Consider the following 230,686-nt stretch of genomic DNA (forward strand, 5'->3'; position numbering starts at 1 on the left):
ACATGGTCCATGTCCTTGAAGACCTGGTTCTCGCCCACCATGCCCCAGATGAAGGTGTAGGCCTGAGTGCCGACGCCGGAGTGGATGCTCCAGCTCGGGCTGATCACCGCCTGCTCGTTGCGCACCACCAGGTGCCGGGTCTGGCTCGGCTCGCCCATCATGTGGAAGACGGCGGCGTTCTCGTTCATGTCGAAGTAGAAGTACACCTCCATGCGCCGGTCGTGCGTGTGGCAGGGCATGGTGTTCCACAGGCTGCCGGGCTCCAGCTGGGTCATGCCCATCAGCAGCTGGCAGGTGGGCAGCACATCGGGCACCAGGAATTTGTAAATGGTGCGGCGGTTGCTGGTCTCGGGCGCGCCCAGGGTCTCGGGCGAGGCCTCGGCCAGCGTCACCTTGCGGTGCGGGTAGGCGGTGTGGGCCGGCGCGCAGTTGAAGTAGAGCTTGGCAGGTTGCGCCGGGTCCACGCTGCTGAAGGCCAGCTCGCGGGCGCCCTGGCCCACGTACAAGGCCTCGCGCGGGCCGATCTCGAAGACCTGTTCATCGACGCTGACGCGGGCGGCGCCGCCGATATTGATCAGGCCCAGCTCGCGGCGCTGCAGGAAGAAATCGGTGCCAGTGTGCTTGCCCAGCTCGGGCGCGAAACGCACGGCCTGGCCGACCGGCATGATGCCGCCGACGATGATGCGGTCGATCTGGCTGTAGGTCAGCGTCGCTTGGTCGGGCTGGAACAGGTCCTGGACCAGGAAATGGCGGCGCAGGCCCTCGGTGTCCAGGGTTCGTGCGTGTTCGCTGTGGATGGGTTGGCGGATGTCCATGGCTGGGGTCCTAGCGGTCGGGCGGGAGGCCGGCGAAGCCGCGCGCGTCAGGCGGCGGTCGGGGTGCGGGGGGTTTGGCAAGCCCAGGCAGAAGGCCTGTGGCGCTGCGAATGGGTGCAAGCCTAACGCAGCTCAGGACTTTCCCGGAATTATGGTTTCTATTTAGTGAACCGCTGTTTCATTTATTCAGCGGAACGCTATAGTCTGAGCCATCGATGCGTGAAACGGCCGTTCGCGCCGCAGCAGGAGACCTCCCCGATGAGCACACCGTACTTCGACAACGCCAGCAGCGCCTGGACCGAGCTGGGCGATGGCATCCGCCGCAAGATCGTGGGCCACACGCCGGAGCTGATGTCGGTGCTGGTGCAGTTCGACCAGGGCGCCATCGGCAGCGTCCATGCCCACGATGCGCATGACCAGATCGCCTTTGTGGTCAGCGGCTCTTTCGAAGCCGATGTGGCCGGCATCAAGAAGATTCTGCGCGTCGGTGATGCCTTCACCGCGCCGCGCCTGACCCCGCACGGTGTGGTGGCCCTGGAGGCCGGCAGCACCTTGCTCGACCAGTTTTCCCCGCCTCGGCAGGACTACCTCTAAAGAAAGAGGCCAGCCCCCCTGCCACCGGAGGCGGCCGCACTGCAGCGGCCGCCCCGGCTCTCCCGATGTAGCGGTGCCCTGCGTGCGCCCTCCAAGCCAGAACCGAACCGGCCAAGCCGCACAGACGGCGCCGGGTCGTGCGAAACCCGCATCAGAGCGTCAGCCGGCCCCGACCGAGCGACGCCGCCCCAAACCATTGGAGACAAGCCATGACCTCGCGCCCCGCCTCGCCGCAGACGCCCCGATTCACCTGCCGCCGCAGCCTGCTCTCGCTCGCCTCGCTGGCGGCCCTGAGCACCCTGGCCGCCGGCGCCCAGGCGCAGAGCGCGCCGCCAGCGGCCACACAAGCCGCCCCGGCCGCACCGTCCAAGGCCAACCTCGACACCGTCACCGTCACCGGCCTGCGCGCTTCGCTGGAAAGTGCGCTGCGTGCCAAGCGTGATGACAACAGCATCGTCGATGTCATCAAGGCCGAGGACATGGGCAAGTTCCCCGACACCAATCTGGCCGAATCGCTGCAGCGCGTGCCCGGTGTGGTGATCGACCGCGACGCCGGCGAGGGCCGCAACATCACCGTGCGCGGCCTGGGCCAGGATTTCACCCGCGTGCGCATCAATGGCATCGAGGGTCTGGCCACCACCGGCGGCACCGACAGCTCGGGCGGCGCCAACCGCTCGCGCGGCTTTGACTTCAATGTCTTCGCCTCCGAGCTGTTCAACTCGCTGACCGTGCGCAAGAGCAGCTCCGCCGATGTGGACGAAGGCTCGCTGGGCGCCACGGTGGACCTGCAAACCACCCGGCCTTTTGACCTGAAGGGCTTCACCGGCATGGTGTCTCTCAAGGGCGGCTACAACGACCTGTCCGGCAAAACCACGCCGCGCGCCGCCTTCCTGCTGTCCAACACCTTTGCCGACAAGAAGCTCGGCGTGCTGATCTCGGGCGCCTACTCGCAGCGCAAGGTGCTGGAAGAAGGCTTCAGCACGGTGCGCTGGGACAACGGCCCCTCCTCCGGCGGCTGGTGCGCCCCGCAGGGCGTGACCCCGGCCAACCCGAGCAACTCCACCGCCACCACCTGCGGCCCCGCCGCCCAGGGCGTGCTGCGCCTGGCCAACACCGCGGCCAATATCGCGGCCTACAACGAGGCCAGCAAGGCCGAGAACTTCCACCCCCGCCTGCCCCGCTACGGCCGCCTGACCCATGACCAGGACCGCCTGGGTGTGACCGCCGCCGTGCAGTTCAAGCCGGCCGATGGCACCCTGCTGACCCTGGACCTGCTCTACTCCAAGCTCGACGCCACCCGCCAGGAAGACTTCCTGGAAGTGATCTCCTTCAGCCGCAACGCCGGCCAGGGCGGCAAGCCGCAAACCAGCGTGGTTTCGGCCAGCTATGCGCCCAACGGCGCCCTGATCAAGGGCGTGTTCAACGGCGTGGATGTGCGCGCCGAGTCGCGTTTCGACGAGCTCTCCACCACCTTCACCCAGCCCACCCTGACCCTGGAGCAGGACTTTGGCGAGCATGTGCGCCTGACCGCCCGCGCCGGCCGCGCCACCAGCAAGTTCCGCAACCCGGTGCAGACCACCACCACGCTGGACGCGCTCAATGTCAACGGCTACAGCATCGACTTCAGCGCCGACGACCGCGCCCCGGCCATCAGCTACCCCTTCGACCCGACCCAGGCAGGCGGCGCCCTGACCCTGGTCGGTGTGCCCGTCGCCAGCAGCGGCACCCAGGCCGGCACCATCACCAACACCACCAGCAGCGAGATCCGCATCCGCCCGCAAGGTGCCAGCAACACCAACGATGTGTTCCACCTGGACCTGGCCTGGGACGTGATGCCCAACAAGCTCATGCTCAAGGGCGGGGTGGACTACAAGAAGTACAGCTTCGACTCCTACGAGTTCCGCCGCGTCAACCAGAACGACACCATTTTCCCAGTGCCAGCCGGCAGCACGGTGGCCAGCCTGACGACCAGCCTGACCGGCTTCGGCAAGGGCCAGAACCTGCCCGCCGGCACGGCCACCAGCTGGGTCATCCCCAATCTGGCCGCCATCGCCCAGGCCTACGACATCTATTGCAACTGCATCAAGAGCGGCCCGGCCGGCGGCCCCGGTGACTTCACGCTCTCGTCCATCACCAACGGCAATGCGCGCGGCAACAACCGCAGCGTCACCGAGCAGGACGAGGCGGCCTTCTTCCAGCTGGACTTCAACACCCGCCTCGGTGACATCCCGGTGCGCGGCAATATCGGCACCCGCTATGTCAAGACCAAGCTGGCGGCCACCGGCTACCAGGCCGCTGGCGGCGGCACCGCTGTGACGGTGGACCATGTTTACGACGACCTGCTGCCCGCCGCCAACCTGGCCGCCACGCTGAGCAAGGATGTGATCGTGCGCTTCGCCGCGGCCAAGGTCATGGCCCGGCCGCAGCTGGGCAATCTGAGCCCGGGCGGCACCATCTCCACCACCGGCACCTTGTCGGTCACCAGTGGCAACCCGCTGCTCAAGCCCTTCCGTGCCACCACCTTCGATTCCAGCATCGAGTGGTACTTCGCCAAGAACGCCTTCCTGGGCCTGGGCCTGTTCCAGAAGAACATCAGCACCTACATCCAGAGCATCCGCAACAACGTCCCATTCAAGCAGACCGGCCTGCCCATGAGCCTGCTGCCGAGCAACTTCACCGGCGACGAGGTCTTCCAGGTCACCGCCCCCATCAACACCGACGGCGGCAAGCTGCAGGGCTTCGAGCTCAACTACCAGCAGCCTTTCACCTTCCTGCCCGGCTGGGGCAAGAACTTCGGCGCCCTGCTGAACTACACCTATGTGAAGAGCAAGATCGAGTACGTGGTCTCGCCCACCAGCACGGCCACCATCACCGACGACCTGATCAACCTCTCGCCCAAGTCCTGGAACGCCACGCTGTACTACGACGACGGCGCCTTCAGCGCCCGCATCTCGGGCTCGCAGCGCTCTGGCTTCGTCACCCGCGTGCCGGGCCAGAACAACAACGATGTCGAGGGCAAGAACAAGACCTTCAACGTCGATGTCTCGCTGAGCTACAAGGTCAATGACAAGCTGGAAGTGACCCTGGAAGGCGTCAACCTGACCAACCAGGCCAACGACCAGTTCATCAGCCGGGCGCGCGACAGCGTGGTGGTCAACAACGTCACTGGCCGCGAGCTGATGGCCGGTTTCCGCTACCGCTTCTGAGGTGGCGATGCGCCAGGTCTGGGGACTGGGGCTGCTGGCGCTGGCCAGCACTCACGCGTGGGCCGAGCCTGAGGCGATTCGGGCGCCCCAGGCCCTCGTGGTCCTGGTGGGTGACTCCACCCTGGCTACGCGCAGCGGCTATGGCGACGCCTTGTGCGCCCGCTTCAGGCCGGAGTTGCAATGCCTGAACCTGGCGCGCGGCGGCCGCAGCAGTGCCAGCTACCGGGCCGAGGGCCTGTGGGATGCCCTGCGTGAGCGCCTGCGCCAGGAACCGTTGCAGCCGACCTGGGTGCTGATCCAGTTCGGTCACAACGACCAGCCGGGCAAGCCGGGTCGCTCCACCGATCTGGCGACCGAGTTTCCCGTCAATCTGGCCCGTTACTTGAGCGAGCTGCGCGAGCTGGGCGCCACGCCGGTGCTGCTGACCCCCTTGACCCGGCGCAGCTTCCGCGAGGGCCAGCTGCTCAATGACCTGCGCCCCTGGGCCGAGGCCGCGCTGCGGGTGGCGGCTGAGGCCGCGCCGCCCGTCGCCGCCATCGACCTCAATGCCATGAGCCATGCCCTGGTGCAGGCCATGGGCGAGGACGAGGCCGACCGCCTGGCCATGGCGCCCAAGCCCAGCGCGGCCGAGCCCGTGGCTTTGGCCGCGTCGGCGGAGCGTGCGGGCGCTGCCAAGAGTGCGTTTGATCGCACCCATGTGGGCGAGCGGGGCGCGCAGCTGTTCTCGGCCCTGGTGCTGCGCGAGTTGCTGCGTGTGCAGCCTGCGCTGGCGCCCTATGCCTTGAGCCCAGCCGCCGCCGAGTGAGACGCCAAAGCCGCGGCAAGGGGGAGACAGCCCAGGCCACGCAGGCTCTGCGCCACGGCTTCGTCGAGCGGTGTGTGCGGCTCTTCGCCGAGCACGGCTCGCAGGCGCGCGTTGTCCATGCTTACGGGCTGGCGCCAGAGGTAGCGCATCTCCTGCATCTCGCGCAGCGTGGCTTTGAACGGCGCGAGCACACGCATCAACCACCAGGGAAAGGCGCGCAGCCGCGGTGTCGGCAGGCCGTGCTGTGCCATCACGCGCTGAATGGCCTCGCCCATCTGGCGCCCGTCGGCGTCCCAGTGGCCGGCCATGTGGAAGCTTGCAAAAGCCGGCAGCTCCGCGCGCCGCTGCACCAGGGCCACCATGGTGCGCGCCACATCGGGCAGAAAGGCCCACTGGTGGCCCACGCCCGGCGTGGCCGGCAGCAGCACGCGCTTGGGCGGCCTTCCCGGCTGGATCAGGCCTTGTGAAAACCAGCTGTTGCCCGGCTGCGGGCCAAAGAAATCGCCAGCGCGCACGATCAGCACCTGGCAGGGGCGCTCGGCGGCTTCGCTTGCAGCTTCCTGCAGGCGCCGCTCCATCTCCACGCGGATGGCTCCTTTGCGGCTGGGCGGCTGCTGCGGCGCGTCCTCGCGCAGCGGCATGGGCGCATCCGGCGCGTAGTTGTAGACCGTGCCGGGCAGCAGCAGGCAAGCGCCCTGCTCGCGCGCCGCAGCGATGCTGTGCTCCAGCATGGGCAGCACCAGCTCGGCCCAGCGAAGGTAGCCGGGCGGGTTGACGGCATGCACGATCAGCTGGCAGCCCTGGGCGGCCTGCCGCACGGCCGTGCCGTCCAGCGCATCGCCGCGCTGCCAGGCGATGCCGCTGCGGGCCTGGGCCTCGCTGGGCGGCTCGCGCTTGAGGCCGCGCACCTGCCAGCCGGCGGCCAGCAGCTGGCGAGCGACTTCGCCGCCGATGCCGCCGCTGGCGCCCAGGACCAGGGCGATGCCTGGAGTGGAAGAAAGAGAGACGGGGCTGGGTGTGGTGTTCATGGCCGCCAGTCTCGGCCGCCCGAGCCCCGCGCGGAACTGCCGACGATGTGCCAGCGGCTATACAGTTCTGCATGGATTCCAAGAACAAAGATCTCGACAACAAACCCGGCAAGGACATCGGCTGGGAGCTCTACCGCACCTTCCTCGGCGTGCTGCAGGAGGGCTCGCAATCGGGCGCCGCGCGCGCCCTGGGCCTGGCCCAGCCGACCGTGGGCCGGCACATCGAGGCGCTGGAGCAGGCCCTGGGCCTGCCGCTCTTCACGCGCTCGCAGCAAGGCCTCTTGCCCACCGAGGCGGCGCTGACCTTGCGAGAAGGCGCCGAGGCCATGGCCCACCAGGCGGCCTCGCTGCAGCGTTTGGCACAAGAGCGCCAGCTCGGCGCCCAGGGCCAGCTGCGCGGCGTGGTGCGGGTGACGGCCAGCGAGGTCATGGGCGTGGAAGTGCTGCCGCCCATCTTGGCCCGGCTGGCGCAGGAGGAGCCCGGCCTGGTGGTCGAGCTGGTGCTCAGCAACCGCATGCAGGACCTGCTGCAGCGCGAGGCCGACATCGCCGTGCGCATGACCGCGCCCACGCAGGAGCAGCTGATCGCGCGCCGCCTGGGTACGGTGGAGCTGGGGCTGTTCGCCCGCAGCGACTACCTGGACCGCGCCGGCCGCCCGGCCACGCTGGAGGATCTGGCCACGCACCGCCTGGTCGGCTATGACCAGGAGACGCCTTTCATTCGCGCCGCCCGCCAGGGCTTCCCAAGCTGGCGCCGCGAGGCCTTTGCACTGCGCAGCGACAGCGATCTGGCCCAGCTGGCCTTGCTGCGCGCCGGCGCCGGAATCGGCGTCTGTCAAGTTGCCCTGGCGCGGCGCAGCCCGGGTCTGGAGCGCGTGCTGCCCGAGCAGCTCAGCCTGCCGCTGGAAACCTGGCTGGCCATGCACGAAGACCTGCGCCAAAGCCTGGCCTGCAAGCGCGTGTTCGAAGCCCTGGCCGAAGGCTTGAGTGAAATGATGGCGGCCCCGGCCTGACGGGGCCGCGCCAAATCGCGGAAAATGCCGGCATCCAGCCCCACCCGGGGCCTTTTGTTTTTTTGACGATTGCTGCCGCCATGACTGACTCCGCCGCCTCTACCGCCGCTCCCACCGACCGCCCCGCCATCCCCGACCACCTGTCCATCGACCCGCGCAGCCCGCACCACGATGCCGCCGTGTTCCAGCACGACATCGGCATCCGCCTGAACGGCAAGGAGCGCTTCGATGTGGCCGAGTACTGCATCAGCGAAGGCTGGGTCAAGGTGCCGGCCGGCCGCACCGTGGACCGCAAGGGCAACCCGGTGATGATCAAGCTCAAGGGCACGGTGGAAGCGTTCTACCGCTGAGCACCTTGATGCGCTGACGCAGCCCTCCGGCTGCTGTGCCGCCGCGGCCCCGGACTTCGGCCCGCATTCGGGCGCCAAGCCGCTCTGGCTTCAGCGCCCGCGCTTGAACAGCGAGGCCCAGCCGGCGCGCGGGCTCATGTCCTCGAGATTCCAGGCCTCGGGCTGAAACGCCTGCTTGCTGGGCGCGTAGCGCGGGTAGCCGCTGGCGTTCTGCAGCTCGCTGTCGATGATCTGGCCACGGCCCTCGGTCACATCAGACAGCAGCTTGAAATCAATCGGGTCGCGGTCCCAGGGCCGGGCGCCCACGGCCAGGGGCAGTTCCGCCTCCAGGCGCCGTGCCGGCAAGATGCGGCTCAGCGGCAGGTCGGCGGGCAGCTCGGGCGCCGGCAGTTGCAGGATGCGCGCCTGTCCTGCGCTGTAGAGGCCGGTCTGGGCCACGGCGGCGCCGTACTCGTCCACCGCCAGGTTGTCGTGCAGGAACAGCGCCACGTCGCCGTGGCCGCCGAGTGCGAACAAGGGCGTGTTGGGCCGCGTGTCCGGGCCCTGGCGGTAGGCGTTGCCGATCAGGCTGATGCGGCCGGTCTGCCAGGGGTGGGGCGCCCACTCATGCGCGACCAGGTTGTAGTGCACCGCCTTGTTGCCGGGGTTGTAGATCAGGTTGTTGACCATGGCCGCCTGCACGCCGCCTTTGAACAAGGCATTGCGCTCGCGGTTGGAGGCGTAGAGATTGGCGTAGAGCAGGATGCCGCTGGCGTTGTCGTGCACCAGGCTGCCCTTGGAATGCTCGCCCTTCTCGTGCACCGAAGTGCCCAGGCCTTCGTAGATCAGGTTGTGGCTGAAGGTGATGGCGTGCGAGGTGTTGCGGCGCCAGTCCTCGGGCGTGGCGCCCTCGAAACGCGGGCCGCCGACCGACAGGTTTTCGTCCGTGGCCCAGGACAGGCTGCAGTGGTCGACGATGACGTGGTGGGCCGCGCCCTGGGTGGAGATGCCGTCCTGGTCGGCGCCGCTTTTCTTGGCGCGGCCGAACTCACCGGGCCGGAACATCAGGTGCTGGACGATCACCTGGTGGGTGGCGATATTGACCTCGCCCTTGATCACGGTGATGCCAGGCTTGGGGGCGGTCTGGCCGGCGATGGTCAGGTAGGGGTGGCGGATGTTGATCGTCTGGCCGGCCAGGTCGATGACGCCTCCGACTTCAAACACCACGATGCGCGGCCCCTCGGCCTCCAGCGCTTCGCGCAGCGAGCCGGGGCCGGATTCGTTCAGAGTGCTGACCCTCAGGATGCGCCCGCCGCGGCCGCCCACGGTGCCGGCGGCCCAGCCTTGCACGCTGATGCCGGCAGTGTCCAGTTGGGGCGCTGGGGGGCTTTCGGCGCTGGCGCTGAAAGACAAGGCCAGCACGTAGACGCTGGCAAGCAGATGGCGACGACGCATGGCGGTGCTCATGCGTGGGGTTGCAGCAGATCGGCCATCAAGGCCGGCTCGATCAAGGCGCCGCGGTGCTGGATCACGCGCGCGGCCAGGCGGTTGCCGAAGCGGGCCGATTCCAGCGCCGGGCGGCCGCGCAGGCGCTGGCTCAGATAGCCGCCGGCAAAGGAGTCGCCGGCGGCGGTGGTGTCGACCACGCGCTCGACGCGCTCGGTGGCGGCTTCCTGCCAGTCTGGGGCGCCGGCTTCCGGTGCGCGCACCAGGGTGGCTTCGGCGCCGCGCTTGATCAGCAGCTCGCGCGGGGCCAGGTCTTGCGCGGCGGCCACCGCCTCGGCCAGGCTGGGCAGTTCGAACAAGGCCTGGTGGTCGTCGGCCGTGATCAGGCCGACGCTGGCCAGGTCCAGGGCGCGGCGGAAGACCGCCTGCGCCTCGGCGCGGCTGGCCCAGAGCCGCGGCCGGTAGTTGTTGTCGAACACCACCATGGCGCCCCGTGCGCGCAGCGCCTCCATCAAGGCGAACACGCGCTCGCGCCCGGCCGCCGGCAGGATGGCCAGGCTGATGCCGCTCAGGTAGAACAGGTCCCAGTCGGCGGCCTGGTCCTCCAAAGGTGTGCGCTCGCTCTCAAAGTAGGCCTTGGCGGCGCTGGTATCGCGCCAGTAGTTGAAGCTGCGTTCGCCGCGCGCATCGACCTCGATCATGTAGAGCCCGGGCATGCGGCCGGGGATCTGACGCACCAGATCCAGGGCCAGGCCTTCGGCCGCCCAGCGCTCCATCAGGCCACGGCTGAGGCCGTCCTCGCCCAGGCCGGTGGCGTAGTGCACGGTGTAGGGCGCAGCGGCCTCGGCCTCGTTCTGGCCTGGGTCCGCAGCACAGCGCGCCAGATAGACCGCCGTGTTCAGGGTGTCGCCGCCAAAGCCTTGTTGCAGCGCGCCAAAGGCCGGGCCGACCAGCTCCAGCATGCATTCGCCGAGCACCGCCACCTGCTTTGTTGAAGCTACCCTCATGGAATCCCTTAGTAATTTGGAACGCTGTTTCGTTATTCTATTTGCGAGCGAACAAATTTCGAAACAAGGGCTGACCCTGATGCGCCGAGGCTGAGGCCGCATGCGTGCCGGGGCAGACCCTCCCTCACTCGCCCGGAGACGCCCCCATGCTTTGCCCCCGCTTCAAGATCCTGCCCGCCGCTGCCTTGCTGGCCTTGGCGCTGAACCAGCCGGCCGCCCAGGCCCTGACCCTGCGCGCCGCCGATGTGCACAACAGCAATGAGTACCCGACCGTGCTGGCGCTCAAACGCATGGGCGAGCTGCTGGAGCAGCGCAGCGCCGGGCGCATCAAGCTCAAGGTCTTCAACAAGGGCGCACTGGGCACCGAGAAGGAAACCATCGACCAGCTCAAGATCGGCGCGCTGGAGCTGACCCGCGTGCACATCAGCCCCATGAACGCCATCTGCCCGCAGACCCAGGTGCCGACCATGCCCTTTTTGTTCCGCTCGGTGGCGCAGATGCGCCGCGCGCTGGACGGCCCGGCCGGCGAGGAGATCCTGCGCGCCTGCGAGCCGCAGGGCTTCATCGGCCTGGCCTTTTACGACAGCGGCGCCCGCTCCATCTATGCCCGCAAGCCGATCAAGACTCCGGCTGATGCCAAGGGCTTGAAGATCCGCGTGCCGCAGTCGGACCTCTGGGTGGCGGTGGCCGCGGCCCTGGGCGCCAATGCCACGCCCATGCCGGTGGGCGAGGTCTACACGGGGCTCAAGACCGGCCTGGTCGATGCGGCCGAGAACAACCTGCCTTCGTTTGAAGGCTTCAAGCATTTCGAGGCGGTCAAGTTCTACTCCCGCACCGAGCACTCCATGGCGCCCGAGCTGCTGCTGATGAGCAAAAAGGTCTACGACGGCCTGCCGCCCGCCGACCAGCAGCTGATCCGCGCCGCGGCCAAGGAATCGGTCGCCTTCCAGCGCCTGCGCTGGGACGAGCAGGAGGCGAAATCGCTGGCCTTGGTGAAAGCCGGCGGCGCGCAGATCGTCGACGTGGACAAGAGCGCTTTCCAGGCCTTGATGCCGCCGGTCTACGCCCGCTTCATGAACACGCCCGAGCTGCAGCGCCTGGTCAAGACCCTGCAGGAGACACCGTGAACTTCACAGCATTCACGCGCTTGTGCGCCGCCCTGTCCAAGCTGGCGCTGGTGGCCGCGGTGGTCTGCCTGATCGCGGTGCTGCTGTGCGTGCAGTTGCAGGTGCTGGGCCGTTATGTCTTGAACGACACGCCCACCTGGACCGAGGGCCTGGCCATGCTGCTGGTGCTTTATGTCACGGCCTTTGGCGTGGCCGTCGGCGTGCGCGATGCCGGCCACATCGGTCTGGAGTCTTTGCTGGTGCTGCTGCCCGAACGCTGGCGCTTGCGCCTGGAGTTGCTGATCCATGCCCTGGTGGCGGGCTTTGGCGCGCTGATGGCGCAGTCGGGCTGGGTCTGGACGCAGCTGAAGTGGAGCGAGCCCAAGCCCATGCTGGGCGTGCCCGAGGGGCTGGACTACCTGCCGCTGCTGATCGCCGGCGTGCTGATCGTGCTGTTCTCGCTGGAGCATATGCGTGCGCTCTGGCGCGGTGAGGCGGTGCCCCCGTCCTGGTACTGAACCAAGCGCAGCACGCCGCCTGGCGAAGCCTGCCCCCCTTTTGATTCACAAGGATTTGATGCGATGGAACTCTGGGTTCTGGGCCTGAGCTTTGCCCTCTTGCTGCTGCTGGGCGTGCCGGTGGCCTTTGCGATCGGCCTGTCTTCGGTGGCCACCATGCTGGCGGCCGATCTGCCACTGGCTCTGGTCTTTCAGAAGATGGTCGGTGGCATGCAGGTCTTCTCCTTCCTGGCCATTCCCTTCTTCGTGTTCGCCGGCGAGCTGATGCTTTACGGCGGCATTGCCGACCGCATCGTGCGCTTCGCCAACAGCCTGATCGGCCATGTGCGCGGCGGTTTGGGCATGAGCAATGTGCTCGGCTGCACCTTGTTCGGCGGCGTGGCGGGCTCGCCGCTGGCCGATGTCTCGGCCATGGGCTCGGTGATGATTCCGCTGATGAAGAAGGAGGGCTACCACGCCGACTACGCGGTCAACGTGACCACGCATGCGGCCTTGGTCGGCGCCTTGATGCCAACCTCGCACAACCTCATCATCTTCGTGCTGGCCGCCTCCGGCATCGCCTCGGTCAGCGTCTTCGGCCTGATCCTGGCGGCGCTGATCCCGGCCCTGCTGCTGACCCTGGCCAATCTGGCCGCGGCCTACGGTGTGGCCGTGCGGCGCGGCTATCCCACGCATGGCGCCTTCCCGGGCTGGGCGGCGGTGGGCCGCGCTTTTGTCGGCGCCCTGCCGGGCCTGCTGGTGGTGGTGATCATCCTGGCCGGCATCCTCAGCGGGGTCTTCACCGCCACCGAGTCGGCCGCCACGGCGGTGTTCTGGGCCCTGGGGGTGACGGTCTTCGTCTACCGCGCGCTGAGCTGGCAGAACTTCCTCAAGGCCTGCGCCAAAGCCTGCAAGACCACCGGCGTGGTGCTGCTGCTGATCGGCATCTCCTCGGCCTTCGGCTACTTCATGGCCTTGTACGAGGTGCCGCAGCGCACCGGTGAGCTGATGCAAAGCGTCAGCCAGAGCCCCTGGGTGATCTTTCTGATGGTCAACCTGCTGCTCTTCGTGCTCGGCACCTTCCTGGACATGGCGGCCACCATCCTGATCTGCACGCCGATCTTTCTGCCCATCTGCCAGCAGTACGGCATGGACCCGCTGCAGTTCGGCATCCTGATGCTGATCAACTGCGCCCTGGGCCTCAACACCCCCCCGGTCGGCAGCACCCAGTTCGTCGGCTGCGCCATCGGCGGCATCTCGGTCGGTCAGGTCATGCGCTCGATCTGGCCCTTCTACGGCGCCTTGCTGGCCACGTTGGCGCTGGTGACTTTTGTGCCGGCGATCTCGCTCTGGCTGCCGGCGCTCATGAAGTGAGCGGGCCCCTCACTTGCCAATACAAAACTTGCTGAATATTTCTCCCAGCAAATCGTCGGCCGAGAAGGCACCGGTGATCTCGCCCAGCGCATCGTGGGCCAGGCGAAGTTCTTCGGCCAGCAGGTCCAGTGCCGGCGGCTGCTGGTGGGCCACGGCTTGGGCCATGTCCAGGTGTTCCCGTGTGCGGCGCAGGGCCTGCACATGGCGTTCGCGGGCGATGTAGAGGCCTTCGGGCGTGGCTTGCCAGCCGACCTGCTGCAGCAGGCGCTGGCGCAGGGCTTGCAGGCCGGCGCCGGACCTGGCGGACAGGCTCAGCGCGCCCTCGGGCACCGGCGCGGCATTCGGCGCATCGCTCTTGTTGAACACTTGCAGGATGCGCTCGGATGACACGTTAGCGAGACGGGCTGAGATCAAGCGGTCTTCGGCCTCGTAGTCGGCCTGGCCAACACGGGTCAGGTCGTGCAGGAAGAGGATCACATCGGCATCGGCAATCGCCTCCCAGCTGCGCGCCACGCCGATGCGCTCGACCTCGTCCTCGGTGTCGCGCAGGCCGGCGGTGTCGCTGATGTGCAGGGGCACGCCTTCGATCTGTATGGTCTGGCTGACCTTGTCGCGCGTGGTGCCCGGGATGGGCGTGACGATGGCCAGCTCGGCGCCGGCCAGGGCGTTCAGCAGCGAGCTCTTGCCTACATTGGGCTGGCCGGCCAGCACGACCTTGATGCCCTCGCGCAGCAGGGCGCCCTGGCGGGTGCGGTCCAGCACGGCGTCCAGGCGCTGCTGCAGGCGGCTCAGGCGGCCGAGTGCATCGGCCTGCTGCAGGAAGTCGATTTCTTCCTCGGGGAAGTCCAGGGTCGCCTCGACCAGCATGCGCAGCTTGATCAGCGCGTCGCGCAGCTCACCCACCTCGCCCGAGAGCGCGCCGCCCAGGGCCCGGCTGGCGCTGCGGGCCGCGGCCTCGGTGCTGGCGTCAATCAGGTCGCTGACGGCCTCGGCCTGGGCCAGGTCCAGCTTGCCGTTGAGAAAGGCGCGCTGGGTGAACTCACCCGGCTCGGCCAGGCGCAGGGCCAGGCCCTGCTCGCGCCCCGCTTCCAGGCAGCGCGCCAGCAGCAGCTGCAGCACCACCGGGCCACCGTGGGCCTGCAACTCCAGCACATGCTCACCGGTGTAGGAATGCGGCGCCGGAAACAGCAGGGCCAGGCCCTGATCGATGGCCGCGCCGGCCGCGTCGCGAAACGGCAGATACGTGGCCTCGCGTGCTTTCAGTGCCTTGCCGCAGACCGCGGCCACCATGGGGGTCAGGTCTTGCGGAGAGGACACCCGGACGATGCCGACGGCGCCTCGACCCGGTGCGGTGGCAATGGCGGCGATGGGGTCGTGGTGGCGGGAGAGCATGGCGGAATTATCGGGCTGCCGCAGCGGGCAAAAAAATGCCGGCGCTGAACGGCAGATCAGCGCCGGCTTGGGGCCTGGCGGCTTGCGGCGCGATGGGCCCAAGATATGGCGCGGGGGAGGCCGGGTTCCAGCGCTCGCGTGAGGCTGGATCTCGGGCCTGGGTTCACCGACCGGTGTGGCGATGAAGCACTCTGCCCCGCATGACTCGATTGAAGGCTTGTTTCGCCCAAGAAAAAAGCCCTCAGTTACGGGGTAACTGGGGGCTTCGTGAACTATTGCAAGTGCCGGGCACTTGCGAAAGGCGGGGGCAGCTCTAGTTCTGCACGCCCAGTTTCTTGTTGATGTACCACTGCTGGGCGATCGACAGGATGTTGTTCACCAGCCAGTACAGCACCAGACCCGAGGGGAAGATGAAGAACATGAAGCTGAAGGCCAGCGGCATGATCCACATCATCTTGGCCTGCATCGGGTCCGGCGGGGTCGGGTTCAGCCAGACCTGGAACAGGCTGGAGGCCGTCATCAGCAGGGGCAGGATGAAGTAGGGGTCCTTGACCGACAGATCGGTGATCCAGCCCAGCCAGGGCGCGCCGCGCATTTCCACGGTGGACAGCAGCACCCAGTACAGGCCCATGAAGAAAGGCATCTGCAAGAAGATGGGCAGGCAACCACCGATGGGGTTGACCTTCTCCTCGCGGTAGATCTTCATCATCTCCTGCTGCATCTGCTGCGGCTTGTCCTTCAGGCGCTCACGCATTTCCTGAATCTTGGGGCCGACGGCCTTCATCTTCGCCATGCTCTTGTAGGCGCTGGCGTTCAGCCAGTAGAAGGCGATCTTCAGCAGCACGACCAGGGCGATGATGGCCCAGCCCCAGTTGCCCAGGATGGAGTGCAGCTTCTCCAGCAGCCAGAACAGCGGCTTGGCCAGGATGGCGAAGATGCCGTAGTCCTTCACCAGCTCCAGGCCCGGGGCCAGCGCGGCGAGCTTGTTTTCTTCCTGCGGGCCGACGAAGAGCTGGTCCAGCTTGGTGGCGGTGGCGCCCGGAGCCAGCTGGGGCAGGGTGAAGACCATGCCGACGGCGAATTGCTCGGGCACGGCGCCCTTGAGCTTGTTGACGAAGAACTCGCGCGGTGCGGCATCGTTGTGCAGCCAGGCGCTGGCGAAGTAATGCTGCACCATGGCCACCCAACCGTCGTTGGCGGTCTTCTCGTGCTCGGCCTTGCCCTTGGCCAGGTCGCTGAACTCGAACTTCTGGAACTTGTTCTTGTCGGTGTAGATGGCCGGGCCGGTGAAGGTGCCGGTGAAGGCCGTGCCGCCCGGGCCGGCCACGCCGTCGCGCACCAGCTGCACATAGACCTGCGGGGTCAGTGCGGCCGCGCCCTTGTTGATGACCTCGTGCTTGACGCCGATGACATAGTCGCCGCGCTTGAAGCTGTAGGTCTTCACATAGGTCACGCCGCCGACTTCGGCCGATTCCAGGCGCACCAGCAGCTCGTTGGCGCCGTCGGCCAGCTTGCGCTCGGGCGTGGTCACCGTCATCAGCGTGTTGTGCGTGGGCAGCTGCTCTCCGCGCGTGCCCACCAGGCCGGTCTGGGCCTTGTAGCTTTGCGAAGCGGCATCCAGCAGCACGATGGGCGTGGGCTCCACCTTGGGCTTGTCCTTCAGGCCCACGGCTTGCAGCAGCGGGTCGAACAGGCCCGGTTCGGGCGAGTGCAGGTACTTGGGCAGCTCGACGCGGGTGACATCACCGCCCTGGGTGTCCAGGGTGACGGTCAGCACATCGGTGGTGATGGTCAGCTTTTCGCTCTTGGCAGCGACGGGCGCGCCCGGCACCGCGGTGGCGCCAGCCGCCTGGCCAGCGGTCGCGGGCACGCCGGCCTGTGCGGCCGACCCGGCGGCCGCCACAGGCTTGGCAGCCGGCGGGCTGAACATCGACGGGTGTCCGTTGTGCTTTTGCCAGCCGTCCCAGAGCAGGACGAGAGACATGGTGAACACCACCCACAGGACGGTGCGGCGAATATCAGTCATGAGGAGGCTTCTGATTGGGTGGAATTGCGAGGGGAAGGGGAAGGCGAACTCGGCGCGCACAGCCCGAGTCGGCTGAACAGCGCAGGCGGATTGTCAGGCACAGCGTCATGGCCGCCCGCGCAAAAGGGGTGGCAGCGCAACAGACGGTGCACGGTGAGATAGCTGCCGGCCGCCGCGCCGTGGCGCTGCAAGGCTTCGATCGAGTAGACCGAACAGGTCGGCTCGAAACGGCAGGCGCTGCCCAGCCAGGGGCTCAGCAGCAGGCGATAGCCACGCACCAATCCGACCAAGGCGCGCTGGGCGATCGAGGGAGCGGAGGGGTCGTGGGCCATGGCGGGTGGAGTGGCAAGGCAGACCGGGTGGAAGGCGAAGCGCTGCGCCGCGCTTCAGGGCTGGGCCGCGGCAGGCGCAGCGGCGCTGGCCGCGGGCGGCGTCGGCGTCGGCGTCGGCGTCGGCGTGGTTTTGGGCAGCAGCCGGCCCACCAGCTGGCTCAGTTCGGCGCGCGCAGCAGCGCGCAACGCATCAGAGGCAGCGCTGGGAAACAGCTTGCGATCGAAAGGCGTGCGCAAACGCACCACCCACAGACCGGGCGGCAACTGCGGCTGGTCGGCAAAGGCGGCGCGAATCTGGCGCTTCAGCAGGGAGCGCGTCACGGAGCGACGGGCGTGGCGCTTGGGCACGATGACCCCCAGCCACTGGCCGTCCGGCCGTGCTTCATCCACAGGACTGTGGGCTTCTTGTGCATCGCCTGTTGATAACTTGGCTGCGTCGGTGGATAAGACCTTGGCAGGCAGGCTCGGCGAGGCCGACAGATGGTGCACGGCGAAGTGGGGGCTGCGCACGCGGCTGGGGCGACCCAGCACGCGTTCAAAGTCGGCCGATCGCACGATGCGGCCGATCATGATTCAGGAGGAAAGAACCTGAATTAGACAGCCAGACGCTTGCGGCCCTTGGCGCGGCGCGCAGCGATGACGGCACGGCCACCGCGGGTCTTCATGCGGACCAGGAAGCCATGGGTGCGGGCGCGACGGGTCTTGGATGCTTGGTAAGTACGTTTCATGATGGAGGCCTCTTGAGAAGGTCTAAGGACGTCGGATGACGCTTTAGCTGTGGTTGGCGATCAATCGCCGGGTGCAAAACGAGTTGCGGATTGCACCTCAAGCGTCGGCTGGATCGGGGGCTGGTGCTCTGCGGGGCGGATCGCCCGGCGGTTTACAGCTCTTTCACCAACAGCCACTGATGTGTGCCGCGCCGGGGCGCCGCTCATGCGTTTGCAACAACAAACCCTGAGCCAGTCGCTGACCTGTGAACAAGTCGGCGGCCCCGCCTGGGGTTTGATGCTGCGACGATCGCCAAGTTCGGCCCAAGCCAAAGTCAGCCAAAGCCAGCCTGGTCACGAGGATGATTGCCTGGCGCCGGCTCTGGGCTTGAGCCCACCGGGGCAGCGTGCTGCGCCCGAGAGTTGGCACCAAACACCCGACCCAAGGTCCGCAGCGTCCGGAAAACCCGCGATTACACCAAAGAATGCCCCTTCGGTCAATGCCCGGGGATTTGCCAGCCGGGTTTGCCGGGGATTGACCGCGCCGAAAAATCTGTGGATAACCTCTAAATTCGCGGCCCCGAACCCGTACAATCCGGCCGCTCAAGAACAAGTTTTCCACAATGAGCGCAGACATGTTTGGGGCAGAGGGCCTGAGCCCGCAACCGATGCAGCAAGACCCGGGTTTCGACCTGTGGCAGCGCGGTTGCGAGAGGTTGGCCGCCGAGTTGCCCGAGCAACAATTCAACACCTGGATCCGCCCTTTGCCGCCCGCTGTGGTGGCTGATGGCGCGGGTGTCGAGGGCCTGGTCGTGTCCCTGCGGGTGCCCAACCGCTTCAAGCTGGACTGGATTCGCAACCAGTACGCCGGCCGCATCGAATCCATCCTCAGCGAACTCGCCGGTAAGCCTGCCCGCCTGGAACTGGCCCTGGCCGCGCGTGAGCCGCTGGCACCGATGAGCCGCTCGGCCGCGGTGAGCTCGCCGTCCAGCCAGCCTATCACCGTGGGCCAGGTGCTGCACAACGGCCTGCGCCCGGTCAGCCACCCTTCTGCCTCCCCCGCCGCGCCGGCTGCGGGCCCTGTTGTGGCCGGCCAGCCGCTTGCGGCCGCGCCGCAGCAGGCGCCTTCCGCCGCTGCCAACCTGCCGCCGAGCGCCAGCCGCCACCGCATCAACAGCGCGCTGACCTTTGACAACCTCGTGCCCGGCCGCGCCAACCAGATGGCGCGCACCGCTGCCCTGCATGTGGCTGGCGCCCCGGGCCAGATGTACAACCCGCTGTTCATCTACGGCGGTGTCGGCCTGGGCAAGACCCATTTGATCCACGCCGTGGGCAACGCCCTGCTCAAGGACAAGCCCGATGCGCGCGTGCTCTACCTGCACGCCGAGCAGTTCATCTCCGACGTGGTGAAGAATTACCAGCGCAAGACCTTTGACGAGCTCAAGGCCAAGTACCACTCACTCGACCTGCTGCTGATCGACGATGTGCAGTTCTTCGCCGGCAAGGAGCGTACGCAGGAGGAGTTCTTCAACGCCTTCGAGGCCCTGCTGGCCAAGCGAGCTCACATCATCATGACCAGCGACACCTACCCCAAGGGCCTGGCTGACATCGATGAGCGCCTGACCAGCCGTTTCGACGCCGGCCTGACGGTGGCCATCGAGCCGCCCGAGCTGGAGATGCGCGTCGCCATCCTGATCAAGAAGGCCGAGGCCGAACAAACGCCCATGCCCGAGGACGTGGCCTTCTTCATCGCCAAGAACGTGCGTGCCAATGTGCGCGAGCTGGAAGGCGCCCTGCGCAAGGTGCTGGCCTACAGCCGCTTCAGCCACAAGGAAATCAACATCCAGCTGGCGCGCGAGGCGCTGAAAGACCTGCTCTCGATCCAGAACCGCCAGATCTCGGTCGAGAACATCCAGAAGACGGTCGCCGATTTCTACAAGATCAAGATCGCCGACATGTACAGCAAGAAGCGCCCGGCCAGCATCGCCCGGCCGCGCCAGATTGCCATGTACCTGGCCAAGGAGCTGACGCAGAAGAGCCTGCCCGAGATCGGCGAGCTCTTCGGCGGCCGCGACCACACCACCGTGCTGCACGCCGTGCGCAAGATCGGTGGCGAGCGCCAGAAGAACACCGAGCTGAACCAGCAGCTCCACGTGCTCGAGCAGACCCTGAAGGGCTGAAAAACCGCCGGGAGCCGCCCGCGCTTCGGGCCTCAGCCCGTCCCGGCGCCCTCACTGTGCAAAGACAGGGTTCCCACCCCCGGGAAAGACCCCAATCCTGGGTCAAAATGCGGGTTGTTTCCGCGCGCGCGTCTGACTGGTGATGGATGGAGCCTGTCGCGCCGCCCAAGCCCGGTCAGGGCCTACGGCCCGGAAACGCTGTACAGATGAACTGACAAGCAAACAAGCGACAGAGCGAGGTTGACATGATTGTGTTGAAAGCCACCCAGGACAAGGTGCTGAGCGCCCTGCAGGCGGTCGCCGGCATTGTGGAGCGGCGCCACACCCTGCCCATCCTCGCCAATGTGCTGATCCGCAAGACCGGCGGCCAGCTGGAGCTGACCACCTCCGACCTGGAAATCCAGGTCCGCACCTCGGCCGAACTCGGCGGCGATGCCGGCGACTTCAGCACCACCGTCGGTGCCCGCAAGCTGATCGACATCCTGCGCTCCATGCCCGCGGACCAGACCGTCTCGCTGACGGCCAATGGCTCTAAGCTGACCCTGCAAGGCGGCAAGAGCCGCTTCACCCTGCAGACCCTGCCCTCGGATGACTTCCCCCTGGTGCAAGAGGCCGCCGATTTCGGCCCCGCCTTTGCCGTGCCGCAGAAGACGCTCAAGCACCTGATCAACCAGGTGCACTTCGCCATGGCGGTGCACGACATCCGCTACTACCTGAACGGCATCCTGTTCGTGGCCGAAGGCAAGAGCTTGACCCTGGTCGCCACCGACGGCCACCGCCTCGCCCTGGCCCAGGCCGAGCTGGAAACCGAGATCCCCAAGCAGGAAGTCATCCTGCCGCGCAAGACCGTGCTCGAGCTGATGCGCTTGCTGAAAGACGGCGCCAAGGCCGACAAGAGCGGCGACAGCGAGGAAGCCCCCATCGAGATGCGCTTCGCCGGCAACCAGGCCAAGTTCAGCTTCTCGGGCATGGAGTTCGTGACCAAGCTGGTCGAGGGCAAGTTCCCTGACTACAACCGCGTCATCCCCAAGAACCACAAGTTCAACGTCACCCTGGGCCGGGTGCAGCTGCTGTCCAGCCTGCAGCGCGCCGCCATCCTGACCAGCGAGAAGTTCAAGGCCGTGCGCCTGTCCTTCGAGCCGGGCCTGCTGAGCATCGCCTCCAGCAACGCCGAGCAAGAGGAAGCCAAGGAAGAAATCGAAATCGACTACGGCGGCGACCTGATCGAAACCGGCTTCAACGTGACCTACCTGATGGACGCGCTGCAGAACATGAGCCAGGACATGGTCAGCATCGATCTGAACGACAGCTCCGCCAGCGCCCTGATCACCATCCCCGAGCAAAGCGGCTTCAAGTACGTCGTGATGCCGATGCGGATCTGAGCTCGCGGGCGCGAGCCCAGATCCGCTGCGCGGTGAATATTGCGCTCCCCCCTGCCCCCCGCCAAGCGGGGGGTTCTAGTTTGAGAGTTGTACCGGCCGCACGGCGGCCTTGAAAGAGTTCCCGATGAGTGATGTGCCGAACAACGAGATGAATCCCGACGGTCTGACCGACAAGCAGCAGGCCGCCGCCGATGCGGACGTGACGGCGGGCGCGGTTTACGGCGCCGATTCCATCCAGATCCTCGAAGGCCTGGAAGCCGTGCGCAAGCGCCCCGGCATGTACATCGGCGACACCTCGGACGGCACCGGCCTGCACCATCTGGTTTTCGAAGTGGTGGACAACTCCATCGACGAATCCCTGGCCGGCCATTGCGACGACATCGTCGTCACCATCCACACCGACAACTCCATCAGCGTCAGCGACAACGGCCGGGGCATCCCCACCGATGTGAAGATGGACGACAAGCACGAGCCCAAGCGCAGTGCCGCCGAAATTGCACTGACCGAGCTGCACGCCGGCGGCAAGTTCAACCAGAACAGCTACAAGGTCTCGGGTGGCCTGCACGGGGTGGGTGTGAGCTGCGTGAACGCGCTGTCCAAGCACCTGCGCCTGACCGTGCGCCGCGAAGGCAAGATCCACCAGGTCGAGTTCAAGAAGGGCGTGCCGCAAGACCGCCTGCTCGAGATGCGTGACGGTTTTGAAGTCAGCCCGATGAAGATCGTCGGCGACACCGACAAGCGCGGCACCGAGGTGCACTTCCTGCCCGACGACGAGATCTTCACCAACGTCGATTTCCACTACGAAATCCTGGCCAAGCGCCTGCGCGAGCTGAGCTTCCTGAACAACGGCGTGAAGATTCGCCTGGTCGATGAGCGCAACAACAAGGAAGACAACTTCGCCTACGCGGGCGGCGTGAAGGGCTTTGTTGAGTTCATCAACAAGGGCAAGAACACCCTGCACCCGACCATCTTCCACGCCCAGGGCGACAAGATCAGCGAGCAAGGCACCAACGTCGGCGTGGAAGTCTCCATGCAGTGGAACGAGAGCTACAACGAAAACGTGCTCTGCTTCACCAACAACATCCCGCAGCGCGACGGCGGCACCCACCTGACCGGCCTGCGCGCCGCCATGACCCGCGTGCTGAACAAGTACATCGCCGACAACGACCTGGCCAAGAAAGCCAAGGTCGAGGTGGCCGGCGACGACATGCGCGAAGGCCTGGCCTGTGTGGTCAGCGTCAAGGTGCCCGAGCCCAAGTTCAGCTCGCAGACCAAGGACAAGCTGGTCTCCAGCGAAGTGCGCGCCCCGGTGGAAGACATCGTCGGCCGCCTGCTGACCGACTTCCTGCTTGAGAACCCCATCGACGCCAAGATGATCTGCGGCAAGATCCTTGACGCCGCCCGCGCCCGCGAAGCCGCCCGCAAGGCCCGCGAAATGACCCGCCGCAAGGGCGTGCTCGATGGCCTGGGCTTGCCCGGCAAGCTGGCCGACTGCCAGGAAAAAGACCCCGCCCTGTGCGAGATCTACATCGTGGAGGGTGACTCCGCCGGTGGCTCCGCCAAGCAAGGGCGCGATCGCAAGTTCCAGGCCATCCTGCCCCTGCGCGGCAAGATCCTGAACGTCGAGAAAGCGCGTTATGAAAAGCTGCTCACCAGCAACGAAATCCTGACGCTGATCACGGCCCTGGGCACCGGCATCGGCCGCGGCGCCGGCAGCGATGACTTCAACCCCGACAAGCTCCGCTACCACCGCATCATCATCATGACCGACGCGGACGTGGACGGCGCCCACATCCGCACCCTGCTGCTGACCTTCTTCTACCGCCAGATGCCTGAGCTGGTCGAGCGCGGCCACATCTACATCGCCCAGCCGCCGCTCTACAAGGTCAAGGTTGGCAAGCACGAGCAGTACCTGAAAGACGGCCACGAGCTCGACGGCTTCCTGCTCAAGATCGCCATGCAAGACGCCTACCTCCACACCGGTGTGGGCGACAACGTGCTCAGCGGTGACGCGCTCGAAACCCTGGCCCGCCGCTACGTGGCGGCTGAAAGCGTGATCACCCGCCTGTCCAACTGGATGGACTTTGAAGCCCTACGCGTGCTCTCCGGCGGCCTGGCCATCAACCTCGACAGCAAAGACGCTGCCGAAGCCGCCGCCGCCGCCATGCAAGGCGCGCTGCACCAGGCCGAGGTGTCCAGCGAGTACGACGAGCGCAGCGATAAATACCTGCTGCGCATCAGCCGCAAGCAGCACGGCAACACCCGCTCCAGCGTCATCAACGCCGACTTCTGCCACAGCGCCGATTACGAAGTGCTCAGCGCCGCCGGCGCCTCCTTCAAAGACCTGCTGACCGAAGGCGCCACCGTGCGCAAGGGCGAGGGCGAGAAAGCCAAGGAAAGCAAGGTCAGCGACTTCCGCGCCGCCATGGCCTGGCTGATGCAGCAAGCCGAAAACTCCGTCGGCCGCCAGCGCTACAAGGGTCTCGGCGAAATGAACCCCGAGCAGCTCTGGGAAACCACCATGGACCCCAACGTCCGCCGCCTGCTGCGCGTGCAGATCGACGACGCCATCGAAGCTGACCGCGTGTTCACCATGCTGATGGGCGACGAGGTGGAGCCGCGCCGCGATTTCATTGAGACGAATGCGCTGAGGGCGGGGAATATTGACGTTTGATGGCCCTCGACAGGGTCGCAAGCCGCCTGCCGGTGCGACCCTGTCACATGCGAATCCGGAAATTTCTTGAATTTCCTTCGGAATCAAGCACTTGCTGTCACATCCTGGCCAGCAACTGAGGCCCTTGCAGTCTGAAGATTTGCTTGCGGTGTTTATCACACGCGAAACCGGAAATTCCGTAAAAACCCAGTCAAATCAAGCACTTGCTATCACATGGCAACAAAGTTCTGGGTCACAGATGCCTTGTTGGCTCTCAAGGAGAGTCTGGCGCCATTGCCGCATGAGCTCAATGAGTTGGACTGGAAGGCACAGCTGTCCGACCAAAAAGACCGCCTCACTGAGCACCTGATTGCTTTTGCCAATCACCCCAACGGCGGCTATCTGGCCTTTGGCATCGAGGACAGTGGCAAGGTCGTTGGCGTAGCGCCGGACCAGACCGAAGTCATCGTCAATACTCTGGCCAATTTAGGTAGGCAAAACATCGAACCTCCCTTGGCCTTGGACCACGCGGTCGTGGACTTTCAAGACAGCGGTGTGCCGATCTTGCTGGTGCGTATTCCTGAGCAACCGGTCAAGCCCGTTCACCGCCGTGGCAAGTCGGTCGAAGAGGCCTGGATCCGCTCGGGCGGCAGCACGCGCAAAGCCTCTCGCCAGGAAATTGGCGCCTTGATGCTCAACAGCGCCACACCGTGCTGGGAAGAGCTGCGTGCCTCACCGCTGCTCAAGCTGGACGATGTGCAAGCCTTGCTGGACCTCGATGCCATCGCCGCGCTGCTGGAGCGGCCCTTGCCCGCTGATCCCGAGCATCTGGCCCGCTGGTTGCTCGAAGAGGGCATCACCACCCTTGACGGGCGGGGTCACTACATCACTCATTTCGGTGCCATCGCGGCCGCACGCAAGCTGGATGACTTCCCGGCACTGGCCCGAAAACGCATCCGCCTGGTGCGCTACAGCGGCACCAACAAGGTCGACACCATTGACGAACTTCAGGGCCAGCGCGGCTATGCCATCGGCTTTGAAGGGCTGATTGGCTACCTGCGCAAGACCCTGCCGCACTCCGAAGTGATCAAGCAGTCGCTGCGCACCGAGGCCACGCTCTACCCAGAGATTGCCCTGCGCGAGCTGATCGCCAATGCCTTGATCCACCAGGATTTCAGCATCACCGGCGCTGGCCCCATGGTGGATGTCTACAGCGACCGCATCACCGTCACCAACCCCGGCACCCTGTTGCCCGGCAAGAAGCCGGATCGCCTGATCGGCGCCACGCCCGAGTCGCGCAATGAGCGGCTCGCCGCTTCGTTCCGCCGCTTTCGCATCTGCGAAGAGCGCGGCACAGGCTTTCAGAAGATCGTCAGGGCCATTGAACTTTTCGGCCTGCCGCCCCTGATCATCAGCCCGCAAGAAAACGCCTTCAGCGTGACCCTCAGCGCGCCGCGCAAGTTCACAGACATGGGCGCGCAAGAGCGCATCGAAGCCTGCTACCAACACGCAGTGCTGCAATACCTCTCCAGCCAGACGCTGACCAACACCACCTTGCGCGAGCGCTTCAAGCTGCACGAGAAGCAGCGCAACTCCATCACCAACCTGATCAGCGACGCCGTCGACGCCGGCCGCATCAAGCGCAAAGACGCCCACAGCGGCAACAAGTTTGCCGAGTACATCCCTTACTGGGCCTGAGCCCCACGCCTGCCCTCATTCATGAACCGCGAACAACTCAAAAAACTCGAAGCCGATCTTTGGGCCGCCGCTGACAAGCTGCGCGCCAACTCCGACCTCAAGGCCAGCGAGTACAGCACCCCGGTGCTGGGCCTGATCTTCCTGAAGTTCGCCGACAACAAATATCGCCAGCACGAAGCCGCCATCGAGCAGGAGTTCAAGAAGCTGCAAGGCACGCGCGCCGAGCGCAGCGAGGAAGCCATCGCCATCCAGAAATGCGGCTTCTACCTGAAGCCCCATGCCCGCTACGACTACCTGCTGAATCTGCCCGAGAAGGAAAACATCGCTCAGGCCATCCGCCGCGCGATGGCCAGCATCGAGAACACCAAGCCCGAATTGCTGGGCGTGCTGCCGCAGGAGGAATACGACCGTTTCACCCGCAGCCCCAAGAACCAGCACATCCCCAAGGACCTGCTCAAGCTCTTCTCCGACATCCCGGTCGATGCCTCGGGCGATGTGTTCGGCCAGATTTACGAATACTTCCTGGCCAACTTCGCGCTCAGCGAGGGCCAGGGTGGCGGCGAGTTTTTCACGCCGCGCTCCGTCGTCAAGCTGATGACCGAGATCATCGAGCCCCACGGCGGCAAGGTCTTCGACCCCGCCTGCGGCTCCGGCGGCATGTTTGTGCAGTCGGCCGACTTCATCCTTCAGCACCAGACCGACAAGGCGGCCGATCTGGACGTGTTCGTCTGCGGCACCGAGAAGACGCTGGAGACGGTGAAGCTCGCCAAGATGAACCTCGCCGTGAACAATCTGCGCGGCGACATCAAGCAGGCCAACACCTATTACGAAGATCCGTTCAACGCCTTCGGTGCGTTCGACTACGTGATGGCCAACCCGCCCTTCAACGTGGACGATGTGACCCTGGACGCGGTGGAAAAAGACCGCCGCTTCAACACCTACGGCGTACCCCGCAACAAGACCAAGGCCAAGAAGTCAGAGAGCAAGGACGGCAAGGAGAAGAAGGCCGTCGAGACCGTGCCCAACGGCAACTACCTCTGGATCAACCTCTTCGCCACCTCACTCAAGCCCGGCGGCCGCGCCGCACTGGTGATGGCCAACTCGGCCAGCGATGCCCGCCACTCCGAGGCCGACATCCGCCGCACCCTGATTGAGCAGAATCTGATCTACGGCATGCTCACCCTGCCGTCCAATCTGTTCTACACCGTCACCCTGCCGGCCACGCTGTGGTTCTTCGACAAGGGCGAACGGGCGGATGACAAGCTGCTCTTCATCGACGCCCGCAACATCTTCACCCAGGTGGACCGCGCCCACCGCGAGCTCAGCGATGAGCAGATCCAGAACATCGCCATCATCCCGCGCCTGCACAAAGGCCGGCGCCAGGAGTTTGTGGACCTGGTGGACCGCTATCTGCACCAAGGCATGGCCCAGCTGCAGGAAGCCGCCGAACACCTGCCCGCCTTGAGCGAACATCTGCTGAGCGCGCTGGCCGAGGAAGCGGCCGCAGATGCCACGGCCAACCAGGCCGCCCGCGAGGCGATTGCCGCCTTGCAAGCGCAATGGGGCCAGCTGGCCGCGTTGCAGCAGGCTCAGGCGCAACACGAGCGCACGCGCGGCCAGCAGCGCAGCATCGACGAGCGCAACAGCGCCCAGCAGACACTGCGGGCCCAGTTCACCCCCTTCTTCAGCGGACTACATGCCGCCGTCAAGCAGCTCGACAAGTCCATCCGCGAGATGGACAAGCGCAAGGCCGAGGCCGCCACGCTGGAAGGCAAGCGCGCCACCGCCAACCGCCAAACCAAGGCGGTCAAGGTGGCGGTGCAGGCCCTGCATGAGGAGCTGAAGGCCGCCGAGCTGTTCTATCAGCATGTGAGCTGGTTGCAGGAGCGCTTTCCCAAGGCCGCCTACGAGGACGTCACCGGCCTGTGCAAGCTGGCCAGCCGCGAGGAGATTGCCGAGCAGGATTGGTCACTAAACCCTGGGCGCTATGTAGGGGTGGTGATTGAGGAGGATGGGAAGACGGAGGAGGAGTTTGCCGACGAGCTGCGGACGGCTCACGAAGAGCTGCTCCAACTGACCAAGACGGCGGAGGTACTTCATGGCGTGATCGCCAAGAACTTGGCCGCATTGGTGGAGTGAAGATGGGCACCCGCGAGTCAGAATTCAAAACGCTCACAGAAGTCGGAACCTTGGGCAGAGGAAAGTCCAAGCACCGACCGCGCAACGATCCTGACCTCTATGGCGGCGAATATCCGTTCGTCCAGACGGGTGACGTCAAGCGCGCGCCGTTCTATCTGATGGAGTACACGCAGACCTACAACGCGAAGGGCCTAGCGCAAAGCAAGCTTTGGCCGCCGGGGACTTTGTGCATCACGATTGCGGCCAACATCGCAGATACGGCAATTCTTGCGATCCCTGCGTGCTTTCCAGACAGCATCTTGGGGTTCATGCCGCATCCGCTCAAAGCTGACGTTCGCTACACGAAGTACTGCCTTGATGCGTTCCGCGGGCACATGGAGCAAATCTCCAAAGGCACGACGCAAGACAACCTCAGCATGGACAAGCTGTTGAAGCTGAGGTTCTGGTTCCCCGCCTACGAGCGGCAACAGAAGATTGCCGCCCTGCTGACGGCCTACGACGACCTGATCGCCAACAACCAGCGTCGCATCGCCTTGTTGGAGTCCATGGCCGAAGAAATCTACCGCGAGTGGTTTGTGCGGATGCGGTTTCCTTGCTACGAAGACACTCCCAAGGCCGGTGGATTGCCGGTCGGATGGACGCTGCGAAGGCTTTCGGACGTCGCCACGGTCAATGCGAACAGCCTCCGCCGAGGGGCTGAACCTGAGTTCGTTGCTTACTTGGACATCAGTGCCGTCAGCACAAATTCGTTCGAGGAACCGACACGCATGAAGCATCAGGATGCACCTGGTCGCGCGCGGCGTCTCGTCCGGGACGGCGACATCATTTGGTCCTCGGTGCGCCCAGGCAACAAGACCTACTGCCTGATCCTGGACCCGCCGGACAACCTTGTAGCCTCCACCGGGTTCGCCGTGATTTCGCCTAAGCCGGATACGCCGTTTAGCTACCTGAGCAAGGCTGTCACGACGCAGGAGTTCACCGACCAGATGGTGGCTGTCGCGAAGGGTGCCGCCTACCCGGCTACCAGCTTCGACGACTTCGAGAAAGCGCAGATCGTTTGGCCGTCGCCAGACCTGCTCGCCACATTCCATCAGCGAACTGAACCGATGCTTCGTCAAGTTGCCCTACTGCGCGCGCAATGCAGAGCCTTGGCCCACCAGCGCGATACCCTGCTCCCCCGACTGATCTCCGGCAAACTCCGCGTCGATCATTTAGACATCCAGTTCCCGCCCAGCATGCAGCAACAGCAAGTGCAGCAGCCGCCCGCAGAGGCAGCGCCAGCGCGAGCAGAAGCTGTAACAATGAGCCGTTAGGTTTTCATTTCCCACAGCCCGTTCCTTCTTCAACCCAACCGGCAACACCAGGGAGGTGCCGTGGCCGCAGCGAAGAGCAATAACAACAACAGCAAAGCCAAGGTCTTCATCAGCGAAGACGAGATCGAGCAGGCGCTGGTGCAGCGGCTGCAGCACTTGTGCGGCTTCGATGCGCTGAACTGCTTCACGGCCCAGGCCGACGAGCTGAACGACGGCTCCGGCCGCAGCGACAAGCGCGAGGTCATCCTGGCCGACCGGCTGCGCGCCGCGCTGGAGCGGCTGAACCCGCAGGCCCCGGCCCATGCGGTGGAACAGGCCCTGGCACAGCTGCTGCTGCCGCGCACGGCGATGAGCCTGGTGGCGGCCAACCGCGAGATGGACGGGCTGATCCGCGACGGCGTTCCCGTCACCTACAAGCCTGAGGCCGGGCCGCAGGCGGGGCAGACGGTGACCGAGCGGCTGCGGGTGATCGACTTCGACACACCGGCCCCGGCCGCCGGCCGCAACCACTACCTGGCGGTCAGCCAGCTGTGGATTCGTGGCGAGCATGGCTACCGCCGGCCCGATGTGCTGCTGTATGTGAACGGCCTGCCGCTGGTGTTCATCGAGCTGAAGAACAGCAATGTGAAGCTGCGTGCGGCCTTTGACGACAACCTGAGCAACTACAAGGCCGAAATCCCGCAGCTGTTCACCGCCAACGCGATCTGTCTGCTGAGCAATGGCATCGAGACCAAGTTGGGCAGCCTCAGCGCGCAGTGGGAGCACTTCTTCAACTGGCTGCGGGTGGATGACGAAAAGGAGCAGTTAGACCGCAAGGCCATCGCCGCCGGGGGCCTGAGCGTGGAGCGGGCGGTGCTGGGCTTGCTGAAGCCTGAGCGGCTGCTGGACTATGTGGAGAACTTCTGTGTGTTCTACCGCGAGACGCAAAAAGTCATCGCGCAGAACCACCAGTTCCTGGGCGTGAACAATGCCTTCGAGCAGTTCACGCGCCGGCGCGAGCTGGGCGGCAAGCTGGGCGTGTTCTGGCACACCCAGGGCTCGGGCAAGAGCTTTTCGATGGTGTTCTACACGCGCAAGATTTTCCGCAAGCTCACCGGCAATTTCACCTTTGTGGTGGTGACCGACCGCGATGACCTGGACGGGCAGATCTACCGCAACTTCCTGTACACCGGCGTGGTGGCGCCCAAGGACGATGTGCGTCCGCGCGACAGCGCCCAGCTGCGCGAGATGCTGGGCAAGAACAAGCGCGTGGTGTTCACGCTGATCCAGAAGTTCCGCTATGCCAAGGGCCGCGACTACCCGCTGCTGTCCGACCGGGACGACATCGCCGTCATCGTGGACGAAGCGCACCGCACGCAGTACGCCGGCCTGGCCGAGAACATGCGCGCCGGCCTGCCCCGGGCCAACTTCCTAGCTTTCACGGGCACGCCGCTGCTGGGCAAGGAGCGCAAGACCAGCGCCTGGTTTGGCGATTACGTCTCGGAGTACAACTTCCAGCAAAGCGTGGAAGACGGCGCCACGGTGCCGCTGTTTTACGAGAAGCGGGTGCCTGAGGTGCTGATCCAGAACGAGGACCTGAGCGAGGAGTTTGCCCAGATCCTGGAAGAGGAGAACCTGGACGAGCCGGCGCAGGAGAAGCTGGAGAAGCGCTTCGCGCAGGAGATGGAGGTCGTCAAGCGCGAGGACCGGCTGGACACGATTGCCCGCGACATCGTTTTCCATTTCCCGCGCCGCGGCTACCTGGGCAAGGGACTGGTCATTTCGGTAGATAAATTCACCGCAGTGACCATGCACGACAAGGTGCAGGCGCTGTGGAAGGCCGAGATCAAGACGCTGAATGGCCGCATCGCCAGCACCAAGAACGATGTCGAGCGCCAGCGCCTGAAGCAGCTCAAGGCCTGGATGAGCGCGGCGGAGATGGCGGTGATCGTCAGCGAGGAGGCGGGCGAGGAAGAGAAATTCGCGAAGAAGAAGCTGGACATCAAGCCGCATCGCCAGCGCATGAACGCATTGGACGAGCACGGCCACGACATCGAGTTCAACTTCAAGGACCCGGAGCACCCGCTGCAGCTGGTGTTCGTCTGCGCGATGTGGCTGACCGGCTTTGACGCGCCCACGGTGAGCACGCTCTACCTGGACAAGCCCATGCAGGGCCATACGCTGATGCAGACCATCGCGCGGGCCAACCGCGTGAGCGGGCATGAGATCCACGGCGTGAGCAAGCGCCACGGCGAGATCGTGGACTACTACAACGTCTTCCGCCGCATGAAGAAGGCGCTGCGCGACTACGCTGCGGGGCCTGAGGACGAAGAGCTGCCGGTGCAGGACAAAAGCCAGCTGTTCGCGCTGCTGGACGAGGCCATCGAGCAAGGCTTTGCCTTCTGCCAGAGCGAGGGCGTGCGGCTGCATGAGGCGCTGGACCGTGGTGATGTGTTCACCAAGCTCGGCCAGTTCAACGACTTTGCCAACACGCTGCTGGCCAGCGATGAACAGCGCAAATCTTTCAACGTCTACGAGAACACCATCTCTTCCCTGTACGAGGCCTGCAAGCCCGAGGTGTTGCGGCTGGGCAAGGGGCGAGTCGTGTCAGCCTTCCAGTACCTGCGTGGGGTGATGGACAGCATCGTCGAAGGAGCTGACATCGACAGCGCGGTGCAGAAGATCGAGGCCTTGCTGGATGCCAGCGTGGTGGTGGACAAGGCCGAAACCTTCTCGGCCAAGGAGTTCGAGGCGCAGTACAAGATCGTGCAGCGCGGCAAGGCCTGGAACCTGAGCACGGTCAACGTGGACAAGCTGCGCGAGGAGTTCCAGAAGGCGCCCTACAAGAACATCCAGATCGCCGACCTGCAAGCCTTCTTACAGCGCAAGCTGGCCGAGATGCTGGCGCAGAACAGCACGCGGACAGATTTCCTGCAGCGCCTGCAGAACGTGATCGATGCTTACAACTCAGGCGCCACGGCCACCGAGAACTACTACGACGAGCTGACCGCCTATGCCCAAGAGCTGAAGGACGAAGCCGAACGCCACATTCGCGAAGGCTTGACAGAGGACGAGCTGGAGCTGTTCGATCTACTCAAGAAAGAGTCGTTGACGCAGGACGAGACGCAGCGCGTCAAGCTGGCGGCCAAGCATTTGCTGCAGCGCCTGGTCGAAGAGCAACCCAAGGTGCTGGTGCAGAACTGGCACCAGAACGCGCAGACGCAGCAGCAGGTGAGAGGCGAGATCGAGCGGGTTTTGAACGACGATCTGCCGCTGAGTTACGACCGCACCACCTTCAAGCAAAAGTGCGACAAGGTCTATGACTTGGCCGTCGAGTACGCGCTGCGGGGCAGGAAGTGGGCGGCATGATGCTGGCCAAGAGTCGGCCCGCTGGAATCCAGTACATGGGCATGGCGGGTGTTTCGCAGAGTTGTGTCCAAGCCGTAGAGCGGCTGGTGATGGCGGGAGCGCGCATCGACTTGGCTCAACTCTTGACCGCTGACACCGCTCATGCCTTGTTGCTGCACCTGGAGCCGATGGAGGTCATTGCCGTGAAGTCGGGCTTCAGGTCTGGCTATGCCGGCGAAGGCCCGCGCGCTTTGTCAGACACGCTGCGCCTGCTCCAAGCATTTGGATTTGAAATCGACGAAGTTGAAGTCAGTCCCGCGCTGATGAAGCGGCTGGACGATTGCGCTCTGACCCAAGGCGATATGGATTCCATCGAGATGGAGCGCTCGGCCATCGATCGGCCGGCACCGACAGAATCAGACGAAGACACAGCGCCGGCCAAGCCAAAGAACAAGGGAACATAGAGTCAATGACAAGCAATAGCAAAACCATGTGGATGGTGCGAGCGGGTGAGGCCGGCTGGCGCTTTGATGAATTCGAGCGCGAGAGCATCGTCAGCATCGGTTGGCATGAAATGGGCGATCTCACGGCTCTGCAGGGGCGCGATGCTTTCATGCGTCAGGTTGAGCTTTCCTATCCCAAAGCCAAGCCATCGACCTACCCCAGCTCGGCCGGGCAGGTGTTTCGTTTTGTCCGGGAAATCAAGGTCGGTGATTCGGTGTTGACCTACAGCCCGCCACAGCGCAGCTATCTGGTGGGCGTGGTGGAGGGGACATACGAATACGCACCAGCTGCTTCTGCAGAGCAGCCGAATCAACGCAAGGTTCGTTGGCTCGGTCGAGTCATGCGGGACAACTTGTCAGTGGCCACGCGCAACAGCCTGGGGGCGATCTCCACCTTGTTCATGGTGCCGGCGGAGGCCGCTGCTGAAATTGAGCGTTTCTTGAGCGGTACAGCGCCGGCCGTGATGTCAACGCCAGCCGCGCCAGATGTCGAAGAGCAAGTCGATGACTTGTACAAGGACATTCAAGGCAAGGCCTTCGAGTTCATCAAGGACAAGGTCAGTCAGCTCGATTGGGAGGATATGCAGGAGCTTGTGGCGGGCTTGCTGCGTGCGATGGGCTACAAGACGCGAATTTCTCCCAGCGGATCGGATCGAGGCAAGGACATCGTTGCTTCGCCTGACGGCCTCGGATTTGAAGATCCACGCATCGTGGTGGAAGTCAAACATCGCACAGCCGCGATGGGATCCCAGGAGATCCGCAGCTTTCTTGGTGGCCGGCACGACAACGACAAAGGTCTGTACGTCAGTACGGGAGGCTTTACGAAAGACGCCCGCTACGAGGCGGAACGAGCCCGCATTCCTGTCACCTTGATGGACCTGGACGATCTGGTCAAGGCTTTGCTGGAACAGTACGAACGCATGGACATTGACATGCAGCGATTGATTCCGATGCGCAAGCTGTACTGGCCGGCGTGATGGTCAACACCCTGAAGCATTTGCTGCATGCGGGGTGAGGCGCATTGCATGCCACCTCCGTGAGGCTTTGGATCTCACGCTGCTGGTCTGAAGAATGTCGCGACACTGTCACGACATTCGGTGGGTCTCTGCTGAACTGACACTTGAATTGAGCAGCGGTGCTCCTCATGCCCCACCTCAGGATAATCACGCAACCAGTCCATCCCCCCCCACCCCAGCCGCCCCAAGCCACCCATGAGCGATTCCCCCCTCCCCGATCGCCTGCAAGCCCTGCTCGACGAGCGCGTGTTCAACTTTGCGCAGGCGGCGCAGCGGCACTTCAAGACCAATGACTTGGTGGTGCTGCTGGATTTCCGCGCCGAGACGCCGGAGCTGGAGGCGTTGCCGCGGCAGGCGCTGGCTGAGGCGGAGGAGTTGTCGCTGGAGGTGAAGTTAAAGCTGGCGCGGCCGGCCTCGGCTTTGAGCCCGGTGTTCGGTGCGCCGGAGCAGGCCTTTTGGTTTGTGGTGATTCACGAGGACGAGGATGCCGATTGCGGCGCCATCAGCGCGGCGGTTCAGGGCGCGCCGTTTGCAGGCAAGCTCTCGGCCCAGGGCTGACGGACTGGCGCAGGCGCCCTTTTGCAATCTGGCACGCTTGCTCGCTGGCCTGCTTCCCGTACCGCATCGATGAACAAACCTTCCCCCCTGCGCCGCCTGCTCTCCCTGCGCGCCCGATCCCCAGCGCCCGCGCCGGCCGGGCCGGTGGACGAGCTGGCGCAGGCGCGCGCCCTGATCGCGGCCATCGATGCCGGTGGCATTCCGCTCTACCCTGGCAAGGTGAACCAGATCGCGCGGGCGCTGGGGCTGGAGGTCTCGCGCGAGGCGCCGGTGGAGGCGACCGTGGCGCGGATACGGGCGCTTGTGCGGGCGGGCCGCTGATCGCGCGGAGCCACCAGGACAAGAGGCGCAGGCTCTTGCTTCGGCACCTTTTGCGCCTGCCGGCCGGGCTTGATGCAATGAAACGCGGCTGGGCGTGGCGCCCGATGCCACCGCACCGGGCGCCATCGCGGGCTTGAGTTACCAGCTCAGGCTCAGCGAGTAAGGCACCGCCGTGCTGCCGCTGTAATAGACCACGCGGACGAAGAAGTTCTGCGTCGTTGCGCTGGTGTTGCGGTAGCTGGCGTTGTCGGTCACGCCGACATCGAGCTCGCTGCGTGCCACCACGGTGCCGGCGCTGTTGTAGATCTGCAGGTCGTAGTCCGTGCTGCCATTGGGCATGGGCAGGCTGGCCCTCAGCGTGCGGCCGGCCGGCAGGCTGACGCGGAAGTAGTCGGTGTCGCTGCTGGTGCCCAGGGCGGCGCGCAGGGTGCGCGGCGCCGCCACGGCGTTGGCTTGCGCCCGCGTGTTGTTGGGCTCGGCTTCATCGAATGGCGGCGGCGGGGTGTCGGTCATGGCCAGCACGGCGGCGTTGGCGTCGAGCAGGCCGCTGCCGCATTGGCTGCAGCTGCCCGGGAAGGGGCGGGCGCTGCTCTTGAGCTTGCTGGCGATTTCATCGGGTGTGGCCGTGGGCTTCTTGCTGAACATCAGCGCGGCGACACCGGCCACGTGGGGCGCGGCCATCGAGGTGCCTTGGTAGAAGGCGTAGCTGTCGGCGCCCGGCGAGCTGGTGCCGGCGTTCAGTGTGGACAAGATGCCGTTGCTGGTGCCGGCGCCGGTGTTGCCGCCGGGCGCGGCCAGGGCCACCACCGAGCCGTAGTTGGAGTACGGGGCGCGGGCGCCGTAGCGGTCGGTCGCGGCCACGGTGATGACTCCAGAGCAGTTGGCCGGGGTGAAGTTGGCGGCGTTGGCATTGGAATTGCCCGCGGCCACCACCACCACGGCGCCGCGCGAGCGGGCGCCGTTGATGGCGTTCTGGCTGGTGTTGTCGCAGGCGCCGCTGCCGCCCAGCGACAGGTTCAGCACTTTGGCCGGCGTGGCATTGGCCGGCACGCCGGGCACCGTGCCGCCCGAGGCCCAGATCATGCCGTCGGCGATGTCGGAGTTGTAGCCGCCGCAGCGGCCCAGCACGCGCACGGCCTGCACCTTGGCGTTGAAGGCAATGCCGGCGATGCCGGTCGCGTTGTTGGTGCGCGCCGCGATGGTGCCGGCCACATGGGTGCCGTGCCAGGAGCTGTTGCGGGCACCGCCGCCGCCGCATTGGCCGGCGGTGTTCCAGTCACCGGGGTCGCTGGGGTCGCTGTCGCGGCCATTGCCATCGTTGGCGGTGGCCACGTCAGCAATCATGTCGTAACCGGCCACGGTTTGGCCGGCCAGGTCGGCGTGGGGGCGGATGCCGGTGTCGATCACCGCCACCACCACGCCGCTGCCGGTGGCTTGGTCCCAGGCGGCCGGGGCGCGGATGCCGCCGGTGGCTTCAGACAGATCCCATTGCTGGCTGTACTGGCTGTCGTTGGGGGTGAGTTGCAGGTACATCTTGCGGTCGGGCTCGGCGTACTCGACCGTGGCGTCTTCGGCCTTGATGCGGGCGGCCAGGGCTTGCACCTCGGCCAATGGCAGGGGGCGGTCCAGGCTCAGCACATGCGAGCCCAGGCCGCTCTGGCGCAGCATGCGGAGCTGCAGGCCACGCTCGGCGGCCAGCTGGCGGGCACGGTCGACGCGCTGGTTCAGCGTGTTCGTGTCCAGGGCGCGGGCCCGCATCACCTTGCGGCCGTCCTCCATCGCAGCTTCGCTGGCGTCGAAGTATTTGATGATCAGCCGGTCGGTGTCGCTGCTCTGGACGACTCGGGAGCCGGGCGCATCCGCCTCGGCCACCGATTGGCCGGCCTGGGCGGCGCTGGTGGCTGCCAGCAGGGCCAGGGCGAGGGCCACCGGCTTGGGGCTGAAGCGGTGGGGGCGGCGTGAGGACGAAGAAGAGGAAAGGGACTTCATGGGGCAACTCTCTCTCGATCAAGCAAGACCGGCGCGCAAGGGCAGTTCAAGTCGATGTTTGTGCCGAACGCGTCGAGGCGCTCCCCGCGGGGGAGCCTGAACCCGCCGACACGGGCGATTGCCCGGCAGCGGCACCACTCGCGGCATGCCGGAGGGGTGCGCCGGCAACCGAAAGCGGCCGCAGTGTAGGCAGGCTTGGCGGCGCGCAGACGCCCCACCTGTCAGAGCTGCCGAGGGGGGAAATCCGGTGTCGAAAAATGGCACACCGGCCCGTGCCGCTGGCTGCAGTGCTGCTTTGATCTGTGTCAAGCGCCGCCAGGTGGGGGCGCGTTGCCGTGTCAAATTGCGCGTTGTTCGCCCATGTTCAATGCGCTTTCAGCTCATTTGCTGGCCCGAGAATCCATGCATGCTTGCTTGCTCGCCTGTGCCCGTCTTGCGGGCCAGGCTGAGCGGCGTTCATTCAATGGAGTTGGACGATGCTGAATCAATGGCGGATCTCGCAGCGCTTTCTGGTCATCATGGGCCTGTACTGGCTGACCTTTGTGCTGTTGGCCGGTTTGGCGGCCTGGGGCCTGTCGGGCAGCGCCCGCGCCTTGCGCGAGGTGGCCGACCAGCGCATGGGCGCGGTGTTCGAGTTGAACCAGCTGATCAAGAACAACCAGGCCAACCGGACCGAGGTGCTGCTGGCATTCCAGCATGCGCCGGACAGTGTGCTCGCGGGCATTCACGACCATGAGACCTCGGTGCATCTGCAGGCGCTGGAAAAACGCCGCAACGAGAACGACAGCGCCTGGCCCAAGGTCAAGGCTGCCGCTGCCATTGACGCGGCCGGTGCCGCCTTGGCCGCCGATGCCGACGACAAGCGCCAGGCCTGGACGCGCAAGTCGGACGAAGTCTTTGCCGCGCTGCGAGCCGGCAACTTTTCGCCCCAGGTGATGGCCGACTTTCTCAAGGCCGGACGCACCGAGGGTGCAGCCCTGTTTGCCGCCTTGGACAAGATGGCGCACCACGAGCAGGAGCAGGCCAGGTTGGCCGCTGTGGCTGCGGCCAACCGTGTACATCAACTGCAGATGGTATTTGCGCTGATGGCCCTGGGCATTGGCGCGCCGACCACCTGGATGTTCTTGACTTTGCTGCGCCGCATCCGTGGCGGCTTTGCCAAGGCCGACGAGCTGTCCACCGCCATCGCCGAGGGGGATCTGACGGTCGATGTCCAAGGCCTGGGCGGCGATGAGATCGCCCATCTGCTCAACCAGATGCACACCATGCGCGAGCGTCTGATCCAGCTGATCAGCGCCGTGCGCCAGACGGCCGATGGCGTGCAGACTGCGGCCGTCGAAGTGGCAGCGGGCAATATGGACCTCTCCAACCGCACGGAGCAGACGGCCAGCAATCTGCAGCAGACCGCCAGCACCACCGACCAGCTGCGCGTGACGGTGGCGCGCAATGCCGAGCACGCGGATCAGGCCAACCAGCTGGCGGTGGCGGCGAGCGACGTGGCCGAGCGAGGCGGGGCCGTCGTGGGCGAGGTGATCAGCACCATGCGCGGCATCAACGAGAGCAGCCGCAAGATCTCCGACATCATCGGCGTCATCGATTCGATCGCATTCCAGACCAACATCCTGGCCCTCAATGCCGCTGTGGAAGCGGCTCGCGCCGGCGAGCAAGGCCGCGGCTTTGCTGTTGTGGCCTCCGAGGTGCGCAGCCTGGCGCAGCGCAGCGCCGAGGCGGCGCGCGAGATCAAGTCCTTGATCTCGGCCAGTGTCGAGCATGTGGAGCAAGGCAGCAGCCAGGTCAATCGCGCCGGCGAAACCATGCAAGAGGTGGTGGACTCGATCCGCCGCGTCACCCAGATCGCCGGCGACATCCGCATCGCCAGCAAGGAGCAGAGCGAAGGCGTCAACACCGTGGGCCAGGCTATTTCGCAAATGGACCAGGCCACCCAGCAGAACGCGGCCCTGGTGGAAGAAAGTGCTGCCGCCGCGGCCAGCTTGCGCGATCAGGCGCAGCAACTGGTCACGGCTGTGGCGGGCTTTCGCATGCCTTGAGCGCGAGACCGCGCCGGTCGTGGTCCGTGGTGATGCAGGGTGGCGGCCCGCTTAGGCGCCGCTGGAGGACACCGGCAGGCTGGTGCGCGCAATCACCTGTTGCAGCACAAAGCTGGAGTGCACGCCGGTGACGCCCTGGATGCGGGTCAGCTTGCCCAGCAGCAGGCTTTGGAAATGGTCCATGTCGCGGACGATGATCTTGAGCTGGTAGTCGGCCGCCTGGCCGGTGATGAGCAGGCATTCCAGCACCTCGGGCAGCACCCGCACCGAGGCCTCGAAATTGGCAAAGCGCTCGGGCGTGTGCTGGTCCATGGAGATGTGCACCAGGGCCATCAGCGACAGGCCCAGTTTCTTGGCGTCAAGCAGGGCGCGGTAGCCGGTGATCAGGCCGCTCTCTTCCAGCGCCCGCACCCGGCGCAGGCAGGGCGAGGGCGAGAGGCCCACCCGGTCGGCCAGGTCCTGGTTGGCGATGCGGCCGTCTTCCTGCAGCACATCGAGAATCTGGCGGTCAATGCGGTCCAATTCCATGGCGATGCCTTTGAATTTTAGATTTGAGCAATTTTCTGCCAAACAAACACCGAAGTCTGCCATCTTCGCAATTTTCTGCCCGAGCCCGCGGCCTACACTGAAATCACTGCGAGAGATCGCAAGACACCACCGCCGAGCCGGACCCCGGCCTGGTGGACATGCAGCCCCGCGGCACCCCCGCGCGGTGCAGGGCCGGCGCCAAGAGCGCCGCAACTACAGCCCCTGCAGCCCCGAGAACCCCGAGCACCACAAGCGCTTGGGGTTTTTTCTTTGCGGGGCCTCGTTTTACTGGCGCGGGGCGTGCGCTTTGCGCAGAAGCCCCGGCCCGCGGGCGCCGGTGCGCTGGCGAAGCTGGGCACAATGGCGCGCGCGCAACCGTTTGCGCGTGGATGGCGAGCCGCTTCGGGCCGTGCATCCCGGCCCTCTGTTTTTCTCCGCTTCTCTCCGTTTCTTTGAGCTGGATTCCTCTTGCAGATCGCTTTCCGCCCCCACGCCTCCCCCGCTTCTTCAGCTCCCTTCGCCCTCTCCCTCTCGCGCTTTCGCCCGCTGGCGCTGCTGGCCGGCCTGGCCTTGGCCGCACCGCTGCTGCTGAGCAGCGCGCCGGCCCAGGCCTGGGGCGCCGAGGGCCACCGCCTGGTGGCCAGCGTGGCCGAGCAGGGCCTGAGCCCCGCCGCTCGCGCCGAGGTGCAGCGCCTGCTGGCGCTGGAGCCCGGCAGCACCCTGGCCTCCATCTCCACCTGGGCCGATGAGCACCGCTCGCCGCAGACCGGGCCCTGGCACTACGTGAACTTCCCGCGCGACGGCGGCTGCAACTACGAGCCGGCGCGCGACTGCGAGGACGGTGCCTGCGTGGTGAGCGCCATCGAGCGCCAGGTCGAGGTGCTCAAGAACGACAAGGCCTCGGACGAAGCGCGCTTGAAGGCGCTCAAGTACGTGGTGCATCTGGTGGCCGATGTGCACCAGCCCCTGCACGCCGGTTTTGCCGACGACCGCGGCGGCAACAGCTACCAGGTGCAGGGCTTCGGCCGCGGCTCCAATCTGCATTCGCTGTGGGACTCGGGTCTGATGCGCAACCGCGCCGGTGGCGCCGAGGGCTTGATGCAGGATTTGATGCTCAAGGCCGGCTCGGGCAGCCAGCGTGTGCCCGCCACCGACAGCCGGGCTGCGGCCCAGTGGGCGGTGGAGTCCTGCCGTCTGGTGTCGGCTCCGGGCTTCTACCCCGATGGCCACAAGGTCGACCAGAGCTATGCCGATGCCCACGACCCGGCGCTGCGTCAACGCCTGGCCGAGGCGGCCCGCCGCCTGGCCGGGGTCTTGAACAGCAGCCTGCGATAAGCGAGGCCGCTTGCTTACTTGCCGACCCGCAACTCCACAAAATCGGAGCCGCGGCGCTGTTGCGGCCCCAGCTGCAGGCGGAAGCCGCCGAGGTCGAGGCTGCCGATGGCATCCAGGCCTTGGCCCACGCTTTCGCGCGACAGCGGCAGGTGGGCGCGGCGCAGGCCTTCGGCCATCACGCGGGCGGCGATATAGCCTTCCAGGCTGATGGCGTCGAACTGCCGGTCGCCATGGCTGCGCATGGCCTGCTGGTAGTCGGCCACCACGGGCAGGTGGCGGTTCTCGGCGTCGGGCACCACCTGGGCCAGGGTCACGCCCTTCATGGCCGGGCCCAGGGCTTGGCGCAAGGGCTCCAGACCGGTGAATGACAGGGCGTAGAAGCGGCCGCGATAGCCTCTGCGGCGCGCCAGCTTGATTGCCGCGGCGCAGCTGCCGTAGGTGCTGATCATGAAGATGGCCTCGCCGTGGCCATGGGTCAGCAGGCGGCCGATCGCTTCGTCCATGTCTTCGCTGTTGCGCTTGTGCGGAGCTGCCACGCCCAGGCTCAGGCCCAAACGCGCTGCCGCCTCGCGCATGGATTCCAGGCCGGCGCGGCCGAACAGATCGGCCTGGTAGAGCAGGTCCACGGTCTTGACGCCGTCGTCCTTCATGGCGCGCGCCAGGGCCAGGCCTTCTTCGTTGTAGCCGGCGCGGATGTTGAACACCTGGGTTTGCTGCGGCTCGCGCAGAAAGCTGGCTCCGGTGTAGGCGCCGACAAAGGGGATGGCTGCGCGTTTCACCAGCGGCAGCACCGCCATGGTGGTGGGCGTGCCGACATAGCCGAACAGGGCCAGCACGCGCGGGTCGTCCAGCAGCATGCGGGTGTTGGCTTCGGCGCGCTCGGGCTCGTAGGCATCGTCGCGCACATGGAGCACGACGCTGGCACCGTGGATGCCGCCCAGGTGGTTGATGTGGGTGAACGCGGCCTGCGCGCCGGCGTGGAAGCGCCGCCCCAGGCTGGCGGCCGGGCCACTGAGCGCCGCCGAGGCGCCGAGATGGATGTCGCCCACCGTGGCCGCCCGCAGCGGGCCCGTGACTACCGCGGCCGACACTGCCGCCAGATCGGCAAACCAGCGACGCCGGGTGGTGTCAGGGGAGGAGAGCGAGGTCAGGCGGGTTGGCATCAGGCGTGAGCGGTGGAGGGGCGTGCAAGCCCAAGGGGGGCGAGCCGTGGGCGGGCAAGGTGTGCGGGACAGTGAGGCGGCGACACAGCTCAGTCTACGCGCTGGCCTGGGGCTTGTCCCTGGCGAACCGGCCCGCGGGTGTGCAAGCTTTCGCGCTCCGGTGGGTGCCGCAGTGGCAGCGGCCCCGGGCGCAGGGCTCTCGGCCCTCAGAGGCCGGGTGGTTCCCAGACCCAGGCGCCGCCCGGGGTGTGCGCCGCTTGCTGGCGGTAGCTGGATGGCGCCATGCCGACGATGGACTTGAACTGGCGGCTGAACTGCGCCTGGTCGTAGAAGCCGCAGGCCAGCGCCACCTCGAGCAGGGGTTCTTGCGTGCCGCGCAGCAAGGCACAGGCGGCGCGCACGCGGCTGCGCAGGATGAAGGCCATGGGGCTGAGTCCGTAGATGCGCTTGACCAGGGCCGACAGGCGCTCCGGGCTGAGGCCGGCTTCCTCGGCCAGCTCGGACAGCAGCACGCGCCGCTCGCTGTGCTTGGTCATGCGGTCCACGGCCTGCACCAGCCCGGCTTCGGCCGCGCCGCGCGGCACGCCAGGCACATCGCGCGACAGGCAGAGCAGGCCGGCCAGCTCGCCTTCGCGGCTGCACAGCGGGTACTTGTGGGTGACGCACCAGCCGGGCTGTCGGTCGGGCAGCAGGATGGGGTCGAGCTGGTAGAGCAGCGGCTGTTGGCGCGTCAGCACCCACTCATCCTGCTCGCGGTAACGCGCCGCCAGATCGGCGGGCCAGATCTCGGCCGCCGGGCGCCCGTGCAGTTGCTCGTCGCAACTCAGGCCCAGACGCTGCTGCAGCGATTGATTGAAGGACACATAGCGCCCGGCGCGGTCCTTGACCACAAAGAGGTAGCCCGGCACGCCGTCAAACAGCAGAGCGGTCTGGGCCGCACCAAACAGCAAGGCTTGCTCGGCCGCGGAGGGCGCTGCGGCGGCCGGTGCCGCCGCGCTGCGAGGAAGGGGTGGCATGGAATCACGCCTCGAATTCTTTCGATGGCCGCATCGTCGCTGAAAAATCCGGATCTCGCCGCCCTTGCAGGGCAAGTCCCGATGTCGCTTTCCCTGCGTCGGCAAGGCCTGGCCGGGTGGGCTTCGGCGGCGACGGCGAGCAGCCGCGGCGGGCGGGCTTGAAACATGCGGGTGGTAGAACCTCGCCATGCCGATTTCCCTTCTTGACGCCCGCCACCGCACCGTCGCCGCACTGGGTGTGGCACAAACGCTGGCCTGGGCGTCCAGCTACTACCTGCCGGCGCTGCTGGCCCAGGCCATGGCGCGGGAGCTGGGCCTGGCCCCGGCGACGGTGTTCGCCGCCTTCTCCGTAGCGCTGCTGGCCTCGGCCGTGGTTGGGCCCTCTGCCGGGCGCTGCATCGACCGCTGGGGCGGGCGGCCGGTGCTGATGCTGAGCAATGGTGTATTCGCCCTCGGGCTGTTGGCCCTGAGCCAGGCGCAAGGGCTGTGGAGCTTGTTCGGGGCCTGGCTGATTCTCGGCCTGGCCATGGGCGGCGGGCTGTACGAAGCCGCGTTTGCCACCCTGGTGCGCTTGTACGGGCGCGAGGCTCGCAACTCCATCACCGGCATCACCTTGATTGCCGGATTCGCCTCCACCGTGGGCTGGCCCTTGACCGGCTGGCTGGAGGCCCACTGGGGCTGGCGTGCCGCTTGCCTGGCCTGGGCCGGCCTGCATCTGCTGCTGGCCCTGCCGCTCAATTTCAGCGTGCCTCGGGCTCAGGGCTTGGCGGCGGCCGCGCCCGAACCGGCGGGCGCCCAGGATTCGCCGGTGGTGGAGGGCGTCCCGGCCGGCGCACCCGCCTGGCGCGCGGTGCTGATCTTGTCCTGGGTGTTCGCGGTGACCTGGTTCATCAGCACCGCCATGGCCGCGCACCTGCCCCGCTTGCTGATGGCCAGCGGCGTCAGCCTGGCGGCGGCGGTGGCCGTGGGCGCCCTGATCGGGCCAGCCCAGGTGGCCGCCCGGCTGCTGGAGTTTGGCGTGCTGCGCCATGTGCACCCGCTGCTGTCGGCGCGCCTGGCCACACTTTTGCATCCGGTGGCCGCGGCCCTGCTGGCGCTGTTGGGCGCGCCGCTGGCCTCGGCCTTTGCCCTGCTGCACGGGGCAGGCAACGGCATCCTCACCATTGCCAAAGGCACCCTGCCTCTGGTCTTGTTCGGCCCGCAGGGCTATGGTCAGCGACAGGGCTGGCTGATGGTGCCCGCGCGTGTGGCGCAGGCGTTGGCGCCCTGGTGGTTCGGCCTGTGTCTGGACCGTTGGGGCGCCCAGGCGCTGTGGCTGTCCTGCGGCCTGGGGCTGCTGGCGTTTCTGGCCCTGCTGGCCCTGCCCAAACCCCTGCCCGACCAGACCTGAGCGGTCTGCAAGGGTTTACGGCGCGGCGAACTCCTGCTCGTGCAGCCAGGCCGCGTGCTTGACGGTACGGCGGGTGCGGCTCCACTCTTCGATCATGGCCGGGGCCAGTTCGCGCAAGCGCTCCAGCTGGCCGGGCTTGACCGTGTTGGCGGCCAGTTCGATGCGGTGGCCGTTGGGGTCGTGCAGGTAGATGGACTGGAAGATCTCGTGGTTGGTCGGGCCCACCACGTCGATGCCCAGGGCTTGCAGCTTGGTCTTGGTGCGCTCCAGCGTGGCCACATCTTCCACCTGAAAAGCCAGGTGCTGCACCCAGGCCGGGGTGTTCTCGTCGCGGCCTTGCGGCGGCGACTCGGGCAGCTCGAAGAAGGCCAGCACATTGCCGCGACCGGCGTCGAGGAAGATGTGCATATAGGGGTTGGCCTCCTTGGTCGAGGGCACTCGGTCCTCGGAGATGGCCAGCAGCAGGTCCATGTCCAGCGCCTCTTTGTAGAAGCGGATGGTTTCCTGCACATCGCGGCAGCGGTAGGCGACGTGGTGAATGCCTTGGGTCAACATGATGGTTGTCTCTTGCGAGTTAGAGATGTCGAGTCGTACGCGCTCTGAGGCTGGGAGATTTCGTAGCGAGCGGCTGCCAGGCTAGGCGGACGGAGCGCAGGAACCGGAACGTACTTCCTGTACGTGAGGATTCCGAGCATTCGGCCAACGACGCATGGCAGTCGCGCAGTAGAAAGATCCCTGCCTCAGATGACGCCGCGGCGTTCCTGGTCTTTTTCGAGTGACCGGAAGAGAGCACCGAAGTTGCCTTCGCCGAAACCGAGGTTGTTGCTGCGCTGGATGATCTCGATGAAGATCGGGCCGATGATGTTCTTGGTGAAGATCTGCAGCAGATAGCCTTGCTCGTCGCCATCGACCAGCACCTGGTGCTGCTGGATGCGGGCGTGGTCTTCACGCACGCCTTGCACGCGGTCGAAGACCTCGGCGTAGTAGTCCTCGTCGATCTCCAGGGTCTCGATGCCGCTGCCTTGCAGCTGGTCCAGCGAGCCGAGGATGTCGTTTGTGAGGAAGGCCAGATGCTGAACGCCGGGGCCCTTGTACTCGCGCAGGTATTCGGCGATCTGGTCCTTGTCGTCCTTGGGCTGATTGATGGGGATGCAGAAGCTGCCATCGGGCGAGCGCAGGGCGAAGCTGGTCAGGCCGGTCTTGGCGCCCTGGATGTCGAAGTAGCGCACTTCCGTAAAACCGAAGATGCCTTTGTAGAAGGCGGCCCATTTGTCCTGCTCGCCCGGGGGCACGTTGTTGGTCAGGTGGTCCACGGTCAGGAAGCCCTTGTCCGGCTGGATCACCGGGGCATCGAGCGCCACGAAATCGCGCTCGTAGATGCTGGCGCCGGCCGGGTTAGGCTCGATGAAATAGATGAGGGATTCGCCGATGCCCCAGACCGCCGGATAGGGGTGGTCCTTCATCGCTTCGGGCACGGCCACGGCGCCGCGGGCCACGGCGGCAGCCAAAGCAGCCGCTGCGTTCTCGACACGCCAGCCCATGGCGCTGATCGAGGGGCCATGGCGGCGCGCGAACTGGGCCGAGTGGCCCGCGCGTTCGCCGTTGAGCAGGAAGTGGATGTCGTTCTGGCGGTAGTAGCTGATGGCCTTGCTCGGGTGACGGCGCAGCTTGGAGAAGCCAAACGAGAGGAAGAGTGCGTCGAGCGACTCCAGGCTCGGGCCGCAGAACTCGGTGAACTCGATGCCGGTCAGGCCGACGGGGTTGCTGGGGCTGATGATGCTCATGACGCGGGTCTCCAGGTGTTGGTGTTGGCTTGTGGCTTCGCCCCTCGTGGCGATGGAGCGCATTCTTCGCTCAGCGCTCTTTCGAAGAAAGCGAATTTCTTTGCAGCTCTTGATCAATAATTTCGAACATGAAGCTGGATCTCGAAGCCCTGGCGGCGCTGGACGCGGTGGTGCGCCACGGCAGCTTTGCGCGCGCCGCCGAGGCGCTGCACAAGGTCACCTCGGCGGTCAGCTACCAGGTCAAGAAGTTGGAAGAGCAGCTGAACCTGATCCTGGTGGACCGCAGCGCCTACCGCGTGCGCCTGACCGCCGAGGGCGAGGCCGTGCTGGCCGAAGGCCGGCGCCTGCTGCGCCAGGCCTATCAGGTCGAGGCCCTGGCCCAGCAACTGGCGTCAGGCTGGGAAGCCCGCCTGCTGGTGGTGGTGGACGGCATCCTGCCGCTGGCCGACACCTTGCGGGCGCTCAAGCAACTGGCGGACGAAGGCGTGCCGACGCGTGTGCAGCTGAAGATCGAGTTCCTGCGCGGCGTGCAGCACCGTTTCGAGAAAGAGCAGGCCGATCTGATGCTGGTCAAGGAGTACCAGCCCTCGGCCCAGCTGCACGCCCAGGCGCAGGCCGAGGTGGAATGCGTGCTCTGTGTGGCGACCGAGCATGCGCTGGCTCGGTTGGCCGCAGAGGCCGGGCGTCCCCTGAACTTGGATGAACTGCAAGACCATGTCGAGCTCAGCGTGCAGGACAGCAGCGACCAGGGCAGCGACCGCCAGATGTTCGGTGGCGAGCGGGTCTTCTATCTCTCCGGTTTCGTCGCCAAGCGCCAGGCCCTGCTGATGGGCATGGGCTTCGGCTGGATGCCTCGCTACCTCGTCGATGAAGCGCTGGCTGCCGGCCAGCTCGTCGAGCTGCCTTACCAGGGCGGCTCCCGCTTCCGCTTCACCCCCTGGCTGGTCCAGCGCCTCGACCGCCCACCCGGCCGCGCCGGCCAGCGCTTGATCGAGTTGCTCAGTCGGGCTGCCTGATTGGCGAGTTGGCCTCTGGTGACTGGAAGTGGCACGAAGCCGCCTTTGGTTTTGCTCGTGAGGCCCTGCAGCCCGCGCCGCTACCGGGCTCATGGTTCCGGGGTCGGCCCTGGCGGGCCGACTTCCCTGCGCTGCTCGCACCTCGGGGCTGGCGCATAACTCACTCCGCTCCCTGCGTTCGCTTCGTTCAGACAGAAGCGCCGAGTCAGCGCTTGAAGCGCGCGAGTACGCGCGCGCCCCGAGGCGCTGTGCTGCTCGGCCCTGCACAAATCGCCCGGCAGCAGCCCGGGCTGCAGGGCGCTTGCATCGCGATCGATCTGCCCCATCAACGGTGGAACACGCCACCTCCGGAGGTGGCTCGGCCCGCCGACGGGCGATTTGTGCGCGGCCGAGGGCGCAGCGGAGCGGCTCAGGCGCGCGCTCGCGCGCTTCAAGCGCTGACTCGGCGCCACTGTTTGACCACAGTGAGCGCAGCGAACGGAGGGAGTTTGGCGCCGCTGAGCCGCGCAGTGAGCACCGAGGGAAGTCGGCTCAAAGAGCCGACCCGCGAACCATGAGCACGGCGGCGGGCCGAGACACCGCAGCGAGAACGATCAACTAAGACAGTGGAAGTCCGCAATGTGCCGCGAACCGCCGCTCGCGCCAACCAAAAAAGAGGCGCAAGCCGCTTGAAGCTGCTTGCGCCTTGAGAAACCGGGCAGGTGGTGGAGTCGGGCCGGAGCCCGGCCCGCCCGGGCCAGGGAAACCTGGGTTGGAGTTCTGTGCAGCGGATCAGGACTTGGCCGGGGTGGCTTCAGTCTTGGTTGCGGCCGGGGTGGCGCTGGGCGTGGTCACCGCAGCAGCAGCTTCGGTGGCGGCCTTCTTGGGTGTGGCCGGGCCGGCGCCGTCGGTCTTGTTCACCGGGCTGGGCGTGGCCGCCACCGGGGCGGTGGTTGCGGCGGGCGTGGCGGCAACCGTGGTGGCAACCGTGGTGGCAACCGTGGTGGCCGGCTTGGCCGCGGGGGCGGCGGCCACCGCCGGCGTGGCCGGGGCAGCAGCCGTGGTCACCGGAGCTGCAGCCTGGCTGGTCTTCGCAGCGGCCGGGGCTGTCTTGTGGGCGTGGGCCTTCTTGTGCTCGCCCTTGTGCTCCGTCTTCGCAGCAGCGGTGTGCTGCTCAGTTTTTGCGTTAGCGTCCTTGGTGGCGGTCGCCAGGGGCGCCGCAGTCGTTGTGGTGGCAGCCGGTGCAGGGGTGGTGGCTGCGGTGGCCGTGGGGTTGGCGCTGACCGGCTTGGTGGCTTCGGCGGCCATGGCGCTACCCAAGGACAGAGCCAGCAGCGCGGGGATCAGAGCGGTCTTCAGAGCGTTGGACTTGGTGTTCATCAGGATTTCTCCAAGGGTTGCGAAAGGTACCTGCACAACGACGCCCGATGAGCGCTCGTTGACCCTGTTTCTTGGCCCTTGCAAAGCGTTACACGTGTCACATATCGGCACTTCGATGGGTTGATGCAAATAAAAAGGGGCGCGAAACGCGCCCCTTGTGGGTGTTGGCCGCCGCAGCGGTGATCACCAGATCTTGCAGCGCTTGCTCTCTTCCTTGACCATTTTCTGGCCCGGCTTGCAGGCGAAAGCCTGGGCAAACTCCGGCATGTTCACGGCCACGCCGTTGATGCGGTAGCGGCCCGGTGAATGCGGGTTGGTCAGGGCCTGCACGCGCAGGGCTTCGGGGCGGGCGGTGTTGCAGTCCCACTGGCCGAAGCCGATGAAGAAACGCTGCTCGGGCGTCAGGCCATCGATGGGCGCCAGCTTCTGCGTGGCCGTCTGTTCGCGCCAAGCGGCCAGGGCCAGCACCATGCCGCCCAGGTCAGCCAGGTCTTCGCCCAGGGTCAGGCGGCTGTTGATCTTGATGTCATCGACGATGGTGTACTGCGCGTATTGCTCCACCACGCAGGCGGCGCGCTTCTCAAACGCGCGGCCGTCCTTCTTGGCCCACCAGTCCTTGAGATTGCCCTTGGCATCGAACTGGCGGCCTTCGTCGTCGAAGCCGTGGATCAGCTCATGGCCGATGGTGCCGCCGGTGTTGCCGTAGCTGGGCGCGTCGTCGAGCTTGGTGTCGAAGAGCGGTGGCTGCAGCACGCCGGCGGGGAAGTTGATGTCGTTCATCTGCGCGTTGTAGTACGCGTTCACCGTCTGCGGTGTCATGCCCCATTCGCCGCGGTCCAGCGGCTTGCCGATCTTGGTCAGCTGGCGCCGTGCCTCGAAGGCATGGCCGCGCTGCACATTGCCGAGGAAATCATCACGCTTGACCTGCAGCGCGCTGTAGTCTCGCCAGACATCGGGGTAGCCGACCTTGTTGACGATGCTGTGCAGCTTCTCCAGCGCACGGGTCTTGGTGGCCGGGCTCATCCACTCGAGCGCCTGCACGCGCTGGGCCATGGCGCGCTCGATCTGCTCGGTCATCTGCACGGTCTTGGCCTTGAGCTCGGGGCTGAAGTTGCGCGCCACGAACTCCTGGCCCAGGGCCTCGCCCATCTGTACATCGACCAGCTCGACGCAACGCTTCCAACGTGCCTTGAGCTGCGGAACGCCGTTCAGTGTCTGGCCGAAGAAGTCGAAGTTGGCCTGCACCAGCGCCTGGTTCAGATGCGGCGCTTGGCTGCTCAGGGTCTGCCAGCGCAGGTAGGTCTTGATGTCGTCCAGGCTGCTCTTCTTGAGCAGGCCAGCCAGGGCCTTGAAGAAGGCCGGCTCGGTGACGTTGAAGACTCGCGTGTCCGCCGGCACGCCCAGGGCTTGCTGGTAGGCCGCCCAGTCGAAGCCGGGGGTCAGCGCTTGCAGGCCACGGGCGTCGAATTTGTGGAAGGTCTTGTAGGGATCGCGCTTGTCCACCCGGCTCAGGGTGGCGCGGGCCAGGGTGGTCTCCATGGCGAGCACCCGCGCGGCGGCCGCCTGGGCCTGTGCCGGGCTGCTGCCGCTGAGCTCGAACATGCGGGTGATGTGGGCGCTGAATGCTTCCCGCATCTTGAGCGACTTCGCATCGCGCTTGAGGTAGTAATCGCGGTCCGGCAGGCTGATGCCGCCGGCCATGGCGAAGGCGATCAGCTGGCTGGAATCGGCCAGGTCCTGGCTGGACGAGAAATAGAAGAACAGACGCTCGTTGTTGCTGGCCAGCTGCAGGGCGGCCAGCAGGGCCGGCAGCTCCTGCTTGCTGCTCAGGCCGTCGATGCGGCTCAGCAAGGGCTGCAGGGGCTGCAGGCCCAGGCGCTCGGCTGCGCCCTCGTCCATGCAGGCGGCGTAGTAGTCGGCCATCTTGGCCTGGCTGGCGTTCAGCTCGGCGGCCGGGCTGGTTTTCAGCCGCTCCAGGATGCCCCAGAGATAACGCTGGTTTTCATCGGCCATCTTGGCGTAGACCGACCAGCGCGACTGGTCGGCCGGCACCGGGTTCTTTTCCATCCAGCCGCCGCAGACGTACTGGTAGAAGTCTTCGCAGGGGTCGACGCTGCGGTCCATGGCCGTGAGGTCCAGGCTGGGTGTGTAGGGCAGCTGGCTCAGGGGCTGCTCAGCGGCAGCGGCAACGGTGGCGGCCGGTGTGGTTGCTGCCGGCTGGGCTTGCGCCAGCAGGCTCAGCGTGCCCAGGCTCAGGGCGCTGAGCAGGGCTTTCAGGGGCGTGGACATGGGGGGCATGGGGGAGGCATCCTTGGCGACCGCGGGGGGTCGAAGCCTGGGATTCTCCGCCAAGCTCGTGAGCGTCAGCGGCTGCGCTTCTTGAGCACTTCGTCCTGCCAGGTCTGGCGCAGCTTCTTCAGCTCCCAGGCCCAGACAAAAGGCCGCAGCGCGCGGGCCGGGCGGTACTGGGCGGGGTCGAGCAGGCGCTGCCGCACATCGGCCGGCAGTTCCAGATGCTCCAGGCGGATGGGCCGCGCATAGCCGCGCGCCAGCTGCAGCTGGCCGGGGTCGCTGAAGATGTACTCGCGCGCCAGGAGAGCGGCATTCGGGTGCGGGGCGTGGCGGTTGATGAGGGTGGTGTAGCCGCTAGTCACCGAGCCGTCGCTGGGGATCAGCACCTCGTACTCGCTGGGGCGGCGCACGCGGCTGCGGTGGCCCAGGGCGACGAAATCCCAGAGCAGGTAGACATCGGCACTGCCACGCTGCAGATCGGACACCATGGCATTGCTGTGCACCAGGCGGCCTTGCCGCTCCAGCTTGGCAAAGGCCTCCAGGGCTGGTTGCAATCGGGTTTCGTCCCCGCCCAGGGCGATGGCGGCGGCCAGCACATTGGCGCTGGCCTGGGCCGAGCTGCCGACGCCGCCCACCTGCACGGTGTACGGTCCCTCGAACAGGGCGCGCCAGCTGCCCGGCACCCGGCCACCGGTGCGCCGGGTGTTGACGGCAAAGGCTATCGTGCCGGTGTAGGCCAGGGCCCAGAAGCCGTCCTCGTCACGCGCCCAGGCGGGCAGTTGCGACCAGACCATGGGCTTGTGCGGCCGGCTGATGCCACGCCCACGGGCCACCGCGCCGTATTCGAAGCCGACATCGCCCAGGTCGGCCGTGGCGCGGCTGCCCTCGCTGGCCATGCGCTCGATCTCGTCGGCGCTGTTCATGTTCTCGTCGCTGTGCTCGATGCCGTAGAGCCGTTTCAGATCGGCCCAGATGCCGCCCCAGTTGGCCCAGTGGTCCGGCATGCCGAGGGTGTGCAGCCGGCCCTCGGCGCGGGCGGCTGCCACCAAGGCGGGCGGCGGATTGAACAAAGCTTCAGCGACCGGAGGCGCCATCGGCTGCGCCAGCATCCGTCCGGTGGGCAGGCCCAGGGTACCCAGCAGCAGGTGGCGGCGCTTCATGCGCGGATTGTTACAGCTTGCGCGCTGGCCCGGCTTCGATGCCTGCGTGATCGCGCGGGTCTCAGCCCAGAACGCGCAGGATCTCTTCGCCATACGCTTCCAGCTTCTTGGCGCCCACGCCGCTGATGCCCGCCAGCTCGTCCAGGCTTTGCGGGTTCTGGCGCGCCATCTCGGCCAGGGTGACGTTCTGGAAGATCACATAGGCCGGCAGACCGTGTTCCTTGGCCACCTCGGCGCGCCAGTTCTTGAGCTGCTCGAAGCGCTCCATCGCGTCCTCGTCCAGCTCGATGGGCGCGGCGCTCTTGCCCTTGCCAGTTCCGTCGCTGCGGCTGAGCTTGCCGCGCTTGGGCGCCACGCTGGGCACGCGCAGCAGCAGCTGCACCTCGCCCTTGAGCACGGCGCGGGCGCTGTCGGCCAGGGCCAGGGTCATGTATTCGCCCTCGGTGAAGACATGGCCCAGGGCGATCAGCTGGCGCAGCACGGCGCGCCACTGGGTTTCAGGCAGGTCAGCGCCAATGCCCCAGGTGGACAGGCTTTGGTGGCCGTACTGCGTGACCTTGTCGGTGACCTTGCCGCGCAGCACATCGATCAGGTGGCCGGCACCGAAGCGCTGGCCGCCGTTCTGGTGAAAGCGGTAGATGCAGCTGAGCAGCTTGCGGGCGGCATCGGTGCCGTCCCAGGTGGCGGGCGGCACCAGGCAGTTGTCGCAATTCCCACAAGCGCTGCTCATCTCACCAAAATAGGCCAGCAGGCGCACGCGCCGGCAGTCGGTCGCTTCAGCAAGGGCCAGCAGGGCGTCGAGCTTGCCGCGTTGGCCTTTCTTGAACTCCTCGCCGGCCGGGCTCTCGTCGATCATGCGGCGCTGGTTCACCACATCGGCCAGGCCGTAGGTCATCCAGGCGTCGGCCGGGGCGCCGTCGCGGCCGGCGCGGCCGGTCTCCTGGTAGTAGCTCTCGATGTTCTTGGGCAGGTCCAGGTGGGCCACAAAGCGCACATCGGGCTTGTCGATGCCCATGCCGAAGGCGATGGTGGCCACCATGACGATGCTGTCTTCGCGCAGAAAGCGGTCCTGGTGGCGCTGGCGCACGGCGGCGTCCAGGCCGGCGTGGTAGGGCAGGGCCTTGATGCCGGCGCTGACCAGCCAGTCGGCCGTCTCGTCCACCTTCTTGCGGCTCTGGCAGTAGACAACGCCGGCGTCCTCGCCATGCTCGTCCTGGATGAAGCGCAGCAGCTGATCGCGCGGCTTGCTGTCCTTCTCGACGATGGTGTAGCGGATGTTGGGTCGGTCGAAGCTGCTGATGAAGATGCGCGCCTCTTCCAGGCGCAGGCGCTCGATGATGTCGGCGCGGGTCAGGTCGTCGGCGGTCGCGGTCAGCGCGATGCGCGGCACCTCGGGGTAGCGCTCGTGCAGCAGGCTGAGCGCCAGGTACTCGCTGCGGAAGTCATGGCCCCACTGGCTGACGCAATGCGCCTCGTCGATGGCGAACAGGCTCAGCAGGCCGCGCTCCTGCAGCGAATCGAGCTGGGCCAGGAAGCGCGGGTTGGTGATGCGCTCGGGCGCGGCGTAGAGCATGACCAGGCGGCCGCTCATCATCTCGCGCTCGACATGGGCGGCCTGCTCGCCGCTCAGGCTGCTGTTCAAAAAGGCGGCGTGCACGCCGGCCTCTTCCAGCGCACCGACCTGGTCGTGCATCAGGGCGATCAGGGGGCTGACCACCACGGTCACGCCTTGCTGGCTGCGGTGCCGGGCGATGGCGGGGATCTGGTAGCAGAGGCTTTTGCCGCCGCCGGTGGGCATCAGCACCAGGGCGTCGCCGCCAGCCACCACATGGTCCACGATGTCGGCCTGGGCGCCACGGAAGGCGCTGTAGCCGAAGACTTCATGCAGGATCTGCTGCGGGCGGGCGTCGGAGGAAAGGTCGGCTGATTTCATTGAGGCCGCAATGGTACGCCCCCGGCTCCCCATGATCCGTTAGGCCTTGTGCCGTCATGGCCCTGTCGTTTGAGTTCTGCACATTCCGCGCTGCGCCGGTTGGAACCGGCCATCACCCCCGTGAGCCATCCTTTTCAAGCTCACCCCACAGAACGCAGCAGGAGCCAGCCATGAAGGGCATCAAACACCCCCGCAATGACGAGACGATCAACCCGTCCGGCAATGCGTCCATCTACGACGTGATCGATCGCGTCGACAGCAAGCGCCGCAACTTCGTCAAAGGCAGTGTCGGCGTGGCCGCCTTGCAGGCCGCAGGCGGCCTGACCCTCTCGGGTCTGGTCAACACCGTCCAGGCCGGTCCCGTGCCGGCGGGCCTGGGCTTCCCTGGCATCGGTTTCGAAAGCGTGCCGGCCAGCGTGTCGGTGACCAGCGCACCGGCTGCATCGGCCGTGGCCGACCGCATCACCGTGCCCGCGGGCTATACCGCGGAACTGTTCGTCGCCTGGGGCGACCCCATCATGCCCGGCGGCGTGCCTTTTGCCTCGGACGCCAGCAACACCGCCGCCGAGCAGGCCAAGCAGTTCGGTGCCCACAACGACGGCATGGCCTTCTTCCCCTTTGTGGGCACGGACGGCCGGCCCAGCGTGGACCGCGGCATCCTGGCCATCAACAACGAGTACACGCCTGAAGAGATCCTGACCCCCGCCGGCATTGCTGGCGCCAACCTGGCCGCGGTGCGCAAGTCGCAGGCCGCCCATGGGGTGTCCATCCTGGAAGCCCGCCGCCGCAACGGCAAGTGGATGGTGGTCAAGAACTCCGTCTACGGCCGCCGCCTGACCGCCAACACCAAGACCCGCATCTCGGGCCCGGCCGCCGGCCATGCCCTGATGAAGGCCAACGAGTACCTGATCAGCGACACCGGCAGCCAAGCCACCGGTCGTCAGACGGATGGGTTCACCGCCTACGGCACCATCAACAACTGCGCCAACGGCGTGACGCCCTGGGGCACCTACCTGACCTGTGAAGAGAACTTCAACGGCAACTTCGGTTCCAACACCGCGGTGCCTGCGCCCACCGCCGGCGAAGTCGGCAAGATGTTCAACCGATACGGTCTGACCAAGGACGGCTTCAACTACAAGTGGCACACCCAGGACCCGCGTTTTGATCTGAACGTCAACCCCAACGAAGCCAATCTGTTTGGCTGGGTGGTGGAAGTGGATCCCTACGATCCGAAGAGCGTGCCGGTCAAGCGCACGGCCCTGGGTCGCTTCAAGCACGAGAGCGCCCAGTATGTGGTCGATGCGCAAGGCCATCTGGCCGTCTACATGGGTGACGACGAGCGCAACGAGTACATCTACAAATTCGTCAGCGCCGGCAAGTTCAACCCGGCCGATCGCGTGGCCAACCGCAATCTGCTCGATGACGGCGTGCTCTACGTCGCCAAGTTCGACGCCGATCTGAGCGGCCAATGGTTGCCCCTGCTGCCGGGCACCGTGGGTGTGGACGGCGTGGCCCTGCGCGACAACCCGAACTTCGCCGGTGCCAATGATGCCGAGGTGCTGGCCAAGATCCTGATCAAGACTCGCATGGCCGCCGACGCTGTCGGCGCCACGATGATGGACCGCCCGGAGTGGACCGGCGCCCGTCCGCGCATCGGCGGCTTCAACAAGATCGAGATCTACTGCACGCTGACCAACAACAACCGTCGCGGCAGCAGCGCCACGCCTTCGTCGAACAAGGCCGATGGCACGACAGCCGCCGGCTCGGCCCGCCCCGCCGTCGACGCCGCCAATCCGCGCGAAGACAACATCTACGGCCACATCATTCGCTGGCAAGAGACCGGCGACACGGTCAAGGCCACCAGCTTCGCCTGGAGCTTGTTCCTGCAAGCCGGTGACACCAAGACCACCAAGCCGGCCAAGGCCACCAACAACTACAAGGGCAATGTCGTGGCCGACCCCTACGGCAGCGCCGATTTCGGCGCGCCGGACGGTTTGTGGTTCGACCCGTTCGGCCGCCTCTGGGTGCAGACCGACCAGATCGGCGATGCCTCGGGCGACTGGAAGAACATCGGTGCCAACTGCATGGTCTGCGCCGACCCCAACACCGGCATGGCTCGCCGTTTCCTGACCGGTCCCAATGGCTGCGAAGTGACAGGCATCGCCATGAGCCCGGATGGCAAGACCATGTGGGTCGGTGTTCAGCACCCTGGCGAAGACGCCACGCCGACCAATCCCGAGTTGAAGTCGCGCTGGCCGGCCAACCAATGGGGCGTGGAGTCCGACGGTGTGACCTCCCTGCCCTTCGGCCGCCCGCGTTCCGCCGTGGTGGTCATCACCAAGGACGACGGCGGCGTCATCGGCAGCTGAGGCGCCTGCGCCGGTCGCCTGGTGGCGGCCGGCCTTGTTGCCCAGCCGTGCATCTCATCTCTCCATTGGAGCAAGTCATTTCATGAAAACCTGTCTCAAGACCCTGGCCCTGGCGGCCTGCTTTCTGGCCGGCGGCGCCCATGCCGATGCGGTCGATTCCGATGCGGCCTTCGGCTCGGCCCTGCGCGTGAGCTTCAACGGCTTTGATGGCCTGATCACCCGCGACCCCGTGGAGCTGGGCCTGGCCGAAACCGGCCGTCGCGTGGTGCTGAACCCGGGCGAGGGCACGGAAATTGGCGCCAATGCGCGCGATCTGGGCGAGAACGGCCTGTGGGGCGCCCGCGGCAACCCGCTGGACGGCCTGACGCCCACGCCCACCGGCAGCGGCAACTTCCTGGCCAGCAGCAGCGGCCCGGTGCACTTCAGCTTCGGCGAAGCCGTGCAGAGCGTCGGTGCCTATCTGAATCAGTTCCGCCTCGACGGCGAGACCCCGAGCCTGCTGCTGACCGCCTACGGTCAGAACGGTGCCGTGCTCGAGTCCTTCAGCTACAGCATCCAGACCGCCTTCGACAGCTACAACGAAGGCAAGTTCCTGGGCTTTGTGCGCGCCCAGGCTGACATCTACGGCTTCAGCGTCGCCGGCAGCAACGTCAGCCTCGACGAGCTCAGCTTCGCCACCCCGGTGCCGGAGCCGCAAAGCGCGGCGCTCTTGCTCGGCGGACTGGGTCTGCTGCTGGCCTGGGCTCAGCGTCGCCGCCCCCAGGCCTGAGCGGCGCTTTCGCTTCGCTTGGATTCGCAAGGGGCTGATGGCCCCTTGCGGTCATTGGAGGGCGCAGGGTTTTCCGTCAAGATGGCTCACCCCGCATCTGCAAGGAAGGAAGGCGCCCGATGGCTGAGGACTCCCACGACAAGGCCGCAGATTTGCGGCACAAGCTGATCCGCAATTTCAACCAGGTACCGCGCGAGCGCTACACGCGCCCGCCGCTGTACGACAGCCTGGTCGGTGCCGTCTCGGACGGCACGCTGGCGCGCAAGCTCGGTTGCGGCATCGACACGGTGGCGCCGGGTCAGCAGAGCTGCCCTTACCACTTCCATCACACCCAAGAGGAGATGTTCATCATCCTCGAGGGCCAGGGCACGCTGCGGGTGGCCGGTGAGCGGCTGCCCATCCAGGCCGGCGATGTGATCTTCATCCCCTGTGGGCCTGAATACCCGCACCACATCCTCAACACCTCGGAGGCCGAGCTCAAGTACCTGAGCATCAGCACCCAGGAGCGGCCCGAGGTCTGCGAGTACCCCGATTCAGGCAAGCTCGCGGTGTTCTCGAAAGGCCCGGCCTTCATCCAGCGCCGAGACAAGGGCCTCGATTACTGGGACGGCGAGCCCTGAAGATCGAGCGGCGCGCGGCCCTCGTTGTTGCCGCCGCCATTGCTGCTGGCCGCCCCCCTGGCGTTGACCAGCGCCGGCTTGTCGCCACGGGCGTTGATGCGCGAGATGCCCGACGATTGGCGCTGCACCTCGGGCCGGCCCCAGAAATCGACCTGGCCGAAACCGGAGACCGACACCGCCAGCTGCTCGGTGGCCCAGACCTCGGCGTCGCCGATGCCGCTGATGCTGATGCCGGCGCGTGCCACTTGCAGGTTCTCGGCCTGCAGCCGGCCCTTGCCGGAGACGCGCAGGGTCAGCTCATGGGCCTGGCCGCTGATGCGGCCGGTGCCGGCGCCCGAGATGCCGAAGTTCAGCTTGTCGGCTGTGAGCTCGTCGAAGCGCGCGCTGCCGGCGCCCGAGATGGTGATGGTCAGCTGGGCGCAGCGGAAGGCGCCCGGCGCGTGCAGATCACCGGCGCCGGACAGGATCAGGTGGTTGAGTCGGCGCAGGGTTACATCGATCTGCGGGCGCTGGCTGCGCCACATCTTCCAGCCGTCGACCGAGCGGATCTGCAGCCTGTCGCCGCTGTAATCGAGCTCGATCTGCTTTTGCGCCTCGGCGTCGCCGGCCACGAAGACCTGGTCGCGCTCGCCCTGGATCAGGCGCACATTGGCCGTGCCCGACAGTTCCAGCCGCTCGAAGGGGCGTGAGATGTAGAGCTTGCCCTCGGCCGCCGGCGCGGCCGCTGCTGCGGGGGCTGCATTGGGGGCGGGCGCTGCGGGCGCCGCAGGGCTGATGGGGGCCACCGGCGCCGCACCGGGCTGCGCCATCACCAGCTCGCTCATCAGGCAGGCCAGCAGGCCTGTGCTCAGCAGCTTCCAGCTCATATCGATTGCTCCCTCAGTTTCTTGGACACATCGCGGTTGGCGGTGAAGCGCGTGCCGTCTTGCATCTGCACGATCAGTTGCGAGTTCTCGTCGGGTGTCATCGACACCACGAAATCGAGGTTGACGATGCAGCTGCGCTGCAGCTTGATGAATCGGCCGGGGTCCAGGCGCTGCTCGAAGGCGGTGATGGGCAGGTTGACCAGGTACTGGCGGCCGCCGCTGGCCACGGCCGTGTACTTGATGTCCGAGCGCAGGTACTCGACCGTTTCGACCTGGATGGGAAAGATCTTGCCCTGGTCGCGCACCAGCAGCCGGGTCATGGGCGAGGTGTCGGGCTTGGCCGCCGCTTCCAGCGCCTGGGTGCTGCTGGGCTGGGCGCTGCCCTCGCTGCCGCTGCGCTGCAGGGCATGCTGCACCGCCTCATTGAAGCGCTCTTGTGAGAAGGGCTTGAGCAGGTAATCGGCCGCATGCAGCTCGAAGGCGGTGATGGCGTGCTCGTTGTAGGCGGTGGTGAAGATCACCCACGGCACGGCGCCCTCGCCCTTGGCCCCATCCTCGGCCAGAGCGCGCAGCACCTGCAGCCCGGTCAGGCCCGGCATATTGATGTCCATGAAGACCAGCTCTGGGCGCAGGCTGCGGATTTGCTCCAGCGCGCTCAGGCCGTCGGCGCAGCTGGCCACCAGCTCCAGCTGCGGCAGCTGGGCCACCCAGTCGGCCAGGGCTTCGCTGGCCAGGGGCTCGTCTTCGGCAATCAGGGTGCGGATGCGGGGCATGGCAGTGGCGTTCATGAGGGTCAAGCAAAAGGATCAAGCAAGCGGGGCCTGGGGAATCCACAGGTCGACGCGGAATCCCGCACCCGGTGCGGTGTGGATGTGCATGCGGGCGCGGCCGTTGAAATCGAGCGCGAAGCGGCGGCGCAGGGCGCCCAGGCCGATGCCGCCGCTGCGGTGGCCGCTGGGGGCAAGGCCGTTGGCGTCGGACTTGTCGCCCGCCTCGGGCTGGTTCAGCCGCGCCGGTTCGCAGCCGGCACCGTCGTCCTTGACGGTCAGAGCCAGGGCTTGCGTCAGCGCATCGCGGCGCGAGCTGATGCTGATGCAGCCGCCCTTCACGCTGGGCGAGATGCCGTGGATGATGGAGTTCTCCACCAGCGGTTGCAGGGTCAGGGGCGGGATCTCGTCCTGCAGCGTGTCCGGGTCCAGCGCCCATTCCACGCTCAGGCGCTGGCCCAGGCGCAGCGACTCCAGGGCCAGATAGTCGCGCACAAAGCCCAGCTCTTCTTCCAGCGTCACCCGGTCGCTGACGGCGCGTTTGCTGTCCAGCACATAGCGCAGCATGTCGGAAAAGCGCAGCAGGCCTTGCTCGGCCGCTTTGGCATCCTTGCGGGTCAGGGCGATCAGGGAGTTGAGGGTGTTGAAGAGGAAATGCGGGTTCAGCTTGCCGCTGATGGCGGCCAGCTCGGCGCGGGCCAGGGCGCTCTCGGCCTGGGCGGCGGCCACGGCATTGCGGCGCGCCCGGCGTGCGTTCAGCACCGCGGTGAAGCCGGTGGCCACCGGCACGTAGACAAACACGCCGGTGATGGCGCGCCAGAGCGCCGTCTGCATCAGCGTGGCCTCGGCATGCTCGGGGCCGAAGAGCAGGCTGGCGAGCACAAAATCGCTGGCCATCCAGCCGCCGCTGAACAGCAGCGCCGCCGCACCGTGCAGGCCGGCCAGGCTGAGCAGGCCGAACTCGCGCTCCTGCAGCCACTGCGCCCAGGGATAGACCAGGACGCCCATCAGCATGGGCGCCCACAGCGTCAGCGTCGCCTCGTAAATGGCCGACCAGAGCTGCCACACGCCCTGCTGACCGCGCTGGTAGTCGAGCCCGGCCACCACGTAAAGCAGCCAGGTCAGCAGGCAGGCGCCGCCGTAGGCCAGCCAGAAACGCCGGCGGCTGCCGGTGTTCCAGCTCTGGCTCGGGTTCAGGGGCGTGGTGCTGCTGCGGTCCATGGCGGCATCTTAGGCAATGCCCAGGTCCGCCCGGCGCCTGTCCTGACTAAGTGCAAGAAGCAGGGCGCCAACTGCGGCGCCCCCGGTCCGGCGTGGTGGGGCGCTTGCCGCCCAGGGCTCCTTGGGGCTTGCCCGCCCTGGGGCCCGCAGCCGGGGCGGCATAATCCGGGGGTTTGGATATCAGCAGCTTGCGGAGCAGCGCCTATGGCCTCGGTCAATAAAGTCATTCTCATCGGCAACCTGGGGCGCGACCCCGAGTTGCGCTACAACCCCAGCGGCGTCGCCTTCTGCACCATCAGCCTGGCCACCACGCGCAATTGGAAGAACCGCGAGACCGGCGAAAAGCAGGAAGAAACCGAATGGCACCGTGTGGTGTTCAACGACAAGCTGGCTGAGATCGTCGGCCAGTACTGCAAGAAGGGCCGCCCGCTCTACGTCGAAGGCCGCCTGCGCACCCGCAAGTGGACCGACAAGGAAGGCAAGGACGTCTACACCACCGAAATCATCGCCAATGAAATGCAGCTGCTCGGCGGCCGCGATTCCGGTGATGAAGGTGGTGGTGGTGGCGGTGGTGGTGGCTACGGCGCCCGCGAAGCCCGTGGTGGCGGCGGCGGTGCTGGCGGCTACGGCGGTGGCGACGACTACGGCGACGCCCCGGCCCCGCGCGCTCCGGCCCGCCCGCCTGCACGCCCTCCGGCGGCCGCCCGCCCGGCGCCCGCCCCGGCTCCGCGCCCGGCGACCGGCTTTGACGATATGGATGACGACATCCCGTTCTAGGAACTACCTTTACCTCAACGGTAAACAAAGAGCCCCTCGCCTCCATGGCTTGGGGCTTTTTTCTTGTTGCTCATGAATGGGGCCCAATGAAGCCTCTGAGCTGTTGGCAGCTACCTTTGGGAAAGTGTTAATTTCTGGTGCAGCTGAAGTGCTTTTTGAAGGCAGCAGTGAATGCCAGGGGAACTGACCTGCCCCCTGCTGGTGCCGGCCACGCTGACTAACCGTTTCGGTTCGTACTGCTCGCATTGCTTGCTTGCTCAGAGTCGCAATTACTAGATGCGAAAGGGCTTCACGAGGCTTATTCTGTTGAAAAAGTCCCTACCTCGACCCGCTTGTGCACCGTACAATTTGAGTGTTAGCAGGTCGAATCTTGGAGGGCGCCGAGATGATGGGACGACAAGCGAGCGGGCAAGATCGGTTGTTCTATTCGTTCAACCTCGAAGACCACATTCCCCAGAATCATCTGCTGCGCGGCATTGATCGCTGCCTTGACTTCGCTGGCCTGCGTGAGCACCTGGCCGAGCATTACAGCCAGATCGGCCGCCCGTCCATCGACCCTGAGTTGATGCTGCGCATGTTGGTCGTCGGGTACTGCTATGGCATCCGCTCCGAGCGCCGCCTGTGCGAGGAGTTGCACTTGAACTTGGCCTACCGTTGGTTCTGCCGACTGAGCCTGGAAGACGCCGTACCCGATCACTCCACTTTCTCGAAGAATCGCCATGGGCGCTTCCGTGACAGCGGCGTGTTCCGTTGGTTGTTCGATGAGGTCGTGCGTCGCTGTATGGCAGCCGGCCTCGTCAAGGCTGAGGGCTTTGCAGTAGATGCCAGCATCGTGGAGGCCGATGCCAGCAGCCAGCGTGGTGTGGCTGGCACCGAGTCGGTTGACTGGAAAGATCCAGCACTGAGCACACGCGCCGTGCGCGAGTACCTGGAAGGATTAGATGCCGAAGCCCTTGGCAAGGTCCTACCCAAGAAGATTTCGCTGACCGACCCACAAGCAAGTTGGACGGCGGCGACGGGCGGCCCCGCGTTCTTCGCCTACTCGACGAATTACCTCATCGATGCCGAGCATGGCGTGATCATGGATGTCCAGGCCACGCCGGCCCACCGCACCGCCGAGGTCGAGTCGACCAAACTGATGGTTGATCGAGTGCAGGAGCAGTTCGGCCTCAAGCCCGAGCGGTTGATCGGCGACACGGCCTACGGCACGGCGCCCATGCTGAGTTGGATGGTGGACGAAAAGGGCATCGAACCCCATGTGCCCGTCTGGGATCGCACGCAGCGCGATGACGGCACGCTCTCAAGCAACGAGTTCACTTGGGACGAGCAGGCCAAGGAATACACCTGCCCACAAGGTCGCCCGCTGCGCAGCCAGTGGCGCGTCTTCAAGATTGAGCGCAGTCACATCACCAAGGCCGACACTGTGATTTACCGTGCGAGCCAACAAGATTGCGCCAACTGCCCCGAGAAGCAGCGCTGCTGCCCCACCACCCCTATGCGCAAGATCGTTCGCAGCGTTCACGAAGCCGTACGGGACGTAGGGCGCAAGATTGCCACCACCGAACAGTACGAGTGCTCACGTTGCCAACGCAAGAAGGTGGAAATGCTGTTTGCCCACCTGAAGCGAATCCTGCGGCTGGATCGCTTGCGCCTGCGAGGACTTAGTGGCGCGATGGACGAGTTCACGATGGCTGCGGCAGTACAAAACCTGCGTCGTTTGGCGATGCGGGTGCCGCAAGGTCCACCAACTCAAGGCACAGCTACGCCCGCTTGAGGCGAAACCCCATCGATTAACCTCAAAACCGGGTCGAAAGACCTGGTTCAGACGAAGAAAAGGTGAGTTGAGCGCCTTCGCCTTCCCTTCCGCAACGTCGCCTTCGAGCCGATCAGCGACTTTTTCAACAGAATAGACCCGTTGCAGCCCTTCGCCTCATGCATACGTAAGGCTCCTGTTCTGTGGCAAGCGGTCACTCATCACAAGACCTCGCAGGTCCTTGATCGGTCTGGATGAAGGGTACGTGGGGGGCCTATCGAAGTGTTAGCTCGGGCATGGCACTCGGCCCACAGCGAGCCCAGTTCTATCCGTTTCGCTGATAGAAGGCGAGCGTCTGACTAGGGGGCGACACTCCCGAGCAGGAACTCGCCGTCGTCCTGCTGACGTCGCACACGCTTGGACCTGCCGGTTGTCGTGGGAAACCCAATGGACTCGCCAACATACGAGATCTGAACGACTGGCGTACTGGCTGAGGGGATTTGAACGGCAGGTGTCAGGCTGGAAGGGATCTGGGCGGACGGAGTTTGGGTGGATGGGATCTCAACGGGAGGAAAGGGAGGCAAGGTCTGAGCGCGCTCGATCTGGAGCCGCGGCAACCCTTGGAGAAACTCTGTCGCGAAATCCAACGTGGCGTCCGACGGTAGCCGCGACTTGACCAGCTGCGGGATGATCTGCCGGCGGCGCGGGGCCCGCGGCATGCCTGCCCATCGCAGCACGTCGGGCTCCCCGGGATATCGTCCGTAAAAGCTGGTGATCGCTCCGGCCCAACCTTTGCCAGCGCCGAGCGCCTGGACCTTGTGAAAGGCCAGAGGATCAGCGTCGAGAAGCGAGTTGCCCAGCAGCGAGGCGGCTTCCTGCAACAGATTGACGCCCTCGGTGAAAACGGGCCAGCCGTTAGACAGGCTCTCTCGCAGGAGACTGAGCGGGTTGAAATCCGCCGTGTGCGTACGGCGGCCATCGCGCAGCAGCCGGGCGCAATGCACGATAGCTGTATCGGGCAGCCAGCGGAAGTAGCGCGACAGGTTCTCGAACCACTTCAGGGGTACTTGATCCGCCGCATCGACCCGCAGCAGGAAGTAGGCGGCGGCCACCGCACCGACGGGATCATCAAACTTGGTGCGGAGAAGCTCGCGCGCGACCTGCACCGGATCGGCAACGGCGTTCATCGATCGGATCGCGTCACGGGACAGGAACTCAAGCAGTGTCTCCGCACCGGAGCGGAAGCCGGTTACGACGACCTTAAGTTCATCCGCTCGCGGATCGCTCGAGTCCTTGGGCGTGATCAGCACGCGCGCGCGCCCGTTTCCGGGCAGAGCGACAAAGCGCCACGTGACTTTGGAGCCCCCGATCTGCATCAGCCAGTTCGATGCGTCCAGCTGCAGATCCATCTGCCAGGCTGAGCGACTGCGGTGTGCCTCCAAGGGTTCCACGGACACCCGGTTCCATTCGCCGCCCTCAAACTTCCAGAGGCGTAGCCACACCTTCGAGAACTCGTCCATACCGAGATCGAGGTCTGCTTGCGGACTGGCCAGGCGACTGCGTGGGTTGAGCTTGGGAATGGCCCAGGCCGACCATTCATTGGCCGATGCATGCGTCGGCTCGAAGACCACTGTATAGGTGCCCGTGCCCGATGGGTTACTCATGTCCACCCGTTGCGTGACGGTGCGCCCGGACGGCCAGCTCAAGCGCACGAAGGCAAGTTGGACCTCTTCCGGGACGCTCAGCTGGGACGGCTCACGCGCGCGCGCGGAACCGACGGTCAGCACGGCGCCGTCGGCGTCCAGCACCTTAACCGGCAGCGCTGCGCCCGGATCCTGGTGTTGTTCGAGCAGACGGGCGTCGCTCGGGTAGTCCAGCAATACGACGATGTGCTTCATGGCTGCGACTTCATCGTGAAAAGGTACATCGGGGGCTCCAACTCCTCGTCGGCGTGCAAGAGCTGGGGCAGAGCGCCGGCGGGGTCCAGCGCGCCGACCTCGTAGATGCCACGCGGGAGCTCCACCTTGAAGACCTGATCGACCAGCGTCTGCGCGACTCGCTTGTTACCCTTGGACGATTCGAGGTACATCTCGTACAGCGCTCGTCGCTGGCTCGGCGCCAGGTCTAGGCGAACCTTGACCTTAGGCACGAAGGCTCGTCGCATGAGCGGCACGACCGGGCCTGTGACCAGTTGCTCGGAAACCTGCTTGTTGTTGCTCGCGTCGGCTAGGTCCGGTTCGTTCTGCGCGAGCAGAGTTCGCACTGCCACCGACAGGTTGTCGCCGTCCACCGTCCAGGTTTTTTGGCCCGGGTCCTTGGTGCCACAGTAGCCCGACAGCGCGCAAATGAGCGCGGAGGTGAACCTGGACACTGTGGGACCCAGCGGCGCGAAGGCGAGCTGCCCCTCACCGGTAGCGTGAATCACGGTGACATGTTTGCGCGACACATCCGTGCCAAGGTCCGCCGGCAGCAGCGGCGGCGGTTGGGCCCCCAGCGTCATGGCAAGTGCGCGAGGGATGTTGCGGCAGGCGTCAATGAAGAAGAAGACTGACCCTTGGATCTCTCGTTCGACGGCGCGCACCGTCAGCGAGACGTTGAAGGCCTTTGTCCACGGCTGTGCGGAGTGGCCAAACTCCTGCGCGAGTAGGTAATGGTCGGAGACCATCACGCCGTGACCGCAGAAGTAGAAGATGCCGACGTTGTCAGGATGGCTCTTGAGGCGGTCAAGCCAGTCCTCGAACGCCTGCTGGATGGCGTCCTGCGTCGCCTCGTCGAGCGTGACCGGGCCAGCCGGCGTGGCGATGACCACCGGCTGCTCGGCCGATGCGAGGCCTTCGATCGAGGCCAGTGGCGCGTCAGGGTTCTCGAACACCCCCGCGCCGGCGACCGGCGATAGAAACCAGTCGATCAGCGCCTTGGCCGAGACCGGAGGAGACTCGAGTTGCTCGAGTCCCATCGGGTCCGCAGCGAGCTTGGCCGTTCCGTTCAGCAGATGGGGGTACTTCCCGACACCGATGGTCAGCACGTGCGTGCCTGCCTGGCCGGCTACCGCGTTGTTCAGCAGGAGCGTCACTGGGCGCCGGCTCCGGCGGCGGCATCGGCCTCCTTCAGGCGCGCGGCCATGCGCTTGTAGAAGCTTGGGCGCTCGAAGTAGCCGCCATGGGCGCCCATCGTGCTGTAGCCAGTGTCGTAGCTGAAGTCGGTCACGGCATCGACGACAGGCTTGAGCTGGTAGCTGAGGACGTCATTGGTGTCGAACACATTGAGCCAGCGCTTGATCCCCTTGGGGCGAGCCACGTGGTCCTTCTTCGGGTCGGCCGGGATCTTGGGATCGCTCACCTTGTACAGCTTCATCTCCTCGAACAGACCGACCTGGGAGCCCACAGTGATCAGGCAGTCGATGCTCAGGGTCGGGTCGAAGTAGGTCAGGATGTCGTAGACGATCTCCCCCCCGAAGCTGTGCGCGACGACGATGAGCTTGTCGTCCTCGGTGCGCTTTGCCTGGGCCGCACGCAGCGCCGTCAACACCGTCGTGACTATCGGACCGGGGGCGTCGACCGTGCCGCGGCTGTTCAGGTAAACGAACGCATCACCGGCGAAGCGGGTGACGGCGGTATTGAGCTTCTTGCGCAGAAGCAGGCCCGCGACCCCAGTCGCGACCTCCGGCGCAGCGTTGACCAGGCGGGACGCGCCTTCCTTAATCGAGTCAAGGATCTTGCTCAGTGGGCCGAAGCTCTGCACCACGCCGGCCTTGGAGCTGCTCACGAGCAGATCGGCAAAGTTCTTCGGGCCAGCGGTCGCGAGCCAGGCCGGTTGCGGGTTGACCTTGGCGTACTCGCTGGCCAGCTCGTACGACCTAGCCAGGTACCGTGCTTCGTCTTCCGACTTGGCGCCCGCCATCGCCGAGGCATAGAGGAGGTCCACGGCGGCCGATAGATCGATCTTAGCCAGCGTGACGAGATCCCCACTCTGATTCGATTCGGCCAGCAAGCCGGCCACCCGCGCGCGGGCCTGCGCTTCCTGGTCGGCCCCAAAGGATGCGACCTTCGTGGACGAGTCCGGCAGCACCGCCATGTTCCAGGCGAACTTTGCGCCGAACTCGCCCCAGTAGGGGCTGATGACCGTGAGCTTGTCAGCACTCAACCCGAGTGCCGGCGCCACGTACTCGCGCAGAAATCCATCTCGCGCCTTCTCGTTTTCCCGGTAAGCGTCTCCATCTCGATTGTTGACGCCATGGATGAACACTATGGGCATGCGGGGCTCCCTGTAATCGATGTCCCGGCCTTGAGCAGGCTCCGGCCGCAGAGTTGTTTTCCGGGATCATGTTGCCACGGTCTCGAACGCTCAGCAAAACTCATTGATCGATGGTGCAAAGGCATCATCAAACGAAAGGATGACGCTTGAATTCCGCTCGTGAGATGCGGTTAGTTTCGACCGCCCGACGCTGCCAGCGATGATGAGGTGTTGACTTCGTTTTGCTCGGCCTCTGGTTGCTAGCGCTGCAACGTCACGAGCCACCTGCGATCCGCGCCGCCGGACCGGCGACAGCCAGGTCGCTGCCAATTTGTACGGGCGCTGGTTCCCGACGAACGGGGCCGTTTCTCAGTTGTTGCGCGAGTGCCTCATGCGCGGCCGCGCGATGGTCATCGCGGTAACGGGAAGCCGCCTGGACGCGGTACGCACCGATGGCGTTCAAAGTGGGCCCGATCTTTCGCAGCCCTTTCAATGTCACGTTGATTCGTGCGACGGCCTCCAACATGCGTCTGGTCATCAAGATGCTCTCCGCATCAGCGTTAGCAACTCCCCCAACGCCTGCGGCTCCTGCCGATGCTTGCCCGTCGCCCAGGAGACCGTGTCGATGCCAGAACGTCTCGACCTGGTGAAAGCCAGCGGCGATCTGGGAGGTGTCGGGATTGAACGCCTTGCAGCGCTCACTTTTCAGGAGCATCTCGAGCGACACGAGCCATCGGTCAAGAGGGGCTGGATGAGTCGCGCTTGCTTCCTCGATTCCTCGACCGGATCGCTTATGGATCATCAGGAAGAGGGCTGTCGATGCTGCCGACCAGACATATCCCATGTCCAGATTCCCCACGCCACGCAACATCCCCTTGATGACATGCAGGCATTGGATGTCGGTTTGCGCTGAAGTTCGAACTATTTGCGCTGAACTTCGAACTCGAGCAGCTGTGGATCTGAATGCTTGAGCCGTCGAGAAGGCCGAGATTCAGACCCTCCGGCGCCTCAGCCCTACTCCCCCTAAAGAGGGCACACCCCGGTGGGATGGATGCTCTGCAAGCTATCGCGGATGCTTCTGCCATCGTTGTAGGAGAACTGCATGCACACCGCCCGCCAACCCGTCGGCCACAAATTCACTTCAGCATTGCTCAAGGCATTGCGGCGAACTGAATCACTGCTTGAGCTACGCCTTGAGGCGAAAGAACGCGCTGAAGCGCTTCACAGCCTTGAAGTGACAGAGTCCACCTGGGGAGCGTGGGAGCTGGCAATGCAAGAGTGGAATTCGGAGTTGGTTTGCTAGGCCCGGTGTTGCTGTTCCAATCAACCGGGAGCGTCCTGGCGAATTGCTGCTCCGCAGCGGTTGCGGTCGCACGTCGGTCGGGGCGACCGGCAGAAATGCACGACCAACCGGCCAATGGTCAGGATACAAGTACCTGCTTCTAAGCGGCGGGCACTGGCTTAACGATGCGCGGCGAGCGCAGCACTCGGAGCAAGGTGCGGCCTATAGGACTACACAATCCTTGGCGAACCATTGCGAAAAGGTCCGGTGGATGTGCGCGTGAGTTTGAAAGACTCGCTGCCTGCCCTCGTTGGGGATCAAGTTGTACCCATCCATCTTCTTCAGCCAGTCGCGTTCGCCCCAATTGCACCAGACGAGGACTTGGCGAGTCTCCTTCAGGTACCGGCGAAGCAGATCCGCTCGGACGTAGAGCAGCTTGTGCTTGTCGCCAAAGTGGCCTTCGCCTGCTTGCCTGTAGAGAGTTGCGGGGCGACCGTTCGCATCGAAGAAGTCGACTTCGCGATTGCGGCAGGAAAGGCCAAGACGTTGGATGAGGCTCGGCGCCGGAATCTGGAAGCCAGAAAAAGTGTTGAGTGTCGAGTGGTAGGACTCCCACCCAAATCCGACAGACGGCAGCTCTAGTCGGACACCCGGAACATGGCGGGTGGTCGGCACATCGAACTCAAGGACGGAAGCGTCTTCGTCGTCCACTGCCGCGCCTGACATGGAGGCGATCTTGATGGTGAGAGATTGTTTCTCACCGGCGCTGTAGTCGCGCTCGTAATCATCGAACGCCTCCGCCATCTGCCGCCTGTATAGGTCATTGTTTTTCAGAAGATGCCGCGCGAAGCTATTGCGGTGGCCTGGTTCTCCTGCGAACACGTAGTGGTCCTCGCCTCCCTCTGGGATCTTTTGGTTTCCTGGGTAGTCAATCGACAGGAACTTCGACCGGAGGGTGTCCAAATCCTTCTTGGCTACGAACAATCCGCGCAGGAAAGCGAAGAGCTCTCGGTCATGCTGGCTAGATCTGGCACCCGTCCTGCCCGCAGCTTGCGCCTTGCGCCGAGTCCATGGGGGCCGGTGATTCCGTGGCCACCTGATTCAGTGCGGCGACGAACATGTCCGTTGGCTGGGCACCCGACAGATAGGCCTTGTTGTTGAAGACAAACAGCGGCACGCCATTCGCAATGCTGTTGGCGTGTTTCTCGTCTTGCTCGATCTCGCGCGAACGGTCGAAGTCGATGGCCGCCACCTGCGTCTCGGAGAGGCCTTGCTGTGACGCAATGCTGCGCAGCACTTCGCGGTCGAAGATGTCCCGACCCTGGGTGATGCTGGCCAAAGACAAGGCCTCGATCATCGTCTGACGTGCGGCTTCGCTGTCCAGGTGCTTGACCAGCGCATGGGCATCCCGCGTGTCCCCGAAGCGCATGGTGTCAAAGTTGTAGACCAGGCCCTCCCTGGCACCCTGCTCGGCCACTGCGGCCATCATCTGACGTGCCGATTGTTCGCTGCCGAACTTCATCTTGAGTGCAGCGCCGAAATCGTTCGGCGCCATGCCCTTGGCAATGCGGTAGGCCTTGTGGGTGACCGTGACTTGCACCTGCCCGGTGAGGCGCTCAGCGGCCTGTTCCAGGCGGCGCTTGGCGATCCAGCACCAGGGACAGACGAAGTCCGACCAAAGCTCAACGTGTACGGTTTTCAAGGAAATGCTCTCTCTGTGAAGGTCAAGGGAGACGAAGTGCCAGAACCCCTTAAGCGCTCGATTGCCGCTCAAGGGTCAGCACTGGCCGTGTCAGAACGGCCGTGAAGCGGCCTTATTTCCGCGCCGGCGGCACATCCGTGCAGCTGCCATGCGCCACTTCAGCCGCCATGCCGATGCTCTCGCCCAGCGTGGGGTGCGGGTGGATGGTCTTGCCGATGTCCACCGCGTCGGCACCCATCTCGATGGCCAGGGCGATCTCGCCGATCATGTCGCCAGCGTGGGTGCCGACAATGCCGCCGCCCAGGATCTTGCCGTGGCCATGGGCCTCGGGGCTGTCGTCGAAGAGCAGCTTGGTGAAGCCCTCGTCGCGGCCGTTGGCAATCGCGCGGCCCGATGCAGCCCAGGGGAACAGCCCCTTCTTGACCTTGATGCTTTGGGCCTTGGCCTGCTCCTCGGTCAGGCCCACCCAGGCCACTTCGGGGTCGGTGTAGGCCACGCTGGGGATCACGCGGGCGTTGAAGGCGGCCGATGCCAGCTCCTTGTTGCCCTGCAGCTCGCCGGCAATGACTTCGGCCGCCACATGCGCCTCGTGCACCGCCTTGTGCGCCAGCATGGGCTGGCCCACGATGTCGCCGATGGCGAAGATGTGCGCCTGGTTGGTGCGCATCTGGATGTCGACGTTGATGAAGCCCCGGTCCGTCACAGCCACGCCGGCTTTGTCGGCGGCGATCTTCTTGCCGTTGGGCGTGCGGCCCACTGCTTGCAGCACCAGGTCGTAGAGGCCTTCGCTCTTCGTGCCATCCAGGCCTTCGAACTGCACCTTGATGCCTTCGGGCGTCGCTTCGGCCCCGACCGTCTTGGTCTTGAGCATGATCTTGTCGAAGCGGGGCTTGTTCATCTTCTCCCAGACTTTGACCAGGTCGCGGTCGGCGCCTTGCATCAGGCCGTCCATCATCTCCACCACGTCCAGGCGTGCACCCAGGGTGCTGTAGACGGTGCCCATCTCCAGGCCGATGATGCCGCCGCCGACGATGAGCATCTTCTTGGGCACCGCTTTGAGCGCCAGAGCGCCGGTGCTGTCGACGATGCGTTCGTCCTGCGGGAAGAAGGGCAGGCGCACCGCCGCCGAGCCGGCGGCGATGATGGCGCGCTTAAAGCGCAGGGTCTGGGTCTTGCCGGTCTTCTCTTGCGAGCTGCCGGTGGTCTCTTCCACGCTCAGGTGGTAGGGGTCGATGAAGCTGCCGTAGCCGCGCACGACCGTGACCTTGCGCATCTTGGCCATCTGGCCCAGGCCGCCGGTGAGCTTGCCGATGACCTTCTCTTTGTGGCCGCGCAGTTTGTCGATGTTGACGCTGGGCGCGCCGAAGTCCACGCCCAGATCGGCCATATGGCTGACCTCGTCCATCACCGCAGCCACATGCAGCAGGGCCTTGGACGGGATGCAGCCGACGTTCAGGCACACACCGCCCAGGGTGGCATAGCGCTCGACCAGCACGACCTTGAGCCCCAGGTCGGCCGCGCGGAAGGCGGCCGAGTAGCCGCCGGGGCCGCCGCCCAGCACCAGCACGTCGTACTCCGCATCGGCGCTGCCGGCATAGCTGGCGGCTTGCGGGGTGGCCACCGTGGGTGCAGCCACGGGCGCAGTGGCAGGCGCTGCTGCGGGCGCTGCTGCCGCTGCGGCAACGGCCGGCGCCTCCAGCATCAGGATCAGCGTGCCTTGGTTGATCTTGTCGCCCAGGCCCACCTTCAGCTCCTTGACGACACCGGCATGCGAGCTCGGGATCTCCATCGAGGCCTTGTCGCTCTCCACCGTGATCAGGCTCTGCTCGGCCTTGACCGTGTCGCCGGGCTTGACCAGCACTTCGATGATCGCCACGTCCTTGAAGTCGCCGATGTCCGGGACCTTCACTTCAATCAATGCCATGCTGTGTTCCCGATCAAAGTGCGATGCGGCGGAAGTCCGCCAGCAAGGACGCGAAGTAGACGTTGAAGCGCGCCGCAGCGGCGCCGTCGATCACGCGGTGGTCCCAGGAGAGGGACAGCGGCAGGATCAGGCGCGGCACAAAGGCCTTGCCGTCCCACTTGGGCTCCATGCTGCTCTTGCACACGCCCATGATGGCCACCTCGGGCGCGTTGATGATGGGCGTGAAGTACTTGCCGCCGATGCCGCCCAGCGAGCTGATGCTGAAGCAGCCCCCGCTCATGTCGGCCGGGCCCAGCTTGCCCTCGCGAGCCTTCTTGGCCAGCTCGCTCATCTCCTGGCTGATCTGGAAGATGCCCTTCTGGTCGGCGTCCTTGATCACCGGCACCACCAGGCCACTCGGCGTATCCGCCGCGAAGCCGATGTGGAAGTAGTGCTTCATCACCAGCGTGCCGTCCACGTCCAGCGAGCTGTTGAACTCGGGGAACTTCTTCAGCGCGGCGACCGCGGCCTTGATCATGAAGGCCAGCATCGTGACCTTCACGCCGCTCTTCTCGTTCTCCTTGTTGAGCTGCACGCGCAAGGCTTCGAGCTCGGTGATGTCCGCTTCGTCATGGTTGGTGACGTGCGGGATCGTGACCCAGTTGCGGTGCAGGTTGGCGCCGCTGATCTTCTTGATGCGGCCCAGTTCCTTGCGTTCCACCGGGCCGAACTTCTCGTAGTCCACCTTGGGCCAGGCGAGCAGTCCGGGGAAGGCCCCAGTGCCAGCAGCGCTGCCTGCGGGCGCGGCCGCCTTCTGCGCCGCGGTCTGCGCCGTGCCGGCCATCACCGCCTTGACGAAGCCCTGGATGTCGCTCTCGACTATGCGGCCCTTGGGGCCGCTGCCCTTGACCTCGGCCAGCGGCACGCCCAGCTCGCGCGCCAGCTTGCGCTTGCTGGGGCTGGCGTGCGGCAGCGGGCCTTGCGGAGCTGTGGGTTCGTGCGCGGGCATGGCGGCAGGCGCGCTCAGCACGGGGGGCGCAACAGGTGCCGCAGCCGGCGCCGCAACAGCTGCTGCCGCAGGTGCTGCAACGGGTGCCGGCGCGGACGGCGCGGCAGCCGGCGCAGTTGTTGCCGCCGTGGGCGGACTGACCGGCGCCGCGGCGCCGCCCGCAGCAAGCTCCATGCTGCCGATCAGGCTGCCCATGGACACCTTGTCGCCCAGCTGGAGCGCCAGCGAGCGGATCACGCCAGCCGCCGGGCTGGGGATCTCGATCGAGGCCTTGTCGCTCTCCACCGTCAGCAGGCTCTGCTCGGCCTTGACGGTGTCGCCCGGCTTGACCAGCAGCTCGATCACCGCCACGTCCTTGAAGTCGCCGATGTCCGGCACGCGAAACTCGATCACCGGGGCTTGTGTTTGCGGTGCATTCATTTCAGCAGCTCCAGGGCGATTGAGACGCGGCCTTGACACCGTACTTGGCGTGAGCCTGGGCCAGCACATCGGGCGTCAGGGTCCCGGCGTCCACCAGGCTCTGCAGCGCGGCCAGCACCACCTGATGGCGGTTCACCTCGAAGAACTCGCGCAGTTTCTGGCGAGTGTCGCTGCGGCCGAAGCCGTCGGTACCCAGGGTGCTGTAAGGCGCGCCCACGTACTCGGCGATCAGCTGCGGCCAGGCGCGCACATAGTCGGTGGCGGCGATCACCGGCAACTTGCCGGCCAGCAGCTGCTGCACATGGCTTTGCGCCTGGCTCAGGCCCAGACGGCGCTCGCGCTGGCACTCGCGGGCATCTCGCGCCAGCTCGCTGAAGCTGGTGACGCTGAAGACCTCGCTGGCGATCTGCCAGTCACTGGCCAGCAGCTCGGCCGCGGCGATGACCTCGCGCAGGATGGTGCCGGAACCCAGCAGACGCACCTCGCCCTTGGGCGCGGCCACCGTCTGCTGGCTGAGGCGGTACATGCCGCGCAGCAGGTCGGCGTGCGCCTCGGCCGGCAGCGAGGGCTGGGCGTAGTTCTCGTTCATCACGCAGACGTAGTGGAACTCGTCCTGCTGCTCCACCATCATGCGGCGCGTGGCGTGGTCCAGGATGACGGCCAGCTCGCCGGCGAAGGCAGGGTCCCAGGCGCGGCAGTTGGGCACCATGGCGGCCATCACGAGGCTGGAGCCGTCCTGGTGCTGCAGGCCTTCGCCGCCCAGCGTGGTGCGCCCGGCGGTCGCGCCCAGCAGCAGGCCACGGGCGCGCTGGTCGGCAGCGGCCCAGATCAGGTCGCCCACGCGCTGGAAGCCGAACATCGAGTAGTAGATGTAGATCGGCAGCATGGGCTGGCCGTGCACCGAGTACGAGGTGGCCGCAGCGATCCAGGAGGACAGCGCGCCGGCCTCGGTGATGCCTTCTTCCAGCAGCTGGCCGTCGGTGGCCTCGCGGTAGGACAGCATGGAGCCGGCGTCCTCGGGCTCGTACTGCTGCCCTTGCGGCGAGTAGATGCCGATCTGGCGGAACAGGCTGGCCATGCCGAAGGTGCGGGCCTCGTCCGCGACGATGGGCACGACGCGCGGGCTCAGCTCGGGCGCCTTCAGCCAGGCGCCGATCATGCGCACCGCGGCCATGGTGGTGGACATCTCCTTGCCCTCGGCCTGCAGCGCGAAGCCGCCCATGGTCTCCAGGCTGGGCACAGGCACCGCAGGCGCCTCGCGCTTGCGCGCCGGCAGCGCGCCGCCCAGGGCCGCGCGGCGCTCGCGCAGGTACTGCATCTCGGCGCTGTCATCGGCCGGCTTGTAGAAGCGCAGCGCGGCGACATCGGCGTCGGACAGCGGCAACGCGAAGCGGTCGCGGAAGGCGATCAGCGCGTCCAGGTCCAGCTTCTTGGACTGGTGGGCCGTCATGCGCGACTCACCCGCGCCGCCCATGCCATAGCCCTTCTTGGTCTTGGCCAGGATCACGGTCGGGCGGCCGCTGTGCGCTTTGGCGGCGGCAAAGGCGGCATGCAGCTTGCGGAAGTCGTGGCCGCCGCGCTTGAGCGCGTCGATCTCGGCCTCGCTCATGTGCGAGACCAGCTTCTGCACCTCGGGGTTCTGGCGGAAGAAGTGCTCGATGTTGTAGGCGCCGTCTTTGGCGCCCAGGGTCTGGTACTGGCCGTCCACCGTGTTGGCCAGGGCGCGCAGCAGCACGTTGTCGGTGTCGCGGGCGAACAGCGCGTCCCAGTCCGAGCCCCACAACACCTTGATCACGTTCCAGCCGGCGCCGGTGAACAGGGCTTCGAGCTCCTGGATGATCTGGCCGTTGCCGCGCACCGGACCGTCCAGGCGCTGCAGATTGCAGTTGACGATGAAGGTCAGGTTGTCGAGCTGCTCGCGCGCGGCCAGGGTCAGGCCGGCGATGGATTCGGGCTCATCCATCTCGCCGTCCCCGAACACGCCCCAGACGTGGCGGCCCTGGGTCTGGGCCAGGCCGCGGTGCTGCAGATAGCGCATGAAGCGCGCGTGGTAGACGGCCGTGATGGGCCCCAGGCCCATGGAGCCGGTGGGGAACTGCCAGAACTGCGGCATCAGCCAGGGGTGCGGGTAGGAGCACAGGCCGCCACCGTCCACCTCCTGACGGTAGCGGGCCAGGTTCTCCTCGCTGAGCCGGCCTTCCAGGAAGGCTCGCGCGTAAACGCCGGGCGCGGAGTGCGGCTGGAAGAACACCAGATCGGCATCCCTGCCCTCGCCGTCGCCCTTGAAGAAGTGGTTGAAGCCGACCTCGAAGATCTCGGCCGCCGAGGCATAACTGGCAATATGCCCGCCCAGCTCACCATAGGCCTGGTTGGCCCGCACCACCATGGCCAGAGCATTCCAGCGCATGATGGCGGTGAGCTTTTCCTCCACGGACAGGTCGCCCGGATAGGCGCCCTGCTTGTCCAGCGCAATGGTGTTGCGGTAGGCTGAGTAAGGATGGGCGTGTGGGAAGAGCCCCAGGTTCTGGGCCTGGGCTTCCAGCTGCTCCAGCAGGAACAGGCCGCGCTCGCTCCCTTCGGCCTCAATGACAGCGCGCAGCGCTTCCAGCCACTCTTGCGTTTCTTGTGGATCGGTGTCGGCGGCCTGGCGCAGGTGCGCGAGCTCTCGGGCCGAAAGGATAGGTTTCATGAGGTGGGACTCCTGCGGAACAATCTGATGTCAGGCGCTGCAGGCCATGGCCGGCGGCGCCGCGGGGGGTGTAGGTGCGGAACTGGCGGCGCCCAGGGTGTCCAGGGCTTGTCGCACATCGGCGAGCAGGTCGTGCTCGTCCTCCAGTCCCGCGGAAATTCGCACCAAGCCCTCGGAGATACCGTGGGCCGCACGCTCTTCAGGCGTGTAGGTGCTGTGAGTCATGCTGGCCGGATGCTGGGCCAGGGATTCGGCGTCGCCGAGGCTGACGGCGCGCGCCACCATCTGCAGCGCGTTCATGAATCGCATGCCGGCAGACACGCCACCGCGCAGTTCGAAGGCCAACATGCCGCCGAACTGGCGCATTTGGCGTTTGGCCAATGCGTGGAAACGGTCGCTCTCCAGGCCAGGGAAATAGACACGCTCGACGGCGGGGTGCGCGGCCAGCATGCGGGCCAAGGCCATGGCATTGCTGCAATGGCGGTCCATGCGCAAGGCCAGGGTCTTGAGGCCGCGCAGCAAAAGAAACGCGTCCTGCGGCGACATCACGGCGCCCGTCATGTCCTTGAGCCCGACCAGGCGGATTTGCAGTGCCAACTCGGCATCGGCCGCAACGGCTACGCCGGCCGTCACATCACCGTGGCCGCTGAAATACTTGGTGGCCGAATGCACCACCACATCCGCACCCAGCTTCAGGGGCTTTTGCAGATAGGGCGTGCAGTAGGTGTTGTCCACCACGACCAAAGCACCCTGCGTCTTGGCCAGAGCGGCGACGGCCGCGATGTCCACCATGCGCATATTCGGGTTGGCCGGTGTTTCAAAGTAGACCACCCGGGTGCGCTCGTTCAGTGCCTCGGCCAGGGCCTGCAAATCACCCATGTCGACATGGGTGACTTTGACGCCGAACTGCGCCATGCCGTGGTTCAGGAAAGCAAAGGTACAGCCGTACACCGTTTTGTCGACCAGGATCTCCTGGCCCGGGCGTAGCAAGGTCCACAAGGTCGCGGTGATGGCGCCCATGCCAGAGGCGAAGGCGATGGCACCCGCCCCCTCCTCCAGCGCGGCCACGCGCTGCTCCAGCAGCTGCAGTGTGGGGTTGGAAATGCGGGTGTAGAAATGACCAGCCTCCGTGCCGGCAAAGCAGGCGCCGCCATATTCCGCGGTCGGGAAGGTGAAGGTCGAGGTCAGGTAGATCGGCGGTACCAAGGCACCTTGGTGGTCTTCGGCCTTGTAGCCGTGGTGGATGGCGGTGCTGGCAAAGCCGAGCTTTTTGGACGGGTTCTGCATGATCTTGTCTCCTGGAAAAATGGTTTTTGCGTCTGAAATCGTATTTTTCTAGAGGAGGAAAGTGCTTGCACTTATTGCCACGAAAATCGTTTCCGATGGATGATTCAGCTGAAAAATACAAATTCAGAGACAAATTTTTCCCATGAGCGATTCACTTGATCGAATTGACCGCGAGTTGCTGCTGGCCTTGCAATCCAATGCCCGCCTGACCGTGGCAGAACTGGCCGAGCGGGTGTCCCTGTCGCCTTCACCCTGCTGGCGCCGGGTCAAGCAGCTGGAAGAAACCGGCTATATCCAGGGCTATCAGGCGCGACTGTCGACCGTGCAACTCGGCTACGGGGTCACCGCCTTTGTGTCCTTGATGATGGGCAACCACACCCAGGAGGTAGCCCGCGCCTTCGAGGCCAGGCTGGCCGAGATCCCAGAAATCATTGCCTGTCACAACGTGTCGGGCCGCTACGACTTCTTGCTCGAAGTTGTAGCGGCCGATCTCAACGCCTTTGGAGAGTTCGCGCGCAACACCTTGCAAGCCCTGCCGGGCGTCAAGGAGATCCACTCAAGCTTTTCGCTGAAGGCGGTGAAGTCAGAGCGTCAGCTGCCGATTCCCGAATCGCTCAAGAGATCTTGAGCGTGCCGTTCAGAGGCACACCCTTGAACACCGTCATCGCGTTCGGGCTGTGGGTCACCGCCTCGCGGCGCAGCGTTTCGAACTGTTCGGCACTGCCGTCACCGGCCACCGAGATCTGATAGTTGATGGATTTCAGCGGCACCGTGGAGGCATCGGTGATGCCGAGGAAGCCGGCCAGGTCCAGCTCGCCCTGAACTTCGACACGCAGGCTTTCCAGCTGCACTCCCATGATGGACGCACCGACCGTGAAGCCAACCATGATGCAGGCGGCCACGCCGGAGAGCAGGAGCTCCTGCGGCGAGGGGCCATGATTGCCGCCACCGAGTTGGCGCGGTTCGTCGACGATCCAACTGAAGTCGCGGCTCACCTGGTGGGCGCCGAACTGCAGTGGCAAGGTCTTGACCTCGCCACGTGTGCCGTTCTGCCAGTCGATGCCAACGCCGCATTGCAACAGGCCTTGCTTGGGGTCACGACGGATTTCTTCGACCAGCTCGGAGATGCCGGCGACGGGAATGCCATTGCGCATGATGTTCTTGTCCTTGGTGTTCAATGAAAGAAAAGGCAGCTGGCCTCAGCCAGCTGGAGTCGGATTCGGTGGGTGTCAGTCGGCGAAGGCAGCCGCAATGGCTTGCTCAAGATCGGCAATCAGATCGGCCGCATCCTCGATGCCCACCGACAGGCGCACGCAGCCCGGCGCAATGCCCATGCGCTCGCGTTGTGCGCCGGTGAAGGCTGCATGCGAGGTGTTGAAAGGCAAGCTGACCAGGGTCTCGACGCCCCCCAAGCTGGTGGCTTTTTTGGCGAGCTTGAGCGCATTCAGCATGCGCACAGCCTGGGCGTCCGTGCCATCCAGCTCGAAACAGACCATGCCGCCGGCGTTCTTCAGCAGACGTTGCGCCAGGGCGTGGTCAGGGTGCGAGGCCAGGGCGGGGTGATGCACGCGCCGCACCCGAGCCACACTCTCTAGCCAGGTCGCCACCCGCAACGCGCCTTCCGCATGTGCACGCATGCGCACGGCCAGGGTCTTGACGCCACGCTCCAGCATGAAGCAGGCATGGGGGTCGAGGCTGCCGCCGTAGGACAGGCGACGCGGCCAGATGGAGTCGATCATCTTGCGGGAGCCGCAGGCCACGCCGGCAATCAGGTCGGAGTGCCCGTTGAGGTATTTGGAGGCGGAATGCACCACCACATCGACGCCCATCTCCAGCGGCTTCATGCCAATCGGCGTGGTGAAGGTTGCATCGATGATGACCCGCACGCCGTGACGCTGGGCGATCTCGACAATGGCCGGAATATCGGCCAGCTTGAGCAGCGGATTGGTCAGCGACTCAAAGAACAGGATCTGTGTGTTGGGGCGGATCGCCGCCTCGATGGCGGCCAGATCGCGCGGGTTCACATAGCTGACGCTCATGCCCAGCGTCGGCAACTCGCCCTGGAAAAAGGCATAGCTGCCGCCGTAGAGCTCGTTGGAGGCGACGATGTGGCCGCCCTTGTCGATCAGGCTGAGCACCGCCGCCGAGATGGCCGCCATGCCTGAGCTGAACACCATGGCCGACTCGGCGCCTTCCAGCGCCGCCAGCTTCTGCTCCACCGACCATTGGCTGGGGTTGCCATAACGGGTGTAGATGAACCGGTCACGGGCAAAACCTTCCTCGATGGCCTGGTACTGACTCTCCTCCAGCAAGAAGGTCGAGGTCTGGTAGATCGGCGTGCCGACCGCTCCGGTCGTGGCATCGTCTTTGGTGCCCGCATGCACGGCCAAGGTGCTGGCCGACAGCCCCGCCAGCGGCGGGTGCTGCATGAAAGGGCCTGCTTGACGCGGGCGACTCAGCTCATCGGCCCAGCGCGGGGCGTTGTCCAGGGGAGATGAGCTTCGCGGATCGCCGCGCACAGGGCCGTGAGGTTTTTCTTTGGATTCCATGGGTTCCTAGGGTTAGCTCAAAGGGAGGGAAAAACGACGGAAGAAGAAGAGAGGAGGAAGGGGCGACAGGTGAGACCGAAGGGTCTGGGGTGATGGCGCGTCAGCACCCCGCCGGCCGCCCCCTCTGGCTGGGGCGGCCGGCTCATCACCTCCCCCTCAGTGGAAGCTGTAGCCAGCCCGCAGCCAGAGGCGCCGGCCGTTCAAGTTGTCCAGATAGTTGGCACCGCTCTGGGCATAGTTCAGCTCGAAGGGTGGGCGCTTGCCGGCAATGTTGTTGATGCCACCGCTGAGCTTGATGCCCTTGAAACCGCTGTAGCTCATGCTCATGTCCAGGGTGGAAAAGGCAGGCAAGTACAAGCTCTCATCCCGCACCTGGTAATAGGCCTTGAACTTGCCGCGGAAGTTCAGGCTGAGGCCGGCGCCCCAGCTGCCGATGCTCCACCAGGCCGAACTGCTGTTGCGCCAGCGGGGGTTGCCCCATTCACCAGCCACTTCCTGCGGTTCGCCCTGCGCATTGACCCGCAGCACACGGTCGAGATAAGTCGACACCGAGGACAGCGAGATCTGCCCCCAGGTGTCCAGCTTGATGCGGCCGCGCAGATCGATGTCCACGCCCTGCACCTTGGTCTCGCCGGCGTTGTAGGGCCGGTAGATCCAGATCGGCACGCCTTCCGGGCCCTTGTCGATGATGGACAGCGGCAACTCCGGCGGGCCAGGGAAATAGACCTCGTTGTTCCGATGGACCAGCCAGGCATCAAGGCCGATCAGCCAGCCAGGCGCGGGCTCGAAGCCCAGGCCCAGATTGATGTTCTTGGACCGTTCCGGGCCGAGCTCGGGCGCGTTGTCGACCCGGATCTTGATCGTCTGGTTGTTCGAATCGGTGGACCAGTACTCATATTCCCCGCGCAGCTCAGGCACCGAGGGTGCCCGAAAACCGGTGCTGTAGGAGCCACGGGCCATGAAGCGCTTGTCAGGCATCCATTTGAAGGCCACTTTGGGGTTGGTGGTACTGCCAAAGCCCTGATAGCGATCGGAGCGCAGGGCCAGTTGAAAGTCCAGGCCTGACAGCACCGGCACCGACAGCTCGCCGTATAGCGCCGACTGGCTGCGCTGGCCCGAGATCGGTCGCCGCACGCCACCGCCGAGGATCTCGCCGGCATTGGTGCGCTCGTCGGTGCCGTCGCTCATTTCCTCGTGCCGCAGATCGGCGCCCAGGGCCATCATCAGGGGCCCGGCCGGCAATTTCGCGAGCTCGCGCGAGGCCCGGGCATCGACGAACAGGAACTGGCTGTCGCCGGCGCGATTGGACTCGCCGCTGATGGCGGCGGCATCTTCGGGCGACAAGGCCTTGAACACATCCATGCTGCCAATGCGCTTCTTGGCTTCGGCAATGTTCAGATAGCCGGTACCGACGATGCTGGTGTCGGTGCGGGCGATGCCGAGAGCGCTTTCCCAATCCCAGCCCTGATGGTCGCCCCTGAGGCCGATCAAAAAGCGGTAGGAATCACTCTGCGTGACACGCCGGCGCGGCCCCATCTCCCAGAACAGGCGCCGGAAGTAAACCGGCGTGCTGGCGCTATTGCCCCATTGGCCGGCCAGGAAGTAGTTGTTGTTCAGGGTGTAGGTGCTGGTGGGGATGTAGTCCATCTCCATCTCGCTGCGGCTCAGCGAAGCTTCAGCAAACAGGCTGCTGCTCTCGGCGAAGTCCCAGTTCAGCCGGGCGAAGCCGCTGCTGCGCTTCTGCGAGGGCATATAGCTCATATCGTCGGAATAGCTGTGCATGCAGGTGCCTGCGGCATTGAGCTTGTCCGAACCGAGATTGCAGGCACCGGTGGACTGATAGCTGCTGCCATTCCACTTGTTGCCGGTGTTGGCGTAGCTCACCAGGCGGTTGAAGGCCGGCGTGCTGTCGCCCCACTTCTGGCTGATGTAGCCGATGTCGGCCGGCTGGTAGCCGACCGCCAGCGCCTGCTCGGTCTGGTCGGCATACATGACCGGCCGAGCCGATTGCATGACACCGTCGCGCTGGTAATGGTCGAAGGCGGCCAACAGGTTGAGCTTGCCCTCGGTCTTACCCGTGATCAGGCTGGCCGAGCGGTAGTCCATGTCCTTGAAGGTCAGCGAACGGCCGGCGCTGACCGCCACTTCCGCGCCCTTGAAATCGCGCTTGAGCACGAAGTTGATGACGCCGCCGATTGCATCGGTGCCATAGATGGCTGAGGCACCTTCCTTGAGGATTTCCACCCGCTCGAGCGCGGCCCAGGGAATCGAATAGAGGTCGACAAAAGTCGAGGTGCTGACGAAGCCGTAGTAGGCCACCCGACGGCCGTTCAACAGGACCAGACTGGCGTTCGCGCCCAGTCCTCGCAATGACGCGCCCGATGCGCCTGGGGTGAAGGTATTGGTATTGACTTCACTGATCTTGCCGTCACCATTGCTGGTGATGCTGTCCAGAAGCTCGCCTGCACTCTGGATTCCCAAGCGCTGAATCTCAGCGGCCGTGATGATCTGGACCACCTGTGCGCCCTCTCCCGCCAGGCGCTTGATGTTCGAGCCGGTGACCACCATGCGCTCCAGCCGCTCGATCGGCTGGCCGCTGCTGTCGGCCGCCTGGCCCTGGCCCCCAACGAGGGCACTGGCCATCAGCAAGCCCAATCGTCGGCCCGGCCAGGGCGGACGGATTCCTTGTTTGCATTTCATTGCTGTCTCCTATGTGCTGGGTACATGGCTCTGCGGCCACAAGCTCTGACAACGCAGGAGGCGTGCCAGCAAAATCGACAAGAAAAATCAATGACTTAGGGGAGTCGCGAACTGATTCGTAAGACTTTCATGACAAACTAATCACCGTACTCATGACACATCAACATCCGTAACCAAAACCGCACACATGCAGCTGCGCCTGATCACCGAAGATCGGCTGGGCATCACCCACGAGGTGCTGGCCCTGATCGCCCAGCATCAGCTGGACCTGGCCACCATGGAAATGGGCCTGCACAACATCTACCTGAACGTGCCGCAGCTGCAGCCCGCCATGCGCAGCCGCATCGAAGCGGCGCTGCTGGCGATTCCCGGCGTCAAGCGGATCGAAACGGTCAGCCTGATGCCCGGTGAAGCTCGGCGTCAGCAGCTGGATCTGCTGCTGGCCTCGATGGCACAACCAGTATTCGTGCTCAACCGGGCGGGGCAAATCGTGGTCCACAGTGAGGCGGCCGCGCGCCTGTCCGGTGCCGGTCGCAGCCGCTGGGTCGGTCTGGCCCTGGGTGAGTTGCTCAAGGCCCCCAAGCTCTGGCAGGACATCCTCGACCTCGAATGCAAGGCCAGCAACCAGGAGGTCAGTTTCGGCGGCCGGGCCTGGATCCTCGACGCCCATCCGCTCAAGAACGCGGACACCGGCGCGCTCAATGGCGCTGTGGTGACCTTGCGCGCCCCCGAGTGGCTCGGTGACCAAGCGGCGCAGCTGCAACGCACCGAACCGCCTCAGGGCCTGGCTGCCCTGCTCGGCGAATCGGCCGCCATGCGCGGCCTGCGTGCACGAGCCGAACGGGTGGCGCTGGTGGAAGCGCCACTGATGATTCTGGGAGAAACCGGAACCGGCAAGGAGCTGGTGGCGCGGGCCTGTCACCAGCGCAGCCGCCGCCAGGGCTCAGCCTTTCTGGCGCTCAATGCCGCCGCCTTGCCTGAAAGCCTGGCCGAGAGCGAGCTCTTCGGCTATGCCTCTGGTGCCTTCTCAGGCGCCCAGCGCGGCGGCAAACCGGGCCTGTTTGAAATGGCCAATGGCGGCACGGTCTTTCTCGACGAGATCGGCGAAATGTCGCTCTATTTGCAGGCCAAGCTGCTGCGCTTCCTCAACGATGGCAGCTTCCGCAGAGTCGGCGGCGAACGGGAGCAGGTTGCCGATGTGCGCATCATCTGCGCCACGCACCGAAATCTCGAGCAGATGGTGGAGCGCGGCCAATTCCGCGAAGACCTGTACTACCGGCTCAATGTGCTGACCCTGACCCTGGCGCCGCTGCGTGAACGCGGCGAAGACGTGCTGCTGCTCTGCGACCACTTTCTAGCCCGCTCGGCCCGCCAGATCGGCCGCGACATGCCCCAGCTCAGCCCGGAGGCACGCCAGGCCTTGCTGCGCCATCGCTGGCCCGGCAACGTGCGCCAACTGCAGAACCTGATCTTTCGCGCCGTGACCATGACAGAGCGGGATCTGATCGAGGTCGCCGACCTGGACCTGCCCCCGGCCTACAAGCGCGAGCCCGGACCGATGGACGCCGGCGCCAGCAGATCCAGCTTGGATCTGCGCGGCGGCGGCAGTGAAGACGACCAGGCCGATTTGCTCCCCTCTGGTCAGCCCTGTTGGGCAGAGGCGGTGGAGCAGTTCGAGCGCGAGCTGCTACTGCGCCTCTATCCGGACTATCCCAGTTCGCGCAAGCTGGCTCAGAGATTGGGGCTGTCCCACAACGTCGTGGCCACGAAGCTGAAGCGCCACGGCATCGGTCGATCGACATGAGGCCGAATACCGCCGCCCGGGCGCTGGAACTAGCCGAACAGGACAGGATCAGTCGTTGTACATCAGCCCGGCGCAGCGTTTGACGCCGTTGCGGGTCATATAGAAAGTCGAGCAGTTGGTGTCGTAATTGACACCGTTGGCGGTAATCACCCAGCTGGACAAGGCATAGCCAGCCAGGTGCATCCAGCCCCCGTTGTACTTCAGGCTGAAATGCAGATGCGGTCCTGTGGACTGCCCGCCATTGCACAAAGCCTGGGCTTGGTTGCTGGCCGGATTGCCGATGCCCACGTTCTTGGCCACATAGGCGCCAGTGTTGTAGCGCAGGTTCTGCAGGTGATAGTAGGTGGTCGACCAACCGTCGGTATGGACCACTTCAGCAAAACAGGATGAATGCTTCTTGAAGGTTCCACCAGCTGACGCCACCACCCAATTGGCGGACTGATTGCTGCCCCATCCGCCGGACTTGTACATATCGAGCGAAGACATCGGATAGGTGCCACTGCCTGTGTTGGTGTGCGCCCCGCCGACATACCAAGACTGTCCTACCGGGAAAGGAAACTGTAGATAACTGCTGGCAGCACCAAGCGACTGGACGCCCATCGTCCGCCGCAGCGTGCCAGCAGGTTGCAAAGCCGACAGCGGCATGCGGGCGGCATCTACATCAAAGCGATGGCCGAACAAGCCCTGATAGACCAGGGCGAAATCCTGCTCAACCGTGTCGGTGCGCTCCTGGGCTCGGGCCTGCATCGCGCTGCTGCTGCGCGCAAGCAGGCCAGCCAATGCTGACACTGGCGCAAGGTCGCCCCCCTTGAATTCACGACTCCCCGCTTCAGACGAGGCAGGATACAGAGCACGAGCGAGTTGGTCTGCCACATCGCGGACTTGCTCCGAAAAACCCAAGGCGCTGGACAACTCACCCATGGGACGCACCAAAGCTGCACGTGACTGCTGCGGTCGGCTGAGTAAACCTGTTTGCTGCTCGATCAGGGCGAGCAAGACACGAGGGCTGATGCTGCTGTAGCCGGCCCAATGCGAGATCGCTTCCGCATAAGGAAGCAGTGCCGGCGCCTTGCTACTGAGGTAGTCCTCGACATCAAATCCGAACATTTCTTCACGACCATAGATCAACGGATGCAGCGGAGCTGCCTGGGTAGTCTTGGCTGACTGCGCTTGAACCAGACTCAAGCCAGACAGGCTTAGGCAGGCCAGGAACACAATTCTCAAAGCTTTGGAATTCATGACGGTCCTTGTTTCTTGGTTGGGTAGTGCCGACGCGCTTGCTGTCTCCAAACAAGCAGTACGCGAGATCGGCCCTCAGCAAGGCGCAATTGGCGTGCCATGAGCGAATAGCGCACGGCTACCCCCAGGACAGCTCTGAAAGTCGCTGTTCCTTCGTCATCAAATAGATACAAATGCGCGATTAGCGCGCTTTTCGTAATTCAAGCAGGACGCACAACGATCCAACAGCCCGATGCCTCCATTTCCAGAAGAAAGATCTCGGTCAGATTTTCGACGCCCACCTCGATCCCATGCGTAGAGCGGTGGTTCTGGACTGCACGCTTGTGACCGACTCCCCTCCACACTGGTTCTGTCGGGCGTAGGTCTGCTTGCCGTTCCTGTATGCGTCGCTCATCCTTTGGCACGATGGCGTGCAAGTTGATCGGCTTGCTAATGTATCGATCTGTTGACCAGATAACCGCATTCCATGTCTAACTCCTCTGCTTTGCCCATCTCCTCCCCTTGGACTGCGTCCACTGCCGCCGCGATCAAACGCTACCGGATCGACCTGGTCAGCGACACCGTGACCAAGCCGGATGTCGGCATGCGTCAGGCCATGGCGGACGCCGAGGTCGGCGACGATGTCTATGGCGAAGACCCGATGGTCAACGCGCTGCAAGAGCGTGTCGCCGCGCTGTTGGGCAAGGAGGCCGGGCTTTTCATGCCCAGCGGGACGCAAAGCAATCTGGCGGCCCTGCTCTCGCACTGCGAGCGCGGCGACGAGTTCATCGTGGGTTCCAGCTATCACAGCTATGTGTACGAGGGCGGCGGTGCTGCAGCGCTGGGGGGCGTCGTGCCTTGTCCGGTGCCGGCTGACGAGAACGGCAACCTCAGGCCGGACGATGTGCGTGCCGCCATCAAGCCGGATCGCACCTGGTTCGCGCGCTCGCGGCTGCTGGCCTTGGAGAACACCGTCGGTGGCCAGGTCCAGCCGCAGGAGCTTGTCGAGCGGCTGTGCGCGCTCGCGCGGGAGCAGGGGCTGCTGCTGCACCTGGACGGCGCGCGCATCTGGCATGCCGCGGCGGCCAGCGGCCTTGCGCCGCTGCAGCTGGCGCGCCCATTCGACAGCGTGTCGGTCTGCCTGTCCAAGGGGCTGGGTGCTCCGGCCGGCTCCGTGCTGTGCGGCAGTCGCGATTTCATCGGTCGTGCGGCGCGCCTGCGCAAGACTCTGGGCGGTGGCATGCGCCAGGCTGGCGTGCTGGCTGCTGCCGGGCATTACGCACTGAGCTTCAATCTGCCGCGGCTGGGCATCGACCACGAGAATGCGCGCCAGCTGGCGCGCGGGCTCAGCGGCGTGCCGGGCCTGAAAGCCCATGAGGGCCATACGAATATGGTGTTCCTGGAAGTCGAGGAATCCCGACGCGGACCGCTCATCGAGTTCCTAGCGGCACGCGGCATCCGCATCGGGCCGGCTGACAGCAGGATCCGGCTCGTCACGCACCTGGATGTTTCGCGTGACAACATTCGTGAAGTCGTGGATGCGATCAAAGCCTTCTTCCGCTGAGCTGGCGCCGCTCACCATCGACGCAGCCGGGGCGGCGCCCCTGCCTGAGCGCCAGCCGCCTTCGCCGGCGCTGGAGGGCCTGCGCGTCGACCTGGGGCTGTGGGCTGCGCAGCTGGTGGACCGGGTGGGGGCGGAGGACTTCTTCGCCTGGATCGCGGCGCAGCTGCAGGACATCGTCGCGCACGAGTTCTGCGTGATCCTGCTGCACCGTCGCCAGGGGGCGCCGGTGCTGTTGCACGATGGGCTGACGCCGCTGGGCTTCGGCCTGGGAATGCGCAACTACCTGGACGACACCTACCGGCACAACCCCTTCCACCGTTTCGTGCAGGGGCAGCCCACCCCGGGCCTGTTTCCGATGCAGTCCCTGGTGACGCAGCAGGCCGCTGAGCTTCAGGCCTTGGCAGGCAAGCTCCGGCCTGACGAGCGCGAGGAAATCGGCTTCATCACCGAAGGTTGGCCAAGGGGCATGCAGGAGCTGCTGCTGGCTGCGCCAGTGGCCGAGGGCGAGGTGGTCGAAGTCTCCCTGTCTCGCAAGCTCGGCGAAGCAGGTGTGCAGGCCGAGGTGCAGGCCCGCTTCCACGGCCTGGTGCCCTTGCTGGTCAGCAGCATCCGGAAGCACTTCCAGGTGCTGGCGGCGGCCGCGCCGGGCCGCGTGGCGCCGACCGAGCTGGGGGAGCTGTCTGAACTGTCGCGACGCGAGCAGGACATCGTCCGCCTGATCGTCGCGGGCCACTCCTCGGAGTCGATCGGCCTGCGTCTGGGCATCGCGCTGCCCACGGTGAAGACGCACCGGGCCAATATCTACCGAAAGCTCGGCATCTCTTCGCAGGCCGAGCTGTTCGCGCGGGTGATGCGGTATTTCGCAGCGTAGAGCACAGGCAAGTGCATCGCCGCTTTCGCGTGCCGGGCGGATCTGGCGCGCTGATAACACAGGAGTCTCCAATGAGCTATTCCGTTCAGGACGTACGCGCTGCGTTCCCTTCGCTGTCTCTGCGCGATGACGGTCGGCCGCGCGTCTATCTAGACAACCCGGCCGGCACACAGGTGCCGCTGACGGTGATGCAAGCCATCTCCGACAGCTTCATGCAGGCCTGTGCGAACCAGGGCGGCTATTTCCGGACCTCGCGCGAGGCAGACCGGATCGTCGATCAGGCCCACCGCGCGATGGCGGAGTTTCTGGGCACGCCCGACCCGTCCGAGATCATCATCGGCCCGAACTCGACCACCTTGACCTTCCAGCTCTCGCGCAGCATCGGCCGCGAGCTTCAGGCCGGTGACGAAGTCATCCTGACGCGCATGGATCACGAAGCCAATGTGGCGCCTTGGCTCGAAATGGCAGAAGAGCGCGGCCTGGTCGTGCGCTGGGCTGAATTCGATGCAGACAGCTGGCGCGTCGAGCTGGAGCATCTCAGGGCCCTGATCACACCGAAGACTCGCCTGCTGGCATTGAACTACGCTAGCAACCTGACGGGTGCGGTGAATGATGTGCCTGCGCTGGTCAAGGCTGCCAAGGCGGCCGGCCTGTTGGTGTATGTGGATGCGGTGCAACTCGCGCCGCATGCTGCCATCGACGTCGTGGCGCTGGGCTGCGATTTCCTCATGTGCTCGCCCTACAAGTTCTTCGGCCCGCACCTGGGTGTGTTGTGGGGGCGCCGCTCCTTGCTGGAGCAGCTGCATGCCTACAAGTGCCGCAGCGTCTCGGGCGAGCTGCCGGGCAAGTTTGAGACCGGCACGCCGGCCATCGAGCTGCAGGCCGGGCTGATCGCCGCGGTAGAGCACTTCGCTTCCCTGGGTGCGGGCAGAGTGCCGGGGGCGTCGCGACGCGAGCAGATCGTTGCGGCCTTCGGGCTGATCACCGAACACGAGCGTGCCTTGACGGCCCAGCTTTTGGCTGGGCTGGCGACGTTGGCCGATGTCTCGATCATCGGACCCGATGAGCGCTCTTCGGCCGCACCACGAGTGCCCACGGTTTCTGTCCGCCATCGCCGCATCGCTGCGGCGCGGCTGGCACAGGCCTTGGCGGGCGAGAACATCTTCGTGTGGAGCGGCCACAACTACGCGCTGGGCATCGTCGAGCAGTTGGGAATCCCGGCCGAGGAAGGGGTGTTGCGCATCGGCGCGGCGCACTACAACACCAGCGAAGAAGTCGAGCAGACGCTCAGCGCCATTCGCCGGCTGGTCCGCTAAGACAAGAAGGAAGCACACCATGAAGAAGATTCGAGTTGGGCTGATCGGCTACGGCGCCGTCAACCAGAACCTCCTGCGCATCCTCCAGGACAAGCAAGAGCGCCTGCTCGCCGAGTACGAGCTGCAGCTGCAGATCGTGTTGGTGGCCGACAGCCGTGGTTTTGCGATCGATGCGCAGGGCTTCGAGCCCGCAGCGCTGCTGCGCCACAAGGCTGCAGGCGGGTGCACGGCCGACCTGGGGGCGCGCTGGTCGCATCGCGCACCTGAGCGTCTGGCCGAGCACTGCGACCTGATCTTCGAGGCCTCGCCGGTCAACCTGAAGACGGGCGAGCCGGGCTTGTCCCTGGTGCGCGCGGCGCTGGCCGATGGCGTGTCTGTCGTGCTCGCGAACAAGGGGCCGCTGGTGCTGGCCTTTCACGAGCTGCACGAGCTGGCTGCAGCCAGCGGCGCGGGCCTGCGCTACAGCGCCACGGTCTGCGGCGGTTTGCCGGTGCTCAATATCGCCCGGCGCGACATGGTGCTGGGCCGGATCACACGCGTGCGCGGCGTGTTCAACAGCACCACCAACTTCATTCTCGAGTCCATGCGTGACGGAAAAAGCTTCGCCGCGGCGCTGGACGAGGCGCAGCGGCGCGGCATCGCCGAGGCCGACCCCTCGCTGGACATCGGTGGCTGGGACACGGCCAACAAGCTGCTCATCATTCTCAACAGCGTCACGGGCGAGCGACTGCAGCTCAAGGACATCCAGGTCAGCGGCATTGCCGACATGACGATTCAGCGCGTTCAGGCAGAACAGGCTGCCGGCCGGGTGATCCGGCTCGTCGCCGAGGCCAGTGAGGGCCGCTACACCGTGGCACCGGTGGCGCTGGAGGCCACGGACTTCCTGGCCCAGTGCAATGGCTGGGAGATGGCGCTCGAATACCACTCGGACATCTACGGCATCAGCTACCACAAGCTGTGGGAGCGTGAGCCGGCGCCGACGGCAGCGTCGATGTTGCGCGACGCTGTGCACATTCTCAGCGGCGAATCCCTGTCACATCGCAGCCACACCGGCTGGGTGGGCAAGCGGCGGCCTTGGTGAGAAACGGAACGGAAGTCAACAACACGAGCTCTACCATGACACCGGCCAGAGGCCTCGAAACACGAACGATCGCGCAGACTCCTAGCGCATGTTTGGCGCAAGGAGTCTGCGCGGCAGAGCCTTGGCGCGCCGGTGCTGATCTGAGCCGTAGAGGCTTTTGGTGGCCTCGTTGCGTTTGCCCGAGTTGCATTTGCCGCATTGACGATGCCGTCAGGCTTCACACTGGCCTACTGGATCTTCCGCAAGCCTGCTTTTCGTCCCTTTCAAGCCCCCATCACCGCCATGCGCCGCAGATTCAGCGCCGCGCACACGGGCTTGGCCTCGCGGCAAACTTTCTCGATGCCCCTGGAGCTGAACTGCCTGAATCTCAACACCTACTTGATCCAAGCATTGGGTGCCCTCTCGATGGCCCTTCCGTCGGCGGTTTTCCCTTCCTTCCTGGTTCTGCAGCTTGGCCGCCATCGCCGTCGTGTGCGGGCACTTGTCCGCATCGATCTCCGACGGGCTCTTGCTTTCTCGACCCAGCGCGACGATCACCTCCACCCAGCGCTGGCTCAACTGCGCCAACACGGCTTTGCTGCGGTAGTCAGCCGTGGCCAGCAAAACCTCTGGCGGCACCATAGGTCTGCACGACCCTCAGAAGTGGTTCAGTTTCGAGTTCGATGGCCCGAAGACCACCTATCGATCCCCGATTCCGTACCCAGTACGAATGGGACCTACTCTCTGAAGGAGACTGGCGCTCCCCGCCGTTCAATACTACTGCTAGTGCCACTATCCGTCGGCACGATCTTGCTGATTTGAGAAGAGCTTCGGCGTGAGTGCAAGAGTTGAAAAATCACCACCGACGGCCTGCTCAAGGCGAATACGCCGGAACCTGCCTCAAGGGGTGGGCCTCGCCGGAGGCATACATCCACGCCACCCCGTCGTAGCGCCCAATCAGCACGAAGTCGCGCCGGCTCAGCGGCAGGTAGAACAGCTCCAGGGCCGGCTCCAGCAGGCGTGCCTGGTAGTCCTCCATCGCCATTTCCAGCGCCTCGGCCGGCACGGTCTTCAGGCCGCGCAATTGCTGGGGCAGCGCTCCAGCGCTGCGCTCGCTGTGCGCGAGCTCCTGCGCGATGTGCTGCACCAGTTGAGCCAACTCGCTTTGAGGGACCTTCCCCGTCTCATACGGCCAGCGCCAGGCCAGCACCATGCACAGCATCAGCAACAACGCGGCCCATGCCCACGGTCGTCGGGTCCCCCCTGGCGACGCAACGGTCCGAGAAGCAACTCCGGCCGCCTTCGGCTCGGCGCGCGCGAGGCTTCGCAAGGCAACGAGATCGCCAGCGGCCCCCTCGTCGGGCCGCCGTCCCGGCGCGGCTCGGCCAGGCTCTGCCTCCACGGAGCGGCCGGGCATGGCCAAATCGGCCAGCTCGGCCTTGAGCCCAGTGGGCGATGTAGCAGTTTTGGGAGCTGCCGCACGGCCCCCGAGAGGAGGCGCCAACCCGACACTGGATTCTTTCCTCAGCAACTGGCGCAGCTCGTCGCCGGCGCCTCCGTTGTCCGCGCGGAGTCTGCCTGACGCTGGTGGCGGCACGGTCCGGTCCCTGGAGTCACCCGAGCGTGCTTCGTCCAGGCCTTGGCGCAAGGCGCGCAAGGCATCATCGGGATCCGGTTTCGATGCGGAGCTCATGACAGGGCGTGCAGCGCTAGGGCCGGTCGAACATGTCCGGCAGGTCTTGCTCGGTCCTGTCGCGCAGCTTTCCGGTGGCTGGATCTTTCAGGCGCTTGTCCCAGCTGGGCACACCGCTGGTTGGCACCGTCTCCTTGTTGCACTCGGCGCCATAGCAAGGGAAGGTGCAGCTGAAGTGGGCGGCCTGAAGACTGTCCACGCTGTAGTTCCGGCACTCGGCTCGCTTGGCGTTGTCCGCCACGGCCTTGAAAGCGTTAGCCAGACTGATGCAGTCCCGCGTGACATAGCGCGAACCGTCTTGCAAATTTTCCACGAAGTTGGCCGCAAACGGCCGGTCCTGAGGACAGCCCGACCGCGCCGCGTGCGCGCGCTCGCAGATGAACTTAGGCCCTTGGCACAAGTGCACCTTGGGCGAGCCGGCCAGCACGCACACGCTGTTGTCCGATGACTTGAGTTCCCAGCCAGGCCGGCAAGTCGGGATGCATTGGCCGTTGCTGGCCACGCCGTTGGAACAACTGGGAGCGGTTGGTGTGCTGGCCGCTGCTGCTGCGACATGAACCGGAGCTGGACTGCAGGTTGCCGGCGGCCCAGCCAGGTAGATCTGTCCAGTCGCACAGTCCGATTGCGAGCGCGGCACCGCTGGAGCGGCCTGGTCGGGCACACAGGCTTGCACCCACTTGTTGTTCGCCGTCGGTCTGCTGGCCAGATGCATCCCGGGCGTGCAGCTGGCTTGCGCCGCACCACCGGCAGCGCTGCTGGCCCCGGCCATCGCCTGGGCCTGGATGCGCCCCATCGCGCCGGCGTCGCCGCGGCAACTGGACGGCAAGTACTTCGGCTCCAGGCCTGCATCAATCCCGACATAACGCTGCGCATCAACGCAATGCCAGTCCAAACTGCTGCGCAGCTCCAGGGCCAGCGCCTTCTTCACACCCATCCCGGGCAGCTGCATTTCAGCCAGGATGTAGCCCAGCACGCCAGAGCCGGGCTTGCCGGCGGTCCAGCTCAGACCCGTCATCATGTGCCCCGCCTGACCACTGGCCGAAGCCAGCAGATCGGCTGGTGGATTGCCGCCGCCGGCCAGCGCCAGTTCAACCGGCACACGTGCGGCGTCTGCGAATACAAGCCCTTCCGAGACGCGTGCCCGGGTGACGTAGTCGCGGTACGCCGGGTAGGCAATGGCCACCAGCACCCCGACGACCGCCAGCACCAGCATGACCTCGACCAGCGAGAAGCCTTTTGTATGGGCCCTTTGGGCCATCTTCGATTGTCTCGTCATTGCGGTCCTCCTTTGAGCAAATGGCTCAGTGCCTGAGCCAGGCTTTGCGCGTTCAGTTCGCTGGCGTCCAAGACCGAGGCATGGAACTGCTGCAGCGTAGTTCGCAAGTCATCATCGCCCTGCCTAGCGATGAACAGCGCTGGAAGCCCTGACCATGCAAGCTTGGCACGGAGTCGTTGCAACCAGGCGCTAGGCTTGTCATCCAGCGATGCGGTGTCAATCACCAGAGCTATCACATTGCCATGGCGTGCCATGTGATCGGCCGCAGCGTTCTCGTCGGCCACCCGGACCAGATCGAAGGCCATGGATCCACGCAATTGCTCCGCTAGGTGGATGTCAGCGGAAAGCATCAGGATCGTCAGGCGCGCCTCGCCCAATTGATCTTGGCGCAGCCCCAGGCTTAAGCTGCCCAACACCTTGCTGTGCATCGCGGCCAGATCGGTCCAGAACTTCATGCTCAGCACTCGCTGCACCTCCGACGGCGTGGTTTCACCGGAAACGATCCAGTCCTTGGCGCTGGCAGCTATCGAGCGATGGCAGTCCTTGAGCAGTTCCGCAGACTGAGAGAAGTCGCTACGTCCGGCTCTGACCGCTTGGCGTAGCGCAGGCGTCATCTCCAGGTGCTCGATCACCGGCAACTGTCCGCGATACCCGCTGAACTCGCACTGGGGGCATCCGACCGGCCGATAGGCGGGCAGCTCGCCGGTGATACGCTGGAAATCTGCCTCGTCGCCGGTAAGCGGCAGTTGCACTGCGCAGCGGCACGCAAAACAGAGCCTACGCACCAGACGTTGCGACACCACGCCGACCAGGGCGTCGGCAACGGTTCCCGGATCGAGGCCCAGGTCCTGCAGGCGCGGCAGCGTGCCCAAGGCATCGTTGGTGTGCAGCGTCGACAGGACCAGATGGCCCGTCAAGGCAGCCTGCCCTGCAACCCGCGCGGTCTCGGCGTCGCGGATTTCACCGACCAATACGATGTCCGGATCCTGGCGCAAGACCGAGCGCAGGGTTTCCGCAAAACTCAGGCCCTGCTTGTCGTTCACCTGGATCTGTGAAATGCCGGGCAAGACATACTCCACCGGGTTCTCGATGGTCATGATGTTCACCTCGACACAATTGAGCTCGGACAGCAGCGCGTACAGCGTCGAAGTCTTGCCCGAGCCCGTCGGCCCCGTCAGCAGCACAATGCCCGAGCTATGGGCGGCGAAACGCCGCAAAGTCAGCTGATCAGCGCTGGAGAAATGCCCCTGCTGCAACGAGAAGTTGCGCCCCTGGTCGAGCAATCGGCAGACGATACGGTCACCGTCATAGGCGGGCAGGATGGAAAGGCGGACGTCGATCTCGCGCTGGCCCGACCTTAGGCGCAGGCGTCCGTCCTGCGGCTTGAGCGGCGTGTTCTCCAGCCCTGCGTTGGCCTTCAGGAAACGCGACAGCGCCTCGAGCGTGTGCATGGGCACGGTTGCGATCCGGCGCAGCAGCCCGTCGACTCGAAAGCGGATCGCGCCGCCGCCGACAAATGGGTGGATGTGGACATCAGACGCGCGCCGATCCAGCGCGGCCTGGAAAATCGCCCGGAACAGACGTGGCGTACTGCTGCCCTCATGGTGCGCATCGCCAGCTTGCAGATCGATGAACTTCGGTCGGTCCGCGACACCGGCCGCGCCATCGGCGAACAGACGGGTCAAACCCGTGTCAATGTCGTCAGGTGGGAGCACGACGAATCGAACCGGGCGGCCCGCAGCGAAGGCCAGCTGCCGGCTCAACTCCTGAATCGGCTGGGGATCCGAGAGTGCTACGCACATCGTCGTCGCGTCCTGCCACAACGGCAGCAGCCCAGTCTGCCTGCACATGCGCTCGGACAGTGCGGAGCCATCGCCCGGCCGAAACAGGGACATGCTGCCGACTTCCAGCCCCGCCGTTTGAGCCACGCCACTGGCCAGCTCCGCTGCGCTGAGATGAAAGAGCGCTGCCACTTGCGCCCAGGCCTCACCGAGGTCCTTGGCAATCTCGACGGCTGGCACCGCCGCCCCGGGGCGCAGATGGCGGGCGGCCGCCAGTAGCCATGCATGGTTGGTTGGCACGTAAAAGACTCCCCTGTCGAGAACGGAATACGAAGGGACTCCCCACCTTCAGGCAACGGCGTCAAAGCGCCAAGCTTGGTGGTGTTGGTCATCAATCTGCAGCCATTTCGAAAGGGGAGTTCCATGGATAAGAATACCCAAGTTCCAGCGGTGCGCGTAGGCGTGGATCTCTCTAAGCAAGTCATTCAGGGGCACATCGTTGACGGCGGTGGCCGCGTGCTAACGAACCGGGCGCTGGCCCGCGGCAAGTTCCTGGCTTGGTATGCGGTGTTGCAGGCCGGCTGCATGGTGGTGATGGAGTTCAGCTCCAGCGCACATCACTGGGCGCGGGCCCTGCGCGCGATGGGGCTGGATGCTCGCATCATCTCGGCTCACCTGGCCGCCCCTATCGCGCCGAGGGCCACTGCGGCAAGAACGACGCCAACGACGCTGCGGCCAGCAGCACAGCGTGCGACGCATGCGCAAGGTGATGCAGGTGCCTGCGCTTTGTGCAGACCTTCCTTAGTGACTTAACCGTGAGAGGCCAAAGCGCCCTTAAACCAAAACACGCCAGCAGACAGCAGCGTCAGGTGTTCGCGGCACTGCTTCCCTCCGACGACTCGTCAGCCCTGAAGGCTGCTCACCAAGTGAGCCAAACGGGAAGCATTTGGTGACTCGATTGGCAGCACATGCCTATATCTCGACGGCAGTCAGCTTGTTTGACGACCTAGTAGCAGCGACATTTTAGATTTCGCCTCCAGTTCCAATTGTTCAACGAATACGGCAGTGAATCGCCCCGGGATGTTGACTTGCAATAGGTTGTTCCCGGCAAGCCGGGAAGCTGGAGGCCTGTAGCCTAAGGCTGAGTGTGGCCGACGGCCGTTGAAGTAGTTCAAGAAGCTCGGCAGCAGCTCGGTACGTTCCTGACTGCTGCCGTAGCTTCGGACGTAAGCCCATTCGCGCAGGCCGGTCTGGATGAACCGCTCGGCCTTGCCGTTGGTCTGCGGCCGATATGGGTTATGCGGAGGGCGTCACTCACGACTACGTACGTCACGGCACGACAACGCTGTTTGCGGCGTTGAACGTGGCCAACGGTGAGGTCATATCTCGGGTGCGTCCGCACCATCGGCACCAAGAGTTTCTGGATTTTCTGCGCCAAATCGACAAGGAGACCCCGGCCGAATTGGATCTGCATCTTGTCTGTGACAACTACATCACCCACAAACATGCGAAGGTCAATGCCTGGCTGGCCAGACACCCGCGGTTCCACCTGCACTTCACCCCGACCTACAGTTCGTGGATCAATCAGGTGGAACGCTGGTTCGCGTTGATCACGGAGCGCGCAATTCGTCGAAATTCGTTCTCCAGCGTCCGTGAACTCAAGCAGCAGATCGACCTGTTCGTGAAACAGCACAACGCCGACACCGCGCTGTTCAAATGGACGGCAACTGCCGATTCAATCCTGAAAAAGGTCGAACGAATCGCAGAACGTATTTATGCGACAGGACACTAGGCCCTCCATGCATTCGACTATCGCAACTAAGCGGCCACCTGGGTGCACATGTTGCTCAGAGCTGGTCGCCTTTCAGCGCAGGTGGAGGAGTGCGAGGCCTTCTTCGAGCTAGCTAAAGATGCGGGACAGCCGCTTTTGGTCCAGGCTGCGGGACCTTAGGTGGTCGCCACGGGAGCAGCCTTTGTGGTTCAGCTTGGAGCGTGCCTTGGCGGCTCCTTGCCAGCTTTGCTGGCGGTGACATTGGTCGAGGGCAAGGTTCAAGTGCGCGAGCCTCCGTGTGTTTGGGGAGGTCGCTTCAGTTCGCCTCTTTGACCATGTCGCCCGGTGAACGCATTCGCTGGTGTCCTGCACGGTAGCCCGGTTGCGGCCAGCAAGCGTGTGAACAGGAACAGGGTGGCGACAGACGCTACAGTTTTGACGGACAGAGCTTCGTCGAGGCGCACTTAGACCTCAAGTCGCTGCATACGGCTCCTTGAGCCGCTCGCCCTCATCAATGCTCAGCCTTCGACCCAGCGCAGGGAATGCACGCTGAGCACATCCCTGTCGTTCGCACAGCTTGCAACCGGGTCCAATCGGCGTTGCACTTTCCGGTGTCGTCAAATCCAAGCCTTTTGCATACACGAGCTGAGATGCATGGCGAATGTCGCAACCGAGGCCAATGGCGAAACTTCGTGCGGGTGAGCCGTATCCACCAGTCTGACGAGTCTCTGAGCGCGCAATCCAAAGATAGTTGCGCCCGTCCGGCATGCTGGCCACTTGAGTCAGAACCTTGCCAGGTTGGGCGAATGCCTCGTAGACATTCCAGAGCGGACACGTGCCGCCACTGCGCGAAAAATGGAAATCAGTGGCCGACTGCCGTTTGGAAATGTTGCCGGCACGGTCGACCCGAACAAAGAAGAACGGGATGCCTCGCGCTTGCGGGCGCTGCAAGGTCGATAGACGGTGGCAGACGGTCTCGAAGCTGACACCGAACTGCTGGGCCAAAAGGTCGATGTCATAGCGTGCCAGCTGAGCGGCAGCAAGGAAACGACCGTAAGGCAATACCAAGGCTCCGGCAAAGTAGCTGGCCAATCCGATCCGAGCCAATGCCTTGGCTTCGACGCTGGTGAAATTGCCTGTGTCTGCGGTCGTGCCGATCAAATCGTCCGCTTCGAGATAGGCAAGTTGCGTTGCCAACTGGAAGCCGCGCTGACCAGGTGTCGCGGAGTCCGTCACTTGAAGCCGGCGTTGGCCAGGTTCATAGCGCCTCAGCAGGGGCTGATCTGAACCCAAGGTCTGGAGTGTCACTCCGTGCCTGTCCGCCAGATAGCTTTGCAATAGGTCGGGAAGATCGGCGTTAGGCGTGGCTTTCGCGTGCAACTGTTCGTAGTGCGCTTCGGCGCATTCGTCGAGCCCTGCCATGTGATTGTTCTGGGCATAGAAGAAGTCGCGAACCTCTTCGTGCGGTTGCACACCCGGAAACTCTTCACCACCTCGTTCACCCAGGATGGCAGCCAGGTTCATCACCCGCTCCTCGGCACCTTGCGCACGCTGATGAAGGCGGATCAGCAGTTGCGACAGCGCGGGCATCTGCGTAGCAAGCGTGCGCAGTTCGGCATCTGGCACACCGCCCGGGACGGCCGTCTCGGCCACGATCTCTTGCAGTTGCGCAGTCATGCGCGCATCGTCGTCTTCGGAGAAGAACTGCAAATCCACGCCCAACGTTGACTGCAGGCGCAGCAAGACCGGCACGGTCAAAGGCCGTTGGTTGTTCTCCAACTGGTTCAGGTAGCTGGGCGATAGCTCCAGCGCTTGCGCCAGGGCGGCTTGGGTCATAACGCGTTGCTCACGCAGCGTCTTCAGCTTCACGCCGAGAAAAGTTTTTCTCACTTCCGTCGCCTCTTAAAAACTTCGCAAACTTCGCAAATTTGCTCAAGTTTCTTTGCAAATCATGGCCAATTCAGCCATTGATCACAGCATAACCCAATGCGAATATTGCAAACACCAAAGCCTCTGGAGTTCACCATGGAAGGGCACACCGCACGGCTCGCAACACCGGTCAACGATCTGCGTCTGATTAAACCGGCGCTAACTGCGCGGGTTACACATTGCGCCTTGCGATTCGGCTCGCCAGCGAGGGTAGGGGTCGACAAGATTCTCGTACCAGCGGCAGCCGAGTTCGCGCGCGTCTCAGACGCCATGGCCGGTGCCGTTCAGTTTGAGTTGCGGGCAGCAGCACCCATCGGGGCGCGACTGCCCCGGCACCCTGGAGTTTGCCGTGGATGGCATTGCCCATCCAGGCTGAGGTTCGTGTAGCCATTGATGCGCCGCCGGACGTTCAGCTCTTCGAAGAGCGGCGCGCCAGCCTTGTCCCATTGCGGGTCGATGAGCTCAGTCACCCAAGCGGAATGCAGGCTCAGCAGTCATTTCCGCCAATTGAGCGCGCACTTCAGCGCGCCCAGTCCCACTGAATTTGGAATAAACCCATGGCCGAAGCTACGTTTCCCTCTGACTTCAAGCCGAAGAAGTCGGTCGCTCTGTCCGGCGTGTTGGCCGGCAACACTGCCCTGTGCACCGTCGGCCGCACCGGCAACGACTTGCACTATCGCGGTTACGACATCTTGGACATCGCAGAGACATGCGAATTCGAAGAGGTCGCCCACCTGCTAGTGCATGGCAAGCTCCCGAATGCCGCCGAGCTTCGGGCCTACAAAGCAAAGCTCAAGGCCATGCGTGGCCTGCCGGCGAATGTGAAGGAAGCGCTCGAGCAATTGCCTGCCAGCGCCCATCCCATGGATGTGATGCGAACCGGCGTCTCGGCACTTGGCTGTGTCTTGCCTGAGAAGGATGACCACAACCTGCCCGGCGCGCGTGACATCGCCGATCGCCTGTTGGCCTCGCTCGGTTCGATGCTGCTGTACTGGTACCACTGGAGCACGACGGGCAAGCGCATCTCGGTCGAAACTGAAGACGACTCCATCGGCGCGCATTTCCTGCACCTGTTGCATGGCCAGAAGCCTTCCCTCGAATGGGAGCGGGCAATGCACACCTCGCTCAACTTGTACGCTGAGCATGAGTTCAATGCTTCGACCTTCGCCGCCCGCGTGGTCGCCGGTACTGGCAGCGACGTCTACTCAGCCATCACTGGTGCCATCGGTGCGCTGCGCGGTCCCAAGCATGGTGGTGCAAATGAGGTCGCCTTCGAAACGCAAAAACGCTATGACTCGCCTGACGAAGCCGAGGCGGATATCCGTCGCCGTATCGAAGACAAGGAGGTCGTGATTGGCTTCGGCCACCCGGTCTATACGGTCAGCGACCCGCGCAATGTCGTCATCAAGGGTGTCGCCAAGTCGCTTTCCCAATCGGCCGGTTCGACCAAGATGTTCGACATCGCCGAGCGCCTGGAAACAGCCATGTGGGACGTGAAGCGAATGTTCCCCAACCTCGATTGGTTCAGTGCTGTCAGCTATCACATGATGGGGGTGCCGACTGCAATGTTCACGCCGCTGTTCGTTATTTCTCGCACCAGTGGCTGGGCCGCTCACATCATTGAGCAACGCATCGATAACAAGATCATCCGTCCGAGCGCCAATTACATCGGGCCAGAAGACCTTGCCTTTGTCCCCATTCAAGAACGCAAGTAAGCAGTAGCAGCCCGTGAATACCCAGTACCGCAAGAACTTGCCCGGCACCCAGCTCGACTACTTCGATGCGCGCGCCGCTGTCGATGCGATCCAGCCTGGCGCCTATGAAGGGCTGCCCTACACTTTGCGGGTGCATGCCGAGAACTTGGTGCGCCGCTGTGATCCTTTGATGCTCTCCGATTCGCTAAAGCAACTGATCGGGCGCAAGCGCGACCTTGACTTCCCTTGGTTCCCAGCTCGCGTCGTTTGTCATGACATTCTGGGCCAGACGGCCTTGGTAGATCTGGCCGGTCTGCGCGACGCCATTGCTGACCAAGGCGGAGACCCCGCGATGGTCAACCCAGTCGTTCCGACTCAGCTGATCGTTGACCACTCATTGGCCGTGGAGCACGCCGGATTCGACCCTGAGGCCTTCGCCAAGAACCGCGCCATCGAAGACCACCGCAACGAGGATCGATTTCACTTCATTGATTGGACGAAGAAGGCTTTCAAGAACGTGGAGGTGATCCCGCCGGGGAACGGGATCATGCACCAGATCAATCTGGAGCGAATGTCGCCTGTGGTCCATGCCCAGGATGGCGTGGCCTTCCCGGACACGCTGGTCGGTACTGACAGCCATACCCCCCATGTCAATGCGCTGGGCGTCATCGCCATCGGTGTGGGCGGCCTGGAGGCGGAGAGCGTGATGCTAGGTCGCGCTTCCTGGATGCGTCTGCCGGACATCGTCGGCGTGGAACTGAGCGGAAGCCCGCAGCCCGGCATCACCGCGACAGACATCGTGCTGACCCTGACCGAGTTTCTGCGGAAAGAGAAAGTGGTTGGCGCCTACCTTGAGTTCTTTGGCGAAGGCTCAGCACGGCTGACACTGGGCGACCGGGCAACCATCTCCAACATGACGCCTGAATTTGGCGCAAGCGCCACGATGTTCTCTATCGATCGGCATACGTTGGACTACTTGTCCTTGACCGGCCGCGACGCAGAGCAGGTGCGTCTGGTCGAGATCTACGCCAAGCGGGCAGGTCTGTGGTCTGACCTCCTGAATAAGGCCGAGTACGAGCGGACGCTACGTTTCAATCTCTCCAGCGTTGTTCGTACGATGGCGGGTCCTTCCAACCCGCACAAGCGGTTGGCAACTTCGGATCTAGCCGCTCACGGCGTTGCGGCGCCCTGGGAAGACATGCCAGGACAGATTCCTGATGGCGCGGTCATCATTGCTGCGATCACCAGTTGTACGAACACCAGCAACCCGCGCAATGTCGTCGCTGCAGGACTGCTGGCACGCAATGCCAACGTTCGTGGACTTGTGCGGAAGCCCTGGGTCAAGTCCTCGTTTGCGCCAGGCTCGAAAGCAGTGCAGCTCTACCTCGAAGAGGCGGGTCTGCTGCGCGAGTTGGAGAAGCTTGGGTTCGGCATCGTTGCGTTCGCCTGCACGACCTGCAATGGCATGTCTGGCGCATTGGACCCGGTCATTGAGCAAGAGATCGTCGAACGCGATCTGTACGCTACCGCAGTGCTTTCGGGTAATCGCAATTTCGACGGTCGAATCCACCCGCGTGCGAAGCAAGCCTTCCTGGCCTCGCCACCGTTGGTGGTTGCGTACGCCATTGCAGGCACCATTCGTTTCGATATTGAGAAGGATGTGTTGGGCATCGATGCGACGGGACTCGCCGTCACTCTGAAGGATCTCTGGCCCAGTGACGAGGAGATCGATGCTGTGGTCGCACGCAGTCTCAAGCCAGAACAGTTTCACCGGGTATACGAACCGATGTTCAAGATTGGGACCGCCAACGGCGAGAAGGTCAGCCCGCTGTACGACTGGCGACCGAAGAGTACTTACATACGCCGCCCGCCATATTGGGACGGCGCTTTGGCAGGCGAGCGCTCATTGAAGGGGCTTCGCCCGTTGGCCGTGCTGCCTGACAACATCACAACCGATCACATGTCGCCGTCCAATGCCATTGAGCCCGACAGCGCTGCGGGTGAGTACCTTCTGAAGATGGGACTGCCCGCAGAAGACTTCAATTCTTATGCGACGCATCGCGGAGATCACCTGACTGCGATGCGTGCCACCTTCGCCAATCCGCAACTGATCAATGAGATGGCTGTGGTCGATGGGCAGGTCAAGAAGGGATCGCTGGCCCGTGTCGAGCCTGAGGGTCAAGTGGTGCGCATGTGGGAAGCTATCGAGATCTATATGGCGCGTAAGCAGCCCTTGATCATCGTGGCCGGTGCCGACTATGGTCAGGGATCCTCTCGGGACTGGGCCGCCAAAGGCGTGCGACTCACTGGCGTTGAGGTCATCGCAGCCGAAGGATTTGAGCGGATCCACCGCACCAACCTGATCGGCATGGGCGTGCTGCCCCTGGAGTTCAAGGCTGGCATCAATCGAAGGACGCTCAACATCGACGGGACCGAGGTCTTTGACGTCGTGGGCGAAATTCACCCGCGTTCCGACTTGAGCATGGTCATCACCCGAAAGGATGGTGACCGGGTCGAGGTGCCCATGACTTGCCGTCTTGACACGGCCGAGGAGGTCTCGATCTACGAAGCAGGTGGCGTGCTGCAGCGCTTCGCGCAAGACTTCCTGGCCAACACAAGCGCGAAGGCCGTCTGATGAGTATCGTCCCGCAAATCAAAATCGCCGGCACCTATATGCGCGGTGGTACCAGCAAAGGAATGTTTTTCCATTTGGACGATCTGCCTCCGCCTGCTCAAGAGCCCGGCCCTGCGCGAGATGATCTTCTCATGCGTGTGATCGGCAGCCCGGATGCCTACGGCAAGCATATCGATGGGATGGGCGGTGCCACGTCGAGCACCAGCAAAGTGGCGATCATCTCCAAGAGCAAACGGACCGGTCACGATGTGGACTATCTATTTGGCCAAGTCGCCATCGACAAGGCGTTCGTGGACTGGAGCGGTAACTGCGGCAATCTTTCTGCGGCAGTGGGTCCTTTTGCAATCAGCCACGGTCTGGTCGATGCTACGCGAGTGCCGCCGCATGGTGTGGCTGAAGTGCGCATCTGGCAGTCCAATATCGGCAAGACCATCGTTGCATATGTGCCAATTGCTAACGGTGAAGTCCAGGAGACCGGTGACTTTGAGTTGGACGGGGTGACTTTCCCCGCCGCCGAGGTCGCGCTGGCGTTCGTCGATCCAGCCCCCGATTATGGCGATGGCGTCGGCGGCGCTATGTTTCCGACGGGGAATCTGGTCGATGAGCTCGATGTGCCCGGCGTCGGCGTACTTAAGGCCACACTGATCAACGCTGGGATTCCCACCATCTTCGTCAGCGCCGACGCCATTGGTTACACAGGCACTGAAATGCAGGACGCCATCAACGGCGACGCCAAGGCGCTGTCCATGTTCGAGTCCATACGAGCGCATGGTGCCGTCTGCATGGGCTTGATCAATCATATTGACGAAGCGACCTGTCGGCCGCACACACCGAAGGTCGCGTTCGTCGGCAAGCCGGCGGACTACATCGCATCCAGCGGCAAGCCGATCGCAGCATCTGACACTGATCTGCTCGTGCGCGCCATCTCCATGGGGAAACTTCATCACGCCATGATGGGTACGGCAGCGGTGGCCATTGGTGCGGCGGCCGCAGTCCCTGGCACGCTGGTGAATTTGGCAGCAGGCGGGGGCGAGCGCAAAGCCGTGCGCCTTGGGCACCCATCGGGGACGCTACGCGTCGGTGCTGAGGCGCACCAGGTCGAAGGGCGATGGCAGGTCACTGCAGCCTTGATGAGCCGAAGTGCCCGAGTCCTCATGGAGGGCTTCGTCCGAGTACCTGGCGACTGCTTCTGAGAACTTAAGAAAGATACGAACATGTCCACTCGCAAGAACCTCAAGGCCCTGGCTGAAGCCCGCCGCGGCATCCTGGTGCCAGGCGCCTTCAACGCGCTCTCGGCAAAAGTGATCGCCGACGTCGGTTTCGAGGCCCTCTACGTCACCGGCGCTGGCGTGACCAATATGTGGCTCGGTATGCCGGACCAAGGCTTTATGGGTCTGGCTGACATTGCCGATCACACGGCTCGCATCCGTGATGCCGTGGACCTGCCGCTGATCGTCGATGCTGACACTGGATTTGGCAACGCGCTGAACGTCCGCCATACCGTGCGCGTTCTCGAACGCGCCGGCGCGGACTGCATCCAGATCGAAGACCAGGTTGCCCCCAAGCGCTGTGGCCATTTCTCGGGTAAGGATGTCATCTCCACGGAAGAAGCGGTCAGCAAGATCAAAGCGGCTGTCGATGCGCGCCGTGATGCCGACTTGCTCATCATGGCCCGCACCGATGCTGCGGCCACCCATGGCTTCGAAGCGGCTGTCGAACGCGCTCATCGTTTCGCGGAAGCCGGTGCCGACATCCTCTTCGTCGAGGCCGTCACCAACGAGACCGAAGTTCGTGCCTTGCCGCAACGCCTGCATCAGCGCCCGCAACTGATGAACATGGTCATTGGGGGAAGAACGCCGATCTTTGGTGCCGAGGAATTGGCTTCTCTGGGCTATGGCTTCGTGCTGTACGCCAATGCACCCTTGCAGGGCGCAGTGGCGGGGATGCAAAAGGCGCTCACGCTGTTGCGGCAGACTCAGCGTATCGATGAAGACCCGACGGTGGTCGTGTCCTTCGCAGAGCGGCAGCGGCTGGTCAACAAGGCTGAGTGGGATGCCCTGGAGAAGCGCTACACCTGATAGTTTCATTCGGCAGCCCACTGTCGCACATACGTGTTTGGTCCATTCGAATTGCTGGACGTCAGCGATCAGAGGGGGAGCGAACGGGAAAGGAGTTGGTGCAGCCCTCGGTCCATTCCCGGTTCACAGCGGATCGCAGTCATACTCGTCTGACATGTAAAAAGGGATGCTTGACCCTGTAGCTGATGAACACGGCGGGCATAACCGTGATGTTATCGTGACCGTCTAAACAACCCGAGACGGCCGAGATGGAGCCTCGCCCTGAGCTGCACGGTAGAAAGCAACATTACAGTCGGCAGCTTCCAACGAGACTTCATTCCCCGGGCGATGCCCTCTATGCGGTTTGTACATATCGGACTCGAAAGTGGCTGGGCTTGGCCGTCTGGCAGCTTTGGAGCGAATCGACCGGAAGCTCTGGCTCGACCAGATTCTGCTGCGTTCGAAGGGACCGGTCATTCACGGCGCGGCACGGCGGGTCCCAATGCGATTGGCCGCTGGCTCACGGTTCGCTGACGTTCATGGGGGCGCGAACCGCTGACGTGACAGTCGGCTTGATGGAGGTCAACGTGAGTTTGTCTGATCCGCGCGACCGACTCCTGACGCTGGCGCAGCGGTAGTTGGTGCACGGTTGCGACCAGCAGCCCGGTCGATGCAAACAGGCACTCTGGTCAATGCAGGCCGGCTCCCGCAATCGCGCTCGGGCGGCAGAACTGGTGTTTCGCTCGCAGCTTGCGCGCGGTCAAGCGCACAACGAGGTTGTCCAAAAACCCAAATCTCGCACCCACGCGCACCGCACGGCATGACGGAATGTTTGCGAGTTCTTGGATCTGGATTCATGGGTAACTTTGAGTCTTTCGGCCAGTCTCTCGGCCAGTTCTTCAGCGTTTGAATCGGATTGTGCCGCCTGTCGGCCGCGTTATTGCGCCCTCGCTTGTCCGAGCCCCGCGCCCGACAGCTTCTCAATGTTGTGCACCATGCAATACAAGCTCCACTGCGTCCGCACCTTGGCCTGCCCGCGGTGGTTGAGGCGGCTCAGGCGCTTGTTGTGCCGCAGGTTCGCAAACACCGGCTCCACCGTTCCAATGCGTTGACTGTAGAGCTGCCGGCCTCGCGGTGAATCGATCGCCTGGCGCATGCGCTCGCTCGGGTGTTCGGGGTCGGGTGCGCTGGGCAGAAAGCGGCTGACCTGGCGGCCTCGTGCCGGTGGGCTCTTCTCATCAGCCTGACGGGTCTTGATGCATTTGGTGCGCAGCGCGCAGCTGCCGCAGTCCGTCGCCTTGGCCGTGTAGGTCTGATAGGGCTGGCCACTCGCGGTGATATGGAGGCGGCCGCTGCTGCTCAAGACCTGGCCCGCCGGGCACGTGGCGGTGTGGGCTGCGTCGTTGAAGCTGAAGTCCTTGGGTCGGAAGTGCTTGCCTTCCTCGGGCTTCTCGGCCGCTGCCTTCTTGTCGTGAAAGGGTCAGGCTTTGCCTTGTGCTTGGCCTGCTCCGCGAAGCGCTCGTCGCGCTTGCGCATCTGTCCGTCGGCGATCAGCGCTGGGGTGTTGCTGTCATGCAGTTGCTGCACATTGGCTTCGCTGTGATAGCCCGCATCCGCGGTGACCAGGGTACTCTCGTCGCTCCACGGCTTGGCCTGCTCGATCATGGGCGCGAGCATGGCCTGCTCCGAGCCTGAGCCCACCACGTCGGCAGCGATGATGACTTGGTTGGCGCTGTCCACGGCTGCTTGCGCTGCGTAGCCCTGGATCACGCCTTTGTTGGTGGCCATCTTGGCGCTGTCGGGGTCGGTGATGTTGGACTTGAGCTCCTGGCCCTTGGCATTCAGTCGCTTGGGGTTCTGGGCGACGAAGGCCCGGGTGCGTGCGGCCTCCTCGCGCAAGGCTTCCACGCGGGCTTGCCGTTTGGCTTCCAAGGGCTCCTGTGCTCCCGCCTTGTCCTGCGCCTGGTGCAGCGCCAGGATCTTGTCGGCCGCCTTGTCCAGGCGCTCGGCCCGGTGGCGCAGTTCCTCCTGCGTGCCGCTGCGCTCCTTGCTGGCGTTGCTGGGCAGCTTGACGCCGTCGATGGCGAACATCTCGCGGCCGATCAGCCCCTGGGCGTCACAAGTCATCAGCACCTGGGCAAAGAGAGGCTGGATCTGATCGCTCAGCGAGACCACGAACTTGGCAATGTGCGCGTGGCTGGGCTGGCTGTCGCCGCTGATGGCGATGAACTGCACGTTGCGTGAGCAGGCGGCCGCGATGCCACGGCTGGAGATGATGCCCTGGCTGTAGGCCAGCAAGACGATCTTCAGCATCACGCGCGGGTCGTAGGCGCTGGCGCCCGTGATGTCGTTCTTGAAGCGCGCATCCAGGGCGCTCAGATCCAGCTCGTGATCGACCAGGTAGCTCAGCGCAAAGGCAAAACTGCCCGGCACGATCTGTTCCGACAGCACCACGGGCAGCATCAGCGCGTGGCAATCACTGGGCTTGTAGCGCGGCATGGCGGCCTCCTGGACGGGTCTGTGTATTTGATGCGTCAGGGGCTTCGCAGTGAATCGGGACGGACCCGATGGGGTGGTTTTTTTACAGCCTCAACGGCCATGATGAGCGCCTGCCTGTCGGCCAAGCTCACGCGACAATTCAAACTTCAACGAGACAAAAAGCCGCGAGTTCAAACTTCGATGAGACACGGATTCAGTCCTCGATGGGACAAAAATCGCTAAGTACCGGATTTGATGGAAGTCGCAGTTCAACCTTCAGCGCGAACCGACATTGGAAGGACGCTCCTCCAGCGTACTCGTCCGCCTCAAGCTCCATCGCCTGCCTGAGCTTCTGCGCCCGAATCGACTTGGACATGGCAGGCAACTCTTCATATACGCCGCGCTGAGGGCTGATGGCCTGGAGGTAGTGTGGATGACAGCTTGCAATATGCCCGACCTCGTGGTTCGCCAGCACGAAGCACGTGACAAGCGCCAGGTTTTGCGCGGCAACGTAGCGGGTCTCGTCGTGAGGATGCTGAAGCGCTGCCGGGTGGAAGTCGCCACGGCGGATTGCCGCGGCGAACGCCCTCTCAGTAGACTCCTTAGTCGGATCTCCTATATACGGCATCGCCAGCGGGTCGCACATGAAGAAAAACCAGAACTGGTAGATCGCTTGCAGGGCTCCGGAGAAGATCGCGATCAGTTCGTGGTCACCACTTCTCGTGGCCAGCGCATTGAAGCTCTGGTTGTGGATGAAGTCGAGATGGATCAGTCCGCGTTCGCCATAGGCGCGCCATTGATGAGACAGCGCGTGTCGTAGCAACGCGCGGATCTCCGGCAAGCCGGCGGACTCCACTTCGAAATAGGGCGTGCGATCAAAGGGCGGTCCATATTCCTTGAAGGCTTCGGCGAAGATCTGGTCGATACGACCATCTGAGGCATTCATGTTCGAGTTAGCGCCGTTCAGCACGTCACCTGACGCATTGCTTCATACATCGCAGCCGTGTATTCCTTCGGCGCAGATGTTTTGCCGACCCAGAATATTCTTCCCGGTTGATACTTTTCCCACAAGCGCTGACCCTTGATCTGCGTATGAACAGAGTTGTCGGCAGTGAAAACGACCACGAGGGGCATCTGGCGCTGCGCGCGTGCGATCTGCTCAAGCACGTACATGCCGCCGTAGTACCCCGAAGCACCACGTTCTCCTGGAATGTGGATGTCTAGGCTGACCAGATGTGGCTGGAATACTTGCATTTTGTCTATGGCTTCCTTGGTGTTTCCGGCCAACTCGAACTCAAGGTCAAACTCCGGGGAATCGAGGATTCTGGGTATGGCCGCCCGAATGAGTTCATGATCTTCTACAAGGAGGATGCGTCTCTTGATTGGGGAGGCCATGGTCGAGCATTTAATCGGGATCGGCCAAGCGCTCCACTAGGGAATCAATGAAGTCATGAATTGAGCTGAGCGCGGTCTCTAGGAAGATCACGGATCGTGCGTACTCCTGGTTCTCAAGCTTCTCAGCGGCCTTTTCCACATTGGCATTCAGCGTCGCGCCGATCGCGACAAAGTGCGATCGGTCTCCGTCTGCGAGCCACTCTGCACCTTCGATGCCCTCGAAGAAGCGCGCGTGGGCCTTCTTAAACTCCTGAATGGCTCGCGCAACCGTCCTTGCGGTCGACGAGTCAACCGGCGTACTGAGGAGCCGGTACTCGCTCATATAAAGGTCGTTGTACGTGACGATCAGTTCTGCCCAAGTTTGGATCAGCTTCTCGGGCAGGCCGGTGCGAAGCCGCAGCATCTGGTGGCAGACGATCACGTCGCTCACGCTCTTCCATGAGAAGACACCGAAGTACGGCCCTACGGTGAGAACGGCCCGGTCCCGCGGCTCTTCGAAAATCCAGCGGTGAATGTGCATCTTCCTGCCGAGCGTGGCCACGACTTGCTCACGCGGGATGTTCAGGCGTTTGATGCTCTCCTCGGCCTCCGACAGGTCGAGATACATGGGCTCGATCTTCTTCTTCGAGAACAGCGCCACAAACGGCTTGACGCTCGCTCCCACCTTGGCTCGACGGGTCAGCACGCAGTTCAGTTCATCCCCGACGATGAAGTTCGATATAGAGAAAGCCCGCTCGATCGATCCCTTCTCGAGGTAGGTGTCATAAAAGTTGCGCACGAACTTCATGGCTGCGTCGTCGTCAGCCGATCCGCTAGCCGTCACTATGTAGGAGGCGGTATCGACGACCGTTGATACCGCCGCAGACGAATAGCAGGACATCAGCAGGAGCAGTCCGAGGCTCGGCTGGAACTCGCGAAGCAGTTCACCCAAAGACTCCGCCGAGATGAGTTCACCACCTTCTCCGTCATCTCGCTCGACCCAAAAGCCGCGGTCCGACCCGTGCCCAGAGAAATGCACGATCTGATAAGACTTCTGCGCTAGCGCCTTTGCCAGGTCGGAGCGACTCGTCGCCTGCAGGACATCGAACGCGTATCCGGCCTGCCGATGCTTTTCCTGCAGCAGGCTCAAGGCACGATGCTCGCGATCGAGCCTCAGGCGATCGGAGTCTTCCGGATTGCTGAAAAGAACCAGAATCGACGGCATCTGCATCCTCCCTGGGTGTCGCCTGTGATGGCCGATGAGTCCTTGGAACAACCTTAATTGTGGACGCAGGTCTGTGTCCAACTCGGAAGCGCGCTGGAACTCGACGAGCGTCGCGTCATTTGCTGAATCTATTCTCGCAGGCCACGGTGAAGCCGGGGCACCGTTCGAGAGCCGTGAGTAGTTCCGGGGCCAGCGATGCGCGACGTTGGCATTGATGCCGCGTTGCATTGCGACGCTCGCGACCGAGGCCTCCTCCATTTCGCATTCGGCCACGATCGTCGCCGTCTCACCGTCTCACCGTCTTCTCGCTTGTCATCGTGTCCACCTATCGTCAAGTGGATGAGATCCTTGCTGCTCGCCTCTCGCCGACCAAGATGACTTCGCCGGACGCATACAGGGACGATGAGCAACAGATACAGAACGCCGTACTCGCACTCCTGGGTGTCTTCGAGTTCAATACAGGCCGCGCTCGGAAACGATATGACATCGCTGTGATGGAGTCCCTGCAAGTCCAGCGACTGATCTTCAATCCTCGCGGTCATGGGGAGTCTGGGCGACAGACCGACGAGGAGGTCTCCAGGGTCAAGGCATTGGCGGTCGAGCTATTCGGAACAAAGCTGATTCGATAGTTTGCGCCGATGACCGCACTCGGCGGCCGACCTGTCGTTCGTTGCCTCCTTCCGGATAGCGGCTTGTGGCCCATAGCAGACTTCCTTGGCTGGCATATTGAGTGGCGGCAACCGCTGCAGAGCAGTCCTTGGATAAGTGATGACAGCTACAGGCAAAGAGCAGTCGTACATAGGTCCATTCCCCTTCAACCGCAGCTGACCCTCGCAAAGCTCACCCATTGCCAGCCCTACGAAGCGTGGCCTTCGTCTGCCCCCGATGAACCGGCGGCAATGGCTGTTCAAGCTCAGCCGGTGTCAGCCCACGAGCCCGCGCGTTATAGAGCCACAGCACATGCCGCTCAAGCAGGCGCTGGTTCTCGGCCCTGAGCCGGGTCACTTCCGCTTCCCGCCGGGTCAGCCTTTCGGAAAGCGCCTGTTCCGCGGGCGTCAATGTTCTCTTTGGGCCTCGGGCCATGCCAGCCTCAGCGAACCGAATCTTGGACAGCCGGAAAGCCTGGGCAATTCGGTCGTGCTTGCTGAGAGCTTGACGGGTGTAGCCACAGAACAGTCGCTTTTCCACGGCATCTATGAGCCCTTTCCAGCTCAAGATGCCCGACCAGCCATCGAGCATGCCCACGATTAGGTCGACATCTGTGTCGGCAAGATTCCGGCCGCGCTTACGCATTCGGAAGTCTCCACTGCATCTCGGCTCCAGTTGCTCGCAGTGAACGCTCCAGCAATCGCTGTCGGTCCTGCAGGGCCCTTGCGAGCGGCGAGGGCATCTGAGGTGCGCCAATCCAGATCAGTGCGCCAGTGGCGACCGTCGGGTCCTGAACGATCTGCAGCAGATCTCGGATGCGCTGAATCGTCCCTTGGTGATGAGCGACCCATCGGTCCGCGCCGGCCAGCCCACTGTTCACTGCCTGCTCTGCGCGCTTGAGCAAGGACTCGGTTTCCTCAAGGAGCTTCGACAGGCGCTGCTCTTTGGAGGCTTCGCCCTTGCGGCAGAAGTGCTCATCGCAGTTGAGACAGTCCTGGTGCAATTGACAGGGAAGCATCGAGAAATCATGGCCGCAGTAGCCGAAGTCCGTTGTATGCGCCGCGTGAACCCCCAGCTTCGAGAACTGATCGCGAAGAACCATGCCGCGTGAGTCGACCCTCTTTGGAACGAGACTAGGTGGATTCTGCGCGTTAGTCAGCTCGGTCAGCTTGGCCAGCACATCCTTGTTGGACACGTGATCGTAGGCCTTGTTGTCACTGATGCGAGATCGGCCTGACCACACGGCGATCTCCAGCTGCGACATCCCGCCAGTCTGCGCGATGGTGTTTAGGTAGTGCCGGAGCTGATGGGTTCGAACGCTAATTGCAGACCCATCGGCTTCACGAAACTCAAATGCGTCAAACAGCGTTTGACCGCACTCTCCGCGTGAGGAAAGGCGGTTGTAGACGTCTGAGAAACTGACCCATGTAAACATGCATCGGTAGGTCGCCCGATTCGTATGCATCTCGTGCTTGCGGACAATGAAAAGCACATCGGAGTAGCGCAATTTCTGTGCGGCGTACGCAAAAGGAAATCCTCGCGGAAGCATGCCAATGACTGCTCTCTCTATGTCACTGAATCGCGCGTAGGCCTTGCCGCCGCGAAGTTCAGTCGGCACGCCATATGTCTGACACCACACTCGAGCGACCGTTCGGCGTGGCATTCCTTCGAACAGGACCGACGTGAGCTCAGCCATGGTGAGCCAAGTCTGGGTGCGAAGATTCTCTAGTTCCGTTGGCAAGAAGATCCTTGTTGGATTTGACTCGTACCAACTGGCCAGCTCTCGTGCTTGTGCGGAGACCTTTCTTGCTTTGTCGATAGCCTGCCGCACAACATCCGCCATGGACTGCACCACCCACTTTACCTGGGGATCTGCCCCCTTAGAGGGGTACCACCGCAGCCCATAGTACCCATTGGAGCCAAGCCCCTCGTCTGATGTCACCTCGGAATGGATCGATAGGCGAAGAACCTCGTTTACACGTTCCGGCGCCGCGCACATGATTGCTGCCACCGAAGTGACCATGACTTCGGATGGTGTCGAAGCAACCCTGAAGATTGCTGCCAAGGCTGCCAATGCTTCAGGACTGGGCAGACGTGAGATTCGTCGCGCATCAAACTCCGGCCCCACCTTGGCAACGTCCTCGCCTCGACGAATCGGTGACCGCCAGGTCTGTGGCTGGGCAAGTAGCCGGCATTCCGCCATGGTTTTGTAGATCAATTCAAGTTGCACACCGTATTGGTACGCAGAGCTTTTGGCGGTCCTGCTAGCAATTATCTGGGCAGCGCGATTGAAGTGAAGTGGCAAGAGCTGGGTCGAGTCCCCGTTTATGGGCGAATCGCAAAGTGCATCGTGAAGAGCCCGTAGAGCGATCAGGCGGGCTTCCAAGCTTTTGGATGGCCTCAGACCCTGCTGGTAACGCATGTAGGCTTTTGCAAAGCTCTTGAAGGGCTCGATCATGGGGGCGCCTCGCAAGTTGCGGTTCTCGTGCCATTGTGTGAAATGAAGTCTGGTCGAATTCCGCTTTGCTTTCGCTACGAGGTAGTCCGAGACATCCCAAACATCGGCGCCAAAGTTCAGTCCAGCACCAAAGACGGAAGACTGCTTTTCGTTGGCTAGAACAAAGTCGGCCAAGTTCTCTTGGGCTGTGAGATGGGCTCGAGGTGAGAAATGCAGCAGACTAGTCACGGCGAGCCACCCTCAGAAGGTCTTGGCAAATTTGAATAACTTGACTGATTGCCAGGATGGTTCGGTCATGAACTACTGCAACCCGAGGCGCGTTGCGCGCCAGTTGAGCTGTGCGCTGTGCAATGAGTTCGTCGCGTAACTCCTCGTGCGGGCCATCTATCCAAGGCTTGAAATGGCGACAGGTGTAGCAAGCGACCGGCGCGAGAAACCGGCACTCGCCGCCAGTGCACTGACCTACGGCGCGGTCACTTTTATCCTTGCGCATGTCCACGATCTGATGAGGAACCTCAGGGCCCAGCTCCTGCTTTGATGCGGGCGGCAATCCTTGGAACGCGCGAGCCAATGGAGCAAGGGAGTTCGCCACTGCCGCATCGATCCGTTCGACAATTTGCGGTACGTTGGCTACGTAGTACCTGGCACTTGCGGTATTCGTGTGGTCGAGAATCTCAGCGATAACGATCTCGCCATGGCCTTCTTGCGCTGCTCGGGTGCCCACCGTGCGGCGCAGTCTAGAGGGGCTGATGTGCAGCAATTTTCCCGTGCGTTCAGAGTGCGCTCCCAGCATCCTGGCTGTCTTGGTGAGGATTATTGATAACTCATCACCTGTGCGGTGCCACGCGAACTCGTTGTCTTCCGGTGTCGCAAGTGTGGCTCGTGGAAACATTGGAGCTTGGGTCGGATCTTCCATCAGTCCTGAGAATCTCTCTACGACTGTCCTGAGGTAGATCTGGAGTGGTTCTGCGATCTGCCGCACCAGAGGCCTCAACTTCAATGACTCTCTGCCGTGCTTCATCTGCGGCTTCTTGGCGCGAGGCACGCGGATCGTGTATCTAAACGCTCCATCGGCGCGCCGCTCGGCCATCAGGTCGCATACCTTGAGGGCTGCAGTCTGCGAGGGACGCTGCCCAATCGCGCGGGTCAGCCATGACGCAAAGAACGCGTCCTCGCTAATTTTTCCAGATGCAAATGCGATGTTTAAGGCCGTTTGGAAGGCTTCATCCTCTACCGCCGTTAGCGGTCCTCGGAACGGGCACAACGTACGAACCGGCTCTCCTGGTGGTGGTGCCTTGAGTCGGATGGCTTCCAAGAATTCAATTGCATCTCGCGCCACGCTGACGTCATCCAACTCCCGCCACTTCCTTACTAGGATGGCTAGGGAGTGAAAGCGGCTGCCTTGCTTGTCAGCGAGAGTAGCGCGATACGACATCAGGTCATACCCCGTCAACAGACTTAATGGGTTAGAAGACGAGCGCGCTGTCACGCGTAGCAAGTGAATGAAGGAGTGAAACGTGTTTTGCGCAGTTGCAGCTGCCTTGTTGGATAACAGCCAAGACAAGGTCAGCTTCAGCCCGGCCAACAAGCTGGAAGTTATGGACGCTTCCACGAGGGCGAAGTTGAAGTTGACTTGGTTCACACCCTCTCTGATGCTCCACCAGTTGTCATTGAATCGGTAGGGCGTTCCTAGACGGGTAAATCTCAGTTCATCAGGGGGCGCTATTTGCGCCTTGGTTGAAGCATGCATTGGTTGCCTCATTGCGGTTCCCTTTTGAACTTCAAGCCTTCCTGCATCGTCAGCATTGCCTGAGAGGCAGCCTTGCGCACAAAGCGCTTCGTATATGTCGAGGCCGTATTGGAGGTCATGCTCCACCCCATCAGTGTGGAGCGGATGCGCTTCTCAGTCTCTGGGTCGACGGCGAGCCTTTCCATTTGCAGACTGAATCTGTCGTTCCATGTATGCCGGAGTACGTGAGGCGTCAGCTCTGCCGGCAAGGCTGGATCGGACCTGCGCATTTCAGCGAAAACCTTGCTCAGTCCCGCAATCGAAAGTGGTGCGCCTGAGCCACCGGAGACGAACAGAAAACCGTGGCGTCCGCTGCCTCTCTGGCGCATGCGCTCGCCCATCACGTAGTCATGGGTGGCTGCTGCGAGGTCGTCTGACAAGGGCAGTATGCGTGCCTTGGTCTTTGTCAGCGGCTGAGCCGGACGAGGATCGCTCGGGTCGTCAGCTCGCCGTGCAATCAGGACCTGGTTTCTCTGAAAGTCGATGTCGTTGACCCGAACTCCCAGCAACTCGCCCCGGCGGATGCCCAGTTCAATGAGCCAGCTGAGAATAAGGCGATTCCTCTGTTCGGCGTGGGCTCGGTGCCAGAGTCGAACTTCGGGCGATCCGGTACTGGCCATGATTACGCGTTTGAACGCAACTTCATCCAGCCCTTGGCGCTCATCGATGTCACTACGAACGCCAACACTTGGCGCCCGCGCATGCATTGCCTTGCATGCCTTGTCTATGCGATCTCGGAGCTCCAGGTAGCGTGTCCCCTGAGGCTCGAGACGCAGCAGGTAGCAATGCCCCATCCATCTGAGGTATGCAAGCATGTAGTGCAGGCGCGTGGCAGCTGCGGTGCGACTTATGCTCCGTACGGGGTCTGCTGCACCGGGATCAGCAGCGAGTGCTGCCTCGCGGACGACGAGATCCACCTCATGCAATTGGAGGAATTCTCCCTGCATCAGGCGCAATTCCAGAACGATGTTCTGCTGAGCGAGGGTTTGAAGTAGCACCTTGATTGCCTGTGCTGCATGCCGGATCGTGGCTGTAGAGAGGCCCCGGGCTCGTAGTTCGGTCAAGGTGTACAGGAGGGGCGCGTCGAGCGGCTGGCCTGCCGCATCGCAGAGAAGGGGCAGTCGTTCACCGCTCGCCATGACGAGCAGCCGAATTTGAAAAGGCATGAGTCTTCCCCGGCCCAGCCGAAGCGAGGTGGGCCTGAGTGGCATGCCGTCGTCCTATCACCGGAGTGAGCTTCCCTATGCGACGTCTACAACTTGAGCATGGGAGGCCAAGATGGGCTGAGGCATGTTGACGAACCGGCCGAGTCCGGAAGACACTTGCTGCGCCAACACCAAGGTCAATCTCGACCGAACCAGGACGGCGGGCCCCAGTGGCCCGCCGTTTCTCTTCTAGTTCATGGGAGATCCTCCATGTCTCGGTTCGCAGGCGTCAGGGATGACAACTCCTTGGCGCTGTCGTTGAACCTTCGGACCAGCTGAATCAGCCCGATTCGTTGCTCTGGGCGCAGGTTGTGAAGCGCTTCCAGGCACAGGGAGTACAGCTCGACCTCGTCGCGGAATGCACCTTCTCGCATTGCGTGCCTCACGAGTCGATCATGACGGGCCGTCCATTCGAGCTCGCGCTTCTCTGAAGCTGACAGGCTCAACAGCTCAGCAACCCGTTCCAGAGCTGCGGCATCTAATGGTCCTCGCGTGCCACGTTCGACAGCGCACAGTTGCCCGGCATCGAGCCGCAGGCCGAGCGCAAAGGTCTTTTGCAGAAGTCCCTGGCGGATCCGAAAGGTCCGCAGCACGCCAGGGAAACGAAGTGTGGAGTGGGTCAATGGGGCAATCTCTTGACAGCGATAGGTCAATCGCGTGGCGAGTGCGATGCTATGAAGCGCACCACCGTCTGTCGATTCAAGCCCGCGTGTCCGCCCTGTTCCTTTCGCATGATGACTGCTTCAACCTGGATGTCCCCCTTGGCCATTGGTCAAACGCCGATCGCGACTGCAACAAATCTGACCGCTGATCAGTTTCGCAAGGTGTTTGCCATGGCCTTTCGCCGCGAATTGGTTCGCGCTTTTTTTGCCGAAATCTGGGCGCAGGGGGGCGAGCAAACCATCTCGTCAGTTGTGCGCAAGGTTGTGCCGGACCGAAGCTACCCAAAGGCCTTGCGCGTTTGGTACGCCCGGACTCGAGGTGAGCACATTCCGGGCCCTGCAGCCGTGGAACAGGTGCGGAGGGTCTTCCCAGACCTTCGTATGGATCTTCACCATCCCATGCTGGTTTGGTTGGAAAGACGGGATCTAGATGAGCGCACTATCCGGCGACTCAAATCAAAGATGCCGGACCTCTGGCGACAAGCGAGCATTGCCCTAGCGGCTGTACCAACAAGTGACTTGCTTCCATCTCGTAGGTTTGTAGACGAACTCCACCTCGACAAACTCGGCTACTTGGATGCTCTGATGTTGTTTGCCGTCGATCGGATGTCATCCCGAGTGACGCCACCACGCAGAACGGCGCTCAATCGAATTCTTTGGCTGTTGCCCGTGCTGTATCCAGACGATCCTCTTTGGATGCACAGTGCTGTGGGCAGGGATCGGATGCGATTGACTTATATGATGACCTTGATTGACTACTCACTCGGGTTGGACGGGGAAGAAAGTCCCGCGCAGGAGCTTCAGACCGGCGACCGCTATTCGCGTATGTTCCAGCAGCATTGGGGTCTCCAGCAGCGACGAGCACGATTTCCACAAGCGTGTCGCACCATGCGAACTCGGCGCCATTTCTATGCGCAGCTTTGGCGCTACTGAGCCGAACTGGGACGCGGCTGGCGGGCTACCTTACCGGGCTCGAGCGGTTTGAGGAATGCATCGGATTGGCTACGGACAGGGAGATTCGGGTCTTCGTTCGATGCCCTCAGGAGTCAAGATGCCCGTCACCCTATCCCGTCACGCCCTGTATGACCTGGTCTGGTCCGAGCCGCGCACTGAACTGGCCAAGGCGTTTGGCGTTTCGAATGTCGCGATCAACAAGCATTGCCTGCGCGCGAACATCCCTGCGCCGCCGCCGGGCTACTGGGCAAAGCGGCAGGTCGGCCGCAAGGTGCAGCAAGTACCGCTGCCCTTGCGATTGCCCGGCCAAAACTGCTGGGTGGTGATCGGGCAAGAGAACATCAGCCATTGGCGCCGGCCGACCCAATCGGACGAGCCTCTTGTCCCGCCAACGTTCTTGGAAGACTTGGACGCGCAGGTGGCGGCCGCGGCTGCTCGCATTGGCAAGGTTGTCCGCACCAGGGATCTGGAAGCTCCAGACCCCGCCTTGTCAAAGCTCCTCGCCGCTGAAGAGAAGCGGCGGGGGCCGGATAGGGTCTGGAGCTACGAGAAGCCTCACTTTGATGAGCCAGTGTTTCAACGCCAACTGCGGCTGTTCAACAGCCTGGCGCGTGCGCTTCGCCCTTTTTACGGAGTCCAGGCTGTCGTGTCAGAGGATGAATGGATCCGGGGGCTCGGCACGGTGCACCGACTCGCTCTTTGCTTGAACTTTGGCGGCGCTGGCATGCGGCTGATGTTCCGAGAACCGACCGACAGCAAGCGCCTTCGCGACTGGTCAGCGGTCAAGACCACCACGCTTGAAGTCGGTCATAAGGGTTCCCATGGTGGCACGATGCAGTGGACTGACTCCGACGCGGGGAAGTTGGAGGACAAGCTCACCGAAATCACGCAATACCTCTTGCGGCGCGCAGAAGAGTCTTTCCGTGCGGCCGCATACGCACGCCATGAGTTGCTGGTTCAACAGCGTGAGGCCGACCGTTTGGCGGAATTGGCCCGTCTACGCGCAGAGGAAGAGCAGAGGCAAGCGGCGGCAGCCATGAAACTGGCCAGGATCCGTGATGAGATCGTCGGGCTAGCAAAGCGTCAGACGCAGGCGAATGAGATTCGCGCCATGGCCACGGCCTTGAGCCGGCACCCAGAAGTGGCAGGGCCGCGAGCTGAAGACTTTCGCCAATGGGCGGACCGTGCCATGCAGGTGGCCGACAGCCTAGATCCACTCAATGCAAGTCTTTCGGAGATTCTGGGTTCGTTCGAGCCTGGGGTGCCCGGACGCGGAGCTTGATGTACCAATTGCACTCAAAAGGCGGGCCCGCTTTAACCACCATCTTCGAACCTGCAGTGGGTTCTGTGCATATTGGCAAGACCAGTCGGATCATTGTGCGAATCATTGCCAAGGCATTTAGTAAAGCCAAAAGGCGGAATTTGGGTCGGCTGGTAAGGGCCGGAGGGACTGCCAGAACGGTTGGCCCTACTGAACAGCTTCGGCAGATAGCTCAAAGATCCAGTTCAACGCCGCGTACCCTTAGCCATTCCTTCCTTCGCTGGTAGTCCGGCAGGACTTTGTCGACCTCGTTCCAGAACGCGCTGGAGTGGTCTCGGTGGAGCATGTGGCAGAGCTCATGGGCGACGATGTAGTCGATGATCGTTAGGGGAGCCATCAGGCACTTCCAGTGAAAGTGCAGATCGCCGTCCTTCAGGCATGAGGCCCAGCGGTATCCCAGATCCTTGACCTCCACACGCCCAGCCGCGACGCCGACCTTCGGGGCGAAGTAGGCAACCCGGCGCGCCAGACGCGGCTGCCCTTTGTCCGCATAGAAGGTTGCGAAGGCCTTGCTGGCACCATCTGTTCCGAGTTCAGTGACGACACTCTTCAGCAGGCAGAAGCGGCCGTCCTTCAGTTTCAGTGGCTCGTCTTGCTCCGGCACCAACTCAAGCCGGTAGCTGCTTCCCAAGTACATGAAGGACTCGCCGCTGACCCATTCACGGTTGATGCGGCCACCGTTCAGCTCGCGCCATTCCGCCAGGCTGCGGTAGATCCACATGCGCTTGGACAGCACGGTCTGGTCGATCTGCTCAGGCGTCATTCGCGCAGGAGGACGTACGGTCACCACGCCATCGCGTTCGATAACGATGTCGGTCGTCATCCGGGCAGTGCCTGGCAGCAGGTGGTACTCGATGTCGTGAACCTGGCGAACTTGCATTCAGGTCTCCTTGCTGGCGGCCGCCCGGGGCGCCTTGGTCAGCTCGCCGTGCCGGTTCTTGGCCAGCTTCATGATTTCGACGGCCACCCGCTCGCGGTTCTGCTTCATTTCCTCGATGGATGTTTTGGCGATCTCGGTCTTGATCAGTGCTCGCACACGCTTTTGCTTGTCTGGGTTTTGCCAAAAGTCGATGCTGCCAATCGTGTCCTGCAGCAGTTCCACCACGGCCTCCATGAAGGCCTTGAACGTCGGGCGGTCGGCATCAGGCAATTTACCGCCAACGAAGCTGACCTGCACGACGTGATCGAAGAATGCCGAGACCTCCTTGCTCATACCGTGTTGGCCTTGCTGGCGGCCGACCACGGCCTCATGCCTGAGCTCTGCAAGCTTCTCGACCAAAAGGTCCCACTCGTCCTTGTGGCGCTCGATCAACGCGTCCACCTTCTGGGAGAGGCTCTTGTAGAAAGCTGGATCCTCGTCGTGATGAACGGTGCAGTGCTTGCGAATGGCATGTTCCATCTCGCTTGCCTTGGCCTCCGCACTGCCGCCAGCGTGAGCACTCAGCTGCTCCATGAAGTCCGCAGACAGCAGTTCCACCGGCGGCACCTTGGGGTTGATGCCCAGACTGACCAAGTGCTCGTTGATGAGCGCCTTCACCTTCTCGCCGGCATCACCCAGGTTCAGGCTTTCGTCTTTGTAGCGTTCCTTGGCCACTTGCAGGATATAGCCGAAGCGCCGCGCTGGCACGCGGTAGGGCTGCGCATGAGCACCGGGCAGGATGATGTCCAAACTGGACAAAAACTTCTTTAGGTACACCTCGAAGTCGGCGCGCTGTCGTTCGTCCTTCAGAGCAGTCACCGCCTGGTGGACCACCGCGGCACCAGTCTCCTGGGTCGATGTCCGGCCGGTTGCAAAAGCCTCGATGTCTTTCACGCCCATGGCTGTGAAATGCTGCAGAAGCCGCTGGTAGCGCTCTTCGAGCACGGGCAACTCGGACGTGATGTTCTTCAGGCCGTCCTTCAGCTCCTGCTGTTCTTCAGTGGCGGCATAGACCGTGAGTGCCTCGGTCAGGTGATTGGCCAGGCCGATGTAGTCCACCACGTAACCGCGCTTCTTGCCCTTCTTCACCCGGTTCGTCCGCGCAATCGCTTGGAGCAGGGTGTGCTCGCGCAACTTCTTGTCGATGTACATCACCTGCTCGATGGGCGCGTCAAAGCCCGTGAGCAGCATGTCGCACACGATCAGGAAGGCAATGCCGGAGTAAGCCTTGTCGGGATCCCCTAGGTCGAAGCTGCGGCAGAAGTTGTCCACCGCGTTCATGCGCTGGGCTTGCTTGCGCGCATGCGTCACATAGGCCGGTTCGTTCGTCCCGTCGCTGGAGATCACCACGGCAGTCTTGAGAAAGCGTAGCCGCTTGATCAACTCCGCATCGGGCGTGGTGCGCGCTTCCTCCTTGGCGACACGCTCGGCCAGCGCGGCCTCAATGCCTGCCTGATAGCGCACGCAGGCCAGCTTGCTGTGGCACACCACCTGAGCCTTGAAGCCGTTGGGCAGGATGTTGTCCACGTAGTGCGCGACCAAGTCGCGCGCGATGGCGTTGATGCGCTGTTCCGCTTCCAGGATGTCGCCGGTGGCGCCGTACTTTTTCTTGATCGCCAGCAGTTCCTCGTCAGACCGGTCTCGGAACAGATCCTCGAACGCCGTGTCGAACGCGTGCTTCTCGATCAGCGCGCTGTCGGCCGTCTTGCCTTCGTAGAGGATTTGCAGCGTCGCACCATCGTTCACCGCATCCATTAGGCGGTAGGTGTCGATGTACTCGCCGAAACGTTTGTGGGTCTTCTTCTCGCCGTGGCGCTCGGTGATCAAGGGCGTTCCTGTGAACGCAATGCGTGCTGCGTTGGGGAATGCCTCGAAGAGGTTGTCGCCCAGGTCTGAACTCTGGGTCCGGTGTGCCTCGTCGATCATCAGGATGATGCGATCGGAGGTGTTGACGACCCCAAAGGTCTTGCCGGCCGGGATGGCGCGATAGGTGCCCAGTGCTTCCGCTACTGCATTGCTGAGCGTTTCCTTCCGATCCTGGAACTTGTGCACCATCACCATGCTGACATCGGAGCTGTCGGTGGCGAGGTGGCTGCGCAGCCCTGCACGGCTCTCAATGACGTTGACGCGGCCGCCGATCAGGGTGGCCGTGTCACCCAATTGCTCTTCCAGGTCCTGCCGGTCATTGACCAGGACGATCTTGTAGTCGCTGAGATCACGGCTGGCACGCATCATTCGCGCCAGGAACACCATGGTCAACGACTTGCCGGACCCCTGGGTGTGCCAGACCACACCGCTGCGCTCGGCAGCCGTCTGGCCCTCGCGCAGGCGAGTCATGATGCGGCCGGCCGCGCGGTACTGCTGGTAGCGGCAGACCACCTTGACGCGCGGGCCACCATCAGTGTCCATGAAAACCGAGCTGGTGCGCAGGATCTGCAGCAGATTGGGGCGAGTCAACATGCCGCCAATCAATTGCTGCTGGGCGCTCAGGCCTATCAGCGCTCCGTCATCCTGAGGAAACAGGGTCTTCCAGGCGTAGAAGTGCTCTTCACCCGAAGTGATGGTGCCGTAGTCAGCCTCCAGACCGCAGCTGCGCACCACGAACAGATTGGTGTGGAACAGGCGCGGCTCGCCCTCCTTGAGTCCATCGAGCTCAGTCTGCGCGCGGCGCCGCATATAGCGCTGCAGCTGGACGAAGGCCTCCTGCATCGGGTTGGCGCAGACCTCAGATCCCTTCTTGCACTCCACCACCACCAGGGGGATGCCGTTCACGAACAGCACGATGTCCGGAATGATGAAGGCCTTCACGCATCCCGGCGTGTCCACTCTGAACTGGTTGATGGCGTGAAAGCGGTTGTTCTCAGGGCGGTGGAAGTCGATGAGCCGCACCACCGGGTCTGATTCGCCGGTCAGTTCGTTCCTGCCCACCTGCGCCTTGAACAAGAGCGCCTGCACGGCTTCGTTGGCTTCCAGCAGCGACCGGTTGGAGTGTCGCGTCAGCTGCTGACGCAACTCGTCCAGTTGAGCGTCCGTCAACCAGGTCTGTCCATCGTTGGTGCGGTTGAGGCTTCGCACCGCCTCGTCAAACACCCCAGGCAGCAGCCACTCGCGGAAGTGGTTCCGCAAGCTCGGGCTTGCCTGTTGCGGCACGCCGTTGCCTTGGTCGATCACCGTCCAGCCTTGCTGGGCCAAGTGATCGAGGAACGGCCGCTCAACCTCGGTGTATTCGCTCACCGCGCCAGACCTTCACTGCACGACCGCGGGAGCCTGGGTCAATCGTGCCAACGCGATGCCCAGCGCCTTGTCGTCGAACAGCCTGTCCTTGCGCGCAGCCGCACCTTCACCGCCGCGCCAGTGCCGCAAGCCTTCACGCAATGCGGGCACCGTGGGTTCCACGCCGTCACGCGCAAGCAGCCAGTCCACCGTGGCCAGCAACTCCATCCCGAAGGGCGACTCAAACCCGTCGATCAGGCTCGTCGTAGCTTCGAGGGCGGGCAGGTAGTCCTTGGCCTCGCTCTTCAGGAAGGCCTGAACCAACGTCTTGCGCTTGTCGTCGAACCAGATCACATCGAACGGATCGGCGTCACTGATGCGCTTTTCGCTGTGCAGATAGCTGCCGTCCAGGTTGTTCAGCAGGTGGTCCAGTCGGTTGGCATACGGCCCGTATTTGTGAGCCACGAACTTCAGCTCCAGCGGGTTGTGCTCGGGGCTCAAGCGTTCGATGGAGCGTTCCAGAAACCATGCAAGCTTCTGGATCTCCAGCAGGCTGCACTCCATGCCCAGCACCCAATAGCGGCGCACCAGTTCGGCGATCAACGCTCGGGCAGGCGTCAGCTTCTCCACGCCGGCGCGCTTGGCCACGTTTTGGTACTGGCGCGTGGGCTGGTACACCAAGATCTCGATGTCCAGGTCGCCCAGCGCCGCCTCAATCTGCGGCCGCACCTGGGCCCAGTCAAGGCCACCGTTGCCAGCACCCAGCGGCGGAATGGCAATGGACTTCACCTGCTGTTGAAGCAGGAAGCTACGGAGGTCTTGCAGGCCTTCCACCACCCACTCCATGCGGGAGGGGCTGCGCCAATGCTGCTTGGTGGGGAAGTTGACGATCCAGCGCGGCCCGCCCAGCTCATGGACTGGCGTGACGAACATCTTGCCCACCTGCACCTGCTTGGCCTTGCAAGCGGCGGCGTACTGGCGATAGTTGTCGTCAAAGCGCTCCTTGAACATCAGCGCGATGCCCTTGCCCATCACCCCCACGGTGTTGACGGTGTTGACCAGCGCCTCGGCGCCAGACTCCAGCAGATTGCCTTCAGTGAACTTGATCATGGTGTGGTCCTCGGCATCAGAAGTACCAGCCGGGTCGGGCGTGCACCGCAAGCTTCAGCCCACGCGTCGCCACTTGTTGTTCGATGTTCTGCTTCAACGCAGGGGTATAGCACACGACGCCCAGCAGGGCGCTGACGGGCATGTGCTGATGGACGAGCGCCTCGGCCTGGTAGCGCTCGAACTTGGCCGGGTCGTCCGGATCGCGCTTGAAGTCGCGTGCCTGCAAGATGGGCCAGTCGATTGTGTCCAGGTGCTGCAGGTCGTCGTAGTAGTTGGCCCACTGGTAGTAGGCATGGCTGTCGGTAAACAGCCAGCGCAAGCTGGCATCAGCCGCCACGCGGTGCAGGCTGGATACCAGGATCGCGATCTCATCGTTGCTGCGCTGCGGAATGCCGCCGCGGCCTGACTTGATGTTCAACAGCATCGGTGAGAACGGCGTGAAGTAGAACGGGACGTAGTCGTTCAGCCGACCGCCAGGTGGCGGCTGCACCGGGTGGGTGGCTCGTTTGCTGATCAACTCCGGGTTGCCGATGCTCACCCAGTTGGGCGCGCGCACCGCGCCGTTGCCACAGTGCAGGCCGTTGTCCAACACCCACGGCAGGTTGTCGCGGTGGATGATGCGGAAGATCAACGCCTTCTCGGGGTTTAGCTCGGCGTAGTGGTTAGGCATCCGCCAACTCCTGGGTGAGATGCTCGACCGAGACGCGGCCCGTCAGCAGGTCTTGCATCAGACCGAGCTTCTGCTTTTGAAGCTTCTCCGCTATACGCCGTTCAGCCTGCAATGCGCGCTCATTGAGCAACACGCGGCTGATGATCCGGTCCTGCTCGTTCGGGTCAGGCCATGCGAAGCGCAATCGGCTGAGCACGGCACTGTTGGCAACGTCCCGCCCACCGCTGTTGACCTGCGCCCGAATCTGAGCCTTGATCCGCGAATCTCCAGCCAGCTGCATCTGGAGGTAGTCCGGTCGAACCAAGTTGGGGTCTAAAGTGATGCGCATCAGGTTAGACGACATGATCCAGCCTGCGTGTTCTTCGCGGATGACCACCGAGCGTCCCACATCGGCAACCCGGGAAAACACAACGTCTCCCGCGCTCAGCTGGAAGTCTCGGAGTCTGGCCGCGTCCTTGCCATCAACAAACAGCAGTTCGTCGTTCAGGAATTCACCTTCGCCTAGCGCGCCGATGGTGATGACGGGATGCCCATGCGAGCGCCAGTGCTCGCCCTTGAGTGCCGAGCCAAACGGTCCAGTACGAATCCAGCTGATACCGGCACGGCTCTTTGCCTGCAAGCCGGTGAGCTGCCATTCCGACGGAATCCAGCCAACCGCCGTTTCCTGATACAGCTCCGGTACCTCGTTGCGTGGTGGTCGGAGTTGGCCGTTGGGCAGCACGCCGCGGGTGAACAGGTCGTGCATCAGCCCGGCCTTGATCTGCTGGTGCTTGGCGATCAGGGCTTCGGTTCTTTCGATGGCTGTGTCCACACTGGTGAGGATCGACGCGACCCAATCCTGAACCTCGGGTGAGAACACTGGAACCGGGACACTGCGCACGTCGGTCGCCGAGACGGCGGCGAATGTTGAACCCTGGCTCCTGCGATGCAGATAGCTGGAGTTCAGCTCAACAGCGTGCTTCAGGAAAATCGTGTTGGCCAATCCCGACTTGGCCTTGAACGCCCCAAGTCCTCGGCCAATGCAGTAGTCCCGGTCTGCGTAGTTCATGGTGCCGACGGGTGCGCGAACACTGATCAGGACCGAACCACTCTTAGCCACTCGCAGTGGAGGAGCGCAGTAGATATTGGTGTCGGGGTGTGTTGCGCCAAACTCTGCGCTGCCCTGCAGGAACGGCAAGCCTCGTGCCTGTGTGTTGCAGGCTGCCGCATCTGGGGATTGCCCCATGGTCACATCAGCGAATGCTGACAGCGGAGCGAAATCGAGGTCAGGCATAGCCTAGCTCCGCCAAGAACCGCTGCAGCTCCGCTTCTGCCGCATCGCGCTCGACCTCAATCTGCTGCGCCGTCGCCGCGTACTTATCCCAAAGGTTTTCGAGGGCGGCCACGCTGGCCCGTTGGTCGGCGCGCAGGTAGTGCTGGTAGCTGTGCACGAGAACATGGCCTAGCCGCGCGACGATGACCTGCCGCGCTTCATCCGCACCGATCTTCAGCCGCGCCTGTGCCACCAATTCGTCCTTCTTCGCCTGCGTGGACTTGATGGTCGCCTTCAGCGTCTTGGCCTCGTCTTCTAGCGTCTTGTGGGCTGCCAGCTTGGCTTCCAGCCGCGCCGCCGTCGCCTTGGCGGTTTGGCCCACGATGATGGTGGCTTCGATGACGGCGGCGGTATTCGACACGTGACCCACAGCTTGCGCCAGACCCCGCACCCGCTGCCCGTTGGCGAACTGTGCATCCTTGACCGTGAAGCCCTCGGTGCAGTGGTGGGCCTTGTCGGTGCCTTTGGGCAGCAGGCCAGCCGCCTTGATCTCGGTGAACAGATCGACGACAGCACCCTTGAGGGTTTTGAGCTGGGTCTTCCATTCGGCGGTGGCCTCCTTCAGCTCGTCTTTGAGCGTCTTCACCTCATCGGCCGGCAGCACGCCCGTCTCGTCGGTGTCGTCAAAGCCTTCTTCGCTGGCTGCGGCGAACAACGCCTGCAGTTCGGCCAGACGGGCATGCTGTTGCTCCAGCTCAGCCAGCACCTGCGGGAACTGGCTTTGCAGGATGTCGTCGTCGGGGATCAGCTCCGGGCCCCAGCCGCTGGCGAAGATCGACTTCAGGTCCGAGGCCAGCAGCTTGTAGAAGTTGGCGAACGCGCCACGCACCTGGAAGCGGTTCAACAGATGCTGCTCGGCGAAGGTGCGCTCGATGCTCTCCAGCAGCTTGGCGCGCAGCTCGTACACGTTGTGCTGCCGGGCATGCTGGTTGTCCGCATCGGGAGCAAGCGCTTCCACCAGTGGCAGATGCTGCTGCCACCAGGCGTCCAGATCGCCTATGAACTCGGCGTGGCGTTGCTGCACGCCGGGGTGCTGCTTCACCAGTTCAGCGATGGCGCGTTTGTCTTGGGCGATGGCGGCGGTGAAGTCGGCGTACAGAACTCCGTGCTCGGGCGCTACCCGGGGCGTGAAGCAGGTGTCGCGCAGGCCGCTGTAGTTGTCCCAGTAGTGGGCCAAGGCGTCAATCTCAGGCATGGGAACGCCACCGTGCAGATGCGCACGCACGTCATGCGGCTCCGGCGGAGGGGCGTTGTCGACATAGCGGCGGATGTTGCAGTTGTAGTCCTCGGCCCGAATCTGCTCGACGGGCACCAGCTCCGCGTAGCGCTCGATGCGCTGGCCCGTGCGATAGGCGTTGACGATCTTGTCCACGTCTTCCGGGCGCAGGTGGTTCTGGGCCTTGCCTTCGCGGTACTCGCGGTCGGCATTGATGAAGAGCACGTGCTTCCGATCCTGGGCGCCTGCCTTGTTCAGCACCAGGATGCAGGCGGGGATGCCTGTGCCATAGAACAGGTTGGCAGGCAGGCCGATCACCGCCTCCAGGTAGCCCTTGTCGATGATGTACTGGCGCGCTTCGCGCTCCTCTCCGCCGCGGAATAGCACGCCGTGCGGCATCACCGTGGCCATGCGGCCGTCGCTCTTCAGCACGGCCAGCATGTGCTGCACGAACATCAGGTCGGCCTTCTTGCCCTTCTCCGGCATCCACACGTGGAAGCGTCCGGGGAAGGCAATGGGCTCCTTCTTCTTGGCACCGCTGCCATCGTCCTTGGACTTGGTCTTGGCGTAGTTCTGACTGAAGGGCGGGTTGGCCAGCACGCGGTCGAAGCGCATCAGCTCGCCGGTGGCCGGGTCCAGGTGCTTGGGGTCGGCCAGCGTGTCGGCATTGCGGATGTCGGCGTGCGAGATGCCATGCAGCAGCATGTTCATCTTGCAGATGGACCACACGGTGCCCATCTTTTCTTGGCCGAACAGCGACAGGTTTTGCGAGTCTCCGCCGCACTCGCGCACGTAGTCACGCGCCTGGATCAGCATGCCGCCTGAGCCGACCGTTGGGTCGTACACCCGCATGTCGTCGGTCGGGTCGCAGATCTCCACGCACACCCGAACCACTTCGGCCGGTGTGTAGAACTCGCCGGCCTTCTTACCGGCCGAGTCGGCGAAGTGCTTGATCAACCATTCATACGCCGCGCCCAGCAGGTCGGGGAACTCGAAGTCGTTGTCGTGCAGCGGGATCTTCTCGAAGTTCTGGATGAAGTCGACCAGCGTGTCGTCATCCAGCGTGTTCTGCCCGATCTTGCGGTTGAAGTTGATGGTCTCCTTCAGCACGTCTTCCAGTGCGTCGGAGTTGGCTTCTTCCAAGGCGGCGAGCGCCTTGTTCAGCGCGGAGCCGACGTTCTCCTTCACATGCTTCAGCGCCGGGCGCATCTGAGCCTCCCCGTTCACCCATTCCGTCCATGGTTCGCTCCAGCGCGCGCGAGGCGGCACATAGAAGTACTTGCCAGAGTATTGGTCGGCGTCTTCCTGCAGCGCGGCAATGTCTTCGGGCGACATGCCTGCAGCCTCGCCCTCGCGGCGGATCTCCTCGCGGCGCTGATCGAACAGGTCACTGGCCCGCTTCAGGAACAGCATGCCGAAGATGTATTCCTTGTACTCGCTCGCATCCATGTTCCCACGCAGGTCGTCGCAGGCGGTCAGCAACAGGCTTTCTAGGCGGGAGAGGGTGAGCTTGGCTTGAGGCATGAGGGCGGTGTTCTTCTGGGCGTGTGTTGGTGGGCGTGACTGCATTCAGGCGTGTAGGTCAGACCCGATCGGCAACGTGTTCAAGCAAGTCGGAAACGGGGCAGCCGAAGTATGTGCAGAGCTTGTCGACGATGTCCGTGCCCGTGCTGTAGCCCCGGTGATTCAGGATCTTGGACAACGTCATGCGGTTCACCCCGGAGGCTACCGCCACCTCCTGGATGGTGATGCGCCGGGATTCCCGAAACTGCTTCTTCTCGATTTGCTCGGCGAGCTTGAAACGGATCACGCGATGCTCCAAAAGAGCGTTTGATGAGAAAAATAATCATATGCGCGCAAAACGTACCCGGCAATTATGTCCGCTGCGAGCTTTGATTAACATTTGCTGCAATTGATAAAGTTTGTTATCAGTGGATCCAGCTGGGCCGCTACGCATTGCCCGGAGCGCTCACTAGACAATGAAATGGGCGCTCAATCCGAAGCTTTGATAGGTGTCGTGCATCCCAACTCCAGATGGAGCGGGGCAATTCGACGCGTGGCGTAGGCGGCAGCAACTGCTCGCATGCGAAGTTGCAACGCAGGAATGCCAACGCGAGCTCGCGCAGGACTCGAATGAAGCGCTGCTGGCTGTCGGCAATCTATGGCTCCGCGTTGCGCGGCGGCACATCAGTCTCCGACATGCCCAGCACAGGAGCCGTTGCGGGGGCACTCAACGAACAGGACGCTAGCGAGGTGCTCGCCAAGGGTGACTGGACGGACGGCTCGGATGTCCGCAGCCGATCATGGGCTGCGGACATCCAAGTGAGGCATCGAGAGTTGCGGTCAGCTCGCCACGAAGTCGAGGTGGTTGGTGGGCACAGGAATTGGGCTTGGTATGAAGCGCCAGTATCTGTTCTTGCGAGCGCTATCGCTGCTTCGCGACCATGGACTCAGTAGCGCGACCGCAATCTGGCCCATCTGAATCCCGACTTTGCCAAAGCGCCCATGCAACCTCCGGACGGCCGTTGACATCGTGCATTGTCCGGGCAGCCTAAGTGATTGATGCGGAATAGGTTTCGGCCTATTTGCACATCAAACGTCAATACAAGCGGCATAAAAAACACCTACCAGCTAGTTGTCAACATCAGGCCCGCAGCCCCATGGCTGTGGGCCTTTTTCATGGCCGTTCCCTTTTGTGACCGCGCTGCGGATATCGATATGCCCGAAGCTGCGTTGACGCTGCGCGCGGCCAAGCCCTACGATGTGCTGCGCATTTGGCGCGCTAGCAGGCAAATCAGCAGGGTGGACGGGGTGGCGACGCAGCATCAGCATCGAGAACCAAAAGAGAAGATCGAAGCAGGCGACGTGGCCGGCTTGCCTCCGTCCCTGAGGCCCGACTGGCCCGACTGGACCCGCGCCGCCGAGGCCGTGGTCGAAGCCGGCCGCAAGGCCTCACAGCGGGGCTGGACCCCCGCCACCGCCGGCAATTTTTCGCTGCGGGCAGCACAGGACCTGATTGCCATCACCCGCTCCGGCGTCGACAAAGGCGCGCTCGGCCTGGACGACATCCTGCGTCAGCCCCTGGCCGCGCCACTGCTGCCCGGCTCTTCGGCCGAGGCCGAACTGCACACCCGCTTGTATGCCGAGCAGCCCGCCACCGGCGCCGTGTTTCATGTGCACAACCGCGCGGCGGTGGTGCTGGGGCGCGTGGCCGAGCCCCGGGGTGAGGTGGTCTTCGAGGGCTGGGAGCTGCAAAAAGCCCTGGCCGGCGTGTCCACGCATGAGGCCCGGGTGATCCTGCCGGTGCTGCCCAACAGCCAGGACATTCCGCGCCTGGCCGAGCAGGTGGCGCGCCGCCGGGCTGAGCCGCCTGCCGACGCCGTCTGGGCGCCCGGCTATGTGATCGCAGGCCATGGGCTCTACGCCTGGGGCGCGGATGCGGCGCAGGCCTGGCGTCATCTGGAAGCCCTGGATGAGTTGCTGGCCTGTGTGCTGGCCTTGCACCACGCCTGAACTGCGCCTGGACCGCGCCCGATCTTCCCCGCCCTGCTCACCCCAAGCGCCACCTCTCGACCTCGGAGCCTGCACACCCATGACCCGCCTCACCCGCTACTCGGTGGCCCAGCCCCAGCAAGCCCAGCTGCAGACGCGCGACCTGGCCCTGATCACCCGCCTCTTGCATGAAGCCGGCATCGCCTTCGCCCAGTGGCCGCTGCGGCCCTTGCCCGACGAGGCCGACAGCGAGGCCGTGCTGAGCGCCTACCAGGCGGAGATAGCCAGCTTGCAGGCCGCCAAAGGCTATCGCTCGGCCGATGTGGTTCGCTTGCGGCCCGACCATCCCGATCGCGCCGCGCTGCGCCAGAAATTCATCGAGGAGCACACCCACAGCGACGACGAGGTGCGCTTCTTTGCCCAGGGCTCGGGCGCCTTCTATCTGCGCCTGGGCGATGAGGTGCTGCAGCTGCTCTGCGAGGCCGGCGACCTGATCTCGGTGCCGGCGGGCACCCGGCATTGGTTTGATATGGGGCCGCAACCGTCGTTCACGGCCATCCGCCTGTTCGTGTCGCCCGAGGGTTGGGTCGGGCATTTCACCGGCGACCCGATCTCGGCCGCCGTGCCGCGCCTGGACGCCGATGGCGCCCACAGCGTCGAATGAGCGCCGCATGAGTGCGGCCACCGAGCGGCTGACGCGGCGGGCCGCGGCCCTGCTGCTGGACATCGAGGGCACGCTGGGCTCCAAGGCCTTTCTCAGCGAGGTTCTGTACCCCTACTCGCGCGAGCAGCTGCCTGCCTTCCTGGCCGCCCACGCGGCTGATCCCCAGGTGCAGCAGGCCTTGACCGACACCCAGCGTTTGGCCGAGGCCGAGGGCCTGGATGCGTCCGACCCGGTGCAGGTCTTGCTGGGCTGGATTGCGCAGGACCGCAAGGCGCCGCCCCTGAAAAAGCTGCAGGGCCTGATCTGGCGCGGCGGCTTCGAGCAGGGCGCGTTTCAAGGCCACCTCTACCCCGACGCCAGTGCCGCCCTGCGGCGCTGGCATGCGGCCGGCCTGCCGCTGGCGATCTATTCCTCGGGTTCGGTGCCGGCCCAGCGCCTGTACTTTGGCCACAGTGTGGCCGGCGATCTCCTGCCGTGTTTCCGCGCCCACTTCGACACCGATGTAGGCGCCAAGACCGAGGCCGAGTCCTACCGGCGCATTGCCGCGGCGCTGAACCTGGCCCCCGCCCAGCTGCTGTTTCTGTCCGACAGCGTGGCCGAGCTGCAGGCGGCGCAGGCGGCCGGCGTGCAGGTGCTGCATGTGCTGCGCGAAGACACGCCGGCATCGCCCGAGTTCGCGGGCCTGGCGGATTTTTCCCTCTTGCAGATCGACCCCATCCAGCCATGAAGATCCACGGCCGCCATTACCGATCCATCTGGTGGGATGCCGAGGTCAAAGGGGCCCGCCTGATCAACCAGCTGGCCCTGCCTTTTGCGTTTGAAACCCTGCTGATCCGCAGCCCGGCCGATGCGGCCCAGGCGATCCGCAGCATGGCGGTGCGCGGGGCGCCGCTGATCAGCATGGCCGCGGCCTACGGCCTGGCTCTGGGCCTGGCCCAGGATGCGTCCGACCCGGCCTTGGAGCAGACGGCGGCGATGCTCCTGGCCACACGCCCGACGGCGGTCAATCTGCGCCATGTGATGGAAACCGCGCTGCACCATCTGCGCCCCCTGACCCCGGCGCAACGGCCCGCCGCCGCCCTGGCCCTGGCCGGCGAGCTGGCCGATGACGACGTGGCCCTGTGCCGCGCCATCGGCGAGCACGGCCTGCCCTTGATCGAGGCGGCCTGGGCCGCCAAGGGTCAGCAGGGCCCGGTTCAAATCCTCACCCACTGCAATGCCGGCTGGCTGGCCACGGTGGACTGGGGCACTGCGCTGGCGCCTATCTATGCCGCACACGACCGAGGCATTCCGGTCCATGTCTGGGTGGATGAAACCCGGCCGCGCAACCAGGGCGCGCTGCTGACCGCGCTGGAGCTGGGCTGGCATGGCGTGCCGCACACCGTGGTGGCCGACAACGCCGGCGGCCATCTGATGCAGCGGGGCCAGGTGGATCTGTGCCTGGTCGGCGCCGACCGCGTCACCCGTCGCGGCGACACGGCCAACAAGATCGGCACCTACCTGAAGGCGCTGGCCGCCTTCGACAACGGCATCGGTTTTCATGTGGCCCTGCCGACGCCGACGCTCGATCTGCGCATCGACGACGGTGTGCGCGACATCCCGATCGAGGAGCGCAGCGGCGACGAGCTGCTCTGGGTGACGGGGCAGGATGCCGCCCAGCGCTCGCACACGGTGCGCATCGTGGCGCCGGGCAGTGCGGCGGCCAATCCGGCCTTCGATGTGACGCCGGCCCGGCTGATCCGCTCCTACATCACCGAGCACGGCATTGTGGACGCCGCCCAGCTGGCGCAGCTGCCCCGGCGCGGCCTTGTCTGAGCGCGGCGCGGCGTTCAAATTTGGCATCTGGGCTTGTTTTCGGCCGCTTCTGCCGCTTGACCGTCGCCCGGGCGCTGGTCAAGATGGTCCGCTATGTTGGCCACAGTCATGGAAGTCGAACGTTGGCGTCGAGCCGTCCAGCAAGGCTGGTTCGGCGTCTGGGACCTGGACGCGCGGCAGGACACGGTGCACTATTCACCGCGCTGGAAAGAGCATCTGGGCTTCCCCTATGCCCGCTCGGCCGACCACACGGCGTTCTGGCGCTGCCGGGTCCACCCCGAGGATCAGGCGGCCATGCTGACAGCCTTGCGCGCCCATCTGGACGGCAGCCAGCCCAGCTATGAGGCCCGCTTCCGCTTGCGCAGCAATGGCTCGGGCTACCGCCAGATGCTCTCGCGCGGCCTGGTGCTGGAGCGTGATGCCCGAGGGGAAGCCTTGCGCATGGTCGGCACCATGGTTGATCTGAGCGATCGGCCTGCTTCACCGACCCCACAGGGGTGGGTGGAAGACGCGGGCGGGGCCACGGGCGTGGGCATCAGCGCCGAGCTGCCCTTCCACCAGCAGTTGCTGGGCGATGCTCAGGCGGCCACCTTGAGCGCCCGCAGGCGGGCCGGCACGGCCCCGAGCAACCCGACCCGCATGTTCGACCTGGTCGGCGATCTGCTGGACCAGACCTTGCGGCAGGCCCTCGTCAAGGCCTGATCGGCCGTTCGGGGCCCCCGGGCCTCCAGGCGTTTCAACCGTCGCATCCCGCACAGGCCTATGTTCGGGCGCGCTCTGTTCCAATCGCGCTTTCCGCCTGAAAACGCTCGTTCCATGTCCGCTGCCGAACGCCTCCCTGCATCCGACGACATCCAAGCCGGCGCGCCCGCGCGCTGGCAGGTCTGGATCGACCGCGGCGGCACCTTCACCGACTTGGTCGGCCGCGCGCCGGATGGCCAGCTGCACACGCTCAAGCTGCTGTCCGAGAACCCCGAGCAGTACCGCGACGCCGCGGTCGAGGGCATACGCCGCCTGCTGGGCCTGCGGCCCGGCGAGGCGATCACGCCGGCCCAGCTCGAATGCGTGAAGATGGGCACGACGGTGGCCACCAATGCCCTGCTCGAGCGCAAGGGCGACCCGACCCTGCTGGTCACCACGCGCGGTTTTCGCGATGCGCTGCGCATCGCCACCCAGGCGCGGCCGCAGCTGTTCGCGCGCCAGATCGTGCTGCCCGAGCTGCTCTACAGCCGCGTGGTCGAGGCGCAGGAGCGCATGGCGGCCGATGGGCAGACGGTGCAGGCTCTCGACGAAGCCGATCTGCGCGCTCAGCTGCAAGCAGCTTTCGATGCCGGCCTGCGCGCCTGCGCCATCGTCTTCATGCATGCCTACCGCTACCCGGCGCACGAGCAGCGCGCCGCGGCCTTGGCGCGCGAGATCGGCTTCAGCCAGGTTTCGGTCTCGCACGAGGTCAGCCCGCTGATGAAGCTGGTGCCGCGTGGCGACACCACCGTGGTCGATGCCTACCTGTCACCCATTCTGCGGCGTTATGTCGAGCAGGTGGCTTCGCAGATGCCGGGCGTGCCGCTGTTCTTCATGCAAAGCTCGGGCGGCCTGACCGAGGCGAGGCGCTTCCAGGGCAAGGACGCCATCCTGTCCGGCCCGGCCGGCGGCATCGTCGGCATGGTGCGCACAGCCCTGGCCGCCGGTCATCGCCAGCTGATCGGCTTTGACATGGGCGGCACCTCCACCGATGTCAGCCATTACGCCGCCAGCGCCGCAGAAGACGCCGCGCCGGCCTACGAGCGTGCCTTTGACACCGAGGTGGCCGGCGTACGCATGCGCGCGCCGATGATGAGCATCCACACGGTGGCGGCCGGGGGCGGCAGCATCGTGCGCTTCGATGGCGCGCGTCTGCGTGTGGGGCCCGAGTCGGCCGGTGCGAACCCTGGCCCGGCCTGTTACTGCCGCGGCGGCCCCTTGACCACCACCGACGCCCAGCTGTTGCTGGGTCGCATCCAGCCCGAGTACTTCCCGCGCTTGTTCGGCCCGCAGGGCGATCAGGCGTTGGATCTGGCGGCGTCGCGCGCGGGCTTCGAGGCCTTGGCGGCGCAGATGAGTGCGGCCAGCGGCCGACCGATCACCGCAGAAGAGGTAGCCAGTGGCGCGCTGGAGATCGCGGTAGGTGCCATGGCCAATGCGGTCAAGAAGATCTCGGTGGCGCGCGGTTATGACGTCAGCGCCTACAGCCTGCAGTGCTTTGGCGGCGCGGGCGGCCAGGCCGCCTGCCGCGTGGCCGATGCCCTGGGCATGAGCGTGGTGCTGGCCCACCCGCTGGCCGGCGTGCTGAGCGCCTACGGCATGGGCCTGGCCGACCAGATCGCCTTGCGTGAGGCTTCGCTGGAGCTGCCGCTGGATGCGGCCGGCCTGGTCGCCGCCCGCGCCCTGGCCGACCGCCTGCACGAGGCCGCTCGCACCGAGCTGTTGGCCCAAGGCCTGGCCGGAGATCGGCTGCTGCAGCAAACCAAGCTGCAGCTGCGCTACCAGGGTACGGACACGGCGCTCAGCTGCACGCTCGATGACGGTGCCACGCTGGCGGGCTTGCAGGTGGCCTTCGAGGCCGCCTATCGCCAACGCTTTGCCTTCTTGATGCCGGGCCGAGGCCTGGTGATCGAGGCTGTGGCGGTGGAGTGCAATGCGCCCGGTGCCGCTTTGGCGGCCACAGCCCCGGCGCAAGACCTGACCTCATATGAGCCACGGGCGACCGCCGAGCTGGCCATGTACTGCCCGGCCGATGAGCAGCCGGCCGGCTGGCGCCCGGCGCGACTCTACCAACGCGAGCAGCTGCAGCCTGGGGCCCGCATCGCCGGCCCGGCCATCCTGGCCGAACGCAATGCCACCACCGTGGTCGACCCCGGCTGGCAGGCCGACCTGCAGGCCGACGGCTTGCTCCTGCTGCGCCGTGTGCGGCCGCGCGTGAGCGCTCACGCCATCGGCACCGAGGCCGACCCGGTGATGCTGGAGGTCTTCAACAACCTGTTCATGAACATCGCCGAGCAGATGGGGCTGCGCCTGCAGAACACGGCCTACTCGGTCAACATCAAGGAGCGGCTCGATTTCTCCTGCGCCCTGTTCAGCGCCGCGGGCGAGCTGATCGCCAACGCGCCCCACATGCCCGTGCATCTGGGCTCGATGAGTGAGTCGATCAAGACCGTGATCGAGCGCAACCCGGACATGAAGCCCGGGGATGTCTACGTGCTCAACGATCCGTATCACGGTGGCACCCACCTGCCCGACATCACCGTCGTGACGCCCGTCTATCTGGATGGAGCTGCTCCGGAAGCACGACCGGACTTCTACGTCGCCTCGCGCGGCCACCATGCCGACATCGGCGGCATCAGCCCCGGTTCCATGCCGCCGTTTTCCAGCACCATCGACCAGGAAGGCGTGCTGATCGACAACTTCAAGCTGGTGGAGGCAGGCCGCCTGCGCGAGGCCGAGCTGCTGGCGCTGCTGGCCAGCGGCCCGCATCCTTCGCGCAACCCGCAGCAAAACCTGGCGGACTTGCGCGCCCAGATTGCTGCCAACGAGAAGGGCGTGCAGGAGCTGCAGGCCATGGTGGCCCAGTACGGTCGCGCCACTGTGGCGGCGTACATGCAGCATGTGCAGGACAACGCCGAGGAATCGGTGCGCCGTGTCATCACCGCCTTGCGTGACGGCCAGTTCACACTGAGCCTGGACAATGGCGCGCAGATCCAGGTGGCGGTGCGCGTCAATGCGGCCGAGCGCAGCGCCTGCATCGATTTCAGCGGCAGCAGCGCCCAGCAGCTGACGAACAATTTCAACGCACCCAAGGCCATCACCATGGCGGCGGTGCTTTATGTCTTCCGCACCCTGGTGGATGATCAGATCCCGCTCAACGCCGGCTGCCTGAAGCCGCTGCAGGTGATGGTGCCCGAGGGCTGCATGCTCAACCCGCGCGCGCCGGCGGCCGTGGTGGCGGGCAATGTCGAGACCTCCAGCTGTGTCACCAATGCGCTCTACGGCGCCCTGGGCGTGCTGGCGGCCAGCCAGTGCACCATGAACAACTTCACCTTCGGCAACGCGCGCCACCAGTACTACGAGACGATTTCCGGCGGCTCTGGCGCCGGCCCCGGTTTTGACGGGACCAGCGTGGTGCAGACCCACATGACCAACTCGCGGCTGACCGACCCCGAGGTGCTGGAGTTCCGCTTCCCGGTGCGCCTGGACGGTTACGAGATCGTGCCCGGCAGCGGCGGCGCGGGCCGCTGGCGCGGCGGCAATGGCGGCGAGCGCCGTATCCGCTTCCTGGAGCCGATGACGGCGGGCATCTTGAGCAATGGCCGCGAGCGTGGCGCCTTCGGCCTGGCCGGTGGCGCTGCGGGTGCGCCGGGCGCCAACTGGGTTGAGCGGGTCGACGGCCGGCGCGAAGTGTTGCCTCACATCGGCCAGGCCGAGATGCAGGCCGGCGATGTTTTCGTCATTCGCACCCCCGGAGGCGGGGGGTATGGGGCCGATGCCGATGAAAAAACCGCCTGAGCCAGAGAGAATGTGAACAAGACCGAACACGTATTTGTGGTCTGGTGTTTTGTAGCCAAGAGGCGTAGAGGAAGTTCACGGTGAAGCCAAGCAGCTCGGGCCGGCAGAGAAATGCCCTCGCAGTCCACGCGCGACCCCTGGTCGGGCTGCTGCTTGCCTGCACCCTGGGGGTGTCTTCCGCAGACCCGGTGGTGAACCCGGCTCTGGCGCCGTTGGATATGAGCAAGCTGCTGCAGGCGCCGCAAACGGGCTTGGTTCCCGGAACGGGTCTGGGCATGGGGGTGGGCGAGAACGCCCGAACCTGGTTGCCCAAGACCGAGTTCGGCCTCAGCGCCGCCGGCGGCGGCGCGGAATGGAACCCGAGTGGCAACGCGGCCGACGATGCCCGAGCCGAGGAGCAGAACGCCAGCAAGCCGCGCCCGTCCAGTGCCGCCGAGGCGCGCGGCTCGGCCCGACCCGATGCACAAGGGGGCGCCAGGGCTGCGCCGGCCGTGAATCGCCCCATGGCGGTCGATGACGGCCTGTTTGGCGAGGCCTTGCGCGAGCTGCATGACACCCACGAGTTCAAGGACCTGAAAGAGCTGTGGCGCGATGCCAATGCCGGGGTCAACAAGTTTCGCGACGGCTTTCTTTTCGAAACCCCCAGTGAAGAAGAGCTGGCACAGCGCCGCAGCGCCCGCGAGCGGGTGGACGGGCCCGGTGGTGCCACGGGGTATGGCGGCGGGGCCGCCAACTCCAGCTACCGCCCGCGCTCAGCGGCGGAGCTGGAGCGAGACGACATCCTGATCTCGGTGATGATCAAGCGCATGATCGAAGAGATCACGCCCTGGGCCATTGGCCTGGTGCTCAGCCTCTTGATCCTGCGCGCCGGTCTGGGCTACTGGCGCGCCCAGGCGCGTCAGCTGAATCGCTCGCAGATGGGCGGCCGGGGCGGCGTCTATCGCCCCTGAGCTTCAGCCTCAGGCTCAGGCTCAATCCTGCCGCAAGCATTCGATCGGCAGCAGGCGTGAAGCGCGCCGCGCCGGGTAGTAGCCGAAGAACAGGCCCACGCCGCTGGCAAAACCGATCGCCACCATGATGTGCTTGGGCGCCAGGCTCATGGCGAACGAGGTGTTGGCATTGACGCCCCAGGCGCCCAGGGCGGCGATGCTCAGGCCGATCAGGCCGCCCAGCAGGCACAGCACCACGGCTTCACCGAGGAATTGCCAGAGCACATCGCGCGGCTTGGCGCCGATGGCCATGCGGATGCCGATCTCACGTACCCGCTCGGACACGCTGACCAGCATGATGTTCATGATGCCGATGCCGCCCACCAGCAGCGAGACCGCGCCGATCAGGCCCAGGCCGATGGACAGGCCGCCGGCAATGGCCGCGCCTGATTTGGCGATGCTGGCCAGGTTGGTGACGGCGAAGTCGTCGGGCTTGTCGCCGGTGATGCGGTGGCGGTCGCGCAGCAGTTCTTCCACATCGAGCTGGGCCTCGGCCAGGCCGGCGGCGCTGTGGGACTGCACGCTGATGTAGTGCACGCTGCCCGGGCGCTGCAAGCGCATGGGCATGGCGCTGATGGGCACCAGGATCAGCTCGCCCAGCTCGGTGCCGTCCAGGGTGCGGCCGCTGCCGCCCAGCACGCCGATGACGGTGAAGGGCTGTCCGTCCAGGCGCACGGTTTGGCCCAGGGGGTTGCGGTTGCTGAAATGGTCGGCCGCCAGCTTGGAGCCGATCACCGCCACCCGAGCGGCGGCCTGCACATCGCGTTCATCCAGCGGCACGCCCTGCTCCACCTGCCAGCTGCGCAGGGCCAGCATGGCCGGTGTGGTGCCCAGCACCGTCTGGTTGCTGTTGCTCTCGCCGTACTGCACCTGGAAAAAGCCCTGCAGCGCCGGCGCCGCGCCCTTGAGGCTGGGCAGCTCCGCCAGGGCGCGCGCGTCGGCGACCGTCAGGGCCGGCACCTCGCCGGTGCGTCGCTTGACGCCGCCGCCGTCCACCGGCGTGCCGTTCTGCACGATCAGCTGGTTGCTGCCCAGCACGGCCAGCTCCTTGTCGATGAAGGCGCGCACGGCATCGCCGACGCTGAGCATCAACAGCACCGAGGCAATGCCGATCACCACGCCCAGCATGGTCAGGGCGCTGCGCAGGCGGTTGGCGTTCAGGGAACGCAGGGCCTCGAGAAAAATCTGCATCGGGTTCATGCGTGCGCCTGTTCGGAAGGCAGGCCATCGAAGGCGACGCGGCCGTCTTTCAGACGCACCAGGCGCTTGGCATGCAGGGCCACATCGGGTTCATGGGTCACCAGCACGATGGTCAGGCCTTGTTCACGGTTGAGTTTTTCCAGCACGGCCAGCACTTCCACCGTGGTCTGGGTGTCGAGGTTGCCGGTGGGCTCGTCGGCCAGCAGCAGGGGCGCTTCATTGGCCAGGCTGCGGGCGATGGCCACCCGCTGCTGCTGGCCGCCGCTGAGCTGGTTGGGCATGCGTTTGGCCAGTGCGCCCAGGCCCACGGCTTCCAGCAAGGTCTGCGCCCGCGCCTTGGCCTCGCTGCGGCTGCGGCCGCCGTAGATCAGGGGCAGGGCCACGTTTTCGAGCACGCTCATGCGCTTGAGCAGGTTGAAGCTCTGGAACACAAAGCCGATCTCGCGGTTGCGCAGGGTGGCGTGCTCGGTGGCGCTCAGCTGGCTGACATCGCGGCCCTGCAGCAGCAGCTGGCCGCTGTCGCAGCGGTCGAGCAGGCCCATCAGGTTCATCAGCGTGCTCTTGCCCGAGCCGCTGGAGCCCATCAAGGCCAGGTAGTCGCCGCGCTGCACGGTCAGGTCGATGCCGTGCAAGACTGGCGTTCGCACATCGCCGCTGAGGTAGCTCTTGGTGATGCCGCGCAGCTCCAGCACCGGGGCGGCGCCGAGGCTCACAGCTCCTCCTTCTTGTCCTTGGACGCGCGCCGGGTGACCACGGCATCGCCGCGCTTCAGGTCGCCGCTGAGCAGCTCGGTGAAGCGGGTGTTGGAGATGCCGACCGTGATCTCGTGCGCTTTGAGGTTTTGCTCGGCGTCCACGGTGTAGACCTTGTAGACACGGGCGTTGCCGCGCAGATTGCTGAGCACGCCGTCGTCGTCGGGGCGGGCGGCCTCGCTCTTGGGGGCTGAGGCGGCGGACGCGGCGGATGCGGCAGCTTTGGCGGCCTTGCCCTGCGGCTTGAGGTCGTCTTCGTCGGGCTTGAAGCGCAGGGCGGCCGTGGGCAGGCGCAGGGTTTTGCCTTTGCTGGCCACCACGATGCGGGTCTGCGCCGTCATGCCGGGCTTGAGGATGCCGTCCGGGTTGGGCACGTTCACGATCACGGTGTAGGTGACCACGCCCTGGGTGTTGGTGGCGTTCAGGCGGAACTGCTCGACCTTGCCCTCGAACTCGCGGTTGGGGTGGGCATCGACCACGAAGCGCACCACCTGTCCGTTCTGGATCAGGCCGGCATCGGCCTCGCTGACATTGGTCTGAATGACCATCTCGCGCAAGTCCTTGGCGATCAGGAACAGCTCGGGCGTCTGGAAGCTGGCGGCCACGGTCTGGCCGACATCGACGCTTCGCTTGATCACCACCCCGTCCACCGGGGCGCGGATCACGGTGTTGCCGAGGTCGGTCTCGGCCGCATCAAGCTGGGCACGGGCGATGCCCAGGTTGCCGCGCGCCACCTCCAGCTCGCGCAGGCTCTGGTCGCGCTGCGGCGCGGCGATATAGCCCTGGGCCTTGAGCGCCTCGTTGCGCTCCAGGTTGCCGCGTGCAAACGCCACCTGGGCCTCGGCCGAGGCCAACTGGGCCTTGGCCTGGCGCACCCGGGCCTGGAAATTGGCCGGGTCGATGCGCAGCAAGACCTGACCCTTCTTGACCGTGTCGTTGAAATCGACCAGGCGCTCGGCCACCGTGCCGCTGACCGCTGCGCCGACCACCACCGTGGTCACCGGCTGCAGATTGCCGTTGGCCATCACCACCTGGGTGATGGCGCCCTCGTCGATGGCGGTGCTGCGGAAGCGCTCCGGCGGTGGCTTGTGTTCTCCGCGGTTGAAGGCCACCCAGCCGGCGCCGGCCAGACCGAGGACCACGAGGGCGACGACGCTGCGCCGGGCAAAGAGTTTTTTGAGCGTGTTGGAAAGTGCCATGGCGGCTTTCTAACCGCGAAGGCGAGGGCGGGGAAGCATGCGAAGCGATTTTTGCGATCAATCGACAGATGAGCCGTATCAATGGCGGGGCTGGCTACCGCCCCCCCGGGTTTTCACCGGGTCGATGACTTCCGACGCGCGCGCGCCCGCACGACACAATTTCGAGATCAGGAGTCACCCTTTTTGTCAGTGCGCGCCGCCACTGGCAGGCGCGTCGCCGGGGCCCTGAACAGACCCGGGGCCACCGCCCCCGCAAAGGAAACCATCCATGTCCTTGAAATTCCCTGGCCCCGTGGCCACTGCCACTGCCTCCGCGATTGCCCTGGCCATCGCCGCCCTGCCGGCTCTTGCCGCCGACCCCAAGCAAGCGCCCGAGGCCCCGGCCGGCGCGGCCGCGCCCGCAGCCTCGGCTGCCCGTCCGGCCACCCCACCGGCTGCGCCCGACGCCAGCGAACCCAAGCCCTTTGACAAGGTCATCACGGCCGAGGCCAAGAGCCAGACCGGCCTGTTCAACATCCACAGCCTCAAGGGCAAGACCTATTTCGAGATTCCCAAAGCCCTGCTGTCCAAGCCCCTGCTGATGGTGGCCACGGCCACCGCGGTGCCGGCCAATGTGGACCATGTCGGCAAGGAGCTGAACACCGAGGTGGTGCGTTTCACCCTGCAAGGCAACCGGGTCTATCTGCAGGTGATGTCGCATGCCTTCGTGGCCGACCCGAGCCGGCCGATTGCACCTTCGGTGGACGCCTCGCAGCGTGACACCATCGTGCTGAGCTTCCCGGTCGAGGCTTTTGCCAAGAGCGGCGCGCCGGTGATCGAGGTCACCCGTCTGTTCAACAGCGAGGTCGGTGATTTCTCGGCCCGTGGCATCGTGCGCGGCAACTCGGTGGACCCGAGCCGCAGTTATATCGACAGCACCAAGGCCTTTGCCGGCAGCCTGCGCATTGACGCGGTGCACACCTACGGCGTGACGCCCACCCCGGTCACTCTGCCCCCGGGCCTGCCGCCGGGCTTCCAGCTGCCGCCGCAGCCGCCCAAGTTCGCCAGCGTCAATGTGGCCTACAACCTGGTGCAGCTGCCTGAAGTGCCGATGCAGCCGCGCATCATGGACGACCGCGTCGGCTTTTTCAGCATCGCCCGCGTCGACTTCGGCAGCGATGCGCAAGAGAGCAAGCGCGAGCGCCTGATCACCCGCTGGCGTCTCGAAAAGAAGGACCCGAGTGCCGCCCTGAGCGAGCCGGTCAAGCCCATCGTCTGGTACATCGACAGCTCCACCCCGAGCAATCTGGTGCCCTATGTGAAGAAGGGCATCGAGGCCTGGAATGTGGCGTTTGAGGCCGCCGGCTTCAAGAACGCGGTGCAGGCGCGCACCTTCCCGAGCAAGGAAGAAGACCCCGAATTCGACCCCGCCGATGTGCGCTACAGCATCATCCGCTGGGTGCCGAGCCCGATTGCCAATGCCTACGGTCCCCACCTCAGCGACCCGCGCAGCGGCGAGATCCTGAACGCCAACATCGTGATGTATCACAACATCATGCAGCTGCAGCGCGACTGGTACATCACCCAAGCCGGTGCTGTCGATCCGCGCGCCCAGCAGCTGCCGCTGCCCGACGATCTGATGGGCGAGCTGGTCGGCTATGTGGTGACGCACGAAGTCGGCCACTCGCTGGGCTTTCCGCACAATATGAAGGCCAGCTCGACCTACCCGGTCGACAAGCTGCGCGATGCCAAATGGCTCAAGGAAATGGGCCATGTGCCTACCTTGATGGACTACAGCCGCATCAACTACGTGGTGCAGCCCGAGGACAAGATCGACCCGGCCCTCTTGATCCCCAAGATCGGCCCCTACGACATCTTCGCCACCAAATGGGGCTATGCGCCCATTCCCGAGGCCAAGACCGCGGCGGCCGAGAAGCCGGTGCTGGACAGCTGGATCCGCGAGCAGGACAGCAAGCCCTGGCTGCGCTTCACCTCGCCCAAGGGCGAAGGCGAGTACGGTGACACCACCGAAGCCGTGGGCGACGCCGATGCCGTGTACTCCACCGGCCTGGGCATCAAGAACCTGCAGCGCATCGTCAAGCAGCTGCCCAAGTTCGCGCTCAAGGATGGCGACAGCGACAAGAACCTGGAAGACCTGTACCGCGCCAGCTGGGGACAGTGGGGCCGTGAGTTGGGCCATGTGACCGCCATCGTCGGCGGCTACAACTATCACAACAAGCATGGCGGCCAGGCCGGCGCCGTCCACAGCCCGGCCCCCAAGGCCAAGCAGGCCCAGGCCGTGGCTTTCCTGAACGAGCAGCTGTTCAAGACCCCGAGCTGGTTGTTCGAGCCCGCCATCCTGGAGCGCGTCAAGCCCTCGGAACCCGCGAACATGCTGCTGAGCGCTCAGCGCAACACCTTGCGTGCCCTGCTGGATCGCAGCCGCAGCGCCCGATTGCTGGCCCAGGAAGCCGCCGCGCCCGAGGGCAAGGCTTACCGCCTGGACGAGCTGCTCGCGGATCTGCGCAGCGGTGTCTTCAGCGAGCTGAACGCCGGCGCCGCCAAGGTCAGCGTGCCGCGCCGCAATCTGCAGCGCGCTTATGTGGAGCTGCTGGCCGAGCGCCTGGCGGCGCCCGGTGCCTCCGGTGCGGAAGAAGGCCGCCCGGCCGTGCGCGCCGAGCTCAAGGGCCTGAAGTCGCTGTTCAGCGCCAAGGCTACTTCGGCCGGGGACCGCGTGATCAAGGCCCACTTGGACGAGCTGGCCGATCTGGCCGGCAAGGCCCTGGACCCGCGCGCTTCTGCCGCCACGGCCAGCGCGGCCGCCCTGCCGGTGGCCCGCCCGGGCCTGGACGAAGAAGGCCGCTTCGGCCACCAGCACAGCGAGGCCTGCTGGCCGCAGCTGGCGCCCTGAGCGATCGGGCTTGATCCGTCCACCTGCGGGTGGGCGTGAATGAAAAGGAAAAGGCGAGCCGCGAGGCCCGCCTTTTTTCATGCCGGCCCATGGCCTCCGGGGTTTCAGCCCGGCCAGCCCTCGAGCACCAGCTTGCCCTCGGTGTGCTGGCCTTCCAGCCGCTGGTGGGCCTGCTTGAGCGTGGCGGCCGAGATGGGCCCGAGCACCTCGGCCAAGGTGCTGCGCAGCGTGCCGGCGTCCACCCGCCGTGCTACCTCGGCCAGCAGGGCGCCGACCTCGGCCACATCATGGCTGGCGTGCAGGGCGCGGGCGAACATCAGCTCCCAGTGCAGGGACAGGGCCTTGCCCTTGAGCGCCATCACATTGACGGCCTCGGGCGGGAAATCGTCGATCAGGCCCAGCCGGCCCTGCACCTCCAGCGCCTCGACCAGGTCGGCGAAATGCTGGCCAGTGTGGCTCAGGCTGGCGGCGTAGCGGATCGGAGGAAGTTGGTGCTGGCTCACCAGCTGCTTCAGCTGTGGCGCCAGGGGTTGGCGGTGGTCCACCACATGGTGGGCGCCCAGGGCTTGCAGGCGGGCGGCGGTGTCGGGCCGGCTGGTGCTGGCGATCAGGGTCAGGTGAGGCAGTTGGCGGGCCAGTTGCAAGAGGATGGAACCCACCCCGCCATTGGCTGCGGTGACCAGCAGGCTGACCGGGCGCTCGGGCTGGTGTTGCACCTGCAGGCGGTCGAACAGCAGCTCCCAGGCGGTGATGGCGGTCAGCGGCAGGGCGGCCGCTTCGGCGTCGCTGAGCGAGGCCGGTGCCCGCGCAGCCAGGCGGTGGTCCACGGCCTGGAACTGGGCATAGCTGCCCGGCCGGTTGATCTCGCCGGCGTACCAGACCCGGTCGCCCGGCTGGAAGCCCTGCACCTCGGTTCCGACCTCGCGGACGATGCCCACCGCATCCCATCCCAGCAGCACCGGCGTCTGCGCCTCGGCGGCCGGCCGGCTCAGGCGAACTTTCACATCGACCGGGTTGACGGCGATGGCACTCACCTCGACCAGCAGATCGCGCGGGCCGGGTGTGGGGCGGGGCAGCTCCAGGTCCAGCAAGGACTCGGGTGCCGTGAGGGGCAGGTTCTGGAAATAGCCAACAGCTTTCATGGGATGACTCCGGTGAGGCCGGGACCATCCCGGCGATGGACGCTATCCTCCGCCTGATTGGTTTTCTGAAAAAGCCATGAATCAAAGCGACTGTTTCAAGTGAAAATTGAAAATACCGACGAGCTGCGCCTGCTGCTGGAATGTGCCCGGGGCGGCAGCCTGACGGCGGCCTCCAAGGTCATGGACATCACGCCGGCGGCGGCCAGCGCCATGCTCAAGAAGCTGGAGGCCCGCCTGGGCCTGCGCCTGGTGGAGCGCAGCACGCGGGCCCTGCGCCTGACCCAGGCCGGCGAGCAGTTGCGCGAGCATGGCCAGCGTGCGCTGGAGCTGCTGGACGAGGGCCTGGCGCTGGCGCTGGAGGCCGACCCGGTGGCCGCCGCCGCCGGCAGCCGTGCCGCGGGCGCCGACACCCCGCGCCTGCGCGGCCGCATCCGCGTCTCGGCGCCCAGCGATCTGACCCGCCAGCTGCTGCTGCCCTTGTTCGACGAGTTTCTGGCACGCCATCCGGCGGTGGAGCTGCAGCTGAGCGTCAGCGATTCCGTGCTGGACCTGCTCAAGGACGAGGTCGATCTGGCCCTGCGCTACGGCCAGCTGCCCGACTCGGGCCTGGTGGCGCGCCGCCTGGCCTCGGTCCACCGCATGGCCGTGGCCAGCCCGGCCTATTTGGAGCGCCATGGCCGGCCCCGCCATCCGAGCGAGCTGAGCCAGCACGCCTGCCTGAGCTTCAAGATCCGCAACCGGCTGGAGCGTAGCTGGCGCTTTCGTCCGCGCGGGCAGGAGGCCGCCGCGCCCCTGGTGGTGGCGGTGCAGGGCCCGCGCAGCTGCGATGACGCATCCATCGCCCATCTCTGGGCGATCCAGGGCCTGGGCGTGATCTACAAGAGCGCCCTCGATGTGCGCCTGAGCCTGGCCCGCGGTGAGCTGGTCGACCTCTTCCCCGACTGGCAGGGTGACCACCTGCCCCTGCACGCCCTCATGCCCAGCCAGCGCTTTCTGCCGCAGCGGGTGCGGGCGCTGGTGGAGCATCTGGCGCAGGGGCTGGCGGCGGACTGAGCTGCGAACGAGGACATCGCGACCTGGACACCGCGGCCTGGGCACCGCTGTCATTGGTCGGCCTCGGTGTCGATTCGCGCCCGCAGCCCGCACTTGGTCTCATGACAGTGGCTCGGCGTCGGCCCCGCCGCGACGATGGCGCCACATCAGCACCCACAGCCCAGGAGCGCCGCATCATGAACCACAGCCTGCCTTCCTCCCATATCGACGCCAGCGACGCGGTCGACACCCCAGAGACTCGCTTGCTGCGCGAAGCCCGCGAGCGCGTCGATGCCCAGATGGGTTTCCTCGGCCACCTGATGGTGTTTCTGGCCGTCAACGCCGGCCTGTTCCTGCTCAGCGGCTTGCAGCAAAGCTACTGGAGCTTCTTCCCGCTCTGGGGTTGGGGCCTGGGTCTGGCCATCCACGGCCTGGCCACCTTGGCCAAGCTGCACGGCCCCAACCTGCGCCAGCAGCTGATGGCGCGCGAGCTGGCGCGGCTGCGCGGCGAGCAGCGCCAGGCCTGAGGAAAGCAAGTTTGACCGATCGGATCAGGGCGGCTGTCACGAAGACGGCAAGCCGCAGTCACGGGTGGGTCATGCGGACTGGATAGCGTCCCCACATCTGCATTGATGGGGCGGCTGGCGCTGCCCGGGTCATGACCATGGCTGCGACCGATCTGCTCCTGACGCTGAATGCCGGCTCGTCCTCGCTCAAGTTCGCGCTCTACGGCCTGAGCCAGGCGCTGCCCTTGCTGGCGCATGGCCAGGTGGAAGGCCTGGGTGATGAACAACGCCCCCGCCTGCATGTCAGCCTGGCCGATGGTGAGCGTCACACGCAGGCCCTGGCGCATCAGGCGGGTCGCCCCGACCATGACACCGCGCTCGATGCCTTGCTGGCGCTGCTGCAGGCGCAGTTCCCGCGGCGCAAGGTGCGCGCCGTCAGCCACCGCGTGGTGCATGGCGGGCCTGAGTTCGCGCAGCCGGTGCGTCTCGATGCGGCGCTGCTGCAGGCCTTGGCGGCCTTCTCGCCGCTGGCGCCTTTGCATCAGCCCCACAACCTGGCGGGCGTGCGCGCGGCGCAGGCGGCCTTTCCCGCCGCCGTGCAAGTGGCTTGCTTCGACACGGCCTTCCATCGCAGCCACCCGTTTGTGGCCGACACCTTTGCGCTGCCGCGCCGCTTCTACGAGCAAGGGGTGCGGCGCTACGGCTTCCACGGCCTGTCCTACGAGTACATCGCCCGGCGCCTGCGCGAAGTGGACCCGCTGCGGGCGCAAGGCCGGGTGGTGGTGGCGCATCTGGGCAATGGCGCGTCCATGTGCGCCTTGCTGAACGGCCGTTCGGTGGCCTCCACCATGGGATTCACCGCGCTCGATGGCCTGCCCATGGGCACGCGCTGCGGCCAGCTGGACCCCGGCGTGCTGCTGTACCTGATGAGCGAGCAGGGCATGAGCGCCGCCGAGATCAGCGAGCTGCTGTACACGAATGCAGGGCTCAAAGGCTTGTCCGGTGAGTCGCACGATGTGCGGGTGCTGGAGGCCTCGGGCTCGGCCGCAGCGCGCGAGGCCCTGGCCTATTTCGTCGATCGCGCGCGGCGCGAGTTGGCCGGCATGACGTCCTGCCTGGGCGGACTGGACGCCCTCGTTCTGACCGGCGGCATTGGCGAGAACGCCGTGGGCGTGCGCGCTGCCCTTCTGCGCGATCTGGCCTGGATGGGCATTCAACTGGACCCCGAGGCCAACCGCGACAACGCCGCCGTGATCAGCAGCCCGGGCTCGCCCGTTTGCGTGCGGGTCATGCCCACCGACGAAGAACGCATGCTGGCCGAGCATGCGCTGGAACTGCTGGCTGGCGACGCCGGCTCCACCCCGCCCCCCGAACTCACCTGTTCCCTGGACTAGCCATGAGCCCCAAATTCAGTGTCAGCCATGCCGCACAGCGCCACCGCGAGGAGCTGGCCACCTGCTCGCGCCTGACGGAACGTCTGGCCCAGGCGCAGCAGCGCCAGACCGAGCGCATGCGCCACAGCCATCTGGCGCGCAGCCAGGCGCTCTGGGATCAAGCCTTGAGCCTGGCCCAGTCCTTCTGGGCCATGGCCCTGGGTGGCCAGCTGCCGCAGCAGGCCGGCAGCTATGCGGTGGATGCGGCGCAGCGCCTGTGCCTGACCCTGGACACCCTGCGTGAGCGTGGCAACCAGGACCAAGCCCACGAGGCCGCCGGCACGCCGCCGGTGCTGGACTATGACTACGAGGAAGTGGTCGACGGCCGCCTGCTGCCGCGCCCGGTCAACTACCGCCTCTTGCGCATCACGCCGCCGGCCGGCGTCGAGGTGATGGACTGGAAGCGGCCCTACATGATCATCGACCCGCGCGCCGGCCATGGCGCCGGCATCGGCGGCTTCAAGCATGACAGCCAGGTGGGCGTCGCCCTGCGCGCCGGCCACCCGGTCTACTTCGTCGTCTTCCGCCAGCACCCCGAGCCGGGTCAGACCCTGGCCGATGTGATGCGCGCCGAGGCCGGCTTCATCCAGGAGATCCGCCGCCTTCACCCCGAGGCGCCCAAGCCCGTGGTGGTGGGCAACTGCCAGGGCGGCTGGGCCACCCTGGTGCTGGCGGCGGCCAACCCCGAGATCTCAGGCCCCTTGGTCATCAATGGTGCGCCGGTGGCCACCTGGTCGGGCAAGCTGGGCGAGAACCCGATGCGCTACAACGGCGGCCTGCTCGGCGGCGCCCTGCCGGCGCTGCTGATGTCGGACCTGGGCCATGGCGAGTTCGACGGCGCCCATCTGGTCTCCAACTTTGAGCAACTCAACCCCAGCCGCAATTTCTTCGGCAAGTACTTTGACCTCTACCGCGAGGTGGACACGCGGCGCCAGAGCTTTCTGGAGTTCGAGCGCTGGTGGGGAGGTTTTCATTTCTCCAACGAGGCCGAAATCCGCTGGATCGTCGAGCAGCTCTTTGTTGGCAACCGTCTGTCGCGCGGCGAGGCCCAGCTGGAACCGGGCCGCCATCTGGACCTGAAGGCGATCCGCTCGCCCATCATTGTGTTCGCCAGCCGCGGCGACAACATCACGCCGCCGCAGCAGGCGCTGAACTGGATCGTCGACACCTATGCCGACGAGCACGAGATCCGCATCCGCGGCCAGCGCATCCTCTACATGGTCCACGACAAGGTCGGGCATCTGGGCATCTTTGTGTCTTCCTCGATCGCCAACAAAGAGCACACCGAGATGGCCTCGACGCTCAAGACCATCGAGTCCCTGCCGCCCGGTCTGTACGAGATGACCATCGATGCGGTGCAGGGCGAGGGCCATGCCGAGCATTTCACCGTCAGCTTCCACGAGCGCCGGCTCAGCGATATTGTCGAGAGTGAGGCCCACGAAGGGCGCGAGCAGGAGCACGACTTCGCCGCCGTGGCCCGCCTGTCCGCCCTGGGCACCGATGCCTACGAGCTGGCCCTGCGCCCCGCGGTGCAGGCCCTGGTCACGCCGCAGCTGGCGCAGCTGATCCGTGACGCCCATCCTGCACGCATCAGTCGCCGGGCCTTTGCCGACTCGCACAACCCGGCCATGAAGTGGCTGGGCCAGATGGCGCCCCAGCTGCAGGCTCAGCGCCGGCCGGCCGCATCCGACAACCCCTGGCTGGCGCTGGAGCAGCTCTCGGCCCAGGGCTTGACGCAGGGCATGGACCTGCTGCGCGATCTGCGCGACGCAGCCTACGAGAACAGCTTTCTGGCGATCTACGGCACGCCCTTCATGCAGTGGCTGGGCCAGCCCTTCGCGCGCGAGCGCGTCCACAAGGACCCGGCCGAGTTGCGCTACCTGCCCGAGGTGCAAGCCATGCTGCTGGGCCTGGACAACGGCGGCTACCGCAGCACGGTGATCCGCATGCTGATTCTGCTGGCCGAGTCGCGCGGCTCGGTGCGGCGCGACCGCTTGGAGCGCTCCGCCGAGGTGCTGACTCAGCGCGAGCCCTTTGCCTCGCTGACGCCCGAGCGGCGCGCGGCCATGATCCGCGAGCAGTCGGTCATCATCGAGTTTGAACCCGAGGCCGCGCTGGCGGCCCTGCCGCGCCTGCTGCCGCAGCGCGAGGAACGGGGGGCGGCCTTGCAAGTGGTTGAGTACATCCTCGGCGACGTCCGCGAGATGGAGCCCCGCACCGTCGCCCTGCTGCAGCGCATGCGCGAGCTGTTTGAGCTCGTCGCGCCCGCGCCCTCTCCCGAGCTCTCTCCCGCGCCGCAAGCGCTCACCCATGCAGAGGAGGCCTGAAGGCATGAACCACGACAACAGCGCCCGCGACCCCCTGCCCAAGATCTGGGACGAGGACACCCGCATCGGCGACATGCTCAAGGGCAAGCGCGGCCTGGTGGTCGGTGTGGCCAATGGTGACAGCATCGCTTTCGGCTGCGCCGCCAAGCTGCGTGCTTTTGGCGCCGAGATTGCGCTCACCTACCTCAACGACAAGGCTCGCCCGCATGTCGCGCCCCTGGCCGAGGCCCTCGATGCACGCCTGCTGATGCCGCTGGACGTCAGCCAGCCCGGCCAGATGCAGGCCGTGTTCGAACAGCTGCGCGAGACCTGGGGAACGCTGGACTTCGTCATCCACTCGATCGCCTTTGCGCCGCGCGATGACCTGCACGGTCGGGTGATCGATTGCTCGCAGGCCGGCTTTCTGCAAGCCATGCAGGTGTCCTGCCATTCCTTCATCGAAATGGCGCGTTATGCCGAGCCCTTGATGAACCCCGGTGGCGCGCTGATCACCATGAGCTACCACGGCGCCGACAAGGTCGTGGATCACTACAACCTGATGGGCCCGGTCAAGGCCGCGTTGCAGTCCAGCGTGCGCTACCTGGCCAGCGAGCTGGCCGAGCGCCAGGTCCGCGTCTTCGCCGTCTCGCCCGGCCCGCTGCGCACCCGCGCGGCCTCCGGCATTGACCACTTCGATGCGCTGATCGACATGGCCGTCAGCCGCGCGCCCGCCCACCGCCTGGTCGACATCGCCGAAGTCGGCCGCCTGGTCGCCTTTCTGGTCGGCGGCGGAGCGTCGGGGATGACGGGGGACACGCTGTATGTGGATGGGGGGCTGCACCATATGGCGTGAGGTGCTGCTTCGGTATCGGGGAAACTAGGATTCGATAACGGGAAGCGTACGCGGCACAATCCGCCTCAGCCGCCGCTACCGCCATCCAAGGGCTTCAAGTTCAGGCATTTGCTCAGGGCGCGGGAGCGTCTAGCATGTGCGTGCACAGTGTGATGTGGACGGCTATTTCTAGGTGATTCTTGAACAGCCTTGGTGCCGTGATGCTCTCTTCAATTCTTCTACTTGCGGCCCAGAGTGCATCAGTTCTTGTGCCCTTGTCTTGCCCGCCCAGTATCCGGACGAATCAGTCTCTTACGGCCCCCGTCCAGGGTTGGCGCAGTTCAAACAACGAGTTCACCGTGGTTAACCATGAGCTTCGCGGCGGTTTCTACGGCCTGACTGATGGGCCGCCAGACAAATTGCTTCTCCTGGTTCCGAGTTCAACCGTAACGAACAAGCGCGGCCTTTTGAGCACGTGGGTGTTGGAGAAGTCAGAGGGGGTCTGGCTGGTTTGCGGCTATCAGAACACGACGATCCAGCTGTCTAAGCCATTGCCGGCAGGCTTGGTGAAGTGTTTGGTGCAAACGAACAACGAGGATGGCGGTTCTACCTTCTGGTGCGAATGAAGGCCAAGTCACCAATAGTGGCTTACTTCTGTTTCAAGCTTCCCTGAGCGGCATTGGCCATGACATCAAGTGATCGATTCCTTGGGCGAGGTCAGGCCTCAAATTCCAAGGCAACACCAGACTCCTAGACTCCACTGCGGTGACGTAGATGCCCACGCGTCGCTACCTTGGAACTTGATTTTTGGACATGCACCACAACAAGCGGCTGAGTTCTTGAACTACCGAGGGCAAGCCTCGGTCAGGACGCCAAGTGGCGCTCAGTGCTTGGCGCCACATTGGCGATCTCGAGCGAGTAGGCTTCGGGAAACCCGGCTTTCAGTAATGCGACAAACAGACGGCACAATCTCTGCTCGGCACCGAAAAGCTCGGCCCACGTTTCCCCTGTCCACGACGAACCCAGAAGTCCTCCTTCGCAGACACTCATTTGCCTTGGGCGGCGAGGTTGGCGGTGGATTCCTGGCTATCTACTGACCTGCTTAGGCCTTCAAAAAATGGCATTTGCGCGCTGCCCAAGTTGCAATCGAGCGATTCGCTACACAGTCAAAGCGTCGTCAAGTCACGGCTGGCTGAAAGATGTTGCACGCGCTTTGGGGCAGGGCGAGACCGCTGTTTTCTCTTGCATCAACTGCTGGCTTGTTCCCGAGGTCGGCGATCGTGTCTCAGTCCAGCAGCCGAGCGAGGCCGCAGAACACACTAGAAAGGGCGATGTCGGCGTCGTTGTAGAGATTGAGCAAGAAGGCTCACCATATGCTCGCTTTACAGTGGAGATCTCAAATGATGAGGGAACTTGGCGCGAACGGTTCATGCGGTGGCAAATTCAAGCTTCCGACTTTGATTCGGGTGAGACGCTTGTCGTTCCTATTGGCAAAGATTAGGCCAATGAACGTGGCAGTTGTTGGTGCATCCCCGTTTGGTGCACTTCCGGGCAATTTGCTGCGGCGGTATGTGTCATGTTGAGGCGACCTTGCCCTCACTGCTCCGAGCCCATTTCCCTTCTCTCACCCGAATGGCAAGCGCAGCGCACATCACAGGTAAAGATCTGCCCTCGATGCGGTAAACGCGTTGTCGTTCAATTCAAAGGAACGACATTTTCTGCATGGTTAGGGATTCTGGTTTTCCTGTCTGCCGCGGGTGGCTTCCTGTTCGGCCAAGGCATCTGCATTTCGCTCATGGTCGCTGCAGTTCCAGTGGCGCTGATTTCTAGCCTGCATGCGTATCCTGTGCCATAGCCTGCAATAGAAGCTGAATCGCGTCGCCTAGTTTGGCCAATCCGATGAAGCCATCGGGCATGCGTACAGAACATTGTCTATGGCAGCCCCGTCCACAATGCTGCTCCATGTACGCCATCAAGACCGAAATCACCGATGCCGGCGCAGCGTCCTGGGTCTTCGAGGCTCAGAAGACGATGTATGGCGGCAAGCACATTGAAGCAGGCGACGAGATCTTCGTTTTCGCCAGCGAGAACGAAGGCGGCGCTGGCCTGATCGCTTTAGGAACGGTCGTGGCAGTTGAGCCGACGCCGAGAAGAGCCGGCATCGAGCGCCAGACGCCGAGGGTCAGCATCACCGTCGATCGGATGGCTCAGGCCCAGCGCAGCCTCGGAAGGGCTGAGTTGAAACTCTTCTGCGATTGGGATGACGGTCGCCCTGAAACCGAGTTGAACTTCAAGCTCTACCGGCAGGCCACCAACAAGATCGTGGGGCTGTCCCCAGAAACGGCGGCGTTCCTGCGCAGCTTGTTCTTCTAGCAAAGCCACGCACCGTGTAGGCAGGGGCTTAGGCAATTCGAATGGCCCTCGGTTCGCACCCTCCCCTGGGTTTGAACCAGGCGGGATTTGACCCCCTCACTCGCCTTGCTGCCCCGCCCCCGCACCCGGAATTGCCGCCGGGTCCATCCAGAACGCGCCCCACAGATGCCCGTCCGGGTCGGACAGATCACGGGCGTACATGAAACCCAAGTCTTGCACAGGGTTCACATCGGCCTTGCCGCCATGGGCTGCGGCGGCGATGTTCATGGCGTCGACGGCTTCGCGGCTGTCCAGTGACAGGTTCAGCATCGAGCCGGCTGTGCCGGCGGGCGGGAAGGGGCGGTCGGTGAAGCTGCGCCATTTGGCGTGCGTGAGCAGCATGACATGGATGGCCTCGCTCCAGACCATGGCCGTGCCGGCCTCGTCGCTGAACTACGGGTTGGGTTCAAAGCCCAGGGCTTGGTAGAAGGCGGTCGAAGCCGGGAGGTCCTGCACGGGCAGGCTGATGAAGATCATCTTTTGGGTGGTGGCCATGGATGGGGCGCTCCTGTGGGTGAGGTCGGTGGGCTTGCTGACTGACTGACTGACTGAATGAATGAACGAACGAACGAACGAACGATACGGCGCTCATCAGCCCTACGACGTTCCAGCATGGGCGGAATCGACAAGCACCGCGAGGGCTCGTAATTCAAACCCCACAAGAGCAGCTCTTCAGCGGGCTGCTGCCTGCGCCACCAGCTGCACCAGCAGGGCCGAGGAGGCCCGCGCCATGGGCCCGTCGGCCCGGCTGGTCAGGGCGATGGGCACGCGGGCGCCGAGCACGATGCCGGCCCCGGTGGCACCGGCCAGGTATTCGAGCTGCTTGGCCAGCATATTGCCGCTTTCCAGATCGGGCACGGCCAGAATGTCGGCCTGGCCGGCCACCGGCGAGGCAATGCCCTTGATGCGGGCCGCGTCGGCCGAGATGGCGTTGTCAAAGGCCAGCGGGCCATCGAGCACGCCGCCGCGGATCTGACCGCGGTCGGCCATCTTGCACAGCGCGGCCGCGTCCAGGGTCGAGGGGATGTTGGCGTTGACGGTCTCCACGGCCGAGAGCAGGGCCACATGGGGCTGTTCGACGCCGAGGATGCGGGCGAAGTCGATGGCGTTCTGCACGATGTCGCGTTTCTCGTCCAGGCTGGGTCGGATGTTGAGCGCGGCGTCGGTGATCAACAGGGGCTTGCGGTAGAGCGGCACATCGAAGCGGAACACATGGGACATGCGCCGCCCGGTGCGCAGCTCCTTGCGCGCCAGCACGGCGTGGATCAGCTCGTCGGTGTGCAGGCTGCCTTTCATCAGGCTGGCCACGGCGCCGCTGGCGGCGAGCTCGGCCGCATGCTCGGCGGCAGCGTGGCTGTGGGCCATGTGGACGATCTGCAAGCCGCCCAGGTCCAGCCCGCAGGCCTCGGCGACGGCGCGGATGCGCGCTTCGGGGCCGATCAGCACGGGCTCCAGCAGGCCCTGGCGCGCGGCATCGACGGCGCCGGTCAGCGAGGCCTCATCGCAGGGGTGAACCACGGCGCAGCGCACGGCTGGCATGCCCTGCCCCAGGGCCAGCAAGGCCTGGAAGCGCGCTTGCGGGTCGAAGAGATGGATCTCGGGCCGTGTGCGGCGCGGCAGGCGAATCTTCTCGGTGGGCGCCAGCACGCGCGCCAGGCCTTGCGCTACGCGATCGCCGCGCTGATTGAGCAGCTCGCAGGTCAGGTCCACGGCGCCGCGGCTGCGGTCCTTGGCCGTCACGGTCACGCTGACGCTCAAGGTGTCGCCGATGCGCACCGGCTGGATGAAGTGCAGGCTCTGGTCCAAGTAGCGGGTGCCGGCGCCCGGGAACTGGGTGCCCAGCAGGGCTGAGATCAAGGCGCCGCTCCACATGCCATGACCCACCGCCTCATGCATCAGCGGTGTGCCGGCCTCGCCGCTGTCCAGATGCGCGGGGTTGCTGTCGCCCGAGACCGCGGCAAAGGCCGCGATGTCCTGGGCGCTGAGCGTGCGCATCAGGCGGGCGCTCTGGCCAATCTGCAGTTCGTCAAAGGTCAGGTTTTCGACCAGGTCGGTGTCGGCGTTGTTCATGGCGGGCCCGCGCAGCAAGAAAGCACAAAGGACAGGAGGAACCAGTCCCATGGTCTGCGATGCGGATGGCAGGGGAATGACAGGGGCTGCAGTCGGCACGAAGCAGATTTCGGGTTTTGCTCGTGGGGCCCTGCAGCCCGTGCCGCCACCGGGCTCATGGTTCCGGGGTCGGCCCTGGCGGGCCGACTTCCCTGCGCTGCTCGCACCTCGGGGCTGGCGCATAACTCACTGCGCTCCCTGCGTTCGCTTCGTTCAAACAGAAGCGCCAAGTCAGAGTTTGAAGCGCACGCGTACGTGCGCGCCCCGAGGCACTGTGCTGCTCGGCCCGGCACAAATCGCCCGGCAGCGGCACGGGCTGCAGGGCGCTTGCATCGCGGTCGATGTGCCCCATCAACGGTGAAACACGCCACCTCCGGAGGTGACTCGGCCCGCCGACGGGCGATTTGTGCGCGGCCGAGGGCGCAGCGGAGCGGCTCAGGCGCGCGTACTCGCGCGCTTCAAGCGCTGACTCGGCGCCACTGTTTGACCACAGTGAGCGCAGCGAACGGAGGGAGTTTGGCGCCGCTGAGCCGGGCAGTGAGCACCGAGGGCAGTCGGCTCACAGAGCCGACCCGCGAACCATGAGCCCGGCGGCGGGGCGAGCCACCGCAGCGAGAACGACAAACCCAAGAGAGGTCGGCAATGTGCCGAAATCCGCCGCTCAGCCGCCACGGATTGGCAGGCGCAGATCGTCCAGGTAGTCGCGCTTGATGTCGACGCTGCTGCGTTGGCCCAGGTCTTTGAAATGCTGGCGCAGCCAGTCTTGCGCGTGGCTGCGGCCCAGGTCACGCAGCTGGTGGATGAGGCTGGCGCGGGTGGAGCTTTTGCTGGAGGCACTGAAGGCTTCGAGCGTTTCACCGCCGTCGATGCGGTGCATCAGCACATCTTTGTAGTGCGTCGGGTCCACCTTGCCCTCGGCCAGCAGGCGCTTGACGAAGTCGATGGCGCGCATCTCGGCGATCAGGGCGGCGTTGAAGCTGATCTCGTTGAGCCGGTCGAGGATCTGGGCGCTGCTGGTGGGCAGGGTTTCGCGTTCGATCGGGTTGATCTGCACCAGCACGATGTCACGGCCGCTGCATTGGTAGATCAGCGGGTGGATGGCCGGGTTGCCCGAGTAGCCACCGTCCCAGTAATGCTGACCGTCAATCTCGACGGCTTTGAACAGGGTGGGCAGGCAGGCCGAGGCCATCACCGCATCGACGCTGAGCCGGGTGCCCGAGAACACCTCGGCCTTGCCGTTGCTGACGCGGGTGGCGACGACAAAGACCTTGGGGGCCAGTCCAGGCCGGGCCAGGGCTTCGAAGTCGATGCGGCTGGCCACGAAGCTGCGCAGCGGGTTGATGTCAAAGGGGTTGACCTGGTAGGGCGAGACGGTGCTGGTCCAGAGCGCGCTCATGGCGTCGAGCCAGGGGGCGGCGGGCGAGCTGTCTTCGTCCACAGGGCCGAAGAGAAAGCCGAAGGGCGCGCGCTGGGCTTCGCCCAGGGCGCCCATGGCGATCACGCCGTCCCAGAAAGCGGCCAGCGATTCTCGGGCGGCATCGCGGCCATCGCCATGACCGTGCAAACGCGCTTGTGCAAAGCCGTGCGCCAGGGCCACGGCATTCATGGCGCCGGCGCTGGTGCCGCTGATGCCTTCGAAGCTCAGCCGGCCGTCCTCCAGCAGCGCGTCCAGCACACCCCAGGTGAAGGCACCATGCGAACCGCCGCCCTGCAGGGCGAGGTTGATCGGAGGCGGTGGCGGTGTGCTGGGCGTTCGGCTCATGCCTCAGTCGCCGAAGACGACCTTCTTCCTTTTGTTCACCCAGCTCTCCAGTTGCGGACCGTAGACCTCGTCGACGCGGTTGCGCTTGACCTTGAAGGTGGGGGTGATGAAGCCGTTGTCCACCGTCCAGGGCGTCTTGACGGCGACCAGGCAGTCCAGCTGCTCGTGCGGATCGAGCTGGCTGTTGACGGAGGCCAGGTGCTCGCTCAGCGACTGCACCAGGGCGGCCCGGTCGGTTTCGTTGGCGCTGTGTTCGATCGCGTTTTGCGACAGCATCACCACGCCGACGGGCTGGCCCATGTTCGCGCCGGTCACCACGCAGGCTTCCACGGCCGGGTGGGCACCCAGGCGGTCTTCGATCGGCGCGGGGGCCACGTATTTGCCCTTGCTGGTCTTGAACAAATCCTTGACCCGGCCCGTGATGCGCAAGCAGCCGCGGCCGTCGAACTGGCCTTTGTCGCCGGTGCGCAGCCAGCCGTCTTCGGTGAAGGCCTGGCGGGTCAACTCGGCTTCTTTGTAGTAGCCGCTCATGGTGGCCGGGGTGCGCACCAGCAGCTCGCCGCTGTCCGGGTCGAGGCGGGCTTCCACACCTTCAAAGGCCGGGCCCACGGTGCCGATCTGGTTTTGCCCGGGTACGGTGATGTGGGAAATGGCCAGGTTCTCCGTCATGCCATAGCCTTCGCAGATGGCCAGGCCGAGCTTGCGATACCACTCGAGCAAGGGCACGGGCATGGGCGCAGCACCGCCGGCGCAGACGCGTGCCTGGTCCAGGCCCAGGGCTTTGAGGATCTTGCGTCGCACCAGACCGCCAATCAGGGGCAGGCTGAGCAGCAGGTCCAGCTTCTTCTGCGGCATCTTGGCCTGGATGCCTTGCTGGAACTTCACCCACAGACGCGGCACCGAGAAGAAGATGGTCGGACGGGCACGTTGCAAATCGAGCGTGAAGGTGTCCAGGCTTTCAGCGAAATAGACCGCAAAGCCGGTACGCAGCCAGCCATGCTCGATCAGCACGCGCTCGACCACATGGGCCAGGGGCAGGTAGGACAGCAGGCGATCCTCCGGGCCCATGGGGATGCGCTTGAGGGCGGTGCTCATGGCCCAGGCGAAATTGCCAAAGCTGTGCATCACGCCCTTGGGTGCGCCGGTGGTGCCCGAGGTGTAGATCAGGGTGGCCAGGTCTTCGGCCGCGCGCACCGGCTCGCCTTGCAGCGGCGCCGTGCGGGCGCAGATGGCATCCCAGCCCTCGTAGGACTTCTTGGCATCATCGGGCGACAGCGGGTAGCTGATGCAGGGCATGGTGGCCGGCACGCCGGGCTTCATGCCTTCCCAGCCATCGAGCTTGCCGATGAAGCAGGCGCGGGCCTCGCTGTGCTCAAGAATCTGGCGGATGGTGTCGGGCGCCAGGGTCGGGTAAAGCGGCACCGAGACATAGCCGGCCATCCAGATGGCCAGATCGCTGAACAGCCACCAGGCACAGTTCTTGGACAGGATGGCGACCTTGGCGCCGGGCTCCCAGCCTTGGTCCTGGCCCAGGGCTTGGAGGTGGGCGGCCATGCGCCGCACCTGGTCGCCTACTTGGGCCCAGGTGAACTCTTGCGTCTGGCCCTGGCCCATGGGCTGGGTCAGCGTGACGCGTTCGGCTTGGGTTCGCTCCAGCAGGTAGAAACGCTGCAGGGCCAGGTGGTCGGTGGGGATGGCGGGCATGGGCGGGTGTCTCCTGTTTTTCGGACGGCGGAACGCGCAGCCGTCGGCATGTTTGAATGCCCAGGCTACGCAGTACCGCCTTAGCAGCCTAGCGGGTTTTCGCGCGAAATGCGCGTTTCAGGGACAGCTCTCTATTCGCCAGCAGGGTCAGGCCGCGTCGGCCGCCTGCAGGGCCAGCAGGGCGGCGCTCAGTGCCGCCTCATCCACACCCTCGCCACGCTGCACCGGGGCTTCGGCCAGGGCCGCGGCGCCTTCACGCTTGAGCCGTGCCACCCACTGGCCGGCATCGCGGCCGCCGGCGAAGGCGGCGCTTTGCAGCAAGACCTGACCCTCGGCGCTGACCAGCTTGAAGTAGAACTGGCCGTCGGCCTCGCGGTATTGCTTGAACACCGGCAGGGCCGCCTTGGCGGCCTTGGCCGTGTCCACCACCTGCGCGGCCACGGCATTGAAGCGGCGCAGGCCCACGGCCTCGCGGGCGCGGGCCAGCAGCGGGCCGGCGATGGTGCGGGCCTTTTCGGCACCTTGCTGCAGGATCTCCTCGATGCGCTCGGGGTGGGCCATCAAGGCCTCGTAGCGTGCACGCATGGGGGCGATCTCGGCCTCGATCAGCTCGAACAGCTGCTGCTTGGCCTCGCCCCAGGCCAGGCCGGCGCGCAGGGCGGCGCGGAAATCGGCGCGCTGCTGCGGTGTGGCGAAGGCGTCGTAAATCGTCACCAGGGCCTGGCCTTCGGGTTCCTTGGGTTCGCCGGGTAGGCGGCTGTCGGTGACGATGCGGGCGATCGCGTCCTTCAGGCCTTTGCTGCCGCCTTCGAACAGCGGGATGCTGTTGTCATAGCTCTTGCTCATCTTGCGGCCGTCCAGGCCGGGCAAGAGGGCCACGTCTTCCTCGACATTGGCCTCGGGCAGGACGAAGAACTCCTCGCTCTGATCAGGCGCAGGGCCGCCCCAAGCCTGATCAGACACCCCCTCGGGGGGCAGCCGGCGCTGTGCGTCGGCGTGGGGGCGTCGCTTGCCGAATTGGTGGTTGAAGCGCTGCGCCACATCGCGCGCCATCTCGATGTGCTGCACCTGGTCCTTGCCGACCGGCACGCGGTGGGCGTTGAAGATCAGGATGTCGGCCGCCATCAGGATGGGGTAGCTGTACAGGCCCATGGTGATGCCGGCGTCCGGGTCTTCGCCGGCCGCCACATTGGCATCCACCGCGGCCTTGTAGGCATGGGCGCGGTTCATCTGACCCTTGGAGGTGATGCAGGTCAGCAGCCAGGTCAGCTCGGGGATCTCGGGGATGTCGCTCTGGCGGTAGAAGGTGACGCGCGAGGTGTCCAGGCCGGCGGCCAGCCAGACGGCGGCAATCTCCAGGCGCGAGCGGTTGATGCGCTCGGGCTCGTCGCATTTGATCAGGGCGTGGTAATCCGCCATGAAGAAAAAGCTCTCCACCCCAGCCTCGCGGCTGGCGGCGATGGCCGGGCGGATGGCGCCGACGTAGTTGCCGAGGTGCAGGGTGCCGGTGGTGGTGATGCCGGTCAGGACGCGCTGGGTCATGGTGTGTGCGGAGATGTCGGTGAGCAGCCAGGGCAACAGGCCCTCGCAAGGTCTTGAGCGCTTATTGTCACTGCAAGCTAGCATCGGGGCTCGTGTCGCCACAGCCGCCCCTGTCTTGCCCGGGGGTCGAATGCCTGTCTCTCATGACTTCGCTGATGCTGATCGGATCCGGGTTGAACGCGATGCTGGGCATCGCGTTGCTGCTGCTGTGGCGGCAGGACCCGCGTTTCGTGCATGTGCGGCTCTGGGGCTACAGCTGGATTCTGCTGTCCACCGGCCTGACCCTGGGCATCGCCCTGGCGCCCGAGCAATCGCTGACCTGGCAGGACGATCTCCAGGCCCTGGCCGCCTCCTGCAGCATCATGGGCTCGCTGATGTTGCTGGTGGCGGGGGCCCGGGTCTACCGCAACCTCAGCTGGCCGCGCAAGTTCTGGCTTCCGGCCTTCGTGCTGATGATGGTCAGCGTGGCCTCGCTGGCGCGCGTGGACCATCGCCATGCCGTGCTGCTGGCGACGGTCTATCTGGTGACCGGTTCCTGGGCCTGCGCCTGGTGGATGGGCCAGGGCGGCAATGCCGGCGAGCGCTTTGTTGCGCTCTGCTTCGTGGCCGTGGGCCTGGTTCATGGCAGCAGCCCCATGCTGCATCCGCTGGGCCGCTCGAACATCACCCACACCCTGGGCCTGTTTGTGCAGACCACCTTGTCGCTGGGCCTGATCCTGCTGTCGGTGGCCCGCGCCCATGCCGAGACGCGGCGCCAGAACGAGCGCTTCACCCAGCTGACCCAGCATTCCCTGCAGGGCCTGGTGGTGCTGCAGGACCACCGCGCCGTCTATGCCAACCCGGCGGCCATGAGCATGTTCGGCTATCAGCCGGGCGAGGCAGCGGTGCTGCTGCAGCGGCCGGTGGAGGTGCTGTCCGAGCTGGTGCCCATGGAGCAGCAGGCCAGCGCCCGCGAGCGCCATGCCCGGGTGCTGGCCGATCCGCAGGCCCGCATCGAATGGGAGGCCACCCGGCTCACCCGCGAGGGCCAGCTCATCCATGTGCGCGGTCTGTCCAGCCATCTGGAGTGGGATGGCGCGCCGGCCGAGCTGCTGGTGATGGTCGATGACAGCTCGCGCCAGCGCGCCGTCGACGCCCTGCGCCGCCAGGCCCTGCACGACGAGCTGACCGATCTGCCCAACCGCAACTTTGCCGTTGCCCGCCTGCGCGAGCTGACGCGCACCGGCGGGGCGCCCTTCGCGCTGATCTCGGCCGATGTCGACCGCTTCCAGCTGATCAACGAGAGCCTGGGCCATGCCGTCGGCGACGCCTTGCTGCACGCGGTGGCGCGCCGCCTGTGCCGCCAGCTGCCGGTGCAGGCCATGCTGATGCGCCTGGGCGAGGACCAGTTCCTGGTGCTGCTGGAGGAGGTGGCCGAGCGCCGCGAGGTGCAGCCGGTGCTGGACCAGATCCTGCAGTTGCTCGAGCAGCCCTTCGAGGTGGACGGTGAGGCCTTGTTCGTGCATCTGTCCATGGGCGTGGCCCGCTTCCCCGAGGACGGCGAGGATGTGGACAGCCTGCTGCGCGCCGCCGATTCGGCCATGCACCGCGCCAAGCAGCGCGCGGGCAGCGCCTGCGAGTTCTTTGAGCCGCGCATGAATGTGCGTTCGCGGGCGCGGCTGGAGGCCGAGCAATCGCTGGGCCGGGCCATTGTCGAGCGCGAGTTCCTGCTCGAGTACCAGCCCAAGTTCCGCGCCGACAGCCGCAAGCTCTGCGGCTTCGAGGCCCTGGTGCGCTGGGAGCGCCCGGGCCTGGGCCGGGTCAGCCCGGCCGATTTCGTGCCCGCCGCCGAGCGCACCGGCCAGATCAGCGCCCTGGGCCAGCTCATCATCGACACCGCCACCCAGCAGCTGCGCGACTGGCTGGACCGCTGGGGCCTGCTGGTGCCGGTGGCCGTCAATGTCTCGCCCCTGCAGTTCGACGACATCGGCTTTGCTGACCGCCTGCTGGCTCGTCTGGACGAGCTGGGCCTGCCGCACCAGAGCCTGGAGATCGAGATCACCGAAACCGCCGCCATCGGCCACCTGGGCCGCGTGTTGCCCCAGCTGCAGCGCCTGCGCAAGGCCGGCGTGCTGTGCAGCATGGACGACTTCGGCACCGGCCAAAGCTCGCTGACCATGCTGCGCCAGCTGCCCATCAGCACCATGAAGCTGGACCGCAGCATGATCGACCCCCTGCCCGAGCCCCAGGCCAGCGCCATCGTCAAGGCCACGTGCGCGCTCGGCCGCTCGTTGAGCCTGGAGGTGGTGGCCGAGGGCGTGGAAAACGAGCAGCAGGCCCAGGCGGCCCGCGAGCTCGGTTGCACGCAGCTGCAGGGTTATCACCTCAGCCGGCCGCTCGGGGCCGTGGCGGCGGGCGAGCTGCTGGGGCGCAGCTTGGCTTGAAAGATAGATAGAAAGAAGTAAGTGAAGCGCGCCGTTCAGCCGCGCGCCGACTCGATGCCCACCCAGCCGAGTTCCGTGTAGCGCGAACCGGCCACGCTGCCCGGCGCGAAGAGGCGGTTCAGCGTGTCAACCTGGGCCGGGTCCAGATGGATCTGGCCGGCGGTCCAGTTGCTGAGCAGGTGCTTCTGCCGCCGCGTGCCGGGGATGACCAGGGTGTGAGGTTGCTGGTGCAGCACCCAGGCCAGGGCCAGCTGGGCGGCGCTGTGGCCCCAGTCGGCCGCCAGGGCGGCCAGGCGCTCGGCCAGCTGGCGGTTGTGCTCACCGGCTTCGCCGTTGAAGCGCGGCAGGGCACGGCGGAAGTCATCGGGGGCCAGGTCTTGCGTGGCCGGCAGCTGGGCGCTGAGCAAGGCGCGGCCCAGCGGGCTGTAGGCGACAAAGGCCACGCCCAGCTCGGCGGTCACGGCCAGCATGGCCTGCTCGGCGCTGCGTTCCCAGAGCGAGTATTCGTTCTGCAACGCCGCCACCGGCAGCACCGCATGGGCGCGGCGCAGCGTCTCTTCGCTGACCTCGGACAGGCCCACGGCGCCGATCCTGCCCTCGGCCTTGAGGTCGGCCAGGGTCAGCATCAGCTCTTCGATCGGCACGGCCGGGTCGCGGCGGTGCACATAGAACAGCTCGATGCGCTCCAGTCCCAGGCGCTGCAGCGAGGCCTCGCAGGCGGCGCGGGCGTAGGCGGCGGAGTTGTCGATGTGGCGCTCGTAGGTGCCCGGTGGGCGTTTGATGCCGAACTTGCTGGCCACCAGCATCTCCGCCCGCTGCGCCGGGCTCAGCTCGGCCAGGAATCGGCCGAGCAGGTGCTCGTTGTGGCCGGAGCCGTAGGTGTCGGCGGTATCGAGGTGGCGCACGCCGAGCTCTCGGGCGGCATGCAGGGTGGCCAGCGACTCGGCGTCGTCGACGGCGCCGTAAAACTCGCTCATGCCCATCAGGCCGAGGCCGATGGCGGGGATGTCGCGGCCGGCCAGGCGGCGCTGCAAGGGCGTTGTGGAATGGCTGTTCATGCGGTGGAGCTCCCGGTGGGCGGTGGATCGAGGTCTGCATGGTGGCGGCCGGCCCCGGCCTTCACAAGCCGCCGCCGGCCGCACGGGCTGTGCAGCCCTGCTTCACAATCGCGCGGTGTTTGGGGAAGCTCTTCATCCATCGGCCCGGCCCCTGAGAGCGCGGTCTCGGGCGGCCTGCGGTGTTGCACTTCTCGCCAATAGCCAGGGCTATTGGCTTCAAACTGCGCCTTGCAGCCCACCCCGATCCGCACCACATGGACTCGCCCCGATTGATGCAGAGCTTCCCTCGCGAAACCGAACTCCAAACCCTGCGTGTCTTTGCCGCCGTGGCCGAGGCGCGCAGCTACCGCCGCGCGGCCCGGCAGCTGGGTCTTTCGCCCTCGGCTGTCAGCCAGGCCATGCGTCGCTTGGAGGCCCAGCTGGGCGTGGCCTTGCTCAACCGCAGCACCCGCAGCGTGGCGTTGACGGCGGCCGGCGAGCGCCTGCTGGCCGGCGCCCTGCCCGCCATGCGCAGCCTGGAGCGGGCACTGGACAGCGTGGTGCAGCTGAGCGGGCGGGTGTCCGGCAGCCTGCGCCTCAGCGTGCCGCGCAGCGCGGCGCGGCTCTTGATGACCCCTTTGTTGGCGCGTTATGTCGCAGCCCACCCGCAGGTGCAGGTGGAGCTCTGCACCCAGGATGGCCTGGTCGACATCGTCGAGCAGGGCTTTGATGCCGGCGTGCGATTTGCCGAGCGTTTGCCGGCCGACATGGTGGCGGTGCCACTCGGGGGTGCGCAGCGTTTCATCGCGGTGGCCTCACCTGAGTTCTTGCAACGCCACCCGGCACCGCAGCAGCCGCAGGACCTGCTCGCCCTGCCCTGCGTGCGCCAGCGCTTCGCCAGTGGCGCACTGTTCCGCTGGAGTTTTCTTGAACATGCGGCCGGCTGTCGCTGCGCTGGCCCTGCTTGCGCGCGAGCGGGCCTGACGACCGATCTCGACGTGCCGGGCCCGCTGACCGTCGACGACCAGGCCGTGGCCCTGCAAGCGGCGCTGGACGGGGCCGGTGTGGCTTATGTCTACGAACTGGCAGCTGCACCCTTGCTGCACAACGCCCAGCTGATCGAACTGCTGGCCGGCTGGTGCCCGCCGGGCACCGGCTTCGCGCTCTACTACCCGGGCCGGCTTCAGACCAGCCCGGCCTTGCGCGCCTTGATCGAGCTCATCCAGACGCCGCCACTCGCGTGGCCCGCGCCGCTCAAGCCTGCATTGACTTGAGGGACCTTGCCCGGGTGTCGCCACGGCGCTGGCGTGCCAGCAGGGCCAGCATCAGCAGGCCGGCCAGCAGCATGGCCGAACTGGCGGCTTCGGGCACGGGCGTGAGCAGATAGCCCAGGCCATTCTGGTCGCTGACCAGCAGTTGGCCGGCATCGTTCAAGCCCCAGACATCGTTCAGGTACAGGCCTTCGCCCACGTTGACCAGGCTGTTCAGGTCCACCATGCCCTGGCCGTTGGCGCCGGTGATGAAGGCGTGGCCTGCGATGTACGAGGCGCCATCGGTGCCGTTGAACAGATTGCCGGCCACGATGCCCGTGTTGTTGATGACGCTGGCCTGGCTGTGCACCCAGCCCAAGGTACCGAGGTCGCTCATGCCCTGGGCGCCGGCACCGGTGATGAAGGCATGCAGGCTGCCATCGGCCACGCGCGAGGTGCCCGCCACCTGGGCGATCTGATTGAGGGCCAGGGCCGAGCTGCTGAAGCCACCCAGGGTTCCCAGATCGGTGATGGTGGCGCCGTTCAGGCCCCAGATCACGGCATGGACGCTGCCATCGCTGAGGCCTGAGTTGCCGACGATCAGGCCGCTGCCGTTGATGGCTTGGGCACTGCTGGTGTTGCCGCCCAGGGTGAGCAGGCGCTCTGCTTCGGTGCTGTTGGCCTGCCAGCGCAAGGCCTGGAACTTGGTGCTGCCGCTGCCGTCGCGGCCCATGCCGATCACGGTGCCGCTGTCATTGATGCCGCGGGCTGTCGTCACATTGCCGCCGATGCCGCCGAGCAGGCGGGCGTTCTGACCTTGGGCGTCGGTCACGAAGGCTTCAACCCGGCTCGGATTCATGCCGGTGATCACTTCTCCAGCGATCTGGCCTGAGAAGTTGATCGCGTTGCCGGTGGCGTCACCCGGCAGCTGGGTCATGGCCACCAAGCTTTGGCCATTGGGGCCGGTGAGGAAGGCCTGGTAGATGCCGTTGTTGTCCAACAGGCTGCCGCTGACCTGGCCGCGTGCGTTCAGCGCATAGGTGAAGGCGCCGTTCTGGCTGAGGGACTGAACCTGGTAGCTCTGCGCCTGAGCCTGGCCGCTGCAGAGCAGGCCGGCACCGAGGGCCAGCAAGGTGATCAAGGGCAGGGCGCGACGCAGGCGCGACAGGGCGCTGGAGGGGCGAGCCGAAAGCAGTGTGGTCATGAGCAGCAGGCGCAGATCAGCGACCGGACCGACGAATTGCTGCGGGTGGATGGGGGCGCTGCCCACGCCAGAGTTGAATTGGCGATGGCCGCGATTCTCAGCACGCCCAGCTTGTGCGTCGCTCGGTGCTATCCCTGCGTGTTGCGCACAAACTCCCCCGGTTTGAGGGGGGGAGCACCGGTGTGTCGCAGCCTCAGCGCGCCATCACCTCACCCAGCCGCACCGCGCTGCCGCGCTGGCCCAGGCTTTCGCCTTGCCAGGTCGTGTTGAACTGCAGGCCCTGGCTGGCGGGGAACAGCATCACCACGGTGGAGCCGAGCAGGAAACGGCCCAGTTCATCGCCTTTCTTGAGGCTGACCTGGCCAGGGGCATAACTCCATTCGCGCACGGTGCCCGGGCGCGGCGGGTTGACCACGCCGTGCCAGCTGGTGGCCATGCTGCCGACGATGGTGGCGCCGACCAGCACCATCACCCAGGGCCCTTGTTCGCCTTCGAAGACGCAGACCACGCGTTCGTTGCGGGCGAACAGGCCCGGCACGCCGCGGGCTGTGACTGGGTTGACCGAGAACAGATCACCGGGCACGTGGATCATGCGCGTCAGGCGACCGTCGCAGGGCATGTGGATGCGGTGGTAGTCCTTGGGGCTGAGGTAGATGTTGGCGAAGTGGCCGTCGCGGAACTGGGCGGCCAGGCTGGCGTCGCCGCCGACCAGGGCGGTGCAGCTGAAATTATGGCCCTTGGCTTGGAAGATCTGCTCGCCGCGGATGCGGCCGAACTGGCTGATCGCGCCGTCCACCGGGCAGATCAGGGGGGCGTCGGCCAGGGGGCGGGCGCCGGGCTTGAGCGCCCGGGTGAAGAACTCGTTGAAGCTCGGGTAGGCGGCGATGTCGGGGTTGGCCGCCTCGGCCATATTGACTTGGTAGCGGGCCACGAAGCGCCGGATGATGGCCGTGGTCAGCCCGCCCATGCGTGCGCCGGCGACCCAGCCGGCAAAGCGTGTCAGTGCCTGCTTGGGCAGCAGGTGTTGCAGCAGCACGGCGTGGCGTTCGGACAGGGCCATCAAGGATTCCGGTGAGAAAGAAAGGCGGCCGATTGTAGCGAGCGGGTCTGCTGCGAAGCGGGTGGCAACTGGGTGTGCCGGTCTATACAAAACGTATACGTTTCGCATAAAATGTCGGCATGGGAATCGTCAAAATTTCAGATCCGATGCATGAGAGCCTGCGCATTGCCAGCCAGGCTTTGTCGCGCTCCATCAACGCCCAGGCCGAGCATTGGATGCGCATCGGCCTGCTGTCCGAGCTCTACCCGGACCTCGACCACCGCGAGATCTGCCGTCTGCTGATCCGCGCCGAGCAGGCCGGTGGCCTGGACCTGGCCAGCGCCGCCGCCGGCCAGTTGGAGGCAGCACCGGCGGCCGCGCCTCGCGGGGCACGATCGGCCGGTCATCACAGCAAGGGCATGCAATGAACGGCCGCGTCAAGATCCGCACGGCGGAAGAGATTGCCAAGGCGCGCGAGTCGGGCCGACTGGCCGCCCAGGTGTTGCAGATGATCACGCCCCATGTTCAGCCAGGCGTCAGCACCGACGAGCTGGACCGCATCTGCCGCGAGTACATCGTCGATGAGCTCGGTGTCACCCCGGCCAATATCGGCTATCACGGCTACCCCAAGACCCTGTGCAGCTCGGTCAACGAGGTGGTCTGCCACGGCATCCCTTCGCCGACCAAGATCCTCAAAGAGGGCGACATCGTCAATCTCGACGTGGCCCTGATCAAGGACGGCTGGTTCGGCGACACCAGCCGCATGTATTTCGTCGGCCACCCCAAGCCGGCCGCGCGCCGCCTGGTGCAGGTGACCTATGAAGCCCTGCGTGCCGGCATCCGCAAGGTGCGGCCCGGCGCCACCCTGGGCGATATCGGCCACGCCATCCAGAGCGTGGCCCATCAGGCCGGCTACAGCGTGGTGCGCGAGTATGGCGGCCATGGCATCGGCGACATCTATCACGACCAGCCTCACGTCAACCACTTCGGCAAGCCCGGCGAGGGCTTGACGCTGCAGGCCGGCATGATCTTCACCATCGAGCCCATGATCAACGCCGGCAAGCGCGGCGTGAAAGAGCTCTCGGACGGCTGGACCGTGGTCACGCAAGACCGCTCGCTCTCGGCGCAGTGGGAGCATATGGTGCTGGTCACCGAGACCGGCTTCGATCTGCTGACCGCCTGGCCCGAGGGCACGGGCGACTACCCAGCGATTGCCTGAGCGTCTGCCGCCTCCGCGGGCGGGCTGCGCCGGCCCGCATGGAGCCGGTGCCGGCGGCGCAGTTCCTGCAGCAGGGGCAGTAGTTCTTCGCTGGGCTGCGGGTTCTGGCGCTGGTAGCGGCGCCCGCCGTCTTCGCGGCTCAGCAACTTCATGTCCACCAGTTCGCGGCGCAGGGTGCAGTGGTCACCAAAGCAGTGCTGGGCCTGGAGCAAGGCGTTGACCTCGCCCTCGGTGTAGATGCGGCGGCTGTCGAAATGCAGCCACAAACCCCAGATGGCCAGGCGCTGGACCTGATGCCGGCTGGGCCAGCGGGCCAGGCGCCCTTGCTCGTCGAACTGGCGCAGCGCGCGGTCGGCCAGCTCGCTCAGGCCCGGATGGCGTGGGCCGCGTGCCGGTGCGATCGGCGCCGATGGCATGGGCTGCACCGAGCTGGCTGCCGGCTTCAAGCTGGCCTGCGCACGCAAGGCCTGCAAATTGCGATGGCCGGCGGCGCGCGCCAGCATATTGAGCAGGCTCAGGTGTGAGGGTGCCTGCGGCGTGCTGGCCAGATGGCTGTCCAGCTGTTGGCGCAGGGATTTGGCCAGGGCCGAGAGGTCCTCGGCATGGAAAGGAATGGCAAGACGGGTCATGGCGTGAAAGTCTCCACAGCGCGCGCGCATGAGCTGCTCGGCTTCAGGCTGAACAGTGCTGGTGCTTGCCGACTTCCAGACGAGCGCACGCAGGGGTGAGGATGATCACGGCCTGGGTCTGTGCTTCTGGTGCCAATGGCAGGTTTAGCTCGCGGGGATGCCGCGCGGCAAGGCCTGGGTGTGCTGCCGACCCGGGGCCGCAGTATAGGTGTGGCGCAGGCGGCCGGGTACCATGGCGGCTTCGCGCCACGCGCCTGTTTTGCCTGCCCAGCCAGTTCTTCGCCATGGAAATCTATCTCGACGCCAATGCCACCACGCCCGTGTTGCCGCAGGCCAAGGCGGCGGCCATCCAGGCCATGGTGGAGGACTACGGCAACCCCAGCAGCGTGCACAGCACCGGCCTCAAGGCTCGTGCCCTGATCGATGGCGTGCGTGCCCGCGCTCAGCGCCTGCTGGACACCGGCGCCGGCCAGCTGCTCTTTGTCAGCGGCGCGACCGAAGGCATCCAGACGGCCGTGCTGTCCGCCCTGCACGCCCTGCGCGCGCGCCGCGAAGCCGGTCAGGCCATCGGCAGCCAGCTGCTCTACGGAGCCACCGAGCACAAGGCTGTGCCCGAGGCGCTCAAGCACTGGAACGCCGTGCTGGGCCTGAACCTGGCGATCCGCGCCATCCCGGTGGACACGCAGGGCCGCCATGATCTGGAGTTCTTGCAGCGTGAGGCGCCCGAGGCCGGCCTGGTCTGCACCATGGCCGCCAACAACGAAACCGGCGTCATCAGCGATCTGACCGGCATCGAAGCCGCCCTCAATGCCAGCGGCAGCAGCGCGTTCTGGATGGTGGATGGCGTGCAGGCCCTGGGCAAGCTGGTGCTGCGCCTGAGCCAGAGCCGCATCGATTACGCGCCTTTCTCCGGCCACAAGCTCTATGCGCCCAAGGGCATTGGCCTGCTCTACGTGCGCGCCGGTGCGCCCTTCACGCCGCTGATGGCTGGCGGCGGCCAGGAGGGGGCGCTGCGTTCGGGCACCGAGAACATGTCCGGCATCGCCGCCCTGGGTGCGGTGCTGGAAGCTTTGGAAGACAAGGAAGACAAGGAGGGCAAGACCTTCCGCAGCCATGCCGAGATGAGCGGTTTCCGCACCCGCCTGGCGGCTGCGCTGGAGCAGGCCTTCCCTGGCCTGGTCTACAACGCGCCGCTGGTGCAGAGCCTGCCCACCACCCTCAATTTCTCGGTGCCGGGCCTGAGCTCGCGCCTGCTGCAGGACCTGTTCGACGCGGCCGATGTGCGCGTCAGCGGCGGTTCGGCCTGCAGTGCGGCCAAGGCCGCGCCGAGCTTTGTGCTGCAGGCCATGGGCCTGCCCGATTGGCAAGCTGCCGGTGCCGTGCGCCTGTCCATCGGCCCAGCCGTGGATGAGGCCTTCATCACCGAAGCCTGTGCCCGCATCGAGGCCTGCGGTGAGTCGCTGCGCCGCAACTGCATGAGCCCGAGCGACAACCTGCCGACGGTCGGCCAGGGCGTCAGCCGCTTCATGCTGGAAGGTGCCTGCTGCTATGTGCTGGCCGATGCGGCCGTGCAGCGCTGCGTGCTGATCGACCCGCAGCCCGAGCAGGTCAGCCGCCTGGCCCAGGTGCTGCGCTGCCAGAACTACCCGGTCACCGCCGTGCTCAGCAGCGATGGCGCCGCGGCCCACGGCGAGGCACGGGCCCTGCTGGCGGCCGAGCTGCCCGATCTGCTCGCCGCATCGGCGGAGGTCGATGCGCTGGGCTGGCCCTTGACGCAGACGGAGCTGGAGTTGGGCGCCAAGCGCTTGCGCCGGCAGTTGCTGGAAGGCGGGGGTCAGGCCTTGCTGCTCAGCGAAGGTGGGCAGGGACAAGCCTGCTGTCTGGCCTTTGTGGCGCCGCAGCACGCCCAGGCCTTGGGCGAGCAGATCGGTGCTCAGACCCTGATCGCACCGCCCAGCGACGAAGCCCAGCTGCTGGCCAGCAACGTGGCCCTGGAGCGCGGTGAGGCCGTGGCGGCGCCGCTGCTGCAGCTCTCGGGCACGCAGCTGCAGCAGTTTGTCGACGCCCATCCGGATGCGCTGCTGATCGATGTGCGCGAGCCCTACGAGCAGTTTCTGAGCCAGACGCCCGAGCTGGCCGGAGTGGCTTTGCAGGCCATGCCCTTGTCCCGCTTTCTCAATGCCATTCCCGGCTGGCTGGCCGAGCAGCGCCCCTTGCTGTTCTTCTGCCGCAGTGGTAACCGCAGCCGCCAGGCGGCGCAGGCCCTGGCCCGCCTCGGCCACAGCCAGGCCTGGACGCTCAGCGGCGGCCTGGCCCTCTTGCCCGACGCGCCCGTACGCGCCGCGGCGGCCGACCCGGCTCTGCTGGTCTGAGGACGGGGCTTGATGAGCGTGATGAACGAGCCACATGTCCATTCCTCCTTCTACCGCTTCGTGGCTCTGGCCGAGCCGGAAGCGGTGGCCGCGCGGCTGCGCGAACTGAGCGGGCCCGAGACCGGAATCGGCGGCAACATCCTGGTTGCGGCCGAGGGCATCAGCGGCGCCATCGCTGCGCCGGCCGCCGCCCTGGCGGCGTTTGAGCAAGCGCTGCAGCAGGATGCGTTGTTTGGCGGCGCCTTCGCGGGCATGGCCTTCAAGCACAGCGCCTGCACCACGCGGCCTTTCACCTTGATCAAGGTGCATTGCAAGCCCGAGATCGTCGCCTTCGGCGTGCCCGGCGTCAGCGGCCTGCCCGACCCGGAGCTGCCCGACACCCATGTCTCTCCGCAGCGCTGGCGCGAGTTGCTCAACGAGCCCGATGTGCTGGTGCTGGACAACCGCAACAGCTTTGAATACCGGCTGGGCCGTTTCAAGAATGCGGTCGACCCCGAGGTCGCGCATTTCCGCGATTTCCCGGCCTATGTGGCCGCTCACGCCGAAGCCTGGAAGGCCGAGGGCAAGCGCATCGCCATGTACTGCACCGGCGGCATCCGCTGCGAGAAGACCAGCGCCTGGATGCAAAGCCAGGGCCTGGAGGTCTACCAACTGGACGGCGGCATCGTCAGCTATTTCGAGCAGATGCCCGATGCTGCGGCCGATTGGCAGGGCGAGTGTTTTGTCTTCGACAAGCGCATGGCCATCGACACGCGCCTGCAGGAAACCGCCACCACGGCCGAGCAGGTCTATGGCGATGACCCCAAGCAAGCCTGGCGCCTCGCGCGTGCGCGCCGGCTCGACCCGGGCGCCTGACCCGACATAAAGGACGGTGAGATGCGGCAATTTGTACTTCTGCTGGGGCTCGGGCTGCTGCTGTACATCGGCTGGCAGCTGCTGGCGCCCGCTCGCCGCCAGTCTCTGTTGAGCCTGGCTTCGCGCCATGCCTGGCGCCTGGGCGTGTTGTTCCTGGGCTTGCTGGCCCTGCTGCTGCTGGCCTATTTCTATCCTCCCATCCACTTGCTCTGAAAGCTCTCCATGAAGCGTTTTGTCCGGACTTTTGGCCTGATCGGCCTGTGCGCCTTGATGAGTGCCTGCAGCCAGATCGACACCGGCAACGTCGGTGTCGAGCGTACGCTGGGCAAGGTGGGCGCCGAGTCCTTGCCGCCCGGCGTCTACTTCACCCTGTTCAAGTCAGTGGATGAGTTCACCACCAAGGAAGTCAGCTTCTCGCTCTACGACATGACGCCCAAGAGCCGGGACAACCTGACCATGAAGGATGTGGACCTGGACATCTACTTCAAGACCACGCCCAGCGCCGTGCCCGGCTTGTATGTGAAGTACCAGGGTGATGTGGTCAAGCATGGCGACATCGTCAAGGGCGGCACCAAGGATCTGGTGATCGCCTTCAGCCGCGTGTCGCGCGAGGCGCGCGAGGCCGTCTACAAAGCCATCGCCCAGCTGGATGCCACCACCATGCACACCAAGCGCACCGAGCTGGCCGAGATGGTGCGCTCCGAGTTGCAAAAAGAGCTCGATGCCAATGACAAGGGGGCTTTTGTCATCACCGCGGTCAATGTCCGCAACCTGCTGACCGACCCCGCCATCGAGGCGGCCATTCGCCAGCGCGCCGAGACCGATCAGGCGATCGAGAAGAAGCGCAAGGAGATCGAACTGGCCAAGGCCGAGGCCGAGCGCCTGATCGTGCAGGCTGAGGGCGAGGCGCGTGCCAATCGCATCGTCAGCGAATCGCTGACCCCGGCCTTGAAAGAGATCAAGCTGGCTGAGATCCACCGCGACACGGCCATTGCCGTGGCGGGCAAGGCCGGCAACACCGTGCTGATGAGTCCGGGCGCCCAGCCCCTGGTGCCGGTGCGCTGAGCCCCGCCGGGGTTTTTGCCAGGGCAACGATAATCGGGCTCACCGCTTCGGTGCCCCTGCGATCCTTTCTCCGTCCATGTCCAATCTCATCGTCCACGGCGGCACGCCTCTTGCCGGCCGCATCGTTCCCTCGGCCAACAAGAACGCCGTCCTGCCCATCCTCTGCGCGACCCTGCTGACGCGCGAGCCGGTGCGCCTGCACGGGGTGCCCGACATCACGGACGTGAAGAAGATCCTCGAGGTCTTCCGCAGCCTCGGCAGCTCGGTCGAGATGGACGCCAAGACCCGGGTGCTGGACCTGCACCACCGCGACACCTGTTTCGACGCCGCGCGCGACCGCCTGCCCGAGGAAATGCGCAGCTCCATCATGCTGGTGCCGGGCCTGCTGGCGCGCTTCTGCTCGGCCCGCATCGAGGACGATGTGACCGGCTGCACCCTGGGCGTGCGCGAGATCGACCCCCATGTCGAGGTCTTCCAGCGTTTCGGTGCCAGCGTCGAGCGCCAGCCCGATGGCCTGGTCCTGGCCGTGCCGGCCCGCCTGCGGGCCAACGACCACTGGACCGACTACGCTTCGGTCACCACCACCGAGAACTTCGTGCTTTGCGCCGCCCTGGCCCAGGGCCGCTCGACGCTGATGAACGCCGCCTCCGAGCCCCATGTGCAGGAGTTCTGTGCCTTTCTGAAGATGTTGGGCGCGCAGATCGAAGGCCTGGGCACCTCGCGCCTGACCATCCACGGCGTCGAGCGCCTGGGCGGCGGCGAGTTCACTTTCGCCGAGGATTTCCACGAGATCGTCACCTTCCTGGCCCTGGGCGCCATCACCGGCGGCCGGGTCGAGGTGAAGAACTCCACACCCGAGCAGTTCCCCCTGATCGACCGTACCTTTGCCAAGTTCGGCGTGCAGATCGTGCACGAGAACGGCTGGTCGCGCGCCGAGACGCAAGGCCCGCTCAAGGTCAAGGAGCCCTTCACCCGCAACATCCTGCAAAAGGTCGAGGCCGCGCCCTGGCCCTACCTGCCGGTGGACCTGCTGCCCATCTTCGTGGCCCTGGGCATCAAGGCCGAAGGCAGCGTGATGTTCTGGAACAAGATCTACGACGGCGCCATGGGCTGGACCTCGGAGCTGAGCAAGTTCGGCGGCCACGCCTTCCTGTCCGACCCGCATCGCATGGTCACCTTCGGCGGCAAGCCGCTGCACCCGGCCGAGGTGGAGAGCCCCTACATCATCCGCGTGGCCATTGCCCTGCTGATGGTGGCGGCCAGCATCTCGGGCAAATCGGTGATCCGCAACGCCACACCGATCCGCCGCGCCCACCCGCAATTCGTCGAGAACATCTGCTCGCTGGGTGCCCGCATCGAGTGGGTCGACGGCGAGTGAAACACGGGGTCCAGGGCGGCCGGCGCTGGCGCTGGTGCTTGAGCGCATGGCTGTGCTTGAGCCCGATGTGGGCGAGTGCGCAGACGGCGCCTACCGACCCAGGCCCCGAGCCCGGCGTGATCCGCTGGATGGTGCGCGATGTGCCGCCCCATTTCACCTACCCCGGCGGCAAGCCGCCGCAGCGCGCGTCTGAGCTGGTGGGCCATGGCGAGATCGACGGCTTTTTGCGCCTGCTGATCCAGCAGCTGCCGCAGTACCGGCATGAGTTTCTCGATGCCGGTTTCCCGCGCTTCGAAGCCCTGGTGCGCCAGGGCCAGACCCTGTGCTCGCCCCTGCATGTCAGCACGCCCGAGCGCCTGGGCTGGCTGTACTTCACCCATGTGCACCCACCCCTGGTGTCGCGCCAGCTGGCGGTGATTGCACGGCGCGAGCTGGCGCCGCGCTTCGAACGTTTCGAGCGCGCCGGCCGCCAGGTGCCGCTGGCCGAGCTGCTGCAGAGCGATCTGGTTGGCCTCTTGCCGCGCGACCGCGCCTACGGACCCAAAATCGATGCCGCCCTGCAGGCCGCGGGCAGCAAGGCGCCCAAGTCCGTGGTGGCCGGCCGGCATATGCATCTGCTGGCCATGCTGCTGGCCCAGCGCATGGACTACACCCTCGACTACCCCAGTGCGGTCGATGAGTACCTGAAAAGCCAGGGCTTGCCGAGCACCGAGCTGATCAAGCTGCCGGTGCAGGAGGGCATCAGCACCCAGCTGGCCACCTACGCCTGCAGCCGCACGCCCGAAGGGCGCAAGCAGATCGAGGCCATCGACCAGGCGGTGCGCAAGATGGCAGCCGACCCGCAGCGCGAGGCCTGGATCCAGTCCTGGCGCGGCAGCAGCCTGGACGAGGGTGACCGCCAGCGCCTCAAGCGCTACCTCGACGAACGCGCCCGCGGCGGGCCGCAGATCGACTGAGGCGAGCCCGCCATGAGCCGCCCGCCCAAGCTGGCCCTGCCTTTGCGCGATGGCGTCGGGGCCAGCGTGCTGGCCTGCCCGGCCGGGCGCTGGTCCAGCCTGCTCGACTACCTGGTGGAGCGCCTGCCGCGCCTGAGCCGTGCGGAGTGGTGCGATCGCTTTGCCCAGGGCCTGGTGCTGGACGAGCGGGGTCAGGTCTTGCCGGTGGACGCGCCCTACCGGCCGGCCACGCGCATCTACTACTGGCGCCAGCTGGAGCGTGAACCGGAGGTGCCCTTCGAGGCGCAGATCCTGTTCCAGGACGAGTTGCTGCTGGTGGCCGACAAGCCGCATTTCCTGCCGGTGCTGCCCAGCGGCCGCTTTGTGCAGCAGACCCTGCTGACCCGGCTGCGCCGCGCCACCGGCCTGGCCGATCTCAGCCCCATCCACCGCATCGACCGCGAGACCGCCGGCCTGGTGGTCTTCAGCCTGCAGCCGGCCACGCGTGGCGCCTACCAAGCCCTGTTCCGCGAGCGCGCCGTGCACAAGGTCTACGAGGCCGTGGCCGGCCTGCCCGAGCCGCTGGGCCTGAGCCTGCCGCTGACCCGCCGCAGCCGCCTGCAGGAGCGCAGCGAGGCCTTCATGCAGATGGAAGAGGTGGCGGGCGAGCCCAATGCCGAGACGCAGGTCGAGCTGCTGCAGCGCCACCCCAGCCTGCCCCTGGCCCGCTACCGCCTGAGCCCCAGCACCGGCCAGAAGCACCAGCTGCGCGCCCATATGAACGCCCTGGGCCTGCCTTTGCTGGGCGACCGCATCTACCCGCACTTGCTGCCACCCGAGCCCATCGAGGCGCCGGACTACAGCCAGCCCCTGCAGCTGCTGGCGCGCGGCCTGGCCTTTCGCGACCCGATCAGCGGCGCGCAGCGCGAGTTCGAGAGCCAGCGGCAGCTGCTGGCCTTCTGAGGGCCGGGTGGCTTAGAAATCCAGCAGCAGCTGGGCGCTGAACATATCGCCGCGCCGGCCGTAGGTGCGGCCCCAGAGGTAGGCGGCGTTGAAGCTCAGGCCCTGCTGGCCCTCGGGCACCCAGTGCAGCATGGGCCCGGCACGCTGCGACTGCCGGGCGGCGGGCAGCCAGTGGTTCCAGCGCCCCAGCTCGCCAAAGCCTTGCAGGCCCAGGCGCAGGCCCGGCTGCAGCGGCCGCGATACCTGCCACTGCAGCTTGAGCTGGGTGCCCTCGCGGCGGGCCCAGTCGTGCTCCAGCAGCAGGTTGAGGTTGAGGCGACTCAGGCCCCAATCGCCCTGCCAGCTCGGGCCGATCTCCAGCGCCGTGCCGGCGTGGCGGCCGCGGTTGTGGATCAGCTGGGTGTGCAGGGCCAGCTCATGCTCGCTGTCGGGGCTGCTGAGCAGCCACTGGTTCATCCAGTTCAGCGAGCTGAGCTTTTGCGAGCGCCAACCGGGGCCGATCCAGCTGAGCAGGATCTCGCTGGTCCAGCGCTCGCTGAAGCCGTGGCGCAGGCCCAGCTCGGGCCAGAGCAAGGCCGCCTCGCCCGGGGCCTGGACGCTCCAGTAGCGCAGGTCCAGCGAGCTCTTGCCGGCGGCGGCGTAGGGACGCACCAGGTAATAGCCCGGATCGGCTTCAGCGCCCAAGACCGCTGAGGCGAGGCCGACAAGCAGCAGGGCCTGGCGTTTCAGCCCCGGCCAGGTCCGCTGTGGGCGATCAATGTGGCGTGCCATGGTGAGGCGGGAGCATAGCGGCTTGTTTCCACAGATGGGGGGTGGCACCTGCCCGCTAATATCGGGCCCATGATCACTGCGCTCGACCTGGCCCTCATCTACCTGATTGCTGCCGTGCTGGGCGTGGTCGCTTGCCGCTTGCTGAAGCTGCCGCCCATGCTGGGCTATCTGGCCGTGGGCGTGTTGATCGGCCCCAATGCCCTGGCCCTGGCGGGCGACACGGTGGGCATCCGCTACCTGGCCGAGTTCGGCGTGGTGTTTCTGATGTTCGTGATCGGGCTGGAGTTCAACCTGCCCAAGCTGCGCAGCATGCGTCACCTGGTCTTCGGCCTCGGGCTCTTGCAGGTGCTGATCACCATCGTCGCCACTATCGCCGGCCACTACCTGCTGCGCGCCGGCTTGCAGCTGCTCGGCCTGCCCTGGGAATTGAGCTGGCAAGGCGCCCTGGTGCTGGGCGCGGCCATGGCCATGAGCAGCACGGCCATCGTCGTCAAGCTGATGGCCGAGCGCCTGGAGCTGGAGAGCGAGCATGGCCGCCGCGTGGTCGGTGTGCTGCTGTTCCAGGATCTGGCCGTCGTGCCCTTGCTGGTGCTGATCCCGGCGCTCAACAGCGATGGCTCGGCCATGGCCCAGTCCCTGGGCTGGGCCTTGCTCAAGGCGGTCGCCCTGCTGGCCTTGCTGCTGGTGGGTGGCCAGAAGCTGATGCGCTGGTGGCTGACCCTGGTGGCGCGGCGCAAGAGCGACGAACTCTTCATGCTCAATCTGCTGCTGGTCACCCTGGGCCTGGCCTGGCTGACCGAGCATGCCGGCCTTTCGCTGGCGCTGGGCGCTTTTGTCGCCGGCATGCTGATCGCCGAGACCGAATACAAGCACCAGGTGGAGACCGACATCCGGCCCTTCCACGATGTGCTGCTGGGCCTGTTCTTCATCACCATCGGCATGAAGCTGGACTGGAGCACCCTGACCGAGCAATGGCTGCTGGTCATCGTGCTGAGCCTGCTGCCGGTGCTGGCCAAGTTCGCCCTGATTGCCGGCCTGGCCTGGTTGTTCAAGGCGCCCACCGGCGTGGCCTTGCGCACCGGCCTGTACCTGGCCCAAGCGGGTGAGTTCGGCTTTGTGTTGCTGACCCTGGGCGCCCAGCACCAGCTGATCGCGCCGCAGTGGGTCAGCGCGGTGCTGGCGAGCATGGTGCTGTCCATGCTGGCCACGCCGTTCTTGATCATGTACAGCAACCGCATCGTCATGAAGCTGTCCAGCAGCGACTGGATGATGCAGTCCCTGCAGCTGACCACGATCGCCAAGAAGTCCATCAAGGCGCAGGCCCATGTGATCATCTGCGGCTACGGCCGCAGCGGCCAGAACCTGGCCCGCTTGCTCGATGGCGAAAACATCCCCTATATGGCCCTGGACCTGGACCCCGACCGGGTGCGCCAGGCGGCCGCGGCCGGGCAGAGTGTGGTGTTCGGTGATGCCGCCCGCCTGCAAAGCCTGATGGCCGCCGGCCTGGCCCGCGCCAGCGCCGTGGTGGTCAGCTACCCGGACACGCCCTCGGCCCTGAAGATCCTGCATCTGGTGCATTCGCATGCGCCCCAGGTGCCGGTGGTGGTGCGCACCATCGACGACAGCGACCTCGAGCGCCTGCGTGCCGCCGGCGCCACCGAGGTGGTGCCCGAGGCCATCGAGGGCTCGCTGATGCTGGCCAGCCATGCCCTGGCCCTGGTCGGCGTGCCCATGCGCCGGGTGATCCGCCTGACCCGTGACGCGCGCGATGCGCGTTATGGTCTCTTGCGCGGCTATTTCCACGGCGCCGATGACGACACTGGCGAAGAACGCCAGCATGCTCGCCTGCGCTCCGTCACCCTGCCCACCGCCAGCCCCTATATGCACACGGCGCTGGGCTTGCTGGCCCTGCATGCGACCGGGGTGTCGGTGGTGTCGGTGCGGCGTGTCAACGGCGCGGTGGTGCCGGCTGATGAGCAGTTGCTGCTGCAGGGTGGCGACACCCTGGTGCTCTCGGGCGTGCCCGAGGCCCTGGCCCTGGCCGAGGAGAAGCTGCTGCGCAGCGATTGAAACGGTGGGCGGCTTTGCAGCTCAGCCGCGCAGCAGGGCCGCCAGGGCCTGCGCATCCAGCACGGTCGCCTCGTCCTGGCCTTCCAGAATGCCATCGGCCAGGCCGCGTTTGTCGCGGTGCAGGTCGATGATTCGTTCCTCCACCGAGCCGGCCGTCACCAGGCGGTAGACCGTGACCGGCCGCTGCTGGCCCATGCGGTGGGCGCGGCCGGTGGCCTGGTCTTCGGCGGCTGGGTTCCACCAGGGGTCGACGATCAGCACATAGTCGGCCATGGTCAGGTTGAGGCCGAAGCCGCCGGCCTTGAGGCTGATCAGGAACACCTCGCCCTCGCCGCGCTGGAAGGCGGCCACCCGCTGGCTGCGCTCGGCCGCCGGCGTGCTGCCATCGAGGTACTGGAAGGGCACGTCCATGGCCCGCAGGCGCTCGGCCAGCAGGGTCAGGTAGTCGGTGAACTGGCTGAACACCAGGGCCTTGTGCGAGCCCTCGACCAGCTCGCGCACGATGCGTTCAAACTCACCGAGTTTGGCGCCGATCAGGCCCAGCTCCGGCGCCACCAGGCGCGGGTCGCAGGCGGCGCGGCGCAAGCGCATCAGCTCGGCCAGCACCTGCATGGGCGCGGGCTGGCCGGCCTTGGCGGCGGCGGACACGGCCTCTTGCGCGTTGCGGCGCAGGGCTTCCAAAAAGGCTTTCTCCTCAGCGCTGGGCTGCACCAGATGGACGATCTCGGTGCGGGGCGGCAGGTCTTGCAGCACCTGCTGCTTGGTCCGGCGCAGCAGGAAGGGCGAGACCAGGCGGCGCAGGCGCTGACGGGCGGCGCCGTCTTTCTGCTTCTCGATCGGCGTGGCGAAGCGTTCGTTGAACTGGCGCGTGCTGCCGAGCAGGCCGGGGTTGATCAGGTTCATGATGGACCAGAGATCGGCCAGGCGGTTCTCGACCGGCGTGCCCGAGAGCGCCAGGCGGAAGCCGGCCTGGAACTCCGCCACCGATTGCGCTCGCTTGGTGGCCGCGTTCTTGAGCGCCTGCGCCTCGTCCATCACCAGGGTGGCCCAGGGCTTGGCGGCCAGCAACTCGCCATCGATCTGACCTAGGGCATAACTGACGATCAACACGTCACCGGCCTCGGCGTTGGCGATCAGGCCAGCGCGGTCGGCGTCTTCGCCGTAAATGCTGCAGCGCAGGCTGGGCGCGAACTGGGCGGCCTCGGCCAGCCAGTTGCCGCAGACCGAGGTGGGCGCCAGCACCAGGGCTGGGCCGAGGGCGGCGCGTTCCAGCAGCAGGGCCAAGGTCTGCACCGTCTTGCCCAGGCCCATGTCATCGGCCAGGCAGGCGCCCAGACCGGCTGCGGCCAGTCGGCTCATCCACTGGAAGCCCTCCAGCTGGTAGCCACGCAGCTCGGCGCGCAAGGCCTTGGGCAGGGCCGGTGTTTGCTGTGCCGCCTGGGACAAGGCGTCCATGCGCGCGCGCCAGGGCGCGTCACCGGCCACGGCCATGCCGTCCAGCGTGTCCTCCAGCCAGGAGGCGGCCGCGGGCGGCAGCTGCAGCTGGTCTTTCTTGCTCTGCAGCACGGCATCGAGCTCGCGCAGCTGCTGGCGCAGCTGTTCGCTCAAGGCCAGGTATTCGCCCTCGGCCAGGCGCACAAAGCGGCTGCGCGATTCGCGCGCCAGCTTCATCAGCTCTTGCAGGCCCAGCACGCGCGATTCATCGAGTTGGGCGCTGCCGCTCAGGCCCAGCCAATCGCGGCCGCTGCTCACCGAGACGCTCATCGCCGGGCTGGCCAGGGGCGTCACGCGCAGCGGCTTGCCTTTGGGCCAGTCGAGCGCGGCGATACCGGGCAGGCTGGGCAGGCGCTCGACGGCGCGCAACGCGTCCTCGGCATCGAGCAATTGCCAGGGCGACTCGGGCGCCTGCTCGGGGTCGAGGAAGGGCAGAGCCTCCAGCACGGCCGCGCGCGCCTCGGCCTCGGCCTGCAGGTCGCGCTCGGTGGCCAGGCTCAAGCCTTCGTGCATGCACATCAGGCGCGCCCGGCCCTGGCCCGGCGTGACGGCCGGCCCGAAGTGGCCGAAGGGCTGGGCCACCAGCTGCAGCTGCAAGCCCTCGCCCAGAGGCTGAAGCCGGGCCCGCAAGCGGCTGTCGCCCGGCACCAGCTGGCCGGCGGCGGCATCGCTGTGCAGCTGGAAATGGGCGCTCAGCACCTGCAGCGCGGCGCCCAGCTCGGCGGTGGCGCTGACCGGCACGGTCCAGCCCTGGGCGACCAGCTCGGCGACGCGGCGCTGAGCATTGCTGATGCGGATCAGGCGCGCATGCTGCGGCCCGTCGCGCAACACGCGCAAGGCGTCGCGCTTGGCCAGCTCGGTGTCGTGGCTGTTGCCCAGCCAGCCGAACAGGCGCGGTGGCTCGCTGGCGATCAGGGGCGGGTGGATGTGGAACTCAAAGTGCTCGGCGCCGCTGGCCGCATCCCGGCGCCGGCGCACCTCCAGCTCGGGCTGCGCTTCGACAAGCTCCACCCATTGACCCGGCGCGTCGGCAAACATCAGGGCGGGGTGGCCGATCAGGGCGACCGCGGCTTGCGACACATCGAGCTGCCAGCTGTTGGCGCCGCCGTAGAGGCTGCGTTCGATGTGGCGCAGCACGGCGTTGTCACGCGCATGGGCGGCGCCGTTCTTTTTCAGCTTGCCCAGGCTGATCTCTTTCAGTTTGAGCGCAGCGCGCGCGCCGATGCTGCGCTCGAAGGGTTCGACATCCTGCACACGGCCATGGGCGTCCAGGCTCAGGGCCCAGGCCAGCTCGGGGCCGTCGGCGCTGGTCTTGCCACCCTTCTTCTCGTCACCCAGGGTGGCGATGGCGGCCAGGGCGTCTCGCCAGGGCTCGCGCGGGGCGCCGAGAAAACTCTGCGGCGGCGCTTGGCTTTGCAGGTCCAGTGCGATGGGCCCCAGCTCCAGGCGCTCGGCCGCGGCGGCCACCCAGGCCGCCAGCCAGAGCTGGCCGCTGCCGGCCAGGCGCTGCACCAGGGCCTGGGCCGCTGCCGGCGCCCATCCCGGGGCTTCGGTCTGCGCCCAGGCGGCCAGCAGCAGGCGGTCGGCCGCCTGGCCCAGGCTGTGCTCGCGCGCCTCCAGCGCGGGCAGATAGGCCAGGCAGCTGGGGTCCAGGCTGTCGGCCCCGAGGCGGCTGCCGATGACATGGGCCCAGCGGCCCCAGCCCTCGTGGGCTGAGGGCTTGCGCGAGCCCGATTCGGCGATGCAGAACTTGTGCGCCAGGGTCCAGGCCCCGGCATCGGCCTGGGCCAGCAAGCACATCACATAGACCCGCGACAGCTCGGGCGACAGGGCCTCGCGGCGTGCGCCGCTGGCCTTGCGCACGTCTCTCATGGTCTGTTCAAACAGCGCGGCGGCCTCGGCCCAGCGGCCCTGGGCTGCGGATTCGGCCGCATCGAAGCCGGGCCGGCTGGGGCCGTGCACGCCCTCCAGCAGGCTGCGCATGCCGCTGAAATCGAGCGCTTGGGCGCGGGCCTCGGCCAGCTGGCTGCGCAGCTCGGGCGTCAGCTCCCGGCTGCGCGAACTTCCCCCGTGGCCGTGGCTGTCGAGCAGCCAGGCTTGCATCTGCCGGGCGCGCGGGTCGGCGGCGGGCAGCAGGTCCAGGCAGAGGGCCAGCAGCTCGCTGCGCAGCGCGCTGTCCATGCGCGCCATGGCCTCGGGCAGCCAGGGTTCGCTGAGGACTTTGCAGATCAGCAGGGGCTGGTCGAGCAGCTCCAGGCTGCCTTGCAAGCCCTGGCGGAATGCCGCCTGGCTGAGGCCGGCGTGCAGGTAGAGGCGCAGCAGCACGGCTGCTTCTTCGTCGGTGCGCAGGGTCAGCCAGCTGATGGGGCGGGTCACCTCGCCGTAGGCGCCGCTGAGCATCCAGGCCAGACGCTGCCAGTAGGGCGGCTGGGCGGCGGGCGGGTGCCGCAGCAGCTCTTGCAGGCGCGCGGCATGCTGCTGCAGATCGGCACGGTAGCCGTGGCCGGGGCGCTGTTCGATCAGGCCTCGGGCCTTGAGCAGCTTCAAGGCTTCGCCGATTTCGACGGCATGCAGATCGGCCCCGCCCGCGGCCAGCCACTGCGCCAGCCCGGCCGCACCGCGCGTGCCACCGCTGAGCAGCAGCGCATCGAGCACGGCCTGCTCGATCTCGCCCAGGCCCGGCGTGGCAGTGGCGTCAAGGGGCAGGGCAGCGTTGGAGGTCATGGGGTGGGCCGGAGGGAGACATGCGAACAGCACGAGGGGCGCGCGAGGGGCGCGAGCGTGCAGCAGCACAGTATGCCAAGCGGCCCCAGTCACGCCTCGATGCCGCAGACCGGCCTATCGGTCCCGTGCAGCAAATCACGGCGCCGCGCTGCCCGGCAAGGGCCGGAGCACTTTCTCAGTCGCAAGCCGGTAATGCTCCCTTGTTTCGATGCCGGGGCTCAGTACATTGGAGGGCCCTGTCAACGGCACCGGTTTTTTCCCCTCCGGGATCGGCGCCAAGACGGCTTTCCCGCCCACTGATGCTCCCCATGAAAATTCGCGTCCTCGGCTGCTCGGGTGCCATTGCAGCCGGCTTCAAGACCACCGCTTTCTTGCTCGACGACGATGTGCTCATCGACGCCGGCACGGGCGTGGGCGACCTGGCGCTCGACGAGCTGGCGCGCATCGACCACATCCTGGTCACCCATTCCCATCTGGACCATGTGCTGTCCATCCCGCTGCTGGCCGATTCGGTGCTGCGCCTGCGCGCCGAGGCGGGCCGGCCGCCGATCCAGGTGCATGGCCTGCCTCAAACCCTGCAGGCGCTGCGCCAACACATCTTCAACGGCGTGATCTGGCCCGATTTCACCCGGCTGCCCAGCGCCGAGCGGCCGGTGCTGAGCCTGCATGCTTTTGAAGTGGGCGAGGTGCTGGAGCTGGGTGGCCGCCGCGTCGAAGTGCTGAGTGCCGCTCACACCGTGCCGGCCTGCGGTTTTGCCATTGCCGGCCTGCGCGGCCATTGGGTCTTCACCGGCGACACCGGCCCCAATCCGGCGCTCTGGGCCCGCCTGGCCCAGTTGCAGGTCAGCCATCTGGTGATCGAAACCGCCTTCAGCAACGACGAGCAAAGCCTGGCCGACCTCAGCCGCCACCTCAGCCCCGCCCGCCTGGGCGTGGAACTGGCCCAGCTCGCCGGCAGCGTGGCCGTGCAGATCACCCACATCAAACCCGGCGAAGGCCTGGCCGTCATGGAAGAAATCGCCGCTCTGGCCAGCCGCCACCGAATCGAGGCATTGGTGGCTGGGATGGTGATGGATCTGGATTGAGTGGAGTGCCCGCCGACGTTCGCCGAGCGTGATCTCGGCGCCACTCGTTGGCCAAGCTTCAGCAAAAACGGCAACCTCTGGGTTGCCGTTTGCTTTGGCACCTCGTCTTCTGACCGACTGCGGGCAGTCAGCACCGGCCTGACAAAAATTGTCAGGTCACTCTTTGCGTCACCGTCCATCAGGTCTCAACTGACCAAAATTGTCAGTCGCACCGCTCGCCGGCCCGCGGTTCGTGCCAAATTTCACGCCAAGTAGCTCTGGGCATGCTGGCACGACCCCTGCATTCAGGGGGGGCGTTCCCTCTTCTTTGTTTCTTTCATTCGTTCCCTGTCCCGTTCAACCCCGTAGGAGTACCCATCATGAAGCGCGTTCAACAAGGTTTCACACTGATCGAACTGATGATCGTCGTGGCGATCATCGGCATTTTGGCGGCGGTGGCGATTCCGCAGTACAAGGACTACACCTCGAAGTCGAAAGCAGCATCGGCGCTGGCCAGCTTGAATGCGTACAAGCAAGGCGTGGCTCTCTGCGCTCAAGAAACGGGCGCCTTGACGAATTGCGACTTGGGCGCGAACGGGGTTCCCGCAACCATGGCCACCGCGTTGGTCTCCGAAGTGGCCGTTGCCGACGGTAAGATCACTGCGACGATTCCTGCCAATGCCATGGGAAATTCTTCGGCAGGCACGATCGTCTTGGAACCGACCAATGGTGATGCAGCGATTACTTGGAAGATTACTTCGACGAATATGCCTGCTGCGGTCACGGCTGCATTGTCAAAGAATAATTCCTGATTTCGATCAGATTTGTCTTTCATGAAAAGGGGCTTCGGCCCCTTTTTCTTTGTGCAACTATCTCGCAGATCCAAAGTTGGATTGGTCCTTAGTCCGAATGCAAGCAATTTCATCACGCCGCCTGCCCTTCGTGCTTGGTATTGCCGTTGTCGTCTGGGCATTGTTCATGGCACGTCCGTATACAGGTTTGCGGCATGACGGAATTTTGTACATGGGGCAGGTGCTTCAGGCGCTGGCCCCAACAGTACTGGCAGGTGATCTGTTTTTTGCGCACGGCTCGCAAGATCGCTATTCGATTTTTAGCGGGTTGATGGCCCCATTGGCTCAGCATTTTTCTTGGGCCGGGATACAGTTTTTTTGGCTTTTGGTGGCCCAGATTGCCAGCTACTGTGCGATTTATGCCTTGCTGAAGCCGTCGCTCGATTCAGGTCTGCGACTTTGGCTCGGGTTGCTTTTTGCAGCAGGCCTTTCTCACGGGTATGAAGGGCGGCAAGTATTTTCTTTTTCCGAAGATTTTCTGACGGCGCGCACCTTGGCCGAACCACTTGTGCTTTGGGCGCTAGTTGCCTTGCTACGCAAGCGCATGATGGCTGCTGTACTGCTTGTTGCTGCCGCAGCGTTGTGCCATCCGTTGATGAGTTTGCCCGCCTTGGTAGTCGGTGCGCTCTATCTCATGGAGCATGACCGTCGTTGGTCCTGCTTGCTGGCCTTTCCTGCATTGCTGCCGATTCTGGCTTTGGGAGGAATTGCACCCTTTGAACTGATGTTAAAGACCTACGACTCTGAGTGGTGGCGTTGGATTGCCGAGGTCAACGAAGTTCTGGTGCAGCGCTGGGCGTGGGTGGACTGGCAATTTCTGGCTTTCGAAGCCGCCGTGCTGTGGATCGGTGCCAGGCACCTGCCTTCCAGTCTGTCACGATTATGTCGATCCACATTGCTGGCGGCCAGTTTGCTATTGCTTCTGTCCGCCGTTGGTGCCGACATTCTTCAGAACCAGCTACTAACTCAGCTACAGCTGTGGCGCGTGCTTTGGCTGGTTCGAATTCTTGTTTTGGCTTGCCTGCCGACGTTGCTGCTGGGGCTGTGGTTTGAATCAGATTCGAGCAAGCGGGCCACCGCGCGTGCCTTGGTCACCCTGCTTCTGGCGACACTCCTGGTGGTCGAGATCCGCGCGGAAGAGGGCTGGGTGTTGATGGTGGTGTCGGCTGCCGGCTTGTTTGCTTGGCACAAAGGTCTGACGTTGCGGCTTGTGTTGGCTTATTGGGTAGGACTTGGATCAGTGCTGTGCATCGTGATGGTTTGCGCAGGCATGTTTTGGAATTCCTTCTTGCCATGGCCGATGGGCTACCTTTATCAGCCAGATTTGCCGCTTTGGTTTGACTTTCTGCGACTCCCGGCCGTCCTTTTGTCGTTGCCCTTGCTGATATGGTGGGGCTGGCAGCGAGGCGGCTGGCAGCGGATCAGTTCAGCGGCATTTTTTGCATGTATGGTGCTGGTTTGTCTGCCGCATTGGGACCGCCGCAGTGAATGGACGCGCCTGTTGGAAACTGGCGCTCTGCAACGAACACATCCGTTTCAAGCCTGGATCGCGCCTGGCCAATCGGTGTACTGGCACGAGCAGTTGGCGCCGACCTGGTTGCTTTTGGGGCGCCCGAGCTATTACGAGAAGGCCCAGGGCGCGGGCCTACTGTTCAACGAAGGTACCGCGCGCGCCTTCGGACCTCGTTGGGATGCTTGGCAGCCTGTGCGAAAGCATGTGCAGAGTTGCTGGATGGGCGCTGCATTGAGTCGTTCAGATTCAACTCTGTGCTTGACCCCGCCTCTGGTGCTTGTGCAGCAACTCTGCAGCACGCAAGCCGAGTTGCGCTACATGGTCTTTGATCAAGCTCTGCATTCAGCCCGTGGCCGAATGCCAGCTTTGGCCGTGTGGAATCCTCAGTTGCCCTCCTTTCCGGATCAGCGCTTTTATCTCTATGACTGTCAGCAACTTGTTTGAGTTTGTTCGCTATGCCCTTTGCAGCGCACTGGCATTGGCGATTGACTTTGCACTTTATTTGCTTGCATTGCGAATGGGACAAGCCGTGCCGGTTGCCGCTGCACTTGGATTCAGTGTTGGTTTGATGACGTCCTATGTTTTGAGTGTGCGCTGGGTGTTTCTCCAGCGTCGAATTCTAGATAGGCGGCAGGAACTGCTTGTATTCTGTACCGTGGGCGTTGCTGGCTTGCTATTGACTCAATTGTTGCTGTGGTTATTGGTGCAGAGAGCCGCCATGAGTCCTGAATGGGCCAAGTTACCGACCGCAGTTTTGGTGTTTATGTTCAATTTCAGTGTGCGCAAGGCTCTGCTATTTGCGAGTCTGCCTCTCAGAAAAATTCGTTATGAAAACTGAAGTATTGATTGTTGGTGCAGGGCCAGCCGGCCTCACGGCGGGTCTGGAATTGCTGAGAGCGGGCAAGCAGGATGTGACAATCATCGAGGCAACCCAAGATATTGGTGGGATCTCAAAGACAGTCAATTTTAAAGGTAATCGCATCGATATCGGCGGGCACCGTTTCTTTTCAAAATCGCAGTGGGTGATGGATTGGTGGCGAGAAATGCTTCCAATTGCATTGCCTGAAGGCATGAATGACGAAGCAGGTTTGCGTCTTGCCTATCAAGGAAATCAGACACTTCTCGGTAGATCTGCAATTGCAGCAAGAGAGACGCAAGAAAATGTGATGCTGGTTCGTAGCCGGTTGTCGCGAATCTACTTTGGGGGTAATTTTTTTGATTACCCGCTCAAGCCCGGATTTGACTTGGCGCGCAAGATGGGGGCGATCCGTTGCCTGAATTTTGCTGGTAGCTATATGTACTCGGCCATGGCTCCCATTCGCCCAGAGCGAAGCCTCGAAGATTTCTTCATCAATCGATTCGGGCGACAGCTATATCAGCAATTTTTCAAAGAGTACACTGAAAAAGTGTGGGGGGTGCCTTGCCATGAAATCAGTGCAGCATGGGGCGCTCAGCGGGTGAAGAGTTTGTCGATTGGCAAGGCGCTGTCACATGCGGCGCGAAAAGCAATCGGCGGGCGGGGCACTGAGAAGCAGACTTCGTTGATCGAGAGTTTCCTTTATCCCAAGTATGGCCCCGGTCAAATGTGGGAAATGGCCGCTAAAGAGTTCGAGCATCTCGGCGGGAAGCTGCTGCGTGGCTTGGCAGTTGATGAAATCAGGCGCAAAGACCACCGTATAACCGGGGTCAGTGCGCGGAGGCCCGATGGCACGCGGCTTGACTTCGAGCTGGAACAATTTGTGTCGACCATGCCGGTGCGTGAGCTGGTACAGGCTTTAAGGCCGGCACCGGTGCCACGAGTTCTTGAGATAGCGAGCGGATTGCAGTATCGGGACTTCATCACCGTCGGCCTGCTCTACAAACGCTTGCGCAAGACGCCGGGGGCTCAGAGTGGCCCATTGAATCTGGTCAAAGACAACTGGATATACATCCAGGAGCCCGGCGTTAAGGTGGGTCGCTTGCAAATCTTCAACAACTGGAGCCCCTATATGGTGGCTGATCCGGAAACGGTTTGGATTGGCTTGGAGTTCTTTGCAAAAGACGATGATGCGTTGTGGGCCATGAGCGATGAAGCCCTGAAGCAATTGGCGGTACGAGAGATGCGGCAGCTAAATTTAGCTGATGAAGGTGATTTGATTGACGCAACGGTTTTGCGCATGCCCAAGGCCTATCCTGGGTACTTCGGGCGATCCTATGAGCAGTTTGATGTGCTGCGCGAGTATCTTGATGAGATCCCGAATCTATATTTGATTGGGCGCAATGGTATGCATCGCTATAACAATCAAGATCACTCGATGCTATCTGCTCGGTTGGCCGCCAAGGCAATTCTCACTGATCGTCCCGATCCAGCCGCGATATGGGCGATCAACATCGATGACGATTATCACGAAGAAGTCGAGGGTTCGAGTGACCATGTGGTGGCGCAATAGATTCGATGTTGAATCGAAAATATTCAAGTCGCAAGATCCACAAACCTCCACCCATCCCTCGTGAATGGATGCCGGATAAACCCCCTCACCCCAGCCTGGCATAAGTCCACCCGCAAGGGATGGTTGTGGGGCTGATAGGGCATGTAGCTGAGCAGCAGGCGGTTGAGTTGCTGGAGCAGTGCCCAGCGTTCCGGGCTGTTGGCCAGCAGGCGTTGGCGGGCGTAGAGCGCGTCGTAGGCGGGCAGGCGGAACTGGGCGTCGTTGCTTTGGCCGGCGTTGGGGCCGTAGCCCATGCCGAGGATGAAGTCGCCGTCAGGGTCGCCCACGCTCCAGATGTAGCCCCAGATCATCAACTGCTTGGCCAGCGCTTTCTTGATCAGTTCACCGAAAGTGGCGGATTCGAACTCGATGCGCAGGCCCAGCGCGTCCATCTGCTTCTTCCAGAGCTCGTCGATCATGCGCTGGCGTGAACTGCCCGCGGTACCGGCGCGGCGCAGGGTCAGGCGGCTGCCGTCCGGTTGCAGGCGGTAGCCTTCGGCATCGCGCTGGTCGTAGCCGTACAAATCCAGCAGGGCGCGCGCTCGCGCCATATCGTGGCGCCCGGCTTCGCTGCGCAGGGCCGGGTCGTGGCCATAGACCATTTGCGGCAGCATCGTTTGCGCTGGCACGGCCTGGCCTTTGTAGACGATGCGGATCTCGGCCTCGTTGTCATAGCCCAGCACGATGGCGCGGCGCAGGGCCACGCGTTCCGGCGACAGGCCCCCGACCACCGGGTCTTCCATATTGAAGAAGCTGAAACCGATGTCGGCGCCATAGCTGGTGAAGGCCTGCACGCCGCGCTTGCGCAGATTGGGTGCCAGCTGCCCGCCCGGCAGGGCCAAAGGGGCCACCTCGGTGGGCATCTCCAGCAGGTCGAGCTCGCCGCCGTTGAAGGCCAGCCAGCGCGGCTGGGTCTCCACGATGATGCTGATCTGCACCTCGTCCAGGAGCGGCAGGCGCCGCCCTTTCAGCGCCTGGGCGATGGCCTGGCTCTGGGCATCGGGCGGTACCTCGCCGGGCTCGAAAACTTCCTCACGGAAGCCGGGGTTGCGTTCCAGCACGATCTGCGAGCTGCGCCGCCAGTGCTTGAGTCGGAAAGGGCCGGTGCCCACCGGATGCGCCAGAAGGTCCTCGGCATAGGCCTCCACCACCTCGCGCGCCACGGCGCCGGTGTAGCCGGCATTGGCAAACAGGTACACAAAGCGCGGGTCCGGCTCGGCCAGGCGCACCTCGAAGCGGTAGCGGTCCAGCGCCCGCAGGCCAGTCACTTCGCGGTCGTAGTCGAAGGCGGTCTTGCGCTCGATGGCGTGTTGGCGCAGCTCGCTCAAACCCAGGATCTTGGCGTTCTCGAACTGGTAGAGATGTTCGGTCTTGAGCCGCGGGTCGTAGAAGCGTTTGACGGTGTAGACGTAGTCCTGCGCCACCAGCTCACGACGCCGACCCTGGAACACCGGGTCGTCGGCGAAGAAGATGCCGGGCCGGATGGTGAAAACAAAACGCTTGAAATCGGCGGACACCTCGGGCAGGCCGGCCGCCGTCTGCGGCCGCAGCTGCACCGGCCGGGCCAGCAGGTCGTAGGTCAGTGGAGATTCAAAGATATGGGCGTTCACCGCGACCGAGGTGCGGTCGGAAACTTGGGGCGGGTCAAAGCCCACTTCGGCGGAGTTGAAGGCGGTGCGCAAAACCTTGCGCTTGGGTTTCGCCGCGCTGTCGGGCAGGGCCTGGGTCCAGGGGCTGGCCGCCAGCAGGCCGGCGGCGGCCATCAGCTCACGTCTTTGCATGGTCCTCGCTCCCTGGTTCCGGCTGCCTCAGCGTGCGGCCGGCTGGCGCGCCGTGTCAATGTCCAGGTACTGCCAGAAGTCGTAGCGGAACAGGGGCCGGCGATAGCCGATCAGCCAGGGCTGCGAGATGTCGGACACCAGACGGTGGACATGGGTCTTCATGGGCATCAGGGCCGCCTGGATGCGCTTGGCCTGCAGGAACAAGGCTTCGCGTTCCGGACCGTCGGGCATCAGCTGCAGCCGATCGTAGAGGGCGTCGAACTCCGCATGCTTGAAGCGCCCCAGGTTCTGGTTGCCAGCCTGGGGCCCGTAAAGCCGCTGCAGCGCGGGCAGGCCATCGGGGGCGGCGGCCACGGTGCCCAGGTACCAGAGCATGAGCTTGCCGGCCCGCGCCATCTTCAGCTGCTCGGGCCATTTGCCATGCATGAAGCGGGCCTTGATGCGCACGGCATTGAGGTTGCGCTGCCAGAGCTCGTCATACTGGCGCGACAAGGCATCGGGCTGATTGGCCACCTCGATCACCAGCGGGCTGCCATCGGGCATGTCGCGCCAGCCATCGCCATCGCGGTCGACATAGCCGTACAGATCCAGCAGGGCGTTGGCCCGCGCCGGGCTGTAGTCGCCCATGCTGCTCTTGTAGCTGGCCGAGTAGCCGCTGGTGTGCGGCAGCATCAGGGATTGGGCGATGATGGCCTGGCCCCGGCGCACGCGGCGGATCTCGCCCTCCACATCGATGGCCAGCGAGAGTGCGCGCCGCAGCGCCACCTTCTCGGCGCTGTAGCCGCCCACCGTGGGGTCTTCCATATTGAAGAAGGTGAAGGCGCTGTCGGCCGCCAGCACGCGGCTCAGCTGCATGCCCTGCTTGGCCAGGTTGGGGGCCAGCTTGCCATGGGGAATGGCCACGTTGACAAAATCCGGTGGCAGCCGCTCCAGGAAATCATGCTCGCGGTTCAGGAAGGACAACCAGCGCGGCTGGTTCTCCTCGATGATGGCGATCTCCACCCGGTCGATCATGGGAATGCGCCGCCCCTTGAAGCGGGCGGCCAGGGCCTGGCCCTCGGCGTCATCGGCATTCGGTTCGGCGTCGTAGAAACGTTCGCGGTAGCCGGGATTCTTCTCGAACACCATGCGGGAGCTGCGCCGCCATTCCTTCAGCACAAATGGGCCGGTGCCCACCGGGTGCTCCATGGTGTCGCGGCCGTACATCTCGGCCACTTCCCAGGCCACGGCACCGAACAGGTCGCTTCGCGCCAGCTGCTCCAGCAGGCGCGGGCGGGGCTGGTCCAGCTTGATCTGCAAGGTGTAGCGGTCCAACGCCCGCAGGCCCTCGATCGGCTGCTTGGCATCGAAGGCCCGCTTGCCATTGAGAGCGCTCAGGCGCAGGGCGGCCAGGCCGCTGACGCCCCACTCGTCCACGGTGTTCCACATCGGGCTCTTCAGCGCCGGGTCGGCAAAGCGCTTGAAGCTGTAGACGTAGTCGGCGGCCACCAGCTCCCGCTTCTGGCCCTTGAAGGCGGGATGTTCGGTGAAGTAGATGCCGGGCTGGATCTTGATCGTCCAGGTCTTGAAGTCGGCCGACACCTCGGGCATGGCGGCCGCCGTCAGCGGTTTGGCCTTGACCGGGCGGGCCAGGTAGTCGTAGCTGTAGAGCGCCTCAAAAATGTGTGGCGTCACCGTCAGCGAATAGGTGTCGCTGATCTGCGCCGGGTCAAAGCCTGTTTCGGCCACCAGGAAGGCGTAGCGAAAGACCTTGCGCGCCGCCGGTTCCTCAGGAGCGGCTGTCGCAGCCGCACTCATGGCGCTGATGTGCAAGAAACCGAGGCACAGCAGGCTGCCAGCGGCACGCAGGAACTTCTGAATCGGGGTCATGGCGTCAAGGGCTCGGGGTCGAAAGGGGGCGACGTTCTGCGGCCGAAGGATCGATGTCCACATACTCCCACCAGTTCAGCCAGAACGGTGGGCGGCGATAGCCGATCAGCTGCGGCTGAGCCAGGTCGGTCAGCAGGCGGTGGCCGCGCGCGCGGTAGGGGGCATAGGCTGTCGCCACGCGTTTCGCCTCTGCGAACACCGCGCTGCGCTCGGGGCCGTCGGGCAGGCTGTTGGCCTTCTCGTACAGACGGTCCATCTCGGGCAGGCGGAAGCGCGCGTAGTTGCTGCCGCCGATGCGGGGGCTGTAGTACAGGCCCAATGAATCCTGACCGTCCGGCGAAGCGGCCGACATGGCCAGCGACCAGATCTGGAAGCGACCGGCCCGCATGGCCTTGAGGTTCTCCGGCCATTTGCCGGTCTTGAACTCGACGCGGATGCCGATCTGCGCCATGGCCTTCTGCCAGATCTCGTCGATCTGGCGCTGGAAGCTCTCCGGCGTGCTCAGGCTGACCAGCTGCAGCGGGCTGCCATCGGGCTGCTCGCGGAAGCCGTCGCCGTCGCGGTCGCGGTAGCCGTACAGGTCCAGCAGCGCGCGGGCGCGCGCCGGGTCGTGGTCGCCGCCCTCGCTCTTGAAACGCGGGTCGTAGCCGGTGGTGTGGGGCATCAGCAGCGATTGCGCGGCAATCGCCTGGCCGCGCCGCACCACGCGGATCTCGCGCTCGGAATCGGTGCCCAGGGCCATGGCGCGGCGCAGGGCGATGCGTTCGGGTTGGTTGCCGCCGATCACCGGGTCTTCGTGGTTGAAGACGGTGAACAGCACATCGGCCGTCAGCACCTGGTAGCCCTGGATGCCGCGTTTGGCCAAGCCTGGCGCCAGGCGGCCGCCCGGCATGGCCTGGTTGATGAAGTCCTCGGGCACGCGGTCGATCAGATCGAACTGGCCGTTCAGGAAGGACAGCCAGCGCGGCTGGTTCTCCTCGATGATGGAAATCTCCACCCGGTCGATCATGGGGATGCGCCGGCCCTTGAAGCGATTGAGCAAGGCCTGACCCTCGCTGTCATCGATGCGCGGCTGGGCGTCGTAGTAACGCTCCCGGTAAGCGGGGTTGCGCTCCAGCACGATCAAGGAGCTGCGCCGCCAGGCCGCCAGGCGGAAGGGCCCGGTGCCGACCGGGTGCTCCATGCTGCGATCCGGGTAGGCCTCGATCACCTCGCGCGCCACCGCGCCGAACAGGCTGCCATCGGCCAGGGTCTGGTCGAAGCGCGGGCGCGAACGCGCCAGGCGGATCTGCAAGGTGTAGCGGTCCAGGGCGCGCAGGCCCTCGATCGGGCGTTCGTAATCGAAAGGTTTCTTGCTGCGCTCCAGCTCGGCGCGGTACTCGTTCAGACCCAGCACATGGTTTTCTTCCAGCGTGTCCCAGGCGGGGCTGTTGGTCTGCGGGTCGGCAAAGCGCTTGAAGCTGTAGACATAGTCGGCCGCCACCAGCTCACGGCGCTGGCCTTTGAAGGCCGGGTCGTCGGCGAAGTAGATGCCGGGCTGCAGGCGGATGGTCCAGGTCTTGAAGTCCGCACTGACTTCGGGCAGCGCCGCCGCCGTCAGCGGCTTGAGCCGTACCGGGCGGGCCAGATGGTCGTAGGTGAAGAGCGACTCGAAGATGTGCTGGGTGATGGTGCGCGAATAGATGTCCTGCACCTTGGCCGGATCGAAGCCGGTCTCGGCGATGCGGAAGGCGTAGCGCAACACACGAGGCGGCTCTTCGCTCGGCGCGTCTGTTGCAGCCCGCAGCGGCCCGGCCGCAGCCAGAAGCAAGCTGGCGCCGAGCAGCCGCGCGGCCCAACGCCCAGCTACAGCGGCCAGGGCCTGCCGCCGCGTCGAGAGGCGATTCACGGTGCCCACCACCGTTTCAGGACTTCTTGCCGGCCGGCGGCTGGCTGTCCAGGAAGCGCCAGAAGCCTTGCAGGAAAGGATGGGGCAGATAGCCCTTCAGCCAGGGCTGGGCCAGGCGAAGGCGGATGCGGTGCACATGGGCCTTCATCGGCATGTAGGCGGTCAGCAGGCGCTCGGCTTCCTGGATGACCGCCTGGCGCTCCGGGCCGTCGGCCATGCTCTGGCTGCGCTGCACCAGGCGGTCGTACTCGGGCAGGCTGAAGCGGCTGAGGTTGTCTTCGCCCTTGGCCGGGCCGTAGGCGGTGGCCAGCAGGGAATCGGCGTCTGGCATATCGGCCGTCCAGCTCAACATCCAGATCATGAGGCGGCCGGCCCGGGCTGCCTTCATGTTGTCGGGCCAGTTGGCGATCTTGAACTCGATCTGGATCTGCAGCGCGGCCATGTGCTTGCGCCAGAGCTCGTTGAATGCGCGCGAGTTGCTGTCGGGCTGGGTGTGGTACTCCAGGCGCAGCGGGCTGCCGTCGGGCAGGTCGCGCCAGCCGTCGCCGTCCTTGTCGGTGTAGCCGTAGAGATCGAGCAGGGCCCGGGCCTTGGCCAGCTTGTACTCGCTCATCTCGGTTTTGAACTGCGCCTGGTAGCCGAAGGTGTTGGGCGTGACGATGCTCTGCGCCGGAATCGCCTGGCCGCGCCGCACTGAGCGGATTTCCTCTTCGTTGTCGTAGCCCAGGCCGATGGCGCGGCGCAGCGCCACTTTCTCCGGCGTGTAGCCGCCCACGACCGGATCCTCCATATTGAAGTAACTGAAGATCACGTCGGAGAGCAGATTGCGGTGCAGGCGCATGCCCCGCTTGGCCAGGTGCGGGGCCAGTTGGCCTCCCGGAGCGGCCAAGGCTGCGTACTCATTCGGCACGACCAGGAAGTCGAAATCGCCCCCCAGGTAGGCCAGCCAGCGCGGCTGGTTCTCGGTGACGATGGACAGCTCGACCCGGTCCACCAGGGGCAGGCGCCGGCCCTTGAGCTCACGCGCCACGGCCTGGGCGGCGGCGTCATCGGGCGCCGGGTTCTCGTCGAAAAAGGCCTCGCGGAAGCCCGGGTTGCGCTCCAGCACCAGGCGCGAGGCGCGCCGCCAGTCCTTGAGCACAAAGGGCCCGGTGCCCACCGGGTGCTCGCCGATGTTGTCGCCGTAGGCTTCCACCACCTCGCGCGCCAGGGCCAGGCTCATGGGCTGGGCCAGGCGGTGGGCGAAGCGCGGGCTGGGCCGGCCCAGCTTGATGACCAGGGTGTAGCGGTCCGGTGTTTGCAGGCCCTCGACCGGGGCGTCGTAGTCGAAGGGCTTGCCGCTCTTGACGCTGCGCTCGCGCAGGGCCGCCAGACCCAGGATTTGCTCGCTTTCCAGGTTGGCGAAATGCGGGCTGCGCAGGCGTGGGTCGAAATGGCGCTTCAGGGCATAGGCATAGTCGGCCGCCACCAGTTCGCGCTTTTCACCCGGTTTCAGGCCTTTGAAAGCCGGGTCGGCCGCGAAATGGATGCCGGGCTTGATGCGCAGGGTGAACTGCTTGAAATCGGCGCTGACCTCGGGCAGGGCGGCGGCCGTCAGCGGCTTGAGTTGAACCGGCCGGGCCAGGTAGTCGTAGACCAGGGGCGACTCGAAGATGTTGGAGACGATCTCGCTGGAGTACTCGTCGTTGATCTGGGCCGGGTCCAGGCTGGTCTCGGCGATCGGGAAGGCCATGCGCAGCACATGGGCCGGTCCCGTCTCGGGCGCGGCCAGTGCGGCACTGCATCCGAGCAGGCCGGCGGTCAGGGCCTGCACAAGCCGCCGCGTACTCGCGGGCAGGCGTTTCCACAACATTCGCGTCTCCTCAGTCCTCGCCGCTGTCGTCTCTTGGAATCGACCGCCTGCGGCGACGCGCGGGTCTCGGGGCTGGCCGGTCGCAACCGGTGTGCCCAGAATCCCGCATATGTCACCCAGCGCGGCGCGATGCGAACGCGTCTTCGGCAAACAAACGCGCCGGCAAGCTTGTGGCTGCGGCGCGTTCGGTGGGGTGAACGATGAAGCGAAACAGCAAGTCGCTTCATCGTCCTGGTCTGGGTGGGAGTCTAGTGCCAATAGCTGGGGGCGACCATGCAGTCGAACCCCAAGGCGGCGGGCCGGGCCTCGGTCCCGGGCGCATTCCCTGGCTTACTTGTTCTCGCGCTGGAAACGATCCAGATCGATGTCCACATAGTTCCAGAAGGTGCGGACGAAGACATTGCGTTCGTAGCCGATCACCCACGGTTGGGCCAGGTCGGTGAAGATGCGGTGGATGTCCATCTTGTAGGGCATGTAGGCGATCAGCAGGCGCTGGGCCTCGCGCATCACGGCCTGGCGCTCGGGGCCGTCCGGCAGGGCCTTCTGCTTCTGGTAGAGCTCGTTGAAGGCCGGCAGATCGAAGCGGGCCTTGTTGGCCTTGCCCTTGGCGCGGCCGTCGCCGAGCGCCAGGAAGGTGTCGTTGTCCGGGGTCGAGGCGACCCAGCTGACGCCCCACATCTGCAGCTTGCCTGCATTGGCGGATTTGAGGTTCTCCGGCCATTTGGCGGTCTTGAACGTCATCTTGATGTGCAGCGCGTCCATGCCCTTGTTCCAGAGCTCGACCAGCTGGCGGCTGTCGGTGTTGGGCTGGGTGGCGTATTCGATGCGCAGGGGCGAGCCGTCGGGCATGTCGCGCCAGCCGTCGCCGTCCTTGTCGATGTAGCCGTAGAGGTCGAGCAAGGCCTTGGCCTTGGCCAGGTTGTACTCGCTCATCTCCGACTTGAAGTTCGGGTCATGGCCGAACACGCCGGGGATGGACGGGCCCTGGGCCGGAATGCCCTGGCCGCGGCGGGCGATGCGGATCTGCTTGTTCACATCCATGCCCAGGGAGATGGCGCGGCGCAGCGCGATCTTCTCGGGCGTGTAGCCGCCCACGGTCGCGTCTTCCATATTGAAGTAGGAGAACGCGATCTCGGGGTAGACGAAGCGTGTCATCTGCACGCCCCGCTTGGCCAGGCTGGGTGCGAGCTTGTTGTTGGGGATGGCGATGCCGGCGAACTCGAAGGGCAGCTCGGGCAGGATCTCGGCCTCGTTGCCGAGGAAGGACAACCAGCGCGGCTGCGTCTCTTCGATGATGGCGATCTCCACCCGGTCGATCATGGGCAGGCGTCGGCCCTGCAAGGCACGCACTTGCGCGGCCAGCTCGGGCTTGTCGGCCGGCGGCTGCTCCTGGTAGAACTCTTCGCGGTAGTTGGGGTTCTTCTCGAGCACGATGCGCGAGCTGCGGCGCCACTCGGCCAGGCGCCAGGCGCCCGTGCCCACCGGGTGCTCCATGATCTTGTCTGCATAGGCCTCGACCACCTCGCGCGCCACGGCGCCGAGGAAGCCGCTGTCAGCGAACTGGTTGATGAAGCGCGGGTCGCCCACGCCCAGCTTGATCTGGAATTTGTAGCGGCTGAGCTGCTGCAGGCCTTCGACCGGGCGCTCGTAGTCAAAAGGCTTCTTGGCCGCCATCAGCTCCTTGCGCAGCTCCGAGAGGCCGAGGATCTTGACGTTCTCCAGCAGGTAGAGGTTGGGGCTCTTCCACTGCGGGTCGTAGTGGCGCTTGATGGAGTAGATGTAGTCGGCCGCGGTCAGCTCGCGCTTGGCTCCCTTGAAGGCCGGGTCATCGTTGAAGTAGATGCCGGGCTTCACTTCAAAAGTCAGGGTCTTGAAGTCGGCCGAGATCTCGGGCATGGCCACCACGGTGTTGGGCACCAGCTTGGCCGGTTTGGCCAGGTACTCGAACTTCAGGGGCGCATCGAAGATGCCGGCGGCCACGGTCTTGGAATAGGTGTCGCTGATCTGCGCCGGATCGAAGCCGGTTTCGGCAACCCGGAAGGCATAGCGCAGCACCTTGGGTGTGGCTGCCGCTTTGCCTTCAGCGGCGCCGGCATCTGGGGCGGCCCAGACGGGCAGGCCGGTGGCACCGGCCATGGCCAGGCTCAGGCCGATCAGGGCGCGACGGACGGCGGCGGGGCGGGCCAGGGGCGAGAAGGTCGGGCGTGGCAGGTGGCTCATGGTCATGCTCAGTAAAGGTCTCGGGGCGCCAGGGGATCACCCAGAGCGCCCAGGGGGCATCGTCGGGCGCGTCGCATGCCGGGATCGGGCAGGGTGACAGACGAGGGCGCGCGCAAAGTTGCGGAGTCTAGGGCCTGTGGGCGATCCGGCGTCACAGCGGGGTCATGCAGATCGTGCATCAGTTGCTGCAATTTTCGCCCAGCTCCCGCGGGCGCTGTGCGCGCGCGCCCTGAGACGGCTGACCAGCAAAAGCCCCAATCCATGGGGCGCTCAGGGCAAATGCCGTGAAAACCGGCCCTGGCTTCGCTTAGACTCGCGCAACTTTTCCCGCAAACCCCGTCCGCCACCCGCGTGCGGGGTTTCTTTTGTCCAACCGACGACGCGTTAACTGGAGCCCGACAGCAATGGCGGCATACCTGCTCAGGCGCTTGTGGCAAATGATTCCGACTCTGCTCGGCGTCGTGCTGCTGGTGTTCTTTCTCTTCAAGTACTTTGGCGGCGATCCCGCTGAAATCATGGGTGGCCTCAACGCCAGCCCCGAGCAGATCGACGCGATCCGCGAACAGCTGGGCCTGAACAAGCCGGTCTGGGAACAGCTCTGGATCTTCATCAAGCAGATCGTCACCTTCGACTGGGGCAAGAGCTGGGCGACCAATGAATCGGTCGCGAATCTGTTCAGCAGCCGCCTGCCGGCCACGCTGACGGTGATGCTGCCCATCCTGATCCTGGAAGTCTCGCTGGCCATTCCCTTCGCCCTGGCCGTGGCCGCCGTGCGCGGCAGCCTGACCGACCGCACGGTCATGATCCTGAGCACGGTGGCGGTGTCGATCTCGCTGCTGGTTTACGTGATCGTGGGCCAGTATGTGTTCGCCTTCCGCCTGGGCTGGTTCCCGGTGCAGGGCTGGACCGACAGCGTCTGGACCAACCTCACCACCTACGCGCCCCTGCCCATCATGGTGGCCGTGGCGGTGGCGATTGCGCCCTACACCCGCCTCTATCGCACCTTCTTCCTCGACGAGATCGGCCATGACTATGTGCGCACCGCGCGCGCCAAGGGCATGACCGAGCGCACCATCCTGCTCAAGCATGTGCTGCGCAACGCCATGATCCCCATCATGACCAATATCTCGGTGGCCCTGCCGGGCGTGTTCGTCGGCAGCTTCCTGCTCGAGGTGTTCTTCTCCATCCCGGGGCTGGGCCGCGAGATCCTGCTGGCTGTGAACCGCAGCGACTACCCGGTCATCCAGGCCTTTGCCATCTACATCGCCTTCCTGACCATGGTGGTGAACCTGATCACCGACGTGCTGTACAAGCTGGTCGACCCGCGCGTGGTGCTGAAATGAGTGCAGTGATGTCTTCTCCGACCCCCGCCGCATCCGGCAACAACAAGGCGCAGAAATCTGAAGGCGTGTGGGCCGCTTCCTGGCGCCGCCTGAAGGCTGACAAGGTGGGCATGGTCTCCATGGCCATCGTCGCGGTCTTCCTCTTGATGGTGATCGCCTCGGCCAGCGGCCTGCTGGCCAAGAACTGGCAGAAGGAAGTGGGCGTGCCCAATGCGCCGCCGACCTTCATGGGCCCGGCCCCGGCCGAGGCCACTGGCGTGATCGCCCAGCCCAAGGGCCCCAATGTCGACCTCAGCGACATCGACCCCCTGGCGCCCAAGTACAAGGAATGGGAAGAGCGCGCCAGCCAGTTCAAGACCGAAGAGGTGGTCAAGGCCGAGACCCTGCCCCTGGGCGGCGACCGCCTGGGCCGCGATGTGCTGGCCAAGGTGATCAAGGGCGCGGAAGTGTCCATCCTGGTGGGCGTGCTGGCGGCCGTGGTGGCCACCATCATCGGCACGGTGCTGGGCGCGATCTCGGGCTTCTTCGGCGGCAAGATCGGCGACTTTCTCGAGTGGCTCTACAACGTCTTCACCGCCATCCCCAGCATCCTGCTGATCTTTGCCTTCGCCGTGATCTTCGGCAAGGGCGTGATGTCGGTGGTGATGATTCTGGGCCTGGCCGGCTGGCCTGGCATCTACCGCCTGATCCGTGCCGAGTTCATGAAGCACTCGGTACGCGAGTACGTGCGCTCGGCCGAGGCCATCGGCGCCTCGCGCTACTCGCGCATGTTCAAGCACATCCTGCCCAATGTCTCGCACGTGGCCCTGGTGCAGCTGAGCCTGCATGTGGTGAGCTTCATCAAGAGCGAGGTCATCCTGTCCTATCTGGGCCTGGGTGTGGGCGTGGACCAGGTCTCCTGGGGCACCATGCTGAGCGAATCCCAGAGCGAGCTGATCCTCGGCTACTGGTGGCAGCTGGCGGCCGTGACCGCCCTGATGGCGGTGTTCGTGACGGCCTTTGCGCTGTTCACCGATGCCTTGCGCGATGCGCTGGATCCGAAGTTGCGAGGGCTAGAGTAATTGTGGGTTGGACCTTGCCGTACTCGGCAAGCTCCGACCCCAAGTGACTGTAGCTGTTAGGTATTTGTCGGTCGGTGTGAACGAAGTGAACACCGATCCTCCATGAAAGCATTTATGTTGCTGAGCATTCAAGACCTCAAGGTCGCCTTCCGCATGGGCAAGGTGAACGGCCAGATGCAACGCGCGCTGGCCGTCAAGGGCATCAGCTTCGACATTCCCGAGAACTCGACCGTGGCCCTGGTGGGCGAGTCGGGCTCGGGCAAGTCGGTCACGGCCATGTCCATCCTCAACCTGTTGCCCAGCAATGCCGAGCGCCAGGGCAAGATCCTGTTCCAGGGCCGTGACCTGCTGCAGACCTCGCTGCCCGAGCTGCAAGCCATCCGTGGCCGCGACATCGCTTGCGTGTTCCAGGACCCCATGACCTCGCTGAACCCGGTCTTCACCGTGGCCGACCAGATCATGGAGCCCCTGATCAAGCACATGGGCATGAGCAAGAAGCAGGCCCTGACGCGCGCTGAGGAACTGCTCAACGAAGTGGGCATCCCCGAGCCCAAGCGCCGCCTCAAGGCCTACCCGCACGAGATGTCCGGCGGCCAGCAGCAGCGCGTGATGATTGCCGTGGCCCTGGCCTGCAGCCCCAAGCTCTTGATCGCCGACGAGCCGACCACGGCGCTCGACGTGACCATCCAGCGCCAGGTTATGGAGCTGATGGCCAAGCTCAAAGAGACGCACAAGATGAGCCTCTTGTTCATCTCGCACGATCTGGGCGTGGTGGGCGAGATCTCCGACCAGGTGGTGGTGATGCGCCACGGCGAGATCCGCGAGAAGGCCTCGGTGGCCGAGATCTTCAACGCCCCGCAAGACAGCTACACCAAGGCCTTGCTGGCCTGCCGCCCCTCGCTGAGCGAGAACCCGGTGCGCCTGATGGTCATCGACGACCACATCGCCGCACAAAAGGGCGAGGTCCGCGCCCAGGCCGTGGGCAAGGCCAAGGACCCCAACGCCCCGGTCATCCTGGAAGCGCGCGGCCTGCAGAAGAGCTTTTATTTCAAGGCCGGTCTGTTCAGCAAGAAGGAGTTCAAGGCCGTCAAGCAGGTCAGCTTCAAGCTGCGCAAGGGCTACACCCTGGGCGTGGTGGGCGAGTCCGGCTCCGGCAAGACCACCATGGGCCTGACCCTGCTGCGCTTGCACGAGCCCACCGGCGGCGAGGTGCTGTTCGAGGGCAAGGATCTGCTCAAGATGAGCGGCAACGACTGGCAGAAGATGCGCCGCCGCATCCAGGTGGTGTTCCAAAACCCGTATGCCTCGCTGAACCCGCGCTTCACCATCGGCCAGACCCTGGTCGAACCGATGGAGATCCACAAGATCGGCAAGGACCACGAGGAGCGCCTGGCCCGCGCCAGCGCCCTGCTCAAGAAGGTGGGCCTGGACGACACCGTGCTGAACAAGTACCCGCACGAGTTCTCGGGCGGCCAGCGTCAGCGCATTGCCATCGCCCGCTGCCTGACCCTCAACCCCGAGGTGCTGGTGCTGGACGAAGCCGTGTCGGCGCTGGACGTGTCGGTGCAGGCCCAGGTGCTCAATCTGCTCAAGGACCTGCAGGACGAGTTCGGCCTCAGCTATGTCTTCATCAGCCATGACCTGGCGGTGGTGAAGTTCATCTCCGACGAGGTGCTGGTGATGCAGAACGGCGATGTGGTCGAGCAGAACGAGACCCAGGCCCTGCTCGATGCCCCGCAGCAGGAGTACACCCGCCGCCTGCTCGGCGCGGTGCCGCGCGGCTACCAGGGCGAGGCCCCGGTCTCGGCCGCCGCCGCCTGAGGAGGCGATGCAGCCCGGCACCGCCCCTTCGGCCGAGGCCGGCCCGGGGGCGGCCGCCAGCGATGCCCGCCCGCTCACCCGCTGCCGCAACTGCGGCGCCGAGGTCAGCGGGCTTTTTTGCGCCCAATGCGGCCAGGAGACCCGGGTCGAGCTGCCCACGCTGCGGGAGTTTGTCGGCGAAGCCACCGGCCGCCTGCTGGCCGTGGATGGCCGGCTCTGGCGCAGCTTGTTCCTGCTGGTGTTTCGCCCGGGCCAGCTGACGGTCGAGTACTTGAACGGCCGGCGCAAACACTATGTGCGCCCGGGCCGATTGTTTTTCGCGCTTTCGGTGCTGATGTTCGCGGCCCTGAAGTTCGGCTCGGAGCCGGTCTTGCTCCAGAGCCCCGCGGCCCGCTCGGCGCCGCAGACCCAGCCCCAGGCCGCCGGCAGCTCCGGGACGCACGATTGGACCCTCAGCCTGGTCGATCACCTCCAGCCCTGGCTGCTGCGTCACGCGGACCATCCGGTCCAGGCGCGGGCGCTGCAGCGGCTGGCGCATTTCCGCACCCTGCCCCAGGCCCAGCGTGCTCGCGTGCTGAGCGAGGGTTTGCTGCGCTATGGCTCCTACGCCTTGGTGGCCATGCTGCCGCTGTATGCCGCCCTCTTGCAGCTGGCGCATCGCCACTATCGGGTGCCCATGCCAGGACGGCCGCAGCGCTATATCGCCCATCTGGTCTATGCCACCCATGTGCACTGCATTGTTTTCTTGCTGGTGCCCCTGGCCTTGCTGATGCCCAGTGGCGGTGGTTCGCTCCTGGTGCTGCTGCCGCTGGCTTGGCACGGTGTGCAGGCCGAGCGCCGGGTTTACGGTGGCGCATTCTGGTCGCGCGCCTTGCGCAGTGCTTTCGTGGGCCTGGGCTACACCACCTGCCTGATCGGCGCGCTCGTCTTGATGTTGTACGGCTCCATGCTCACGGTGGCGTGAGCCTGCGACGGTCGACGCAGCATGGACCAGTCGCTGTCCGTGTTTGATGTCATGAGCGCATCGCCTCGGTCTGTGAAGCTGGGTTCAACCGTGCTTCGCCAGGCGATCCGCCGTGCCGGCCTTGGCAAAGCGCCGCACTGTGAACGTGACCAGGGGCCGGTACAGCCAGCGCAGAAGCCAGCCGGGCAGCCAGCGTCCGCGTTCTTCATGGGCCACCCGGGCGCGTGGATGGTCCATGAAGCGCCAGGCGCTGCTTCGGTAGCGGCTCAGGTCGCGGCAGAACTCCAGGCGCTCCAGATGTTTGACGCTTTTGTAGCCGTAGTGAGCCGGCGCCACCAGGCGCAGCGGTGCCCCATGGTCCAGGCCCAGGGCCTGCCCGTTCAGCTGGTCGGCGAGCAGCACATCTTCGGCCAGCAGATCGGCCAGCGGCAGGCAGGCACGAGCGCCATCGCTGCCCCTCATGAGGACGTAGGCGACCTGATCGTCCGGCTCAGCCTGCGCTTGGATCAGGGCTTGGTACACATCGCGCATGCGCACCCCGCTCCAGCTCAGCCCTGCGCTGGACCAGCCGGTGACGCAGTGGAAGTCGCATTGCAGCGTCACGCGCTGCAGGCCGGCCCAGGCGGCCGCGTCGAGCCACAGTTCTTTCCTGACGAGGCCGCAGACCCGCAGCCGCAGCGGCGGTGCCTGGGTAGGCATGCGCTGCGCGAAACGCAGCAGGCCGAAGCGGGGGAAGTCGAGCCGCCGATGCTGGCCCGGTGGCAAGGTCTGGGTCATCCGTGGATCCATGGGTTGCCGGTGCGCACCCGCGCGCCCAGCTGGCGCAGCAGTTGCAGCAGGCCCAGGTAGGCGCGGTCGAAGAAGGGCAGCTCGGGGGCCATCTGCCGCAGATAGCTCACGGCGATGCGCTGGTGCTCGGCGCTGGGTCGCGGTGGTGGCGGGTGCTGGCCGAAATCGAACTCGGCGTCACGGAAGGGCCTGACCTGCCAGTTCAGGACGGGCGCCAAGGCCGGCAGCAGCCGAGTGCCGAAATCAGCGGCATTCAGGCCCGGTGTGATCAAGCCCAGCGTCTCGTAGGCCTTCTGCAGGGCCGGCTTGTCACACGGTTGGCTCAGCAGGGCACACCAGGCGGCGGCCAGCGACGCACTGAACTGCGGTCGCAGCTCCCGGGTGCAACCGAAGTCCAGCAAACCCAGGCGTCCGTCGGGCATGAAGAGATAGTTGCCGGCATGAGCGTCGGCCTGCAGCCTGTGCAGGCGGAAGCTGCTGTGCATGAACAGGTCGAACAAGGTCTGGCCGTGGCGATTGCGCTCCGCCTGGCTGGGCCCGGTGGCCAGCCATTCCTTCAAATGCAAGCCCGGCAGGCGTTCCATGCTCAGCACGCGGGCGCTGCACAAGGCGTTGATGGTTTGCGGCAGCACCAGGTCCGGCAAGTCTTGCAAGCGATCGCGGAACCACTCCAGCTGCTGGGCCTCGCGCCGGTAGTCGAGCTCCTCAATCAGGGTCTGCTCGATGCTGCCCAGCACCGTGTCCAAGACCTCGGGCCGAGGCGCCGTGACAGAGCCCATGCCGCCCACGCTGCGCAGCAGCAGGCGCAGCAGTGCCAGATCGCTGTGGACCGAGGCCGCCATGCCTGGGTATTGCAGTTTGACCGCCAGCGCCCGCCCGTCCTGCAGCGTGGCGCCATGCACCTGGCCCAGGCTGGCCGCAGCAAAAGCCTGCGCCTCGAAGCTGGCGAACAAGGACTCCGGCCCGGCACCGAACTCCTGGCGCAAGAGCTTGATCACCAGCGCCCGGTTCAAGGGCGAGACCTGGTACTGCGCGCGGCTCAACTCCTGGCGCAGCGCCTCGGGCAGCAAGTCCAGTTCCATGCTGAGCAACTGAGCGGCTTTCAGTGCCGTGCCCTTGAGCTGATTCAGCGCCCCGAACAGGATGCGGCCGAGCTCCGCCTCATGCGTCTGCTGTGCCAACTGGGCACGAGGGTCCGCGGCGCTGGTCGCTGGGACTCGAGGCTTCAGTTTGTGGCTCAGGTGGGCCACCCCTGCGCGCGCCACGGCGGTGCCGGCGATGGCGCTTCGGGCCAGCCGGCTGGTGCGAGGGGCTTTGGCCATCAAGGCAGCTGATCCCAGACCTGGCGCAAGCCGATCAGGTGCACCACACCATACGCCAGACAGATGAGCGAGCTCCAAACCAGGAAGGGCGTGCTGTGCTCTGGGGCAAAGATGCGCAGGGGAATGATGGCGATCCCGCGCAGGCAGTAGATGGCGGTGATCAAGCTCAGTGCCAGCTTTGGCCACGGCAGCTGGAGGCTCAGCAGCCCACTGGCCGCCAGGGCGTAGAGCGCCCACAAACCCAGCACCATGGCAATGCCGCAGGTCAGGAGTGCCGGCCACCAACTCCCCGCTGCGCTCATGCGAGCCAGGTCTTCGCCGGCGCCGAAAAAGCGATACCAGGACGGGCCGCCCAACACGATCAGCACATGCAAAGCTGCGGCGATCGCGCTCAACAGGCCACCCAGCAGCAGCCAGCCGTTGCTGAGCCCGCTCATCGCGCTGCCACCCCGGCACTCAGGCCGCGCTTGGTCAGGGCCAGCAGTTCCAGCAATCCGCCCCCCGGCCCGTGTTGCAACAGCCTGGCCAACTGGCTGCGCAGCACAAAGCCGCCCAGATCGAGCAGCTTGTTGATCAGGCCGCTTTGCAAAGCCAGGACCAGCACGCCCAGGCTCAGGTCGACCAGCTGGTGGGTGTTGCCGAACTCCTCGGAGTCGTCGCGCAGCCAGTAGGCCACCAGGCCGTAGACGGCATCGGCCATCAAGCCAGCCAGGCTGTTCTTGAAGCCGCAGGGCGCGATCTCAGCGGAGACCTCCGCCTGCTCCAGCATCTCCACAAAGGCCTGGCGAAGCTTGGCCTTGCCGGGCAAGTCCTGGCTGAGCAGCAACAGCGGCGCGCCCTGGATCAGGCGGTGAGCGATGGCGACGAACTCGCGGTCGGCCAGCAACAGCTCCAACAGGCTGTCCAGCAGCAGCTGCAGGCGCTCCTGCAGGCTGAAGTCCTGCTGTCCCCGGGTCTTCTGCATCAGGGCAATCGCGTCGCCTGCCTGCTGTTCGAAGTACGCCAGCACCAGCTTTTCTTTGCTGGGGAAGTATTTGTAGATGGTGGCGTCACCGAGCTCGGCGGCACGGGCGATCTCTTTCATGGTCGTGCCATCAAAGCCCTGGCGACTCATCAGGTCCACGGCCACGCGCAGCAGCAGGCGCCGGGTTTTGTCTTGCTGGGTTTTGCTGGTTCGCATGTTTAATAAATACTGACTATCTTTTGATCTGGAATTTACACGAGTTTATTGTGTAGCGTAAAACTTTAATCGGCTGAGAACGGGGGCTTGCGTCCGCGACCAGGCATGCCTGACGCGGACCTGTGCCGGTGGTCATGGGTGATTTGGCTGCTCAGCCCGAGGTCTGCGCCGTCGCGGTGCGTGGGCCTGCGCTTCGCCGAGTTCGGTGGCGGTGACGGCGACAAGTACGCACAGTGCGCCCTGCCGGTCGGCCAGCCCTAATGGGGCAGCGGTCCGGCACCGATCAACCCGAGCGAAGCTTCCGCCCACCATGAACCCAGTCAAGACCCATCATCTCAACCTCAAGGCCACGCTGGCCCTCGCCGTGCTGGCCTTGTCCGGCCTCGGCGCGCAGGCCGCCGAATCGTCGTCGCCCAGCGAGGGCTTGCATGGCCTGATCGGCATCGGCGCCGTCTACAGCCCCACGTACGTCGGCGCCAAGGAAAGCCGCAGCCATGCCGTGCTGCTGCCCGATCTGCGCTATCGCAAGGGCGCCTTCGAAGCCTCCACCCTCGGTGGCCTGCGCTACTGGGCGGTGGAGAAGCCTGACTTTCAATTTGCGCTGACCCTGGGTGTCGACGCCGGCCGTGAGGACCACAAGGTCAAGGGTTTTCTGGGCCAGAGCGGCAGTGACCGCCTGCGCGGCATGGGCAAGATCAAGGCCAGTGGCGAGCTGGGCGTGGCTGGCAGCTGGAGCGGCCTGGGCCTGCCTTTGAACTTCGAGCTCAAGACGGCGCTGGGCAAGAAGGGCCACGGCGGCACCCTGGCCAGCATTGGCAGCAGCCTGCCCTTGCTGGCCAGCGGCCCGCTGGAGCTGGGCGCCGAGGTGTCGCTCGGTTTTGCCGACAAGCGCTATCTGCAGTCCTACTACGGCGTGAGCGCCGCCCAGGCGGCAGCCACCTCGTTCAAGGAGTTCCACCCCAAGGCCGGCCTCTACGGCGCCGACCTCGGCCTTTCGGCCCGCTACAAGCTCAGCGATTCCATGAGCCTGATGGCCAATGCCAGCTACCACCGCGTGCTCGGCGATGCGGCCAAGAGCCCGCTGGTCGAGCGCAAGGGCGCACCGACCGTGCTGGTCGGCCTGGGCTACACCTTCTGATGAGATGGGGCGTCAGCGATGGCCGCGCAGCAGGGCGCGTGTGGTCTGCTCCTGCTCGTTGTAACGCTGCTGGGCGCTCAGCGGCTTGATCTTGCCGGCCTGCAGGGCGGCCTGGTCGAGGTTGGCACCCCAGCTGCTGCCGGTGCGCAGGGCCAGCGGTGCGCCTAGGCCATCGGCGAAATCGGCCGGCAGCCAGGGCATGATCTCGGCCAGCACCAGCTGCAGCCGCGGCCGGATGGCCGCTTCGCCAATGCGCCCGCGCTGGCCCCAGACGACGGTCAGGTCGGCGCTGTTGGCGCCGGGCTCGAGCTTGTTGGTGATGGCGTAATCGCGCCAGACACCCAGGCGGCGCTGCATCAGCGCCTCTTCGATCAGCATGGCCGTGTCCTCGCGCGAGAAGGCGGCGCCGCTGGCGACGGAGTAGCTGTAGTCGTCGTTGACCCGGTCCTGGCTGAAGAAGCGCACCACGTCGAGCGGCTGGTAGCCGATCTGGGTGGCGGTGGGTGCGTCGCCGTAGGACAGCACGCGTGCCAGGCCGCGCATTTCCAGCGAGAAGAAGGGGTAGCGCTGGTTCAGCTGCTCCGAGGCGGTCAGGGCCGGGATGGCTTCGTAGACCCGGCTGCTGCTGCCCAGCAGGCTGGCATGCACGCGCGGCGGCAGGAAATCGCCGGCATGGCTGAGCTCGTGGTACAGCAGCGAGCCGAGCGCGTTCTGCACATCCTCCAGGCTGCGTGAGGCGCGCTTGGCCACGGCCAGGCTGGTGATCGCGTGGCGGTTGTCCTTCACATAACGCCAGGGGCTGGCGTAGTTGAGCAAGGCACCGTTGTCGCTGCGCGGGTCCGGTGTCTCGCTGACCGTGTCGCGCTGCTCGGGTGTCAGCCAGAGGTTGGCGGCGTCCAGGTAGATGGCGCCGGTGGCGCTCCAGTAGAACGCCGGGCGGACCCGCCCCCCGATCACCACGGCCGTCACCGAGGCCAGCATGCGGCGGAAATCGCCATGCACATCCTGCTCGCGCAGAAAGCGCTCGAAGTTGGCACCCATCCAGTCGTTGGAGACCAGCACGCGGTCCATGATCTCGTCCACGGTCGGCGTGCCGTTGCTGCCGACACTGCCCAGCAGGGGCAGCTTGCTCAGGGTGCAGAGGTTGTTGGGGTTGCTGGAGCTCAGGCCCGGGTGGTAGATGCACTCGCTCAAGGCAGCGGCCCGGGGGCTGCTGGCTTTGTAGGGGTAGACGCGGCTGGGGGTCTCGTCGCTGCCGAACAGGGGGTTGGCCGGCAGCGGTGGCAGGGCCTGCACCAGCAGGCTGAACTCGCCGCTGGCGCTGCGGCCGTCGCCGAGATCGGCACTGGCGCGCAGGCGCAGCAGCGTGTCGCTGCTGGCGGCTGGCGCCGAGGCCACCAAGCGCGCGCCGCTGGCGCCGCTGAGGTTCAGTGTCGGCCCTTCCAGCTGTTCCCAGCGCCAGCTGGCGGCGGCCAGCTCTGTTTCACTCAAGCCGGGCAGCCAGGCGCGCAGCGAGAACTTGCCGCCGGCGTAAACGCTGGGCTCGCCGCGCAGCACCGCGCGCAAGGCCGCCGGGTTGGCGTCGGCCGCCACGGTCAGCGGCAGGCTGGCGCTGTGGCTGCGGCCCAGCTCATCCTGGTAGCTGAGATCGAAACGGTGGCTGCCGGCGGCGCCGGGTTCGAGCGTTAGCGCCTGCGAGCGCGCGGACAGGGTGGCCAGGGCCGCGCCCTCCTTTTGTTCCCAGCGCAGCTGGCTCAGGCGGTGGCCGGGGCAGGCCAGGAGGCTCAGCTCCTGGTTGCGCCCGGCCTGCAGCGTGGCCGGCTGGGCCAGGCGGGCGACCGAGTTGCTCTGGCACTGGCTGCTCAGCGGCGGCACCTCGGCCACCGGCGGCACCGGCTGCACTGGGGTAGGCGGGCTGTCACCGCCGCCCCCACCGCCCCCACCGCCGCCGCAGCCCGCCAGCAGGGCGGCCAGCACCAGGGCCATGCCGCCCGTGGCGGCGAAGAAAGCGCGGCGGTGCGAATCCGTGTGAATCGGGCGTTGGGGCATGGCGTGGCGTGGTCCAAGTTGGCGGCCTCGGGGTCACGGCCGCGCCGGCCCCGCGTGTCAAACTGGCGCGATGTTACAAGCGACCGCCCGACGCCTAGCTGCCTTCAGCGGGCCCTTCCGCCTCTTGCTGATCAGTGATTCCCTGATGTTGTTGTCGCTGATGGTCGGGCGCGTGGCCACACCCTGGTGGGTGGCGCATGAGGGCGGTGCCGCGCACCTGGCCCTGTTTGCCGGCGGCCTGGCGCTGGGCTCTTGCCTGGCCCTGCCTTTGCTGTCACCGCTGGGCGACCGGCTGGACAAAAAGCTCCTGATCTCGGCGGGCCTGGCTTTGATGGCGCTCGAAGCCCTGCTGCTCGCCTCGCTGGCCCAAGCCGGGTTCTATCGGCTGCACTGGGTCATGGCGCTGGAATTGCTGTCGGTGGTGGCGATGGCGGCCATCATGCCGGCCTCCTTCAGCATCGTCGCGGAGCTGCTGCCGCCCAGCCAGCTGACCGAAGGCCTGGGCCTGCAGAAGAGCGCGCAGGCGATCGGCCGCTTGCTGGGCCCGGCCCTTGGTGGCGCAGTGCTGGCCCTGGCCGGCACGGCGGCAGCGCTGTGGTTGCATGCCGTGCTGCTGGCGCTGGCTGCGGCCCTGGCCTGGCGCGTGCAGACACCGGCCCTGCGCCCCCAAGCCCATGCCCGCCACTGGCTGCGCGAGCTGCGTGCCGGCTTGGCGGCCAAATGGAAGATGCCGCTGGAGCGCGGCTGGACCACCGTGTCGTTTCTGGTGATGGTGTTCTTCGGCCCGGCCATCGGCATGCTGGTGCCTTTGAAGGTGCAGTCCCTGGGCTTGTCCGGGGCCTGGCTGGGCGCCTGCGAGGCGGGCCTGTCGGCCGGCATGTTGTTGGGCTCGCTTGGTGGGGCGGTTTGGCTGGCTGAGCGCATGGGTCGTTTCAGGGCCAGCCTAACGGCCATCTTGGTCGAGGGCTTGTGCATGGCCGTCATTGGAGTGAGCCACCAGGGGCTGGTGATCGTGCTCTGCTTTGCCGTGCTTGGGGCCTGCATTGCTACCGTGCAGTTGGTGGGTCACACCCACCGCATGTTGGCCATTCCACAGGCGTATCGATCACGGCTGATGGCGGTGAATCTCATGGTCATGCACATCGCTGGGGTGCTGGGGCCAGGTCTTGCCGGCCTGGGCTTGCTGCGCCTGGGCGTGGACCGGATCTACCTGCTGTTCGGCCTGGGCCTGTTCCTGGTCGGTCTGGCCTATCGCTGGGTGCCGGGCTACCGCGATTTCCTCAACCTGCCGCATGAGCAGGCCGAGGGCTGGTACGCGCGTCAGCACCCGCAGCTGTTTCGCTGAGATCAGCTCTTGGTCACGGGCAGCAGGCTCTGGCTGAGCTCGACGCTGCCGCTGACACGCAGCGACGGCTGACCTTGCTCTTGCTGCGCGGCCGGTTCGGCCTGGCTCAGGGCCAGCACCGCGGAGGCGGCGACGGCGCCCAGGGCGGTCAACAAGGTGGTCAGAAGGCTGGTGTTGCGGGTGTCCATGATGCAGATCTCCTTGGTGAGGGTGGGTCCTCTCAAGCACGTGAAGGGCCGCTCCCGAACTTGCTTGACCGCCCCCTCGGGGGGGGCTGACACGCAGTGGCAGCTTGGGGGCGCTGTGTATCGATGGTTGAAGTGTCGGCAATCTCGCCGGGCCTTTCCAGGCTCGGGCGACGAGCTGCAGGCCGGAGCGCGCGAATCGCCATCCAGGGCGACGAAAAGCGGGCTTGAACCCACTTCAGCCGGCCGCGAATCCCTAGAAATCCCGAGGACAGAACGGCGGCCAGCCACTATGGTCGGCGGCGCACCTCGGCCGTGGCTGTCATCACGCCGTCGTGTGCTGCGGGGACGCTGTGCCTCGCGACATATTCACCGAGGGAGCTTTCCAATATGCCAGCCAGCCGCCAAGACACCCAGTTGCAGGGCATCACCGATCTGTGCCTGCTCACGCCCATCAAGCCCGGTTTCGTCAACGCCTTCGAGACCATCACCCACCTAGAGCGCCTGCGCCGTGTGCTCAAGACGCTGAACGCCTTGCGCCAGTCGGCGCGCGAATCGAGCGAGACGCCCGAGCTGTTCACCGACGTGGTCAGCCGCTTCCGCATCGTCCATTCCTTCCGCTGGGCCATCGTCGAGCCGCGCCCGGGCATCGATGCCGAGGGCACGCCGCACAAATTCCTGCTCAATGTCTGTTTCGACGGCGGCTGGGAGCCGTATATGCGCGTCATCTGGGATGACTTGGGCAGCATGCTGGACCTGATGCTCTGCCACTGCGAGGGCTACCGCCTCTCGCGCGAGACTTCGTTCGAGCGCTATATCGAGTGGGTGCGCGCCAACGAGTTCTCGGCCGATTTCCTCTACCTGGAATCGGGCCGCAGCTGCGGCGACCACGACTACCTGGCCGAGCTGGAGCGCCAAAGCCGCCTGCATCCCGAGGGTGGCGATCTGGCCGTGACCCGGCTGCGCCGGCCGCTGCCAGGCGAGAGCAAGCCCCTGCCCAGCGAGCCGCGTGCGGCCTTCGACATGGCGGTGCGCGGCCTGCCGGCGCTGGCGGCGCTGTACTCGCTGGAGCGCTATTTCCTGCCCAGCGCGCCGGATGGCTATTGCCTGCTGCGCGCCACCCGCGATGTGCTGTTCGAACTGCGCGGTCTGGACACCCTCAAGCGCTTCCCCCTGCTGCCGCCCACGCCCGAGCAGGCGCAGGCCAACCCTCTGCTGGCCGCCGGCTATGCCCTGCGTGCCACGCATTACAAGATGCTGGCCTGGTTCGAGACCGTGCCGCCCCAGCCCGAGGTCAAGCCGCGCGCCCTGGCCTACCGTGATGCCGACATCCAGGGCGGCATGCTCAGCGCCTACCCCAATCTGGTCGGTGGCGCACTGGTGCTGCTGCGCGTGGCCAATCGCAGCCAAGCGGTGGCCTGGCTCAGCCAGCAGTTCAAGCCCAGCAGCGAGGCACAGACCCTGCTCGGTGAAGCCCCGGCCGGCGGTTTCTACCGCAATGTGGCCCTAAGCCTGGCCGGGCTGCGCGCCCTGGGCGTGCCGGCCTCGCGCCTGGCGCGCTTCCCTCAGGCTTTCCAGGAAGGCATGGAGGCGCGCGCCGGCGTGCTCGGCGATCTGCGCCACAACCACCCGCGTTACTGGAAGCTGCCCGAGCGCAACTGGCCGCGCGGCGCGGCCGAACGCAGCAGCCCGGCGGCGCGTGTGGACCTCAATGCCGTGCACCTGGTGGTGCAGCTGCGCTTCGGTGCCGGTGTGAACGCAGCCACGGTGGATGCCGAAATCGCCAGCCTGGAGCGCGACAGCGGCCTGCAGGTGCTGGCCGTGCAGGACATGCGCCGCAATATCGACCCGAGCAGCGGCGCCACGCGCGAGAACTTCGGCTTCATCGACGGCATCAGCCAACCCCAGGTGGACCCGCAGCGCGCCGGCGGCCCGCTGGCCAACCCGCCCACGGCCCCGGGCAAGCCCTGGTCCGACGCGGTGCCGCGCGGCGAGGTGGTGCTGGGCTTCCCAACCTCGCGCGACCGCCATGCCGTGCCCGAGAAGGCCGATGCCCTGCTCGACCTGGGCAGCTTCCTGGTCGTGCGCAAGCTGCGCCAGCATGTCGGCCGCCTGCAGCGCCGCGTGCAGGAGCAAGCCCAGATCCACGGACTGGACCCGCAGCGCGTGCTGGCCAAGATGATGGGCCGCAGCCTGGATGGCGAGCCCCTGGCCGCGCCCGGCAGCGGCCCCAGCAATGCCTTCACCTACCAGCAGGATTCAGCGGGCAGCGCCTGCCCCTTCCACGCCCACATCCGCCGCGTCAACCCGCGTGAGGGCGCGGTGCCGCGCGTGCTGCGCCGGGGCATGTCCTACGGCCCGGCCACTACCGGCAGCCTGGCGCAGCCGGCCCGCGAGGACGAAGAGAAGGAACAGGACCGCGGCCTGATCTTCATGGCCTACAACGCCCATCTGGCCGAGCAGTTCGAGACCCTGCAGCGCTGGATCGCCGGCGGCAATGCCAGCGGCGGCCTGGCCGAGCAGGCCGACCCCTTCCTGGCGGTGGCCACCCAGGGCAAGCCGCGTGTCTATCGCTTTGAGGAGCAGACCGAAGCCGGCCCGCGCAGCGTGCACCTCGATCTGGGCGACCAGCCTTTTGTCGAGCTGCAATGGGGCGCTTACTTCTTCGTGCCCTCCCTGCCCGCCCTGCGCCATCTGCCGGCCCTGGTCGAGCAGCCCCTGCCGGCCGCCGCGCCCGCGCCGCAGCGTGCGCCGGCCCTGGACAACGCCGCCGCCTGGCAGCAATGGCTGGAAGACGCCAGCAGCCGCGACGCCGCCTGGGCCTATGTGCGCGCCCAGCCCGGTGGCGTGCTGCGCACCGCCTACGGCGTGCTGGTCGGCGAGGCCGCGGCCGTGCTCGAGGTCTTCCGCGACAGCCAGCAGCGCTACTCGGTGCGCGGCTATGGCGAGCGCATGCAGCGCTCCATCGGCCTGGGCTACCTCGGCATGGACGAGGACAGCGGCCACCGCGAGCAGGCGCCGGCCATCAACACGGCCATCGAGCGCATCAGTGAGGACCATGCCTTCGACGAAAGCTACAAGGCGGCCAAGAAGTACCTGGCGGAGCTGAAGGACGGCAATCGCCGCTTGAAGCTATCGGAGGCCTTGCTGGACATCGAGAAGCTCTCCGAAGTGGTGCTGGACAAGCTTTGCACCGTCTGGTTCGGCCTGCCCAACGATCAGCAGATGCTGGGCACCGGCTATGTGCCCGGTGCGGCCAACAGTGCGCCGCGCTGCCCGCGCGACTTCTTCGCCGTGTCCCGCTATGTCTTCGGCCCGCAGCCCGGCCCGGTGGTCGAGCAGGTGGCCAGCGCCAAGGGCCAGGGCCTGCAGCGCGCTGTGCGCGAATGGCTGGAGACCAACCCCGCCCTGCCGGCCATCAGCCAGGCCATCAAGGACTCGCTGAGCGAAGCCGCCAAGCTCGATCCCGACATCGTCCCGCGCACCCTGGCCGGCATCATGCTCGGCTTCCCGCCCACCGTGCATGGCAACCAGGTCTCCAGCCTGGCTGCCTGGGTGGTTACCAAAAAGCTCTGGGACTTGCAGCAGGACTGGCTGGGCGGCGCGCCAGCGGCCGCCGATCAGGTGTACGCGCGCGCCGTGGCCACCCTGCGGCCCACCCTGCTCGCCACCATGATGCGTCAGCCGGTGCCGGCCGCCGTCTGGCGCCGCGCCCGCGTGACGCACCATCTGCGCGGTGTCGAGGTGCAGGAGGGCGACAAGATCATCGTCGGCATCGTCTCCTGCGCTGCCCAGAACCCGGGCGATCACACCATCATGTTCGGCGGCGACCGTTATGACGCCGTCGACCCCGCGCCCCTGCACGCCTGCCCCGGCTACGCCATGGCCGTAGGCGTGATGCTGGGTGTGGCCGCCGGCCTGCTGGAAGCCGGCGTGCTGCGGGCGACGCCGTCGCCGACGGTGTTGGCGGTGCAGTTGGGCTGATCCTTGCAAGCACTCGAAGGCACCACAGGCTCATTGCGACAGAGAGGCAACGCTGAATGATGAATCGAGACAAGCGCAGGCTGTGGCTAGCGGCCTTGCTGTTGGGAGGCATGGGTGCCTGTGCTCAGGCAGAGCAACCGGCACTGACTGCGCCCTCCGTGGCGGAGGCTTCGCTTGAAGCCAAGCGCACGCAGTTCTTTGCCATCGTCAACCGGATCTTCAAAGACCCGTCGGCAGAGAACATCGCCGTGCTGGAGGCCCTGGTGGCTGAGCTGGAGGCCGGGGGACACATGGAGCCGCGGCTTTATCGCTACCTGCGCCTGGCCTACAAGCTGTCATGGAATCTGGACCAGGCCCAGTCCAGCGAGTTGCGGGCGCAATCCCAAGCCGAAGACACTATGCCCACACGCTTGGTCCGCCTGGGCGCGGCCACCGTGCCCAGGCCTTATTCGTGGCAGGTGGATCGTGAAGGCGTGGCCCGTCAGAAGCCCTTGCTCAGGACGCATGGCCCCCAACTGATCGTTACGACAGATGCCCACTGCGGCTACTCTGAAGTGGCGAGGCCGGCGGTTTATGCACTGGCCAAAGCCCAGGGTTGGCTGGATGCCATTACCTGGCTTGCCCTGCCCAACGACAGCCTGGATTTGAAAAAGCTGGAACGTTGGCAGCAAGACCACCCCGGCGCGCGCTATGAGTTTGTGGATCGGGTTGCCGATCTTGGCTTTGTCGAGACCTGGGCCACACCGGTCTTTGCCTTCTTGCGCGATGGTGTGGTGGTGGAGGTCATCCATGGCTGGCCACAGGAGGGGCGTATGGCCGAACTGACTCAGGCTGCGGCCAAGATTGGCCTGCAGAGTCGCCCTTGATCAGATGCCATTTGTTTGCTGCAGAACGCGCTGATTTCAGAACTGCTGCCGCAATCCCCGCGCCCTCGCCAAATGCCAATCCATGCCCATGGTGAAGAACGCCGATTCGGCTTCATCGAGCAGGCCGCGGGCGGCCCCTGATTCGCCGCGCTGCAGCGCCAGCTCGGCGGCGCAGAGTTCGGTGACCGCGCGTTCGTGCATGGAGCCGCGGCGCTGCGCCACGGCTTGGGCGGCGGCCAGGTAACGCATCACCCGCTCGGGCTGCCCCTGGCTTTGCGCCAGGCGGGCGGCGGCGCGGTAGGCCATGGCCACTCCGATCCAGTCGCTTTGCCGGGCGCGGCGCAGGGCCAGGGCCATGTGCTTGCGGGCCCGATCCGCCTCGCCTTGCTGCACCAGGATTTCGGCCAACCAGCCATGGTTGAGTGAGCTGAACAGGCCACCGCCGCGCGGGGCCAGCCAAGCCACGGCTTCTTCCAGGGCCTGGCGCGCCAGCGGGCAGCCGCCGCCCATCCAGGCGCCGTAGGCCCCGGCCGCATGGCCCATGGCAAAGGTGAAGAGACTGCGCACCTGGGCGCCAACGCGGTGGGTCTCGGCCGCGCAGACCTGCGCCTCGGCCCAGCGCCCCTGCCAGAGCAGCACGGCCGCGCGCCAGCCCTGGATGGACGCTTCGACGGCATGGTTGCTGCCTTGAACCAGGCTCAGCGCTTCTTCAAAGGCGGCATCGGCCGCGCCGAAATGGCCTTGGTCGCCCAGCACATAGGCCCGGCAGGCCAGGGAATACGCCAGGCCAATCGGTGGGCGGCGTGCACTGGAGGATGAGGCGCCGGCTTGCGGGCGCAGCTGGGCGATGGCCTGGTCGAGCAGCTGCAGGGCGGGCGTGTACTCGGCGGTGGCGGCGCGGATCTGGCCCAGGGTGCCGGGCATCTGGGCGAGCAGGGTCTGGTCCTGGGCGATCAGCGCTTGTTCCTGGCTGCGCAGGCACAGCTGCAGACCGGCCCGGGCCTCGCCCAGCGCGTAGCGCACATAGCCGAGCCAGTACTGGGCGCGTGCCATGGCCGTGGCGTCGCCGCTGAGGGCGGCCAGGCCGGTGGCGTGCTGCAGCACGCGCAAATCGGCGCGCGAGGCGTCGAACACGCAGGCCATGCCGAAGCGGTGGGCGATGGCGATCCAGCGCCGGTGCACCTCTTCGCTGGGCGGCAGATGCTCGAGGGCGGCCAGGGCCGCGCGGTACTGCTTCTTGGCGCGGTCCAGGGCCGAGCTGGCCAGGGCCTGGTCACCGGCCTGCTCGGCATGGTGGGCAGCGTCCTGCCATTGGCCGGCGGCGCCGCCGTGGTAGGCCAGCAGCTCGTGTGCGGGCTCCTGGCCACCCAGGGCCAGCTGGGCGCGCAGCTCGGCGGTGATGTGGCGGTGCAGGGCCTGGCGTTCGTGCAGGCCGGTGCTTTCGTAGATGACATCGCGGGTGATGCCGTGCTTGAACCGCAGCAGGCCCGGCTGCCCGGCCGGGAAGATGAAGTCCAGCTCGGCCAGCTCCAGCACCACCGGGTCCTTCTCGCAGCAGCCGCTGATGCGCTCGAACAGCCAGGTCGGGATGACCGCTCCGATCACCGCGGCCACGCGCAGCAGCTGGGCCTGGGCAGGCGGCAGGCGCGCCACCCGCGACTCGATCAGCGCGGCCAGCCAGGCATGGCCGCCGCTGGCCGGGTTCAGGGCGGGCGGCGCCTCCTCGGCGGCACGCAGCCCACCACTGCCGCGCTGGTGGGCCAGGGCGTGGCAGAGCTCTTCAATGAACAGCGGGTTGCCGCCGGCATGGCGCTGCACCTCGGCGCTGATGAAGGGATCGGTGCCCGGCAGCAGCTGGACGATGGCCTGGCGTGCCTCTTCTTCGCTGAGCGGCAGCAGCTCGTGGTGGTGCAGGGCCTCGGCGGCCTCGTGGCCGTGGTGGATGGGCAGCAGCAGGGCCGGGGTCTCGGTCACCACCGCAGGCCGGGTGGCGCTCAGCAGCATCAAGGGCAAGGCCCGGCGCTCGGCCTCGGCGCGCAGGCGGTGCAGCAAGGCCAGGCTGGCGTCATCGGCCCATTGCAGATCGTCGATCAGCAGCAGCAGCGGCCCCTGGCCGGCCAGTTGCAGCAGCAGCTGCAGCACGGCCTCCTGGCGCGCCTTGGCCGGGCCGCGCAGCACTGCATCGGCCTCGGCCGAGCCCTGGCGCTGTAGGGTGCGCAGCATCTGCAGATAGGGCTGCAGGGGTTCGGCACTGAGGTAGCTTTCGCAATAGCCGCGCAGCACGCGGCAGTCGCGATCGGCGGCGCGGCGCAGGAACTCTTCGGTCAGCCGGGTCTTGCCCACGCCGGCGCTGGCGCGCAGGCTCAGCCACTGCGGCTGGCCGGCGCAGGCCTGATCGAGGCGCTGCTCCATCAGGGCCAGCTCGGCGGCGCGGCCGACAAAAGGCGCCAGGCCGCGGCGCTTGCTGGCCTCAAAGCGCCGGCCGATGCTGACCTGGCCCAGGATGCTGTAGACCGCCAGCGGCGTTTGTCGGCCCTTGAGCGGGACCATCCGGCGTTCGCTGGTCTGGAAGAAGGGGTGCAGCGGGCCCAGGGTTTCGGCGCTGACCAGGATCTCGTCGGCACAGGCTTCGGCGGCCAGGCGGGCCGCGACATTGGGTGTGTTGCCGAGCAGCTCGAAGCGGCCGCGCATGGCGTCGCCCTCTTCGATCAGCACCATGCCGGCATGGATGCCGGTGTGCAGGCTCAGGCCCTGGCCGGCCGGCCAGGCGGCCGCGGCGGTCTGTGGCTTCATGCGCCGCACGGCCTGGTGCAGCTCCAGCGCCGCCTCGGTGGCGCGGCGGCCGTCGTCCTCGCGGGCTTGCGGGTGGCCGAAGATGGCCAGCACGCCGTCACCCTGGATGCGCACCACCGTGCCGCCGTGCTTGGCGATCAGGTTTTGGTAGAGGCCGCGCACCTCGGCCAGCATAGCGGCGTAATGCTCCGCCTCCATGGCATCGGACAGCCGGGTGGATTCCGACAGGTCTGAAAACAGGATGGTGAGATGGCGTCGCTGCCCGACGGCTTGTGGCACTGGGGCGCGATCGTGAGGGTCGGGCATGGCCTGGGCGCTTTGCGACTTCGCGTTGTCCGGCCATCCTACCGCTTGGGGATGGTTCGCAGTTAACAAACCGTAACAGGTGCAGGGAAAGCGGGCAGGTCTTCTTCGCGCAGACCCAGGTAGATCGGCTCCCCGGCACGCCGGTGGATGTTGATCTTGGCGTTGTAGACGCGGTGGGCGCGGCCGTGCTTGTCGAGGATCTCGAACTCGCTGATGCCGAACTCGCCCTGACCGTTCGGGCGGCCGGTCAGGTAGCAGGCGATCTCGTCGATCTCTGCGCCGGCCAGGCTCAGGCCGTTCAAGGCCTTGAGCGGGCGGCGGGTGCGCTCGACAAAATCGATGCTGGCCATGCGCTGCACCTCGCCGCTGTGCTCGTCGCGCATCAAGGTGTTGAACTTGCCCAGCAGGATCTGGCCCGGCAGGGCGCGTTCGATCATGCGCGCCAGCTCGATCGTGACCTGGCCGACCAAGTAGCTGAAGGAGGTCGGGTTCAGGCCCTCGGATTGGTAGAACTCGTAGTGCGAGCCGACATGGAAGGCTGCGCGCAGCAGGGGCACCGAGTTGGGCTGGCTGGCGCGTTCGCGGGCCAGGGCGTTGTCGGCCAGGATGAACTGCAGCAGCTGGTAGAGCTCGACATTGGCCTCGATGCCGCGCATGCGGTTCCAGATGTAGAAGCCATCGCCGGTGGTGGTGCGGGCGAAATTGATGTTGATCTCGCGATCCAGCAGCTTGGCATAAGCGGCATTGACGGAGCAGGACAGGCTGTTCAGCTGCACCACCTGCTGCAGCGGGCTGAGCAGGGAGAAGCCCACCGCGTCGAACAGGATCACCGCCCGGTCTTCCACCAGGCGGATGCCGTAGCGCGCAATGATGGCGGCCACCAGGTCCAGGCCCAGGCCGGCGTCGGGCGCGAAGGGCAGCTGGATGGTGTGCGGGCGCAGGCCCAGCTCGGCCGCGGTGCGCTCGAACTGATCGGCACTGAGATGGCTTTGGTGGGCCAGTAGCTCATCGAGCAGTTGGGCGCGGCGGCGCACTTCCTCGGGCGCCAGGCCCGGTGCCTGGGTGAACTCGGTCAGCAAGGGATGGGGGGCGACCAGCAGGTTCAGGCCCTGCGGCAGCGGGGTCCAGGCGAACACCAGGTTCTCGCCCAGGTTCCACAAGGCGTAGAGCAGCTGGTCCAGCACCACGATGTTGTGACGCACCTGGGCCTCGGCCAGCCCGGTGGGCAAGGCATAGGCCATGAAGCCGTCAAGCCATGATCTGCGCTTGCGGGATTCTTCCGTCACTCCAGCACCTCCAACGATTGTTGGCGGCATTGTCGGAGATGTGGCTCGCAAAATGGCCGAGCCGAGGCAGAGAAACACGGGGGTGCCTACGTCCATTCAGGGGGGACGGCAGCACCGGCCATGCGTCTATGGCTCGGCTCGGCAGGGTTCAGAGCGGTCGGTGGGGCAGCTGCCTCTGGCGGGGCATCGCTTCTGCATCACGTGGTCCCGTCTCAGCCGTTGCGACGTGCAGCCTTGGCATCGCTCTTGGCGGCAGCCAGCATCAGCTGCTGCATCTGGGTGTTGACGCTCAGGCCCGAGACCACGACGCGCGGCAGCTGCTGAACGACCGGGGCGGGGCCGGCGGACTTACCGGTTACGACGACGCGCGGCAGCTCGGTCTTGGTGGCGCTGCTGTCGGCGGCAGAGGCTGCCGTGGCGGCGAACATCAGGCTGGTGGCCAGGGCGGCGCTGGCGATGCGGATCAGGGTGGTGGTGGTCTTCATGATGAGTCCTGCTTTCTTTCTTGCGGTTGGCGAAGCGGCCCAGTGCTGCTTCGATGGACTCAGTATCGAAAACCCTAGGTCGCGCAGCCATGCCTGTGCGACGAACTGCGGCGGCAGGCGATTGAATCGCCGCCGGCGCCGACAAGGGGTTAACCCTAGGCGTGAACAACTGCCGTTCTGGCGCGATTTCCGGCCTGGAGCGGCCCGCCCAGGCCGCGGTAGGGCGCTTGAGGGCCGCCCGACCTATGATGGTGGGTTTTCCCGTACTGCGATTTGATTGCCGCCCACCATGACCCACGCACACGACCCTGCCGAGACCTTACGCCCCGCTGCCGAGGCCGGTGGCGTGCTGGACGGGCCGCTGATCCGCGTGCGCGGCGCCCGCACCCACAACCTCAAGAACATCGATGTCGACCTGCCGCGCAACAAGCTGGTGGTCATCACCGGCCTGAGCGGCTCGGGCAAGTCCAGCCTGGCTTTTGACACCCTGTACGCCGAAGGCCAGCGCCGCTATGTGGAAAGCCTGTCGGCCTATGCCCGGCAGTTCCTGCAGCTGATGGACAAGCCCGATGTCGATGTCATCGAAGGCCTGTCGCCGGCGATCTCCATCGAACAGAAGGCCACCAGCCACAACCCGCGCTCGACCGTGGGCACGGTGACCGAAATCCACGATTACCTGCGCCTGCTCTACGCCCGCGCCGGCACTCCCTTCTGCCCCGACCATGACCTGCCGCTGGAAGCGCAAAGCATCGGCCAGATGGTGGACGCGGTGCTGGCCATGCCGGAAGACAGCAAGCTGATGCTGCTGGCACCGGTGGTGCGCGACCGCAAGGGCGAGTTCCTCGACCTCTTCGAGGCCATGCAGGCCCAGGGCTATATCCGCTTCCGTGTCGACGGCGTGACGGTCGACGCGCCGGATTTCCCGACGCTGAAGAAGGCCGAGAAGCACGATATCGATGTGGTGATCGACCGCATCAAGATCCGCACCGACAACGCCGACCAGCTGCGCCAGCGCCTGGCCGAGAGCTTCGAGGCGGCCCTGCGCCTGGCCGAGGGCCGCGCCCTGGTCGTCAATATGGACAGCGGTGCCGAGCAGATCTTCTCCAGCAAGTTCGCCTGCCCGATCTGCAGCTACTCCCTGCCCGAGCTGGAGCCGCGCCTGTTCTCTTTCAATTCGCCGGTGGGTGCCTGCCCGTCTTGCGAGGGCCTGGGCCAGATGACGGTGTTCGACCCCGAGCGCGTGGTCGCCTTCCCGACGCTGAGCCTGGCCAGCGGCGCCGTCAAGGGCTGGGACCGGCGCAATGCCTACACCTTCTCCATGCTGGAGGCGGTGGCGGCGCACTACAAGTTTGATATCGACCTGCCCTTTGAGGAACTGCCCGAGACGGCGCGTCAGGTGCTGCTGCATGGTTCGGGCACGGAAGAGATCCAGTTCGTCTACCAGGCCGAAAGTGCCTCGGCCGCCGGTGGCACGAAGAAGCGTTCGGTCAAGCGCTCGCATCCCTTTGAAGGCATCCTGCCCAATCTGCAGCGCCGCTTCAAGGAGACCGATTCCAGCGCGGTGCGCGAGGACCTGGCCCGTTACATGGCGCCCAAATGCTGCCCGCATTGCGAGGGCTCGCGCCTGCGCCGCGAGGCACGCCATGTGGTGCTGCAGCCGCACGACGCCGCGCCCGGTGCCAAGGGCCGACCGATTTACGAGGTGGAGCACTCCACCCTGCGCGACTGCCTGGACTACTTCGAAGGCCTCAAGCTCAAGGGCGCCAAGGCCGAGATCGGCGACAAGGTGATCCGTGAGATCAGCTCGCGCCTGCGCTTCCTCAACGATGTGGGCCTCAACTACCTGAGCCTGGATCGCAGCGCCGACACGCTTTCGGGCGGCGAGGCCCAGCGCATCCGCCTGGCCAGCCAGATCGGCTCGGGCCTGACCGGCGTGATGTATGTGCTGGACGAGCCCAGCATTGGCTTGCACCAGCGCGACAACGACCGCCTGATCGCCACCCTGCGCCGCCTGCGCGACCTGGGCAATACGGTGATCGTGGTCGAGCATGACGAAGACGCCATCCGCGCCGCCGACTATGTGCTGGACCTGGGCCCCGGCGCCGGCGTGCATGGCGGCCGCATCATGTCCCAGGGCACGCCCAACCAGGTGGCGGCCGATCCGGCCTCGCTGACGGGGCGCTATCTCTCGGGCGCCGCCTGCATCGAAGTGCCGCGCGAGCGCCACCGTGTGCCGGCGACGGCAGTTCATAAGAGCCTCAAGATAGTCAATGCGCGGGGCAACAACCTCAAGGGTGTGACGGTGGAGATCCCGGTCGGCCTCTTGACCTGCGTGACCGGTGTGTCCGGCTCGGGCAAGAGCACCTTGGTCAACGACACGCTGTACACAGCCGTGGCGAAGAAGCTGTACCAAAGCCATGCCGACCCGGCGCCGCATGACGAGATCGAGGGCCTCGACGCCTTCGACAAGGTCATCAATGTGGACCAGTCGCCGATCGGCCGCACGCCGCGCTCCAACCCGGCCACCTACACCGGCTTGTTCACGCCCATCCGCGAGCTCTTCGCCGAGATGAACACCGCCAAGGAACGCGGTTACGGCCCGGGCCGCTTCAGCTTCAATGTGGCCGGCGGCCGCTGCGAGGCCTGCCAGGGCGACGGCGTGCTCAAGGTCGAGATGCACTTTCTGCCGGACGTCTACGTGCCTTGCGACACCTGCCAGGGCAAGCGCTACAACCGCGAAACCCTGGATGTGCTCTACAAGGGCAAGAACATCACCGAAGTGCTGGCCATGACGGTGGAGGACGCCCATCCCTTCTTCAGCGCCGTGCCCTCCCTGGCGCGCAAGCTGCAGACCCTGCTCGATGTGGGCCTGGGCTACGTCAAGCTGGGCCAGAGCGCCACCACGCTCTCGGGCGGCGAGGCGCAGCGGGTCAAGCTGGCGCTGGAGCTGAGCAAGCGCGACACCGGCCGCACGCTCTACATCCTGGATGAGCCGACCACCGGCCTGCACTTTGCCGACATTGCGTTGCTGCTCAAGGTGCTGCACCAGCTGCGCGACGCGGGCAATACCATCGTCGTCATCGAGCACAACCTCGACGTCATCAAGACGGCCGACTGGCTGGTGGACATGGGCCCCGAGGGCGGCTCCGGCGGTGGGCAGCTGCTGCTGGCGGGCACGCCCGAGGAACTGGCTGCGCACGAGGGCAGCCACACCGGGCGCTATCTGAAAGCCTTGTTGCCCAAGAAGCGCGCCTGAGCGTGGTGTTGGCGCTGCCGGCTGACGGCGGCGCCGACGGATGAACTCAGGATCAGCGCTGGCGGCGCTTGGCCAGGAAGGCCAGGGCCAGCAGTCCGCCGGCAAACAGGGCCCAGCTTTCGGGCTCCGGCACGGCTGGGGTGGTCACCACGATGCTGGGCGGCAGCGAGGGCACGTTGAAGCCTCCCACCGACGGGCCGGGGTTGTTGCCACTGAAGGTCGGCGGATTGCTGGGCACCAGGGCACCGGGCGTGGCGCCACTGCCGCCATCGAAGCCGGTGTTGGCGCCGCTGGCCAGCTGGGCAAAGCTGTTGCGGCCGCTGTCCGGCGCGCCGCCCCCGAGGGCACCGGCCGCTGGCGGGTCCATCTCCAACTGGCTTTGCGGGTCATCGATCTCCTGCGCGGCCGAGGCGACATTGGTGGCCGCCGCCGGCGCCGAGGCACGCGGTGTCATGCGCTGGATGCGGCTGACATTGCGGCAGACCGTGGGCACCAGAATGCACTGGCCCTCTTCGCAATAGACCAGGCCACGTTCTTCGTACTTCTGCGTCCACTTGGCGCGGCTGACCGTCTTGCAGACGTTGTTGGCGCCGAAGTGCATCTCGCTGATGGTGCTGCCGTAGATGGCCTTGCTGCCCTTGATTTCGTCGCGCTGGATGCTGACGATCTCGTCGTAATCGCGCTGGGCCATGCGCGCCTTGAGTTTGGCGCGCACCGGGGCGGGGATGTCCCGGTAGCGGTCCACGGCCGCGACCACATCACCCATGAAGGGGTTCACGCCGGGCCGATCCCACGAGCAGTGGGGCAGCGTGGCGCCGGATGCAGCAAGAGCGAGCGTGGCAAGCAAGGGCATGGAGAAAGGTCCGTTGAGCGGGGCTGGGCCGGGGTCAAGCGTGAAAAAATGCCGCGGAGGTCGCGACTGCGATTCACTGTCAAGAGTGTAGTAACCCTAGGTTGCCCGAGCGGGCGGGGAACCCCCTTGACTGGTGGGTGCCGCTGCCGCGGATTTCACGAATCCATGCCACTTGTGGGCTGCGCTCCACGTTGAGCTGCCCTGGCCCCGGTTTTTTCACCGGGCTGCAGGGCGCTGGCGGGTCAGGGCCGGTTTCGCTGCTATCGTTCGTGGCGCAACGCTGTTTCTTGCATTCCCAGCTTTCCTGCCATGTCTCCAGCCGCCAGCCTCCAGGTGCTTTACGTCGAGGACGATCGCATCAACATCGTCCTGATGGAAGAGGTGTTCCGGCGCCTGCCTGGTTGGAATCTGCACTGTGCCGAGGACGGTGAGCAAGCCCTGGCCCTGCTGGCCGAGCGTGCACCCGAGGCCTTGCCCGATCTGCTGTTGATCGACATGAACCTGCCCGATATGAGCGGCCTGAGCCTGATCGAGGCCTTGCGGGCTGACCAGCGCCTGGCGCCCCTGCCCTGCGTGGCCCTGTCGGCCGATGACCATGCCAGCCAGGTCGAGGCCGCGCGTGCCGCTGGCTTCAGCGATTACTGGGTCAAGCCCATCGATGTGCTGCGCCTGAGCGAGGCCTTGCAGGCCACGGCAGCGCGCCTGTCTCGCTGAAGCAAGCGTTCGGCGCACAGACGCCAGCGCCCCTCGGTCGGCCAGACGAAAAAAAGCCCGGCATGCCGGGCTTGTTCATGTCTGCAGCATCGAGGTGGTGGCCGCTTGAGCCGGCCGCCACCGCAGGCGCATCACTTCAGGTGGCTGTTGATCAGCTTGGTCATCTCGAACATATCGGCCTTGGCCTTGCCGAAGATTTCCTTCAGCTTGGCATCGGCGACGATGATGCGCTTCTGCACTTCGTCCTGCAGCTTGTTGGCCTTGATGTATTCCCAGACCTTCTTGGTCACATCGGTGCGCGGCAGCGGAGCTGCGCCGACGATGGCGGCCAGGGCGGCGCTGGGGGTCAGGGCTTTCATGAAGGCTGCATTCGGAGTGCGCTTCTTGGCGGGCGCGGCTGCCTTCTTGGCAGCAGGCGCCTTCTTGGCCGGAGCAGCTTTCTTTGCAGGAGCTGCCTTCTTCGCCGGCGCAGCAGCCTTTTTGGCGGCGGGCGCCGCGGCTGCTTTCTTTGCCGGAGCGGCCTTGGTTGCCGGAGCCGCCTTCTTTGCGGGTGCGGCCTTCTTCGCAGTTGCCATTTCAATTCTCTCCATCAAAAGTTGTTGATGTGCCGGGTCCGGGTGAAGGCCGCATAAGCCTTCATTTCTCTCTAGCACCGAGCAAGGATGATGGTACTGCGCACCTATGGCATTGAGAAGGCTTTGCCAGGGGGAGAAGTGCTGATCTCACGCGGAAAAGACGCTTGTTTACCCTCGGTGTCGCGGGCTTGCGTCATTCAGGGCCCGCCACTGCGCGTAAACCCGGCGTCTGCCTCGGCGCGCCAGAGCTGCGCAGGGCCGATGTCATCGAGGGTCTTGCAGCCGCACAAGGCCATCGCGATCTCGAATTCATCGCGCAGCAAACGCAGCGCGCGGGCCACGCCGAGCGCGCCCGCGGTGGCCAGGGCATGGATGTAAGGCCGGCCCAGCAGCACGGCATCCGCCCCCAGGGCCAGGGCTTTCAGCACATCGCTGCCGCGGCGGATGCCGCCGTCGACCAGCAGCGGCAGCTCAGGGCCAACGGCCGCACGCACGCGTGGCAGCAGCGCGGCGGTGGGCGGCAAGGTGTCCAGCGTGCGGCCGCCGTGGTTGGAGACGATCAGGCCGGCCACGCCGCGCGCCACCGCTTCTCGCGCATCCTCGGGGTGGTTGGCGCCCTTGAGCAGCAGGGGCAGATGGCTGTGCGCGCGCAGCCAGTCGATCTCGGCCCAGGTGGCGGCGCGTGGCATCAGGCCGTCGAACAGCTCGCTCTGGCCCGGCTGCAGGTTCAAGGGCTTCTTGATACCGCCGAGATTGACCGCTCGGATGTCGGCCGGCAGCGCGAAGCCGGCACGCCGCTCGCGGTCGCGTGCGCCATGCACGGGCGCATCGACGGTCAGCACCAGGGCTTGGAAGCCCGCCGCTTCGACCCGGCGCAGCAGCTGCAGCATGAAGTCGCGGTCGTCGCGCCAGTAGAGCTGGAACCAAAGCGGGCCGCTGCTCGGTTCGTCGTGAAAGGCTTGGGCAATCGCCTCCATCGGCATGCTGGACTGGGCGCTCAGCACCATGCCCGCTTGCTGCGCGGCCGCGGCGTAGGCGCTGGCCAGCTCGCCATCGGCATGGGCCAGGCGCTGGTAGGCGATGGGGGCCAGCAGGATGGGGTGGGCCAGCGTGCGGCCCAGCAGCTCGCTGCGCGTGTGGCCACCAGCCAGATCGCGCAGCACGCGCGGCTGCAGCTGGAGGGCGTCCCAGGCGCTGC

Annotated in this window: 177 protein-coding genes, 1 other RNA gene and 3 pseudogenes (2 of these 181 only partly in view); 88 read left to right on the forward strand and 93 right to left on the reverse strand. The window is 65.4% G+C overall.

The features are described from left to right. Window positions 1–815, reverse strand: partial view of a 5-dehydro-4-deoxy-D-glucuronate isomerase gene (kduI, locus tag OOB33_RS04155; RefSeq protein WP_271007770.1) — the 5' portion only. It extends 22 nt beyond the left edge of the window; 815 of the gene's 837 nt are visible here — the first part of the coding sequence; the start codon lies at window positions 813–815; its stop codon lies off the left edge, out of view. Between the two features lie 258 nt (window positions 816–1,073). Between kduI and OOB33_RS04160 the strand changes: the two genes are divergently transcribed. The 3 genes from OOB33_RS04160 to OOB33_RS04170 all read left to right on the forward strand — a co-directional run bounded on the left by OOB33_RS04160 (window position 1,074) and on the right by OOB33_RS04170 (window position 5,420). Then, window positions 1,074–1,409 carry a cupin domain-containing protein gene (locus OOB33_RS04160; RefSeq protein WP_102768744.1) on the forward strand — a complete coding sequence of 112 codons (336 nt, stop codon included), beginning with the start codon at window positions 1,074–1,076 and terminating at the stop codon, window positions 1,407–1,409. A 209-nt stretch (window positions 1,410–1,618) separates the two neighbouring features. Next, window positions 1,619–4,615, forward strand: a complete 2,997-nt coding sequence (locus tag OOB33_RS04165; protein ID WP_271007771.1) for a TonB-dependent receptor — start codon at window positions 1,619–1,621, stop codon at window positions 4,613–4,615. A gap of 7 nt (window positions 4,616–4,622) precedes the next feature. Further along, window positions 4,623–5,420 carry a GDSL-type esterase/lipase family protein gene (locus OOB33_RS04170; RefSeq protein WP_271010010.1) on the forward strand — a complete coding sequence of 266 codons (798 nt, stop codon included), beginning with the start codon at window positions 4,623–4,625 and terminating at the stop codon, window positions 5,418–5,420. Here the strand turns inward: OOB33_RS04170 and OOB33_RS04175 are convergent. After that, the gene (locus OOB33_RS04175) at window positions 5,390–6,448 is read right to left on the reverse strand and encodes an NAD-dependent epimerase/dehydratase family protein (RefSeq protein WP_271007772.1); all 1,059 of its coding nucleotides are present in this window, start codon (window positions 6,446–6,448) and stop codon (window positions 5,390–5,392) included. The two genes, OOB33_RS04170 and OOB33_RS04175, sit on opposite strands and share 31 nt — an antisense overlap. 71 nt (window positions 6,449–6,519) lie before the next feature. Between OOB33_RS04175 and OOB33_RS04180 the strand changes: the two genes are divergently transcribed. Next, on the forward strand, window positions 6,520–7,461 hold the full coding sequence (locus tag OOB33_RS04180; RefSeq protein WP_271007773.1) for a LysR family transcriptional regulator: 942 nt from the start codon (window positions 6,520–6,522) through the stop codon (window positions 7,459–7,461). A gap of 80 nt (window positions 7,462–7,541) precedes the next feature. Then, window positions 7,542–7,811: a DUF3297 family protein gene (locus OOB33_RS04185; protein WP_171828557.1), complete on the forward strand. Its 270-nt coding sequence runs from the start codon at window positions 7,542–7,544 to the stop codon at window positions 7,809–7,811. Between the two features lie 90 nt (window positions 7,812–7,901). Here the strand turns inward: OOB33_RS04185 and OOB33_RS04190 are convergent, their stop codons facing one another. Together OOB33_RS04190 and OOB33_RS04195 are read right to left on the reverse strand one after the other, a co-directional pair. Continuing rightward, a complete protein-coding gene (locus OOB33_RS04190) occupies window positions 7,902–9,245 on the reverse strand; it encodes a pectate lyase family protein (protein WP_271007774.1) in 1,344 nt (447 codons plus the stop codon). 8 nt (window positions 9,246–9,253) lie between these two features. Next, window positions 9,254–10,243: a sugar kinase gene (locus OOB33_RS04195; RefSeq protein ID WP_271007775.1), complete on the reverse strand. Its 990-nt coding sequence runs from the start codon at window positions 10,241–10,243 to the stop codon at window positions 9,254–9,256. A 146-nt stretch (window positions 10,244–10,389) separates the two neighbouring features. Here OOB33_RS04195 and OOB33_RS04200 point away from each other — a divergent pair, with 146 nt between their 5' ends. The 3 genes from OOB33_RS04200 to OOB33_RS04210 all read left to right on the forward strand — a co-directional run bounded on the left by OOB33_RS04200 (window position 10,390) and on the right by OOB33_RS04210 (window position 13,220). Further along, window positions 10,390–11,370, forward strand: a complete 981-nt coding sequence (locus OOB33_RS04200) for a TRAP transporter substrate-binding protein (RefSeq protein WP_271007776.1) — start codon at window positions 10,390–10,392, stop codon at window positions 11,368–11,370. Continuing rightward, the gene (locus tag OOB33_RS04205) at window positions 11,367–11,867 is read left to right on the forward strand and encodes a TRAP transporter small permease (protein WP_271007777.1); all 501 of its coding nucleotides are present in this window, start codon (window positions 11,367–11,369) and stop codon (window positions 11,865–11,867) included. The genes OOB33_RS04200 and OOB33_RS04205 overlap by 4 nt, the downstream gene beginning before the upstream one ends. 63 nt (window positions 11,868–11,930) lie before the next feature. Continuing rightward, complete coding sequence (locus OOB33_RS04210; protein WP_271007778.1) at window positions 11,931–13,220, forward strand: TRAP transporter large permease; 1,290 nt, start codon at window positions 11,931–11,933, stop codon at window positions 13,218–13,220. A 9-nt stretch (window positions 13,221–13,229) separates the two neighbouring features. Here the strand turns inward: OOB33_RS04210 and mnmE are convergent, their stop codons facing one another. The 5 genes from mnmE to rpmH form a co-directional block, all read right to left on the reverse strand. After that, window positions 13,230–14,612: a tRNA uridine-5-carboxymethylaminomethyl(34) synthesis GTPase MnmE gene (gene mnmE, locus OOB33_RS04215; RefSeq protein WP_271007779.1), complete on the reverse strand. Its 1,383-nt coding sequence runs from the start codon at window positions 14,610–14,612 to the stop codon at window positions 13,230–13,232. A 313-nt stretch (window positions 14,613–14,925) separates the two neighbouring features. Then, window positions 14,926–16,638: a membrane protein insertase YidC gene (yidC, locus tag OOB33_RS04220; RefSeq protein WP_271007780.1), complete on the reverse strand. Its 1,713-nt coding sequence runs from the start codon at window positions 16,636–16,638 to the stop codon at window positions 14,926–14,928. Then, window positions 16,635–16,943, reverse strand: coding sequence for a membrane protein insertion efficiency factor YidD (gene yidD / locus OOB33_RS04225; protein ID WP_271010011.1), 309 nt, complete (start codon window positions 16,941–16,943; stop codon window positions 16,635–16,637). Before yidD ends, yidC begins: the two co-directional genes overlap by 4 nt. A gap of 81 nt (window positions 16,944–17,024) precedes the next feature. Then, window positions 17,025–17,540 carry a ribonuclease P protein component gene (locus OOB33_RS04230; RefSeq protein ID WP_271007781.1) on the reverse strand — a complete coding sequence of 172 codons (516 nt, stop codon included), beginning with the start codon at window positions 17,538–17,540 and terminating at the stop codon, window positions 17,025–17,027. 23 nt (window positions 17,541–17,563) lie between these two features. Further along, window positions 17,564–17,698 (reverse strand): 50S ribosomal protein L34, encoded by a 135-nt coding sequence (gene rpmH / locus OOB33_RS04235; RefSeq protein ID WP_054021782.1) that lies wholly within the window; start codon window positions 17,696–17,698, stop codon window positions 17,564–17,566. A 647-nt stretch (window positions 17,699–18,345) separates the two neighbouring features. On the opposite strand from rpmH, the gene dnaA reads away from it, so the two are divergent. The 11 genes from dnaA to OOB33_RS04290 all read left to right on the forward strand — a co-directional run bounded on the left by dnaA (window position 18,346) and on the right by OOB33_RS04290 (window position 34,767). Then, on the forward strand, window positions 18,346–19,857 hold the full coding sequence (gene dnaA, locus OOB33_RS04240; RefSeq protein WP_271010012.1) for a chromosomal replication initiator protein DnaA: 1,512 nt from the start codon (window positions 18,346–18,348) through the stop codon (window positions 19,855–19,857). Window positions 19,858–20,102: 245 nt separating this feature from the next. Next, complete coding sequence (dnaN, locus tag OOB33_RS04245; protein ID WP_102768729.1) at window positions 20,103–21,239, forward strand: DNA polymerase III subunit beta; 1,137 nt, start codon at window positions 20,103–20,105, stop codon at window positions 21,237–21,239. A gap of 124 nt (window positions 21,240–21,363) precedes the next feature. Further along, on the forward strand, window positions 21,364–23,913 hold the full coding sequence (gyrB, locus tag OOB33_RS04250) for a DNA topoisomerase (ATP-hydrolyzing) subunit B (protein WP_102768728.1): 2,550 nt from the start codon (window positions 21,364–21,366) through the stop codon (window positions 23,911–23,913). A 213-nt stretch (window positions 23,914–24,126) separates the two neighbouring features. Then, window positions 24,127–25,590 (forward strand): ATP-binding protein, encoded by a 1,464-nt coding sequence (locus OOB33_RS04255; RefSeq protein WP_271007782.1) that lies wholly within the window; start codon window positions 24,127–24,129, stop codon window positions 25,588–25,590. Between the two features lie 21 nt (window positions 25,591–25,611). Then, window positions 25,612–27,729: a type I restriction-modification system subunit M gene (locus OOB33_RS04260; RefSeq protein ID WP_271007783.1), complete on the forward strand. Its 2,118-nt coding sequence runs from the start codon at window positions 25,612–25,614 to the stop codon at window positions 27,727–27,729. Between the two features lie 2 nt (window positions 27,730–27,731). Continuing rightward, window positions 27,732–29,042 carry a restriction endonuclease subunit S gene (locus OOB33_RS04265; RefSeq protein WP_271007784.1) on the forward strand — a complete coding sequence of 437 codons (1,311 nt, stop codon included), beginning with the start codon at window positions 27,732–27,734 and terminating at the stop codon, window positions 29,040–29,042. A 60-nt stretch (window positions 29,043–29,102) separates the two neighbouring features. Next, window positions 29,103–32,390 (forward strand): type I restriction endonuclease subunit R, encoded by a 3,288-nt coding sequence (locus OOB33_RS04270; protein ID WP_271007785.1) that lies wholly within the window; start codon window positions 29,103–29,105, stop codon window positions 32,388–32,390. Next, window positions 32,387–32,833: a hypothetical protein gene (locus OOB33_RS04275; protein ID WP_271007786.1), complete on the forward strand. Its 447-nt coding sequence runs from the start codon at window positions 32,387–32,389 to the stop codon at window positions 32,831–32,833. The genes OOB33_RS04270 and OOB33_RS04275 overlap by 4 nt, the downstream gene beginning before the upstream one ends. Before the next feature lie 5 nt (window positions 32,834–32,838). Beyond that, window positions 32,839–33,849 carry a restriction endonuclease gene (locus OOB33_RS04280; RefSeq protein ID WP_271007787.1) on the forward strand — a complete coding sequence of 337 codons (1,011 nt, stop codon included), beginning with the start codon at window positions 32,839–32,841 and terminating at the stop codon, window positions 33,847–33,849. Between the two features lie 234 nt (window positions 33,850–34,083). Further along, window positions 34,084–34,446: a hypothetical protein gene (locus OOB33_RS04285; RefSeq protein WP_271007788.1), complete on the forward strand. Its 363-nt coding sequence runs from the start codon at window positions 34,084–34,086 to the stop codon at window positions 34,444–34,446. 69 nt (window positions 34,447–34,515) lie between these two features. Beyond that, window positions 34,516–34,767, forward strand: a complete 252-nt coding sequence (locus OOB33_RS04290) for a hypothetical protein (protein ID WP_243392819.1) — start codon at window positions 34,516–34,518, stop codon at window positions 34,765–34,767. 138 nt (window positions 34,768–34,905) lie between these two features. Here the strand turns inward: OOB33_RS04290 and OOB33_RS04295 are convergent, their stop codons facing one another. Next, window positions 34,906–36,756, reverse strand: coding sequence for a S8 family peptidase (locus tag OOB33_RS04295; protein ID WP_271007789.1), 1,851 nt, complete (start codon window positions 36,754–36,756; stop codon window positions 34,906–34,908). 476 nt (window positions 36,757–37,232) lie between these two features. Here OOB33_RS04295 and OOB33_RS04300 point away from each other — a divergent pair, with 476 nt between their 5' ends. Further along, window positions 37,233–38,804 (forward strand): methyl-accepting chemotaxis protein, encoded by a 1,572-nt coding sequence (locus OOB33_RS04300; RefSeq protein ID WP_102768719.1) that lies wholly within the window; start codon window positions 37,233–37,235, stop codon window positions 38,802–38,804. A gap of 51 nt (window positions 38,805–38,855) precedes the next feature. On the opposite strand, the gene OOB33_RS04305 is transcribed toward OOB33_RS04300, so the two are convergent. Beyond that, complete coding sequence (locus tag OOB33_RS04305) at window positions 38,856–39,332, reverse strand: Lrp/AsnC family transcriptional regulator (RefSeq protein ID WP_102768718.1); 477 nt, start codon at window positions 39,330–39,332, stop codon at window positions 38,856–38,858. 468 nt (window positions 39,333–39,800) lie between these two features. Between OOB33_RS04305 and OOB33_RS04310 the strand changes: the two genes are divergently transcribed. Further along, the gene (locus OOB33_RS04310) at window positions 39,801–40,667 is read left to right on the forward strand and encodes a S1/P1 nuclease (protein WP_271007790.1); all 867 of its coding nucleotides are present in this window, start codon (window positions 39,801–39,803) and stop codon (window positions 40,665–40,667) included. A 14-nt stretch (window positions 40,668–40,681) separates the two neighbouring features. On the opposite strand, the gene OOB33_RS04315 is transcribed toward OOB33_RS04310, so the two are convergent. Together OOB33_RS04315 and OOB33_RS04320 are read right to left on the reverse strand one after the other, a co-directional pair. Next, a complete protein-coding gene (locus OOB33_RS04315; RefSeq protein WP_271007791.1) occupies window positions 40,682–41,830 on the reverse strand; it encodes an ABC transporter substrate-binding protein in 1,149 nt (382 codons plus the stop codon). A 206-nt stretch (window positions 41,831–42,036) separates the two neighbouring features. Beyond that, window positions 42,037–42,846: a helix-turn-helix domain-containing protein gene (locus OOB33_RS04320; protein WP_271007792.1), complete on the reverse strand. Its 810-nt coding sequence runs from the start codon at window positions 42,844–42,846 to the stop codon at window positions 42,037–42,039. A 187-nt stretch (window positions 42,847–43,033) separates the two neighbouring features. Here OOB33_RS04320 and OOB33_RS04325 point away from each other — a divergent pair, with 187 nt between their 5' ends. Further along, window positions 43,034–44,236 carry an MFS transporter gene (locus tag OOB33_RS04325; RefSeq protein ID WP_271007793.1) on the forward strand — a complete coding sequence of 401 codons (1,203 nt, stop codon included), beginning with the start codon at window positions 43,034–43,036 and terminating at the stop codon, window positions 44,234–44,236. A gap of 15 nt (window positions 44,237–44,251) precedes the next feature. On the opposite strand, the gene OOB33_RS04330 is transcribed toward OOB33_RS04325, so the two are convergent. The 3 genes from OOB33_RS04330 to hppD form a co-directional block, all read right to left on the reverse strand. After that, window positions 44,252–44,791 carry a VOC family protein gene (locus tag OOB33_RS04330; protein WP_171828578.1) on the reverse strand — a complete coding sequence of 180 codons (540 nt, stop codon included), beginning with the start codon at window positions 44,789–44,791 and terminating at the stop codon, window positions 44,252–44,254. Between the two features lie 48 nt (window positions 44,792–44,839). After that, window positions 44,840–44,916: non-coding RNA, sX9 sRNA (locus tag OOB33_RS04335), on the reverse strand. A gap of 60 nt (window positions 44,917–44,976) precedes the next feature. Next, window positions 44,977–46,020 (reverse strand): 4-hydroxyphenylpyruvate dioxygenase, encoded by a 1,044-nt coding sequence (gene hppD, locus OOB33_RS04340; protein WP_207795962.1) that lies wholly within the window; start codon window positions 46,018–46,020, stop codon window positions 44,977–44,979. Window positions 46,021–46,148: 128 nt separating this feature from the next. Between hppD and OOB33_RS04345 the strand changes: the two genes are divergently transcribed. Next, entirely contained in the window at window positions 46,149–47,036 is an 888-nt protein-coding gene (locus tag OOB33_RS04345; RefSeq protein WP_271007794.1) for a LysR family transcriptional regulator, read from the forward strand. Between the two features lie 771 nt (window positions 47,037–47,807). Here the strand turns inward: OOB33_RS04345 and OOB33_RS04350 are convergent. The 4 genes from OOB33_RS04350 to recQ all read right to left on the reverse strand — a co-directional run bounded on the left by OOB33_RS04350 (window position 47,808) and on the right by recQ (window position 53,780). Beyond that, window positions 47,808–48,395 carry a hypothetical protein gene (locus OOB33_RS04350; protein ID WP_271007795.1) on the reverse strand — a complete coding sequence of 196 codons (588 nt, stop codon included), beginning with the start codon at window positions 48,393–48,395 and terminating at the stop codon, window positions 47,808–47,810. A gap of 183 nt (window positions 48,396–48,578) precedes the next feature. Then, window positions 48,579–50,693, reverse strand: a complete 2,115-nt coding sequence (locus OOB33_RS04355; protein WP_271007796.1) for a M13 family metallopeptidase — start codon at window positions 50,691–50,693, stop codon at window positions 48,579–48,581. A gap of 65 nt (window positions 50,694–50,758) precedes the next feature. After that, complete coding sequence (locus OOB33_RS04360) at window positions 50,759–51,847, reverse strand: ABC transporter substrate-binding protein (protein ID WP_271007797.1); 1,089 nt, start codon at window positions 51,845–51,847, stop codon at window positions 50,759–50,761. 61 nt (window positions 51,848–51,908) lie between these two features. Continuing rightward, window positions 51,909–53,780, reverse strand: coding sequence for a DNA helicase RecQ (recQ, locus tag OOB33_RS04365; RefSeq protein ID WP_271007798.1), 1,872 nt, complete (start codon window positions 53,778–53,780; stop codon window positions 51,909–51,911). 170 nt (window positions 53,781–53,950) lie between these two features. Here recQ and OOB33_RS04370 point away from each other — a divergent pair, with 170 nt between their 5' ends. The 3 genes from OOB33_RS04370 (at window position 53,951) to OOB33_RS04380 (ending at window position 57,538) form a co-directional block, all read left to right on the forward strand. Next, the gene (locus tag OOB33_RS04370; protein ID WP_271007799.1) at window positions 53,951–56,149 is read left to right on the forward strand and encodes a PhoX family protein; all 2,199 of its coding nucleotides are present in this window, start codon (window positions 53,951–53,953) and stop codon (window positions 56,147–56,149) included. Between the two features lie 82 nt (window positions 56,150–56,231). Further along, window positions 56,232–56,918, forward strand: coding sequence for a PEP-CTERM sorting domain-containing protein (locus OOB33_RS04375; RefSeq protein WP_271007800.1), 687 nt, complete (start codon window positions 56,232–56,234; stop codon window positions 56,916–56,918). A gap of 119 nt (window positions 56,919–57,037) precedes the next feature. Next, complete coding sequence (locus tag OOB33_RS04380) at window positions 57,038–57,538, forward strand: cupin domain-containing protein (RefSeq protein WP_102768706.1); 501 nt, start codon at window positions 57,038–57,040, stop codon at window positions 57,536–57,538. Here OOB33_RS04380 and OOB33_RS04385 read toward each other — a convergent pair. The 3 genes from OOB33_RS04385 to OOB33_RS04395 are packed head-to-tail and all read right to left on the reverse strand — an operon-like array spanning window position 57,517 to window position 60,392. After that, complete coding sequence (locus OOB33_RS04385) at window positions 57,517–58,404, reverse strand: head GIN domain-containing protein (RefSeq protein WP_271007801.1); 888 nt, start codon at window positions 58,402–58,404, stop codon at window positions 57,517–57,519. The two genes, OOB33_RS04380 and OOB33_RS04385, sit on opposite strands and share 22 nt — an antisense overlap. After that, the gene (locus tag OOB33_RS04390; RefSeq protein WP_271007802.1) at window positions 58,401–59,192 is read right to left on the reverse strand and encodes a LytR/AlgR family response regulator transcription factor; all 792 of its coding nucleotides are present in this window, start codon (window positions 59,190–59,192) and stop codon (window positions 58,401–58,403) included. The genes OOB33_RS04385 and OOB33_RS04390 overlap by 4 nt, the downstream gene beginning before the upstream one ends. Before the next feature lie 18 nt (window positions 59,193–59,210). After that, a complete protein-coding gene (locus OOB33_RS04395) occupies window positions 59,211–60,392 on the reverse strand; it encodes a sensor histidine kinase (protein WP_171828588.1) in 1,182 nt (393 codons plus the stop codon). A 204-nt stretch (window positions 60,393–60,596) separates the two neighbouring features. On the opposite strand from OOB33_RS04395, the gene OOB33_RS04400 reads away from it, so the two are divergent. After that, window positions 60,597–61,169, forward strand: coding sequence for a single-stranded DNA-binding protein (locus OOB33_RS04400; RefSeq protein WP_271007803.1), 573 nt, complete (start codon window positions 60,597–60,599; stop codon window positions 61,167–61,169). A gap of 385 nt (window positions 61,170–61,554) precedes the next feature. Next, window positions 61,555–62,943 carry an IS1182 family transposase gene (locus OOB33_RS04405; RefSeq protein WP_271007804.1) on the forward strand — a complete coding sequence of 463 codons (1,389 nt, stop codon included), beginning with the start codon at window positions 61,555–61,557 and terminating at the stop codon, window positions 62,941–62,943. Between the two features lie 338 nt (window positions 62,944–63,281). On the opposite strand, the gene OOB33_RS04410 is transcribed toward OOB33_RS04405, so the two are convergent. The 4 genes from OOB33_RS04410 to OOB33_RS04425 all read right to left on the reverse strand — a co-directional run bounded on the left by OOB33_RS04410 (window position 63,282) and on the right by OOB33_RS04425 (window position 67,999). Beyond that, a complete protein-coding gene (locus tag OOB33_RS04410; RefSeq protein ID WP_271007805.1) occupies window positions 63,282–64,820 on the reverse strand; it encodes a hypothetical protein in 1,539 nt (512 codons plus the stop codon). Beyond that, complete coding sequence (locus OOB33_RS04415) at window positions 64,817–65,995, reverse strand: caspase family protein (protein ID WP_271007806.1); 1,179 nt, start codon at window positions 65,993–65,995, stop codon at window positions 64,817–64,819. The genes OOB33_RS04410 and OOB33_RS04415 overlap by 4 nt, the downstream gene beginning before the upstream one ends. Then, window positions 65,992–67,176, reverse strand: a complete 1,185-nt coding sequence (locus OOB33_RS04420) for a hypothetical protein (protein WP_271007807.1) — start codon at window positions 67,174–67,176, stop codon at window positions 65,992–65,994. The genes OOB33_RS04415 and OOB33_RS04420 overlap by 4 nt, the downstream gene beginning before the upstream one ends. Before the next feature lie 253 nt (window positions 67,177–67,429). Next, window positions 67,430–67,999, reverse strand: coding sequence for a hypothetical protein (locus OOB33_RS04425; protein WP_271007808.1), 570 nt, complete (start codon window positions 67,997–67,999; stop codon window positions 67,430–67,432). A gap of 258 nt (window positions 68,000–68,257) precedes the next feature. On the opposite strand from OOB33_RS04425, the gene OOB33_RS04430 reads away from it, so the two are divergent. Further along, window positions 68,258–68,458, forward strand: a complete 201-nt coding sequence (locus OOB33_RS04430; protein WP_271007809.1) for a hypothetical protein — start codon at window positions 68,258–68,260, stop codon at window positions 68,456–68,458. A 201-nt stretch (window positions 68,459–68,659) separates the two neighbouring features. Here OOB33_RS04430 and OOB33_RS04435 read toward each other — a convergent pair whose 3' ends face one another. The 6 genes from OOB33_RS04435 to OOB33_RS04460 all read right to left on the reverse strand — a co-directional run bounded on the left by OOB33_RS04435 (window position 68,660) and on the right by OOB33_RS04460 (window position 77,447). Beyond that, complete coding sequence (locus tag OOB33_RS04435) at window positions 68,660–69,400, reverse strand: hypothetical protein (RefSeq protein WP_271007810.1); 741 nt, start codon at window positions 69,398–69,400, stop codon at window positions 68,660–68,662. Window positions 69,401–69,458: 58 nt separating this feature from the next. After that, the gene (locus tag OOB33_RS04440; protein ID WP_271007811.1) at window positions 69,459–70,139 is read right to left on the reverse strand and encodes a DsbA family oxidoreductase; all 681 of its coding nucleotides are present in this window, start codon (window positions 70,137–70,139) and stop codon (window positions 69,459–69,461) included. Window positions 70,140–70,251: 112 nt separating this feature from the next. Then, complete coding sequence (gene lpdA / locus OOB33_RS04445; protein ID WP_271007812.1) at window positions 70,252–72,063, reverse strand: dihydrolipoyl dehydrogenase; 1,812 nt, start codon at window positions 72,061–72,063, stop codon at window positions 70,252–70,254. A 13-nt stretch (window positions 72,064–72,076) separates the two neighbouring features. After that, on the reverse strand, window positions 72,077–73,471 hold the full coding sequence (aceF, locus tag OOB33_RS04450; protein WP_271007813.1) for a dihydrolipoyllysine-residue acetyltransferase: 1,395 nt from the start codon (window positions 73,469–73,471) through the stop codon (window positions 72,077–72,079). Window position 73,472: 1 nt separating this feature from the next. Beyond that, window positions 73,473–76,160 carry an alpha-ketoglutarate dehydrogenase gene (mdeB, locus tag OOB33_RS04455; protein WP_271007814.1) on the reverse strand — a complete coding sequence of 896 codons (2,688 nt, stop codon included), beginning with the start codon at window positions 76,158–76,160 and terminating at the stop codon, window positions 73,473–73,475. A gap of 30 nt (window positions 76,161–76,190) precedes the next feature. Beyond that, window positions 76,191–77,447: a methionine gamma-lyase gene (locus OOB33_RS04460; RefSeq protein ID WP_271007815.1), complete on the reverse strand. Its 1,257-nt coding sequence runs from the start codon at window positions 77,445–77,447 to the stop codon at window positions 76,191–76,193. Between the two features lie 142 nt (window positions 77,448–77,589). Between OOB33_RS04460 and OOB33_RS04465 the strand changes: the two genes are divergently transcribed. Continuing rightward, entirely contained in the window at window positions 77,590–78,075 is a 486-nt protein-coding gene (locus OOB33_RS04465; protein WP_271007816.1) for an Lrp/AsnC family transcriptional regulator, read from the forward strand. Here the strand turns inward: OOB33_RS04465 and OOB33_RS04470 are convergent. From OOB33_RS04470 to OOB33_RS04480, 3 genes are all read right to left on the reverse strand, one after another. Beyond that, window positions 78,062–78,625: an OsmC family protein gene (locus tag OOB33_RS04470; RefSeq protein WP_271007817.1), complete on the reverse strand. Its 564-nt coding sequence runs from the start codon at window positions 78,623–78,625 to the stop codon at window positions 78,062–78,064. The two genes, OOB33_RS04465 and OOB33_RS04470, sit on opposite strands and share 14 nt — an antisense overlap. Window positions 78,626–78,676: 51 nt before the next feature. After that, entirely contained in the window at window positions 78,677–79,876 is a 1,200-nt protein-coding gene (locus tag OOB33_RS04475) for a trans-sulfuration enzyme family protein (protein ID WP_271007818.1), read from the reverse strand. Window positions 79,877–80,152: 276 nt separating this feature from the next. Further along, window positions 80,153–82,696, reverse strand: a complete 2,544-nt coding sequence (locus OOB33_RS04480; protein ID WP_271007819.1) for a TonB-dependent receptor — start codon at window positions 82,694–82,696, stop codon at window positions 80,153–80,155. Window positions 82,697–82,883: 187 nt separating this feature from the next. Here OOB33_RS04480 and OOB33_RS04485 point away from each other — a divergent pair, with 187 nt between their 5' ends. After that, window positions 82,884–84,500 (forward strand): sigma 54-interacting transcriptional regulator, encoded by a 1,617-nt coding sequence (locus OOB33_RS04485; protein ID WP_271007820.1) that lies wholly within the window; start codon window positions 82,884–82,886, stop codon window positions 84,498–84,500. A gap of 48 nt (window positions 84,501–84,548) precedes the next feature. Here OOB33_RS04485 and OOB33_RS04490 read toward each other — a convergent pair whose 3' ends face one another. Continuing rightward, entirely contained in the window at window positions 84,549–85,739 is a 1,191-nt protein-coding gene (locus OOB33_RS04490; RefSeq protein WP_271007821.1) for a M23 family metallopeptidase, read from the reverse strand. A 490-nt stretch (window positions 85,740–86,229) separates the two neighbouring features. Here OOB33_RS04490 and ltaE point away from each other — a divergent pair, with 490 nt between their 5' ends. Genes ltaE through OOB33_RS04510 form a run of 4 tightly spaced genes read left to right on the forward strand, consistent with a single transcriptional unit; the run spans window position 86,230 to window position 90,550 of the window. After that, complete coding sequence (gene ltaE, locus OOB33_RS04495; protein WP_271010013.1) at window positions 86,230–87,282, forward strand: low-specificity L-threonine aldolase; 1,053 nt, start codon at window positions 86,230–86,232, stop codon at window positions 87,280–87,282. Then, on the forward strand, window positions 87,257–88,153 hold the full coding sequence (locus tag OOB33_RS04500; RefSeq protein WP_271007822.1) for a helix-turn-helix transcriptional regulator: 897 nt from the start codon (window positions 87,257–87,259) through the stop codon (window positions 88,151–88,153). Before ltaE ends, OOB33_RS04500 begins: the two co-directional genes overlap by 26 nt. An 11-nt stretch (window positions 88,154–88,164) precedes the next feature. Further along, complete coding sequence (locus OOB33_RS04505; RefSeq protein ID WP_271007823.1) at window positions 88,165–89,469, forward strand: cysteine desulfurase-like protein; 1,305 nt, start codon at window positions 88,165–88,167, stop codon at window positions 89,467–89,469. A 19-nt stretch (window positions 89,470–89,488) separates the two neighbouring features. Beyond that, entirely contained in the window at window positions 89,489–90,550 is a 1,062-nt protein-coding gene (locus tag OOB33_RS04510) for a hypothetical protein (RefSeq protein WP_271007824.1), read from the forward strand. Between the two features lie 210 nt (window positions 90,551–90,760). Here the strand turns inward: OOB33_RS04510 and OOB33_RS04515 are convergent, their stop codons facing one another. The 4 genes from OOB33_RS04515 to OOB33_RS04530 all read right to left on the reverse strand — a co-directional run bounded on the left by OOB33_RS04515 (window position 90,761) and on the right by OOB33_RS04530 (window position 95,579). Continuing rightward, a complete protein-coding gene (locus tag OOB33_RS04515) occupies window positions 90,761–91,171 on the reverse strand; it encodes a hypothetical protein (RefSeq protein WP_271007825.1) in 411 nt (136 codons plus the stop codon). 232 nt (window positions 91,172–91,403) lie between these two features. Then, window positions 91,404–91,742: a hypothetical protein gene (locus OOB33_RS04520; protein WP_271007826.1), complete on the reverse strand. Its 339-nt coding sequence runs from the start codon at window positions 91,740–91,742 to the stop codon at window positions 91,404–91,406. A gap of 496 nt (window positions 91,743–92,238) precedes the next feature. Further along, on the reverse strand, window positions 92,239–93,498 hold the full coding sequence (locus OOB33_RS04525) for a pilin (RefSeq protein WP_442952988.1): 1,260 nt from the start codon (window positions 93,496–93,498) through the stop codon (window positions 92,239–92,241). Then, window positions 93,495–95,579, reverse strand: a complete 2,085-nt coding sequence (locus OOB33_RS04530; protein ID WP_271007828.1) for a GspE/PulE family protein — start codon at window positions 95,577–95,579, stop codon at window positions 93,495–93,497. Before OOB33_RS04530 ends, OOB33_RS04525 begins: the two co-directional genes overlap by 4 nt. A gap of 123 nt (window positions 95,580–95,702) precedes the next feature. Here OOB33_RS04530 and OOB33_RS04535 point away from each other — a divergent pair. Further along, window positions 95,703–96,046, forward strand: a pseudogene (locus OOB33_RS04535) (IS110 family transposase); the annotation flags it as partial. 315 nt (window positions 96,047–96,361) lie between these two features. Here OOB33_RS04535 and OOB33_RS04540 read toward each other — a convergent pair. Further along, window positions 96,362–96,574, reverse strand: a pseudogene (locus tag OOB33_RS04540) (integrase core domain-containing protein); the annotation flags it as partial. On the opposite strand from OOB33_RS04540, the pseudogene OOB33_RS04545 reads away from it, so the two are divergent. Then, a pseudogene (locus OOB33_RS04545) lies at window positions 96,574–97,071 on the forward strand (IS630 family transposase); the annotation flags it as partial. The pseudogenes OOB33_RS04540 and OOB33_RS04545 sit on opposite strands and share 1 nt — an antisense overlap. A gap of 450 nt (window positions 97,072–97,521) precedes the next feature. Here OOB33_RS04545 and OOB33_RS04550 read toward each other — a convergent pair. Beyond that, the gene (locus OOB33_RS04550; protein WP_271007829.1) at window positions 97,522–98,940 is read right to left on the reverse strand and encodes a short-chain fatty acyl-CoA regulator family protein; all 1,419 of its coding nucleotides are present in this window, start codon (window positions 98,938–98,940) and stop codon (window positions 97,522–97,524) included. Between the two features lie 392 nt (window positions 98,941–99,332). On the opposite strand from OOB33_RS04550, the gene OOB33_RS04555 reads away from it, so the two are divergent. Genes OOB33_RS04555 through OOB33_RS04575 form a run of 5 tightly spaced genes read left to right on the forward strand, consistent with a single transcriptional unit; the run spans window position 99,333 to window position 105,386 of the window. After that, a complete protein-coding gene (locus OOB33_RS04555) occupies window positions 99,333–99,521 on the forward strand; it encodes a hypothetical protein (protein WP_271007830.1) in 189 nt (62 codons plus the stop codon). Window positions 99,522–99,536: 15 nt separating this feature from the next. Beyond that, window positions 99,537–100,694, forward strand: coding sequence for a bifunctional 2-methylcitrate synthase/citrate synthase (gene prpC, locus OOB33_RS04560; RefSeq protein WP_271007831.1), 1,158 nt, complete (start codon window positions 99,537–99,539; stop codon window positions 100,692–100,694). 13 nt (window positions 100,695–100,707) lie between these two features. Further along, entirely contained in the window at window positions 100,708–103,308 is a 2,601-nt protein-coding gene (acnD, locus tag OOB33_RS04565; RefSeq protein WP_271007832.1) for a Fe/S-dependent 2-methylisocitrate dehydratase AcnD, read from the forward strand. Further along, window positions 103,308–104,501 carry a 2-methylaconitate cis-trans isomerase PrpF gene (gene prpF / locus OOB33_RS04570; protein WP_271007833.1) on the forward strand — a complete coding sequence of 398 codons (1,194 nt, stop codon included), beginning with the start codon at window positions 103,308–103,310 and terminating at the stop codon, window positions 104,499–104,501. Before acnD ends, prpF begins: the two co-directional genes overlap by 1 nt. Window positions 104,502–104,522: 21 nt before the next feature. Beyond that, window positions 104,523–105,386 carry an isocitrate lyase/PEP mutase family protein gene (locus OOB33_RS04575; protein ID WP_271007834.1) on the forward strand — a complete coding sequence of 288 codons (864 nt, stop codon included), beginning with the start codon at window positions 104,523–104,525 and terminating at the stop codon, window positions 105,384–105,386. A gap of 916 nt (window positions 105,387–106,302) precedes the next feature. On the opposite strand, the gene OOB33_RS04580 is transcribed toward OOB33_RS04575, so the two are convergent. The 5 genes from OOB33_RS04580 to OOB33_RS04600 form a co-directional block, all read right to left on the reverse strand. Beyond that, the gene (locus OOB33_RS04580) at window positions 106,303–106,728 is read right to left on the reverse strand and encodes a transposase (protein WP_271007835.1); all 426 of its coding nucleotides are present in this window, start codon (window positions 106,726–106,728) and stop codon (window positions 106,303–106,305) included. Further along, window positions 106,725–107,864: a transposase gene (locus OOB33_RS04585; RefSeq protein WP_271007836.1), complete on the reverse strand. Its 1,140-nt coding sequence runs from the start codon at window positions 107,862–107,864 to the stop codon at window positions 106,725–106,727. Before OOB33_RS04585 ends, OOB33_RS04580 begins: the two co-directional genes overlap by 4 nt. A 193-nt stretch (window positions 107,865–108,057) precedes the next feature. Further along, window positions 108,058–108,789, reverse strand: coding sequence for a hypothetical protein (locus OOB33_RS04590; protein WP_271007837.1), 732 nt, complete (start codon window positions 108,787–108,789; stop codon window positions 108,058–108,060). Window positions 108,790–108,806: 17 nt separating this feature from the next. Further along, entirely contained in the window at window positions 108,807–109,238 is a 432-nt protein-coding gene (locus OOB33_RS04595; RefSeq protein WP_271007838.1) for a response regulator, read from the reverse strand. A gap of 10 nt (window positions 109,239–109,248) precedes the next feature. Then, window positions 109,249–110,442 (reverse strand): CHAT domain-containing protein, encoded by a 1,194-nt coding sequence (locus tag OOB33_RS04600; RefSeq protein ID WP_271007839.1) that lies wholly within the window; start codon window positions 110,440–110,442, stop codon window positions 109,249–109,251. A 374-nt stretch (window positions 110,443–110,816) separates the two neighbouring features. Here OOB33_RS04600 and OOB33_RS24505 point away from each other — a divergent pair, with 374 nt between their 5' ends. Next, window positions 110,817–111,071, forward strand: coding sequence for a DUF6429 family protein (locus OOB33_RS24505; RefSeq protein ID WP_442953035.1), 255 nt, complete (start codon window positions 110,817–110,819; stop codon window positions 111,069–111,071). A gap of 211 nt (window positions 111,072–111,282) precedes the next feature. On the opposite strand, the gene OOB33_RS04605 is transcribed toward OOB33_RS24505, so the two are convergent. The 5 genes from OOB33_RS04605 to OOB33_RS04625 form a co-directional block, all read right to left on the reverse strand. Further along, window positions 111,283–111,735, reverse strand: a complete 453-nt coding sequence (locus tag OOB33_RS04605) for a hypothetical protein (protein WP_271007840.1) — start codon at window positions 111,733–111,735, stop codon at window positions 111,283–111,285. After that, window positions 111,728–113,776: an integrase gene (locus OOB33_RS04610; RefSeq protein WP_271007841.1), complete on the reverse strand. Its 2,049-nt coding sequence runs from the start codon at window positions 113,774–113,776 to the stop codon at window positions 111,728–111,730. Before OOB33_RS04610 ends, OOB33_RS04605 begins: the two co-directional genes overlap by 8 nt. Further along, complete coding sequence (locus OOB33_RS04615) at window positions 113,769–115,298, reverse strand: site-specific integrase (protein ID WP_271007842.1); 1,530 nt, start codon at window positions 115,296–115,298, stop codon at window positions 113,769–113,771. The genes OOB33_RS04610 and OOB33_RS04615 overlap by 8 nt, the downstream gene beginning before the upstream one ends. Before the next feature lie 8 nt (window positions 115,299–115,306). Beyond that, a complete protein-coding gene (locus OOB33_RS04620) occupies window positions 115,307–116,503 on the reverse strand; it encodes a tyrosine-type recombinase/integrase (protein WP_271007843.1) in 1,197 nt (398 codons plus the stop codon). Between the two features lie 233 nt (window positions 116,504–116,736). Beyond that, a complete protein-coding gene (locus OOB33_RS04625) occupies window positions 116,737–117,165 on the reverse strand; it encodes a helix-turn-helix domain-containing protein (protein WP_271007844.1) in 429 nt (142 codons plus the stop codon). A gap of 51 nt (window positions 117,166–117,216) precedes the next feature. Between OOB33_RS04625 and OOB33_RS04630 the strand changes: the two genes are divergently transcribed. Continuing rightward, entirely contained in the window at window positions 117,217–118,137 is a 921-nt protein-coding gene (locus OOB33_RS04630; RefSeq protein WP_271007845.1) for a hypothetical protein, read from the forward strand. A 118-nt stretch (window positions 118,138–118,255) separates the two neighbouring features. Continuing rightward, complete coding sequence (locus tag OOB33_RS04635) at window positions 118,256–119,440, forward strand: hypothetical protein (protein ID WP_271007846.1); 1,185 nt, start codon at window positions 118,256–118,258, stop codon at window positions 119,438–119,440. 211 nt (window positions 119,441–119,651) lie between these two features. Here OOB33_RS04635 and OOB33_RS04640 read toward each other — a convergent pair whose 3' ends face one another. Genes OOB33_RS04640 through OOB33_RS04670 form a run of 7 tightly spaced genes read right to left on the reverse strand, consistent with a single transcriptional unit; the run spans window position 119,652 to window position 129,729 of the window. Next, window positions 119,652–120,359: a M48 family metallopeptidase gene (locus tag OOB33_RS04640; protein ID WP_271007847.1), complete on the reverse strand. Its 708-nt coding sequence runs from the start codon at window positions 120,357–120,359 to the stop codon at window positions 119,652–119,654. Then, complete coding sequence (locus OOB33_RS04645; RefSeq protein ID WP_271007848.1) at window positions 120,360–123,632, reverse strand: type I restriction endonuclease subunit R; 3,273 nt, start codon at window positions 123,630–123,632, stop codon at window positions 120,360–120,362. A 12-nt stretch (window positions 123,633–123,644) separates the two neighbouring features. Next, complete coding sequence (gene darG, locus OOB33_RS04650) at window positions 123,645–124,721, reverse strand: type II toxin-antitoxin system antitoxin DNA ADP-ribosyl glycohydrolase DarG (protein WP_271007849.1); 1,077 nt, start codon at window positions 124,719–124,721, stop codon at window positions 123,645–123,647. Between the two features lie 16 nt (window positions 124,722–124,737). Then, window positions 124,738–125,391, reverse strand: coding sequence for a type II toxin-antitoxin system toxin DNA ADP-ribosyl transferase DarT (darT, locus tag OOB33_RS04655; RefSeq protein WP_271007850.1), 654 nt, complete (start codon window positions 125,389–125,391; stop codon window positions 124,738–124,740). After that, a complete protein-coding gene (locus OOB33_RS04660; protein WP_271007851.1) occupies window positions 125,384–126,664 on the reverse strand; it encodes a restriction endonuclease subunit S in 1,281 nt (426 codons plus the stop codon). The genes darT and OOB33_RS04660 overlap by 8 nt, the downstream gene beginning before the upstream one ends. After that, the gene (locus OOB33_RS04665; protein ID WP_271007852.1) at window positions 126,657–129,443 is read right to left on the reverse strand and encodes an N-6 DNA methylase; all 2,787 of its coding nucleotides are present in this window, start codon (window positions 129,441–129,443) and stop codon (window positions 126,657–126,659) included. Before OOB33_RS04665 ends, OOB33_RS04660 begins: the two co-directional genes overlap by 8 nt. A 58-nt stretch (window positions 129,444–129,501) precedes the next feature. Then, a complete protein-coding gene (locus OOB33_RS04670; RefSeq protein ID WP_271007853.1) occupies window positions 129,502–129,729 on the reverse strand; it encodes a helix-turn-helix domain-containing protein in 228 nt (75 codons plus the stop codon). A 1,055-nt stretch (window positions 129,730–130,784) separates the two neighbouring features. Between OOB33_RS04670 and mtnB the strand changes: the two genes are divergently transcribed. The 7 genes from mtnB (at window position 130,785) to OOB33_RS04705 (ending at window position 139,379) form a co-directional block, all read left to right on the forward strand. Next, window positions 130,785–131,432 (forward strand): methylthioribulose 1-phosphate dehydratase, encoded by a 648-nt coding sequence (gene mtnB, locus OOB33_RS04675; protein ID WP_271007854.1) that lies wholly within the window; start codon window positions 130,785–130,787, stop codon window positions 131,430–131,432. 79 nt (window positions 131,433–131,511) lie between these two features. After that, entirely contained in the window at window positions 131,512–132,075 is a 564-nt protein-coding gene (locus OOB33_RS04680; protein ID WP_271007855.1) for a 1,2-dihydroxy-3-keto-5-methylthiopentene dioxygenase, read from the forward strand. A gap of 7 nt (window positions 132,076–132,082) precedes the next feature. After that, entirely contained in the window at window positions 132,083–132,802 is a 720-nt protein-coding gene (gene mtnC, locus OOB33_RS04685; protein WP_271007856.1) for an acireductone synthase, read from the forward strand. Next, window positions 132,799–133,890 (forward strand): S-methyl-5-thioribose-1-phosphate isomerase, encoded by a 1,092-nt coding sequence (mtnA, locus tag OOB33_RS04690; RefSeq protein WP_271007857.1) that lies wholly within the window; start codon window positions 132,799–132,801, stop codon window positions 133,888–133,890. Before mtnC ends, mtnA begins: the two co-directional genes overlap by 4 nt. A gap of 108 nt (window positions 133,891–133,998) precedes the next feature. After that, entirely contained in the window at window positions 133,999–134,592 is a 594-nt protein-coding gene (locus tag OOB33_RS04695) for a PAS domain-containing protein (protein ID WP_271007858.1), read from the forward strand. Between the two features lie 114 nt (window positions 134,593–134,706). Continuing rightward, a complete protein-coding gene (locus tag OOB33_RS04700) occupies window positions 134,707–138,429 on the forward strand; it encodes a hydantoinase B/oxoprolinase family protein (protein WP_271007859.1) in 3,723 nt (1,240 codons plus the stop codon). Between the two features lie 170 nt (window positions 138,430–138,599). Next, a complete protein-coding gene (locus OOB33_RS04705; protein WP_133155240.1) occupies window positions 138,600–139,379 on the forward strand; it encodes a hypothetical protein in 780 nt (259 codons plus the stop codon). 21 nt (window positions 139,380–139,400) lie between these two features. Here OOB33_RS04705 and OOB33_RS04710 read toward each other — a convergent pair whose 3' ends face one another. The 3 genes from OOB33_RS04710 to OOB33_RS04720 are packed head-to-tail and all read right to left on the reverse strand — an operon-like array spanning window position 139,401 to window position 142,569. Further along, window positions 139,401–140,618, reverse strand: coding sequence for an ABC transporter permease (locus OOB33_RS04710; protein ID WP_243392818.1), 1,218 nt, complete (start codon window positions 140,616–140,618; stop codon window positions 139,401–139,403). Then, a complete protein-coding gene (locus tag OOB33_RS04715) occupies window positions 140,615–141,331 on the reverse strand; it encodes an ABC transporter ATP-binding protein (protein WP_102768698.1) in 717 nt (238 codons plus the stop codon). Before OOB33_RS04715 ends, OOB33_RS04710 begins: the two co-directional genes overlap by 4 nt. Beyond that, entirely contained in the window at window positions 141,328–142,569 is a 1,242-nt protein-coding gene (locus OOB33_RS04720; protein ID WP_271007860.1) for an efflux RND transporter periplasmic adaptor subunit, read from the reverse strand. The genes OOB33_RS04715 and OOB33_RS04720 overlap by 4 nt, the downstream gene beginning before the upstream one ends. A 268-nt stretch (window positions 142,570–142,837) precedes the next feature. On the opposite strand from OOB33_RS04720, the gene OOB33_RS04725 reads away from it, so the two are divergent. Beyond that, window positions 142,838–145,459, forward strand: coding sequence for a zinc-dependent metalloprotease (locus tag OOB33_RS04725; RefSeq protein WP_271007861.1), 2,622 nt, complete (start codon window positions 142,838–142,840; stop codon window positions 145,457–145,459). Window positions 145,460–145,563: 104 nt separating this feature from the next. On the opposite strand, the gene OOB33_RS04730 is transcribed toward OOB33_RS04725, so the two are convergent. Continuing rightward, entirely contained in the window at window positions 145,564–146,601 is a 1,038-nt protein-coding gene (locus OOB33_RS04730; RefSeq protein ID WP_271007862.1) for a zinc-binding alcohol dehydrogenase family protein, read from the reverse strand. 99 nt (window positions 146,602–146,700) lie between these two features. Between OOB33_RS04730 and OOB33_RS04735 the strand changes: the two genes are divergently transcribed. The 8 genes from OOB33_RS04735 to OOB33_RS04765 all read left to right on the forward strand — a co-directional run bounded on the left by OOB33_RS04735 (window position 146,701) and on the right by OOB33_RS04765 (window position 155,083). Next, window positions 146,701–147,654 carry a LysR family transcriptional regulator gene (locus OOB33_RS04735; protein WP_271007863.1) on the forward strand — a complete coding sequence of 318 codons (954 nt, stop codon included), beginning with the start codon at window positions 146,701–146,703 and terminating at the stop codon, window positions 147,652–147,654. A gap of 176 nt (window positions 147,655–147,830) precedes the next feature. Continuing rightward, complete coding sequence (locus tag OOB33_RS04740; RefSeq protein ID WP_102768693.1) at window positions 147,831–148,160, forward strand: 2TM domain-containing protein; 330 nt, start codon at window positions 147,831–147,833, stop codon at window positions 148,158–148,160. Window positions 148,161–148,297: 137 nt separating this feature from the next. Next, complete coding sequence (locus tag OOB33_RS04745; protein WP_271007864.1) at window positions 148,298–149,533, forward strand: acetate/propionate family kinase; 1,236 nt, start codon at window positions 148,298–148,300, stop codon at window positions 149,531–149,533. Between the two features lie 2 nt (window positions 149,534–149,535). Then, window positions 149,536–151,899 (forward strand): DUF3141 domain-containing protein, encoded by a 2,364-nt coding sequence (locus OOB33_RS04750; protein WP_271007865.1) that lies wholly within the window; start codon window positions 149,536–149,538, stop codon window positions 151,897–151,899. Between the two features lie 73 nt (window positions 151,900–151,972). Continuing rightward, window positions 151,973–152,731, forward strand: coding sequence for an enoyl-ACP reductase FabI (gene fabI / locus OOB33_RS04755; protein ID WP_271010014.1), 759 nt, complete (start codon window positions 151,973–151,975; stop codon window positions 152,729–152,731). 200 nt (window positions 152,732–152,931) lie between these two features. After that, window positions 152,932–153,336 carry an STY0301 family protein gene (locus tag OOB33_RS24510; RefSeq protein WP_442953036.1) on the forward strand — a complete coding sequence of 135 codons (405 nt, stop codon included), beginning with the start codon at window positions 152,932–152,934 and terminating at the stop codon, window positions 153,334–153,336. A 491-nt stretch (window positions 153,337–153,827) separates the two neighbouring features. Further along, window positions 153,828–154,211, forward strand: a complete 384-nt coding sequence (locus tag OOB33_RS04760) for a hypothetical protein (protein ID WP_271007866.1) — start codon at window positions 153,828–153,830, stop codon at window positions 154,209–154,211. Between the two features lie 461 nt (window positions 154,212–154,672). Next, on the forward strand, window positions 154,673–155,083 hold the full coding sequence (locus tag OOB33_RS04765) for a hypothetical protein (RefSeq protein ID WP_271007867.1): 411 nt from the start codon (window positions 154,673–154,675) through the stop codon (window positions 155,081–155,083). Window positions 155,084–155,179: 96 nt separating this feature from the next. On the opposite strand, the gene OOB33_RS04770 is transcribed toward OOB33_RS04765, so the two are convergent. The 6 genes from OOB33_RS04770 to trpS form a co-directional block, all read right to left on the reverse strand. Further along, the gene (locus OOB33_RS04770; protein WP_333780315.1) at window positions 155,180–155,491 is read right to left on the reverse strand and encodes a VOC family protein; all 312 of its coding nucleotides are present in this window, start codon (window positions 155,489–155,491) and stop codon (window positions 155,180–155,182) included. Between the two features lie 24 nt (window positions 155,492–155,515). Continuing rightward, window positions 155,516–155,617, reverse strand: a complete 102-nt coding sequence (locus OOB33_RS24515; protein WP_442952989.1) for a VOC family protein — start codon at window positions 155,615–155,617, stop codon at window positions 155,516–155,518. A 177-nt stretch (window positions 155,618–155,794) separates the two neighbouring features. Continuing rightward, on the reverse strand, window positions 155,795–157,192 hold the full coding sequence (locus OOB33_RS04775; protein ID WP_271007868.1) for a bifunctional enoyl-CoA hydratase/phosphate acetyltransferase: 1,398 nt from the start codon (window positions 157,190–157,192) through the stop codon (window positions 155,795–155,797). A gap of 700 nt (window positions 157,193–157,892) precedes the next feature. Next, window positions 157,893–158,993: a patatin-like phospholipase family protein gene (locus OOB33_RS04780; protein ID WP_102768688.1), complete on the reverse strand. Its 1,101-nt coding sequence runs from the start codon at window positions 158,991–158,993 to the stop codon at window positions 157,893–157,895. Between the two features lie 3 nt (window positions 158,994–158,996). Continuing rightward, the gene (locus OOB33_RS04785) at window positions 158,997–160,697 is read right to left on the reverse strand and encodes an AMP-binding protein (protein ID WP_102768687.1); all 1,701 of its coding nucleotides are present in this window, start codon (window positions 160,695–160,697) and stop codon (window positions 158,997–158,999) included. 147 nt (window positions 160,698–160,844) lie between these two features. Continuing rightward, window positions 160,845–162,239, reverse strand: coding sequence for a tryptophan--tRNA ligase (trpS, locus tag OOB33_RS04790; protein ID WP_271007869.1), 1,395 nt, complete (start codon window positions 162,237–162,239; stop codon window positions 160,845–160,847). Between the two features lie 155 nt (window positions 162,240–162,394). Between trpS and OOB33_RS04795 the strand changes: the two genes are divergently transcribed. Continuing rightward, window positions 162,395–164,662, forward strand: a complete 2,268-nt coding sequence (locus tag OOB33_RS04795; RefSeq protein ID WP_271007870.1) for a putative bifunctional diguanylate cyclase/phosphodiesterase — start codon at window positions 162,395–162,397, stop codon at window positions 164,660–164,662. 35 nt (window positions 164,663–164,697) lie between these two features. Here OOB33_RS04795 and OOB33_RS04800 read toward each other — a convergent pair whose 3' ends face one another. Then, window positions 164,698–165,720 (reverse strand): aldo/keto reductase, encoded by a 1,023-nt coding sequence (locus tag OOB33_RS04800; RefSeq protein ID WP_271007871.1) that lies wholly within the window; start codon window positions 165,718–165,720, stop codon window positions 164,698–164,700. A 254-nt stretch (window positions 165,721–165,974) separates the two neighbouring features. Here OOB33_RS04800 and OOB33_RS04805 point away from each other — a divergent pair, with 254 nt between their 5' ends. After that, complete coding sequence (locus OOB33_RS04805; protein WP_271007872.1) at window positions 165,975–166,973, forward strand: LysR family transcriptional regulator; 999 nt, start codon at window positions 165,975–165,977, stop codon at window positions 166,971–166,973. Here OOB33_RS04805 and OOB33_RS04810 read toward each other — a convergent pair. Beyond that, window positions 166,954–168,153 (reverse strand): hypothetical protein, encoded by a 1,200-nt coding sequence (locus tag OOB33_RS04810; protein ID WP_271007873.1) that lies wholly within the window; start codon window positions 168,151–168,153, stop codon window positions 166,954–166,956. The genes OOB33_RS04805 and OOB33_RS04810 overlap by 20 nt on opposite strands. A gap of 193 nt (window positions 168,154–168,346) precedes the next feature. Continuing rightward, complete coding sequence (asd, locus tag OOB33_RS04815; protein WP_271010015.1) at window positions 168,347–169,207, reverse strand: archaetidylserine decarboxylase; 861 nt, start codon at window positions 169,205–169,207, stop codon at window positions 168,347–168,349. Window positions 169,208–169,332: 125 nt separating this feature from the next. On the opposite strand from asd, the gene OOB33_RS04820 reads away from it, so the two are divergent. Further along, the gene (locus OOB33_RS04820; RefSeq protein WP_271007874.1) at window positions 169,333–169,620 is read left to right on the forward strand and encodes a ParD-like family protein; all 288 of its coding nucleotides are present in this window, start codon (window positions 169,333–169,335) and stop codon (window positions 169,618–169,620) included. Beyond that, window positions 169,617–170,411 carry a type I methionyl aminopeptidase gene (map, locus tag OOB33_RS04825; RefSeq protein ID WP_263561698.1) on the forward strand — a complete coding sequence of 265 codons (795 nt, stop codon included), beginning with the start codon at window positions 169,617–169,619 and terminating at the stop codon, window positions 170,409–170,411. Before OOB33_RS04820 ends, map begins: the two co-directional genes overlap by 4 nt. On the opposite strand, the gene OOB33_RS04830 is transcribed toward map, so the two are convergent. Further along, window positions 170,393–171,040 (reverse strand): DUF2087 domain-containing protein, encoded by a 648-nt coding sequence (locus OOB33_RS04830; protein WP_271007875.1) that lies wholly within the window; start codon window positions 171,038–171,040, stop codon window positions 170,393–170,395. The genes map and OOB33_RS04830 overlap by 19 nt on opposite strands. Window positions 171,041–171,324: 284 nt before the next feature. On the opposite strand from OOB33_RS04830, the gene OOB33_RS04835 reads away from it, so the two are divergent. From OOB33_RS04835 to OOB33_RS04865, 7 genes are all read left to right on the forward strand, one after another. Continuing rightward, entirely contained in the window at window positions 171,325–173,412 is a 2,088-nt protein-coding gene (locus OOB33_RS04835; protein ID WP_271007876.1) for an aminotransferase class V-fold PLP-dependent enzyme, read from the forward strand. A gap of 21 nt (window positions 173,413–173,433) precedes the next feature. Further along, window positions 173,434–174,267, forward strand: a complete 834-nt coding sequence (trhO, locus tag OOB33_RS04840; protein WP_243392816.1) for an oxygen-dependent tRNA uridine(34) hydroxylase TrhO — start codon at window positions 173,434–173,436, stop codon at window positions 174,265–174,267. Window positions 174,268–174,288: 21 nt separating this feature from the next. After that, the gene (locus tag OOB33_RS04845) at window positions 174,289–174,480 is read left to right on the forward strand and encodes a hypothetical protein (protein WP_102768677.1); all 192 of its coding nucleotides are present in this window, start codon (window positions 174,289–174,291) and stop codon (window positions 174,478–174,480) included. Window positions 174,481–174,489: 9 nt separating this feature from the next. Continuing rightward, on the forward strand, window positions 174,490–175,332 hold the full coding sequence (locus tag OOB33_RS04850; protein ID WP_102768676.1) for an SPFH domain-containing protein: 843 nt from the start codon (window positions 174,490–174,492) through the stop codon (window positions 175,330–175,332). A 76-nt stretch (window positions 175,333–175,408) separates the two neighbouring features. Beyond that, window positions 175,409–176,710, forward strand: coding sequence for a UDP-N-acetylglucosamine 1-carboxyvinyltransferase (locus OOB33_RS04855; protein ID WP_102768675.1), 1,302 nt, complete (start codon window positions 175,409–175,411; stop codon window positions 176,708–176,710). 38 nt (window positions 176,711–176,748) lie between these two features. Then, window positions 176,749–177,666, forward strand: coding sequence for a TIGR02285 family protein (locus OOB33_RS04860; RefSeq protein WP_271007877.1), 918 nt, complete (start codon window positions 176,749–176,751; stop codon window positions 177,664–177,666). 12 nt (window positions 177,667–177,678) lie between these two features. Further along, window positions 177,679–178,608 (forward strand): pseudouridine synthase, encoded by a 930-nt coding sequence (locus tag OOB33_RS04865; RefSeq protein ID WP_271007878.1) that lies wholly within the window; start codon window positions 177,679–177,681, stop codon window positions 178,606–178,608. Window positions 178,609–178,620: 12 nt separating this feature from the next. Here the strand turns inward: OOB33_RS04865 and OOB33_RS04870 are convergent, their stop codons facing one another. Beyond that, window positions 178,621–179,379 (reverse strand): hypothetical protein, encoded by a 759-nt coding sequence (locus tag OOB33_RS04870; protein WP_271007879.1) that lies wholly within the window; start codon window positions 179,377–179,379, stop codon window positions 178,621–178,623. A gap of 69 nt (window positions 179,380–179,448) precedes the next feature. On the opposite strand from OOB33_RS04870, the gene OOB33_RS04875 reads away from it, so the two are divergent. Then, on the forward strand, window positions 179,449–181,449 hold the full coding sequence (locus tag OOB33_RS04875; protein WP_171829005.1) for a cation:proton antiporter: 2,001 nt from the start codon (window positions 179,449–179,451) through the stop codon (window positions 181,447–181,449). A gap of 21 nt (window positions 181,450–181,470) precedes the next feature. On the opposite strand, the gene OOB33_RS04880 is transcribed toward OOB33_RS04875, so the two are convergent. Continuing rightward, window positions 181,471–185,667, reverse strand: coding sequence for a DEAD/DEAH box helicase (locus OOB33_RS04880; RefSeq protein WP_271007880.1), 4,197 nt, complete (start codon window positions 185,665–185,667; stop codon window positions 181,471–181,473). A gap of 308 nt (window positions 185,668–185,975) precedes the next feature. Here OOB33_RS04880 and OOB33_RS04885 point away from each other — a divergent pair, with 308 nt between their 5' ends. From OOB33_RS04885 to OOB33_RS04905, 5 genes are all read left to right on the forward strand, one after another. Beyond that, window positions 185,976–186,752, forward strand: a complete 777-nt coding sequence (locus OOB33_RS04885; RefSeq protein ID WP_102768669.1) for an MBL fold metallo-hydrolase — start codon at window positions 185,976–185,978, stop codon at window positions 186,750–186,752. 359 nt (window positions 186,753–187,111) lie between these two features. Next, window positions 187,112–187,543 (forward strand): pilin, encoded by a 432-nt coding sequence (locus OOB33_RS04890; protein WP_271007881.1) that lies wholly within the window; start codon window positions 187,112–187,114, stop codon window positions 187,541–187,543. 97 nt (window positions 187,544–187,640) lie between these two features. Further along, a complete protein-coding gene (locus tag OOB33_RS04895; RefSeq protein WP_271007882.1) occupies window positions 187,641–189,539 on the forward strand; it encodes a hypothetical protein in 1,899 nt (632 codons plus the stop codon). After that, a complete protein-coding gene (locus OOB33_RS04900) occupies window positions 189,517–189,933 on the forward strand; it encodes a GtrA family protein (protein WP_271007883.1) in 417 nt (138 codons plus the stop codon). Before OOB33_RS04895 ends, OOB33_RS04900 begins: the two co-directional genes overlap by 23 nt. Further along, window positions 189,923–191,524: an NAD(P)/FAD-dependent oxidoreductase gene (locus tag OOB33_RS04905; protein WP_271007884.1), complete on the forward strand. Its 1,602-nt coding sequence runs from the start codon at window positions 189,923–189,925 to the stop codon at window positions 191,522–191,524. Before OOB33_RS04900 ends, OOB33_RS04905 begins: the two co-directional genes overlap by 11 nt. Window positions 191,525–191,547: 23 nt before the next feature. On the opposite strand, the gene OOB33_RS04910 is transcribed toward OOB33_RS04905, so the two are convergent. The 5 genes from OOB33_RS04910 to OOB33_RS04930 form a co-directional block, all read right to left on the reverse strand. Continuing rightward, window positions 191,548–193,344, reverse strand: a complete 1,797-nt coding sequence (locus tag OOB33_RS04910; protein ID WP_271007885.1) for an ABC transporter substrate-binding protein — start codon at window positions 193,342–193,344, stop codon at window positions 191,548–191,550. 27 nt (window positions 193,345–193,371) lie between these two features. Next, window positions 193,372–195,213, reverse strand: coding sequence for an ABC transporter substrate-binding protein (locus tag OOB33_RS04915; protein ID WP_271007886.1), 1,842 nt, complete (start codon window positions 195,211–195,213; stop codon window positions 193,372–193,374). A gap of 4 nt (window positions 195,214–195,217) precedes the next feature. Further along, window positions 195,218–197,101, reverse strand: coding sequence for an ABC transporter substrate-binding protein (locus OOB33_RS04920; RefSeq protein ID WP_243392814.1), 1,884 nt, complete (start codon window positions 197,099–197,101; stop codon window positions 195,218–195,220). Window positions 197,102–197,117: 16 nt separating this feature from the next. After that, window positions 197,118–198,953, reverse strand: a complete 1,836-nt coding sequence (locus OOB33_RS04925; RefSeq protein ID WP_271007887.1) for an ABC transporter substrate-binding protein — start codon at window positions 198,951–198,953, stop codon at window positions 197,118–197,120. 330 nt (window positions 198,954–199,283) lie between these two features. Further along, a complete protein-coding gene (locus OOB33_RS04930; protein ID WP_271007888.1) occupies window positions 199,284–201,173 on the reverse strand; it encodes an ABC transporter substrate-binding protein in 1,890 nt (629 codons plus the stop codon). 404 nt (window positions 201,174–201,577) lie between these two features. Here OOB33_RS04930 and OOB33_RS04935 point away from each other — a divergent pair, with 404 nt between their 5' ends. From OOB33_RS04935 to OOB33_RS04950, 4 genes are all read left to right on the forward strand, one after another. After that, a complete protein-coding gene (locus OOB33_RS04935; protein WP_102768663.1) occupies window positions 201,578–202,516 on the forward strand; it encodes an ABC transporter permease in 939 nt (312 codons plus the stop codon). Window positions 202,517–202,524: 8 nt separating this feature from the next. Then, the gene (locus OOB33_RS04940; RefSeq protein WP_102768662.1) at window positions 202,525–203,577 is read left to right on the forward strand and encodes an ABC transporter permease; all 1,053 of its coding nucleotides are present in this window, start codon (window positions 202,525–202,527) and stop codon (window positions 203,575–203,577) included. Between the two features lie 102 nt (window positions 203,578–203,679). Continuing rightward, window positions 203,680–205,398 (forward strand): ABC transporter ATP-binding protein, encoded by a 1,719-nt coding sequence (locus OOB33_RS04945; RefSeq protein ID WP_271007889.1) that lies wholly within the window; start codon window positions 203,680–203,682, stop codon window positions 205,396–205,398. A gap of 7 nt (window positions 205,399–205,405) precedes the next feature. Beyond that, window positions 205,406–206,362: a DUF3667 domain-containing protein gene (locus OOB33_RS04950; RefSeq protein WP_271007890.1), complete on the forward strand. Its 957-nt coding sequence runs from the start codon at window positions 205,406–205,408 to the stop codon at window positions 206,360–206,362. A gap of 84 nt (window positions 206,363–206,446) precedes the next feature. On the opposite strand, the gene OOB33_RS04955 is transcribed toward OOB33_RS04950, so the two are convergent. From OOB33_RS04955 to OOB33_RS04970, 4 genes are read right to left on the reverse strand one after another with little or no spacing between them, the layout of a single operon-like run. Beyond that, the gene (locus OOB33_RS04955) at window positions 206,447–207,139 is read right to left on the reverse strand and encodes a molybdopterin-dependent oxidoreductase (protein ID WP_271007891.1); all 693 of its coding nucleotides are present in this window, start codon (window positions 207,137–207,139) and stop codon (window positions 206,447–206,449) included. Beyond that, window positions 207,136–208,473, reverse strand: a complete 1,338-nt coding sequence (locus OOB33_RS04960) for an ABC1 kinase family protein (protein WP_271007892.1) — start codon at window positions 208,471–208,473, stop codon at window positions 207,136–207,138. Before OOB33_RS04960 ends, OOB33_RS04955 begins: the two co-directional genes overlap by 4 nt. Next, complete coding sequence (locus tag OOB33_RS04965; RefSeq protein ID WP_102768657.1) at window positions 208,473–208,910, reverse strand: hypothetical protein; 438 nt, start codon at window positions 208,908–208,910, stop codon at window positions 208,473–208,475. Before OOB33_RS04965 ends, OOB33_RS04960 begins: the two co-directional genes overlap by 1 nt. Then, complete coding sequence (locus OOB33_RS04970) at window positions 208,907–209,653, reverse strand: TetR/AcrR family transcriptional regulator (protein WP_102768656.1); 747 nt, start codon at window positions 209,651–209,653, stop codon at window positions 208,907–208,909. The genes OOB33_RS04965 and OOB33_RS04970 overlap by 4 nt, the downstream gene beginning before the upstream one ends. 310 nt (window positions 209,654–209,963) lie before the next feature. Between OOB33_RS04970 and OOB33_RS04975 the strand changes: the two genes are divergently transcribed. Beyond that, window positions 209,964–210,791, forward strand: coding sequence for a MipA/OmpV family protein (locus OOB33_RS04975; RefSeq protein WP_271007893.1), 828 nt, complete (start codon window positions 209,964–209,966; stop codon window positions 210,789–210,791). Between the two features lie 12 nt (window positions 210,792–210,803). Here OOB33_RS04975 and OOB33_RS04980 read toward each other — a convergent pair whose 3' ends face one another. Next, window positions 210,804–212,840, reverse strand: coding sequence for a hypothetical protein (locus tag OOB33_RS04980; protein WP_271007894.1), 2,037 nt, complete (start codon window positions 212,838–212,840; stop codon window positions 210,804–210,806). A 70-nt stretch (window positions 212,841–212,910) separates the two neighbouring features. Here OOB33_RS04980 and OOB33_RS04985 point away from each other — a divergent pair, with 70 nt between their 5' ends. Continuing rightward, on the forward strand, window positions 212,911–214,185 hold the full coding sequence (locus OOB33_RS04985) for an MFS transporter (RefSeq protein ID WP_271007895.1): 1,275 nt from the start codon (window positions 212,911–212,913) through the stop codon (window positions 214,183–214,185). A gap of 2 nt (window positions 214,186–214,187) precedes the next feature. Here the strand turns inward: OOB33_RS04985 and OOB33_RS04990 are convergent, their stop codons facing one another. After that, window positions 214,188–214,373 carry a hypothetical protein gene (locus OOB33_RS04990; RefSeq protein WP_102768652.1) on the reverse strand — a complete coding sequence of 62 codons (186 nt, stop codon included), beginning with the start codon at window positions 214,371–214,373 and terminating at the stop codon, window positions 214,188–214,190. 387 nt (window positions 214,374–214,760) lie between these two features. Between OOB33_RS04990 and OOB33_RS04995 the strand changes: the two genes are divergently transcribed. Together OOB33_RS04995 and OOB33_RS05000 are read left to right on the forward strand one after the other, a co-directional pair. After that, complete coding sequence (locus tag OOB33_RS04995) at window positions 214,761–218,354, forward strand: Dyp-type peroxidase (protein WP_271007896.1); 3,594 nt, start codon at window positions 214,761–214,763, stop codon at window positions 218,352–218,354. Between the two features lie 56 nt (window positions 218,355–218,410). Further along, complete coding sequence (locus tag OOB33_RS05000) at window positions 218,411–219,220, forward strand: hypothetical protein (protein ID WP_271007897.1); 810 nt, start codon at window positions 218,411–218,413, stop codon at window positions 219,218–219,220. Between the two features lie 36 nt (window positions 219,221–219,256). On the opposite strand, the gene OOB33_RS05005 is transcribed toward OOB33_RS05000, so the two are convergent. From OOB33_RS05005 to OOB33_RS05015, 3 genes are all read right to left on the reverse strand, one after another. Next, window positions 219,257–222,319, reverse strand: a complete 3,063-nt coding sequence (locus OOB33_RS05005) for an ATP-binding protein (protein ID WP_271007898.1) — start codon at window positions 222,317–222,319, stop codon at window positions 219,257–219,259. Window positions 222,320–222,381: 62 nt separating this feature from the next. Then, window positions 222,382–223,605, reverse strand: coding sequence for a hypothetical protein (locus tag OOB33_RS05010; RefSeq protein WP_133155235.1), 1,224 nt, complete (start codon window positions 223,603–223,605; stop codon window positions 222,382–222,384). Window positions 223,606–223,817: 212 nt separating this feature from the next. Further along, window positions 223,818–224,090 carry a hypothetical protein gene (locus OOB33_RS05015; protein ID WP_102768648.1) on the reverse strand — a complete coding sequence of 91 codons (273 nt, stop codon included), beginning with the start codon at window positions 224,088–224,090 and terminating at the stop codon, window positions 223,818–223,820. A 289-nt stretch (window positions 224,091–224,379) separates the two neighbouring features. Here OOB33_RS05015 and uvrA point away from each other — a divergent pair, with 289 nt between their 5' ends. Then, entirely contained in the window at window positions 224,380–227,346 is a 2,967-nt protein-coding gene (gene uvrA / locus OOB33_RS05020; protein ID WP_271007899.1) for an excinuclease ABC subunit UvrA, read from the forward strand. A gap of 52 nt (window positions 227,347–227,398) precedes the next feature. On the opposite strand, the gene OOB33_RS05025 is transcribed toward uvrA, so the two are convergent. Continuing rightward, window positions 227,399–228,199: an MHFG family PEP-CTERM protein gene (locus tag OOB33_RS05025; protein WP_207795960.1), complete on the reverse strand. Its 801-nt coding sequence runs from the start codon at window positions 228,197–228,199 to the stop codon at window positions 227,399–227,401. Window positions 228,200–228,508: 309 nt separating this feature from the next. On the opposite strand from OOB33_RS05025, the gene OOB33_RS05030 reads away from it, so the two are divergent. Next, window positions 228,509–228,913: a response regulator gene (locus OOB33_RS05030; protein ID WP_102768646.1), complete on the forward strand. Its 405-nt coding sequence runs from the start codon at window positions 228,509–228,511 to the stop codon at window positions 228,911–228,913. Window positions 228,914–229,044: 131 nt separating this feature from the next. Here the strand turns inward: OOB33_RS05030 and OOB33_RS05035 are convergent, their stop codons facing one another. Both OOB33_RS05035 and OOB33_RS05040 read right to left on the reverse strand, forming a co-directional pair. Further along, entirely contained in the window at window positions 229,045–229,488 is a 444-nt protein-coding gene (locus tag OOB33_RS05035) for an SWIB/MDM2 domain-containing protein (RefSeq protein WP_102768645.1), read from the reverse strand. Window positions 229,489–229,685: 197 nt separating this feature from the next. Beyond that, window positions 229,686–230,686, reverse strand: partial view of an alpha-hydroxy acid oxidase gene (locus OOB33_RS05040; protein ID WP_271007900.1) — the 3' portion only. The gene runs 163 nt beyond the window's last position; 1,001 of the gene's 1,164 nt are visible here — the last part of the coding sequence; the start codon falls outside the window, past its right edge; its stop codon occupies window positions 229,686–229,688.

The sequence above is a fragment of the Paucibacter sp. B51 genome, assembly GCF_027863535.1.
Lineage (GTDB): Bacteria > Pseudomonadota > Gammaproteobacteria > Burkholderiales > Burkholderiaceae_C > Paucibacter_A > Paucibacter_A aquatilis.

Bases quoted from the DNA above. Each gene is read 5' to 3' on its own strand.
- OOB33_RS04370 (WP_271007799.1), top strand. From the start codon at position 53,951: ATGAAGGGCATCAAACACCCCCGCAATGACGAGACGATCAACCCGTCC.
- OOB33_RS04730 (WP_271007862.1), bottom strand. From the start codon at position 146,601: ATGAAAGCTGTTGGCTATTTCCAGAACCTGCCCCTCACGGCACCCGAG.
- trpS (WP_271007869.1), bottom strand. From the start codon at position 162,239: ATGACCCAGCGCGTCCTGACCGGCATCACCACCACCGGCACCCTGCAC.
- OOB33_RS04885 (WP_102768669.1), top strand. From the start codon at position 185,976: ATGAAAATTCGCGTCCTCGGCTGCTCGGGTGCCATTGCAGCCGGCTTC.
- OOB33_RS04615 (WP_271007842.1), bottom strand. From the start codon at position 115,298: ATGCATGCTTCAACCAAGGCGCAAATAGCGCCCCCTGATGAACTGAGA.
- OOB33_RS04995 (WP_271007896.1), top strand. From the start codon at position 214,761: ATGCCAGCCAGCCGCCAAGACACCCAGTTGCAGGGCATCACCGATCTG.
- OOB33_RS04195 (WP_271007775.1), bottom strand. From the start codon at position 10,243: ATGAGGGTAGCTTCAACAAAGCAGGTGGCGGTGCTCGGCGAATGCATG.
- gyrB (WP_102768728.1), top strand. From the start codon at position 21,364: ATGAGTGATGTGCCGAACAACGAGATGAATCCCGACGGTCTGACCGAC.
- OOB33_RS04165 (WP_271007771.1), top strand. From the start codon at position 1,619: ATGACCTCGCGCCCCGCCTCGCCGCAGACGCCCCGATTCACCTGCCGC.
- OOB33_RS04870 (WP_271007879.1), bottom strand. From the start codon at position 179,379: ATGGCACGCCACATTGATCGCCCACAGCGGACCTGGCCGGGGCTGAAA.
- OOB33_RS04955 (WP_271007891.1), bottom strand. From the start codon at position 207,139: ATGACCCAGACCTTGCCACCGGGCCAGCATCGGCGGCTCGACTTCCCC.
- OOB33_RS04400 (WP_271007803.1), top strand. From the start codon at position 60,597: ATGGCCTCGGTCAATAAAGTCATTCTCATCGGCAACCTGGGGCGCGAC.
- prpC (WP_271007831.1), top strand. From the start codon at position 99,537: ATGGCCGAAGCTACGTTTCCCTCTGACTTCAAGCCGAAGAAGTCGGTC.
- OOB33_RS04835 (WP_271007876.1), top strand. From the start codon at position 171,325: ATGGAAATCTATCTCGACGCCAATGCCACCACGCCCGTGTTGCCGCAG.
- dnaN (WP_102768729.1), top strand. From the start codon at position 20,103: ATGATTGTGTTGAAAGCCACCCAGGACAAGGTGCTGAGCGCCCTGCAG.
- OOB33_RS04360 (WP_271007797.1), bottom strand. From the start codon at position 51,847: ATGAAGCGCCGCCACCTGCTGCTGGGTACCCTGGGCCTGCCCACCGGA.
- OOB33_RS04845 (WP_102768677.1), top strand. From the start codon at position 174,289: ATGCGGCAATTTGTACTTCTGCTGGGGCTCGGGCTGCTGCTGTACATC.
- trhO (WP_243392816.1), top strand. From the start codon at position 173,434: ATGAACGAGCCACATGTCCATTCCTCCTTCTACCGCTTCGTGGCTCTG.
- OOB33_RS04850 (WP_102768676.1), top strand. From the start codon at position 174,490: ATGAAGCGTTTTGTCCGGACTTTTGGCCTGATCGGCCTGTGCGCCTTG.
- OOB33_RS04595 (WP_271007838.1), bottom strand. From the start codon at position 109,238: ATGGCCTCCCCAATCAAGAGACGCATCCTCCTTGTAGAAGATCATGAA.
- OOB33_RS04515 (WP_271007825.1), bottom strand. From the start codon at position 91,171: ATGGTGCCGCCAGAGGTTTTGCTGGCCACGGCTGACTACCGCAGCAAA.
- OOB33_RS04830 (WP_271007875.1), bottom strand. From the start codon at position 171,040: ATGACCCGTCTTGCCATTCCTTTCCATGCCGAGGACCTCTCGGCCCTG.
- OOB33_RS04485 (WP_271007820.1), top strand. From the start codon at position 82,884: ATGCAGCTGCGCCTGATCACCGAAGATCGGCTGGGCATCACCCACGAG.
- OOB33_RS04500 (WP_271007822.1), top strand. From the start codon at position 87,257: ATGCGATCAAAGCCTTCTTCCGCTGAGCTGGCGCCGCTCACCATCGAC.
- darT (WP_271007850.1), bottom strand. From the start codon at position 125,391: ATGCCTAACCACTACGCCGAGCTAAACCCCGAGAAGGCGTTGATCTTC.
- OOB33_RS04710 (WP_243392818.1), bottom strand. From the start codon at position 140,618: ATGAACCCGATGCAGATTTTTCTCGAGGCCCTGCGTTCCCTGAACGCC.
- OOB33_RS04425 (WP_271007808.1), bottom strand. From the start codon at position 67,999: ATGGGATATGTCTGGTCGGCAGCATCGACAGCCCTCTTCCTGATGATC.
- OOB33_RS04640 (WP_271007847.1), bottom strand. From the start codon at position 120,359: ATGCAAGTTCGCCAGGTTCACGACATCGAGTACCACCTGCTGCCAGGC.
- OOB33_RS04420 (WP_271007807.1), bottom strand. From the start codon at position 67,176: ATGCCCATAGTGTTCATCCATGGCGTCAACAATCGAGATGGAGACGCT.
- OOB33_RS24510 (WP_442953036.1), top strand. From the start codon at position 152,932: ATGCTCTCTTCAATTCTTCTACTTGCGGCCCAGAGTGCATCAGTTCTT.
- OOB33_RS04700 (WP_271007859.1), top strand. From the start codon at position 134,707: ATGTCCGCTGCCGAACGCCTCCCTGCATCCGACGACATCCAAGCCGGC.
- OOB33_RS04925 (WP_271007887.1), bottom strand. From the start codon at position 198,953: ATGTTGTGGAAACGCCTGCCCGCGAGTACGCGGCGGCTTGTGCAGGCC.
- OOB33_RS04895 (WP_271007882.1), top strand. From the start codon at position 187,641: ATGCAAGCAATTTCATCACGCCGCCTGCCCTTCGTGCTTGGTATTGCC.
- OOB33_RS04300 (WP_102768719.1), top strand. From the start codon at position 37,233: ATGCTGAATCAATGGCGGATCTCGCAGCGCTTTCTGGTCATCATGGGC.
- OOB33_RS04490 (WP_271007821.1), bottom strand. From the start codon at position 85,739: ATGAATTCCAAAGCTTTGAGAATTGTGTTCCTGGCCTGCCTAAGCCTG.
- OOB33_RS04720 (WP_271007860.1), bottom strand. From the start codon at position 142,569: ATGGCACTTTCCAACACGCTCAAAAAACTCTTTGCCCGGCGCAGCGTC.
- OOB33_RS04785 (WP_102768687.1), bottom strand. From the start codon at position 160,697: ATGCCCGCCATCCCCACCGACCACCTGGCCCTGCAGCGTTTCTACCTG.
- mdeB (WP_271007814.1), bottom strand. From the start codon at position 76,160: ATGAAACCTATCCTTTCGGCCCGAGAGCTCGCGCACCTGCGCCAGGCC.
- OOB33_RS04760 (WP_271007866.1), top strand. From the start codon at position 153,828: ATGGCATTTGCGCGCTGCCCAAGTTGCAATCGAGCGATTCGCTACACA.
- OOB33_RS04230 (WP_271007781.1), bottom strand. From the start codon at position 17,540: ATGATCGGCCGCATCGTGCGATCGGCCGACTTTGAACGCGTGCTGGGT.
- OOB33_RS04320 (WP_271007792.1), bottom strand. From the start codon at position 42,846: ATGCCACCCCTTCCTCGCAGCGCGGCGGCACCGGCCGCCGCAGCGCCC.
- OOB33_RS04750 (WP_271007865.1), top strand. From the start codon at position 149,536: ATGAGCCCCAAATTCAGTGTCAGCCATGCCGCACAGCGCCACCGCGAG.
- OOB33_RS04380 (WP_102768706.1), top strand. From the start codon at position 57,038: ATGGCTGAGGACTCCCACGACAAGGCCGCAGATTTGCGGCACAAGCTG.
- OOB33_RS04800 (WP_271007871.1), bottom strand. From the start codon at position 165,720: ATGAACAGCCATTCCACAACGCCCTTGCAGCGCCGCCTGGCCGGCCGC.
- OOB33_RS04880 (WP_271007880.1), bottom strand. From the start codon at position 185,667: ATGACCTCCAACGCTGCCCTGCCCCTTGACGCCACTGCCACGCCGGGC.
- OOB33_RS04990 (WP_102768652.1), bottom strand. From the start codon at position 214,373: ATGGACACCCGCAACACCAGCCTTCTGACCACCTTGTTGACCGCCCTG.
- OOB33_RS04745 (WP_271007864.1), top strand. From the start codon at position 148,298: ATGGCTGCGACCGATCTGCTCCTGACGCTGAATGCCGGCTCGTCCTCG.
- OOB33_RS04460 (WP_271007815.1), bottom strand. From the start codon at position 77,447: ATGCAGAACCCGTCCAAAAAGCTCGGCTTTGCCAGCACCGCCATCCAC.
- map (WP_263561698.1), top strand. From the start codon at position 169,617: ATGAACGGCCGCGTCAAGATCCGCACGGCGGAAGAGATTGCCAAGGCG.
- OOB33_RS04190 (WP_271007774.1), bottom strand. From the start codon at position 9,245: ATGCGTCGTCGCCATCTGCTTGCCAGCGTCTACGTGCTGGCCTTGTCT.
- OOB33_RS24515 (WP_442952989.1), bottom strand. From the start codon at position 155,617: ATGGCCACCACCCAAAAGATGATCTTCATCAGCCTGCCCGTGCAGGAC.
- OOB33_RS04975 (WP_271007893.1), top strand. From the start codon at position 209,964: ATGAACCCAGTCAAGACCCATCATCTCAACCTCAAGGCCACGCTGGCC.
- OOB33_RS04260 (WP_271007783.1), top strand. From the start codon at position 25,612: ATGAACCGCGAACAACTCAAAAAACTCGAAGCCGATCTTTGGGCCGCC.
- OOB33_RS04965 (WP_102768657.1), bottom strand. From the start codon at position 208,910: ATGAGCGGGCTCAGCAACGGCTGGCTGCTGCTGGGTGGCCTGTTGAGC.
- OOB33_RS04725 (WP_271007861.1), top strand. From the start codon at position 142,838: ATGTCCTTGAAATTCCCTGGCCCCGTGGCCACTGCCACTGCCTCCGCG.
- OOB33_RS05025 (WP_207795960.1), bottom strand. From the start codon at position 228,199: ATGCCCTTGCTTGCCACGCTCGCTCTTGCTGCATCCGGCGCCACGCTG.
- OOB33_RS04765 (WP_271007867.1), top strand. From the start codon at position 154,673: ATGTACGCCATCAAGACCGAAATCACCGATGCCGGCGCAGCGTCCTGG.
- OOB33_RS05005 (WP_271007898.1), bottom strand. From the start codon at position 222,319: ATGCCCGACCCTCACGATCGCGCCCCAGTGCCACAAGCCGTCGGGCAG.
- OOB33_RS04305 (WP_102768718.1), bottom strand. From the start codon at position 39,332: ATGGAATTGGACCGCATTGACCGCCAGATTCTCGATGTGCTGCAGGAA.
- recQ (WP_271007798.1), bottom strand. From the start codon at position 53,780: ATGAAATCAGCCGACCTTTCCTCCGACGCCCGCCCGCAGCAGATCCTG.
- OOB33_RS04960 (WP_271007892.1), bottom strand. From the start codon at position 208,473: ATGGCCAAAGCCCCTCGCACCAGCCGGCTGGCCCGAAGCGCCATCGCC.
- OOB33_RS04350 (WP_271007795.1), bottom strand. From the start codon at position 48,395: ATGAACACCAAGTCCAACGCTCTGAAGACCGCTCTGATCCCCGCGCTG.
- OOB33_RS04630 (WP_271007845.1), top strand. From the start codon at position 117,217: ATGAAGCGCACCACCGTCTGTCGATTCAAGCCCGCGTGTCCGCCCTGT.
- OOB33_RS04295 (WP_271007789.1), bottom strand. From the start codon at position 36,756: ATGAAGTCCCTTTCCTCTTCTTCGTCCTCACGCCGCCCCCACCGCTTC.
- OOB33_RS04275 (WP_271007786.1), top strand. From the start codon at position 32,387: ATGATGCTGGCCAAGAGTCGGCCCGCTGGAATCCAGTACATGGGCATG.
- OOB33_RS04520 (WP_271007826.1), bottom strand. From the start codon at position 91,742: ATGGTGCTGGCCTGGCGCTGGCCGTATGAGACGGGGAAGGTCCCTCAA.
- OOB33_RS04950 (WP_271007890.1), top strand. From the start codon at position 205,406: ATGCAGCCCGGCACCGCCCCTTCGGCCGAGGCCGGCCCGGGGGCGGCC.
- OOB33_RS04930 (WP_271007888.1), bottom strand. From the start codon at position 201,173: ATGAGCCACCTGCCACGCCCGACCTTCTCGCCCCTGGCCCGCCCCGCC.
- OOB33_RS04265 (WP_271007784.1), top strand. From the start codon at position 27,732: ATGGGCACCCGCGAGTCAGAATTCAAAACGCTCACAGAAGTCGGAACC.
- mtnA (WP_271007857.1), top strand. From the start codon at position 132,799: ATGAAGATCCACGGCCGCCATTACCGATCCATCTGGTGGGATGCCGAG.
- OOB33_RS04900 (WP_271007883.1), top strand. From the start codon at position 189,517: ATGACTGTCAGCAACTTGTTTGAGTTTGTTCGCTATGCCCTTTGCAGC.
- OOB33_RS04665 (WP_271007852.1), bottom strand. From the start codon at position 129,443: ATGCCTCAAGCCAAGCTCACCCTCTCCCGCCTAGAAAGCCTGTTGCTG.
- uvrA (WP_271007899.1), top strand. From the start codon at position 224,380: ATGACCCACGCACACGACCCTGCCGAGACCTTACGCCCCGCTGCCGAG.
- OOB33_RS04475 (WP_271007818.1), bottom strand. From the start codon at position 79,876: ATGCAGCACCCGCCGCTGGCGGGGCTGTCGGCCAGCACCTTGGCCGTG.
- OOB33_RS04345 (WP_271007794.1), top strand. From the start codon at position 46,149: ATGAAGCTGGATCTCGAAGCCCTGGCGGCGCTGGACGCGGTGGTGCGC.
- OOB33_RS04200 (WP_271007776.1), top strand. From the start codon at position 10,390: ATGCTTTGCCCCCGCTTCAAGATCCTGCCCGCCGCTGCCTTGCTGGCC.
- OOB33_RS04585 (WP_271007836.1), bottom strand. From the start codon at position 107,864: ATGCCGCGCTACAAGCCCAGTGATTGCCACGCGCTGATGCTGCCCGTG.
- OOB33_RS04635 (WP_271007846.1), top strand. From the start codon at position 118,256: ATGCCCGTCACCCTATCCCGTCACGCCCTGTATGACCTGGTCTGGTCC.
- OOB33_RS04600 (WP_271007839.1), bottom strand. From the start codon at position 110,442: ATGCCGTCGATTCTGGTTCTTTTCAGCAATCCGGAAGACTCCGATCGC.
- OOB33_RS04620 (WP_271007843.1), bottom strand. From the start codon at position 116,503: ATGCCTTTTCAAATTCGGCTGCTCGTCATGGCGAGCGGTGAACGACTG.
- darG (WP_271007849.1), bottom strand. From the start codon at position 124,721: ATGATCAAGTTCACTGAAGGCAATCTGCTGGAGTCTGGCGCCGAGGCG.
- OOB33_RS04255 (WP_271007782.1), top strand. From the start codon at position 24,127: ATGGCAACAAAGTTCTGGGTCACAGATGCCTTGTTGGCTCTCAAGGAG.
- OOB33_RS04605 (WP_271007840.1), bottom strand. From the start codon at position 111,735: ATGCGTAAGCGCGGCCGGAATCTTGCCGACACAGATGTCGACCTAATC.
- OOB33_RS04795 (WP_271007870.1), top strand. From the start codon at position 162,395: ATGCTGATCGGATCCGGGTTGAACGCGATGCTGGGCATCGCGTTGCTG.
- OOB33_RS05030 (WP_102768646.1), top strand. From the start codon at position 228,509: ATGTCTCCAGCCGCCAGCCTCCAGGTGCTTTACGTCGAGGACGATCGC.
- OOB33_RS04915 (WP_271007886.1), bottom strand. From the start codon at position 195,213: ATGACCCCGATTCAGAAGTTCCTGCGTGCCGCTGGCAGCCTGCTGTGC.
- OOB33_RS04430 (WP_271007809.1), top strand. From the start codon at position 68,258: ATGCACACCGCCCGCCAACCCGTCGGCCACAAATTCACTTCAGCATTG.
- hppD (WP_207795962.1), bottom strand. From the start codon at position 46,020: ATGAGCATCATCAGCCCCAGCAACCCCGTCGGCCTGACCGGCATCGAG.
- OOB33_RS04935 (WP_102768663.1), top strand. From the start codon at position 201,578: ATGGCGGCATACCTGCTCAGGCGCTTGTGGCAAATGATTCCGACTCTG.
- OOB33_RS04325 (WP_271007793.1), top strand. From the start codon at position 43,034: ATGCCGATTTCCCTTCTTGACGCCCGCCACCGCACCGTCGCCGCACTG.
- aceF (WP_271007813.1), bottom strand. From the start codon at position 73,471: ATGAATGCACCGCAAACACAAGCCCCGGTGATCGAGTTTCGCGTGCCG.
- OOB33_RS04285 (WP_271007788.1), top strand. From the start codon at position 34,084: ATGAGCGATTCCCCCCTCCCCGATCGCCTGCAAGCCCTGCTCGACGAG.
- lpdA (WP_271007812.1), bottom strand. From the start codon at position 72,063: ATGGCATTGATTGAAGTGAAGGTCCCGGACATCGGCGACTTCAAGGAC.
- OOB33_RS04855 (WP_102768675.1), top strand. From the start codon at position 175,409: ATGTCCAATCTCATCGTCCACGGCGGCACGCCTCTTGCCGGCCGCATC.
- OOB33_RS04810 (WP_271007873.1), bottom strand. From the start codon at position 168,153: ATGACCACACTGCTTTCGGCTCGCCCCTCCAGCGCCCTGTCGCGCCTG.
- OOB33_RS04330 (WP_171828578.1), bottom strand. From the start codon at position 44,791: ATGTTGACCCAAGGCATTCACCACGTCGCCTACCGCTGCCGCGATGTG.
- OOB33_RS04890 (WP_271007881.1), top strand. From the start codon at position 187,112: ATGAAGCGCGTTCAACAAGGTTTCACACTGATCGAACTGATGATCGTC.
- OOB33_RS04945 (WP_271007889.1), top strand. From the start codon at position 203,680: ATGAAAGCATTTATGTTGCTGAGCATTCAAGACCTCAAGGTCGCCTTC.
- OOB33_RS04985 (WP_271007895.1), top strand. From the start codon at position 212,911: ATGTTACAAGCGACCGCCCGACGCCTAGCTGCCTTCAGCGGGCCCTTC.
- OOB33_RS04180 (WP_271007773.1), top strand. From the start codon at position 6,520: ATGGATTCCAAGAACAAAGATCTCGACAACAAACCCGGCAAGGACATC.
- OOB33_RS04410 (WP_271007805.1), bottom strand. From the start codon at position 64,820: ATGAAGCACATCGTCGTATTGCTGGACTACCCGAGCGACGCCCGTCTG.
- OOB33_RS04290 (WP_243392819.1), top strand. From the start codon at position 34,516: ATGAACAAACCTTCCCCCCTGCGCCGCCTGCTCTCCCTGCGCGCCCGA.
- OOB33_RS04940 (WP_102768662.1), top strand. From the start codon at position 202,525: ATGTCTTCTCCGACCCCCGCCGCATCCGGCAACAACAAGGCGCAGAAA.
- mnmE (WP_271007779.1), bottom strand. From the start codon at position 14,612: ATGCTCTCCCGCCACCACGACCCCATCGCCGCCATTGCCACCGCACCG.
- OOB33_RS04820 (WP_271007874.1), top strand. From the start codon at position 169,333: ATGGGAATCGTCAAAATTTCAGATCCGATGCATGAGAGCCTGCGCATT.
- OOB33_RS04465 (WP_271007816.1), top strand. From the start codon at position 77,590: ATGAGCGATTCACTTGATCGAATTGACCGCGAGTTGCTGCTGGCCTTG.
- yidC (WP_271007780.1), bottom strand. From the start codon at position 16,638: ATGACTGATATTCGCCGCACCGTCCTGTGGGTGGTGTTCACCATGTCT.
- OOB33_RS04210 (WP_271007778.1), top strand. From the start codon at position 11,931: ATGGAACTCTGGGTTCTGGGCCTGAGCTTTGCCCTCTTGCTGCTGCTG.
- OOB33_RS04170 (WP_271010010.1), top strand. From the start codon at position 4,623: ATGCGCCAGGTCTGGGGACTGGGGCTGCTGGCGCTGGCCAGCACTCAC.
- fabI (WP_271010014.1), top strand. From the start codon at position 151,973: ATGCTCAAGGGCAAGCGCGGCCTGGTGGTCGGTGTGGCCAATGGTGAC.
- OOB33_RS05015 (WP_102768648.1), bottom strand. From the start codon at position 224,090: ATGAAGACCACCACCACCCTGATCCGCATCGCCAGCGCCGCCCTGGCC.
- OOB33_RS04695 (WP_271007858.1), top strand. From the start codon at position 133,999: ATGGAAGTCGAACGTTGGCGTCGAGCCGTCCAGCAAGGCTGGTTCGGC.
- OOB33_RS04865 (WP_271007878.1), top strand. From the start codon at position 177,679: ATGAGCCGCCCGCCCAAGCTGGCCCTGCCTTTGCGCGATGGCGTCGGG.
- OOB33_RS05000 (WP_271007897.1), top strand. From the start codon at position 218,411: ATGATGAATCGAGACAAGCGCAGGCTGTGGCTAGCGGCCTTGCTGTTG.
- dnaA (WP_271010012.1), top strand. From the start codon at position 18,346: ATGCAGCAAGACCCGGGTTTCGACCTGTGGCAGCGCGGTTGCGAGAGG.
- OOB33_RS04970 (WP_102768656.1), bottom strand. From the start codon at position 209,653: ATGCGAACCAGCAAAACCCAGCAAGACAAAACCCGGCGCCTGCTGCTG.
- OOB33_RS04395 (WP_171828588.1), bottom strand. From the start codon at position 60,392: ATGGACCGCAGCAGCACCACGCCCCTGAACCCGAGCCAGAGCTGGAAC.
- OOB33_RS05035 (WP_102768645.1), bottom strand. From the start codon at position 229,488: ATGGCAACTGCGAAGAAGGCCGCACCCGCAAAGAAGGCGGCTCCGGCA.
- OOB33_RS04905 (WP_271007884.1), top strand. From the start codon at position 189,923: ATGAAAACTGAAGTATTGATTGTTGGTGCAGGGCCAGCCGGCCTCACG.
- OOB33_RS04590 (WP_271007837.1), bottom strand. From the start codon at position 108,789: ATGAATGCCTCAGATGGTCGTATCGACCAGATCTTCGCCGAAGCCTTC.
- OOB33_RS04385 (WP_271007801.1), bottom strand. From the start codon at position 58,404: ATGAGCTGGAAGCTGCTGAGCACAGGCCTGCTGGCCTGCCTGATGAGC.
- OOB33_RS04355 (WP_271007796.1), bottom strand. From the start codon at position 50,693: ATGCCCCCCATGTCCACGCCCCTGAAAGCCCTGCTCAGCGCCCTGAGC.
- rpmH (WP_054021782.1), bottom strand. From the start codon at position 17,698: ATGAAACGTACTTACCAAGCATCCAAGACCCGTCGCGCCCGCACCCAT.
- OOB33_RS04525 (WP_442952988.1), bottom strand. From the start codon at position 93,498: ATGACGAGACAATCGAAGATGGCCCAAAGGGCCCATACAAAAGGCTTC.
- OOB33_RS04390 (WP_271007802.1), bottom strand. From the start codon at position 59,192: ATGAACGCCACTGCCATGCCCCGCATCCGCACCCTGATTGCCGAAGAC.
- prpF (WP_271007833.1), top strand. From the start codon at position 103,308: ATGAGTATCGTCCCGCAAATCAAAATCGCCGGCACCTATATGCGCGGT.
- OOB33_RS04875 (WP_171829005.1), top strand. From the start codon at position 179,449: ATGATCACTGCGCTCGACCTGGCCCTCATCTACCTGATTGCTGCCGTG.
- OOB33_RS04160 (WP_102768744.1), top strand. From the start codon at position 1,074: ATGAGCACACCGTACTTCGACAACGCCAGCAGCGCCTGGACCGAGCTG.
- OOB33_RS04510 (WP_271007824.1), top strand. From the start codon at position 89,489: ATGAAGAAGATTCGAGTTGGGCTGATCGGCTACGGCGCCGTCAACCAG.
- OOB33_RS04315 (WP_271007791.1), bottom strand. From the start codon at position 41,830: ATGCCAACCCGCCTGACCTCGCTCTCCTCCCCTGACACCACCCGGCGT.
- OOB33_RS04980 (WP_271007894.1), bottom strand. From the start codon at position 212,840: ATGCCCCAACGCCCGATTCACACGGATTCGCACCGCCGCGCTTTCTTC.
- OOB33_RS04740 (WP_102768693.1), top strand. From the start codon at position 147,831: ATGAACCACAGCCTGCCTTCCTCCCATATCGACGCCAGCGACGCGGTC.
- OOB33_RS04480 (WP_271007819.1), bottom strand. From the start codon at position 82,696: ATGAAATGCAAACAAGGAATCCGTCCGCCCTGGCCGGGCCGACGATTG.
- mtnC (WP_271007856.1), top strand. From the start codon at position 132,083: ATGAGTGCGGCCACCGAGCGGCTGACGCGGCGGGCCGCGGCCCTGCTG.
- OOB33_RS04185 (WP_171828557.1), top strand. From the start codon at position 7,542: ATGACTGACTCCGCCGCCTCTACCGCCGCTCCCACCGACCGCCCCGCC.
- OOB33_RS04770 (WP_333780315.1), bottom strand. From the start codon at position 155,491: ATGGTCTGGAGCGAGGCCATCCATGTCATGCTGCTCACGCACGCCAAA.
- OOB33_RS04775 (WP_271007868.1), bottom strand. From the start codon at position 157,192: ATGAACAACGCCGACACCGACCTGGTCGAAAACCTGACCTTTGACGAA.
- OOB33_RS04375 (WP_271007800.1), top strand. From the start codon at position 56,232: ATGAAAACCTGTCTCAAGACCCTGGCCCTGGCGGCCTGCTTTCTGGCC.
- OOB33_RS04780 (WP_102768688.1), bottom strand. From the start codon at position 158,993: ATGAGCCGAACGCCCAGCACACCGCCACCGCCTCCGATCAACCTCGCC.
- OOB33_RS24505 (WP_442953035.1), top strand. From the start codon at position 110,817: ATGACTTCGCCGGACGCATACAGGGACGATGAGCAACAGATACAGAAC.
- OOB33_RS04280 (WP_271007787.1), top strand. From the start codon at position 32,839: ATGACAAGCAATAGCAAAACCATGTGGATGGTGCGAGCGGGTGAGGCC.
- OOB33_RS04405 (WP_271007804.1), top strand. From the start codon at position 61,555: ATGATGGGACGACAAGCGAGCGGGCAAGATCGGTTGTTCTATTCGTTC.
- OOB33_RS04910 (WP_271007885.1), bottom strand. From the start codon at position 193,344: ATGCAAAGACGTGAGCTGATGGCCGCCGCCGGCCTGCTGGCGGCCAGC.
- OOB33_RS04175 (WP_271007772.1), bottom strand. From the start codon at position 6,448: ATGAACACCACACCCAGCCCCGTCTCTCTTTCTTCCACTCCAGGCATC.
- OOB33_RS04805 (WP_271007872.1), top strand. From the start codon at position 165,975: ATGGACTCGCCCCGATTGATGCAGAGCTTCCCTCGCGAAACCGAACTC.
- OOB33_RS04575 (WP_271007834.1), top strand. From the start codon at position 104,523: ATGTCCACTCGCAAGAACCTCAAGGCCCTGGCTGAAGCCCGCCGCGGC.
- OOB33_RS04680 (WP_271007855.1), top strand. From the start codon at position 131,512: ATGACCCGCCTCACCCGCTACTCGGTGGCCCAGCCCCAGCAAGCCCAG.
- OOB33_RS04660 (WP_271007851.1), bottom strand. From the start codon at position 126,664: ATGCCTGACCTCGATTTCGCTCCGCTGTCAGCATTCGCTGATGTGACC.
- OOB33_RS04555 (WP_271007830.1), top strand. From the start codon at position 99,333: ATGGCATTGCCCATCCAGGCTGAGGTTCGTGTAGCCATTGATGCGCCG.